The organism is Williamsia sp. DF01-3 (genome assembly GCF_023051145.1).
Taxonomy (GTDB): Bacteria; Actinomycetota; Actinomycetes; order Mycobacteriales; family Mycobacteriaceae; genus Williamsia.
This window is the reverse complement of sequence record NZ_JALKFS010000005.1, coordinates 681,600-912,285: the sequence shown is the minus strand read 5'-3', so window position 1 is coordinate 912,285 and position 230,686 is coordinate 681,600. Positions and strand designations below refer to the sequence as shown.

The following is a 230,686-nucleotide window of genomic DNA, read 5'->3' as shown; positions in this document are numbered from 1 at the left end:
TACGCGACCGCGGGGTACGAGGATTCCGTGGCCAACCTCGCCCGGGTCGGCCTCGACAGTGACAACGTCTTCGGTGACGATTCCGGGGCCGCACAGCTGGCGTCGGTGACCGGCGACGTCACCGGCGGGTACACAGTTGCCCTGGCCGTGGGGGTCGACGCCACCACCGAACCCGCGGGTGGCCAGATGTCCGGGGGCGGTGTCCCACCCGGCGGAATGCCGAACGGTGGCCCGACGGGCTAGCTCGTGCGTCCGTCCACCAGCGCGTCACGAAGCTGCAGGACCGCCGCTTTGACCCAGATGTTGGCCCCGAACCCGCCGTGGCTGTTGAGGTAACTGGCGCAGAGCTCGGGCATCGTCGGTGCGTACGCAGCCAGCTGTGCGTTCACTGCGGCATGCAACGTCGCCGAACTCACCGTCGCCGAGGCCGGACAGTGCCGGTCGATGAGGGCCATGTACTCGGTGAGCATCTCCGGCGTCACGCTGCCCGTCTGATCGCCGAACGCGGCCGCTGACATTTCTTCGGGTAGTTCAGCCAGCATGATCAGCGCCAACGGGTTGTCCGCCACTGTGAGCGCACGATGTTGGGTCATACGTTCAGTGTGCACGTGTTCACTCGAAATGCATATCGGTTCGAGTGGGCAGACAGGGTGGGTCTACGCGGGCGGCCTTGCCGTGTCACCGATTCTTAGGCAGTGTTGGGGCATGAGCGAAAACACGAAGGTCACAGTCGAACGCACCATCGATGCGCCCGTCGACGCAGTTTTCGACGTTCTCTCCAACCCTGAGCGGCACCAGGAGCTCGATGGTTCGGGGTTCATCCGCGGCGTGGACCACGCCGATCGGATCCAGCAGGTCGGCGAGGTGTTCACCATGAACATGCAGGGCGATCACATGGGCGGCGAGTACAAGACCGACAACCACGTCTCCGGTTACGCGAAAGACAAGTTGCTGGCATGGAAGACCGCGCCCGCCGGTACGGAACCTCCCGGCTGGGAGTGGTTGTGGGAGTTGGAGTCTCAGGGCCCCAACGAGACGCTGGTCCGGCACACGTACGACTGGTCCAAGGTCACCGACAAGAAGCTCCTCGAGCAGGTGAAGTTCCCGCTCGTCACCGAGGACCAGTTGGCCGACACCCTCGCGCGACTGGCCGCAGCGACTGCTTCCTGACCTCACCGAGCAGGTCACGAACCCCCGGCTGCAACTATCCTGACCGGATGCACCCCGACTCGGATGTCGCCGCTGCGATGACAAGAGGGCCGGCGACCCGGGAAGCGATCGCTGCAGCGATCCGCAACGACGTCCTCGACGGAAAGCTGCAACCGGGCGACCGTCTCCCGGAACCCATGCTCGCCGAACGATTCGGGGTGTCGCGGGTACCGGTCCGAGAGGCGCTGTCGCAGTTGCAGAGCGAGGGATTTGTCAACCTCGAGCGCTATAAGGGCGCAACTGTGTCAGGCGCGTCCCGGGCCGACGCGATCGAGTTGATGCAGGTCCGCCGAGGTCTGGAGGTGTTCGGTGCCCGACTGGCTGCCGAGCGCATCGGTGGTGAGTTCGCTTCCGAACTGCGCCTCGTCACCGAGTCGGGAACACAGGCCGAGCGGTTGAAGCACCACGACCAGGTCCCTCCTCTGGTGCTTCGTTTCCACACGCTGATCGCCGAGGCTTCCGGGAACCGAGAACTGGCCCGCACTCTCGAACACACGCTGCGGCGCATCGCGTGGGTCTTCGACCGCGACGTGGAGAGCAGGGCCGACGGATGCTGGCGTGACCACACGGCGATTGCCGGTGCCGTTCTCGACGGCTCCTCCTTTCAGGCGGGTTACTTGATGGATGAGCACGTGAAGAAGGACGAAGATCTGGTCCGACAATTGATCAGGTAGAACTTCGTATACGAACCTTTGGCCGTTAACTCGAACGTAATGGTTGATAACGGTTGTGACACACGGAACGTATACGAATTGTCCATGCGAAACTTCCTTCCTACCCCGACGCGAACGCCGAGCATGTCCGGCCTATGGCGCACGGGAGCCTTTGGCGCTCAGCATGTGATCGTCATGTACACGGGGTGCGTCACCGTTCCCCTCGTCTTCGGTGCGGCCCTTGGGCTGGACCAACGCACCATCGGACTGTTGGTCAACGCCGACCTGCTGATCGCCGGCATCGTCACCATCATCCAAGCCGCCGGCATCGGCAACATCCTGGGTGCGCGGATGCCGGTCGTGGCAGGCGCCTCGTTCACAGCCGTCACCCCGATGATTCTCATCGGGCAGGAGTACGGCCTGAATGCGGTGTACGGGTCGATGATCGGTGCCGGGATCTTCGCTCTCCTCATGGCGGTGCCGTTCTCCAAGCTGTTGCGGTTCTTTCCTCCGGTCGTGCGCGGTGCAGCGGTGACGATGATCGGGTTGTCGCTCATCGGCAAAGCAGTGTCGATGATCTTCGACGACGGCCCGGCCGACGGCGAACGATTGCCGTTGGCTTTGGGCATCATCATCGTCGTGGTCGCCCTGATGCGCTACGGACGTGGATTCATCAGGCAGGCAGCCGTTCTCACCGCTCTGATCCTCGGAACCATCGCGGCTGCGGCGATGTCGATGACGGACTTCTCCGGTGTGGGCGACGCAGCGTGGTTCGGGATCCCGCAACCCTTCTTCTTCGGCGCACCGACATTCCCCATTGCCGGGATCATCTCCATGAGCATCGTGATGATCGTGATCTTCATCGAGTCGACCGCCTACATGATGGCGATCTCCGAGACCACCGGCATCGACGCGGACCCTCCGCGTATTGCCCGCGGTCTGGCCGCCGACGGTGCGTCCGCAGTACTCGCGGGACTATGGACCTCGTTCCCCGACACCATCTTTGCGCAGAACGTCAGTCTCGTCCGGATCACCAAGATCGCGAGCCGTGCGGTCGTGGTGTTCGCCGGTGCGCTCCTGATCATCTTCGCGCTGATCCCCAAGCTCGGCGAGACGATCGCGAGCCTGCCGGGGGCAGTCATCGGATCGGTCAGTCTGGTGATGTTCGCACTCGTCGCGGGCACCGGCATCAGCACCCTGTCGAAGGTGGACTACAGCAACAACGACAACCTGATGATCGTCTCGCTGGCGTTGGGCGCAGGGATGATCCCGGTGGTCTCCAAGGACATCTACACCGACTTCCCCGCCGAGGTGCAGATCATCTTCGGCAACGCCATCAGCAGCGCTGTGATCACCGCATTTGTCCTCAACATCGTCTTCCATCACCTACCGCCACGACGACGTGGCGACGACACCCCGACCGCTGAACCGACGACGAACAAGGAGGTCGTGGCATGACCGGAGTCCGCCTGCTCACCGCGCCCACCACGGGGCCCGACGACATCAGCGCCCTCGAGCTGTTGGCCGACAACGGATTCGGCACCGATGATGTGCTCGCCGTGGTCGGAAAGACCGAGGGCAACGGTTGCGTCAACGACTTCAGCCGCACGCTTGCCTCTGCGGTATGGGAACCCCACCTCAAAGAAGCTGCGGTGACCGTGTTCTCGGGAGGCACCGAAGGTGTCATCGCACCGCATGTGAACCTACTGGTGGCCGACGATCGGGTCGATCCCCGTCATCAGCGTGGTCTGGTCGCCGCCGCAGGAACCACCCCGGCGATCCCCCCGGCCGAGCTGGGGCGCGTCGCGCACATGGAGTCGGTCCGCGACACAGTGGCCAAGCTGGTCGCCGAACTCGGCATCGCAGACGACGATGTGCACCTTGTCCTCGTCAAATGTCCGCTGCTCACCTCCACCGACATCGCCGGACTGCGTGTCATGGGCGTCGAGCCGGTCAGCGACGACACCTATGAGTCGATGGCGCGTTCACGCGCAGCGAGTTCGCTGGGAATCGCCCTGGCGCTCGACGAGATCGACACCGACACCGCACTGGCTGCACTCGAGGGACGGCGCCACGCCTGGTCGAACCGGGCGTCAGCAAGCGCCGGAGCCGAACTGAAATCGTGCCACGTGCTGGTGGTCGGCGAGAGCGACAAAGCCGCGAACTCGTTGCGCGCCTTGCACACCGAGATGAAGGACGCCTACGACCTCGATTCGCTTCTCTCCGCTGCCGCTCTGGTGTCCGAGCGTGGCGGCCGAATCCGGCAGCTGTTCGTCAAGGCCGAAGCCGATCCCTCCGGAACCATCCGCAACCTGCGGCACACGATGCTCACCGACTCTGACATCAACGCGACGCGCCACGCACGGGCTGCTGTCGGCGCCCTTGTTGCGGCCATCAAAGGCGACGGGGCGGTGTATGTCTCCGGAGGCGCCGAACATCAGGGACGACCCGGGGGCGGCAGCGTGACCATCGTCTACGAAGTCGACCCACCCCGATTCACCCCTTACAACACCACTTCGGAAGGCATTGCTCGATGACCACCCACGCCGTTGACGCTCATCCCTACGCCTGGCCCTACGACGGTGTTCTCGATGTCGGACGCACCGCGCTGTTACTCATCGACTGGCAGGTCGACTTCTGCGGACCCGGCGGATACGTCGATTCGATGGGTTACGACCTCTCGCTGACCCGTGCGGGCCTCGCGCCGACCGCCCGAGTACTCGCTGCGTGTCGCGACGCAGGAATGCTGGTGATCCACACCCGCGAAGGGCACCGCCCCGACTTGATCGACCTTCCGCAGAACAAGCGGTGGCGTTCGGAGCGCGCGGGCGCGGAGATCGGTTCGGTTGGACCGTGCGGACGCATCCTTGTGCGCGGCGAACCCGGGTGGGAGATCGTCCCGGAGGTCGCGCCGCTGCCCGGTGAACCGATCATCGACAAACCCGGTAAGGGAGCCTTCTACGCCACCGACCTGGACCTGATCTTGCGCAGTGCGGGTATCACGAACCTCATCCTCACCGGGATCACCACTGATGTCTGCGTCCACACCACCATGCGGGAGGCCAATGATCGTGGCTTCGAGTGCCTGGTGCTGTCGGATTGCACCGGCGCCACCGACCACGGCCACCATGTGGCGGCGCTGAGCATGATCGCGATGCAGGGTGGGGTGTTCGGCGCGACTGCCACTTCGGACCAGTTGTTGTCGGCGCTGGGCTCGAGTGTACCGCTTGTCGCCTCATGACCATGCAGTTGAGAGCCGTCTTGCTGTGTGGCGTGGCCGTGGACCCGCCTGTATGGGAGCAGACGTCCACGTTGTTGTCCGAGAGAGGCTTTCACGTCGTGATCCCGCAGCGGCCCCGTTCCGGCAACCTGGCGACCGAGGTCGATTTCCTGGCGCCGTTGTGTGACGGCGCGGTTGTCTTCGGCGTCAGCGGCGGGGCGACGTTGGGCTTGGAGTTGGCTGCCCGCGGTGTCACGATGACCGCGGCGGTCCTGCACGAACCGGCGGCCGGGTCTCTGATGCCGGGATTGCTGGACCCCGTCGTCGCCGCGTTCGACGAAGACGGGGTGCCGGGTTTCGGCCACGAGCTCTACGGTCCCGGGTGGGATCCTTCGATGACCACATCGAGCGGGGAGACGGTTGCCCGAGAACTCGCCATGTTCCGCCGATTCGAACCTCGCCCCTTCACCAACAGTTCGTCTTCGGTCACCCTCACCGTCGGAGCCAACTCACCGCGTGCGCGCCATGAGTCCGTCCATGCACTGGCGGTCGCCCTCGACCTGGAAGTAAGGGTTCTGCCCGACACTTCTCACGCCGCACACCTGGACAACGCCTTTTCTCCCCTGATCGAGGGGTTACAGCCCATGGTTCATGTGCACAGTGCTGGGAGTCGATGATGACCGAACGAGTTGACGCGTTCTTCGATGCAGTGGACACACTCGATCGGTCCGAGATCTGGATCGACCTTCTCGCCCGAGAGGACGTGCGCATGGCCGCCGCGGCAGCGACGGGCCCGCTCGCCGGAATGCTGTTGGCAGTCAAGAACAACGTCGATGTCGCCGGACTGCCGACCACCGCCGGATGCCCCTCATACGCCGATGCGCCGGCGAGCGTTGACGCCGACGCGGTCGCACGCCTACGGGCCGCGGGGGCGACCGTCGTGGGGTCGACGAACATGGACCAGTTCGCCACCGGATTGGTCGGGCAGAGAAGCCCGTACGGAGGTGTCCGGGACGCGCGACGACCAGACCACATCGCGGGTGGTTCGAGTTCAGGATCGGCGGTGGCCGTCGCACTCGGACTCGCCGACATCGCGATCGGTACCGACACGGCCGGTTCGGGCCGGGTGCCGGCAGCGTTCGGAGGCGTAGTCGGGATCAAGCCCACCCTGGGTCTGGTGTCCACGCGAGGGCTGGTGCCCGCATGCCGATCGTGGGATGCGGTGACCATCATGGCCCGAGACATCGAGACTGCCAACACGGCCATGGGTTTCATGGCCGGAGGCGAGGGCACACGCGCTCTCCCCCACGACGTACCGCTGGCCGCGCCTCCCGTTCCGCGCATTGCGATACCGCGCGAGTTGCCGGCGATGTCCCCGGGCTGGAGTGAAGCCTTTGACCGAGTCGTGGACCGACTGCGCGCGGACGGTGTTGTTGTACAAGCAATTCCATTCGAACCATTTCTCGAGGCAGCACGCCTGCTCTACGAGGGTGGACTTGTCGCCGAACGCCACGCGGCTGTCGGAGCCTTCGTCGACACGCATCGGCACGCAGTGGACCCCACCGTCGGTCGCGTGATCTCGGCTGCGGGAACAGTGACGGCGTCTCAGATGGCGCGCGACCTGGAGCGGCTCGAGCGTCTGCGCGCCGAAAGCGTTGCGTTGCTGTCGGATTTCGACGCGCTGCTGGTTCCGACCGTCCCTGGACATCCATCGATCGCAGCGGTCGAGGACGACCCGATCGGCGTGAACTCGTGGCTCGGCACCTACACCAACTTCGCGAACCTGTTCGACATGTGCGGTGTCGCCGTTCCCGCGGGAACCGCCGGGACCGCCCAGTTCGGGGTCACTGTGCTGGCGGGCGCCTTCCACGATGCTGTCGCCCTCGATGTGGCCCGCCGAGTTGTCGAGACGCCAGAGTCGGTGGCAGCTGCGGGTGCAACACCGCCGTTGTCACAAGGGGCGCCGTGGATCGAATCCATCGGCGCATCGTGGTCGGACGTGTTCGTCGTCGGCGCACACCTACCAGGTCAACCACTCGAGCACGAGATGACAAGCCGCGGAGCGCGATTCGTGGGTGCCGATCACACCGCCCCCAACTACGGCCTCTATGCCCTGCCGACCACGCCACCCAAACCGGGACTGGTGCGCACGATCGACGGCGGCAGTTCGATCACCGGAGGCGTCTGGCGGATGGCCCCGGCCGAACTGTCGTCGTTTCTCGCCACGTTGCCCGCGCCGATGATGCTGGGATCGGTGCAGCTCGCAGGCGGACGGTCGATGATCGGATTCAGTTGTGAGCGTGCGGCGTTGTCCGACGCTACGGACATCACCCGGTTCGGTGGATGGTTGTCGTACCGGGCAGCGAAACCGGCAATCGCCAGTGCGCGACATCCCTGAGGAAGGCCTTGGCCGGGTTGACGACGAACTGACCGGAGGTCGTAGGCAGGGTTGTTCGGGTCGAGGGTGGTCGACGTCCCTGAGTCACGCAGGTCGTAGCACACCACGTGCCGACCACCTGTTGCGAGGCGTTCACACAGTGCGTCCGGCCACGACAACATCGTGGTGCCGCCGACCAGGAGGATCAGCGGGTCTGCCTCGCGGCCGAATCTCTCGATGCCGAGTTGTACACCGTTGGCCTGCACGGAAGTCATGCCCGAGCGCGTTGCACCTGTCATATGCATTCCTGCCTGTCGATACCCAGAGGGGTAGACCGTGGGGCAGCACAGAAGTCATCGGCCGCGCCACGCCGCCATCTGATCAGCAGCACCCCGATCGACCTGCAACCACTGCAGACAACCGGCCGGCTTCGAAGGAAGCTATATGCTGGGCTTCGTGTTCTTCATCTTTGGTTTCGGCACGAAGCAGAAACACCTCGGCCCGGGGCAAACCCGCACATGCCCGCACTGCAACAACACCACGCAGTGGGCACGGATCAGGCAGTACCAACAATTCACGTTGTTCTTCATCCCGATCGCGCGCTGGAAACGGCGCCAGTTCGAGCAATGTGGCATCTGCGGCACCGTCGCCGCGGTGTGAGTGGTCAGTTCCTTGTGCTCGAAGCAGTGATGGGCCAACCGATCTCGGTTGTCCCGTCTCGTCCGGGAGTGCCTTCGAGGTAGGTTTCTCGCACCGGACCGGGTGCGCCGATACCGTGTTCGTTGACGTAAGCGCCGAGGTCTGCGTACACCTCGCCGATGGTCGCATCGCTGCCCCGGTGCGTCGCCACCGCCAGCGTCGCGGCCGGCAGTGATTCCAGTACGGCGCGGCCGCCTTCGGGCGGTGCACTCGAGGGCGCAACCGGTTGAAAGAGAGCGCATTCGCCGTGTTCGTCCAGGAACAACTCGGTCGACCACAGTCCACCGCGCGGCCCATCGGTGGTGATTCTCGACCGCGTGACAGCGTCATCGAGGCCCGCGTTGGCATTTGTGAACCAAGCACCCAGATCCGCCAGATCGATGCTGCCGCGGATGACCAACGCAGACATGCTCGCGATGTTCCGTCGTTCGATCTGCACCCGCTGTGTTGGGTCCGTCAACAATCGACGAAGCGACTCCACCGCGGACTGCGTGTGCGCCAGCCGTTCTTCCATGCGCTGCAGATGGTCGGCGATGATGGCGTTCTTTGCTTCTTCGCCGGATGCCTGCAGCGCTCGGTGGATTTCTTCGACAGGCATGTCGAGCGAGCGGAGATGGTGAATGACCCGTGCATCCTCGATCTGTCCCCGACCGTAGTAGCGGTACTGGTTGTTCGGGTCCACGGCGGCGGGTTCGAGCAGGCCCACACGGTGGTAGAACCTGAGCGCCTTGGCACTGAGGCGCGTCGCGCGGCTGAAGTCACCGATGGTCATCAAACTGGGCACCATTTCAGTCTCCCCCTTCCCCTGAGGGGAACCTCAACCTTCGCGGTGACGTCGCCGGGTGTTGACCTTCCCCTGGGGGGAACGGTCAGGGTGGGGTCCGCAACCAACATCACGCGCGAAAGGAACCATCGAGATGACATCCGAGACCACTGACCTGCCGACCGCCGTAACCGAGTACCTCCATGCCGCCCCGGACGCCGATCCCGCGGCCCTCGCGAACCTGTTCGCCGAGGACGCCATCGTGGTCGACGACGGGAAGACCTACCGGGGACGCAACGAGATCGCCTCCTGGCGTACAGAAGTCGCGCAGTCGTTCAGGTACACCACAACGCAGTTGCGAACCGAAGAGCGTGCCGACGCATTCGTTGTGATCAACCGCATCGAAGGAAACTTCCCAGGCGGCCGAATCGACCTGGCGAACCGATTCACGGTGGACAAAGCAAAACAGATCAGTTCCTTGACGATCGAGCCGGCGACAAAAGGCTAGCCCTGCCGAAGACTACGGCCGCGTTCCCCGCCGCCGCCGATTTACGACGAGCCACCCGACCGCGGCGAGGACAAGTCCGCCTGCGACAACTCGTCGCAATCCGCTAAAAGGATTCTCAATATTTCTTGTGACTGCCGCCACAACGTGCTACTCATGTTACATAGAAACAGTTCGCGTATCACTGAGACTGCCGGGGTGGCATTAGAACATGTCCACAACTAACAGAATTACGCACTGGCGCGAGAAATAGTCAGTACACAGGGGGATCAATGAACGCTCTTCAACCGTGGCATATCGTTCTCGTCGTTGTTGTTTTCCTGATTCTCTTCGGATCGCGAAAACTACCCGACGCCGCACGCGGACTCGGTCGCTCGATGCGCATTTTCAAGAGCGAGATCAGCGAGATGAACAACGACGACAAAAAGGCCGGAGACACTGCATCACAACCTGATTCGCATCCCGCTCTCGACAGCGGCGACGCCGTGAGGGCAGGTACCGATCCGGAACACACCAGCCGAATACAACGGCCCGCATAGGCCATGAGTTCCCGGCCCAGAACCGTATCAAATACGAAAGGAGAAACATGCTGTCAACATTCTTTTACCTCATCGAAGTCATCGGAAACACTTTCGGCGTTATCGCGCAGGCTGTAGCAACCGGAAGCGCCGGATGAGCATGCCCGTATCGCAGGCCGCCACAGATATACGGCGACCTGCGGTGCGGCCGCCGTCAGAACTACGAGGGCAGGCAATGTCTTCCGCTATTGAACCCGCCTCGGTGAACACCCCGCCACCGCCGCCGGCCCGGTCGCAGACCGGAGATCCAGAGATGTACAGCCACGGCAACCCGGCCACTGGCGGCCCGTTGAGATCGCTGATGGCCACGCGCCGCAATGTGGCCCACTGGTTGCTTCCCCGGCGACTGTCCGAGTGACCTCCATCCCGTGAGCAGCCCAGCCCGGCACTCGTGGTGGAAGTTCCTGACCGAATCGCCCTCGCAGAGTGACCACGCCGGCCACCGCATGACCGACTCGCCAACGCCATTTACCAACCAAGCACTTGCTAGGTATGGTGTCGAGGTGACTATCCCGAGCCCTCTCACCGCTTCCGAGCTTGGCGTCGACACCACCCCGGTGGCGTACGAGACCGTGGGCGCCGTCGCGTACGTGACGTTGAACCGTCCCGACTATCGCAACGCGCAGAACTCGGTCATGACGTACTCCCTCGACGCGGCGTTCGTGCGCGCCGTCAACGATGCCGACGTCAAGGTCATCGTCCTGCGTGCAGCGGGCAAACACTTCTCCGCCGGTCACGACATCGGCACGCCGGAACGCGACTTCCACGTCGAGTACCCGAACACCGCCACCTTGTACTGGGACCACACCGACCGCACCGGCGGTGACCAGCGCCTGGCCCGCGAAGTCGAGGTGTACATGGGGATGTGCCGCCGCTGGCGGGAGATCCCCAAACCCGTGATCGCACAGGTGCACGGTGCCTGCATCGCCGGCGGCATGATGCTGGCCTGGATCTGCGACTTCATCGTCGCCTCGGACGACGCGTTCTTCTCCGACCCGGTCGCTCGGATGGGCATCCCCGGGGTCGAGTACTTCGCCCACGCATTTGTGCTCGGCCCACGCCGTGCCAAGGAGATCCTCTTCACCGGCCAGCGGTTCGGAGCCAAGGAAGCTCTCGACTGGGGCATGGTCAACCACGTTGTCCCCCGCGACGAACTGGCCGCGAAGGTCGACGAGATCGCCGGGAACATCGCCGAGATGCCGCAGCTGGGACTCGCGTTGTGCAAAAGGCCGTCAACATCTGTGAAGACCAGATGGGCATGCGAAACGCGATGGACTCGGTCTTCGGCTGGCACCACTTCGCACACAGCGCCAATGCCGAAGCACCCGAGGGTGACCCCTTGGGCGGCATGGACGCCAAGTCGATGAAGTCCAGCGCTACCAAGCAGGAGTCCTGATGGATCTGCTCTTCGACGACGCGGCGAACACCTTTCGCGACGAGGTCCGGGGCTGGCTGTCCGAGAACGTTCCGGAAAAGCCGCTGCGGTCCATGGACAGCGCCGAAGGCTTCGAACAGCACCGACAGTGGGAGGCCACCATGGCCGATGCCCGCATGTCGGTGGTCAGCTGGCCCGAAGAGTTCGGTGGTCGCGACGCACCGCTGCTGCACTGGCTGATCTTCGAAGAAGAGTATTACCGCAGCGGGGCTCCGGGCCGGGTCAGCCAGAACGGCATCTTTCTTTTGGCACCAACGCTTTTCGAACATGCTCACCCTGATCAGCTGACACGGATCATGCCGCGGATGGCACGGGCCGACGACATCTGGGGTCAGGCGTGGAGCGAACCCGAGGCCGGCAGCGACCTCGCGTCGCTGCGATCCACCGCAACTCGTACCGAAGGCGGCTGGCTGCTCAACGGTCAGAAGACCTGGAGCTCACGATCGAGCTTCGCGGACTGGGGTTTCGGCCTGTTCCGTTCCGACCCCGACTCGGTTCGGCACCGCGGGATCACCTACTTCATGTTCGATCTGCGCGCAGAGGGTGTCACCGTCCGGCCCATCAATCAGCTCGACGGCGAGCCAGGATTCGCAGAGCTGTTCCTGGAGAACGTCTTTGTTCCCGACGATCCCGATCAGCCCGGCGAGTCCGGAGTGATCGGCGAGGTGAACAACGGCTGGAAGGTGGCCATGAGCACCGCGGCCAACGAACGTGGACTCTCCCTCCGCTCCCCCGGCCGTTTCCTTGCCACCACCGATCGGCTGCTGAACCTGTGGCGTGACACCGCACCCGAGCTGCGCGCCGGGCTCGGCGACCGCGTGGCCGATGCGTGGATCGGTGCCCGCGCGTATGAGCTGTCCACGTTTGCCACCGTCAGCAGACTGGCAGAGGGCGGACAGCTGGGCATGGAGTCCTCGATCAACAAGGTGTTCTGGTCACAGTGGGACATCGCAACCCACGAGACAGCGTTGGATCTGTTGGGCCCGGAATCCGAAGTTGCGCTTCGGCACCCGTCCGGCGACTGGACCGATGGGTACCTGTTCTCACTGTCGGGGCCGATTTATGCCGGTACCAACGAGATCCAGCGAAACGTGATTGCCGAACGACTGCTCGGACTTCCGCGAGGGGACCGCTAGATGAGATTTCTGCTGGAAGACGAGCATCGCGATCTCGCGTCGTCGATCGACGCCATGCTCGCCAAGAGTGATGTGCCCGCGGTGATTCGCGCGTGGAACACCGGGGACCTCGAACCAGGGCGCAAGGTGTGGTCGAGGCTGGCCGAGACCGGCGTCAACGCACTGCTGATCTCCGACGACAACGGCGGCATGGGCGCCGGCGCCGTCGAGATGGTCGTCGCGGTCGAGACACTCGGCCGTTACGGAGTGCCCGGGCCCGTTGCCGAAACTGTTGCTGCAGTACCGGTTCTGCTTGCCGACGCCGCAGTGACCGAACCGTTGGCCGCATTGGCAGAAGGTGCACTGGCCACGCTGGCTTTGCCTCCCGAGGTTCCTTTCGCAGTCGATGTGGAAGTCGCCGAACAGACCTATCTCGTCGACGGCTCGACATTGAGCACCGGGGTGGGTACGGGCCCGCGCCCGTCGGTGGATCTGGCCCGCACGCTCTCGGTAGTGCAGGCCGGCGAACGGCTGGCCAATGTAGATGCCTCCCGCGCATTCGACTTCGGTGCCCTGGCGACGGCGGCGCAGCTCATCGGCCTCGCGCAGACCATGCTCACCCTCACCAGCGAGTACGCGAAAACGCGGAAGCAGTTCGGCAGGGAAATCGGTTCATTCCAGGCTGTCAAACACCATCTCGCCGATGTGGCCATCGCCGTCGAGATGGCACGGCCACTCGTGCACGGAGCAGCACTCACCCTGGAAGGACAAGTACCCGAACCACAATTCGCCTCGCGCGATGTGTCAGCGGCGAAAGTTGCCGCGGGAGAGGCCGCCTACCTCGCCTCCCGGGTCGGCCTTCAGGTGCTCGGCGCCATCGGGTACACCCAGGAGCACGATCTGTCGCTGTTCCTGACGAAGACACGAGCCCTGCTGTCGGCATGGGGTACGCCGGCCGTCCACCGGTCCCGCGTCCTGGAGTCGATCAGCGCATGAGCATCTACTCCCCCGGAATCGACACCGAAGAGCAGTCCGCGCTTCGTGATTCGGTTGCTGCGCTGCTACGCCGCAGTGGCGACTCCGCAAGCGTGCGAGCGGCGATGTCGTCGGAGAACAGGCACGACCAGGCTCTGTGGTCCACCCTGTGCGAACAGATCGGCGTCGCCGCACTGGCGATCCCGGAGCAGTTCGACGGTGTCGGCGCCACGCTCACCGAAACCCATGTGGTCCTCGAAGAACTGGGCAAACACCTCTCCCCGGTTCCGATGCTCGGTTCCGCGGTTCTCGCCACGCAGGCCCTGCTCCTCAGCAGAGACGACGAGGCCTGCGCGCGTACCCTTCCTGACCTGGCATCGGGCGAGAAGGTGGCCGCACTGTGCTGGGCAGGCGAATCGGGCTGGAACGAACCCGGAGTGGAGGCGAGCAGCGGGATTCTCTCCGGTACCAGCCACTACGTACTCGACGGCGAGTATGCCGACGTGTTGCTGGTCCTGGCCCGCTCGGGTGAGCACGTCACGCTGCATCAGGTGGATGCGAACGCCGACGGCATCACTCGAGTAGCCCGTCCCACCATGGACCCCACGCGGCCGCTGACAACCGTCACCTTCGAGGATGTCGATGCCATCGCCATCCCCACGGCCGAGAATCTGGTGGACAACCTCCGAGCGACCGCATTCGTCGCGATCAGCGCCGAACAGGTGGGCGCAGCTCGCGCAGCGCTCGACCTGACCGTCGAATACACCAAGTCGCGCAAACAGTTCGGGCGGGTCATCGGCTCATTCCAGGCACTCAAGCACCGGATGGCCGACATGTACGCACTCACCGAGACCGCGCATTCCATCTCCTACGCAGCCGTCGACGCACTCGTCAACGGAACCGACGAAGCGCTCGCGCTCGCCGACGCTGCCCGGGTGTACTGCTCGGACGCGTTCAACCACATTGCCGCCGAGACCATTCAGCTCCATGGCGGAATCGGCATCACGTGGGAGCACGACGCGCATCTGTACTTCAAGCGCGCACATGGGACCGCTCAGCTGATCGGTCAGCCGCACCATTCGCTGGGACGACTGGCACAAGCGGCCGGCCTCTAGGGGCTTCCACCAGACCCGATCGGTGTCGCCGACGGCTCTCGGTGCCGCCTCGTCGGTTACCGAAACGTGCGCGTGATCGCGGCCGGTCAGCGGCGTGAGCGCACGACATCGAGCACCGGTTCGTGCGCCCGTCGCCGGCACCTGACACATTTGATGTCATGGCGCGAGAAGTCCGGTCGGGAAGCGACGTGCAGACGTTTGTGCGGCGATGGGCGCAGAGCGGCATGGCCTACCTGACCGGCGATCCTGAAACCCCTGACTACTCCCGAGCGCAGATCCTGGAGCGGGCCGATACCGTCGCCGCGATGTTCGGCGCGGATGCCGGCGAGCTGTTGACGGGCCGGGCGGCACTCATGGGCACATCCCGCGCTGGCCACCAGGCTGCAGGTGGCGGCACGCGCCTGATTCGGTGCCGCGACACATGGGTGGCGATCACTCTGTCGCGCGCGGGCGACATCGACTCACTCCCCGCGCTGCTCGAATCAGCCGATCCGATCGAGGACCCGTGGGATGTGCTGAACGAGACGCTTCCTGACCTGTCTGCCGATCAGATCGTTGATCGTGCCCAGATGCTCGAGATCCCGGCCGCCGTGCTGGGGTCGGTGACCACCGACCCAGTCGAGATCACCAGGGCGTGGCCGGCACGTCCGGCCCCCGATTTCTCGGATCTGTTGGTGGTGGACCTGTCTGCCATGTGGGCCGGACCGCTGTGTGGCCATCTCCTGCAGAAGCTCGGCGCCACCGTGATCAAGGTGGAGAGCCCGCACCGGCCGGACGGGGCCAGAGCCGGCAACCGCGACTTCTTCGCGTGGATGAACGGCCACAAACTCTTGTACACATCAGAACTGAGTCACCACGCTGTCGGACTCACCGGCTTGCTCGACGTCGCGGACGTGGTCATCGAGGCCTCCCGCCCTCGCGCGCTCGAACAGGCCGGTCTCGATGCGCCGACGAGATCGCCCCGGGACGGGCGTGTGTGGGTGCGGATCACCGGCTACGGCCGGGCTGCCGGGATGACCAACCGCGTCGCCTTCGGCGATGACGCCGCTGTCGCCGGTGGTCTCGTCGGACGCGGTAGGCGTGGCCCGGTGTTCTGCGGCGACGCGATCGCCGACCCGCTCACGGGCCTGGAGGCTGCGGGGGCGGTACTTTCATCTCTGGCTCGCGGTGGCGGTGAGATCATCGATGTGGCGATGGCCGCAGTGGCTGCCGAGTACGCGGCCCTCCCGACAGTCGAGGGGACCAAGCCCGCCGGTATCGATATCTCGCCGCCGGCTCTCCCGCAGTTCTCCGATCCTGTCTTTGAAAGGATCGACGAAACAACGGTTCTCGACATCGTCGCCGAGCGTCGGGGCCGGGCATGCTGATCACCGGCGCACGCCGCATCACCGGTGAACCCATTGCGGTTCGTATCGCCGGCGGCCGATTGGCAGACGTGGCCTTCGAGTTGTCGGCGACCGGTGACGAACCGGTGCTCGATGCCGGAGGTGGCACGCTGCTGCCCGGACTACACGATCATCATGTGCACGCCAGGGCCGCGGTGGCTGCGATGCAGTCGGTGAAAGTCGGCCCGCCACATGTGACGACGCCTCGGCAGCTGGCCGAGACACTCCAGCGATGTGCACCTCGCACCGACGGCTGGATACGTGCGGTCGGATATCACGACAGCGTCGCCGGCGAGCTGGACCGCCACCGCCTCGACGAGTTGTTCGTCGGTGCACCGGTGAGAATCCAACACCGCAGCGGCGCCCTGTGGATCGTGAACACACCTGGCCTGATCGCTCTCGGTCGGCCGGATCACCCCACCGGCCGGTTCTTTCGACAGGACTCCGAGTTCGCGGCGACCACAGTCGGCGAATCGATGGATTTTAGCCCCCTCGGCTCTGCGCTGGCAGCGTTCGGCGTCACAGGGATCACCGAGGCCACACCGAATCTCGGTGCCGCCGATCTCGAGGCCCTCGACGCCGCCGTGCACACGGGGCAACTCCCACAGCGAGTGATGGTGCTCTCACGCGCTGAGGGACAGCGCTTTTCGCGGCTCGAGTTCGGGCCGATCAAACGGATCCTCGACGACAGCTCGCTCGACCTCGACGAACTGACGCTGTGGGTGGCCCGCCAACACTCAAGCGCTCACGCGGTGGCTCTGCACTGCGTGACAGTCGTGCAACTCGTCGTCGCACTCACCGCCCTACGAACTGCAGGTGTACGTACGGGCGATCGGATCGAGCACGCGGCGATGGTGCCAGGCGACATGCTCGACGATCTGGCCGGTCTCGGAATCACCGTGGTCACACAACCCAATTTCGTCGCCGAACGGGGCGAAGAATACGTCCTCGACGTACCCGCCGCCGAGCAGCACGAGTTGTGGAGGGTCGCAAGCCTGTATCGAGCGGGTGTGCCGATCGCGGGAAGTACCGATGCGCCCTTCGGCGAGCTCGATCCGTGGGCGGCCATGCGCGCAGCCAGAGACCGTCTCACCACATCAGGAACTCTCCTCTCCCCCGACGAACGTGTCTCCGCGGCAACAGCACTGGCGATGTTCCTCGGCGATCCACACACGCCGGCACGACCACGCGACCTGGTCGCGGGAGAACGCGCCGATCTATGCCTCATGTCCGCCGGACCCGACGCCGTACTGGCCGAACTCTCCGCCGAACTGGTCGCGGCCACGGTCATCGACGGACACATCCGTCACAGCATCGACCTATGACAGAGGTACCGGCCGAGAACTCTCCCTCACTCCCTCACCTCATCGACCAAGCCCCATCGCCGCGCGGTGGCCGCGTCGATCCGGCGCCCGGTCAGGACCAAATATGCGGTACGCCAACGCCCGATCCGCCGAGGAATGCTCACCGTGCCACCGGCACCCGGAACCAAACCGAGGTCCAACTCCGGTAGGCCGAACACCGTATCCGGATGCGCGGCAACAACACCGCAGTAGGCCGCCATCTCCATCCCACTCCCCAGAACAGCGCCATGAACATCAGCCCGGCAACCCGCTCCCAATCGACGAGTCAGAGCATCCAAGAGCAATGCCGGGCTGTGCCGCGTACGAGCGAGGTGCGCGTCGGCCGGATCGGAGAACATTCCGAACTCCGAGAGGTCACCACCGCTGCAAAAAGAGCGGCCCCGGCCACTCAACCTCACCGACTCGACCGAAGGGTCCGCCAGCGCCACCGTCAAACCATCGATCAACCCAGCGCGCAGCGCATTGCTGAACGCGTTATGACGATCCGGGCGATTGAAGGTGATGTCCATGCCTGAACCATTGCGAGACAACACCACCGCATCACCCTGCTCGTGACGACGCCGCGGACCCTGGGCCGCGAGCCACCCACCGAACTCGGCCCCGGCCTGCAAGGTCGAGTAGGCCAGCGACTCGGTGATCAAACCACCGGCGGTGCTACCGGCGGCCGACCCCGCCCGCAAAACGTCATCGCAGATGGCCGCCGCGACCGGCCGCGCCGCAACCCTGTCGGACAACAACGCGATGGTCTCGTCGATGTCCGAGACCTGCACCACCCGTCGATCATCAGACGCAGTGTCGGTCACAGTGAACGTACTCAGATCGAGCCACCGGTCCGCGCTGTCGCAGCGCGGGACGCCACCCCGGCACACACCCACCACCACACCAGGCAGCGACCACTCGACCACCGTGGGGCCAGCCCGATCGGCGAGATCGACAATAGTCAAGAAAGTCACTCGCTGATCCCTTCGATGACCATGGCGCGCTGGTAACCAAAACATTTCTACACCGCACACTAGTGTCATCCGCGCGGCCGACGGGTTGTCGCCGCGACTGGCAGCCCAGCGCGCCAAACCTGTGCCACCCAATCTTCAGACTGCGGCGTACTGCCAATTAGAAACAAGTCGCACGGGATTGTTCACCCGAGATGAAGAGGCGGCTCAGATCTCTTCACATGGGTGAGCTACGTTGCTTCGTAACCACCGATCTCGGTGATTATTCTTCGTCCCCCGCTAACTGGTTTAAGCAACAACTGCTCCCTCAAATCGGGTGTCTCGCGATGCACTCGAGCCGACGTAGTTACCGATTATCGGCTCGGTTCGCGATGACCTTCCGCTCTTCAGATGGAAGTAACACCAGGTGAAGCCGGTTGCCCAGGTCAGACCGGTCGACAACCGGCCGTTCAGACCCCTCAGACCACCACATCCAAGATTTTCGCCCCACATTTGCCCCATGACGGATGCCCATATGCCCCATGGATGGCGCTCGCCGGACTGACAAGTGGGTACGTGTGTCACGTCGACTCGGTTTTGATTGCTCCGACCGGCTCCGAACGGCCAGCCCCTATACCGGGGATATGGTGGATACCTGGACGAGTATTGGCAATTCCCATACTCCGCCAGATATGCCCCGGTATCGTAGTTGACGCGCTGCGTCTGCCCGGCAGCACGGGGCGCCGCCACCGGTCGTCGAGAGTTTTCAACGCTGTCGGATCAGACTTGATCCGGCATTGGTGAAAGCCATTTGGGGGCTCTTGACCTTCCCAAACTCCGGTGTCAAGGAACGATCGCGTGGCACCGGAAGCGGGAGGTTCCGTGAATTGTTTCCGGATTGGGCTTCGTTGACAAAGCAACTGGGAGTGGGCGCGCGCCACGGTAGTTGGTCGAGGGTGGTCTCGAACTGTAACGGATTCAGTCCCGGGTGAATCTGAACTCGATGTCATGCGGCCTGCTTGTGCGTCGGACGACAAACAGGCAGTCGACCCGTTCGATAGTTCGAGCTGATGGGCGTCGTCCATCGGGTGACGGCATTGCGCCGCTGCTCATCGAACAGGGCTCGGGTCACATCCTCAACGCGGCGTCCGCCGGCGGCTTGATGCCGTTGCCGACCATCACGCCCTACAACGCGACGATGCCCGCGGCGGTGGGACTGACCGAAACCCTCAATGTCGAACTGCGCGCGGTGCCCCCTTCCCCCTCCCCCGTGTGGGCGCGTCGGTGTCGTGTCCGGGCCGTCTGGCCACCGGTCTCGGCACGAACTCCCGGGCTCTCGAGTCGTCGGCCGGCGCTGCGGCGACCGGCAATCCGCAAGCATCGCCGGATCGGACCTCGACCCGGGCGAATTGGCAGAAGTGACCTCTACCGGCATCGAAGCAGAGGCTGTGCATATCGTGGCCGGCGACGGCGTCGCGCCAGGGGCTCGAGCGCGGCTCGATTCTGTACTGAACGATCTGACTCCGGACGAGCAACTCTGAAGCAGAGGCGGAACAGACAGCCATCCGGCGTACAGAGCGGAGATGACATCGTGGCCGAACCTGTCGATCGTGTCCGGGTCGGCGCGGTCGTGGAATCGTACGATCGCAAGCTCGCCCCCTCGGTCGGCCTCAGACGCGAACGTCGCCGCCAACTTCTCCGGTGTTCCGATCACTGGCATACCCCAACCCGATTCGGGCATCCGCCTGCCGTTCGCTCGGCGGCTTTGGCGCAGTATCGCTTGTCGCCGACAACACCCAGTTCATCGTGATTCCCCGCGCCGAGAACAACGTGCGTCTGTACGTTGGACAAAGTGTGGACTATCCGGAACCGCTGGAGGGTCCGTCGACGATCTCAGAGTTCCTCGAGTCCTACCGGACCTCGATCTTCCCCGATCACGATGAATTGGCCGAGTCTACGCCGATCGGGCCCTGCGCGACCTTTCCGATGAACGATGCGTGGACCGACACACCAGTCGTGCCCGGAGGAGCCGTGATCGGCGATGCCGCTGGATGGAGCAACCCGGTCACCGCGCAAGGACTCAGCATCACCCTTCGTGATGCGCGGGTGCTGTCAGAACCATTGCTGGACAACGTCTCGTGGACCCCGAGACACTATCGACATACACCGTGGAACGGAGCGCTCGCGTGGCTCGGCTGCGTTTCGTCAGCGCCCTCACCGATCTGACCGCGGGCTTCGGCTTGCCCGACCGAGCAATACGTCGACCGCGCATCCTGGGTCTGTTCGGACAACGCCCCGAGGTCGGACTGGCGCTCACGTCGGTCCACTCCGGACCATGGAGCGTCGAGGCGGAGGCGTACTCCCCGGATATCCTGCGCGACGCTCGCGCTCACGTGGCGGTACTACTTCTCGGAATTGAGGTGCTCAGTCGTACCGCGGTTCGTGACTCTCGGCCAAACGTGTTGAGATCTATCGAAACGGATATGTTGTGAGCAACACAATTTGCGAAAGGTTTTCACATGACACTCGCGTTCAGGAAGCCGACATCCGATCACACTGCAATTCAGTTGCTGCTGCGCGCAGCGATCGGCGGCACGATGATCGCTCACGGTGTCAAACACGGGCGCAGCATCGACGGCACCGCACGTTGGTTTGGAACCATCGGCTTCAAGCAACCCAAACTGCAGGCTCAGGCCTCCGCAGTCGTTGAGGTCGGCTCAGGAATCGCAATAGTCGCTGGGGCCGGGACTCCCCTGGCCTGCGCCGCCGTCGTCGGGACAATGACGGTTGCCGCCCGCTCGGTCCACCTCCCCAACGGTTTCTTCATCACCTCCGAAGGGTGGGAGTACGTCGCCAACCTGTCGGTGGCGGCGATAACACTCGCCGCGATCGGACCGGGGCGCTTCAGCCTTGACCGCGCCTTCGGACTCGACAGCAAATTCACTGCGAGCCAACAGGCCGGGCTAGCAGCAGGTCTCGGCCTCTCCGCCGCGGTCGCACAGTTGATCACTTTTCATCGACCAGCGAAGTGTGATGATTGATCCCGACCGCCGTGCCCGGTGTAGTTACTCTTGACGGATAGGGCTTAGGTGTTGCAGCCCTTCGAGACGGTTGGGTGGTGCGCTGAACGATCCGGTTAGGGGTTGACCTCGAGGACATCCCGGCGATCGAGCTTCCGCGATTGTGGCGGCTCGCCAGTCTGCAGCGAGCCGGTGTCGCAGTCGCCGGAGGCACCGATGCGCTATTCGGCGACCTCGACCCCTGGGAATGTATGCGCGCGGCCGGCGACCGGATCTCACGATCAAGCACCGAACTCTCGCCGTCCGAACGGGTCTCGGCCCGCGCAGCGCTCGACTTGTTCCTCGGCGAACCCCACGCCCCCACCCGGTTCCGGACACTGACAGCCGGCGCTCGCGCCGACCTGACCCTGCTGGGCGCGAGCCCCAACGTCGTCCTCGATGAACTCACCGCAAACTGGTCTCCGCCACCGTGATCGGCGGCGTGATCTACTCAAACGGCTGACCATAGAACCCCTGCTCAAGCGGCGATGTCGTCGATCAAACCCCAATCAAGCGCGGGTTTCGGCGTCGCTCCGCTGACCACTGAACACCAAAAGCGTTGCGCCACCAGCCGGTTCGGCCCGGAACGCTCACGGTTCCGCCGGACCCGGGGATCAATCCTAAACTCAGCTCGAGCAAGCCGAAGACGGTGTCGGGATGGGCACTGACCCAGTGACCGACAGCGACGCGCCGTCCCGGTCCAACAACACCGAATCCTCCTGGCGATGGACCTCACGCGGACCCTGCCCAGCAAGCCACTCCGCAAACTCCGGACCGACCCGCAACGTCGAATACGCCTACGATTCGGCAACCACACCGCCAAGCGTGCCCGCGCGACCGACCCCGGCACGCAAGACGTCATCACACACCGCCGCCGCAACCGGCTCTCGACAGACACCGACCACCACACCAGGTAGTGGGTCGACGGGTACCGAAACCTTAGGCGTGTCCAGGTAATCGACCACTCTCATATACCTAGGCACCACCGTTTCGATCGCTCGACGCGCGGAAGCGACCACGAGGTGAAGCAGTGACGGACTGGCCACAGGACGACCACGGCTGCGTAGTGGATCGATCCTATCGGCTTGTTCTCCCGACCAGGCTCAGGTGCCATCAGCCCTCGAGATTCCTCAGGACTCCCCGAGACACTGCCCGACCACGCCTGCCGCTTCTGCGCGGGGTGCCTTGATACCGATGACCGCAACCTCAACATCGTCACCGTCGTCATTGAAGCGCACGTCTAGCCTGACAGCACTTCCGAGACTGTCGGCGCGTCCGGTCCATGCGAGCCCATTCGCCCGACGGAGACACCTTCGCGACACACTATTCGCCGGCGGCATCACGTGAATGGGCGTTGGGTCCTGCCTCTGTCGATTGTCCTGTCCCGCTGTCCTGCTCGCCTGCGCGCAGAGCCGGCGGCACGAGTGATGGCGCCAAAAATCTGTGCAGAGTCAGCCTCAGGTCCGCCGGCGGTTCGGAGGTGACCGACAAGGCCACTCGCACGATCCAGCGGATGATTTCGTCCACCGGAACATCCGAACGCACCTCACCTCCGTCGACCGCAGCTGTGACAGGGCCGGTCAGTCCGGCCTGGATCGCACGATCCCAGGCCTCCGACGCGGCCGCCGCGCTCACGGTGGGGCCAACTCCGTCGCGTCCGAGCAGCAACGACGCGAACTCGGACGCCTCCACCAACTCCAGTCCTTCGGCGATCGCATCGATGAGGCCCGGAATCATCGGGCGGCGCCGCAGATGGTGGGAGACTTTGCCGTATATCGCCGCACTCTCGCGCGCGAATGCGGCGACAAACAGCGGGTCGCGACCCGGAAAGTATTCGTACACCGTGGACCGATGCACGCCGGCCTCGCGCGCAACATCCTGCACGGTGGTCTTTGCCGTCCCGAATCGGCGGACACAACGCTCGACGGCATCGAGGATCTGGCTTCGGGCCTCGTGCGCATCTGTCGGCGGCGATCCACGCCATCGTCGAGGAGCACTGTCGGCGGGCACCTACCGAGTTTGTCACGAAAACACCTATCCTGCATCCGACACCTTATGTAGAGTGTCGGATACGTGAGCTCCACGGACCATTCGCCAACCCGTAGAGACGGCCGCGGCACGAGATCGACCTGACAACTGTGATGAAAGAGGTTCCGCGCGAATGCAAACCACTGGCCACAACGAGACCGTTCCCACCGACGACGACGTCGAGAAGTGGCTCACCGAGACTCTCGGTGAGGTCACATTCCTCAGTCGTCAGGCGCGGTGGCGGCCAGTGTGGTTTGCCGATGTGGAGCGCGATGGAACAGTGCTCGAACTGTGTATTCGTGGAGAGCGTGTCGACAGTGCTTCTGCCTTTCCTCTCGAGCACGAGATGAAGTTTCAGTCCGTACTGCAGGACGCGGACATCCCGGTACCCAAGGTGTACGGGTGGTCTTCGGAACCCAAGTTCTACGCGATGGATCGAGTCACAGGAGAGGCCGACTTCGCCAGATCGACCGACGCCGAGCGCCGTGCGGTGGTCGAGGAGTACGTGGGGATCCTGGCTAGAATCCATGCTCTCGACGTCGACAGGTTCTCCGATGTCGGTATCACTCGCGCGGGCAATCCCTCTGATTCCAGCAGGCCAGGAATCAAGGCGTTCGGCGACTCGTACCGAGCATCGAAGGTGCGACCCGATCCACTCATGGAGTGGGGGCTTGCGTGGTTCGATCGCAATCCTCTGGACAGCAAGGGTCGCGAGACTGCGGTCGTCTGGGATTCCGGGCAGTTCATGCACAGCGACGGCAAGATCAACGCAATCATCGACGTCGAGCTGGGTCACGTCGGCGACCCGATGATGGACCTCGCTGCGTGGCGGGCTCGCGACACCGTGATGAATTACGGGAAGTTCGATGAGCTCTACCGGCGGTACGAAGAGCAAGGTGGCCAGCCGGTAGATCTGGATGCGATCGAGTACTACAACATGGCATTCAGCCTCACCAACCAGTTAGCCTTCCACAAGGCATTGGCGGAGCCACCCCTGGGGTCGGCGTACATGACAAACCTGCAGTGGTGCGCCGAGACAAACGTCATGATGGTCGAGGCCTTCGCCGATGCCTGGGAAATCAGTCTGGAAGCACTTGCCACTCCTACGAACGGGCAGTCGCCTGCACGTGAAGCATACGCACATCTGGTGGCATCACTACGCCACTTTCCCGCAGGCGATGAGCAGAGCAAATACGAAGCACGCCTCGCCTTTCGGCTCGCCCGCCACCTGCAGCGGGTCAACGAGATCGGCCCCATCCTGGATCAGGCGAACCTCGATGATCTCGAGCAGCTGCTCGGTTCACGACCGGCGTCACCGCAAGCGGGCGATGCCGCCCTCGAGGAGTTTGTCCTGAAGAATGACGGAGCACACGACAAGGAATTGCTGCATCTGTTCAACCGCCATTGTCAGCGGGCTCAAATGCTGCTCGGCCCCGCCGGTTCAGCGATGGTCACCCATCACAAACCCCAGCCTTTCACACACCACTGATCGTTGGGCTCATAGCGCAGACCCAATCCTGGGTATTGACCAACCAACGGGCTGTAAAGGGGCCCACCTTGCCGGTGCTGGCTCGATTAGAGTTCGAGACAACTTCGTTGACCGCCAACGACTTTGGTCGAACTGCCCACTGGCGGGTTCCTATCGGGCCCGCCGCGGCGCCAACGAAGGCGGCAACCGGGCTCCTTGTGCGAGTCCTCAGACCTTCTACCTGGTGGCCTGATTGCACTGCGCTGTAACATGTCTCGGTGATTCGATGGTCTTGCGGGAGTCGGTGGCTTTCGGTTCCGCAAGTGCGCCAATAGACCGTGGACCGCTTGCGCCACCAAAGACCGGCATCGATACGACGGCCTCAGAGCCACGACGAGTGACGTGATCCGCCCTCCTTCGAGGGCCAGCTCAATCCGTCTAATGAAACGGTGTTTTGTACTTTTTCAAAACGCCGCACGATCTTTGGGTGTTGACCTATTCTCGGCTTGACTCAACCTCCACCCAGGACAGGATCATCCCCGAGACGGAGTCATCAGTGAGTCGGTGATGACCCCATATCCCTCTGCCCACAACAAGACTCCGTTCGGGCCAGCTCTCGAACGCTTGTCACAATCCCCGATCGTCGGGTCCAACACAAGGAGAAGTATGAAAAGTCAACGACGTCGAACGCGTATCGCGTCCGCGCTCTGTGCCGGGGTTCTCGTTGTCGGTCTTGCTGCGTGCAGTTCCTCCGACGACGGCGGTTCTGCTGAAGCAACCGCAGACGAGTCGGCTCTGGGGGCTCCCAACAAGGCCACCGGTACCCCCGTCACCTTCGGGTTCATCGGGGAGGGCGCCGGACAGACCATCAACTCGGTCGATGAGACCAAGGGCGCGATCGCAGCTATCAATTATGCGAACGAATACCTCGGCGGACTGGGTGGGCACCCGATCACATTGAAGGTCTGTGAATCGCTCGGTGTACCAACCGGTGCCACCGACTGTGCGAGCCAAATGGTTGCGGCGAAGGTCTCAGCGGTACTGGGCGGATCCAATGGTCAGGCCGACCAAGTGATTTCAGTCCTGGCCCCGGCCGGAATCCCCATGATCAATCATACTCAGTCGACCCAGGCCGGGCTGACGACGCCCGGGATCTTCTCGATGTTCAACGGGCTGTCCTACTTCGGTGGTCCGGCGGGCTGGGCTGCCGACGAAGGTATCAAGAGTGTTGACCAGATTGTCATTGCGGTGCCAGCCGCGGAAGGCGCCGCCAAGATCGGTGAGACACTGTTCAAGAACGCAGGATTGAGCGTCACCACGACTTCAATCGCGCCCGGTGTTGCCGACATGACCCCACAGATCACCAGTGCTGCCAACGACAATCCCGGACTGTACCACATCAACGGGTCGGCCGACTTCTGCACGAGTGCGATCAAGGCGGTCAAGACTGTTGATCCTGACGCGAAGATGTCCATTATCGAGCGGTGCATCGCTGCGGGTAACGCCGCCTCGATCCCAGGTGGTTACGAGGGGCTGAAGGTTGCGGTCTCGGCTGATCTGGACACGACAACGCCAGACGGCAAACTGTTCTCGGCGATCATCGCCAAATACGGTGATGGTGCCGATATTTCGTCGATGACATCGGCCGGTTACGCTCCTGCGCTCGGCACCGTCAACGCTCTCAATGCAGCGAACATCACCGATACGTCCCCTGCGGGCGTGCTGGCAGCGTTGAAAACCGCGCCTCCGACCGAATACCCGAACAGCGGAGGGATATTGTTCCAGTGCAACAGCAAGCCGATCGCGTTTGCTCCGAACATCTGCAGCGCTGACGGCATCCTCGCCACTGCGGACAAGGACGGGAACCTGTCCGACTATCAGAAGATCGCGGCTGATCCAGCGCTCTACAAGATGCCGGGCAGTTAGCCGCGAGCACGACGAGTCGGCACCGTGGCCATGTGCATCCGCAACCGCGGATGCACATGGCCACTCTTGGGTTTCGGATCATCACGGGACTTGTTGGCACCTGACTCCCTCGGACACAGGGGAGCGCGCAACTCGAGTGCCCTGGTGTCGCCACCGCCTCTCCGCGGGCAATCAGCGCGGTGACCCTTCTTGCGAGCTCGGTTTCGTAACCAGGTTGCCGGGCCATCCGGATTCACGTGTGATCTGGGCACATCGTGCTGATCGGTCCACCTCACGACAACTCGTCATCACTATGGGTTGGGTACCCATGGGTTGTCGGGGAAGAACAAGATTCGGGCGATCACCAGAGGCAGCGTCAGGAACACCCCGTAAAGAATGTTCATCCCGATGATCCACGCGACAATCTGGTGAGCGCGCTGTTTCCATCCGGTGATCACCGGCCGAACACCCAGTACCCTTTCGAACCAGGGGCGCCCGTCTGCGTCTCGACGATCGAGGCTGACGACAACAGCAACGGCGAACAGCGACAGCGAAATACCCTGATAGATGAGTTGCAGGCCACCCTTGTCGGTGTGGATAGTCGGTCCGATCGATTCCAGATACTGAAACCAGTTCGTCACGTAAGACACGCCGTCAGCGGTGACAAAGTTCCACAGCATGAACGGTATGAACACCGTGATCACAAGGGCAAGAACGTAGTTCACGGACGAGTAGCTGCGTCGGAACCAGCGGAACAGCGTGAGTACCGCCGCGAACCCGCCTGCATAGAACCAGCCGTAACCTGCCAGGACATAGACCGGCTTGTTCGGCGTCGTGTATGGTGACGCGCCCCAAGGCAATTGGGCCAGATCAGGGTTGTAATACAGGTAGGCGCCCCAGTCGGCGTAGAACTCCTGCCACCACATGGTGAAGCAGCCGATGAAGAGCAGAGCCGCGAGGTCAGGTTGACCGTTCTTTCGCCAGCGGTAGAGCAACAAGCCCGCCACGCCGACAAACGCGATCCACCCGCCGATCTCCACCAGCCACGGGGCGTTCGATGGCGGAAGAGGCCCTCCCGCTAGACGATCGGTGCTTTCACTCAACAACGCCGCTCCCCACAAACATAGGTCGGAAAAATGATGTAAATGTTAAACTCATTACATCTACGGTGATTGTGGGATCTTTCACAACTTCGCGATGCGAGTGACGTGCCGGCCTCTCCACATCACCTGATCGCAGCTTCAGTTTCGGCGCCTGACGCCTCGCATTCCTGCCCAGATAGTTGACCCCACCCAGTTAGCCCAACCGAATGACTGAAAGCACTGCCACAGCCTAGTAGCACGGGCACCTATCCCCCGACCGGACTGACGTATATCTACTATTTGGCGTCAGCTCCGCACGATGACTTTACGCTTTCGTTTGTAAGTAACTCCATGGGAGCCAGTTGCGAAGGTCGAACCGGTCTACACCCAGCCTTCCAGCCCCCTCGGACCGCCCTTCCAAGAAGCCCCCCACCATACTTTCCTCATGGCGGGTGCCCAACTGCCCTACGGATGGCGTCCGCCGGTCTAGGCAGTGGCTCCGAGCGTCACGTCGACTCGATTTCGGTTGCTCCGACCGGCTTTGTAGTCGAGAGTTTCCAGTGAACGCGTCCCCGGTTCCTCAGTGACATTGACCCATCAAGGCCAGAGCATTGAGCTGACGAAAGGTATCTCGTCGGCGTGATCAGCTGTTCCTCGTCGGATTTCGCCACCACCGCGAGATCGCAACTCAAACTGGAGTGCTCACCCCGCGAAGATCTCCGCGGCGGGATCGCAGAAGCCTACGCAGCTGGCAACGGCGACTATCTCCCCGTGCAGCGGCCGCGTTCGGCGGCTCCTACGGCGGTCTGGCCATCGCCGCAGCCACACCCGTAGCACCGGCACCGACTACAACGATTCGCCTCGCCGCCAGCCCAGTCCAATTCAACAAAACACCCCTGCGAGTACACCGCGCCCCCACCCACCGCGAACACACCGACACCGTCCTGACCGATCTCGGCCTCACCGAAGAACAAATCATCGACCTCAAATCAAATCCGCTGTGCTGTACCAGATCTGATATTGGCAAGGCGGCGGGGCCATTCCCGTCGGGCGTCATCTCCCCGGCGGGCGTCGTGGTTCCAGAGACGGAATCACAAAGGCGCGCATCAATCCTTCGTCACCGCCGTCATCGATGTGACCTGGCTCGGCGATGAAGCTGAACACACAACGGATCACCCAGCGGGCCAACGTTTCGACCGGAAGATCATCGCGGACTTCGCCCGCGCGCATTGCCTCGACCATTCGTCCCTCGAGCTGGGATGTCACCGCTTCTCGCCACAATTCAGATGCTTCAGCCGCTCGGTAGGTCCCAGCAACTTCTTCATCATCGACGAGGAGCCGAATAATCGATGACGAGCGAGCCGCGTTCATCCCCGCAATCCACGCCCGCACGAGCTTCTCGAGAAATGGCCCTTCCGAGTCGAACTCGGGGTCGGCCGCCTTCAGCACACCGGCGGTGGCCCGCACAAAGCATGCCGCCAACATCGCATCCTTGTTCGGGAAGTAGGTGTAAACGGTGGTGCGGTGCACGCCTGCCATGCTTGCGATGTTGCTCATCGACGTACGGCGGGGTCCGCGCGCGGCGTAACATGCCTCCGCCGCGTCCAGCAGTCGTTCTCGTGCCTCGGCCTCCCCTGCCGGCGTATCCGCACCCCATGCGGGCGCTCTTGACGACACGCCGTCGGCGATCGAATCAGTCATATGTTTGCACCTTTGACCCGTTGACGTGTCCAACGATGTGATCTAGTCTGTTGTACATACTACATCTTTGCAGAATTGTAGTTCAGCCCTGAATGTGGTTCCCGATCGCCGCCGCCCGCTCTCGCGGTCCCGTCGCTTGCGATCTGCGGGAGCCGCCAACCGAGCAAAGGATGCCAATGACGATCGAACAATCCGCCTGCCCGTTCACCGGCGCTACCCTGGACCATCATTCGCCGGAGTTCCGCGCGGACCCGTATGCAATCTTCAAAGAGTTGCGCGCCGCCTGTCCGATGGCGCGTTCGGACCAATACGGTGGCTTCTGGGCATTTCTGGACTACGACTCCGTCTTCGACGCCGCACGAGATGACGACCTCTTCAACAGCTATCCGTCCGTCGGGGTCCCCGCCAGCGGCATGCCGTACCCGATCTTGCCGATCGAATCCGATCCGCCGCTCACCAAACAACTCAGGGCAATCACACTCAAGCAGTTCTCACCGCAGGTTGCCGAGGAGCTTCGGCCCCAAGTCCGCCAGATGGCCCAAGACATGGTGGACGAATTCATCGAGCGGGGCCACTGTGACATCGTCGCCGAACTGACAACGCCACTGCCAGCCAAGACGATGTTGCACGTCCTCGGCTTCGACGAGACGCGATATCTCGAATGGGTCAAGTGGGTGCACACGGTTGTGCACGACCGCACCCAAGACGAAGACACCGCCGCGGCGGCGGGTATGGAACTGTTCGGTGAGATCGGCAAACACATGCAGGAACGGCGCGAGGGAGCGCTCGGCGACGACCTGTTCGGCCGCATCTTGTCCGGTCAGGTCGACGGGGTACCGCTCGACGACATCCAGATCACGATGTACACGTTCTTGATGATGCTCGGCGGCATGGACACCACGAGCGGACTGACCGGCAATGCCCTGCTGCGGATGATCGAACAACCCGAACTCCGCCAGACACTCATCGACGAACCGGACATGCTCAAGCCCGCCACCGAAGAATTTCTACGGCACTCGAGTCCCACATTGGGCCTGGCTCGCACCGTCTCCCGCGATACGGACTTCCACGGCCAGAACCTACAGGCAGGTGACCGGGCCATCCTGATGTGGGCTGCAGCCAATCACGACCCAGACGTCTTCGAAAGCCCTGAGACCATCGACTTCTGGCGAGACAACAAGCGACACCTGGCCTTTGGTGTCGGACAACATCGATGCCTCGGATCTCACCTGGCCAGAATGATGTTTCAGGAGATGATTTCCGAGATTCTGGAGCGCCTGCCCGATTTCGAACTGGACGGCGAGGCAGAACTGTTCGAGGACGCCGGTGAAGTACACGCGGTACGGCATCTTCCCATCCGCTTCACGCCTGGTGCTCGCCGGGCGGCGACGGCCCCACAGTAGACACGCTTCGCACAACAGGACGGAAAACTACCGGTGACGAGCATCAAACTCGATCAGGCACGGTGCGTCGGTCACGCACTGTGCAGCGCAACAGCCCCTGAGATCTACGATCTCGATGACGACGGTTACTGTCTTCCGCCCCCCGACCACGTGGACGGCGCTGAAGCGCGACAGAGCGCTATTGCCGGCGCCAACGCCTGTCCCGAACGTGCACTGGCGGTCACCGACTAGGCCGCCCTGGCGGCTGCTCGTTCGAAAGGACACCATGACAGACACCATCGGTTTCATCGGGGCCGGCCAACTGGGCGGCCCGATGGTGACCCGCCTACTCGGCGCAGGCCACCGGGTCCTCGTCTTCGCGCGTCGCGACGAGGTCAGGCACCAGCTCCTCGCCCAGGGAGCCGAACTCGCGAAGTCGGTTGCCGACCTCGCCCGCCGAAGCGACGTGCTGATCTCGTGCCTGTTCTCCGATGCCCAGCTCCGAGAATTGGGTTCTGGGGAAGAGGGTTTCATCGCGAATGCTCGGCAAGGTGCGATCTTCGTGTCGCACACGACGGGCACGGTCGCAACCCTTCAAGAACTCGGTGCCGATCCGGCGGCGCCGATCATCCTGGACGCCCCCGTCAGTGGCACCGCGGACGAGATCGCCTCGGGCACGCTCACCGTTCTCATCGGCGGACCCTCAGCGGCAGTCGACCGGGCTTCGGCAGTGCTCAGCGCATATGCCAATCCGATCATCGCGACCGGCGCCCTGGGAACTGCTCTCGACATCAAGCTCATCAACAACGTGCTGTTCGCCGCGAACTCACAACTCGTTGCTGCTGCAACATCATTGGGTGTACAACTCGGTGTCGAGCCCAGAGCTCTCCTGGACGCATTGGCCGTCTGCAGTGGCGGAAGCAGCGCATCCTCGCGTGTACGGCAGGTCGGTGGTCTCGATACCTTCGAGTCGGTTGCATCGCCGTTCCTGCGCAAGGACATCGCCGCGTGCACAACTGCCGCGGCCGAACGCAAGGCGGACCTTGGACTCCTCTGGTCCGTTCTCGCCTCCGGGCCACTCGATCTGATCGCAGAGTCGCCCGATCACCTCGCGGACAAGGTTTTCTCGAAGGACAACTGATGAGCATCACCAAGGAGAGTGCACGGCCATGACAAGTTCCACCACTGCGGGCGTCGAACACGGCGAACCACGGATGCTGATCAACGGCTCACTGTCGGAGGCGGCTTCGGGCGCCCGGTACGACAACATCAACCCCGCCACGGAAGAGGTCATCGGAACCACTGCCGACGCATCTGCTGCCGACATGGACCGAGCGATCGCCGCAGCGCGAACGGCGTTCGACACCACCGACTGGTCCACGAACCACAGCTTCCGGCAGCATTGCCTCGAACAGCTCCACACCGCGCTGAATGAGGAGAAGGAGCAGCTGCGAGCAGAACTCGTCGCCGAGGCCGGAACGCCGGTCTCGGTCACCTATCTCGCTCAGCTCGAGTGGCCGCTCGCTGACGCGTTTGCTCACCCGGCACAGCTGATCAGCGAATTCCCCTGGGAGAGAGATCTTCCGGTCACCGAACTGTTCGGCGGCACCAACAATCGTCGCGTTCACAAAGAGGCCGTCGGCGTGGTGGCCGCCATCACGCCGTGGAATTTCCCGTTCGAGGTGGCCGCGAACAAGATCGCCCCGGCCCTGGCGACCGGCAATACCGTTGTGCTCAAGCCCGCCCCCGACACCCCCTGGAGTGCAACACGAATCGGGCGACTGGTCGCCGAGAAGACAGACATCCCCGATGGCGTGCTCAACGTGGTGACGACGTCGGACAATTCGGTGGCTCAGCAATTGTTGACCGATCCCCGAGTCGACCTGGTGTCGTTCACCGGTTCCACCGGTGTGGGCCGGCTGGTCGCAGAACTGGGCGCTCCGACTCTCAAGCGGACGTTCCTCGAACTCGGCGGCAAGTCGGCCATCGTCGTCCTGGACGACGCCGATTTCGAACCTGCGGTGCAGATGTCGATGGTGGCCGCCATGCATGCCGGTCAGGGTTGTGCACTGCCGAGTCGCTTGCTGGTGCCGCGCAACCGTTATGACGAGGCAGTTGAGCTGGCCACCGCGGTCTTCGGCTCCATCGCCTATGGCGATCCGACCAATCCGGGAACCTTCTCGGGCCCGCAGGCGAACAAGAAACAGCACGAGCGCGTCCTCGGTTACATCGAGAAGGGCAAGCAGGAAGGTGCCCGGGTGACTGTCGGCGGACAACGACCACCGGAACTCGAACGCGGATACTTCGTCCAACCCACGGTCTTCGCCGATGTGGACAACTCGATGGCCATCGCCCAGGAAGAAATCTTCGGACCGGTTCTGGCAGTCATCGGTTTCGATGATGACGACGACGCGATCCGCATTGCCAACGACAGCGCATACGGATTGTCCGGCTACCTGTTCGGCACCTCGCCCGAGCGTCTCGACAAGGTGACGCGGGGAATCCGGACCGGCTCACTCAATGTCAACGGTGCGATGTTCTACGGCCCCGACGCTCCGTTCGGCGGTTACAAGCAAAGCGGTTACGGGCGACAGGGCGGCATCGAAGGATTCGAACAGTACCTTCAGACGAAGTCGGTCGGCTTCCGGTGACCACCGGCGTCTGATCACAAACGAGACGCTCCGCGCACGCCGCGGAGCGTCTCGTTTCTTGTTGTCTCGAGCCCGGTTGTCTGCCGTCGCCTCCGGCGCGGCACTACCGGGTGGGGCGCCGCCCCTAACCGACCGGCAACAGGAGCGTGTCGAGCTGACGCTGCTGTGCGGTCGAGTTCCCCTCGACCACATAGGTTTTCCCATCAGGCCCCACGTATTCGCCGGACCGCGGATTGTAGGTTGACTGCCCACTGTCGAGCACACCGACGGCCGGCGTGCCGTCGTCCTCGGTGAAGTTGACGGGCCTCGGCGGACCGATCCACGAACCCTCACCCTGCGGGACGTACTCCTGATCGCTCTTGCAGATCTCGACCGTCGGGGCGCGTTTACCGGGTTTGTCCATGCAGGGCAGATTCCTGGCACCGCGGACCGCATTCGGATCATCCTGCGGAATCGCACAATACAGCGGCGCATCGGTGCGTTGGGGCGCGTCGACGGCGGTTCCATCCCGGCGTTCTCCGGCAGGCAGGAATCCCACCGTGCAGGGTTCGGGCAGGTTCAGGTTGAGGTTGAAGGCGAAGGTGCCCCGACCGGTGGTGTGGTTGTTGGTCACCGTGATCGCCTGCTCTCCCGAGACACCCTGGGGCAGCAGCACCAGCAACTGTTCGAGGGACGCGTTGTAGGTCACCGCAACCTGGCTTAGCGACACCATGTTCGCCAGCAAGATCGGCAACGTCGGGCGTACCTTCTGAAAGAGGGCATTCGCTTCGTCCGCGGCACGCGGACCGTTGGCGAGGATCCGCTCGAACTCGGCGTCTCGCTGCGCCGTTTGGGAGGTGATGTCGGCGGCGGTGGTCACCCACGCCGCGATCGCCTCCTCGGAATCGATCTGAGATCGCAGAAGTGGTTGCGCATTGGCCACCAGCCGCGACATGGTGTCGAGGTTCCCGCGCGCATCGGTGACCAACTCCGAACTGCCGGTCAGCAATTGGGCCAGCGCGGGCCCGGTGCCGTTCAGGGCGAGATGTGATTCGTCGATCAACTTGGTGACCGCGCCCGGCTCCAGAGTGTCCAGCGCGGTGTCGACCTGGTCGATCATCGGGCCGATCTGTTGCGGAACGGTCACCTGATCGACCGGGATGGTGTATCCGTCCGAGAGGAACGGCACGCCCGCCCTTCGTGGCACGAGGTCGATGTACTGCTCCCCGATCGCGGACTGGCTGTGAACCTCCGCCGTCAGGTCGGCAGGTATGTGCTCGCCACTGTTGATCTGCGCCTTGACCAGCACCCCGTCGGGCCGCAGCGTGACGTCTTGCACCTTGCCCACCGTCACACCCCGATACGTCACATTGGCTGTTCCGTATATGCCGCCGGTCTCCGGAAGCTGCACGTACAGCGTCTGTTTGCCCAGACCGACCGCAGCCGGCGCCTGCATGTAGATGGTGGCCATCACCACCAGGGCAACAACTGTGATCGCGGTGAAGACCACCAGCTGGAACCGGACGAATCTTGTCAATACCATCAACGCCCCCCGGAAGTCGGAATCGCCAGCGGATTGGTGTCGCCCGGCCGCGGCATGATGCCGGTCTTGCGTCCCATTGCGATCTCCAGCGCTGCCCACGACCCCTCGTAGGGTGTGCCCGTGAGGAACGATGAGTCGAGGCGCCCGAGGGTCAGGTCGATGACCGCCGACAGGTTGGCGTAATCGCCCCGGATGAACTTCTGGACACCGGTCTCCGGCCATGGATACGTGGCGAGCAATCCCAGGGAACGGGTCAGATCGCGTCCGCTGTTGGCCAGAGCTCGAAGTGCCGGCGCAAGACTCTCGAGGTTCGCATCGAGATCGTCACCCGCGCGGCTGACGATCTGATTGGTGTTGTCCGCGAGACCGCCCACGGCGTTGATGGCGTCGACCACCTGCTGCTGACGTTGCCCCACCACGTCGATCGCAGCGGGAATGTCGCGTAGCGCACGGTCGAGCACGGGCTTGTCGGCCGCCAGCTGTCCGGCCAGTCGGTTGACGCCATCAATTGCCTCGACGATCGAATCGGTCTGCCCGGCAATCGATGTGGTGAACCGGGCCAGGTTCTCGATCATCTCTCGATTGTTCGGTTCGCTGCTCCGCAGCGCCAGGGCGATCTCCTGCTGCACCTCGGCCAGTTCGGACAGACCGCCCCCGTTGAGCACAACCGACACCGCTGCCAGTGTCTCCTCGGTGGAGGGGTAGGCACCGGCCCGATCGAGTGGGATCCGGGTCCCTGGTGCCAGCGACCCCTCGGGCTCTTCACCGTCCGGGAGATCGAACTCGACGTGCAGGGTACCGAGCAGGCTCGTCTGGCCGACCTTTGCGATGGTATTGCCCGGAATCACCGTGCCCGCCTTGATCGTCGCCGTGACGATGGCGTGCCAATCGGTCACCGTGACGTCTGTGATCGACCCTACGTTCACGTCATTCAACAAGATGCGCGAGTTCTGTTGAATACCGAGGACATTGGGTAATTCGATCTGCACCGTATAGGAATTGTCGCCATGGCCTTCCGCACCGGGCAATGGCAAACTGTTCGGACCTTCCCAACTCGAGCAGCCGGCGAGTACTGCCAGCAATCCGGAGAGGACAACGGACCACAGTGCGCGAGTCGATCGAGGAGTACGCCGCCTCATCAGCTGCCCCCTCCCGTCGGGGTCTTGTCGGACGTGGTGAGCCGGCGCAGCCATTCTTCGCTGTAGTCCACTTCACCAGGCCTGGTCTGAACGCCGACGATCGGGTTGACACCGACAGGCGGATAATTGATCGCCACCATGCTGAGCAGCGGACCGAGCTTCTCCACACATAGGCGAGCTGCGTCTTGGGCGTTCATCCGGCTTGCCGATTGGATGGCACCGCAGATGAACTGGATGGGATTCTGGAAGTTGGTGAAGGCCAGCGCGCCGGTGAACACGCCCTGCGCGGGCTGATAGATGTTGACGAAATTGGCGAAAGCCGTTGGCGCTGTGTGCAGCAGGGCTTCGATGTCTCCCTGACTGCGCTTGAGCGTCTCCGACAATCCGCTCAGGTCCTGCAGCGACGTTCCGATACGGTCTTTGTTGTCGGCAAGGAAAGTCGTCAATTTCCCAACGGCCTGATCCACCGATCCGAGCGCATTCGAGACCTCGAGGTGACTGTTGTCCAGCGCCGAGGTGATGCTGGCCAGACGGCCGTTGAACGCAACGATCTGGTGTTCGCTGGAGGCGAGCGCGGTGACGAACTTCTCCAATCCCTTGATGATCGTGAAAATGTCGTCGCGACTACCGGCGAAGGTCTGCACCGCGTCGGAGAGCTTGGTAAGCGTGTTGTTGATCTGTTCACCCTTGCCGTCGAGCGCCTCGCCCGCGTCTTCGATGAACCTGCCCAGAGATCCATTCGGGTTGTCCGGCGTCGGTGACAACGCAGAACCTAAGCGCTCCAGCTGCTTGCGGAAGTCATCCCATTCCACGGGGACCGCTGTGCGGTCGAGGCCCACAACGGCACCGTCAGGCAGCGTTGGTCCACCAGAATATCCCGGGGTCATCTGAATTGCCCTGGCCGTCACCAACGATGGGGACAACACGACCACTTTTGCGCCGGCGGGGACCTTGTATTCCGAGTTGTAGTGGAATGTGACCTTTACCCGGGACGGTTCCGGGGTGATGGAGTCGATCGCGCCCACTTTCACCCCGAGGAAAAGCACGGAATCGCCCTCGTAGATTCCCTTGGTCTCGGTGAAGTAGGCGGTGACCTTGTTGTTGACAACCTGTTTGTAGACAGCATGACCGGCATACGCGCCGATCAGTACGAGAATGATCACGCCGAGTGCTACCCAGGTACGACGCGAGGTACCGGCAATGGCGGTGCGCACCGAGTGATTCGCCGTGGTGAACGCTCTGATCACGGTGACCCTCCGGGTGGTGGTTCGGTGTTCTGACCCTGCCTGACGGTCGGTGGACCCGGAATCGGATTCTCCGATCGGTAGTCGCCGTACGCCGCGTCGATGAACGGTTGCAAGTACTGTCCTGGAAGCAGATTGGTGACAAACGCCTTGAAAAACGGCCCCGAGGCGACCGATTCGCCGAGAGATTGGGCGTATTGCTGCAGAGGCTTGATCGAGTTGTTGATGTCGTCGCGGTGTTTGTTGAGCAATTCCACCGCCGCATTGAGCTCGTCGAGTGCCGGTCCGATCTGATCGGTGTTGTCGTCCACGAATCCACTCAACTGGCGGGTGACACCATCGATGTTCACGAGAAGATCGTCGATCGCCCGACGGCGTTGGACGAGACTGTTGAGGAGAGTGTTCCCGTCCAAGATGATCGAGTTGATCTGTGCGCTGCGCTCATCGAGAATCTGGGTCAGGGACGTCGCGGAGTCGAACAGCTCGCGCAGTTGTCCGTCTCGGCTGTTGATGGTGGTCGAGAGACGCTCGACACCGCTCAGCGCCCCACCGAGATTCGGCTCCGTCTGTGTGAGTGTGGTGCTCAGTTCATCGAGGGCGGAATTGACCGAGTCGGTTTTGATGCCGCTGATGGTGGTGGTCAGTTCCCCGAGGCTCTCGGTGAGGAGGTACGGGCTCGTCGTGTGATCGAGAGCGATGGTCTGATCGCTTTTCAGCCGATCGTCACCCGCGGGTTCGAGCAGCAACTGTCGACTGCCCAGAACGGTGCGGTTCTTGATGGCAGCTCTGGAGTCGTCGCCGACCTCGACACCGGCCGCGGTGAACTCGACGAGCACCTTGTTGCTGTCGGTGACGCTGATCGAATCGACCTGACCGACCCGGACACCGGCAACAACCACGTCGTCTCCGGACTTGAGCCCGGCGGCCTCGGCAAAGTACGCCTTGTAGACGGGCTCGGCGGATACCATTGGCAGCCGGTCGAATTGGATACCGGTCAACACCGCCAACACCACCAGCGACAAACCGATGAGGCCGACCCGCACGCTGTTTCCCTGCTGGAACTCCATCATCAGGGCGTGCACCTCCCGGTTCCTTGTTTGGCCAGCTCGAGATACACCGGTTCACCGTCGGGACCATTGACCTTGAGGGTGACGTCGCAGAGGTAGAAGCCGAAGAAGTCGCCGTACAGCCCCAGGCGTGAGAGCTGACGATAGTCGGCCGGCAGGCGGGTCAGCAGGCCGTCGAGATATTCCCGGTCGTCGTTGATCAGGCTGCTCACCCGGCTGATCTGGTTGAGATCCTCGCGGATGTCCGGACGCACCTGCTGCATGAGCGCGGCAACCGCCCCGGAGGCATCGCTGATGTTCGCGACCGCCTGCGCGAGGGGTTCGGCATCGCCGGCCAGACCGCTGACCAGCCGCTGCAATTGGTCCAAGCCGTTCGACAGTGACTGCCGGTTGTTGTCGAAGGACTTCAGAACCGTGTTGACATTGGTGACCACCGCCCCGATGAGAGCGTCACGATCGGCGATCGCGTCGGTGAAATCTGCTGTCTGGGACAGTATCTGATCGATGTTGCCACCTTCGCCCTGCACCAGGTGCACGATCTGTTCGCTGATCGAGTTCACGGTGTCGGGATCGAGCGTTTTGAACAACGGCTGGAATCCGCCGAGTAGAGCGTCGAGATCGAGGGCCGGGCTGGTCCGTTCGACGGGGATCGTCCCGCCGGTGTTCAGGCGGCCGCCTCCGTCACCAGGATCGGCGAGTTCCAGATACCGGTCGCCGATGAGGTTCGCGTACCGGACCTGTGCTCTGGTCTGCGTGGTCAGGGGGTTGGCCGCGTCGACGTCGAAGGTCACTCGCGACAACGTGTTGTTGTACACCTCGACCGATTCGACCTTGCCGACCTCGACGCCGGCGATGCGGACAAAATCGCCGGTCTTGAGTCCGGACGAGTCGGTGAACACCGCCTTGTATCCGTCGTTGGACCGGAACCTCACCTCTCCGAACACCACAACCAGCAGCGCGAGAATCAACACGGTCACCGCCATGAACAGACCCAATTTGATCGCCGCCGATCTCATCGGCCACCCCCGACGTTGCCGAACAGGTAGTCCGCGAATATCGGGTTGCCGATCCGGGGTGTGTACGTTCCGGTACCGGTCAGGATGGCACCGGTGTTCATCACCAGATACGGTGCCGGGAAGTTCTTCTCGGTGATGGTCGGATAACAGCCGGGCTCGCCGTTCGGACCACCCTTGGCGGCGACCTTCGGGAGGTTCTCCGGGTACTTGTAGGCGTCGTCGCCCAAATTGAGCGAGACATCGAGATCAAGCGAATAGCCGGTGTTGCCCGCACCCATCCGATCCACGCGCGCCAGGTCGACCACTGATTCGTGGGGCAAGCACCCGAGCACGGCCTGATACTTCTCCAGCAGGGCTGTCGTGGGAACCAGGTTGTGTATCAACGTGATCGCATCCTCTTTGTTCTCTCCCAGAACCGCCGAGCCCTCATTCCCGAAGCCGATGGCCGACATCAGCAGGCGATCGAGGTCCGCTGCGTGCCGCACGATCGTGTTCGACGTGGTCGCGCCGGTGTCCAACAAGGTGACCAGTTGCGGACCGAGATCGGCGTACAGTTCGGCCACCCGGGCACTCCTGCGGACATCGTCGGTGAACGTCGGCATCTCGGCGTTGAATCTGACCAGGATCTCGTTGAACTGGTTGATGGTGTTGCCGAGTTCGGCCCCCTGTCCACGAAGCCCCTCGGCCAGTGCCCCGAGTGCGCTCTTCAACTTGTCGACGTCCACCGCGTTCGTCACGTCGACGATGTTCTGGAAGACCGTGTTGACCTCGGTCGTGACATTCGACGCGGAAATCACCTCGCCACCCCTCAGCCGTCCACGCGGCGCATCGACCGGTGGTGTCAGCTCGACGAACTTCGATCCGAAAACCGTTGTCGCCGCGATGTTTGCACCCGAGTTCGCCGGGATGCCCGACGCACGGTTCTCCTCGATCGCCAATACCAGACGCGCCTTGCCGCCCTCCGACTGCAATTCCTTGACCCGGCCCACTTCGACGCCGTCCACCTTCACCTTCGCACCGGGATTGAGGATCAGGCCTGCGCGCTCCGAGGTCACCACGATGTCGACCGTCTTCTTGAACGAACCGGTGAACGACAACAGGCACAAGGTGACCACGAGGACCAGCGCGACCAGCATCAGCGCTGCTCCGAGGAGTCTTCTCCAGAGCGGTAGATCGGTCATCATCTCACCCGGCCAGGTTGAAGTTGCCGCCGGTGCCGTAGATCGCCAGTGACACAAGCAATGTCACCATCACCACCGCGATCAGAGACGACCGGACCGCACGTCCCACGGCCTCGCCGACCCCGGCCGGGCCACCGGAGGCCGAGTAGCCGTAGTAGGTGTGGATGAGCATGACCGAGATGGCCATCACGATGGCCTGGAGGAAGGACCAGACCAGGTCGATCGGACGCAGGAAGGTGGCGAAATAGTGGTCGTAGACACCGGCGCTCTGACCGTAGAACAGGGTGGTCGCCACCCGAGACGAGATGAACGCCATGATCACCGCCAACGCGTACAAAGGCAGCGCCACAAACGTTCCGGCGATCATTCTGGTGGCCACGAGATAGGCAACCGAATCGACCGACATGGTTTCCAGCGCGTCGATTTCCTCGCTGATCCGCATCGCTCCGAGCTGCGCGGTGGTTCCGGCGCCGATCGTTGCCGCCAAACCGATTCCAGCGGTGACCGGAGCCGCGATCCGCACATTGATGAACGCCGAGAAGAACCCCGTCAAAGCCTCCACGCCGATGTCGCCCAGTGAGTTGAACCCTTGAACGGCCAGGAGCGCACCGGCAGACAGCGTCAAGAACCCGACGATCACCACGGTTCCGCCGATCACTGCGAGCGCACCGGCTCCCATTCCCAGTTCAGCGACCAGTCGCAGCATCTCCTTGGGGTAGCTGGCCAGTGCCCTGGGAACAGCACGGAAAGCCTGGAGGTAGAAGTTGCCGGCATCACCCAGTTTCAGCAACGGGGAAAGACGCTTGATCAGACTTGCCCGAGGGCGGTGGAAGCGCGACCGCAAGACCGCCATCTCTTGATTGACCTGAGTCGCCATTGCTTATCCCAGTGTCGCTTTCACTCCGACGGCGGTGATCACGACGTTGACGGCGAACAGTGCCATGAATGCGTAGACAACTGTTTCGTTGACGGCGTTGCCCACCGCTTTGGGCCCACCGGAGACGACAAGACCGCGATAGCACGCGACCAGACCGGCGATCAGTCCGAAACTGAGTGCTTTGACGCAGGAGATCACCAGCTCCGGCAAGTGGGTGACCAGAGTCAGACCGGACACGTAGGCACCCGGCGTCACGTTCTGGACGTACACCGAGAACATGTAGCCGCCGACGAGACCGATCAAGATCACCAGGCCGTTGAGCAGGAACGCCACCACGGTCAGCGCTGCGATCCGCGGAACAACCAGTCGGTGCAGTGGATCGATCCCGAGCACCTGCATCGCGTCGATCTCTTCGCGAATTGTTCTGGCGCCCAGGTCCGCACACATCGCGGTCGCACCGGCACCGGCGACGATCAGCACTGTCACCAACGGGCCGACCTGTGTCACCGCACCCAGTGCCGCGCCGGCGCCCGACAGATCGGCGGCGCCGAACTCCACCAGGAGCAGGTTGAGCGTGAACACCACCAGCACGGTGAACGGCATGGCCACCAGGAGCGTCGGGAGCAACGACACCGAGACCACGAACCACGATTGGTCGATGAACTCGCGCCACTGGATCGGTCCGCGGAGCGATGCCCGTGCCGTCAATCCGCACATCGCGAAGAACTGACCGACGCCGGAGAGCGGTTTGGCGAGCATCTTGGGCACCGAAGAGGTGTGAGGGACCGCCATCACGAGGGCACCAACTCGTCGACCTTGAGAACGCCTTCGGATCGGACGAGATGTACCAGAACCGTCGAGGCGGTGCTGACCGGATTCTGGTCGTCGGTCGACGTCGTCGTCTGGTTCAGGAACACCAGGACCGACGCCGCGTCGGCAGTGGCCTCCGTGACTGCCGTGCCGGTGACCTCGGCGACCGTCGTCACCTGCTTTTCGCGAGCTGTCGGAATCACCACCTGCTCGGTGTACGTGCGGTAGTAGTCGAGAAACTGTCCGGTCAATCGCTGTTGCGCACTGGCGATCTCGGCATCGACCGTGGCGTATTTGTACGTCAGCAGGTTCTTGACGATGGTACCGGCCTCACCTGCGGCGGTGTTCCTCATCTGCGCGACAGCACGATCATCTGACGTTTCTCCAGCACTTTGCGCGGTCACACCCACAGCGAGTCCGATGACCGAGATGCACAGGAGGACAAGCACAACGGTCCGGGCGATCTTTCGAGGTGTGACGCGTTCGGGTGTCCGCCAGGAGGTGCGACCCACCCGGCGTGTGACGAATCCGAGTGCCTCGTTGCCCAGGGTGTGCCCCTGCCACGCCTGCCATCCGACCAGATTGAGCAGGGACAACACGGCGATCGTGCCGGCGGCCGCGATCGCAGCCGTCCTCGCGCCTTCCGATGCCGTGAGGCCCCTCGTGCCGAGGAGGACGGCTGCGATCAGCGCTACGGGTACAACGATGTCGACCCCCAGCGCCGCCGCTCGCCGCCTTCTGCCGGCAGGAACCCCTGAGGTGTTCTCGGACTCGATGGGCTGGGTGTGAGCCACATCTGCGGTGTCGACGGCCGGATCGGCGTCTGCGTCGGACTCTTTGATCAGGCTCGCCGTCATGGCACGAACTCCATCTTCGCGATCTTGTCGCCTTGCGCTGTGGGCTTGACCGTGACTCTCAGTCTCCATTTGCGTGGCTCGTCTTGTGCGCCGGCAGCGTTGGTCACCTGAGATGACGCGGCAACGAGTACCGAGTAGGACCCGTCGGCGTTGCGCTTCTCGATACCCGCGTTGTCGATCTTTCCGACGGTGGTGACGTTTGCGTCGCGCACCACTGTGGCGAAGGCGGCCGAACGCTGGCTGAAGTCGGCCTTCCACTCACCTGTCGCGCCGTCGAGGATCTTCTCGACGTCGGCGTCAACGGAATTCTGATCGACACTGAGCATGGCCCGCACGCCTTCGCGTGCGGTGTCGACGATCTGGAGGTCATGGTCTCGTGTGGCGATCGTTCCGCGATGATCGGACCGCTGTTCGATACTCACCACGGCCAGTGCCGCGGCCGCGACGATCAGGACGATCACACTCACCGCCCACGGCCGCCACCACGCCCGCAGCTTGCCCACACCGACGGCGAGAAGTCGCGCAGGGCGACGTCCCGGTCGCGGGCGGTCGCCATCAGACACGTCAACCGGCTCGTGAACAATCTGCCGGGGCGAAGGGGCGGTGTCCGAATCTGGCTTGACGGCCTTGTCTTTGACCGATTCATCGACAACAACCGTTGCGCCGGATTGCTTTTCGTCACCCTGCGCGGACGAATTCCGCAATTCGGACAGCCGCGTTCTCGCTTGTGCCGCAGTAGCTTCGGCTTCAGCCGCGGCCACTTCCGCTTCTACAAGGTCTAGCGCGGCACGCGCCGCCTCCGCGCGCCTCCTGGCGTCCGACACGCGCTCCGTCGGAGCCGTGGCGGCGTCCGGTTTGGCTGTCGTAGACATGGCGCACTCCTTCCCGCTGGTCATCCCCGACCTCAGGCACGCTGATCGTACTCACTTAATCAGCTAAATGTATAGCTATTTCGCCGATTAGTTCGACAGGTTGTACTTTCTTACTCTGATGCAGATTGTCTCAAACTCTTCGATGCATTTTGCCTCGCAAGCGTAGCCCGTCCACTAGCCTGACAAGACCGGAACGGAAGGAAACAGTTAAATGATTATCGATCTCGTCGACCCGCTTGAGTACCTGGTGAAGTTGATCGCGTGGGGGTTGCTCCGAGGTCAACTGCCTCCTGCCTGATGACCACCGACGGCGTGCGCCCCGGCTGGGGTCCGTCGGTCGGTGGGTCGCTCGCACCGATGCGACTACATATCCTGCTGATATGAACGCGGCAAAGACTCCGGATCCCAGAGTGTCCAGAACTCGAGCCGCGGTCCGCGAGACGATCAGGGAGTTGTTCGAAGCGGAGGGCGCTGCGTCCCTTACCCATCACCGCGTCGCCAAACATTCCGGAGTGGGGCGTGCCACGATCTACCGCCATTGGCCCGACACGACGGATCTGCTGTCGGAAGCACTCACAACGGTGGACGACCCGCTCCTGCGTCTGGGCTCCGGACCGTTGCGTCCATGGTTGCGCCGTGAACTGACCCGGATGGCCTACGTGCTGAGTGAGCCTGTGTCGCGGCAATTCCTGGCCGCGATCGTCGCGAGCGGTGGCAGTGATCAGCGAATCGCCGACCTCTGCCGTGACCTCAACCGACGGATGACCCAGACTCTGGCGACCAAATTGGAGCATTCGAAGCAGCGCGATCTGATCGACGCGGTCGACCCGTCAACCCTGCTGCTCCAGCTCGTCGGTCCGATCGTCCTGCAGGTGTCGGTGCTGCGGCGGTCCGTCGATCGCTCGTTCATCGACCAGGTCATCGATTCGGCGCTGGACCCGCGACCCTGAGCGCATCACCCGAGACCGAGCCGTCACCACGGCACTCACCGGGTGTGAAGCGCCGGACCGCTTCAGACCGCGGCTGTCTCCCCCAGATATGCCGCCTCCAAGCGGTTCGGGTCGGCCGCGAGTTCGGCGGCTTTACCTCGCAGATGCACATCTCCGTGCACCACGACGATGGCCTCGTCGGCAACGCTGAGCGCCAGGCTGACATGTTGCTCGACCAGCACCACCACAGCGTTCGTCTCATCCGCGATGCGCCGAACCACCGGCAGCAGATTCTCGACGATGACCGGAGCCAACCCCATGCTCATCTCGTCGATCAACAGGACTCTGGGATTCTGGACGAGCGCCCGCGCCACCGCGAGCATCTGCTGCTCACCGCCGGACAGAGAACCGGCAGTGACCTTGAGTCTCTTTGTCAGAGCCGGGAACAACTCCATGGCGCCGTCGAGGTCGAGGCCGCCTGACTTGTTGGCGATGGTGATGTTCTCTCTGACCGTCAACGTGGTGAACAGTGCACGATCGTCCGGAACCAACACCAGCCCCGACTTGTTGGCCGCGGCCGGCCTGCCGTTCGGCAGCGCTCGACCGGCCACCGACACCCCGCCGGAGAGCCGAGGCAGCAGACCGGCCAGCGTCCCCAGCAAGGTTGTCTTGCCGGCGCCGTTCGGGCCGAGCAACGCCAGCACCTCTCCTTGCCGCAAGGCCAGATCGAAACCGCGGAGCACGGCCACCGACCCGTGACCGACGGTCAGATCCTTGCACTCCAGGGCGTAGTCCGATGTGGCTGTGATGGCGTCGGTCATGATGTGATCTCCTCTGCGTGGGCGTTGCCCAGATAGGCCTCGGCGACCGTGCGGTCGTTGCGCACCTCGTCCGGCGTCCCGGACACGATCACCTTGCCGAAGTTGAGTACGTGGATGCGGTCACACAGGCCCAGGACAAATCCCATGTCGTGATCGACGAGCAGGATGCTGACGCCACTGTCACGTACTGCCCGCAATTGTTCTGCCAGCCAGCGACTTTCCGACGTGTCCAGACCACCGGCTGGTTCGTCCAGCAACAGCGCGGTCGGTGACCCGACCAGTGCCCGTGCGATCGAGACGAGTTGACGCTGGCCCTGGGACAATTCGGAAGCGGGCCGGTCTCGAACCGGTTCCAGGCCGAGCAGCCCGAAGATGGCGTCGACTCTCGCCTCGTCGGTCATGTCCGAGACCCGCCCCTCGGGCGAACTCGCTGCCGTGAGCCCGACCTTGATGTTCTCGATGACACTCAGGTCGTCGTACAACTCGATGGCCTGGAATGTCCGGCCGAGGCCGGCGCGGATTCGTTTGTGTGGCAGCAGTTTGTCGATGGACTTGCCACCGAGCACCACGTCTCCGGTGTGCGGGGCGAATCCGCTGATCGCGTCGATCAGCGTGGTCTTGCCCGCACCGTTGGGTCCGATCAGTCCGACCACCGTTCCCTTGGCGACCGAGAACGACACATCGTCGACGGCGACAACACCGCCGTAACGCACTGACACGTTCCGCAGTTCGAGTACCGGCGGCGCGTCCGGATCGAGCGCCGGGCGCTTCACGGCCGCCACCTCGATTGCCGCAGCGGCACCGGTTGCCGTGTCGTCGGGCGCCTTCGACCTGCTCCGCCACCTGGCGATCAGAGTGTGTACCGGTCCCACCACGCCCTCCGGGTTGAAAATCACGGTGAGGACGAGCAGCAGACTCGCAACCACCGGGTACCAGCCGCTGACGGTGAATGCCTCGTCGATCACGATGATCAGCAATCCGCCCGCAGCCGTGATCCCGGCGAGGTTGCCACCGGAGACCGACGTCGCGCCCGCGAGATACACCGCACCGAAGAGGATCAGCCCGTTGAGCGCGGAGAACGAATCAAAGGTCACCGCCTGCTGCTGGTAGGCCAGCAGCGAGCCGCCGAGCCCCGCGATGAATGCCGCGATCGCAAACGCCGCGATCTTGATGACCGTGACATTGACGCCGGCAGCGGCAGCGGATCGCTCGTTGGCGCGTACGGCCAACATCTGGGCACCGAGTTTGCTGCGCCGGAGCAGGGCGACCCCGACGCCCACCGCGATGAGAACGATCAGGCACAGAACGCCGAACCGCAGCCGCGGATACTCCAGGCCCGCACCGATTCCCAGGTCCCACCCGAACAGCTTCGGCGAAGGCACCGCCTGGCCGGCCGAACCGACGAAGTCACTGTTGCGAAACCACACCGCCTCGACCGCGTAGGCCATGGCCAGTGTCACCACAGCGACGGTGAGACCTCGTATCCGGAGGGCGGGCAGACCGATGATCACGCCGAGGACAGCTGCGATCAGGGCCGCGACCAGCGGCGCGATCGGGAACGGTATGTGCAGATCGGAGGTGAGCGGCCCGACCGCGAACCCCGCAACTCCCGCGATGGTCAACTGCGCCAACGACACCTGACCGGCGTATCCGGTGACTACCACCGTGGACAGAGCGACGATCGCCATGATCAGACTGACGATCAACCCGGTCCGGAACCGGTCGTCCAGGAGGATGAGTCCCAGCAATGCGATGATCCCGAATGCGATGGTGGTCCACACCACGTGTTCGGGTCGTGGAGCTCTGCCGAGGTTGCGTTCGATGACAGCACCGCGAGAGGGAAGTGGTTGTGCCCGTACCACGAGCAACAGCAGGATGATGATCAGTGGCACCAGTTCCGGCAGCCCCGCCGACGGCAGCCAGTCGAACTTCGTGGCCAGGTTCTGGGCTTCGGACTGCAGCATTCCGATGACGAGACCACCCACCGCAGCAACGACGACCCACTGAAAACGGGCAGCGATCGCCGCGGCAAGAGCGGGGACGATGAACAGTGTGTAGGCCACCGGCACCAGCGGGACGATGGGTGCGATCAGGATGCCCGCCAGTCCGGCAACGGCCGAGCTGATCATCCAGTTGTACACCGCGACCCGGTCCGGAGAGATTCCGCTGATATACGCGCCCCGCTCGCTCTCGGCGGCCGCGCGGGTCGCCAGACCGAACTTGGTGAACCGGAAGATCGCTGCCAGCACCACGGCAACCACCACGACGGTGATGGCGAAGTAGATGCGGTCCGACGACACACGGAGGTCGCCCGCCGACCACACCTCGGTGGGGAAGATCGGGTCGACAGCGATCGGCGTGGTACCGATCATCTGGGCCACCAGTCCGCTGATCAGCAACGAGATACCGAGCGCTGCAACAGCCTTGGCGACCGGCGGCGCGGTCCGTAGTGGCCGGAAGACGAGTAGGTAGAGGAGTAGTCCGAGGATCGCCGCCATCACGAGGGCAATCAGCATCGCCGGCCACAGACCCATCGGGTCGCTGACCTCGACCGTGACGGGGAATCCCGGGACCAGGATGAGCAGTTCGCCCTGCCGCAGGTACGCGTAGGCGTAGGCGGTGTAGAGGGCGATCGAGCCGGTGGCGAAGTTGAGGACGCCGGAGCTCCGGTAGGTCATCACAACAGCAAGGGCGAGTGCACCGAACACAGCCCCGTTGCCGAGACCGAGCAGGAGGAATACGAGGTGTTGCGTCATCTGGGTGACGATCCTTGTCATCGAAATCGGTCGAGTACCGCTTGACGATAGGTCAGGGATCCTCTCGGTGCATGTGTTTTAAAAAAGTACGAACCTCTATTTCATCTAACTGTTTAGAGTCCGGATGGCCATCGTTGGCCTGCAGGCCCGTGCAACGGCCGCGAACTGCAGATATGCGTCCATCACCGTCGGGCGATGGCGAGAGAAACAGACACGGTGTTCCGTCCCACGGGAGCCACACTGCCCGTTCCTCCTCCGGGCCCGAGCTGGGATACGACTGGGATCAGATCATCGCGGTGAAGACCTCGACCGCGGTGATGTGACCGGTGTGAGCTGAACCCTTCTGACCCGGGGCCGAGGCCAACGGCCGGGTACATCGATCTGTGTCAGTTGGTGACCAGTTGTGCGACAAAGCCGTCCGGTGCCGTGCCGTATAGCAGGCGGGCTGCATGGCTCAGTTCGGCGACATCGAGCTTGCCATCCGCGCGTGCGCGATACCTCTCGGGCTTCTGTGTCCAGCCGATCATCCGGATCAACAGATCCCCGTCGACCCGCAAGACCTGTCCGGTCAGCCAGGCGGCCTCGTCGGAGGCCAGCCAGGCCACCACAGGTGAACTCTGACCGGGATCGAGGCTCGGATCGTTGGCCTTGTCGCCGGTGAAGACATCGGCGGACAACCGGGTTGCCGCGACCGGCGAGATCGCGTTCGCCGTGACGTTGTACCGCTCCATCTCCAATGCCGTCGTGAGCGTCAGGCCGGCGATCGCAGCCTTTGCCGCGCTGTACGCCGCTTGTCCCGCATTGCCTTTGAGTCCTGCACCCGATGTGGTGTTGATGATCCGGCCGCGGACGTCGGCGCCGGCCTTCGATTCGTTCCGGAAGTGGTCGCACGCATGTTTGGTCACCGAGAACGTGCCCTTGAGGTGGACCGCGATGACAGCATCCCAGTCCTCCTCGGTCATCCTGGTGATCAGCTTGTCGCGAACGATGCCCGCGTTGTTGACCACGATGTCGAGGCGGCCGAACTCCTCGATGGCCTGGGCGATCAGATCGGCGCCGTCGCTCCAGCTGGTGACCGAGCCCTTGTTGGCCACCGCCTTTCCGCCGGCCTCGACGATCTCCCGGGCGACCTGCTCGGCGGGGCTCTCACCCGAGTCCGTGCCGTCGCGGGAGACGCCGGGGTCGTTGACGACAATCGCGGCGCCGTGTCTGGCCAGTTCCAGGCAGTGTGCCCGTCCGATTCCGCGGCCACCGCCGGTGACGATGGCGACTTTGCCGTCGAGGTGTACTTCTCCCATGAGTTCTACCTTTCGATTTTCTGTTGACGAATGCCGGCCTCGCCCCACAACCGTGTCAGCGCCGCGGTACGTTCGGTCCGGTCGAGCCCCCGTAGATCAACCGAACCGCGTTCGGTGACAACGATTCCCACGTCATGCGCCGGAGTGCTGACCGGACGCGACAGTGAGGAGACAAGAGTCGAGGTGTCGTTGTGGGTGGTCGCCACCGCGATGATGCTGACGCCGCCGGCTGTGCTCGCCGCCGCCGCGGCGTAGTCCCCGTGCCCACCGATGCCACCAAAGACGGCGGTCGCCGTGCCCTCGACGTTGATCTGACCGTGCACGTCGATCTCGACTGCGGTGTTGACCGCGACAAAAGGATCGGCGGACAAGCGACTGACGTCGTGGGTGTATTCGACCGGATGAAGGACAGGACGGCCATCTGCCCAGTCCCGCAGTCGTTGTCCACCGGCCAGATACGTGGTGACGGGTTCTCCGAGCAGCAGGCCCCGCCCGTCGAGGTCGACAACTTCATCCGGCAGCAGACCGGAATCGATCCGTACCGGCACCGTCAGGTTCGTTAGCAGATACGAACCCAGCGCCCCGGGGCCAACCTGCAGACGGGTGCCCTCCCGGATCTGCGGGAGCACCCCCGCTGCCAGTCGCTCGGTGGTCGGATCGATGCGTGCGGCCGGCATGTCTACGGGCGGCTGGTCGGTACTGCCGATGACAACCACCTGATCGGTGGGCAACGGGGCGCCGGCAGCGCATGTCGGTGCCGCCGACGATGTGACCGCCGCGACCACTGCTCCGGCGTCCACTGCGGCCTGCTGCCACGAGATCTCGTTGGAGAAGGTGAACCCATCGCCGGTCGGCACCACGCTCGCGACCAGAACATCCGGCCGGATCACGTTGTGGATCAGGGCAGGTACCTGGGACAGCCGGATGGGGACGAAGTGTGCCAGCCCGGCGGCCACGGCTCTGCGCAGCCCCCAGCCCGGCATCACAGTTCGTACGTCGGCGAAAGCCGTGAAGTCGAGTCCGACCGGTTCTTTCGGCATCCAGCCCAGCAACAGCCGAACACCGCCGACGGCGCGGGCAGCGTCGGACAGTTCTTCGAACGCTGTGTGCGGTGTACCGAAACCGTCGCCGACGGCCACGGTGCACCCGCCGTGTACGAGCGTCCCGAGGACACCGTTGCCCCCGGGTGAGTGCGTCACCGTGCGGGCTCTCGGGGCAGCCCTAGTACTCGCTCCGACAATATGTTTCGCTGGATCTCGCTGGTTCCGCCCAGGATGGTCTGCGCCCGCCCGACCAGCATCCGATGAACGATCGGTGACAATTCCGGGTCGACCGTCGAATCCATGCCGAGAACGTCGGTCGCCACATCGCCGAGGTCGCGATGGACTTCGGACGCCATCAGTTTCAGAACCGACATCGTCGGTGAGTTCGCTCCGTCGCCGGTGGAGATCGCCCGCAGCCAGGTGGCACGCAGAATCCAGACACGACTCCACAGCCCGACGATCTTGTCCGCCAAGACGTCGTCGAGTCGGCCCTTGTCGGTCGCTGCGTCGATCAGGTCGTCTAGAGCGGCGAACATGCCGACAGCCTGCGACCCCAGACTCAGCCGCTCCCGGCCGAGGGTTGCGGTGGCGACGCGCCAACCTTCGCCGACCTCCCCGAGAAGATGTTCCGGACCGAGCTCCACGTCCGACAAGAAGACTTCGTTGAACTTCTTCTCGCCGTCCATCTGTTCGAGTGGCCGCACCAAGATGCCGGGAAGGTCCATCGGGACGATGAACGCGGTGAGGCCCTTGTAGCGCTCGTCGCCGGTACGCGCGAGCAGCAAGCCGAACTGCGCGGCCTTGGCGGCACTGGTCCAGACCTTCTGACCGTCGACGACCCAGCCGTCATCGAGGGGACGTACCCGTGTCCTGACCGAGGCGAGGTCGGACCCGGCTCCCGGCTCGGAGAACAGCTGGCACCACAGATGCTCGCCGGAGATGATGGGCGGCAGGTATTTCGCCTTCTGTTCCGCCGTGCCGAACTGCATGATCACCGGACCGGCGAGGTTTGGCCCGACCATCCCGAGTTGTGTTGGCACACCCGCTTTCGCGGCTTCCTCGGCGAAGATGGCCTGTTCCATTGCCGTGGCCGCACGCCCCCCGAACTCGGTGGGCCAATGCAGGCAGGCATAACCCGCTTCGGCGAGGGTCCGATGCCACTGCCGACCCGGTTCGACGTCGGCAGCGTCCGGGGTTCCCCCGTATGCCCGCAAACCGTCGGGGCGCGGAGCCGAGGCGAGCCAGGACTGCACCTCCTGCCGAAAGTCCTCGCCTTCTCCGCCGTCCTGACCCAGCGGCGACTTCGAACTCATGACCATCCCCTTGTCCACTCGACTTGCCGTTGTCTCGAGAGCCGGTTTCTCAAAAGCCCATCGATCGGCCGATGAGGTCCTTCATGATCTCGGTGGTGCCGCCGTAGAGGCGCTGCACGCGCGAGTCGCGCCACAGACGCGCTACCTCGTACTCGTTGATGTATCCGTATCCGCCGTGCAGCTGCAGGCATCGGTCCAGGATCTCCCACTGGAGTTCGGTGCTCCACCACTTGAGGCCCGCTGCTTCCTCGGCCGTCAGCTCGCCGGCGTTTGCCGCCAGCACGCACTGATCGAGATAGCTCTGTGCCACATTGAGTTTCGTCTTCATTTCGGCAAGGAAGTGGCGATTGACCTGGAATTTACCGATCTCGGTTCCGAAAGCCTTGCGGTTCGTCACGTATTCGACGGTCAGGTCGAACGCCCGCCGCGCCATCGGCACGGCATAGGTGGCTATGCCCACCCGCTCGGCGGGCAGATTGCCCATCAGGTGGTAGAAGCCACGATTCTCTTCACCCAGCAGGTTTTCCACCGGAACCTCGACGTTGTCGAAGAACAGTTCCGCGGTGTCCGCCGAATGCTGACCGATCTTGTCGAGTTTGCGCCCGCGCGAGAACCCTTCTCGCGTCGCCTCGACGACAATCAGGCTCAGCCCCTTACGGCCGGCCGAGGGATCGGTCTTACACGCCACCATGATCAGGTCGGACGACAGGCCGTTGCTGATGAACGTCTTCGAGCCGTTGATGATGTAGCTGTCCCCGACCCGCTTGGCCGTGGTCTTGATACCGGCGACATCCGATCCGGCTGCAGGTTCGGACATCGCGATGGACGTGATGTACTCGCCGGAGACGTATTTCGGGAGCCACCGCTGCTTCTGCTCGTCATTGGTCAGGCCGACGAGGTAGGACGCCATGATGTCGTTCTGCACGCCGAGGCCGATGCCCACCGCGCCGGTTCCGAACATCTCCTCGCTGAGGATCTGGTTGTACCGGTAGTCCTTGATGCCGAGACCGCCGTATTCCTCGGGCGCCTCCCAGCCGATCAGACCCTGTTCGCCCGCCCGCAGCCAGGCTTCGCGACTGACACGCCCCTCGCGTTCCCACTGATCGCTGTACGGAACGCATTCTTTTTCGAAAAAGGTTCTCGCAGTGGCGCGAAACTGTTCATGCTCGTCTTCGAGATGTTGGCGGCGCATCGGTGGTCCTCCAGATCGGGTGTTGCAAATATACTACAATAATACAACTATTAACCCTATTGCCTACGACCGATTGCCCCGACAGGTGAGGACAGATGACTAGCACAACGGCACCCCGGAGCGACAACCTGAAAAGTCTCTCCGCCTATCGCGCAGCGCTGCGGGAATTCCTCGAATCCGAAACCGCGCTCAACGAGTGGCGGGATCGCCATTATCCGACCGTACCGGCACAACTCGAGCACCATGCCGAGTTGATGCACCTGCTCTACGCGGGCGGATGGAACCGATATGGCTGGCCTGAATCGGCAGGCGGTCTCGGCGGCGACGAACGACATCGGGCAGTCCTCTACGACGAGCTCAGTGCGCACGGCTTGCCGGTCCCCGGGCAGCACCTGGTGATGGAGACCCTCGGGCCGCCAACCGTCCGGTTCGCTCCCGAGATCGCAAGCACCCTTTTCGTGAACTTCCTGAACGGGAGCGAGTGGTGGGGTCAGGGGTTCTCCGAACCGGAGGCAGGCAGCGACCTCGCGTCTCTGCGTTGCCGGGCCACCCGAGAGGGCGACGACTACATCATCAACGGCCAGAAGCTGTGGACCAGCTACGGGGCCACTGCGCGCCGACTCGTGTGCCTGGTCCGCACGGGCACCGCCGAGAGCCGACACCGCGGCCTGAGCATGATCCTGATCGACGTGGACACTCCGGGTCTGCAGGTCAGGCCGATCGCACTGGCGAGCGGGCGTGAAGAGCTCGCCGAGGTCTTCTTCGATTCCGTACGCGTTCCGGCCAGCCGGCTCATCGGAGAACACGACCAGGGCTGGGCAGTGGCCATGTACCTGCTGCAGTTCGAGCGCGGCATGTACGCCTGGCTCACGTCCACGGTGCTCCTCCAGGGCCTGGACAATCTGCGTACCCAATTGCGCGACCGTGGAATTCACCGCGATGGTGCGGCGGTCCGGCTGGGCAACGTGTACCTCGACATCGTCGCGTTGCGGTCGCGCAGCGCGCTCACGGTGCAGCGGTTGGCCGCCGGCGAGACGATCGGCCCCGAGGCCAGTACCGACAAGATCCTGCTGGCCACCGCCGAACAAGCCCTCTACGACGCCGCCCGCGACCTACTCGGTCCACTCGTCGACGTCGGCGCCGGCCCCGACCTCGACGCCTGGCGCGACGAGTGGTGGTACAGCCGCGCTGCCACGATCCTCGGCGGTTCGGCAGAGGTACAGCGCGGGATCATCGCCGACCGTGTGCTGAAGCTGCCGTGAAAGGGAATCAGATGGACAACGAGACAAGAACGCTGCTCGCCGGCTCGCTCAAAGAGATGTTCGAAGGTGGGTCGACCGACATCGAGGCCTCCCTCGCCGAACTCGGCTGGGACGACGTCATCGATTCGTACCCCGACGCCACCGAGCTCTTGTTCGCCGAACACGGACGCGCGCTGGCACATTCGCGCTCGCTGGATGCGGTCATCCTTCACGAGCTGACCGATCTCCTGCCGGCTCCGAAGGGCCCGCGTGCCGTCGCCTACCCGTTGCCCTCCCCTTCAGCGGGCCTGACGAGCAGCGAGGAGCACGTCGACGCAGTGGTGCTGACCAGCGTCACGGATATCGAAGAACTGGTGGTGCCGGTCTCGACCGCGAATGGCACCGGCATCGTCCTGGTGGCAGTCTCCGACGTGGAGTCCGAGCCGGTCGGCAGCATCGAATCCGACAGCACCTGGGTGCGGGTGCGGGGCACCCGGGTCCCCGCGGTCACCGCCGATGCAACCGCTGCCTGGGATCGGGCGGTGGCCGCGGGACGGCGCGCGCTGGCCGCCGAGATCATCGGCGCCTGCGGCGCGGCGCTGCAACTCGCCATCGAACACACCAGCTCCCGCAATCAGTTCGGTCAGCCGATCTCCGGTTTTCAGGCCGTCCGCCATCGTCTGTCAGAGGCACACGTGGCGATTGCTGCTGCTCAAGGAATGCTGGATGCGGCCTGGACAAGCCTGGACGCCGACACCGCGACAGTCGCCAAAGCATTGGCGGGCCGAGGACAGGCGATCACCACGCGGACGGTGCTGCAGGTCTGCGGGGCGGTCGGGATCTCCGCCGAACACCCGATGCACCGTTTTGTCGAGAGGGCAGCCGTTCTGGACGCGCTGCTCACACCGCACTTGATCCTGGTGGAGCAGTTGGGTTCCTCGGTGCTGGCCGGCGACCCCATCGCTCATCTGACCGAGATCAGCACTGGCTAGCAAACGATCAACGTGCCCGGCAACCCGCCGGGCAACGAACAAGGGCCGGAAGACAAACGAGTCTTCCGGCCCTGTTCGGCTTTCTTCGCCTGTCCGCTAGCGGACGGGCAACAATCCGACCCTTTCACCGAGCAGACGCCGGTGATGCGATGGCCCGCCGAACAGCACCTCACTGCTGCGCGCCCGTTTGAAATACAGGTGCGCCGGGTGTTCCCACGTGAAACCGATACCGCCGTGCAGCTGAATCGTCTCGCTCGTCGCTTTGCTGTACGCCTCGGAGCACACGGCTTTGCTGAGGTCGGCCAGGGCAGAGACCCCGGGATCGCCGCCCGCATCGGCCGCCGCGGCGAGCCGTGCGGTGGACTTGGCCGATTCGAGCGCCACCAGCATGTCCGCGCACTTGTGCTTGACCGCTTGGAACGAGCCGATCGGACGGCCGAACTGGGTACGTTCCTTGGCGTACTGCACCGTCATGTCGAGCACGCGCTCGATGCCGCCGACCTGCTCGTTCGCCAACGCGATCGTGGCCACGTCGAGCGTGCGGGCGACCGCCGCCCAACCGTCGCCGTCCGAACCGACCAACCGACCGCGGGCGCCGTCGAACACCAGAGTCGCCTGGCGGCGCGTGCGATCGAGTGTCGGCAACGGCGTCCTGGTCAATCCGGGATCTCCCGCATCCACGAGGAAAAGGCTGACCCCGGCGTCGGTGCGGCCGACAACCAGGACCATCTCGGCGATGTGGCCGTCGATGACGTGGGTCTTGGAACCGGTCAGGGTGTATGTGGATCCGTCGGCGCGCGCGGTCAACGTGACGCCCTCGGGCCCCCAGCTCTCCTTGTCCTCGGTCAGTGCCACAGTCCCGATCGTGCTGCCGGACGCGATCGCCGGTAGGTACCGAGCACTGGCGTCGTCGTCACCGGCGGCCGCCAACGCGGTCGCGAACATGACAACGCTGCTGAGATAGGGGCCGCAGTAGAGCGCACGGCCCATCTCGTGCATGACCACACCGATCTCTTCGCTGCCGTAGCCGTCCCCACCGAACTGTTCGGGGATTGCCAGTGACAGCAACCCCATCTGGTCAGCCATCATGGCCCACAGCTCGCGGTCGTAACCCTCGGCCGTTTCGATACTCTTGCGTACCGCGGCTTCGGACGACTTCTCGGCGAGCAGCGCGCGCACTGCCGCTCCCAGTTGTTCCTGCTCCTCGGTCAATACCCCGCGCATGTGGCTCCTTCTGATGGCGACGGCAGGTCGATCAATGGTGGGTGAGGTGGTCGAGCCGACCGCAGGATGGTCAGCCGCGGCTCTCGGCCGGTGCCGCGGAACTACGCTCGACGAACTTGTTGACGATCGCCTGGTGTTCGGGCTGGTCGAAGGACACGTACTCCTCGGTCAGGGCGTAGTCGAGCACCCCGGCGATAGCCCGTTTGATGTGCAGATTGAGGGCACGTTTGGTCGACTGGATGGCTTGGGGCGGTTGCGCCGCCAACTGTTTGGCCAACGCGAGTGCCTCGACCTGGAGATCTTCGTCATCGACCACACGATTCGCCAGACCCAGCGACACGGCCTGCTCGGCGGGGATGCGGGCGCTCGTGTACAGGTACTCCTTCGCCCGAAGCATCCCCATCAACAGCGGCCAGGTTGGTGCTCCACCGTCTGCCGCGGTCAGGCCGATGCCCACGTGCGGGTCGGCGAGGAAGGCACTGCTGCCGATCAGCACGATGTCACTGCACACGGCGAGGTTACATCCGAGACCGACTGCGGGGCCGTTGACGGCAGCGACCACCGGAAGAGGGAAATCGACCATGGCCGTGACCAACGCACGAGCACCGTCGATCTCACCGCGCCGCTTGGCCGGGTCGGTCTGCAACGACTTGAGGTGGTGCATGTCACCGCCGGCGCTGAACGCGCGTCCGGCTCCGGTCAGGAGTACCGAGCGGGCATCGGGATCTTGTGCGATGCGACCCCACACGGCAATCAATGCTCCGTGCAGTGCCTTGTTGGCGGAATTGAGAGCCTCCGGCCTGTTAAGCGTCACTTTACGTACGCCGCCGTCGCTCTCGACCAGGAGTTCTGGTCCCAGGTCCGAATACATTTGGCCTCTTATCTGTTTCGTCAGTTCGCCATGGCACGGGCCATGGCATGTCGTACACGCCCTGCGTTGCATCACCAACCCGCTGTCGGCATGTGAGTACACACTATCAATCAGATAACTGATTTAACTAGTAATGACTTCATTCTGTGGGATTCTGCTGTCGCGGACCAACAATCGGACATCGGGTGACGGTCGTCACTCTTCTTAGCACAAAGATGTGTCGTTAACCGGACACAACCAGTGCCAGTCGGCGACAATGCTGCGAATAGGTATTATGAGCTAACCCGAACACCGAACAAAGAGGAGCGATGGCCGCGACGCAGAGAGCCAGGCTTGTAGGCACGCAACAAACGGTCCGCGTACCGAAGGCCGGAGAGATGGTGGCCACTCAGCTCCGTCGCCAGATAGTCACCGGCGAGCTTGCCGAGGGCGCGAGCCTCCCACCGGAGACCGCGCTGATGGAACAGTTCGGCGTGTCACGGCCGACGTTGCGCGAAGCCTTCCGGATCCTGGAGTCAGAGCAGATCATTCGGATCAGGCGTGGCGCACGTGGCGGCGCCTATGTCCTCGTCCCCGACCCCGCGGCGGCGGCCCGGTACGCCGGCACCCTTCTGCAATACCGCGGCACCACGCTCGCCGATGTCTACGAGGCGCGGGCGCGCCTGGAGTCCGCCGGTGTCGGGATCCTCGCCACCAAACGCACCGCCGCAGACCTTCGGCGCATCGACGCATCGCTGGCCGAGGGTGCTCAGTCGCTGAACGATCCGGTTGAGTTCGCCGAACGTCACCTCCTCGCATTCCCGCAGCTGCTGATGGAACTCGCCGGAAACCAGACGATGGCAGTGTTGTCCGAGATGCTCTTCTCGATTGTCGAGAGCCACAACACCAGTTACATCAAGCAACATCGCGACGACGCCGGTGTCGATTCCGGAATTCGCACCACGTTCCGGTCGCATCAGAAGGTGGCTGCGCTGATCCGCGACAGGCAGAGCGAAAAAGCGATTATTCACTGGCGCAAACACGTCAACCGGATCAGCGAACTGATGATCACTGATCCGACCGAGGCGGTGTTGGACGTCCTGTCCTAGTCGAATAGGTCTGACACCGTCATCGCGGCGTTGTCACCTAACAGGTAGACCATCGATTCGTCGAGGTGTCGCTTCCACAGTGATTCGGCTGCGACGCCATTGCGGTCCACGATGTGCTCGAACAACCGCTTGTGTGTCCGCACCGCGGCGGAGCTGGCCTGCTCTTCGCTGATCTCGGTATCGGCGTGGAGCGACGTGTTGCCGAGATCGATGATGTCCTGCAGCATCTCGCTGAGCAGCAGTAGAGTGCCGTTCCCGGCGAGTTGAATGACCAGCATGTGGAACTCGCCATGCAGCCCGATCGCCAGACCCTGATCCTGTTTCTCCGCCGTAGTGTGTCGATCCAGGCTGTCTCGAAGACGTGCGAGGTCTGCGCGAGTTCTGTTGCGCGTCAACTCCCCTACCGCCGGCACCTCGAGGGCGACACGGGCCTCGTAGACATCCCGGAGGGTGACGCCGCGGTATTCGAGCATGAAGCTCGCGTACTTTGCGGCAACCCGGCGGGTCGGTGTCTGTACCCGGGCGCCGCCGTGTGCACCTCGCCGGATGTTGATCAACGACTCCGATTCCAGTACCCGGAACGCTTCTCGCAGGGTGGGTCGCGAGACACCGTACCGTTCCATGAGTTCCGATTCGGACGGCAAGGCGTCACCTTCTTGTAGTTCGCCGCGGATGATCTGCCGACGCAGTTGCGCGACAACCAATTCCGCCATCTTCGGTACACGGACCGTCACGGCAGAACCCGCACCCGCGCTTCTGGCGATATGTCCATTCGTCGACGCCACGTGCCGCCCCTCGCTCGATTGTCATTGGGACCACCCGTCGACGGCGCGAACGCCGTCCGGCGGATGATCGGTTATTCAGTCACTGGCCGGAAGCGGTTTGGCCTCCTTTTTCGCCAGCGTGGTGGAACCGAGGCTCAGGTCGGCGGTACCGGCCTTGGTGACAAGAACCTCGAGTTGGTCATCGCTCGCGGAGGTGTAACGCTTGCCGATTTGAGTTCCCTCACCGGGTTCGGGCATCAGCCCCTCGGCCGGGGTCTGGGACACCTCGATCATCGGGTGGCCACCACAGCCGAGCCCGTCTTCACCCGTCGGCGGTTTGACGACAATGACCTCTGTGCTGTCCACCTGACTGCGCAGCCGCACGCCGGCCTTCAGTGCCATGATGTTCTCCTTAATTAATCGGTGATGTCTGGTTACTCAAGTAGAGCAATGATTTCCTGATTGTTCACCTAACACGAAAACCGGCGCCGCTATCGCGGAGTGAACCGCTGAGCGCCGTCGAGCCGAATGGTCTCGCCGTTGAGGTACGGGTTCTCGAGGATGTGGTGCACGAGTGAGGCGAACTCGGCAGGCAGCCCCAGACGCTTAGGATTCGGAATGTTCGCGGCGAACTTCGCGAGCGCCTCTTCGCCGACCGATTCCATGATCGGTGTGCGCATCGTTCCTGGGGCGACGGTGACAACCCGGATCCCCAGTGAGCTCAGGTCGCGGGCGGCGACAAGCGTCAGACCGACAACGCCGGCCTTCGCGGCCGCATACGCAGATTGCCCGATCTGCCCTTCGTAGGCCGCGATACTGGCCGTGGTGACGATCGCCCCGCGTTGCCCGTCGGAATCTGGTTCGGTCTGTCCGATGGCGGCGGCGGCCAGCCGCAGAACGTTGTATGTACCGGTCAGATAGAGATCAACCGTCTTGGTGAATCCCGCGAGAGCAGCGGGGCTGCCGTCGCGCTGGACGACCTTCTCCGCGACGCCGAACCCGCCGTGCGCGACCACTGCGTAGCGCAGCGTCCCGAGTGCCTGCGCCGCCTCGACGGTCGCGAGAACGCTCTCCTCGGAGGTGACGTCGGTGCGTACGTACTTGACTTTGGGGCCCAGATCCTCGGCGAGCTTCTCCGCCTTGTCGTCGGCCAGGTCCGCGATGACCACCGAGGCACCGGCGCCCACCAGCTCTCGCACGGTGGCCTCACCGAGACCTCCGGCTCCTCCGGTCACGATGGCTACGTTGTCTTCGAGCTTCATTTCATCCTCCGGCGATAATCGTTATGTCTGTTGACAATCTGTGTTGCGCGCGTCCGCCCGACGACGGACTCGGGTTTACTTCCCGGTCCAGCGGGGCTTGCGCTTCTCGGCGAACGCCGTCGCACCTTCTTTGGCGTCGGCACTGGTGAAGGCGGGTGCCGATGCCTCGGCGATCTGCGCTGCCGACATCCCCGCGGCCTCGGCGACCATGAGCTGCTTGGTGATCCGAAGCGCGAGCGGGCCGTTTTCGGCAATGGTGGCGGCGAGGGCGACCGCCTGATCGAGCACTTCGGGTCCGGGCACCACCCGATTGACCAGTCCCAGTTCGAACACCCGTTGCGCGGAGACGATCTCGCCTGTGAGCGCGAGTTCCAGCGCGAGCGCCAACGGGATCCTGCGTGGCAGTCGGGTGCCGCCACCGGCGGCCACCAACCCTCGCTTCACCTCGGGTAGACCGAAATTCGCATGGTCGGCGACGACGGCGAGATCGCAGGCCAGCAGCAGTTCGAATCCGCCGGCGACCGCGGTGCCCGCAGCGGCGCAGATTATCGGCTTGGGGTACACCCGATCGGTGAAGACCTCCAACCCCGGCCTTGACTTGTCGATCATCTCCCCGCCGGCGGCGAACGCACGCAAATCCATTCCAGCACAGAAGGATCGATCTCCAGCACCGGTGAGGACCACCGCCCCCACCGAGTCGTCGGTCTCGGCCGCGACGAGTGCCTCCCCGATGCCGGCCATCGTCTCGGCGTCGAGGGCGTTGCGCACTTCGGGACGGTTGATCGTGATCACCAGGACGGCGTCACGCTGGTCGATCAGAACACTCACTGCCGGCACTCCATCGTTGATAGTTTCCTTCTTCTCGGACCGGAGCGGAGAAGCCGCCCCGGCGACATCACAACTTTTCGCGCGGCAGACCGAGAACCCGTTCGGCGATCTGGTTCCTGACCACCTCCGACGTACCACCGGCGATCGTCAGTCCACGGACGAACAGCACGCCGTGATGCAGATCCGCGGTGCCGGCAAGACCCCATTCGGGGCCCCCCACCTGCACCAGCAGATCGGCAACCCGTTGCTGATGTTCGCCCGACAGCAACTTGGTCACATTGCCCTCCGGTCCGGGACCAGCACCCGATACCGCTCGGGCAGCCAAACGAAGGGCCAACATGCGCATCGCCTGACGTTCGGCGACCAGGTGTCCGACCTTGCCCAGAAGATCGGTGTCAGTGGCCTTTTCCGGGTCGGCGGCGGCACGCACGGCTATGTCGAGTTCGACGAACTCCGCCACGCCCCCACCGATGGTCACACGCTCGTTCCCCAGCGTGGCCCGGGCGACCTTCCAGCCTTCGTCGACGGCGCCGACCACGTCGGAGTCCGGGACGAAGACGTTGTCGAGGAAGACCTCGTTGAAGGTGGCCTCACCGGTGATGTCTCGCAGCGGCCGGATCTCGACGCCGTCGGACTCGAGGTCGATGACGAGCATCGAGACGCCGGCATGCTTGGGAGCGTCCTTGTTGGTCCGGACCGTCGCGAGTCCGCGGTTGCAGTTCTGCGCGTCACTGGTCCAGACCTTCTGGCCGGTGACCAGCCAGCCGCCATCGGTACGGACTCCACGGGTGCTGATCGCGGCCGCATCCGATCCCGCGCCCGGCTCGCTGAACAGCTGGCACCACCTGATGGCACCATCGAGCGACGCCCACACCCACCGGTCGATCTGTTGGTCGGTTCCCTGCTGCAACAGCGTCGGCACGATCCAGTTACCGATGCCGAGATCGAGCTTCGGGATGACCGCCAGCTCCTCCTCGATGACAAGCTGCTCGACCGGGCCCGCCGAACGCCCATACGGCGTCGGCCAATGCGGGAATGCGTACCCCGAGTGCGCGAGCAACGCCGCGCGCTCGTCCGAGGGGGTGATCAGATATTGGTCGCGGAACGCCCGCGCGGAGCGCCGGAACGTGTCTGCATCCTCCGGGAGCTCCAGGCTCGGTGGGCGTGCCACCCCGTCGATCGCCAGACGGGCCAGCTGAGCGGCGGCATCGTGACCGAAGACCGACTGCAGCAGATAGGCCCGACGGAGAAACAGGTGCGCGTCGTGTTCCCACGTGAATCCGATACCGCCGTGCACCTGGATGTTGCGCTGGGCCGACCGCACGAAGGCGCCGACCGCCTGGTCCGCGGCGACCGCGGCGGCGAACCTGCCCTCAGCGGTGCCGAGGTCCGCGCGCGAGGCGTCCCAGGCTGCGGCCGTCGCGATCTCGGTGTCGACGAACATGTTGGCGCACAGATGCTTGACAGCCTGGAAGCTCCCGATGGTCCGCCCGAACTGCGACCTGGTCTTGGCGTAGTCGACCGCCGCCTCCGTGCAGGCGCGAGCTCCTCCCGCCGCCTCGGCGGCGGCAAGGGCTTGCGCGACAGCACGCAGAGTGGAGAAGGCCCCGGGCAGGACAGCAATGGCAGAGGCGTTCGCGATCGACAAACGCGCTGACGGACGTGTGCCGTCGATCCCGACCTCGACCGTGACGTCGACGCCTTGTCCCCGCCGGACAACCACCACGTCGGCCCCGGACCGCAGGACGAACACCTCCGCCGACCCACCACCGAGCAACGCTCCGGCGACACCGGTGACCACACCGTTCGAGTCCACGAAAACATCTCCGCCGAGACCGACGGCGGCGGTCACCTCGCCCGCGGAGAGTTCCGGGAGCAATGTGCTGCGCTGATCGTCGGTGCCGGCGAGCCGGATCACCTCGGATGCGATCACCGTCGGGAGAATGTCACCTGGCGCGACAACCCGGCCGAGTTCTTCGAGGACAACCGCGATCTCCGCGGTGCCGAACCCCTGGCCGCCGTGCTCCTCGGGGAGGTGCAGACCCAGCCAGCCGAGCGAGACAACATCTTTCCAGAACGGCACCGTGACGTCGCCGGTGTTGGTCGTTGCCCTCGCCGCGCCGATGGCGTCTCGTTCGGACAAGACCTTGCGCACCGAGTCGGCGAGTTCGATGTGTTCGGTGCTGATGGGCAATCCCATGCTGGGACTCCTAGCTCTTCGAGGTTTCCATGTGCGCGAGGATTTGCTGCCGCAGGGCGGGTTTGGCGAGTTTGCCGACACCTGACCGAGGCATACTGGCGACGATCTCCACTTGTTCGGGGATCTTTTGTCTCATGATTCCCGCCGCGGTGAGGAACTCGGCGACGTCCGACAGTGTCGGGGGCTGCTCACCCGCCCGCACGGTGAAGACCGCGCAGACGCGTTCACCCCGCTCAGCGTCGGGCAGACCGATCACGGCGACCTCCTCGACGGCCTGGTGCTGAGACAGCAGTGATTCGATCTCGAGCGGAGAGATGTTCTCGCCCTTACGGATGATGACGTCCTTGAGTCGCCCGGTGACCTCGATGCAGCCGCTGGGCCGCAGTCGGCCACGATCACCGGTGCGGTACCAGCCGTCGGTCGTGAACACCTCGGCGTTCAACTCGGGATCGGTGTACCCGCGACAGACCGTCGCGCCGCGGACCTCGACGTCCCCCTCCGCCCCGGGCGGCACGGGCGTGCCCTTCTCGACGATCCGCACTTCGACACCGGGGACCGGGCGGCCATCGGATTCGGCGAGATCCTCGTCGGAATCGAGTGGGGACGCCACACAGATCATGGGGCACTCGGTCATCCCGTAGTCGTGGGCGACCGGGACACCGAGCTCAGCACGGACCGAGGCGAACACCGCCGGCGGACAGGGCGCACCACCACCTTTGAGCAATCGCAGGTCGGGAAGCACGCGGGTACCGGCCGGGGCGGCCCGCTGCTGCGCGACCAGCATCGTGTAGAAGACGGTGCTGCCGCCGGACAACGTCACACGGTGGCGCCGGAACGCCTCCGTTGCAGTGTCCGGGCGAAACGCCTCGATGAGAACTGAGGCGAAACCGGACAGGAGCATCGACGAGAGGTAGACGACACCGCCGACGTGGGTGATCGGGAACGGGATGGATCCCACCTCGTCGGGCGACTCACCAAGGCGGCCGTTCAGCACAAAACCCCGGGCGGCGGCCAGGATCGACGAATCCGTGTGCTGAACCCCCTTCGGCGTTCCGCTGGTGCCCGAGGTGAAATGGATCCACCGTATGTCCTCAGGGTCCTCTGGACGCGGCGGCAACTGATCCACGGCGTCGGACTCGGCGGGATCGCGCTCGACGACGATGATCTCGGGCGCTCCCTGCCGATCCTGGCGCAACTGGCGCAGACTGTCGTAGGCGAACCCTGGCCACTGTTCGGGAACCAGGACAAAGTCGACGTCGCCCGTTGCGAGCGCGGCAACGGTCTCGCGTTCTCCGAACAGCGGTATGACAGGCGCCTGCACTGCTCCGATGCGCGCGAGCGCCGCGATCAGCAACGCACTCCCGATGCGTGTCGGAAGTTGCCAGGCCACCTTCGAACCGGAGGTGATCCCCTGTTCGATCAGCCACGCCGCAATCCGCTCCGACCGATCACGGTACTCGGCGAAGGTGACCTTCGTCCCGTCCTCGGCGATGAGCAGCACTCCGTCCGGCGTAGCCTCCGCGCGCCCGTCGACGAGTTCGGAGAAGGTGCGGGCCGGTTGCAGCCGCATCGCAAAATCTTCCAAAGACCCGTATTCGGCGCTGGTCGACGTCGTTGCCACCACAGACCGTCCTTTCCTGGCTGTTGATCCATCCGCACGCGCGCGACCGTCGCGGCAGCGCCGAGGCTGAGATACAGGCCATACAGTACAATGATTTGGAGAATAGGCAAGGCTGTTCGGGCAATCCGGACAGACTCGGCATTCGGGCCGATCGGCCACTACTCCATGTTAAATTGGACTTATCTTATAACTGATTGTCGCCCTTGGTCGCGGCAGTCTCTCTCACTCCGGCAGGCGCTCGACGTCGGCCGCAACATCGAGGAGGACCAGTGGGAACAGAACAACCCCGGGCGGTGATCACGGCGGCCTGCCGCACGCCGATCGGTACCGCACGCAAGGGCACGCTGACAGAGACGACTGCCGAGGATCTCGCCGGTCATGTGGTCACCAATGTCGTCAAACGGTCGGGACTGTCGCCGGAGGTCTTCGACGATCTGGTACTCGGCGAGGTCTATCAGGGCGGCGGGGACATCGCCCGCTACGTCGCGGCCGCAAACGGCCTGACCTCGGTGCCCGGGTTGGCCGTCAACCGGCAATGCGCCACCGGCCTGTCGGCCGTCGCATCGGCCGCTGCGACCATCATGTCCGGCATGGGCGACGCAGTGATCGCAGGCGGAACCGAGGCCGCGTCCCTGGCACCGGTCGGACGGCGCCGCACTCCCGGAACGTCCGGCAAGAGCGCCGACGACTGGACGGACCCGTGGTACTCCCCATCTCATCCCGGAACTCCCGACGCACCGTCCATGGACATGTCGATCACCGTGGGCTGGAACGCAGCCGTGCAGTATGACGTGAGCCGCGTGCAACAGGACGAGTGGGCGGCACGATCGCACGAACGCGCGATCGCAGCCATCGACGAGGGCCGCTTGATTCCGAGATCGTGCCGATCTCGGTGACGAACAAGGCCGGCGAGACCGTGGAGTTCGCCGTCGACGAACACCCACGACGCGGAACGAGCCTCGAGGTCCTGTCGAATCTTCGTGTGATCCATCCGGAGATCGAGGGCTTCTCGGTGACCGCGGGCAATTCCTCGGGCATCAACGACGCGGCCGCCGCGCTCACGGTCGTCTCGGACGGACTCGCGAAGGCAGAGGGACTGGAGACGCTCGGTGTCATCCGCTCGTGGGCGGCGGTGGGTGTCGAACCGAACAAGACGGCCATCGGGCCGACGATCGCCATCCCGCGGGCGCTCGCCCGAGCGGGCCTGTCGCTCAAGGACGTTCGTCTCTTCGACATCAACGAAGCGTTCGCGGCGCAGGCCATCGCCTGCACCAAGGTGCTCGAATTGGAGGAGGACAAGGTCAATGTGTCCGGCTCGGGTATCAGCCTCGGGCATCCCATTGCCGCCACCGGTGCCCGCATGGCCACCACCATGGTCTACGAACTGCGCCGAATCGGCGGCGGAATCGGGGTCATCGCGATGTGTGCCGGCGGCGGTATGGGTGCGGCCATGGTCATCGAGGTCTGATCGGGTCATCGAGGGCTGATCGCCACACGAACCGGACAAGGCCCGCAGGTCTCGATGACCTGCGGGCCTCGTCATGTGTCCGGCCGACCGGCGATGGGTCAGAAGTAGTGCCGGCTCACTAAATCGGCCACACAGCCCGGCTTTTCGCTTCCTTCGACCTCGATCGTGGTGCGCATGACCAACTGCACCGAATTGTCGTCGATACGGTCGGCGGTTTTGACGACGGTGCGGGCGCGGATCCTGCTGCCGACGCGGACCGGCGAGGGAAACCTGACGCGGTCGAGTCCGTAGTTGACTCCCATCTTGGCGCCCTCGATACGGCGCAGCTGGCTCACGAAATACGGCACCAGAGACAGCGACAGGAACCCGTGCGCAATCGTCGCACCGAACGGCCCGCCCGCGGCCTTCTCGGTGTCGACGTGAATCCACTGATGGTCTTCGGTGACATCGGCGAAACCGTCGACGCGGTCCTGTTCGACTGCAAACCACTCGGTCGGCCCCAGCTCTTTGCCGACGGCCGCCTCGAGATCCGCGATTCCGCGGTAGATCTCCATGTGCAACTTACCTTTCCGTTGTGGATGTGATTGATGCCGGACGGTGCCGACGCCGATGGGCCCGGATCACCTGGAACTGAGCAACATCGCCCCGGCCACGGGGCCACCGCCCACGGCGACGACGGCGACATCGGTATCGGCACGGATCTGTCGTTCGCCACCCTCGCCCCAGAGCTGGACACAGGCCTCGTGCAAGAACCCCATGCCGTGCAGGCGGCCACCCGAGAGCTGCCCCCGCTGGTGTTGACCGGGAGTTCTCCGTCCAGCGCGATGCGTTCGCCGCCTTCGATGTACTGGCCCACCTTGCCATGCTCACAGAAGCCGAGCGCTTCGAGCCACTGCACCGTCAGAAAGCTGAAACCGTCGTAGAGCTGCGCGAAGTCGACGTCCGCTACGGTCAGGTCGGTGCGGTTCCACAAGGTGGCAGCAGTGTCGTGTGCGGCCATCGTTGTCAGGTCTTTGCGCTGGTCCCAGGTGGCCCGCTCGAACATCCCCGTTCCGACCGATTCCACGGTGAGTGGTTGTCTCGGAAGCCCTTTCGCCGCATCCCGGCGCGAGATGACGACCGCGGTGGCGCCGTCACACGGCACGTCGCAGTCGTAGAGGCAGAACGGGTCAGAAATCATCCGCGAATCGAGATAGTCCTGCAGCGACATCGGATCGCGGTAGATTGCGTCCGGATTGAGTGCGGCGTTTGTTCTCGCATTGACGGCGATCGCGCCGAGCTGCTCACGGGTCAGACCGAACTCGTGCATGTACCGCTGCGCGGGCATGGCCAGCCAGTTCGCGGCCGAGATGGCACCGTACGGCCCGAAGAACTCGTGATGCGGGTTCGCCCGTCCCTCACCGATCAACACCGAACCGCGACCTTTGGATGCCTGCGCAGTGGACTCCCAGACCGACCGGTAGCAGAGTACGTGATCGGCCAGCCCGGTGGCCACCGCCATACATGCCTCGATGACCGGACCGATCTGCCCCGCGGTCTCCGAACTGCTGATGTACCAGTTGCTCCGCAGACCCAGTGCATTGCGCAGATCGTGAACGGTGGCACCGGAAAAGCCCGGATCGGGCACGCCCGGACCGGGATAGCTGGCCACCCCGTCGATGTCGGCGGGCGAGAGCCCGGCGTCGGCTATGGCGCGCAACGACGCCTCGATTGTGAGGTCGAGGCCGGTTCGCCCGAGCCGCCGTCCCACCTGCGACTTGCCGGCACCCGTCACAACGGCCTTGCCCTCGAAAGGGCCTCCGCGCTCACCCATCAGTTCGACTCCTTCACCGGGCGGAACAGGGGAATCCAGACGTCTTCCCACTCTTCGAAGAAGACCTCGACCTCGAGGCCGATCGTCACGTCCTCCGGATCGATGTCGACCACGTTGCTGACCACGCGAGTGTCCGGTTGCTCGGCCAATTCGATGAACGCAACGGTGTACGGGGGCGGGAACGCCGGGATCCAGGTCTGTCGGTTCACCGTGAACGCCGCCACGGTTCCGCGGCCGGACACCGGCTCCGGTGCCACATCCGTGCTCTGGCACCGCCAGCACGCGGGCGCCCCGGGGAGAAAGAAGTTGGTGCAGGAATGACAACGGTGGACAAGCAACTCTCCGTTGCGTCCTCCCGTCCAGTACTCCTGCGATTGCGGCGTCGGAGCCGGAAGCATCCGGAACTCCGGTCGTACGTATGGGATGGTCACATCTGGCTCCTGGAGTTCCGAAGTCGGCACGGAGATTGGACAACTGATTGCACCGATTGTGATTCAAGCCTCACGTTATGCCTCCGCTGACAACAACGTCAAGTAACTGCACAGTGGTCTTCTGCCACCACATCGGGGGTTTGTGCTGCCGTATTCGACGGCGAGGCACGTATAGTTGACCCACACGTCAAGGAGGAATACCAGGTCCGTCGACTTCGCACGTCAACCGGCGGAACATGGGTCGCCGGAGGAACCACGGGGCACCACTACACATGACATCACACGACGCACCTCGCAGCACGAGCGCAACCGGCAGTTCACTCGCAGCGCCGGAGAACGGCATCGCACTCGGTGAACGAGCGGTCCGCACGCGCGAAGCGATCATCGACGCGTCCCGGCGGCTGTTCCTCGAGCGTGGTTACGCAGGCACTCGGATCAACAACATCACCGACGCGTGCGGAATCTCCCGCGCGGGCTTCTACACGTACTTCCGTGACAAGCGAGAAGTCTTCAACACGATCGGCGAAGAGACCTACAAGGAGATCGTCGCGGTGGTGTCGCTGTGGTCGGACATGCCGTCGCCGGCCTCGCTGGGCGACGTCACCTCGTGGGTGCGTCAGTACTTCAGCTTCATGGATCAGCACGGCGCGTTCATCTTCTCGTCCACCCAATCCGCGCCGACCGACGACGAGTTCCGCCGCAATTCGCAACGGACACAGATGCGGGTGGCCTGGCTCCTCGGTACCAATCTCGTCGCCCGCCAGCAGCGGCGTTATGAAGCACCCGAGGCGCTCGGGTTGACGATGATGGCCATGCTCGACCAGTCGTACTTCTACAGCCGCGTGTGGCGGTTGCCGGTGGACGACGACGACATGATCCGGACGCTCGGGGAGCAGATACACGATTCGCTCGCCAACGGCAGATGACTGCCGCGACGAGCGAATCGTCTGTGATCTGCTCTTGTCGACGAGGGACGATCGGATCGATCAGGTTGACAGTATGGTGACCGCTGCCGTTCCGGGCGCGCCGTAGAGCTGGGCATATCCAACCTTGGCATCGTTGATCTGGCGGTCACCCGCTCGCCCACGCAGCTGATTGACGAGTTCGAAGATCTGACGCAGGCCGGAGGCGCCGACCGGCTCCCCGTTGGCCAACAAGCCGCCGTCGGTGTTGATCGGCAATCGTCCGGAGATCTCGGTCTCACCCGCGGCGATGAGCTTCTCCTGCTCACCGTCGGCGCAGAAGCCGTTCTCCGCCATGTGGATGATCTCCGACCCGGCGTCGGTGTCCTGCAGCTGGATGACATCCACGTCCGACGGCCCGATCCCGGCGATCTCGTACGCCTCCTTGGAGGCGTCGACGGTCGGGCTTGGCACGGTGTCCAGGGGCAGGGACGGGCTGAGCAGTTCGAACGCTCCCTCACGTCGGCTGCGCAGGGTGCTGGCCCTCAGGTACACCGGCTTGTCGGTGTAGAAATGCGCCTTGTCGGCACGGCACAGCACAACGGCAGCAGCGCCCTCGTCCGGACCGCAGTACATGTACTGGGTCAGTGGGTAGTTGAGGATCTGAGAGTTCAGGATCTCTTCCTCCGACAACGCTTTGCGGCGCCAGGCCAACGGGTTGCCCGCACCGTTGCGCATCGCCTTCGCCGACACCTTGGCCAGTGTCTCGGGGGTGATCCCGAAATCGTGCATGTACCGGTTGATCTTCATGCCGAAGAAGTGCGTGGTGAGGAACAGGCCGGCCTCGCCGTACCAATCCGGCAGTCCGGACACCGAAGGATGTGCCGCGAAGGCACCTCGCTCGTGCTTGTCCAGACCGACTGCGATGGTGATGTCGTGTTCACCGAGCTTGATCGAGTTGGCAGCCATCGCCAGCGACGTCGCTCCGGTGGCGCAACCGGTGAAGACCGCCCGCCCGGGGACCCCGGTCAGGCCCAGGAGACCGACGATCGCCTCCGGGTTCTTGACCTCCATGCTTCCCGCATACAGCGCCTGCACGTCGGACCATTCGATGCCCGCGTCGGTGAGCGCGTCGTAGACGGCGTCCTCACCCATCTCCAGCGCGGACTTCCCGGGATACCGGCCGAACGGGTGCAACCCGACACCGATGATCGCTACGTCACTCGACGACATCGTCCTGACCTTTCTCGACCGGCGCAAATGCGTAGATCATTGTTTCGCGGCCCTCGGCATCGACGCCGAAGGGCACGATCTTGAGTTCCATCTCCTGGCCGATGGTGAGCTTGTCCGGATCTGCCTCGGTCAACCGGGCTTCGACCCGCAACGCGCCTTCGAGTTCCACGTACCCCACAGCAAAGGGCGCAAAGGTTTTCGCGTCGTCGTTGCCGTTGTAGGGCGGCTGAGGTGGCCGGAACTTCTGCGTGGTGAATGTCCAGAGGGTTCCGCGCCTGGGGAGCTCGACCTGCTCCAGTTCTTCACGAACCTTGCCGACGATCTTGTGCCGTCGGTACGGGAACACGAGCCTGCCGTCTGATGATCTGCCTGCGAGCAGTGCCGGCTCCTCGGCGGGCCAGGTGAACAGCCCCTCCGCCAGCGGTACTTGTTCGGTCATGTGTTCTGTCCCTTTCCCTCGCAGAGTGATCGCGCGACACGCGCCACCGCGGTCCCGCCGCAAATCCCGCCTGGGTACACGGTAAGAGCCCGGAGACGGCATTGTCAACGAAACCGTCAAATGACGCCCAAAATGTTGGCCGATCGACTGATCGACCTCGTATGGCTGCAAACATCTTCGCACTTCAAAGCGCACTTCGATGCTACGGCCATGCCCTTGACGATATCGTCGACCAGTTCGCGGACAGTGCTCGCCGTGATCGGAAAGCCCAACCACGACCACTGCCGCGCGCGGACCTATAGAGTGTAAATAGTTAGCTATTCATAACACGACAGGAGTCGATATGTCAGGTTTGGACAACAGTCAGCCGGTGACCGACGTCAGCAGTCTCGAAGAGGCCGGACTCGGTGACGAGAAGACCGCGACAGACGCAACAAATCCGGAACCCGAGGATGACGACGACGATCCCGAACTCGTGGACGACGCCACACCCGGACCCCGGTAGCAACGCCTTCGGTGCGGGCGCGCGGGACGCGCCCGCACCGGAGCGACCGTGGCGGCCATTCGCCTGAACGGACCCAGATCACCCACCAGCGGACCCCGGGCCCGACCGGGTCAGCGACTCGACGTAGTCACGCGCACCCGACGCCTCGGCGAATCCGCTGAAACGCACACTGCGAGAGACAAATCGCCAACCATCGCCGGTTCGCACGAGGCGGTCCCGGTAGGTACCCCAATGATCGGGCCCGGTTGTACCGATGAACAAGAACACGCTCTGCGAACGCGCGGTGTCCTCCGAGACCCGATCGGTCATCCGCGACGAAACATGGTGGTTGCCGGGCAGCAGGCCCTCGATCGCACCCATCGCCACTGCGGACCGTCTCGCGAAGTCGGCGATGGCAGCGGGGCCGACGAACTGCCGTCCGCCGACATCGAGCACACCGTCTCCGGTGAACAGGGCCGCGAACTCGTCCACGCGCCCGCTGTCACCCAACCCCGTGTATCGCGACAGCAGCAACTCGAGGTCGACCTGATCCGAGATCGACATGTCGATCATCTTGTACCCCTGACCATCACACCGGTTGCAGGGGCCGCCGGACGGTCGTCCGCGGGCGGTCGACCAACTCGACGACAAGCCCGTCGGGATCGGACAGGAACAGAACGGTGAAGCCTCCGGTCGGCACGTCGGGCATCGGCACGAATCCCGGCTCTGGCGTCGCAGGCTCGTCCCGCACCAACGCGGCGCGGGCGTCCTTGACGTCTTCGACCGCAATGGCGACCCGGTAGAGCCCTTGCGTATTGGCGAATGGGGTCTATCTCCACCTGGTTCGGCGGGCACTCGAGTTCGAACGAGAACGTGGGGTCTTCGGGCAGGTACAGCGAAACCCCCGGGACCGACCGTGTGAGGTCGTCGTCGTCGGGCCGAACGACGAACCCGATGGTCGAGTACCACGCCACCGAACGCTCCAGGTCGCTCACCACCAGTCGCTCGTGGCTCAGCATCGGCGATCCCGGATCGGTGTCCGCCGACGCGATCTCCACTGTCTCGACGGTCACCCCATCTGGATCGATGGTCCGAATTGCCTTGCGAGACCGTCCACGCACCACCACCGACTCCACGTTGCCCGAACCGGGAAAGGCTGTCAGGGAGTCCATGCGGAAGCCGATCACCCGGAAGCTCGGTGCGTCGGCATCGAGATCCGACCGCGCGATCAGCGCAGGGTCATGCCACTGAACCAGTTCCAAAGCCGGCGCGGACCGCGGACCGCGCTCGTCGTACATGAACACGGTTTCGCTCGCGGTGTGTTCGGACAGACCCATGAACCGGCCGTCGGTGTCCTGGCTCAGTGAACGCATCCGGTCGCGCACGTTGAACAGATCGCCATAGAATTTCTCCGAGCGGGCCACGTCGGCGCTGTTGAGATTGCAGTGCATCACCGAATGGGCGTGCTCGGCACGTGGCGTCCCCGCGGTGCTCGCAGCGGCGCTCACGAGCCGACCTCGACATCTTCGGGCACGAAATAGCTGCGGGACAAGTTGCCGGCGCCGATGCGGTACTGCGTCAGATCGGTCACGCCCACGGCGGCCAGTGCCTGTTCGTCGGTGAACAGATTGCCAGAACAGTCCCCCGGCTTCCGACCGACGATGGCCAGCGCCGCATCCGCCATGATGTCGACCGATCGCGACTGTTGCTCGGCAACCTCCTCGCCGAGGATCGAGCGTATGGCCTCCGTCGCGATCGCAGTTGCCGGCCACAGCGAGTTCGCCGCGACCCCGGAATCGGCGAGTTCGGCCGCGAGTCCGAGCGTGGCAAGGCTGACGGCATACTTCGACGTCGTGTAAGCCAGATGTGCGCCAAGCCATTTCGGGTCGAGATCGAGAGGCGGGGATATCGAGAGGATGTGCCCGGCCGACGATGCCGTGAGGTGGGGAATGGCAGCACGCGACACCGAGAAGCTGCCCCGGGCGTTGATCGCCTGCAGGAGGTCGTAGCGTTTCATCGTCACCCGTGAGGTGGGCGTGGTGTCGAAAGCAGCTGCGTTGTTGACAACGATGTCGAGGCCGCCGAAGACCTCGACCGTCTTGGCGATCGCCGATTCGACGTCCGTATCGTTGCGCAGGTCCCCCGGGATGGCCAGGGCCCGGCCACCGGTGTTCTCGATGCCCTCGGCAACGCTGTACACCGTGCCGGGCAGACTCGCGTGCGCTGAGCCGGATTTCGCGAACAGGACCACCGCGGCACCGGATTCGGCGAAGGCACGCCCGATCGCGGCACCGATTCCGCGGCTGGCGCCGGTGATGAAGGCGGTCTTGCCGCTCAGGTCTACGGGACTATCCAAAGCCATGTGCGGCCATCCTCAGTTCGACGTTGTTGATGTTCGGGACCGGGCGGGAGTTCTCACCCGGCGGCGGACTGCCACTGCGCGGCCAGATCGGCGGACAGGGCCAACCGCGCGACCTGCCTGATCGAGTTCTCGAGCACCATCTCGCCGTACTCCGGTGGCACGCCACGGACCGCGTCGCGGACAACCACGACGTGGAAGCCTTCGCCTGCGGCCGCCGCTGCGGTCACCAGGACCGCAACGTTGACCGATACGCCGACCAGTACGACCGTGTGGATGCCGAAATTCCTGAGCAGCGAGAGCAATTCGGTGCCCTGCACCGGCGACAGACCGTGGTGGCGGGGCGAGACGATGTCGGTGGGGTCGAGCAATCGGGGCAGGACCTGCGTCGGTACGGTTCCGGGCCCCCACTGCGCCGAGGCGGGACCGATGAACCGCCACAACGGCTCGGTACCGAGATTGCCTGCGCCAAGGGCTCCTTCGTACACGGCGTGCACGACCCGCACGCCATGGGACCGGGCCGCGCGCAGCACGTCATCGACACGATCGACCAGGTCTCCGGCGGCGTCGCGCAAGGCCGGAATGGCCACGTCCTGGCCGAGCGTCCCGTTCTGGCATTCGATGGCGACCACTGCGGTTCCCGACAGATCCCAGTCGTTGCGCGAACTCATGGTTGTTCCTCCACGGTCGGTGCCGGCGACCCACTCGCCTCCACCAGCTGGTGAACCGCGATCACGTGCGCCCGGCACACGCCGTTGACTGAAGCAATACCCGGCGCTAACTTAAGCTAGGGGTTTTTGACAGTTTCGTCAAGGAACTCTCATCACGTCGACCGGGGTGTTCTCCCGATCACGCCGCCCACCGACACCGCATCTGACCTCCTGGGCGCGGAACGACGAAGGAAGCATCATGCCACCCGATCTGACACTCGCACAAACCATCTGCGACAACGCAATCCGATTTCCCGGCGAACCTGCATACGTCGCGGGCGATGCGGTACTCACGCATGGCGGACTCCGCACCGACGCCGCCACCATCGCCACCGCACTGGCCGCCCGCGGCATCCGCCGTCAGGATCGGATCGCGCTCCTCGATCGCAACACTCTCGACTTCACCCGGGTGCTGGCCGCGGGCAACCTCTCCGGGATCGTGGTGGCCACCGTCAATTTCCGTCTCGCCCCACCGGAGATCGTGACCATCATCGGCGATGCCGCACCCCGGGTGCTGTTCTTCGGCGCCGAGTACGACGACCTCATCGCAACCATCCGGGACGAACTGACCAGCGTGGAGTTGTTCGTCCGGATGGGTTCGTCGGACCGCTCGCCGTCGGCGGGCGTCGAGAACCTCGATGCCTTCCTGGCCGAGCCCACCGACGCACCGCCCTTCGAGGCGCGCGGCGACGACATCGCGTGCCTCATCTACACCAGCGGTACAACCGGGAAGCCCAAGGGCTGCATCCTTGGTCAGCACGAGATGGCCGGCCTGGCACTGACCATGAACGGCGAGATGCGATCGGGGTCGACGGACAGGATCCTCTTGTGCATGCCGCTGTTCCACGTCGGAGCGATGGCGATGGCGCTCGGAATCCATGCTCGTGGCGGCACCGCGGTTCTGCACGAGGCGTTTGATCCCGCACGGATCCTGGCGACGGTTGCCGACGAGCAGATCACCGTCCTACATCTCGCACCGACCATGCTGGCCGACGTCGTCGGCGCCGCACGAAACACCGGCACCACACTGAAATCTGTTCGTACCGTGGTCTATTCGGCCGCACCGATCACCAGTAGCGGATTGGCCGACGCCCTCGCGACCATGCCCAACGTCAACTTCATGAACTTGTACGGCCAAACCGAGGTCATCACCTCGGGTCTGCCGCCAGAGCTGCACCGGTCCGCGGGTACCGAAACCGATGCGCGGCGTCTGCGGTCGGTCGGATATCCGTTCCCGGGCACCCGCGTCCGGATCGTGACCGACGACGGAGACGACGCCGAGCCCGGCCGGCCCGGGGAGATCGCGGTGCGCTGTGAGGCCATGTTCCGTGGCTACTGGAACGACGGTGTCCGCACCGCCGAGGTGCTGCGGGACGGTTGGTGTCACACCGGTGACATCGGCCTGATCGACGAGGGGCTCCTCTTTCTGGTCGACCGCAAGAAGGACGTGGTGATCTCGGGTGGCGAGAACGTGTATTCGCTCGAGGTCGAGGACGCCCTCACCGGGCACCCGGAGATCGACCGGTGCGCGGTGATCGGAACGCCTGATGCGCGCTGGGGAGAAGCGGTGACCGCGGTGATCGTCCGGGCACCGGATTCGCAGATCGACGCCGACGAGATCCGGGACTTCGTCAGGACCCGGCTGGCCGGGTACAAGAGCCCACGCAAGGTGTTCTTCGTGTCGGAGCTTCCCACCTTGAGCAACGGGAAGATCGACAAGAAGGCGCTTCGAGCCGCCTACTCCGACATCGACTAGCTGCCCCGCGGGCCGCGAATCAGCGCTTCCTGGGCCACGCTGGCGATCGTCGCTCCGTCGCCGCTGAACACCGAGCCGAAGACCAGACCGCGAGAGTTGACGGTCGCGACAGATCTCTGCTCGACCAGAATCCACTCGTCGAGAGGGATGTCCCGGTGAAACCAGATCGAGTGGTCCAGCGAGATGTGCTGGGTGGGGCCCATGGGATCGAGGCCGATTGATTCGACTGCGGGCAGCATGGCCCAGAAGTCGGTCAAGACGGTGAAGAGACACGCGCGCAACGCCGGATCGTCGGGTACCGGACCGACCGGGCGGGTCCAGTAACGCCGGACGACGGCGCCGTCGACCTTCTCCAGTCGTCCCCGGTGTTCGAAGGCCAGCTGGGGACCCCAGTCCGCATCGAGCGGCGGAGACCACTCGCCCTCGTCGGGACCCGGCACGATCGGCATCAAAGCCTCGTGGACCGGGCTCGGTTCCTCGACGTGAAATGAGGCCGTCAACGTGCAGATCACCTGGTCGGACTGGATCACCGTCACCGTCCTCGAGGCGAACGACCGGCCGTCGCGGGACCGGTGCACCACCAACGTCAGTGGAACATCGGGCGGACCGGACCGGAGGAACTCGGTGTGCAGCGAATGCACGCCGAATTCTGCCGACACGGTTCGTTGCGCGGCACGCAAAGCCTGTGCGGCGATCAGGCCGCCGAACAGCCGCACCGGGGTCAGCTCGGAGTCGTTGACCGCTCGAAAGCGGTCGACATCGAGAGGCTCGAGCTCGATCAGAGTGATCAATCTCGACAGTTCGTCTGTACCGTCAGTAGTGGCCGCCGGTGGATCGGTAGTGCCGTCTCCGTGCTGCTCTGACATGTGTCGGCTCCAATAATAGTCGTTGTCAATAACTTTCGGGACCACATCGTCCTCGGACCACGTGCACCGAGTGACCGATGTAACTGTCGACCCGTAACCTTCTCCAAAGCTATACCGCTAATTTAGTTAGCGGTATAGCCTCGAATGCAAGCACCCCTGATCAAGAGATTGGAACCACCATGCGTGATGCCGTCATCGTCGAGACCGCACGTACCCCCATCGGCAAACGCAATGGCGGCCTGTCGAGTGTTCATGCCGTGGAGTTGTCGGCACAGATCCTCAACGCGCTGATCGAGCGCGCCGGCATCTCGGCGGACCTGGTGGACGATGTGCATTGGGGCAACGTGCTGAGCGTGGGCCAGCAGTCCGGCAACGTCGGCCGGATGGCCGTACTGGCGGCCGGCTGGCCCGAACACGTTCCCGGATTCACGATCGATCGCCAGTGTGGGTCGTCCCAGCAGGCGATCTCGACTGCCGCCGCCACAATCGTCTCAGGTCAGGCGGACATCATCGTCGCAGGTGGTGTGGAGATGATGTCATCGATCCCGATGGGCGCCACCGCGGTGGAAGGTACCGGCAAGTCCGGTGGTCCGGCGGTGGATCGCTACGCCGACGAACTCACCGCACCCGGGTTCTTCGGCTCGTTCAACCAAGGTGCAGGCGCGGAGAAGATCGCCCGCGATTGGGACCTGTCCCGCCAGCAGGTCGACGAGTACTCGGTGCGCTCCCACGAACGGGCTGCGGCCGCGCAGAAGAACGGCGAGTTCGACACGGAGATCGTCCCGATCACCGTGGACGACGACGTGGTGAGCCGTGACGAGGGCATCCGGCCCGGATCCACCGTCGACAAGCTCGGAACGCTCAAGACCCCGTTCCTCGAGGGCGGCGTGATCAGCGCGGGCAACGCGTCGCAGATCTCCGACGGGGCCTCGGCCGTGTTGGTGATGACCTCGGAGAAGGCCGCCTCGCTCGGTCTGACGCCGATCGCGCGCGTGCACACCGCTGTGGTGACCGGCGATGATCCGGTCAAGATGCTCACCGGACCGATCCCAGCGACCGCGCTGGCACTCAAGCGCTCCGGCCTCACCATCGACGAGATCGACGCCTTCGAGATCAACGAGGCGTTTGCACCCGTTCCGCTGGCATGGCAGATCGAGACCGGCGCGCGCGACGCCAAACTCAACCCCGTCGGCGGTGCCATCGCGCTCGGCCACCCCCTCGGGGCCTCGGGCACGCGGTTGGCCACAACATTGCTGGCGTACCTGCAGCGCACCGGGGGTCGGTACGGCCTGCAGTCGATGTGTGAGGGCGGAGGAACCGCCAACGCCACCATTTTCGAGCGTCTCTAGTGCAAACCAGCGCGGCGTCCTTCGCCGCGGCGGCGACGCGGTGACCGTGACACCGGTCATCGCCGGTGTCGGCCGGACCGCGTTCTCACGCCGGTCCGGCCGTACGGTGCTGGAACTGGCCACGGAGGCAGCACTGGGCGCGATCGCCGATGCCGCCATCGCGGTAGACGACATCGATGCCATCGCCACCTATCACGACAACGACACGGCCTCTCCGTCCGAGGTGGCCTCCGATCTCGGTACCGGGCCGTTGACCTGGTCGCAGTCGGTGGTCGGCGGAGGCTCCGAGTTGTGTGCCCTCATCGGCACGGCAGCGGACGTCGTGGCCGACGGACGCGCCTCGCACGTGCTGATCTACCGCGCCATGAACGGCGCCAGCGGGATCCGGATGGGCGACTACGGCACCGGCTCGGCCGCCGGATACCGGCAGTTCATGGCCCCGTACGGTTACGCGACGCCGGTGGAGGTGGCCGCGATGGCCGCCGCCCGCCACATGGCGCAGTACGGGACCACCCGGGAGCACCTCGGTGCGATCGCGGTGACGATGCGTGAGAACGCCCAGCGCAACCCGGCGGCGGTGATGAACGGACGACCGATGACCATGGACGACTATCTCGCGTGCCGCCCGATTGCCGAGCCACTGCACCTGCTCGATTGCTGTCTCGAGACCGACGGCGCGGTCGCGATCGTCATCACGTCGGCGACGGACGCCACCGCCAGGCCGGCCGTCGAGATCCGGTCCTGGGCCTACGGCGCCGGACCCCATTCGGTGGTCCCGTACGAGAAGTACCCGGACCTCACCACGATGTTCCCGATCTGGTTGCGCGAGCAGCTGTTCGAACGTGCCGGCGTCGGACCTGCCGACATCGACGTGGCGTGCTTGTACGACGCGTTCACCTACACGGTCCTGAGCCAGATCGAGGACTTCGGATTCTGCGACAAGGGCCTCGCCGGCGAGTTCGTCGGTTCCGGAGCGATCGCGACGGGCGGCTCACTGCCGGTCAATCCGAACGGTGGCCTCCTGTCAGAGGGATACATACACGGGCTCAACAACGTTGCCGAAGCCGTGGCCCAGTTGCGTGGGTCCGCCGCGGACCGTCAGGTGCCCGATGCCCATCTCGCCCTCGTGTCGGGGTACAGCTTCAGCCGCGGCAGTGCGCTCATCCTGGGCTCGGCGGCATGACGAGCGACGCCCAGGCCCCCAGCGGCCAGATGACACCGGTCGTCGACGACATCACCCGGCCCTACTGGGAATCGGCCGCCCGTGGAGTACTGAGCATCCAGAAGTGCAGCCGCTGCGACCTTCTCATCCACGCGCCGATGGTTCGCTGTCCGCGCTGCCACCGCGGTGACGCGCTCGGATGGTGTGAGGTGTCCGGGCGGGGAACGATCTACAGCAGCATCACGGTGCACGGCAATAGGCTGCCAGGCTTCCGAAACGGAGCGCCCCACGTGGTGGCGATGATCGAGCTGGCCGAGCAGCCGAGGTTGTTCGTCATCACGAACGTATCCGATTGCGAACCGGCCGACGTGACCGTCGGCGCACGCGTCGAAGTCCACTTCGACGACACGCTCGACGGAGTCACACTCCCCCAATTCCGCCTGGTTCGAAGAGTGAGGAACGATCAGAGATGACATCCGGTACACCGTTGTCCAACGTCGACACCCAGAACACGATCGACCCCGCAGACAAGACCGGAACCGCGGCTCTCCGTAAGGATTTGGCCGCGTTTGCCGCCGAGCACCGCCAGACCTTCGACGAGGCCGAACGCCGGGGCCGGTTCCCGGTCGACCTCTATCGGGAGATGGGTCGCCGGGGCTGGGTCGGCTCGGTGACACCGCCGGAGTTCGGGGGCAGCGGAGGCGGTGTGTGGGAGTACTGCGTCATCGCCGAAGAGGTCGGCCGGCTCGGCATCGTCTCGCCACAGACGGCCATCCAGGGCGAACTCTGGCTCCTCGACTGGGGTACAGACTTACAGAAGGCCGATCTGCTTCCGGGTCTGGCCAGCGGAGAGATCGTCTTCAGTGAATCGATCTCCGAACCCGGTGTCGGCTCGGCGTTGCGCTCGGTGACCACAACGGCCACCCGCGACGGTGATGCGTGGATCATCAACGGGCGCAAGACACACGTCAACCTGGGCGCCGAGAGCAGCCTCACCGTGGTGTACGCGGTCGCCGACGAAGGCCTCACCGCGTTCCTGGTGCCGATGGACACAGCCGGGGTCCACACCCGGGGCACCGATCCGATCGGTCTGCGGCTGATCCCCACGGCCGACGTCGATTTCGACGATGTGAGAGTGCCGTCGTCCGCGGTACTCGGCTCCCCGGGGCAAGGCCTCAAGACGTTCTTGAGCACCTTCAACACCAGCCGGCTCGGAAATGCCAGCGAACTCATCGGATTGGCGCGCCGCGGATTCATCGAGGCGGTCGACTACGCGAGCGCCCGTGAGGTCGGCGCGAACGTCGTCACCGACTTTCAAGGGCTGCAATGGGAGTTGACCGACTGCTACCAGGCGATTTCGGCCGCGATGCGGTTCCGGGACGAAGCGGCCGCGGTGATCGCATCCGGCGAGGACCCTTCATTCGCCACCTCACTCGCGAAGTCCGCCGCCATCGATGCCGCGGAACTGACCGGCAAGGTAATGTTCGGTCTGGTCGGTGGCCACGGCCTCTACAACGACCAGCCCTTCTGGCGCACGCTCGCCGACATCAAGGTTCTCCGGACTGCCGGCGGATCCCGGGAGGTACTTCGTAACTTCATCGCCAAACAGATCTTGCGGTCCGATGACCTCGGAGGCTTGCGATGAGTGCGTCGAACCTGGCCGAGCGCCTGCTACGCACCGCCGCCGAACGCCCCGATCTCAGGATCGAGGTGGGCGAGTCATCCACCACCCTCGCAGGCGCAATCGATGCTGCACAGCAGATTTCGGCAATCCTGACCGACCTCGGCCTGCGCCCGGGCTCCACCCTTGTGCTGATCGGAACCAATTCTCTCGAGTACACGGTGTTCTGGTTTGCCACCCAGCTCGCCGGTCTGCAGACCGTTGTGATGAATCCCGAGTACCCGGCCGATCTGATGGCCGATCTCATCGGCGAGGTGCGAGCCGGGGCCGTGGCGTCAGACAAGGGGTGGGTCACGCCCGGCGACGGGTACCGCATCGACTACGCCGACGTGCTGTCCGGCGCGATGACCGTCGACGGGGTGCCACACGCAGGTGATCTCCGGTCCGCCGCAGGCACCGATCGCGATCCGCTCGACATCGCCACCCTGATGTACACCTCGGGCACGTCGGGGCGACCGAAGCTGTGCGCGCAATCGCACCGTTATCTTCTCGAACTGGGTCAGTACGTGGCCGACACGTTCTGCCTGTCGCCCGCCGACGTCGTCTACGCACCGCTGCCGCTGTTCCACATCAACCCCCTCGGTTACGGGCTCATGGGGGCGCTGTGCGGGCTGTCGGACTTCGTCACCTCACCCAGGTTCTCGGCATCCCGGTTCTGGCCCACGGTGACCGATCACCGTGTGACGGTGCTGATCCTGCACGGACCACCGGTTCAGATCCTGCTCAAGAACCCGAGGCCGTCCGGTGCGCACGCCGTACGTGCCGCATTCTTTGCCAACGAGGAATTCCTGCGCCGCTACCGCATCCCCGTCGGGGTCACCGGCTACGGCTCGACCGAGTTCGGTGGGTTGACGCACACCAGATTGTGGCGGCACGGTGAGCGGGTGGACATCGCGGAGGGGATGACCGCGCTGGCCGGCAGAGCCCGGCCCGGTGTCGAGTGGCGCCTGGGCTCCGACGGAGAGATCGAGCTGCGCGCACAGCGTGACGGTCTCTTCCTCAGCGGCTACCTGCGGGCGGGCGTGGTGGACCCCACCCCGTCCGACGACAACGGGTGGATCCGTACCGGTGATCGCGGCCGCGCCGAGGGTGACGAGCTCGTGTTCATCGAGCGGATGGGGGAATCGGTACGAATGCGCGGTGAGTACGTGCCACTGTCGTATCTCGACGGTGTGTTCGCCGAACTCGAAGGCGTTCAGGAAGCTTCGACGTGGACAACCCAGGACACCGCCGAGCTGGCCGTGTACGTCGTGGGCGACCCCGACCTGTCGGCGGTGTCGGGACTCATCGAGGGCTTACCCAAGTTCATGCGACCCACGTGGATGATCCAGACCGACGCACTGCCCCGCGATCTCGGTGTCGGCAAGGTACAGCGTCGCCGTCTGGCCGAGGTCGAGGAACTCACGCGGCGCCTTCTCGTCTGACCGGCGGCCGGCTCGATGTGGAGACGATGACCTCTAGCGAGATGTGCCGGCGATCGAGCTGTCGAGGAAGTCGACCAATCCGGCGGTGAAGACGTCGTTGTCGTCTCCGGCAACCATGTGACCGGCTTCTCGAACGTCCACCACGCGGGTCTGAGGAACCAGGTCGCGCATCTCGGCGACGCCTTCGTCGGACACGACATCGGACATCTTGCCGCGGACCAGCAGCACCGGGCAGCCGATGGCGCGCGCGGCCTTCTTGGATCGCTCGTATGCCACCACACCATTGGGCAGCTCGGGATTGGATGGTGTGTATTCGAGCTGCATGCTGCGAGGGTCCCAGTGCCAGTGCCAGCGGTCCCCGCGAAGCCGTAGATTCTTCTTCAGCCCTTCGAGGTTGCCACTGCGCCGCCGGTGCGGGTTGTAGGCCGCGATGGCGGCCGACGCCTCTTCCAGACTCTCGAACCCTTCCGGGGCGCTCATCATGAAATCCCGGACCCGAGCGCTCCCGGTCTCCTCGACTTTCACCACCACGTCGACGAGCACAAGAGCCTGCGCGAAGTCCGGGTTCTCACCCGTGGCGAGCAGCGAGACCGCACCGCCCAGTGACGCCCCGACCAATGCCAGGGGAAGCCCGGGATCACGACGCCGGATCTCGGCGACGAGACCGAGGAGATCCCCCAGATGCGCCGACAGACCATACTCGCCGTGCTCGGACCATTCGCTGTCCCCATGACCACGCAGGTCCACGGCGTAGCTGATCCAGCCGAGCCGGCCCAATCTCTCCCCCGTCGCCCGCCACGAGTGACGCGTCTGACCGCCGCCGTGCAGGAGAACCACGACCCCCTTGTACGGGCCGGCCTCAGCGGCCCAGCGGTCGGCGGCCAGCGTCAGTCCCGAACCGGGTAGGTCGACACGGGCATGTCCGGTTGTTTCGGTATCCAACGGTCCTCCTGGAGATTCACACTCGGTTGTTCTGCCGATCACGCCGCGGCGGCCGGCGTCCCGGCAGCATGTCAATGCTCTACGAGAATCGCACCCAGTATCGCTCGCTGTTCGGCTGTCAACGGCAACGACTTCGTACGCCCCGGAGCCAGCCGCACGAGCACGTTCGTGATCACCGCACAGGCGATCTCGTCCTGGTGTATGACGACCTCGAATCCGAGACTGCTGGTGCCGAGCCGAACCAGGGCGACCTCGGCATACACCTCGCCGACGAACAGCTCGCGCGAGAACTGCGCGGAGACGTCCACGACGCCCAGTTCGGCGGCGGTCAGCACACCTGCGCACGCCTCGTCCAGCAACGAACGCCACGCGGCCGCCGAATACTCCATGGCGAGGAAGAAAGGGACGTGCGCACTCTCGACGACGCTGCCGTCACGCTCGGGGCGGTGGACGATGGGAGCGCTGTAGACCTTGACCCGCCCCGCGGACCGCCGCACTCAGACGTTCCGTCTCGCGGTGCCCTTGTATCCGAAGAACTTCTCGAAGTTGTCGTCGTTGATGGGCTGGCGGCTGTTGCGGTCGCGAGCGCTCTCGAGAATGGCGAGCCGCTCCTGCGCCTTCGTCAGGTCCTCGGATCCGCCGGCCGCACCGAGGTCCTTCACCCGCTGCTTGAGAGCTTCGATCTCCTCGTGCAGCCGCACCGCGGCCTCGCTGTAGGTGAGCAGATCGTGATCATCCTTGTCGTCACGCTGTGGGGCGTTTTCACCCTGCTCAGCCATCGCGACCTCCATCGTCTCGAACGGGTATCTGGTAGCACTCTACTCGGCCGCACATAATCAGGTTAATAAATGCCCTTTTAGGACTTGGGCAACCACACGGTCGCAGGGCTGAACTGGTATTTTTCTGCTGACGCATCCGCGCCCTCGGCAAAAATCGGCAAGAAAAGTCCCCCAACAGCTCGCATCCCGGGGCGTGATCTGGTTCACTTGAACTGCGGTCGAAACAGGCCAATCAGTTAGACACTTCGGTTTACGACGAGCAGCCAAATGAACCTCGTCAAAGGAGACGTAACATGCCATTGCAGGACTACCACCAGATCGTCTCGGTCGACGACCACCTCATCGAGCATCCCATGGTCTGGCAAGACCGCCTTCCCGAAAAACTCAAAGAGCGCGGCCCGCGGATCATCGAACAGAACAACAAGCACGTCTGGCATTACGACGGCGACATCTTCCCCACCGTCGGCCTCAACGCCGTCGCCGGCAAGCCGCCCGAGGAGTGGGGTATCGACCCGGTGCGTTACGAGGACATGATCCCTGGCTGCTACGACCCCAAGGCACGTGTGAAGGACATGGATGTCGACGGAGTCGAGGCCGCGCTGTGCTTCCCGTCGCTCCCGGGCTTCGGCGGCGGCGTGTTCCAGCGCGCCAAGGACAAAGACCTCGCTCTCCTGAACGTCAAGGCATGGAACGACTTCTACATCGACGAGTGGTGTGCCACCGCGCCCACCCGATTCATCCCGATGTCGCTCATCCCGATGTGGGACCCCGAATTGTCCGCCGCCGAGATCCGTCGCACCGCCGCCATGGGCTCACGCACCATCAGCTTCCCCGATGCTCCCGTTCCCCTGGGCCTGCCGTCCTTCCACGACAAGACCTACTGGGAACCGGTGTGGGACGCCTGCGAGGAGACCGGCCAGGTCTTGTCCCTGCACTTCGGTTCCGGTTCCTACGTTCCGGGCTTCTCTTTCTCCGGAACCAAAGCCATCCCGGGCCAGGTGGTACTGCCCGACGCGCCGTTTGCGGTCGCGATCACCGTCTTCTCGACAAACTTGATGTGGTCGCTGGTGGACCTGATCTTCTCGGGCGTGCTCCAGCGACATCCGAAACTGCAGTTCTCGCTTGCCGAGGGCGGCATCGGCTGGATTCCTTACATCCTCGAACGCGCCGATTTCGTCTGGGAACGTCACCGTTACTACCAGCCGATCGACTTCGACGCGCGTCCCTCGGATCTGTACTTCAAGCACTTCTGGGGCTGCTTCATCGATGACGAGTTCGGCGTGGAGAATCGTCACAAGGCGGGCATCGATCGGATCATGCTCGAGATCGACTACCCGCACTCGGATTCGAACTGGCCCAACAGCCGCAAGCGCGCGGCTGAGGTACTCGCCAACGTTCCCGACAACGAGGTCGAGATGATCACCGAGACAAACGCTCGGCGGATGCTCAACTTCCCCCGCGTCTGACACCAGACGTCGGTCCCGAATCGGCAACGGGCAGAACGGCGATCCGCACACTGTGCGGGTCGCCGTTGTTGTTGTCCGGAACAGATTCTGGCCGGCGGATCTCGATCGGCGGCAGCCGATCGGTGATGATGTCGCGCGACGCGCTCATGACGGAATCGGCAAATCTCGCGCAGATGTCGACCTCGTCGATCAAGCGCTGCGCCGAAGGTGTGCCCTCGTTCCAGGCAGCGGCAGATGCGCCCGCGCCCGAATGGCCGATCACAGGTTGGCTGACCACGCACCAACTGCAGCCGGCACATCGAGGACTGAGCGCCATCCCGGGTCGGCCGCCACCAGCCGGGCGAACATGCTCAGCGCGCGAGCGGCATTGAGGTCCGAGACGTGGCTGGGGCCTTCCACATCACCGACCCCGAGGACCACTTCGATGTTCGGTGTGCCCTCGATCGTCACCCTCCAGTTCGGTTCGGACTCCGACTGACGCCAGTCCGGGCCGAGTCCCAAGACGCATGTTTGTTGGTTCACCAGTTCGTAGTAGGGCGTTCCACCGGAGAAGGCGGTGAACGTCCATCTGACTCCGGCAACCGTCCCCTGTTTCACCTCGAGACCACTCGGTGCCAGGACGAGGTCGTCCGGCGCGGCAGCATAATCCTTGCGGGTGATCTTGACCTCGTGGAAGGGCAGACCCAGACCCTGCGCGACGATCTGTGCCGATTGCCTGATGCCCCAGGTCCACAGTTCGTCCACCACCGACAATGGGGCATCCGGATCGTGGGGCTCGGAGGGTATCGGCGCGCCGAAGCCCAAACCGGCCGAGAATTGCACTGCGGAAGGATAGTTCGGGACGTGATTCGACTGCCGGGCGGTCACCTTGGTGATGTTGGCGGAAAAACCGGAGGCGAACAGGGGAAGAGTGTCACTGATCAGACCCGGGATGTTCCCGCCCGCGATGAGCGAAGAACCTCCTTCTGCAGCGGCCTGCTCGATGAGGTCGAATTCCGGCTCGCTCGGGAGATACCAGCCGCCGATCCCCGAATACACGTTGGTGCCGGCGCGCAGGAACGTCGCGATCACCTCCGGCTCCCACCTCACGCCGTGCCAACTGAGCACATCGGCGTTCAGCGCCACCAGTTCATCGATATCCCGGGTTGCCGTGACCCCGATCGGCGCGACCCCGACGATGTCGCCGATGTCCTTGCCCGCCTTGTCTTCCGCGTGCACCAGCGCGCCGACGAGTTCGTAACCGGGATTGGAGATCACCATGCGTGCAAGCGCGCTTCCGACTCCCCCGGTGAATCCGACGATCACTCGAATCATTGCGTCCTCCGCATATCGTTGTCGCCGGATTACTGTTCAAGCACTGCCGATCTCGCGCCACCGTACATCTTCGGCGCATCGCGCCACGCCGAAAGAGCGGTATCGGTGGCCGCGGTGACCGAGATCCGGTCGGCAATCGGACCCCATCGCCGGCCGATCTCGGCTGCGGCGCGCCCGACCGGAGCCGACACCGCGAACTCGTCGACCACCTCATCGGGCACGGTCTGCGACATCTGCTTCCATTCACCGTCTTTGGAGAGTCGATGGAGCTCCTCGTGCAGGCCTCCCCAGCCGTGCAGGTCGAGAACGCCTCGATACGCCGGAGTCGAACCGTAGAAGGCGATCTGGCCGCGGACGAACTCACGCGCCTCGGCGACCTCGGCCTCGGTGGAACCCGTCGCGAACATCGGAGACACGATCACCTCGAAGTCGTCACGCCTTCGCCCACAGGCGGCAAGTCCGCTGTGGACGTTGGGTAACAGCACTTCTCGCAGATATCGTTCGGTGACAAACGAATGCACGAGCAGACCGTCGGCGACCTCCCCGGCCACCCGGGTCATCTGTTCGCCGACCCCGGCCACGATCACCGGTGGGTTCCCGTAGGGGTTCGGTCCAGGGTCGAACATCGGGGTCATCAAGGTGTGTGTGTAGAACTGCCCGTCGAATCGCAGCGGGGTCGAGTTCTCCCAACTGCTCCAGATGGCGCGCAGCGCAGACACATACTCGCGCATCCGGGCCGCCGGCTGCGACCACGGCATCGAGAACCGGCGGGTGATGTGCGGTTTGATCTGGCTGCCCAGACCCAGTGTCAATCGGCCCGCCGACAGAGTCTGCACATCGTTGGCCGCGATGGCCGCCACCATCGGACTCCGGGCGAAGGCGACGTAGATGCTGGTTCCCAGGCGCAACGTCGACGTGGTCTGCGACGCCGCTGCCAGCATCAGCAATGGATCGTGTGAGGTCTCGCCGAGGAACATCCCCCCGAAGCCGCTTCTCTCCACTTCGGCCGCCATCGCCCCGATGGCACCCCTGCCGGGATCAACCGCGACATCGAGTGCGGCCGGTGTGTTGTCGTCGTGTGACATCGCGCTCCCCATGGAAAAACGTCGGCGAAATAGGGCAGTTCGCATCTCTTCCCCCAGAATGTAACAGCATATACAGTCTAATTCGCTGCCTGTATCGATCTTTGCGAGGAGTTGACGGATGACCGTAAGACAACCGGCTTCGGGGGTGCACCGCGACGATGTGGCACAGACCGTGCAGGATTTCATCGCGGCCAACGACCCGACCACGATGTCGCCGGTCGAGTTCCTCGGCCGCCGCTTCGACGCGGGGCTGGCCTGGGTTCACGCACCTGTCGGTTCTGGTGGGCTCGGCTGGGACCGCGGGCTGCAGGCCGACGTCGAACAGGCGATGGAAGACGCGGGCGCCGAGCCGGCCGACATCAAGCGTAACCCGATCGGACTGGGGATGGCGGCCCCGACGGTGCTGGCACACGCCTCACCTGCACTGAAAAAGCGGCTCCTGCGCCCGCTGTGGACCGGCGAAGACATGTGGTGTCAGCTCTTCTCCGAACCGGGAGCCGGATCCGACCTCGCGGGTCTGGCAACCCGGGCCGTCCGCGACGGTGACGAATGGATCATCAACGGACAGAAGGTCTGGACCACGTACGCGCACATCTCCGCATGGGCGATGCTGCTCGCGCGCACCGATCCAGCCGCACCCAAGCACAAGGGCCTCACCTACTTCTTGCTCGACATGTCGACCCCGGGCGTCCGCGCGCGGCCCCTTCGCCAGGCGACCGGGCAAGCCGACTTCAACGAGGTCTTCCTGGACGACGTCCGCATCAGCGATGCCTACCGCATCAGCGAACCGGGGGCCGGATGGTCCACCGCTCGCACCACTCTTGTGAACGAGCGGGCGATCATCGGCGGCAACGAGCCCAGGCGCGAGGACGGTCACATCGGCCGACTCACCGAGATGTGGCGCAGCCGACCGGAATTGCGGACCGCCGAACGATTCGGCGCGGTGGTCGACGCCTGGATCCGCGCCGAGGTCGCACGGCTGTCGAACGAACGGACACGCCAGTTGATGGTGTCCGGCGAACCCGGCGTCGAGGGGTCCGGCGCCAAGGTCACCGCCGCCACCAACAATCAGCTCGTCACTCGGTTGCTCGCACAGCTCGATCCGTCCGCCGCCCTCGACTACGACGACTGGTCGATCGACCACGACGCTCCCGTCCGGCCGGAGACCTTCCACTATGTGCGGGCGCGGGCCAACACCATCGAGGGTGGCACGAGCGAAATCCTTCTCGGTCAGATAGCCGACCGCATCCTCGACCTCCCTCGCGAGCTCAAGCTCGATCCAGACCTCCCTTGGCAGGACATCCCGAAATGACCATCACCACTCCCCCTCCGGTCCCGATGGTCGAAGACTCGACCGCCCAGGATGTCCGGGCCACGCTCCGCTCGCTGCTGGACGCTCGGTGCACACCCGCGTTCCGACTCGAATTCGTCAACCGCGGTGCCGATTTCGATGAGGCGCTGTGGACGGCGATCTCGCAGGATCTCGGTTTGGCGGGTCTGCTCGTTCCCGAGGACCTCGGCGGCGCGGGCGCATCGGTTCGCGAGAGTGCGGCGGTCCTACTCGAACTCGGTCGCTCGCTGGCACCGGTGCCGTACCTCTCGAGTGCGGTGATCGCGACCACCGCACTTGTGCGGTGCGCACGCTCGGGGTCATCGGCCGCGGCAGAACAGGCCGCCCACCTCGCCGACGGGGCGATCGCCGCCCTCGCGGTCCCCGCCACGCGGTCGTTCGGCGCCATTGCCCAGCCGACCGTGCAGGCAACCGGGTCGCCCGACGGGCCGGTTGAGTTGTCCGGCAACGTATCCCAGGTCATCGGCATTGCCGGCGCAGGTGCCTTCATCGTGCCGGCCTGGCTCGGTGACGCGCGAGTCCTGACCGTGGTCGGCTCCGACATCTCGAGCGTCGCCACCACCCGGCGAACCGGCATCGACAGCACTCGCCCCGCCAGTGACCTGGTGTTCAGCGGCGTTCGCGCCACGGTCGTCGCCACGGGAGAGACGGCCGACGACGCGGTGACATCCGCACTGGAGACCGGCGCGGCGCTCCTGGCGTCCGAGCAGGTCGGCATCGGCGAGTGGGCTCTCTCGCAGGTCACCGAGTACCTCACGGTCCGCCATCAGTTCGGTCGTCCGATCGGTTCCTATCAGTCGCTGCGGCATCGCGCCGCGCAGATGTGGATCAATATCAATCATGCGCGGGCGGCGGCGATCTATGCGGCTTCCACGGCGGCCGACTCCACCGCGGACCATGCGGTGGCCGCGGCGCTGGCCGAATCCTATTGCAGCGGTATTGCGTTGCAGTTGGTCGAGGATGCGTTGCAGATGCATGGCGGGATCGGTTTCACCTGGGACCATCCGCTGCACCTGTACCTCAAGCGGGCGTTCGCGGACACCGTGCTGCTCGGCGATGCCCAGACGCACAAGCGCACACTCGCCCGCCTGATAGATCTCGCCGAACCGGGTACCGCTACCGCTACCGCCGCATCATGAACGTCGAGAATGTGCGATCGCGCACCCGCGCCGCCGAGATCGCCCGGCGCATCGAAGACGAGGTGATCGCCGACGGTTGGCGGGTGGGTGCAGCCCTCGGATCCGAGACCGCCTTCATGGAACGATTCGAGGTCGGCCGGTCGGTGGTGCGCGAGGCGTTCCGGATCCTCGAGAGCCGCCACGTCGCCAAGCCGCGCCGCGGTCCCGGCGGTGGGCTGGTGGTCACCGCGCCCGAACGATCGGCCGTGCTCGACCAGGCCTCGCTGTTCCTGGAATACGACGGGTTCGCCGCAGACGACCTGTTCCAGATGATGGAGATACTCGAAGTTTCCGCAGTCGAACAGGTTTCGGCGATCATTGATGCGGACGGGTTGACTCGAATGCGGGAGATACTGGCCGCGGAGGTCAACGTGGGAGACCTTCGGTTCGAACCGGTGACCGTCTACACCGAACTCGCGCGGCTGTCGGGCAACCCCGTACTGTCGCTGTTCATCCACATCGGCACCAACCTGGCACGTACCCACGGCGTCCGACCTTCAGAGGGCGAACTTCAGTGGATACACCAACACAGCGTCGAACTGGTCGAGGCCCTCGAAGCCGGCGATACCCTCGCAGCGGTCCGCAGCGTCCGTCGACGCCTGCGTGGCATGAGCCGCCGGCAATCGGTCTCGTCCCACCGGATCCCATCCACCTCGTCGACAGGAGAGTCATGACATCCGAGAACCTGGTTCTCGTCGAGCAGATCGGCACCAGCCGCCTCATCACGCTCAATCGCCCTGTGGCCCGAAATGCGTTGTCCCAGGCTCTGAATCGAGAGCTGGTCGACGCCTTGGCGGCAGCTGACTCCGATGATTCGACGGCGGTCATCCTGCTGGCGGGCGCGGGAGGGGCGTTCTGCGCAGGAATGGACCTCAAGGAGCTGGCCGAACACGGGTTCGCCGGCCCAGACGAAGTCGAGAATTGCATCGAGGGGGTCTCCCGATGCCGCACACCGGTGATCGGGCTGGTCGACGGTCCCGCGGTGACCGGCGGTTTCGAACTCGCGTTGGCCTGCGATCTGCTGATCGCCTCGGAAAACGCACGTTTCGCCGACACCCATGCGCGGGTCGGCATCGTGCCCGGGGGCGGACTCACCGCCCGACTCGTCGAGGCGGTCGGTGTCCGGCGCGCCAGACAGATGAGTGGCACCGGTCGCTACATCGACGCCGCAACCGCACTCGACTGGGGCCTGGTCAACGAGGTCGTGGAATCGGCCGGTTTGCGCGAACGTGGACTCGTTGTGGCCGAGTCGTTCACCGCCACCGACCCGGCCACTCTCGCCGAGATCTGGCAACTCTACGATGCGGTGTCAGCGGACCAGATCGCGCGGGCCGTCGAACGCGAAGCGCAGGTCAACAAGGCTTGGACAGCGCAAGCGCTTGCCCTCGCCGAGAGCACCAGAGCGGTGATCGAACACGGTCGCGCACAGAACAAGACCGCGGCACAGAGCAAGGATTCGCATTGACACCGGCCTCGGTGGGCGTCGACCACGCCACCGGCGCGGCGGGTACCGGTCCGCTCGCCGGCCTGAAAGTGGTGGAGCTGGCCAACATCGGCCCCACCGGGCACGCGGCCATGGTGCTCGCGGATCTCGGTGCCGACGTCGTGCGGGTGCAGCGTCCAGGGGGCGACGGAACGCCCACGCACATGCTTCGCGGTCGCCGGCTCCTCACCGCTGATCTCAAGGATCGGCTCGCGATCGACGACGTCAGCGCACTGGCCACCCGGGCCGACGTCCTGATCGAGGGATTTCGGCCCGGGGTGGCCGAACGGCTTGGTCTCGGGCCAGACGAATTGCTCACGCGCAACCCGCAATTGATCTATGCCCGGCTGACCGGCTGGGGGCAGGATGGACCGCGCAGCAGGACCGCCGGCCATGACATCAACTTTGTTGCACCCACCGGCATACTGCACTCGATGGGACCGGCCGATTCGCGTCCGACCCACCGCTGAACCTGATCACCGGATTCGCCGGGGGATCGATGTTTGCTGTGACCGGCATCCTGTCCGCTCTGTGGGAACGCACTTCATCGGGGCAGGGACAGGTGGTCGACATCGCAATGGCCGAAGGCGCGCTGGTACTGAGCCAGCAGGCGTGGGCACTTCGTCCGAGTGGCTACTGGTCCGATACCCGGGGAACCAACATGGTGGATGGCAGCTGCCCGTTCTGGGACACCTACGAGTGTGCCGACGGGCGCTACATGGCGGTCGGAGCGTTTGAGCCACACTTCTATTCACGGTTTCTGGCTGCGCTCGACATCGACGAGGCCACCGCACCTCCGTACGACGACCGGACAGCGTGGCCGGCTCTGCGCTCGATGATCGCCGAACGGTTCTCGGCCAGGACACAGGACGACTGGGCACAGTTCTTCGCGGCCGTGGATTGCTGCGTCACGCCGGTACTCGGTTTTGCCGACGCACCCGACGACCCCCAGTTCCGGCACCGCAAGTCGATCGTCGAGGTCGCCGGGGTGGCCCAGCCGCCGCGGCGCCGCGCTTCTCACGAACACCGACACCGCCTCCGGCCCTGCCCGTCCCGGAGGAATCGATCCGGTCCATCTGGGCCACGGCCGACCGACCGGGACGCCGACGTCAGTTCCCGGTGTAGTTCGGGGTGCGCTTGTCCCGCATCGCCGCGATCGCCTCGGCGGCGTCATCGGTGCTCACCAGGACCGCGTAGTGCGACGACAGCAGATCAAGCGCGGTGTCGAGGTCGGACCGCGATGCCTGATCGATGGAACGCTTCATCACCCGCACGGTGGTCGGTGCGTGTTTGGCGATCGACGCGGCCAGCGCACGTGCGGCCGCGGGCAGGTTGTCACTGTCGGCCAGGCTGTTGACCAGACCGATCCTCTCTGCCTCGACGGCGTCGATCGCTGCGCCGGTCAGCAGCATCTCCATCGCCTTGCCCCGGCCCACGATCCGCGGGAGGAAGTAGGCGCCCCCGGCACCGGAGGTCAGACCGATCGAGACGTACACCTCCGAGACCCGGGCACTGCGCGACATCACTCGCATGTCGCACGCCAGGGCCAGGTCGAGTCCGGCACCCTGGGCATGTCCGTTGATCGCCGCGATGATCGGCTTGTCGCACGAATCGATCGCCCTGATCAGCTCGTGGACGTGTTCGTGCAGCTGATGTTTGCGCTGCAGCGGGGTCAATTCGAGACCGGCGAACTCACGCGTGTCCATGCCCGAGCAGAACGACCGGTCGCCACTGCCTGTGATCACGATGACGCGCACGGCATCATCGGTACCGGCTCGCCGGATCACCTCCGTCATCGCATCGACCATCGCGAAGGTGAAGGAGTTCCCCCGATCTGGCCGATCCAACGTCAACGTGCCGATGTGATCGTCGACCTGCCACTGGTGGTCAGCCATTGCGCAAGCCTTCCGACGCGCCATCGGGGTCGAGACCGACCGATGCGGTCAGTACGTCCCACGGATCGTCCGACGCCAGGAGCAGTTCCCCCAGCCTCTGAGACCATCGGCGGGGTGACCCGAACTCGGCGATCGCGCTACGGGCCCGAGTGGTGTGCAACCACAGTTCGTGTTCGGCCGTCACCCCGATCGCGCCATGGAGTTGATGGGCGGAGTTGACGACCTCATCGACGCAGTGCCCCAGCGTCACCTTGGCGACGGCGACGGCGAAATCGGTCTCCACGCTTGCAAATCCCGTATCGGTGGCCGCTGCCACCGCCAGTGCCACCGAGGCTCGGGCCTTGTCGAGCGACCCGGCCATCGCTGCCAGTTGGTGCTGTACCGATTGGAACTTGCTCAGACTGCGCCCGAACTGCTCCCGGCCGCGGGTGTGGGAGACAGTCAGTTGCATCGCCGACTGCAGACTTCCCAGCGTCTGTACGCTCCGGGCCCACGCACCGCGGCGGATCAGTTCGCAATACGCCGATTCGGACAACGCTGCGCCTTCGTCCCGGCTCATCGCGACCTCGATGCGCCCGCGTGGCTCACCGGCCAGGTTGTCGGTGGTGGTGAGCGGTTGCGCGGATGGATCGATCACCCCGACCGATCGGCGTCCGTCGTGGTCGAGCACCGCCAGCACGGCCGCGCAATCCCCGGCCCACGGCACATCGTCCACGGTAGCTCTCAGCACGTCACCCTCGGCAATCGCAACACCGAAACCGATTGTCAACGCCCCTGTTTCGGGAACCGTCAGGGCGGTCTCGGCCGCAAGCCACGCCCCCAGCAGATCGGTCTCGGCAACCGGGACCGGGCAGGCGAAGCCCGCGAGCTCTCGAAGAACGACGGCAGCCTGTGCGGGCCCGGCCTCGAGCTCGGCCGTGGTCGTCAAGCGGCTCAGACCCGTTTCTTCGAGGTTCGCCCAGAGCACTTTGTCGATGCCGGCCGGTCGACCACGCCGACCGGTGAGTCGGTCGCGCGAGCGGGCACCGAGATCGGCGACGAGTTCCCTCAGATCTGCGTCGGCCTCCTCCGATGATGTGTCGCCGAGCCCGGCCATCGCATCCCTTCCAGTGTCCACCGTGGTCATGTCCACACTCCTTTACCGAAGGCCCAAACCGCGGGCGATGACACCGCGCAGTACCTCGTTGGTCCCTCCACGCAGCGTGAACAGCGCCTGATGCAACCGCGCGTCTCGCAGCAACTCGGCGATCTCGGGCGTCGGCGCACGACCGGTGTCGGCCTCGACGTCGTCGAGGAGCCGGGAGACGAGATCAACCGAATCCTGTTCGAACCTCGTACCGAGATCCTTGACGAGGGCGGCCTGGTTCGCAGGTGAGTCGCCTGCCTCGAGCGCCCGCGCAACAGCTGTCGACAACTGCCGCAGGGCGATCACCCGCGACCCCAGATCTCCGACTGCTGCGGTGATCGACGGCGACGGCGAGAAATCCCCGGCGCTCAGCCAGCCGATCACCGCCAGCAGGAGAGGCATCGTGGAGAGGAATCGCTCCGGGCCGCTGCGCTCGTAGGACAATTCTGCGGTCACCTGGTGCCATCCGTTGCCGACCTCACCGAGAACCTCCGAGTCGGGAACGAACACGTCAGTCAGCGCGACCTCGTTGAAGTGGTGCTCACCCGACATCAGTTCGATCGGGCTGATGTCGACGCCCGCGGCGTCGGTCGGGACCAGGAACTGGCTGAAACCCTTGTGCCGCGCCTCGGGATCAACCGGCGTGGTCCTGGCGAGGACAACCACCATGTGCGCGTGATGTGCGCCGCTCGTCCACACTTTCGTGCCGTTGATGATCCAGCCACCCTCGGCCCTGGTGGCCTTGGTTTTCACCGCAGCCAGATCGGAACCGGCACCGTGCTCGCTCATCCCGATCGCGGAATAGAAACGGCCACTTGCTATCTCGGGCAAGATCCGGGTTTTCTGCTCTTCGGTGCCGAATCGGAGCAGGGTAGGCGCCACCTGCCGGTCGGCCACCCAGTGCGCCGCCACCGGCGCGCCCTGGGCAAGCAGCTCTTCGGTGACGACGTAGCGGTGCAGATGTTCACTGCCGCGGCCACCGTAGTTCTCGGGAATCGTCAGACCCAGCAGGCCGGCCTCGCCGAGCCTGACGCTGAAATCCGGATCCCAGCGCGACAACCACGAGTCGACGGCGGGCTTCCAGCCGAACTCCGCACGGTCTGCCGCGAGGAACTCGCGGATCCGGCCGCGAACGGCGTCGAGCTCCTCGTGATGCATACCCAGTAGGGCAAACGAACCGCTCATGTGGATCCCTCCCGGGCACCGACGCCCATACGCTGCGGACCAAACGCACAGTTGCCCCTAATCAGCTAACTATATACCCTATTAGAAAGTCGTTGGGCCACACTGGCGCACATCGGATGAATGGCGAAACCTTGAGTGAGATCGTAGCGATCGGGACGTACCTGCCGCCGTGGACCAAAGCTGGGAAACGGGTTCGCGGTCCGGACGAGGACGCGGTCACCATGGCCGTCGCGGCCGGCCGCGCGGCCGACCCCGCACGCCACGCGCAGCGCGTTGTCATCGTGTCCCGGAACATGCCGCTCATCGAGGGCGGTAACGCCGCGGTGCTGCTGGCCGGCCTCTCACTCGACCCCGACGTGCCGATCACCGAGGTTCTCGGAGGTGCCCCTGCGGTCCTCGACCAGGTGACGTCGGCTGATCCGCATACGCTGATCATCGCCGCCGACGATTCGCAGACAACAGCGGCCGCCGGAGCGGTACTGACCGGGACCTCACCCGCGGGCACCCGACTGGTTGCCGTGGGTGGGCAAACCCGCAACCTTCCGGTGGTGATCCGCACCGACCAAGGCGAACGCCACGAGTACGCAGACCCGCGATTGCAGCGTGAGGTCGGTGTCAAGGCCACGGTCGCTCGGCTCAGCTCAACCGGGCAACAGGACCTGGTGGTGGCCGCCGTCGCCGGAGTCAAGGCCGCACATGTCGGCGGTGCCTACAAGAAGGCCCCGATCAACGATCCGAGTGCCGGGGCGAGCGCTGCCATCCGGGTACTCGCGGAGGCTGTCGAGTCCGGTCAGCCGGGCCTGATCCTGGCCACCGAGCAGTCGGTTGCCGCCAGCGCCACGCTGCACCTGGGCGCCACCACAGCGGTGGTCACGCGCGACGAGACCCTTTCCGGGGAATTGCCCAAGGCGATTGTCGCCCCGGGGATCGGGATCCCGATCTCCCTGGCTGCCTACTCGCGTGCCTTCGAGCCGAAGCTGCGTTGGGAAGCAGCGATCTTCCCCGGCGACGACGAACCTGTCTTCCCGCCGCGTCACCGGGTCGACGATGCGGGAACGCTGCAGACCGAGTACACCCTGCAGCCACTTCCCCGCACGGGCGAGGTGTACACCCACACGACCATCGAGATCCCGGTGCCCGATCTGCCCAGTCCGTACACGATCGCATTGGTTCAGCTCACGGACAGTCCGGTGCGCGTGCTCCTGAAGGTCACCGCAGCAGTCGCCGGTGACATCGAGATCGGCCAGTCCGGCGCGGTGGTGCTGCGCCGCGTCGCCATGCGCAGCGGCGTCCCCGACTACGGATACGCCTTCTGGCCCGGCAGGTCCGCCGAACCCACAACCGCGGCTCTGGCTGCCGCGACCGAAGGAGCACGTCAATGAGGAAAGTTGCGATCGTCGGCGCCGGGATGACGCCATTCGCCGAGCATTTCGACCTCGGCATCAAAGACCTCATCCCGATGGCGTACGCCGAGGCCGCGTCCAACGTCGACAAAGGGCTCAGCAAGTCTGACATCGAGGCTGCCTGGTTCGGTGAGCTCGCCACCACCGACGGCTTCCCGTCGGGCATCCTCGCCGACACCCTCGACCTGACCGACATCCCGGTGACCCGCGTGGAGAACGCGTGCGCCACCGGAAACGACGCCATCCGCAACGCCACGCTCGCCATCGCGTCAGGGCTCTACGATGTGGCGCTTGTCGTCGGCGCGGACAAGGTGCGCGAGACGGCGTCGAACACCACGTTCTGGGAATGGGCCGCCATGACCCGCGACAATGCGTGGGACTACCCCCTCGGCCTGGTGGCGCCGGCGAATTTCGCATTGCACGTGACGCGGTATCTCCACGAATCACCGGCCACGAAAGAACACATGGCGATGGTCGCGGTCAAGAACCATTTCCACGCCGTGAACAACCCGAAGGCTCAGCTGCGCTACGAGATCACGGTCGAGCAAGCGTTGGCGGCTCCCACGGTTGTGGCGCCGTTCGGGCTCTACGACTGCACACCGCAGAGCGACGGCGCAGCGGCGGTCATCCTGGCCTCCGAGGATGCCGTGGACCGGTTCACCGATCGCCCCGTATGGGTACGTGGCGTCGGCCTGGGGATGGACCGGGTGATGCACCAGCACAAGAAGGACATGACCACCTTCCCGCCCACCGTCAAGGCTGCCAAGGCCGCCATGACGATGGCCGGTGTGACCCCCGCCGACATCGATGTCGCCGAAGTCCACGACTGCTTCACCGGCGTGGAGTTGATCAGTTACGAGGACCTCGGCTTCGCGAACCGCTTCGAGGCGTACAAGCTGGTCGAGTCACGCGAGCACTATGTGGGCGGATTGATCCCGATCAACCCGAGCGGCGGACTGAAGGCGAAGGGCCATCCGCCTGGCGCCACCGGTGTGGCGCAGTGCTACGAGCTGTTCAACCAGCTGCGTGGCGAATCGGAGAATCAGGTCGACGGTGCTCGAATTGCACTTGCCCACAACATCGGAGGACCGACCGCGGTGTCGGCCGTGACCATCTTGTCCAACGAACGAGGCTGACCCCGGCTTTCGGTCCGGTATCAGGTTCGCGACAAACAGTTTAATCGTCTAGCTCTTTGGTGTAGCGTCGGACTCTGCACATCCGAAGGGCCATCGAAAGGGTCAAGCGTGTCGATCTCACTCCTGTTGGAAATGGCCACGTCCGCGAATCCGGATCGGACCGCGGTGGTCGCCGACGAGTTGAGGTTGACCGTGTCCGAACTGGCGACGGTCGCCGCCGGTGGCGCCGGCGTGATCACGGAGTCCGGCGCCCAGCATGTCGTGTACGTGGGCACCGGCGGCGCCCACCTACCGTTTCTCCTGTTCGCGTCCGCGCAGGCCGGCATTCCGTTCACGCCGCTCAACTACCGGTTGAGCGCCGAGGGCATCAACAGCCTCATCGCGCGCCTGACCGACCCGCTGGTCGTGGTGGACCTCGAATACCGAGACATGGTCGATGTCCCCGCAGGACGCCTGCTCGATTCCGAGGAGTTGCTCGACCGTGCTCACACAGCCGAGCAGTTCAGCACGTTTGTCGACCCGGACGACCTCGCGGTGGTGCTGTTCACCTCCGGCACCACATCGCGTCCCAAAGCGGTTCAGCTCTCTCACAGCAACCTCACCAGCTACGTCATGCAGACAGTCGAGTTCGACAGTGCTGCACCGAACGACGCTGTTCTGATCGCCGTTCCGCCCTATCACATCGCCGGGGTCGGGGCGGCACTGTCGAACATCTACAGCGGACGCAAGATGGTGTACCTGCGCCGGTTCGATCCCCAGGAATGGATTCGTCTCGTCCGGCAGGAGGGCGTCACCACCGCCACGGTGGTACCCACGATGCTCGACCGGATCATCAGCGCCTTGGAACAGCGCCCGGCGGAGCTGCCCACACTCCGCAACCTCGCCTACGGTGGCGCGAAAGTCGGCCTGCCACTGGTCCGCAAGGCGCTCTCACTGCTTCCCGATGTCGGTTTCGTCAACGCATACGGTCTCACCGAGACGAGTTCGACCATCGCCGTCCTGACCCCGGACGACCACCGAGCGGCCCTAGAATCGTCCGACCCTGCCGTCGTCGCGCGACTGGGTTCGGTCGGCAGGCCGGTACCCGGTATCGAACTCGAGATCCGCACCGCCGACGGCGAGGTCGCCGCGCCTGGCGAACCGGGCGAGTTGTTCGTCCGTGGCGAGCAGGTGTCGGGCAAGTACGACGAGATCGGGTCGGTGCTCGACGACCGGGGTTGGTTTCCCACCAAGGACATCGCAACTCTCGACGCCGACGGCTATCTGTTCATCACCGGTCGGTCCGACGACACCATCATCCGAGGCGGTGAGAACATCGCGCCTGCCGAATTGGAGGACGTGCTCGTCGAGCACCCGCACGTACACCAGGTGGTCGTCATCGGCGTCGAGGACCCGCAGTGGGGTCAGAGCATCGTCGCGGTTGTTGTGCCCGAGCCCGGGAGCGAGCCGGACGGCGAGGAACTGCGGGCATTCACACGCAAAGCGCTCCGCGGTTCCCGCACCCCCGACCGGGTAATCTTCCGAGACACGCTCCCCACCACGGCGACCGGAAAGATTTTACGTCGCACCTTGATTCAGGAGTTGAGCCCGGTCACCGGGAACGCCTGACGCACACGGGCGACACAGCCCGTCACAGGCGCGCGCCGGTCCCGGCCCACTGTCCGATCAACTCGCCGGTGGTGGTGATCCTGCCCATCAGGGCAACGGTGTTGCGCAAGACCTGCTCTCCGTACTCCGGCGGGGTCCCCGCCACCGCGTCGCGAGGCACGACGATGCCGAAGCCGGCCTGCGACAGGTCGCCGACGGTGTGCGGAATCGCCAGGTTCAGCGACACCCCGGCGAGGACGACGGTCCGCACACCGCGCCCGCGCAGGACCGGGATCAGTTCGGAGTCCGATGTCGGGAACAGCCCGTGGTGGCGCGGGATCACGAGGTCGCCGGCACCGTGCAGTTCCGGGATGACGACAGTGGGCTCCGCCCCTGGTGTCCAGTCGCGCGTTGCCGGTCCCATGCTGCGCCACACCCCTGCCGTGCCCGACGGCTCCCCGCCCAGTGGACCTTCGAAGGTGGCATGCACCACGGTGGCGCCGGCCCGTCTCGCGGTATCGAGCAACAGCCCGATCGCCGGTATCAGATGTGCCGAATCACGTTGCAAGTCCGGCAGTATCGAGCCCTCGCCCAAGATTCCCTGCTGGCATTCGATACACACCACCGCCGAGGTACGTGGATCGATCGCCGGCAATTGCGACATGTGATCAGCCCTTTCTGAATTCCCCGGCTCCCGGCGAGTCAGCCCCGGAACGTCGGCGATTCGACCGTACACCCGGATTCGGCACAGTTGTCAAACACTTCGATTTCGATTGAATCACTTGATCATTCGTTAGAATAGAGGAAAATCTCACTGTAGGAGAAGCGCATGAACGACGACCTCTTGCGCGCTCCCATCGAGCAGCGGACGATCATGTTCACGGCGGAGTCCAACCGGGTGGCAGTCGTCTCAGAGGGTGCGGCGACCACGGTGCAGGGCGCCGACTACGCTCAGATGTACCACTTTCTGTTCGAGTTCGACGGGGATCTCATTGTGCGCCTGTGGGAGTTCAACGACACCCATCAAGCGAGCAAGGTCTTCGCCCTCAACAGCGAAGGTAAGGTCCCAGAACGAGATCGGTGACCGCTCGCCCGCACAACACCGACGACAACTACTCCACACCCAGCATTCGCTCGATCAGTTCGGCGACCGCATCGACGGTCACGTCGTCCGAGGCCACCGGGGCGTCGGTGCTGTGCATGAGCAACCACGAACGTTCCAACATCGCCATCGTTGTCATCCCGATGCTCGCCGAAGACGACCGGAACGGCCTGAGCGCATCTTTGGCCATTCGATCGCCGAGGGCTGCCGCGGTGCGTCGCTGAAGTTTTGCCACAGACCGGCGAAAGGACGGATCTGCGGGCGCATCCTCCACCGAACGGATCACAAACGCGCCATGGCGGTCCAGGTACTCGAAGTAGCGGACCACCCACTCGCGAACAGGCACGCCGTCACCGAACGACTCGGCGATCGTCATCCCCTCCTTGTACGTCACCGTTCCGAGTTCGATGAACAAGGATTGTTTGTCGGGGAAGTAGTAGTAGAAGTTGCCGCGGGTGACCTCGGCGAGAGTGGTGATGTCCCGGATACTGCTGCCCGAGAAACCTTTACGCGCAAAAGACGCGCGGCCCGCATTCAGGATGGCCTCCCGCGTGAGGTCTGATTTACGAACCCGCACGTTGTCCTGTCGCATTCTCACCCCCTGTACTCGCGGTGTGCCGGTCAGGAAGAGCCTGCCACCGACATGTCCGCCACCTCGTCATGTTCCGGGTAGAAGCTACTCGCCCACCTGCGCAACTGCCGGAACCCGGCGGCTTCGGACGGTGCGAGCCCGGGTGGATCCATGTAGACCTGGTGATTCCAGATCGCGATGTCGTCCGGCAGGGCCATCTTGGCTACGGCGACTCGCTCGGCGTAGTCGCCTCCGCGGTCGATCCAGTACGTGGCGAAGATGTCGGAGGTGGATGCGTCGACCGGAGTAGAGCAGATCGAGATGACGCGGACACCTTCCTTGGTCTCTTCGCCGTTGAAGCTGACACCGATGCCCGACCAGTAGATCTCGATGGTGTTGAGGGTGTCCTCCGGACGGTCTTCGCCGACAACCCACCGTCGCCCGAACCCGACCTTGGCCGCCCAGGTGCTCTCGTCGGTTTCTTCACGCAGTACGACCGGGCTGATCGGTGTGTGGTGGACAAAGCGGAAGTGATGGGGGTCGACCGCGTTCTCGGCGATGACCTGAGGATGGACACGAACGCGTTCGAATCGGGTTCGGCCGGCGTCGTCGAGCGGATGGTAGGAACGTTCTCTCACGTGGTCTCCGAGCACATCTTTCCACTCCGGTAGCTCCCACATCGGCGGGCGGGCGGCCGCATCGTGCCAGATGTAGATCGAGTCGTTCTTCTCCGTGACCGGCCACGACCGAACCTTTCGTGCACGGTTGGGCTTCGTCTCGTAGGGGATTCGGACGTTACGCCCCTTGCCGTTCCACACCCAGCCGTGGAATGGGCACTGGATCCCGTCTTCGACAACACATCCGCCGAACGCCAGGTTCGCACCGAGGTGCTGGCAGTGCGCGTTCAACACGTGCACAACCCCGTCGAGGTCGCGAAACGCCACCAATTCGCTGGCAAAGTAGTTCAGCGGTTTCACCTCGCCAGGAGCGAGGTCAGTACTCCAGCCGACCTGGAACCAGCCAGTCGGTTGCATGCTCGGTATCTGTCCCATCGCGGACGCCCTTCATTGAGTCGGTGTACTGATCATCGATTTAAACACTTTCGTCAAATTTTTTTGTCGAAAGTGTCAAAAAGAAGACCCGCTGCGCACGACAGCAATACAGGGCAAAGAATCAGATGATTGCACCTTGGGGACCCTTTCCGTCCAACACGTGTGCCCACGATCGATCAACACCAGGCGATCGGCGCTCGGGTAGAACCATTGAGCGACAGTGGTTGCCGATGAGCGCCCGGCCATCGCGCGAGCCCGGCACGCCGCGCCTCCCACGAACCCGTCGCGCTTTCGCAACCGCGATCACCGATGGGACTCGCCCGGCCGCGACAAGTGAGCCGGTCACGAGTACTTGACTTCTATGACCCGGGTCACATAGATTCCACTATGTAATCGATCGATTGATTGATTGCTTGGATCCGCCGGCATCCCGACCGGTAACCGCGCTCTCGGCGCGGTGAGACCCCGTCGAAGGCCGCTCGGTCATGACCGAGCCTCGGTGGTTCCCAGCCCATCTGAGCAGGAGGCACTATGACCACGACCGAATCCGGCGTCGATGTCGACGTCGACACGGCCATCGGTCTGTACCGAACGGCGGTACGGATCCTGGCGTTCGACGAGAAGTATCGCTCGCTGATGTTGAGCGGCGAGATCAGCGGCATGTACTACTCGCCGCGCGGGCAAGAGTTCGCGGCCGCGTCCGTCGCCGCACACCTGCGTGCCGACGATTACGTCGTCACCACCTACCGCGGCCTGCACGATCAGGTCGCCAAAGGCATTCCGCTGCGCGATCTCTGGGCCGAATACCTCGGCCGGGCCACCGGTACCTGCAGGGGCAAGGGCGGGCCGATGCACGTCACCTCGCCTCAGCACGGGCTGATGGTGACCACCGGAGTGGTCGGATCGGGCCTGCCCATCGCAAACGGGTTGGCCCTGGCATCACAGATGCGCGGAACAGACCAGGTCACAGTGGTCAACTTCGGTGACGGTGCCAGCAACATCGGCGCATTCCACGAGAGCCTGAACCTGGCGACCATCTGGAAACTCCCGGTGGTGTTCGTCTGTCAGAACAACAAGTGGGCCGAATACACGCCCCTTGCCGGCGGGACATCCGTGACCGACGTCGCCGACCGCGCGGTCGCGTACTCGATGCCCGGGGTGACAGTGGACGGAAACGATCCGATCGCGCTGTACAAGGCCTCCGCGGACGCCATCGATCGCGCACGCCGCGGCGAGGGCCCTACCCTGCTCGAAGCTGTGACCTACCGGTTCTGCGGGCACAACTTCGGTGACAACGGTGAGTACATTCCCGAAGACGAGTTCGCCGCGGCGCTCGAAGCCGACCCAGTACCCCTGTACCGATCCCGGCTGATCGCCGAATCCATCGCCAGCGCAGCAGAACTCGATGCAATCGACCAGGCCGCTCGCGACGAGGTCGATGATGCTGCCGGCTGGGCACTCGAACAGCCCCTTCCCGACATTTCCGAACTGACCACGGATGTTTACGCAGAGGAGATCGCCCGATGAGTGTCGATACCGTCACCGACCGAAAACTGATGATGGCCGCGGCGATCAACGATGCGCTGGACGTGGCCTTGGGTCTGGACAGCTCGGTGTTCGAGCTCGGCGAGGACATCCAAGATCCGAAAGGCGGTGGATTCGGTATCCACAAAGGCCTCGAGACCAAATACGGGTCCGACCGTGTTCGCCGCACACCCATCACCGAGCAGGCGATCATGGGCGCCGCCATCGGGGCAGCCATCGCAGGGATGCGACCGGTCGCCGAGATCATGCTGATGAACTTCCTGACCGTGGCATCGGATCAGTTGATCAACCATGCCGCCAAATTGCGCTACATGTCCGGCGGCAGAACACCTGTGCCGATCACGGTGCGCACCACCACCGGCGCCGGCGCCGGGTTCGGTGCACAGCATTCGGACATGCTCGAGGCCCAGCTCATCCACACGCCGGGACTCAAGGTCATCGTTCCCAGTACCGCCGCAGACGCCAAAGGCCTTCTGCTGTCCAGCATCTTCGATGACGACCCGTGCGTGTTCATCGAGATGAACAGCCTCTACTTCTCGGCCAAAGACAATGTGCCCGAGGGCGACTACCGCGTACCGATCGGATCGGCCCGGATTGCCCGCGAAGGCACCGACCTGAGCATCATCACCTACGGTCGCCAGGTGGTGGAATCGCTTGCGGTTGCCGAACAATTCGCCGGCGAGGGAATCTCACTCGAGGTGGTCGATCTGCGGTCCCTGCAGCCGCTCGATACGGACACCATTTTCAAGTCGGTGGCCAAAACCCGGCGTGCCGTTGTGGTCCACGAAGCGGTCACCCGCGGCGGCTTCGGCGCGGAACTCTCAGCCCAGATCCACAGTGAGCTCTTCGGTGACCTCGCCGGCCCGGTGGGGCGGGTGGGCGGAGCCAACACACCCGTACCCTACGCGTCGTCGCTGGAACAGCAGTTCCTCCCCGGCAGCCGCATCGAGGCAGCCGTGCGGGCTCTGGTCGGCTGACCGCGACGAGAACGGCGACTTCGTATGAAGCACAAGCTCAAGATTCCCAAACTCGGTGTGGCCATGAACGAAGGATCGATCGTCGAATGGCATGTCGAGACCGGTGACACCGTCAAGCCCGGTCAAGTGATCTACACACTTGCCACCGACAAAGCCGAGTCCGAGATCGAATCTCCCGTGAACGGCATCATCACGATCATCGGAGAGGTCGACGAGACCTACCCCGTCGGCACGGTCGTCGCGTCCGTCGAGGCGTGACCGCCGCCCTCTGACCTGATCCACATCCCGGTGCGCGCAGAGTGTCTGCCGCCCCGCAACTCCTTTGGAGAACCGCCCATGACAACGCAACTGAACCGTCCCGAAGCCCACACCGAAACGCCGGACACCGCGGCGGCACAGGTGAAGCCCTGCATCCCCGACGATGCGATCGACACGTCGAGTGTTCCCCATCGGATGGCCGACGGGATCCACATACGCTCCGAGCGCTACTACGACAAGGAGTTCGCCGACCTCGAGAACAAGAAGATGTGGATGCACACCTGGCAGTGGGCCGCGAGGCCAGAAGACATCCCGCTGCCGGGTGACTACATTGAATACACGATCATCGAGCAGTCGGTGATGATCGTGCGGGTCGACGAACACACCATCAAGGCATTCCACAACGTCTGCCCGCACCGTGCGACCCAGCTGGTCCCCACGACATCGTGTGGAACGTTCGGTGGCGGACAGATCGTCTGTCCCTTCCATGGCTGGCGATGGAACACCGACGGTACCCAGTCTTACATCTATGGCAAGACCGGGTTTGTCTCCGGCACAATCGATCCGGACAAGATGGGCCTACGCGAGGTGCGCTCGGTGGTGAAATACGGGTTCGTCTGGCTCAACTTCGACGATGACGCGCCCTCACTAGAGGAGTTCTTCGGCAGCTACGACAACCACCTGGCACCGACGGGTATGGACAGAATGCGGGTGCGGTGGTGGAAATACGCTGTGCTGCCGTCGAACTGGAAGGTCGCCATCGAAGCGTTCATGGAGGCATATCACATCATGCAGGCCCACCCGGAACTGGCGCTCGGCGCCACGGGTGACGACTACAACATCGACGGTCTGAACTTCTACCACCACGGGATGGGCCATGTCGACACCACACCCCCGTTCGACCCCGAGAATCCGACAAGCACCTTCGCGATGACCAACTCCCCCGTCAAGGGAATGAGTTTCGGCCGCTACTTCATCGAGCAGAATCGCGTCCTGTTCGAGGGAACGGATGCCGTGAGCACCGCACGTGACGAGTTCATCGCGGACCGGATCCGGGACCTGCCCGACGAACAGCTCTTCCCCCGCTACTACGAGGAACTGTACAAATACGCAGCGGACGCCGACATCCCACTACCCGATCCCGATCCCAACGCCGCGACATTCGGCTTCCTCTTTCCGAACATGGTGATCTTGGGAATCACCGGCAACATGCTCTTCTACCGGGCGCGGCCGAACGGGACCGATCCCAACTCGTGCATCTTCGAGGCCCTGGCAATGCAGATACCCAGGGAAGACGACGTGGACAATGCGCCGGCTCGTCCGGAAGGCCCCCTCGCCGTGGAGGAGTGGCCGTTCGTTCTCCGCCAGGATGTCGAGAACATCAGCCGACAGCAGGTGGGATATCGGTCCGACGCCTTCGGTGAGGCCACGATGTCACCTCGGTACGAACCAATGATCTACAGTCTGCACAACGAGATCGACCGGTACATCGCGTCGAAATGAGCCGACCCCCCAACCGTCGGGTGCAGCCTGCCACCGCAGCGGTGGTCGTGAGAGTTGATCCCGGTGAACACGACATCGAGGTTCGCGCGGGTGAGTCCCTCATCGAGGCTGCGTGGCGGGCCGGCTACCAATGGCCCACACTCTGCTACGGGATGGGCACCTGTACGGCCTGTCAATGCGAGGTTCTCGACGGCCTCGACAACCTCTCGCCGCGAACCGAAGCCGAGGAGCACATGCTGGGTGACCTCGGCAGACGCAAACGGCGGGCCAATCCGCGGCGGGTGCGACTGGCGTGCCAGCTCTTCCTGACGGGCGACGCGACGATCCGCAAGCCCGGCGTGCGTGTCACCGAGAACGTGGAATCAACCACCGCGACAACCGAAGCCGGATCCCAAGTACCTACGGACAAGGAGTCCAGACGATGAACACCCCTTATGACTACGACGTTGTGATCGTCGGGTTCGGCGCTGCCGGCGCCTGTGCCGCCATCGCGGCGGCAGAGAGCGGCGCCAAGGTCCTGGTTGTCGATCGCGCCCTCGGTGGTGGGGCGTCGGCGTTGTCCGGAGGTGTGGTGTACGCAGGTGGGGGAACTCGGTATCAGCAGGAGGCCGGGTGTCCCGACGATGCCGAGAACATGTTCGAGTACCTGCGTCAAGAGGTGCAGGGTGTGGTGGACGACGAGACCCTCCGCCAATTCTGTGACGGCAGTGTGGAACGCCTGAGCTGGCTGGAAAAGCACGGCGCACAGTTTGATTCATCACTATGCGAATACAAGACGTCGTATCCGACCGATCGCCACTACCTCTACTACTCGGGTAACGAGAAGGCGTACCCCTACAACCAGTACGCCACGCCCGCACCGCGCGGACATCGGCAGGTGGCCAAAGGAATGAATTCGGGCCGCGTCCTCTGGGAGAGACTGCGCGACGCGGCACTGGGGCTCGGCGTCACCGTGCTACCAGCGACCCGGGTCGACGAACTGATCATCGAGGACGGCCAGGTGCGAGGCATCCGCGGCCGGACGATGCCCATCGACAACGACGAGGCACACCGGTATCGCAGGCTGGCCTATCTCGGTGCCAAGTTGACCAACTGGGTACCCGCCGTCGGAAAGTCCCTCAACCGGCTCGCAGAACGTGAGTGGGCGGCGTCGGCCGAGGTCCTGACCGTTCGGTCGCCGACCGTGATCCTCTCGGCAGGCGGATTTGTGTTCAACCGTGACATGACGCGCGAACTCGCCCCCGCCTACAACCTGATCTCACCATTGGGCACAGAGGGGGACGACGGCAAAGGCATCGCTCTGGGGGTCAGTGCCGGCGGTACCACCGCACAGATGGAACGTGTCACCGCCTGGCGATTCTTGTCCCCGCCCGCGGCCATGCTCGAAGGAATCGCGGTCGGGGTCAACGGCAAGCGAATCGCGAACGAGGACCTGTACGGAGCAACCCACGCCGAGATCATGGTCACCGAGCACGGCGGCAAGGGTTACTTGATCGCGGACTCGGCCATCTGGCGGCGCGCGCGAGCGCAAGTACGCACGCAGACACTGCTTTTCCAGCGAGCCCAGCTCGCCTCGGTGTTCACCACCGGGCACCGCAAAGCCAACTCGCTGTCTGAACTGGCAGACAAGCTCGGCATCTCCGCCTCCGGGCTGGCCGCCAGTGTCGCCGAGTACAACGACGCAATCGCTTCGGGGACAGGAGATCCCGCGCACAAGGCCGCACAGATGTGTGCCCCGATCGAAGAGGGCCCGTTCTACGGCATCGACATATCTCTGCGCGAGTCGCTGGCATATTTTGTCCCGGGCCTCACCCTCGGGGGCTTGCGAGTTGCCGGAACGAGTGGTCTCGTTCTCGACCGCCACGATTCGCCGATCGCGGGGCTCTACGCAGCCGGACGGACCGCGGTGGGGATCTGTTCGAGGTCCTACGTCAGCGGACTGGCACTGGCCGACTGTGTGTTCTCCGGCCAACGTGCAGGTCAGCACGCCGCGCTCTCGGTGGTCGGCGATTCACCGGCACAGGACGCCCGTCATCCGGCCTCCGTTTCCAGCGAGACGTAACGTGGACCATAATGTCGGTGCAGGCCATCATCGACCTCGAGGAACACGTGACCACGACGGCAAACCAGCTCGGTCGCCCTATCGGCGCGAACAGCGAGGAGACTCGCAAACGCATCATGTTCGCGGCGATGCGCCTGGTCGCAGAAGTGGGATACACCCGAGCGACGATCCGCGAGGTCGCCCGCGAAGCCGAGATGACCAGCGGCACTCTGTACCACTACTTCCCGAACAAGTCCGAGCTCGTCAGAACCACCTTCAACGAGTTCGCCGGGACAGCGGTCACCAGAATGGCCGAAGCTGCGTTGACCGGCAACACCTTGTTGGACAACCTCGTAGCGGTCCTTGACGAAGCCGATCAGGTGATGCGGGAGTTCCCCCACATCGCCGCATTCGAACAGGCAGTGCGCGTCGAGGGAGCCCAGCACCTCAACCTCCAGGTCGCCAGCAATTCGATCTTCACGACGATGCGAGGGCTGCTCGAGCAGATCGTGACCAGTGGTGGCCCGCACGCTCTCACCACCGATGTCGACGGCACCGTGAACGTCCTCTACGCACTGCTGCGAGGACTGGTGGAAACCGCTGCGACCGCCTCGCCGGACGATTATCACAGCACACTGCGGTCGGCGAAACTGCTCATCCGCGGCCAGTTGTTCAACTACACCGAACTCACCTAGCCCGCGGACAACCCGCGCCACGATCCGGCGTGAGAATCACTACGTACGAAATATGTTACTCCACAAGACTTTTGACAGAGGAGTTGGTCGTGCCATGGGAGAAATCTGGACCCTGGTCGAATCACGTGCCCAGGACACCCCCGACGCCCCGATGCTCGTCGATGAGCGTGGGCGGACACTGACGTTCGCCCAGTACCGTGACGTTGCCGAATCGGTCGCCGCCGGACTCCTCGATCTCGGACTGAGCCCGGGGTCGACCGTGAGCTGGCAACTACCGACCAGCGTGGAATCAGCGGTCCTGATCGGCGCACTGGCGCGCGCCGACCTCATTCAGAACCCCCTGATACCGGTCCTGCGCGAAGGCGAACTGGTACCGCTGTTCACCGACATCGCACCCGATCTGATCATCGTGCCCCCCTCCTTCCGCGGCCATGACCACGCCGAGATGGCACGTACCCTCGCCGCCGGCCACCACGCTCAGGTCGTCCTGTGCGACCACACGCTCAGCGAGACCATCGATCTGCCTCGAGGCGACCCGGCCACCCTGCCACCGCCCGCACCAGGCGGACCGGTGCGCTGGATTTACACCACCTCCGGCTCCACCGCCACCCCCAAAGCCATCGCCCACACCGACGCCTCTGTCGCCGCCACCTCCAACGCCACCGTCGAACAGATGCCACTGGGCTCCGACGACGTGTTTCCCATGGCCTTCCCCATCGCCCACATCGGCGGCATCTCCTGGCTTGCCGCCGCCTGGCGCACCGGCTGCTCACTGGTCCTGATCGACCAATTCGACCCCGCCACCAGCCCTTACGTGATGGCCCGCCACGGCGCGACCATCCTCGGCAGCGCCACGCCTTTCATGATCGCCTACCTCAACGCCCAACAGGAACACGGGTCCGGGCCCCTCTTTCCGCACCTGCGCTTCTGCATGGGTGGCGGCGGCCCGATCCCACCCGGCCTCAACGCCCGACTCCAAGAAGAACTCGGCGGCCGCGGCATCTTCAACGGCTATGGACTCACCGAATGCCCCATCGTCGGCTACCCCGGCTGGGACGACAACAACACCATGCTCGACGCCTCGGCATTCCTGCCCGGCCGTGACGTCTCGGTCCGTATCACCGACCCCGACGGCCACGACCTACCACCCGGCACCCAAGGAGAACTACGCTTGCGCGGGCCGCAGATGTTCACCGGATTCCTCAACCCCGCCCTCGCCGCCACCAGCCACGACGCCGACGGTTACGTCCGGACCGGCGACCTGGCCATTGAAGACAGCGACGGCCACGTCACCATCACCGGCCGGCTCAAGGAGATCATCATTCGCAACGGGGAGAACATCTCCACCGCCGAACTCGAATCCGCTCTCGCCGTCCACCCCGGCGTTGCCGACGTCGCCGTCATCGGACTACCCCATCCCATCAAGGGCGAACTCATCTGCGCAGTCGTCGTCCCGGCCGACGCCACCCACCCGCCCACCAAAGACGCACTCAACCAGACATGTGTCGCCGCTGGGCTGGCACCCTTCAAACGCATCGAGCAACTCCACTATCGGAGCGAACTACCCCGCAGCCCGATGGGCAAACTCATGAAGACGGTCATCACCACACAAACGGTCACCGCGGCGACGAACATCTTACCCGCGGCGTCGGGCAGAGATCGACCGCGCGGAGAACACGCCCGGTCCGAGGGGTCTGCCCGACTCATACGGGTCGCGTGTGTCGCGCGGAGGCAGGTCAGAATTCGATGGACACCTGGTCCGACACCGGCCGTGCCTGACAGCCGAGTATCAGCCCGTCCGCGATGTCCTCCTCGTCGAGTGCTCCCACACTCGTCATCTCGATCTGTCCGGACAGCACCGTGGCCTGGCACGAACCGCATTCACCTTCTCGGCACGAGTAGGGCGCGTCGACGCCTCGTTCGAGTAGCACGTCGATCAGCGTTTTCGATCTGGGCCAATCGAACTCATGAGTCACACCGTCGAGCAGAACGGTGACGCCTGCCGAGTCTGCCTCGTCCTCGTCGCCGCGTGCGGTGACGATCGTCGCCGGTTGCGTGAACGGGTCTTCCGACAGCGACACGAAGTTCTCGATGTGAATCTGCCCGCGGGGCAACCCGATCTGCTCGAGGGCCAGTCGCGCACCTCGCATGAAGGGCTTGGGCCCACAGATGAACGCCTCGAAACCGTCGTACGGCTGCAACATCGACTGCAGCGCTGCGGTTGTCGGCAACCCCTGCACGTTCTCGAGCCAGTGCAGGATGGTCAGACGGTCGGGATGTTCGGCGAACAGTTCACGCAGGGTGGCAGCGAAGATCACCGAAGCGGGGTCACGATTGGCGTAAAAGAGCACCACTCGACCGGTGCCATCGAACAATGCCGTCTTGACGATGGAGAGCAACGGGGTGATTCCGCTGCCGGCGCCGACCAGCAACAGATCCCGGTCGAGATCCTTCGGTGTGAAAGCGCCCGCAGAGACCAGACTCTCGATGACATGGCCCGCGGCGACGTTGTCGCACAACCAATTCGACCCGTAACCGTCGACCGTTCGCTTCACCGTCACCCTGAGCGCGTCGTCGTGCCCCGGTGCGCTCGAGAGCGAATAGCATCGTGCGACCGACCCGGTGCGCTCACTCGGGATCCGCAGCGTGAGGAATTGCCCGGGCCGGTATCTGAGCCCGTCGCCCGGGTGGTCGAAAACGATCGTCTTGGCGTCGGGGGTCTCGGTGATGACCTCCCGGACCGTCAGTGCGACCGAGCCGTTCACAGCAGACCCCGGTTCTTCCAGAGTGCGTTCTCGGACCTGGTCAGTCGATGGCACGGGCTGCCTCCAGTGGGTATTCGGTGGACGGCGAAGCGACCATCGAGTAGATGAGGTCGGTGAGGGCGGCGATCGTTCCTTCCCGCGTCAACCGAGCTTTGGTGTTGCGCACCAGGAACCAGGACCGTTCCATCATCGCCATGACACACACACCCGTGGTGGCAGCGTCCTGCATGGTGCGCCCGGACAAGCGTTCGAGTTCGCGGCCGATGACACCGGCGGTCTCGGCGTGGACTTTTGCCACCGCCGCTTGGAATCGGGCGTCTGGTGGCGAGTCGTCGACCGACCGGATCGAGAACGCCCCGGTACGGTCGAGGTAGTCGAACAACTGACGAACCCACGCCTCGAACTCTCCCTTGCCGGCGCCTATCTCGATTTGTTCCAGCGATCGCACCGCCGCGGCCGTCTCCTGCGTGGTCACGGTGCCCAGTTCGATGAAGATGTGCCGCTTGTCGCGAAAATAGTAGTAGAAACTGCCACGGGCAACCTGGAGTCGGTCGGTGATGTCCTTCACCTGTGTGCCGGAATATCCCTTGCGCTCGAACACATCCCGGGCTGCATCCAGGAACGCTTGCCGGGTCACGGCCGACTTCGGGAGCTTGGCCTCACTCAGTTTCACGCACAAGCCCTATCGGGCAGATACCGACAGGCTCTTGGTGTCCGCATCCTCGACCGGCGGATAGAAGTCACGGGCCCAGGTACGCAGCTTACGAAAGCCTGCCGCCTCCGATGGTGAGAGCCCGGGAGGATCCATGTAGCGCTGGTGATTCCAGATGTTGACGTCATCGACGAGCGCGGCCTTGCCGTTCGCGATGAATCCTTCGGGATCTTCGCTGCCCTCATCGATCCAGTAGGTGCCGAAGATGTCACTCACCTGGTCATCGACCGGGGTCGGGCAGATGCCGGTGACCCGGATGCCGTTGCGCATGTGCTCACCACTGAAGCTCAATCCGACTCCACTCCACAGGATTTCGAGTGTATTGATGGTGTCCTGCGGGTCGTCGATTCCGTGCTGCCACTTCTTGCCGAAGCCGACCTTGGCCGCCCACGAGGCGTTGTCCGAGGTCTCGCGCAACACCACCGGGCTGATCGGCGTGTGGTGCACATACCGGAAGTGATGCGGGTCGACGGCATTCTCGGCGATGGTCTGCGGGTGAACGCGCACGTTCTTGGTCAGGGCGCGTGCGTTGGCATCGACGGGCCGGAACGTCGTGGCACTGATGTGGTCGCCGAGACTTCGCAGGGCGTCGGGCACCTCCCACATCGGATCCCGGCCGAGGACGTCGTGCCAGATGTAGACGGAGTCGTTTCGCTCGCTGACCGGCCAACTGCGCACCTTGCGGGCGCGATTCGGCTTCGCCTCGTACGGGATTCGCACGTTCCGGCCCCGCCCATCCCAGACCCACCCGTGAAACGGGCACTGGATCCCGTCGTCCACGACGCATCCACCGACGGCCAGATTGGCACCGAGATGCTGGCAGTGTGCGTCGAGCACGTGCACCTGGCCGTCCTTGCCGCGAAAGGCGACCAGTTCGGAACTGAAGTAGTGGAGAGGGACAACATCGCCGATCGCCAGGTCGGCCGACCAGGCGACCTGAAACCATCCGGTCGGGTGCATGCTGAGCTGACCCATCGAGAACCTCCTGAGAAACCGGGCCCGCCACTTTTTTGGCGCAGGCGTCAAAAATTGATAACCCGACGATACGCCTGGCTACCGTCCGCTGTCCAGACATGGCCAGGTCCGGAAGCGTCAAAACGAAGCTTTCTCGGTAATCGCATTGCACCGCAACCGGTTCCGAACTCCCCACCGATGAGAACTCGAATCCTCGGAACACACAAGTCGTTGATTCATCTAACTCAATGGTGATATACGTCATAGGCGGCCGCTCAGGCCCTGGCTCGTCCGCCGAGCTCCACCATCGATCAAAAAGGAAACCTCCATGGATTACCGGATCAAGGGACGTGTGGCGCTTGTCGTCGGCGGCAGCAAGGGCATCGGCAAGGAAACGGCCAAGATGCTCGCCGCCGAAGGCAGCAGAGTCGCGATCGTGGCCCGTACCCAAAAACACATCGACCGCGCCGTGGAAGAGATCACGGCCGCCGGCGGGGATGCGATCGGCGTCCCGGCGGACATGAGTTCGCAGGAAGGCATCGAGTCGGCGGTCGCGACCGTGACCGAGCGACTGGGCGCACCGCTGATCGTGGTGACGCAGGCCGACTTCCATGTGCGTGGTTTTTTCGAGGAGATCACCCGTGCCGAGGACTACGTGGACTCGTACCGCACCTACACGCTCAGTCAGGTGCACATGCTGCACGCCGTACTGCCCTCCATGCGTGAGGCCGGCTGGGGCCGATTCGTCCACATCGGGTCAGGAACGGCCAAAGAACCCCAGAGTCTTCCACCGCACACGGTCGCAAACGCCACCCGCCCCTCGACGGTCGGGCTTCTCAAGAGCGTGGCAGACGAATACGCCCAGTTCGGCATCACCATCAACACCGTGGCACCGGGCTGGATCGCCACCAAGACCACCAACTGGTATCTCTCGACACACGAGGGGCTCACCGACGACGCAGCAGGTAAGCAATGGCTCATGGAGAAGGCCGGCGTGCCGGCCGGCCGTGCCGGAGATCCCGAAGAGATCGCCTCCACCATCGCCTACCTGTGCTCAGACCAGGCCGGCTACCTGAACGGCCACTACATCTGTGTCGACGGGGCACACCACCGCTCGGCCTTCTGAACAGCTCCGGCCAGAGCCCACGGAACCCTCCTCACAGCGGAACAGGTCATGACGGGGGTGACCTTCAAAACTGATGCAGCGTCAATTCGGCACGAATAATTCCGCGGGTTCAGCCGATCGCGGACTGCAGCGAGGCACGCAGGATCAAGACCTGGGCGGAGACCAGGTCGTCGAAGGGCACGCCGTCGCGGGCGAAACCGTCGACGCGGGCGGCGGAACTGGTCAGCATCACCACCAGCGAGCCGGCGACGCCGACCGCGTGGCCGGTTCGAACAGCCGGCGCCAGTGCATACGTCACCGACATCATCAACCGCAGCAGCACTCTGAAATACCGTGGGTCCTCGTCCACCTCTGCAGCGACGATCGTCTCCAGCAATCCCCGCCGACCACTCCAGAACTCATAGAACAGGGTGACGAATTCTTGGTAGTCCTTTCTTCGACAGCGGGATTCGACAGCCTGGAGGCGGCATGGACCACCGGGGAGAACAAGTCCAGATGACGTTGGGCGATCTCGGCGGTCGCCGAGACCAGATCGGGGAAGTACGTGTAGAAGGTAGCGGGTGACACGTTCGCCGAGCGTGCGATCTCCCCCACGGCGATCTCGCGATGGTGGACATGCAGGCACCGTTCCTCGACGGCATCGAGTATCCGCTGGCGTGTTTCGCGCCCCTTGCGTCCGGCAGCCGTTCCCGCGCTGGTGCGGGCCGAATTAGTCATTGTTCAACCACCAGGTCACCCGCCCAGTCTGCCATCATTTGCCATACCGGTGGGAGGACTTGACAGCCCATCAATTACGAACTTGTGTGAGCCTGTGACTGAAGCACTTGGGACCACGGACGCAACCGACCGTGTTGCGCGATTCGCCGCGCAGACTCGGGCGCGATGCGGTACGGCTGCGGCGATTACCTGGCGGCGCCTTCCGGGGATCGTTCCTTGTTCAATCAAAAGGTGACGACGACCCCATCGCCTTCCTACGGGTCGACGAGGGGCGAGGCGGGCTGAGCAACACCTCCTTCACACTCGCCCGCGAGGCAAAGGTGATCGCAACCATGCGTGCGAACGCCATCCCGGTGCCGGGCGTGCTGGGCAGAACGCCGAGCCGCCGGCACTGCTCATGGAATTCCTTGCCGACCAGACGAAGCTGAACAAGGAGCTGGCCGAGCAGGTGGGGCCCGAATACCTGGACGTACTGGCCAGAATTCATCGGATCCATCCGACCGGGGTGCTCACCGACGCGCCGCTGGACGGATCGGCAGCACAACAGGCCGACCTGGACTGGTGGACCGAACTGAACAACGACAGCGCCGATGCCTCGGCCTATCTGGACCTCGTTCTACGCGCGCTCCGTCTGTCGAAGCCTGAACCCGACCCACAGGCGGTCTTCCTGCACGGCGATGCCGGTGCCGGCAATTTCCTGGTTGCCGACGGTCACCTCGCCGGCCTCATCGACTGGGAGATGGCACATACCGGTGACTTCCACGAGGACGTGGCCTGGGTCTGCATGCGGATGGTCTTCACTCCGTTCGGCTCACCGCAACAACGCCTCATCGGCTACGAGAAGGCCAGTGGCCGTACTGTTGTGGCGCCAAGACTGTCCTGGTACAAGGCCTACGTGACCTGGAAGTCCCTGGTGGCCGTGGACCGCACCCTGCGTCAGGGCGGAGGGCGGGAGACGTTCGTGGTGCAGACGTCGCGAATTGTCGCGGCCGCCTATCAGCCGCTGCTGTCCGAACTGCTGTTGAGTGTTCTCGCCGACGCCGACGTCTCCTCACCCAAGGCCGACGAGGTGATCGCGGAGCTGTCCGATCTGTCGGCCGCATTCGAGAAGGCCGCCCAGTCCAACAGCACAGTGATCCGGGTACTCGAACGTGCCCGAGCAGGAGGATATCTCTCGTGACATCGGTATTGACGACGGCCGACGACACCTTCCATCTCCCGAAGGACGACAACGATCCGTGGTGGACCGAAACGGTGTGGTTCGCCTGGATGATCCCCGAGCGACAACTGCTCGGCTACTACTACGTGGCGTTTCGTCCCAACCTCGGCGTGTATTCCGGTGGGGTCACCGTCTTCGACGCATCAGCCGAACTCCCGTGGGAATTGCCTTTTCACAACTGGGACTGGCACCAGGCGATCCCCGAGGGGCTCGACCTGAGGAATGCCGAACTCGAGAACGGCATGGGCATCATCGCCGAAGAACCCGGCACCCGCTACCACCTCACCTACGAGCACCGCCGTGGGCTGAGCCTGGACATGCACTACACCGCCACCTGTCCGCCGCTGCTGAGTCTTCAGGTGCCGCCCTTCATCCATGGCCACCTGGACCAGATCGGTCATGTCACGGGCACCATGGTGCTCGATGGCGAGGTTCTCCCCATCGATTGCCTCGCGATGCGTGACCGTTCATGGGGCCCGCGTCCGGAGGGACCTCAGCCACGTGCCGGGTACAGCTACGGTGCCCTGCCCGGGGGCACCGCCTTCTTGGCCGTCGGGATGTCCAAAGACCACGCTCGCGAGATCACGACCGGCTTCCTCCATCGCGACGGGACTCAGCATCGTCTGACGTCGGGCACCCGCGAGGTCGAGCGGGACGGCGACGGTCGGCCCACCGCCATCCACATCGATGCCGTCGACGAGGACCGACGATCTTTGGTCGTCCACGGCCGTGTTGTCAGTCAGCAAGTGCTGCCGGTGTATTCGTCCATGCTCTGCTAGAACAGCCTGGTGGAGTGGACCGTCGACGGCGAACGATGCTGGGGCGAGGATCAAGACACCTGGCATCCGCGGAAGTGGCGTCAGTTCAGAGAGGGCTTACAGAGGAGCACGATCGCATGACGGAAGCCTCGACTCCCATGGACGACGCGTTCCACACGCCCGACGACAGCCGGTGGTGGACCGAAACCGTCTGGTTCTCGTGGATCGTTCCGGAGCGCGGACTGATCGCTTATGTCTACCCCGTGTTCCGGCCCAACGTCGGCATTCAATTCGGTGGCGTGGTGGTGTTCGGGGACAAAGCCGTTTCGCCGTGGGAAGAACCGGTGAATGCGTTCGACTGGCATCAACCGCTCCCGCCAGACCTGGACCTGCGCGACATGACGCTGGCCAGTGGCCTGTCCATCCGGGTGGAAAAGCCCGGCGAACTGTATCGAGTTCAGTATTCGGGTCGCGACACGGAGTTCGATCTGACCGTCCGAACCGCAGGGCCTGCGCTCGTGACCCGGTCGGCCACACCACCTCTGGGAGCCGGCCACGTCGACCAGATGTGCCACGTCACCGGTCACATGACTCTGGACTCGGAAACCATCGCCGTCGATTGCCTGTCCATCCGAGATCGGGCGGCGTGGGGGGTCAGGCAGGACGGCAGGCAGCCGCGCGTTCACTATTCGTGGGGTGCCGCTTCTGCGGACGAGTACTTTCTCACCGCCGGCATACACCGCGATGGCGTCGACACGTTGACCACCGGATTCTTCATGCGTCATGGAAAGTGGTCGCCAGTCGTCAGCGGAGAACGCCGGGTGCGCCGTAACGATGCCGGCCAGGTCACTCACGTCGAGATAGCAGGCCGGGACGAACTGGGTCGCGAACTGTCGGTCAGCGGAAAAGCCACCGACCGACACCTCTTCGAGGGATACCCGGGCATGATCTGCTGGACCGGTCTGATCGAGTGGGACCTCAACGGACAAATTGCGTGGGGTGAAGATCAGGACGTGTGGTCGCCAGGAGGGTGGCGCCGGCACCGACTCAGTTCTGCTCGCTAGGCAAGCTTACAAAAGACGTTCAGCCGCAGCATATTCGGTTCTCGGTGGCGACTCGGGTGGGCACGACACCAGGCGTTCGGAGCGAGCACGCACGCAAACCCGGCCTGAGCGAGACAGAACTGTGCGCACCGGCAATTCGACGCCGGTGCGCACAGCTCATCCGATCAACTCATTCCTTCAGCCGTTCAGCCGCCCATCGAGTACAGCGCGGGGTCGGCCGGCATACGCTCGAACTCCGTCAGATTCCCTTCTTTGTCGGCCGTAGCAAGGATGCCGTCTGCACTGCAGGTGTTCGGCGAGAACGACAGCTGCTTGCCGTTGCACTGGAACATGATTCCGTCCGAGTTCGGCAGTTCTGTCGGCGGCGCAGACTTGAGGGCGGCCAGAATTCCCGCTGCCGAGGTGTCCGTGATGTTCGCTGCGTTTAGCGCGTTGGCGAAACCGACAACCGGCGAGTAGCCGGTATTCGTCGTCGTCGAGACGCCGGCACCGTCACCCCACTTGCTCAGGGCCGCAGTGAACAGTTTGACCGATTCCAGATCGGGATTGAGGTCGGCCGATGCCGCGACCTCGACACCTTCATAGCCCCCCGGGATCGAAGAGCTCGTCCCCGGTTCTATGCAACGCTCGATGATCACTGTTTTGGCGTCCGGTGCCACGGTCTTGATCGCCTTCAGGGCACTGGTGCAGAAGTCAGCAGAGCCGGCGATGTGGTAGAAATCCGGATCGTTTTCGGCCGCACTGGTGATCTGGGGTGTCATGTCGGCCGTGCCGGGCGGGACCGAGGTCGTGCTGACAGAGAGTCCGGCGTTCTTGAAGAATATCTCGGCGATCTTGGCCGCACCCTCGGCCGCCGGAACGCCGATGATCACCTGGTCGACCTTCTTGAATCCCTGCTTCTGCGCCCACGCGGCGGGTCCACCGAAGAAGGACAACCCGTTGAAGAGGGAGAAGACGCCGGGAGTCGTCAGTCCCATCTGGGTGGGCGCGATGTACATGACCAGCGGGATACCGGTGGGAGCAAGGACGGTGATGACCGAGTCCAGCGTTCCGAGTGTGCCGCCGAGCACGGCCGGCACCTTGGCGGCCACCATCTGGTTGGCACAGTCGGTGGCCGTCGCCGGCACACCCAGCGTCTCGCACACCTTCAGTGTGATCGGGTGCCCCCCTAGGCCACCGAGGTACTCGTTCACGTACGACGCTGCCGCCTGTGCACCCTTGATCTCGTCTTCGTTGTTGATCGTCGCGCCGGCGCCTTCACTGATGAAGCCCAAGGTGATGGGGGTACCGGTCGCCTTGTTGGGGGTGCCCAGCGACGATTCGTCCACACTCGCCTCAGCAGAACCGCCTGAGTCGTCATCTGACCCACACGCGGCGAGACTCGCCACCATTACCCCCGCGATCATCGCCGCAGCGATTCGCCGTCGGCGTCCGTCGAACTTCATTTTGTCTCCTTTGGGTTGGACCCCGCCCGTCATCGAGATGCTTGGGTGGGTCGAGAACTGTCGGGTCGCATCCGGGTGGTCAGGTCATCCGTCGAACCGAAGACCCTGACGCAGAATCCGGGGCTTCCAACGGCACATCTGCTTGATGACTGGGGCGGGCTGCATGATCGAGAGCCGACGTCGACCATCGGTGCCGGTCCGTGGAACCGCCGTCGACTTTCGATCACCAACCGACCATAGGACAGGTCCAGCAGGCCTGACAGCGTTTTAGAAAAAGTATGAAGAGTTCTTTCATATAACTATTTAGCTCATTCGAACCATCCTGTCCTAGAACTCTCCGTGGCCACCTCGGACCGCAGAGGGCGCCGCTGCGAGGCGGCAGAAACGACACGGACCATTGCTTGTTGTTGCCTCGCCGTATACATTCAGAGCGAGTGACGCCGGACACTCGGCGATGCGCTGTAGTCGACGCTGCGACGCAGATCCCGCCGCCCCGTGCCGCCGATCGAGCCTGCTCCGAGTCCGGTGGCGGCGTCCGCTGCGGCGATTCGCCCATCCGAATCATCAGCTGCCGCTGAGCATCTGCCAGACATAGAACCTCTACGCGGCTCCGGTACTGGCACCGGCCGCTCGGCCACCCGGCTGCACGTAGACGTCCAGCCGCAGGGTGCCCCGAAACCCGAACACTCGATACGGGGAGACAACCAAGTGACCATCACAGCCAACCTGAAGTCGGTGAGCGAGGCAGCAGCCGCACTGTCTCCCTGGGTCCCAAAGGCCCCGCTTCATCGCATCACAGACGCAAACCCTGAACTGCTGAGCGGTCCGTTCCTTGCTCCGCCGACGCGCGAGTGGAGTCCGTTGAACTCGGGAGTGGCACAAGCGGAACCACCGATCGTCAGCAGGTCACGATCCGCTGGAACGACGTCGGTACCAGCGAGTCCCTGCCGACCTCGATCTTCGTGAGGTCAACGCCGTCGATGTTGAAGAACCGCTTGATGTCAGCGGTCACCGGTCTCGGCCGCATGGAAACGACCTTCTACAAGAGCTGCCGACCTGGCCTCGCGAAGGTCACCGCGCCGGAGTGTTATTTCGCCGCATCCGGAGCAGGGCACGACATCTGATCATCCTGGAGGACATCAGGAGCAATGGCGGACGACCGTGCGAACTGACCGAGGATTGCACACTGTCGTTCGCGGAGGGCCGATGGACACTTTCGCCGCTTTGCACGGGCAGCATTGGGAAAGCCCGCGATTCGGCACCGACTTGTCATGGGTGACACCGCTCAGTCACCGGGTCGGTTTCAAGGCCCTGGCGTGGCAGTTCCGGAAAATGCGTGTATCGCTCACCGAACGTTCAGACCTGTCGCTCCCCGTCGAGGTGCACCGCATGTGCGAGTTCGTGAATCAGCACGACGCTGACTTGTACCGACGATGGGATCAGGGTCCGTTGACACTGATCCACGGTGATACACACCTGGGCAACACATTCGAGACCACAGATGGTCGTGCCGGCTTGCTGGATTGGCAACTGGTTCACCGCGCGCCGTCGATGCGCGAGGTCGCTTACACGCTGGTCTGGTCGGTACCCACCGAACTGCGTCGCGAACACGAGTCACATCTGATCTCACGCTATCTCGAAGGGCTGGCGGCCAGCGGGGTTGCCAAGCCGCCGACATACCAAGAAGCATGGGCCGACTACCGGTTCTTCGCCTTTGATGCGTGGGATTCCATCGCATTCGGTGTTGCGTGGCCAGGGATGCAGTCAGAGGAAACCGTCACCGAGGGCTTCCGCAGGGCCAATGCCGCGGTCGCGGACCTCAAAGTCGCGGACGCGCTGAGAGATTATCTGCATTGATGGTGGTCGCCGCGAGAAGATCGGTCGCACTGCCCGCCGCTTCGGTGGACACGTTGACTGGGCCACGTTTGAGTCCTGTGCGAGCCACAGCGCACGAGGGGCTGGAGGTGACGTTTCGATGAGATCCCGTTCAGGCCTCGTCGGTGTCGACAAGTACGAATTCCGGCGCTTTCACACCACTTTCACCGATGTCCACGATCCGGGCCTTGACTCGTTGGCCGATCCGGAGGGCCTGGGGTTCGGCGACCACCACACCGGTCATGCGAAGCCCCGGTTGTTCGTCCAGTTCGATGATGGCCGTCACGTAGGGCGGCTGGTGACCCGGCACGGTCACCTGACGGATCACGATGTAGCTGAAGATGGTTCCGAAGCCACTGACTTCGTCGAACCGCACCGGGCCACCGGTGATCCGGCTGCGTTCTAGCGGCGGATGGATCCACGTTCCGGTGTCGACGCACCGGCAGATCTTGAGTTTTCCCTCGGCGAGGGCGTTCCAGTACGGCGCCGAGTCGGGATCCGGAACCGGCAACGGGGCAAGCATGAGTGAATCGGTCACGGGCGTTCCCTGCTGTAGATGTTGGCTCCGCCGAACGGGCCACCGCCTGCGGTGACCAAGGCGAGTTCTGCGTTGTCGACCTGCCGGGCGCCCGCCGCGTGCCGGAGCTGTGTCACGGCCTCGAAGTGATGGTTGAGACCGTGTATGTATCCCTCCGACAGCAGTCCGCCGTGCGGATTGACCACCACGTCCCCGCCGTAGGATGCCCTTCCGGTCGCGAAAAACTCTCCCACCTCACCCTTTTCGCAAAATCCATATCCCTCCATCGTTGCCATCACCGTGTACGTGAAGCAGTCGTACATGCACGCGACGTCCATGTCGGACGGCCCGAGCCCGGTACGCTCCCAGAGCTTCGGCCCGGCCGAACGCGAGTACATCGCCGCAGGATCATCCCACTGCGTCCAGCCCGAACCGCTCTGCGAATTGCTCGACCCGACGAGCCACACCGGGTCGTGCGCCCCGTCGGCAGCCACGTCTTCGGCCACCAGCAGGATGGCCACCGCGCCGTCGACCTCGGAGGTACAGTCCAGCACCCGGAACGGTTCATTGATCCACCGGGCCGCAAGATATTCGTCCATCGTCAGCGGCTCGCGTCGCAACGCGTGCTCGTTGGGTACAGCGTGCGCTCGTTGGGTGATCGCGATGTGCCCGAGATCCTCTTCGGTGGACCCGTATTCGTGCTGATGCCGTCGCGCCCACATCGCAAACCACTGTGGTGGCACCAGGAATCCGGACGGGGCATCGAACTGATCTTGTTGATCGACCAGCAGTGGACCCTCGACGGTTCCGAAGCGGTGTCCCGACCGACCGTTCAGCGACCGGTAGATCAACACCGCCCGGCACATTCCGGCCTCGATCACCGCTGCTGCCGTGGCGATCTGGTCGGCCACCAGGTTCCCGCCGCCATACATGGCGTTGGCCCACGACAACTCGTCGATACCCAATCCCCAACCCACCGTGATCGGCTGGGCCGAGTCGTTCACCATGAAGGTGCAGATGCCGTCCACGTCAGCAGGTTTCAATCCCGCATCATCGATGGCACCTCGGCACGCCTCGATGGCCATCGCCAATGGTGTTCGGTTCGATCGGCGCGAGTAGTCGGTTCGTCCGATCCCGGCGATTGCACAATTCATCTGACTGTCATTTCCAATCTGTTTGTTCAACTGGCCATCGGTTCGCGAGGCAATCCGAGGATCCGCTCGGCCAACAGGTTTCGGACGATCTCCGACGTTCCGCCCGCGATCGTGAGGCACCGGCTGTACAGCAGGTCGTGCATCACCTCGGGCTCAGCGCCGACAAGGATCGCCGGCGACACCATCCGCACACTCAGTTCTGCGATCCTCTGGGCGTGTTCGGATCCGACGAGCTTTGCGACATTGCCCTCGACTCCGGCCACGCCCCCTTGCACGGCGCGGGCCGCGATGCGGAGGTTGAGCGCTTTGAGTGCGTATGCCTCAATGAGGAGCTCGCCGACGTCGCGGAGAAATCCGGTGTCGCCGGCACGATGCCGGTCGAAGACGTCCAACGCGTCGTCGGCGTTCATGGTCACCGACCCCCGCCGATGGACAGGCGCTCGTTGCCGAATGTGGCCATGGCGACGCGCCATCCGTTGTTCACCTGGCCCACGACATCGATGTCGGGGACAAACACGTCGTCAAAGAAGACCTCGTTGCAGAATGCCGCACCTGTCAGCTCACGAAGTGGCCTCACCTCGACCCCCGGCGCGCCGAGATTGATGATCATCGCGGTGATGCCCTTGTGTTTGACCACCGTGGTGTCGGTGCGCACAGTCGCCAGACCGCGTTGACAATTGACCGCATCGCTTGTCCAGACCTTCTGGCCCGACACGGACCAACCTCCTTCGACGCGAATGGCCTTGGTGGAGAGCGCGGCCGCATCCGACCCGGTGCCGGGCTCACTGAACAGCTGGCACCAGCGCAGGTCGCCATCGAGACTCGGCTGCATCAGCCGTTCGAGTTGCTCGGGTGTCCCGTGTTGCAAGATCGTGGGCAGTACCCATTCGCCGAGGCCGAGACTGGGCCGGTCGATTCCATCGAGCTCGCGGTCGATGACCAATTGCTCAACGGCTCCCGCCGCCCGACCATAGGGCTGCGGCCAGTGCGGGACCAGATACCCCGAACGCGCATAGAGCTTTTGACGGTGTTCGGGTTTCGCCGCCGCCAGCTCGGCGCGGAACTGTCGAACCTGAACGGCGAACTCGTCCGCCTCGGCCGGGAGGTCGAGAGATGGATCTCGTCGCACCCCGACGAGCTGCCAGCGGGCGGTTTGTTCGCGAAGTTCCTCCAGGGTGCCGACAAAGGAGCTGAGCACAAGTGCCCGGCGCAGAAACAGATGCGCATCGTGCTCCCACGTGTATCCGATGCCCCCGTGGATCTGGATGTTGAGCAGCGCAGCACTCACGTAGCTGTCCAACGCCTGCCCGGCGGCCATCGCCGCTGCCAGCTCCGCTTCGCTTGTCCCGGGGTTCGCGCGGATGGCCTCCCAGGTCGCCGCAGTTGCGAGCTCGGTGTCGACCAGCATGTTGGCGCAGTGGTGTTTGACCGCCTGGAACGAGCCGATGGGTCGGCCGAACTGCTCACGTGCGGCGGCGTAGGTGGTGGCCATCTCGGTGCAGGCCGCCAGCCCGCCGGCCGCTTCGGCTGCGCAGAGCAGTCTGGTCAGCCTCTGTAGCGCCGCCGCGCCGTCGGCGAACACCTCCACAATCGGTGTCTGGTGGCAGCGGACAACGGTGACCGGTCGCACCACCTGGTCCGCGGTGTTGCTGCGGGAGGTCTCGAGAGTCGGTCCAGCTTCCAGCAGGAGGTCGTCGCCGACGGGGATGAGGAAAACATCGGACAACGTCTCCCCCAGCGCCGGGCACGATGGCACCGTGAGCGCAGCGTCGGCACGTTCGGCGTCAGCCGCCTTTCCGACGACAGCCGCGACCATGTCTCCCGACGTCAGCCGTGGTAGCCAACGGCCACGTTGCTCGTCGGTTCCGATGTCTGCGATCACCGCCGCGGCCAGGGTCGACGGCAGGAAGGGCCCGGCAACTGCGGCCCGTCCCAGTTGCTCGAGAACCACGATGAGCTCTGCCAGGCCGAAACCTTGCCCACCACAACGCTCATCGACGTGCAGTCCGAGCCACCCCGTGCTGACGATCTCTTTCCACAGAGCGTCGGACTCCCACCATCGGATGCTGTCGTCGGCGTCGAGGAGAACCCGGCGGGCACCTGTCGTGCCGACCCTGTTCGCGACGATCGAGCGCGCGACGTCGGCCAGCTGACGGTGTTCTTCCGCGATCGCCAGTCCTCCGATCACCATGGGGATCCATACCTTTCGCGGAAGGTGACCGCAGCTGCAGGGGTTCGTCGCGGGGGCGCCAGTGTCCGTGCCGGTCTACCGATGTAGACGGCAGCCATCGGCAGCAGTTCGTCGGGCAATCCGAGCAACTGCCGGACCTGCTCGGCATACATGATTGTCAGACCGGTCGTCAGGCACGACCCGTACTCGAGGTCGTTGGCGGCCAGGAGCATGTTCTGTACGGCCGGGAAGATCGACGCCGGGGCGAAATCCTCCGGAACCCGCCCTACGTCGGCGCACACCACGACGATGACCGGGGCAGAGGCGAATCCGCCTCCCGCCAAACCGAATTCGAGATCGTTATAGAGCACGTCGTCGGAAACGTTCTGACGGACATAGTCGGCTCGCCAGGATTCGGACCACCACGATGCCAGAAGGCCACGTGACCGGGGATCTCGGACCACCACGAACCGCCACGGCTGGGTGTTCTCGGCGCTCGGAGCATGCACCGCCGCCTCGAGCATCTCCTGGAGGTCGCTGTCCTGCACCGCCTGATCCGGATCGAAACGGCGGCACGCTCGCTGCGTACGCTGGATCGTCTGGAGATCACCCACGCGTACGCGCTTCCGCGGTTTTTCGTTCACCACGCGGTCGCCACACCGCCATCGACACCCCGGCGAGGTCGAGAGAATCGCTCAGCGCCATCTGTCCCGAACCGACTCGCTCGAGAAACGATCCCATCACGGTGTCGGGATCGTCATCGAGTTCGTAGACGGCGAGATAGCGGTGCGCCGGCGCCGGAGGGGCGGCGATTCCGTCGGCTTCCGGCGGGGTCATCGGGGCCAATTCATAGCGCTGTGCCGCGATCACCCCGTCGACCTGGAGAACATCGGGCACGTGCCTGGTCTCATACCAGCTGTTGAACTCGTCGTCGTTGCCCTGCGTTGGATTTGAGAAGACAAACAGATAACTGTCCGCCATGCGGCGCCCACTTTCGCTTGATGCGTTTGCTCGATGTTATGGCAGTTGACTGTCACACGTCAACGATGATGCACGTTGCCCATCCTACGGTGCCGACGGTGTGTCACCCGACTGCCGACAGCCCGGCACGATCGGGCCGCCTCACCGCAGGTTCGACCGCACTGAATTTGTTACAGGCGAGCAGCATTGGGCTCGCGGACACTACACGGACCGTGGCCCACGCCGGCCGAGTGGTGACCGCGAGGCCGGACCCGGTAGCACCGACTCATTTGCCACCGGTCGTCTTCGAGGCCGTCGGCAGGGCCGCATACGTGGACCGCCGGATCGCCAAACCACATTTGTCAGCGAACTGCCACAGTGCAGCGTGTCACCCATGCTGAACTCCCTGTCGATGCCGCCGATGGCCCCGCTTTTCGAGTTCTGCGAAGGCTCGCAGAATATCCAGTCGGCCCACAGGCAGTCAGTTCACTGCCACCATCTGCATGTGCCCAGCACAGTGCCCGCCCGGCGACACGATCGGAGACAACGATGAAGTTCGCGGTCTATCTCCCCCACTGCATGCACGTCCGCGCCTTGACTCAGCCGTGGGAACATGAGCTGACCGGCCGCGACATCGCGACCGTCGCACGTGTGGCCGATGAACTCGGCTACTCGACGACCTTCCTGCCGGAGCACTTCTTGATCCCGACCGCAGATGTCGAGTTGTCCGGCGATCACTACCTACACGCGAGCACGGCGCAGGGCTTTGTCGCCGGAGCGACCGAGCGCATCAGATTGGGCTCGTTGGTCACCCTCTTGCCGCTGCACCACCCCGTACTGTTGGCCAAGGCTGTCTCGACCCTCGACTGGCTCAGCGGCGTCCGTTCCCTGACCACCGTCGGGGTCGGCTGGCATAAAGCCGAATTCGACGCACTCGGAGTGCCGTTCCATCGACGCGGGGGATGGCCGATGAGTACCTTGCCGCGATGTTCGAATTGTGGCACAGCGACACCCCGAGTTTCTCGGGCGAGTTCGTCTCATTCGATGACGTGGCCTTCGGTCCCAAAGGGATTCGCTCACCGCATCCGGAGTTGTGGGTCGGCGGAGACGCCGACGCCACGTTGCGGCGCGCGGCCAGGTTCGGTGACGGCTGGGCCCCCTGGCTCACCCGTCCCGAGGATCTCCCGGCCCGGCTGGACTTCTTGCGGTCGCAGCCGGGCTTCGACGATCGGCCGTTCTCGTTGTTCTACAGCCTGGCCGCACTGGCGGCGGGTGCCGAACACGCTGTCCTCGACGACACCTCGTCCCGATTCGGCCAGAATGCGGCTGAAGTGATCGATCAGTGCGCGCGGCTTGCCGATCTCGGAGTCACCGATACATGGATCACCCCACCACCTGTGTCGGGGTTCGACGCCTACCTCGATCACCTGCGTTGGGTGGCCGACGAGGTCATTTCCGAAGGTGGCATGAACACGAGGGGGACCGCGTCCAGGCCGAGGGTGCCGCTGGGCCACAGCACCTGCGGCTCGAAGCCGTCTGCCAGTGAGTACTCCGGAATTCGGCGGTGCCACTCCTCGAGGATGATGCGTAGCTCCATGCGCGCCAAGTGCGACCCGAGGCAGCGATGCGGGCCCTTGCCGAAGGCGAAGTGCGGCACTCGTTCACCGACATGGAGTTCATCGGCGTCGTCGTAGCGGTCCGGATCGCGGTTGGCGCACCCATAACTCATCAGCACGGTGGTGTCCTTGGGCAGCAAGATGCCGTCGACCTCGACGTCTTCGGTGGTGACGCGCGGCGCGAACGGGACCGGGCCGTCTGTTCGGAGCAACTCTTCGATGAACGCCGGGATGAGGCTCTCGTCCTCGGCCAATTGCCTCCTCAACGACGGATCCTGCGCCAATCGGCCGAAAGCGAACCCCAGGGCGGCGGTGACGGTGTCGAGGCCGGCCAACACGAAGAGGAAACACAACCCGAGGATGTCCTCGTCGGACAGACCCCCCTCGTCCCTGGTCTTGATCAACCGCGTGAGCAGATCGTCGCCACTGTTGTCCTGGCGACGCCGGGTGATGTGTTCAGACAGATAGGTGAACAGTTCCAACGCATGTGTCAGCACCTCCGGTGACGGCTTGGTGGCCGACGGACTGGTGAACTCGAGGATCGAGTCCTTCCACTGGTTGAGTCGGTCCCGGTCTCGGAGTGGTAGTCCGAACAGGCCGAGGAACACATCCGAGGGATACGGCGTCGCCAGATCGGTGATCAACTCGCACTGCCCGCGTACCGCGATCGCATCGATCAATTCGGCGGCGGACTGCCGCAACTGCGGTTCACGCTCCGCCATCCGCTTGGGACTGAAGAACGGGTCGAGAAGCCGTCGGTAACGAGTGTGGTCGGGCGGGTCCGTGCCGATTGGGATCAGGGCCAGCGGGCTGCCCAGCCGATCGAAAGCACGCCGAGACGAGAACACCGTCGGCGCCTTGGCCGCCTCGTCCACGGCATCAGCGCTGGTGAGGATGAACGATTCCCCCGCGGGACAGACTGCTCCGGCGTCACGCAGTGCCTGCCATCCAACGCCGCGGTCCTGCGCCAGCGGCAGGGCGTCGATGTCGACATCATCGCGCTCGGATAATTCGTTGGTCACTGGGAAGATCCTTTGTCCGGTGGCGTAGGCAACGTCGATCGTGCCTAGCAAGATGACAGTTGACTGTCTCCGGCGAGTATCGTTGTGACCACGTGACCTTGTCAACACTCTGGTGACCGCCACCGGCGGTTAGAGTCGCGTCTACATCCGTACCGGCGAAAGGGCCACCACAGCGATGCAATCCGGCGACCGGTCACGGCGACAAGATCGTGCCACCCACACGCGGTTGGCACTGGTCGACGTGGCGCTGAACCTGTTCAGCACCAACGGTTTCGATCAGACCACAACGGATCAGATCGCTGAGGGTGCCGGGGTGTCGCCCCGCACCTTCTTTCGGTACTTCCCGACGAAGGAGTCCGTCCTCTTCTTCGGCGAGTACGACTTCGTGCGGGCGTTCAGCGGCGTGTACCTGGCACAGCCTGACGCTGTGTCCGAACTGGATGCGATGACCAATGCGTTTGTCACCCTCGCGCCAGGTCTGGCCAGAATGCGCAAACGGATCACGCTCTACCGCGAAGCCGTCGCCTCGTCGGTCAAGCTGATCGGCCAAGAACGCAAGAACCACGACGCGAGTGCCAGGACGGTCGCCGAGGCGATCGCTCTACGGCGACAGATCCGGGAACCCGACGAGGAATGCCTCCTGCTGGGATCGGTTGGCATGCTTGTCGTCGAACGCTCGATCGACCGGTGGATCCGCATGCCTGCCGGTACACCACCCGAGGACGTGGTCCGCACCGAGTTCGCCAGTCTTCGTGAGCTGATGGGCATCCGCAGGGTCAGTTCCCCCTGAACACGGTCCCGTCCGGACATCCTACGGGCGTCCCCGGACCGCAGAGCTCGGTCCGCAGGTAGGTCGGATACGTCTGAGTCGATCCGGCATACAGTCCTTCGAGGTTCATCGGGATGTCGTAGCCGACGATGGCGACGATGTGGATGAATCCCGTGATGGCCAGAACGCTCAACATCGTCCGCGTGCGGTCGCCGGCCCAGCGCACACGTTCCATTCCGCGTTCGACGACGGTGAGATCGTTTGTGTCCCGGAAGAAGAGCAGCGCGCCCGAGCAGGTCAGTACGGTCGACCAGATCAGCGGTCCGTACATCGGTACCTGGTGGGTGTTGCCGGACCAGAGGGTCAGGTTCGGGATCCCGGCCGGGTAACCGACCAGTCCCGTGTGCACCGCCAGGAGTTCACAACAGAACTCGACGCCGAACACCGCCACCCAACCGGCGGCGAACGTGCCCGGCACACCCAGCGCGGGCCGCGCGGTGTGCGCTCGGCCCATCGCCCATCGGCCGAGCAGACCGAGGTAGAGCGGCATCCAGATGTAGGGAAGGCCGATCATCAGTACCGGCTCAGCCAGGAATCGCCCATTCGGACTGATCCATCCCGGGATGTTCTCGGTCCAGGCGCCGAAGTTCACAAGCGTGGCGTTGTAGAACACCACGGGCTGTAGCCAGTTGATGAGGAGGTCGTGCAACCACGCGATCATCGAACCGATGACCACCATCGCTTCAGCGCAGAGCCTGTGTTCGAGGAGGCTCTTGCGGACGACGAAGAACAAAGCGCTCAGAGCCAGGACCGGGGTTGCGCATTGAAACACCCAGGCGCCCACGGTCGCTCGGGTGGGGACCGGATCCGAACCGGGACCCACCGCAGACGCGTTCCCCGAAAGTATCCAGGAGAGATACACATAGGCAGCGAAGACGACGCAGATCGCTCCGATCCCTGCCCAGACCAGCACCGGACGAACCCGCCGACGGTTGACCGCCGACTGTCCCGCCGTCTGCCGAACCGGCCCGTCCGACGTGCCGCGGCCGATCTGGTCATCAGAGCCGCCGCGTGTCCAGGTCGGAGTACGCACGTGCGAAGCGTGCCAGGACCGCGGCCACCGTGGCCTCGGAGTACGTCTGATCGGATGCCATGATGGCCCGCATGTCGCAGCCCCCTACGGGGAACGCGTCGGATTGTGTTGTGGCAATCGCAAACCCACCACCTCAGGAGCGAGGTCTTCGGGTGTGCCCAGCACTGATCTGATCGAAGCGATCATGCCCCAGCCTTTCCAGCGGTCGAAGGCTTGCCCCAATTTGGCAGTCGACTGCCATCGTAACGGTCGCCACCAGTGCTGGAGTCGGGTTCGACATCCGGATGTGAACATTCCCTACAGTCTGATGCCCGACAGTGACCCGAAACGCCGGCGAGGACTCCCGAGATGAGATCAGGGCCCGAGCACAATGTGCTCGGGCCCTAGTGCCTCAGGGGCGGCGTGCGGTCAGACCGAGAGCGAGTCCGCAGGAGCCTGGGCGGCGTCCGGGCTCGGATTGCGCAACGGCAGCCCCAAGAACCGGCGCGCATTGTCGCCCATGAAGTCGTAGGCTCGCCGCTCGTTCATACCTTCGGCGTACTTGTAGAAGCCCTTCGGCTCGGTCAGCCCCTCGGGATGCGGGTAGTCCGAACCGAACATCACCTTGTCCCAGCCGACCGTCTCGACGACGTCGGCAACCGAACCCTCCCAGAACGGGCTCACCCACACGTTCCGGCGGAAGACCTCGAGCGGATCCTCTGGGAAGTTCTGGGGCATCTTCTTGTTGAGGTCCGCCAGGTCGTGGAACAGCGGATGGATCCAGGCGCTGCCGTTCTCCACCGAGGCGATGCGCAGCTTCGGGAATCGGGTCAAGGTGCCGTGGCAGATGAGCGAGCCCAGCATGTCCGAGATCTCACGATGTCCCAGCGCAAGCCAACGGAACGAGCTCATCGTCATGAAGTTGTTGGTGGACGGCGGTTCCCACTTGTTCACGTACTCGTCGAGTGGCGGCTGACTGGCGTGCAGCACAACCGGCATACCGGCGTCCTCGACGTCCTTCCAGAACGGGTCGAACTCGGGGAGTGCCGGCGAGCGCCAGCCCTTGTAGCCGTTGACCGGCGCGGGCTTGATGAGCACCACCTTGGCACCGTTGTCGATGAGGTACTCCAACTCGCGACGTGCCTCATCGACAAGCGCACAGGTGATGACCGGCGTCATGAACAACCGGTTCTCGTGGGTGAAGCCCCAGGTCTCCAGCATCCACTGGTTCAGCGCGTGGATCATCGCCACGGTGAGTTCCGGGTCCTCGGCGGCAGAATGCTCGACCAGGTTGGCCAGCGTCGGATAGACGAGCGCAGCGTCGACGCCCTGACGATCGATCTCTGCGATTCGTGCGCGAGGCTCGCGTGACGCGGGCGGGGCCTCGATGGCCGTTCCCTGCATTTCGCGCAGCGTCAGACCCTCGACATTCTGGCCCGAGTAGAACTTCTCGTGCGCTCCCGGTGCCGCGACCTTCTCGAACGTCGGGTTGGGGATGAACTCGGTGATCTTGTTCAGGATCGCGATCCGCGTCCGCTTGCCGACCTGCACGAATTGCACTGCCGGAGCGAACTTCTCAGGTAAGAACTTGGTCAGGGCGTCGGGCGTCTCGTACATGTGCGTATCGGCGTCGAAAATCGGGATGTCGTTCAAGTCGACCATGGGTCCGCCTTCTCTGTGTGCTGGGCTGGAGTCTGCGTACCAGCTTGCATCAGTTTGACGAAAACGTCAAGACCCATCTTGTAGTCGAGCACAAAATACGTTGTGACATGGGCATACTGTTCTCCTGATCTGGATGACAAATATGTCACTCTGGCGGCGCCAGGCGGGCGACGGTGGCGGGTCACCCAGTGGTTCCAACACCGGCCAAACGGGTTCCCAGCAGCTCGATCTCCGCCAGGCAGGCATCCATGCTGCGCGTTTTCGACTCCACGGAGATGTGGGTGACACCCGCCTCGGACAACGGACCGATCTGCTCCCCGAGGGTGTCGGCCATCTCGTCGGCATCGCGCCGGGCGGTCGGGGTGAAACACACCTCGAAGTCCGCCGGTCGACCGAGTGCAATCCTCCTGTCCCGGATCTGTGCGATTCGCTCGGCGAGCTGGCCGGTCTGCAGCTGCGGTGTGTTGGTGATCGCCGACATCGCCGCCGATTGCTCGAACGGCAACCATCCGTCGGCGACCTCGGCCACGCGGCGTATCGACGCCTTGCTGTTGCCGCCGATCCAGATCGGCGGGCCCGGACGCTGCGTCGGACGCGGCAGCATCCGATGGCCATGGGCGGGGAAGAACGGTCCGTCCCGATCGATCACCTCGCCGGTCCACGCTTGTTGCATCGCCACGATGGCCTCGTCGAAGCGTGGGCCTCGATCGTCGAACGACGCCCCCAGCACCTCGAACTCGTTCGCCTGGTAGCCCGCTCCCATCCCGACGACGAGCCGGCCGCCGGACAGAAGGTCCAATGACGCGGCCGACTTGGCGGTTGTGAACGGGTTCCGGTATCCCGCAACGAGAATGAAGGTCAGCAGCCGGATCCGAGATGTTGCTGCCGCCATGAAGGACAGCGCCACAAAAGGATCAAACGAGTGATGTCCGCCTCCTACCAGCCAGTCCTCCGAGGGAAACGGATGGTCGGTTGTCGACACGACATCGAACCCATTCGCCTCCGCCGCCACGGCGATCTCGGCGAACTCGTGCGCGCCGATCCAGGTTTCCCAATGCTTGACCGCGCCGGTGGCGAATTGGTAGTTCAGTTTCATATCGGGTCTCCGACCGCTAATAGATGGATCCGGTACCGCCGCCATCGAGATGAAGGTTCACCCCGTTGATGAAGCCGGAATTGGGGCTTGCGAGCATGGTCACCGCATACCCGATGTCGTCGACCTGCCCGATTCGGGTGACGGTTTGACCGGTGCCCTTGAGTACGTATTCCGCTGCGCGATCGACATCGTCGCCCCACCCACGCTTCTCGGAGAACTCGCGGAGGAACTCGACCAGTTTGTCAGTCATGATCATGCCCGGCGACACCGTGTTCACGGTGATCCCCGTTCCGGCAAGGGCTTTCGACAGACCCATCGACATGTTCACCAACGCCGCCTTGGACGGACCGTAGTCGGGCTGACCAGATGTCGGGATGATGCCTGCGGCACTGGAGATCTGGATGATCCGCCCCCAGCCGTCGGCCTTCATGCCCGGCACGACACGGTGGATCAGCCGCCCGGCCGAGATCACGTTGCTCTGGTAGGTCGCGGCCCAGTCATCGGGCGGTAGGTCGAACCACGATCCCTTGCCGGACTCCGAGGCGCCGCCGGCGTTGTTCACCAGGATGTCGATGCCGCCGAACGCATCGAGCGCCTTGGTGGCGACGTCGTGTGCGCCCTCATCGGTCGACAGGTCACCGGCCGCCGACGCGACAGCACCACCACGCCCGGAGATATCGGCCTTTGCCTCGGCCAGTTTGGCCTCGTTTCGACCGTGGAGCACCACCGAGACACCTTCGTCGGCGAGCGACCGGGCAATCGCGGCGCCGATGCCGCCATTGCTCCCGGTGACCAGCGCACGCTTGCCCTTCAGCTGTAAATCCATGTCGAATCCTCTCCTCAGCCGATCGACGGCCGGGCCGACGACCCCGGCCGCGCTCCGTCGATCACAACCAGGCGATGCTCGAACAGCCACTCGTCGCCCACGGGCACCAGAACGTCGCGGTAGGTTCCCCAGTGGTCGGGGGCGTCGGCGTGGAAAACGGTGAAGTAGGCCGATGATTCGATGTGTTCGGGCGTGATCGAATCGAATCGGAGACTGGCTACGAAATGCCTGACGATGGGCCGTGTCGTCGCGGCCTGCGCGGTCGCGTGGGCGATCAGGTCCGCAGAGACCGCGGTCAACGTGTCGACGATATCCGGACGCCCCTTGGCGGCAAACGAATTCCGAGCCTCCAAGGCTCCGTCCTCGGTGAAGCATGCCGCGAGTTCGTCCAGGCGACCCTTGTCGCCGGCGCGGTTGTATCGGGCATATCGATCACGAACGAGTTCCCTTGCGACGAGCTCTTCGACCTTCAATCGCGCTACCTCCGTATACGTTTCTTCGCACCCTAGTAGAGCAAATAGCTAAATGAAAGTCCCCTTAAACTAGCTCTCATCGTGCTACGACGGGGCCGGTTTGCCGAGAAGTCGGGCCGAACTCAGCGCACACCTCGGCGGTACAGGCCCGATCAGCCTCAGACCCGGTGCAGGGTCACGCGATAGGTCTAGTGCTCGGGCAGGAAGTGACTCACCGACAGCTCACGCGCAACGCCGGACTCGTCACTGTAGAGACGGTCGATCCGCAGGATCGGGTGGCCCTGCGGGCAACCCAGATGGGTGGCGTCGAGCCCGCTTGCGGCATCAACCGTGATCGATTGTGCCGCCTCGGATATCGGCGATTCCAGATGTGGTTCCAGAAGTCCGATCATGGTGTACGTGCTGACCGCACCCGCGGTCACCTCCGGTGCTTGCAGAACCAGGCGCGCGGTGTCCTCGGGTAGGTGCACCGTGGTGAGGACAAAGGGAACACCTTCGTGGAAACGCCGGAAGATCACCGTGTAGACGACATCGCTCTCGAGCCTGAGCCTGCTTGCCGCCTCGACGTCGACCCGGCGTTGCAGGGCGCTGACGACTTCCATGGTCGTATCCGACGACAGGTTCATCAGGTCCTGGATGGAACCCTGCTGGCGCAGGTACCTGCCGCCCGATTCATTGACAAAGGTGCCACGGCCGGGAACCCGGTACACGATGCCCGCGGCAACAAGATCGACAAAGGCCCGGCGCACCGTCTGTCTGCTGACCTCGTACCGCTCGGACAGCTCCGACTCGTTGGGCAACCGTGTCCCGTTGTCGTAGAGACCGGCGGCGATCTCGTGTCGCAACTGCTTGGACAGCGCCTGGTAGGCGGGCTCGGTCTCGCGTTTCTTGCCGGTCGTGGTTCCCACGATGCAGGGCGCGGTGTCTACAGCCCGCCCCGTGACACGAGTTGGGCGGCAATGACGTTGCGCTGGATCTCGTTGGTGCCCTCACCGACGATCATCAGCGGGGCGTCGCGGAAGTAGCGCTCCACGTCGTACTCGGTCGAGTAACCGTAACCGCCATGGATCCGGACCGCGTTGAGTGCGATCTCCATTGCTATCTCCGAGGCGAACAGCTTGGCCATTCCGGCCTCTATGTCACAGCGTTCGCCGGAGTCGAACTTCTCGGCCGCATAACGCGTCAACTGGCGCGCGGCGGTGAGTTTGGTGGCCATGTCGGCGAGGTAGTTGCCGATGGACTGGTGCTTCCAGATCGGTTGCCCGAAGCTCTCCCGCTGCTGCGCGTACGCCAGCGCGTCTTCGAGCGCCGCCGTCGCCACACCGAGGGCACGCGAGGCGACCTGGATTCGGCCGGTCTCCAGACCCTTCATCATCTGCCCGAATCCCTTGCCGGGGGTTGCACCCAGGATGGCCGAGGGTGCGATGCGGTAGTTGTCGAACGACAGCTCGCAGGACTCCACACCCTTGTAGCCGAGCTTCGGGAGATCGCGCGAGATGGTCAGCCCGGGCCCGTGCTCGACCAGCACGATGGAGATGCCCTTGTGCCGCAGGGTCGCGGTGGGATCGGTCTTGCACAGCAGTGCGATGAGACCCGACCGGCGGGCGTTGCTGATCCAGGTCTTGGCGCCGTTGATGACCAGGTCGTCACCGTCGGTCTTGGCCACGGTGGCCATGGCCTGCAGATCCGACCCGCCACCCGGCTCCGTCAGCGCCATCGTGGCGCGCAGCTCCCCGGTTGCCATCAGGGGCAGATACTTGCTCTTCTGCTCGTCGGTACCGAACAGGGTGAGCAGTACTCCTCTCCGACCACGAAGAGTTCCAGACTGCCGCCCGGTGAGCCCGGAAAAACGGCTTCGTCGACAAGTGGGTCATCCATCCCGCACAGATCGCCACCACGATTCGGGGATTCACCCCGACCGAGGACGCGGCGACGCAGGCAAGCGAATCCTGGACGCCTTTTCCGACGCCGAGGCCCGCGGGGCCGGGGCCGCGGCGCTCGACGGACAGATGGTCGACGAGGCGATCGCGGTGTCGGCGCCCCGGGTGCTGGCACAGGCAGAGGAGCAGTGAAACGATGACCGAACTCCAGGGCGAGTCAATTGCCGTCGGCGGATCGTACTTCCACGAACTCTCGGTGGGACAGGTCTTCGACTCCGCTCCGTCGTTACGTTGTCCAGCGGTCGGCCGCCCTGCACCAGTCCATTCTCGGTGACCGCCTGCGGCTGCCGCTCGACGCGCACCTGTCGGCCAAGGTCACCGACCGCTCTGCGGCCGTTGCCCATCCGGGTCTGGTCTGCGATGTGGCCATCGGCCAGTCCACCCTGGCCACCCATCACGTCAAGGCCAACCTGTTCTACCGCGGACTGAGGTTCGACACGTTTCCACATATCGGGGAACGCTGTACACGTACACGGAAGTGGTTCGTCTACGCCAACTCGGTCAAACCCGGACGCCGTCCGACCGGGCTCGCCGAGCTGCGGATGGAGACCACCGATCAGGACGGCCGCAAGATCCTCGACTTCCTCCGGTGCGCGATGATCCCGTTCTCCGGTACCGCGGACGACAACCGCCCACCCGCCCGGGACGACCTGGCGGCCATCGGACCGGCGGACGAACCCGAGTACGCGGTCCCGTAGGGCTGGGACCGCTCCGCGCTGCCATCGGGAGGCACGAGCGCGGCCGGTCTGTCCGGGGTCACGTTCGCCTCCAGCGCCGACGTGGTCTCCAGCGCTCCCGAACTGGGCCGACTCACCTTGAATATTGCTGCCACCCAATATGATTCACGTGTGAACGGGGGCGCCGACTCGTCTACGGCGGCCACACCATCGGCATCGCGCTGGCACAGGCGACCCGGGCCCTGTCGAACCTGGTCACCGTGCTCGGTTGGCAGGCCTGCGATCATCTCGGGCCGGTGTACGAGGGTGACACCATCAGCAGCCGAGTGCGGGTGGAGTCGGCCGAATCCCTTGGCGGCGCAAGCACATTGCTCAGGCTGCGGTCGATCGCCGAGGTCGTCGGGGGTGACACGGACCCGGTGCCGGTACTGGACTGGAAGTTCACTGCGTTGAGCACCTGATCAGCAGACCGGCAAGCCGGCCGGGCCATGTGTGCGGTCACACCGACGGCCGATCTGAGGCAGAAGATGCCGAATCGGGGTGGCGTCTGCACCTCACTGTGTGTCATCGGTGATCCGGACCAGACCTTCCTGCGTTGTGTCGGCAACCGGGGTCCCGGTCAGGTCGTAGATCGCGCCGCGACACAGCGCGCGATCGGCCGACGACCTGACCGTCGATGTCTCGTGCAGCAACCAGGTGCGAGCATGCGCAGCCGGGGAGAACCACAGCGCATGGTCGAGACTGACCGCGCGAAGCCGACTGTCTCCCATCACGATTCCCCGAGGCCCCAACGACCCTGCGAGCAAGAACAAGTCCGACAGGTAAGCCACGGCCGCCGCCTGGATCAGTGGATCATCGGGTAGCGCGTCGGCAGACCTCACCAGAAAGCGCTGACCGGGCGGCGCCCACCCGGTGCGCAGAGTGCGTGACCGGACCGGTTCCTCGAAAAACCGGACCTCCAGCCGCATCATCTGAGTCAGCCCGGCGAGCCACGACCGCAGCTGCACCGCCAGCTCTTCTCCGACCGCGTCGGGGCTCCACGATGCCTCGTTCGCATCGACCTGTGGTCGAGCGGGTGTCCCCGACACCCCACCACCGAGATGGAATGACAGTTCTACGGTGGCCAGCCGAACAGACCCCTGAACTGCCACAACTCGGCGCCGCGCACTCGACCGGCCGTCTCGCGTGACTTCCACGTGGTAGGTGATCGGTTGCGCCCAACCACCCGACCGTTCGAAATAGGCGTGCAGGGAATGAGGCAGCTGACCGGCCGCAACGGTGCGGCCGGCAGCGACCACCGACTGACCCAAGAGCTGGCCACCAAAGACGTGAGCGCGCAGGCCCGAACGCGCTCGCGCTCGGAAGGTGTTGTCGCCCAACTCCGCGAGGTCGAGGATCTGCGTCAGCGACGCCTGCTCGGCCAGGTCCTCCACTGCGGTACCCGTCCCTGTTGATCGGTCAGATCAGCCATCTATATCAGGGACCGCCTAGGCTGGGCCGCCTGGCACCTTCAGAAGTGATCCGGCATCAACCCGCAACTGCTGCCCGGTGACATACCTAGACTCGTCCGAGGCGAAGAACAACACCGCATTGGAGATGTCCACAGGCTCGACATACGGGATCGGCATCGCCTGGAACATCGTGAACGCCGGCTCAACATCCTCACGGGTCGGATTCTCCAGATCCGGCCGGAACACACTGTACAAACCATCGTTGTGCAACAAATGCGTGTTCACATTGGTCGGATGTATCACATTGACTCGGATGAACTCCGGAGCCAACTGCAAAGCGAGTTGCTCGGCGTACCCCATCAACGTCTTCTTCGCCCAGCCATAACCAGCCGACCCAGGCCCCATGTTCGGGTTGTCCGTCGTGTTCGGCAGCATCGCGGCAGTCGATCCGGTGATGATCACCGACCCATTACGGCCCAAATGCGGTAAGGCCACCGCCACCGCATTCATCACTCCGAGAAGGTCGACATCCACCGCATCGATGAAATCCGACGCGTGCGGATCACCCATCGACATCGGCAGAATCCCCGCATTGGCTACCACCACATCCACATGCCCCAACGCCGCCAGCCCCTCATCCAACGCAGACCTGAGCTGACCCCGATCCCGCACATCAGCCTTCACCGTCACGATCCGGCGATCCAACTTCTCCACCAAAGCAGCCGTCTCCGCCAGATCCGCCTCAGAGGCAAGAGGATACGGATTGGACTCGATCTGCTCACAGATGTCCACCGCAATGATGTCGGCACCCTCCTCAGCCAACCGCACCGCATGGCTGCGACCCTGCCCACGCGCCGCTCCGGTGATGAAAGCAACCTTGCCCTCAACTCGTCCCGTCATGATCTTCTCCTCGCTGATTTTTGACAAACGAACTCTGAGGAACAACCGCCGAATCGGTTCGTGATCGGCTCTACGTGACCGGCCGGAATCGATTGCGCCGCCGACATCTACGTCCTCCGCTCGCGCGCCTAGATATGCCGCCGGGTTGTGCTCCGCGCCACTCACGCTACATTTTGGCACTGAGGTCCACAACCACCCGTTCATAGTATCGTCCACCACATGGAAGGACAGATGCCTGACTTGGGACAACGCAATCGGGGTGGGCGGCCGCGCGTAACCGACAAGACCGCGATCGCGGCTGTCGGCTTGCGCCTTTTCGCCGAACGCGGTTACGACGCAGTCACCATGGCCGAGATCGCCGATGCCTGCGACATCGGCCGCACCACTCTGCTGCGATACTTTGCCTCCAAGGTGGACATCGTCTGGGATCGTTCGGACGACGAGGTGTCGGCACTTACCGCACGATTGCAGCAAGCTCCGGGCTCTGCCGACGCCGTGTCCGTCCTGTGCACCGAGCTTCCGGCAATGCTCGCCTACGACGACTCCGAGGTCGACCTCTTGCGCACCCAGGTCAGGATCATCGGCGAATCCGCCGAGGGCTGGCCACTCGGATCGGCGCGGTTCGCCCCGTGGGAGTCGGTGGTCGCCCGCTTCATCACCGAGCGCACCCGGCACGGTGCCGATGGCCTGTACACCAAGCTGCTGACACAGAGCCTTCTCAGTGCGGGCTGGACCGCGATGACCGTATGGGCCGCATCCGACGAGCCCCGGCCAGAACGACTATTGGTTGATGCCTTCACGCTGGTACGCAACGGATTCAGCGAACAGTGACCCATCCGCCGGCCGAGGTCACAACCCGCTCGGCGCGCACAACGGCAGGAATCTGGACGATGTGCATCGAGAACGTAGACCACTCATGCCGAGAACGTTATTCTCCACTAGTCAACCGAACGAGGGAGATTCTCCGTGGAATGTCGAGAAGACAGGGCCGCATTGCCCGGCGATCAGCTCCTCGGCGTCCACGCCGAACTTCGTCGCCAATACATCGGCCCGGTGCAGAATCGGGGCACGCGAGAAGTCGGGCATGCCGGGATCATCTGTCAGGTACGCCACCCGCTGCTGGCCCATCGGTCCGCCGGGTCGTTCGCCCTGCGATCGTAGTACTCGCGTTGCCGCTCACAGCGGCGTGGCGCTGACTGCGGATCGCTCGATCGGTCAGAGGTAGCTGGTGACGCGGGCGACCGCTGATGTTCGTCCATCGTCGCCGACGGCCACGCTGTCCATCACCGCCGTGCCGCGCCCGATCTGGACAGGGCTCGCGGTGTATCGCGTCGACCCGCCGACCCGCATCGGACGCAGATAGTTGACTCGCATGCTGCCGGTGTACTTGGAGTCCGAAACGTGGTGGGCCATATGCAAAGACCCGTGCGCGACCACTTTAGTCGCAGGGGCGACCACACCGCCGTGCACCATCGCCAAGTCGTTGTTCAGTATCGGGTCCGCTAGAGGTGTCAGGGTCCAGCCGTCCGCATCGGCCTCCGGTCGCACCGACACCCGTTCCATGAGCGTTGTCTCCTCGGGTGATGTGCACGGGGTCGTGGGGGCGATCGGAGTCGACGCCGTCTGCAGGGATGAAGAAGGACCGGACCAGCCCGGTTCCGATTTCTGTCGCGCGATGCGGAATGTGGTCAGCGACAGCGCTTACCTCGGATCGCGGCTGATCGACCGTGCCGAGGCAACCACTTCACCGTCGCCGGTCATCGCCGTGCGGTCCAGGTCCATCGACAACTCACTGGTCAGCGACCACATGTCCGGAGGCCTGATCAGGTGATTGTTCAAGCCGCCGGAGCCGTCGAGCAGCAGCGCCGCAGGTCCCAGCGAGCGTGTTCCGGTCACCGGGTCGAGGAGATCGTCGAGGTTCATCGTCAGGACCGTGTCTCCCGTGTCGTGATCGGCCTGGACGATCTCCACCCCGAACCTGCGTTCCACCGAATGGGGCATCACCGCCGACTTCGGGTCCTTCATCAACCCTCCACCGTGTAACTGGCATCCGCACCGGGGTCGCGCGTCCGGACGACCCTCTACTCACCACCATCAGCCGATCCGTGATGACTTCTCGGACGTTACTGACAGACCTCGCAAGGTGCCGACCCGGCCCTACTGCCGATAACAGAAGAATGTCCGATTTAACGGAATCAGCTAAATAATATGACGTTCGGGCTATACACTGGCGGCGCCGGATCGTCCGACCTGCGCAATGAGAGATCGGAACGGACGCAGAGCGCCAAGTGAGGCCCCGGCAGGACACGGCCATACCAAACACATACGCCGGACAACCACGGCGCGAAAGGAAATGACATGAACGACGTTCTCGAAGGCATCCGTGTGGTCGAACTCGCCGCCTGGACATTCGTACCCGCGGCCGGAGCAGTGCTGGCCGACTGGGGCGCCGACGTGATCAAGATCGAACACCCTGAAACCGGAGACCCCCAGCGCGGACTGATCAGTTCCGGTGTGGTCACCGGCGCCGGCGGAGTCAATCATTTCATCGAACAACCCAACCGCGGCAAACGTAGCGTCGGCATCGACACCGCAACGCCCGAAGGACTCGAAGTGCTGATGAAACTGGTCGAAAATGCAGACGTCTTCGTCACCAACCTGCTTCCCGACTCCCGCGCGCGCATGGGAGTCGACGTCGACGCAATACGAGCCCGCAACCCCCAGATAATCTACGCCCGAGGCCACGGCTACGGCACCAAAGGCGACCTCGCCGAACAAGGCGGCTTCGACCTCGCTGCATACTGGTCCCGCGGCGGCATCGCCGAAGCCTACGCAGCCGGCAACGGCGACTACCCCCCGTGCAACGGCCCGCCTTCGGCGACTCCTACGGCGGCCTGGCCATCGCCGCCGGCATCGCCGCAGCGCTGGTGAAACGCTTCCGAACCGGAGAGGGTTCCGTCGTGGACGTCTCGCTTCTGAACGCGGCTATCTGGCAACTAGGGCCCGACATCGTCGGTGCCGGCGTCCTCGGCACCGACATCCCCAGATTCGACCTCAGCTCCATGCCCAACCCGGTGGCCAACATCTACAAAACCCAAGACGGCCGGTTCATCAGCTTTGTGCTACTCCAGTCCGATCGCTTCTGGGCAGAGTTCTGCACCCGACTCGGCCGCCCCGACCTCACCGACGACGAACGCTACGCCACTGCCGTAGCACGCTTCCAGAACCGGACCGACTGTGTCGCCGAACTCCGCGGCGCCTTCGAATCCGAACCACTCAAACACTGGGAAGAGGCGTTCGACGGCTTCGATGGCGTGTGGGACATTCTCCGCACCCCCCTCGAGGTCCACAGCGACCCCCAAGCAATCGCCAACGGCTACTTACCCCGCACCACCGACACCAACAACAACGAATTCGCCCTCGCCGCCAGCCCAGTCCAATTCAATGAAACACCCCTGCAAGTACACCGCGCCCCCACCCACGGCGAACACACCGACATCGTCCTCACCGAACTTGGCCTCACCGAGGAGCAAATCATCGACCTTAAGATAAAATCCGCTGTGCTGTAGCAGATCTGACGATAGCAAGGCGGCGGGGCCATACCCGTCGGGGAAGTCGGTCGCATCTCCATCCCACTGCCCAGAACAGCGCCATGAACATCAGTCCGGCAACTCGCTCCCAATCGACGAGTCAGGGCGTCAAGGAGTAAGGCCGGGCTGTGCCGCGTACAGGCGAGGTGGGCGGCGGCCGGATCAGAGAACGTCCCGAACTTCGACATATCACCACCGCTACAAACGACCGGCCCCGGCCATTCAGTTTCACCGACTCGACCGACGGGTCCGCCAGGGCCACCGTCAGACATCAATTGACTCGGCGCGCAGCGCATTACTGAATGCGTTGTAACGTTCGGGCGGTTGACGAGATGTCGAGGCTCAACCATTGCGAGACAACAGCACTGCATCATCCTGCTCGTGACGACGCCGCGGGCCCTGGGCCAACAGGCACCTACCGAACTCGGCCTCGGCCGGCGAGCTCGAGTAGGCCAGCGACTCGGTGATCAATCCACCGGGGGTGTGCTACCGGGGGCCGACCCAGAACGCAAGACGTTCATTATCAGAAGGGCGGACCCAAAGGGTCTCCCGCGCTCGAGCCACCGGCCTGCGCTGTCGGTACCGAGGACGCCGCCTCAACCACGACAGCTGTGGGATCAGGTGGCGACCACCCGTCGGCTGCCACAGCGGCCGGATCGGTGACATCGACCATCGTCAATCCCCTGACATATCGGTCCCCGTCGTCGGCAATAGAACAGGCACGATGTTCTGCTTCCGCGACTAGCCATACCTGAGCTTATTTGGAAGGTCGGTAGAACAGCGCCAACTGTCCAGCGGCAGCTGCGATCCCCACACCGGCCGTCAGGGTCGCCACGCTGTTGCCGCTGAACTTTTGTTCCAGCCCAAGTGCTTTGTCTACGCTCCAGGGGCCGGGACCTACGCCCGCAAGCGCTACCGCTCCGACGGCCATATTCGCGACATATTCCCATCCCTCTGCCGTGATAAAGAACCCGTTCGACAGGTGAACCGAACGAGCGGCCACCGCCATGGTGCCGACCACAGCGGCCGCAGCCACGGGTGTGGCAGCCCCGGCGAGAATCGCCGCACCCGCGCCCATCTCGACGACTGCGCTGGCTCGGGCCTGCGCTCTGGGCTGCCGAAAACCGATCGATTCGAACCAGCCGGCCGTTCCTGCGAGGGACCTAGCGTGCGTCAGCCCGTGCGCCAACATTGTTCCGCCCACTGCGACGCGGAGCAGTAGGGCCACACCTGCACTATCCGATCTGTCTCGAGCCATAGAGCGCGGAGCTTTCATCAATCGGTCCAATCTGCGGGAACTGAGCCAGTCTTATTGCGACCATTCGGTCGGGAGACGGCCACTGTTAGTGGCAGGTCCCCGATAGTCGGGCCACGTGGTTGTAGAGCCACGGGTAATTAGTCGATCTCGCATTCCACGGGATGATGCCGGTGGGTGCATTGGGCAGCATACTCGGCCGGTGTTCGGTAGCCGAGCGATGAGTGCCGGTGTCGGTGGTTATGGTCGTCTTTGAAGTCTTCGATGACCACGCGTGCCTCGAGCAGGTTGGTCCAGTGGTTGCGGTTCAGGCATTCCTTCCGTAGGCGATTGTTGAACGATTCGATGTGCCCGTTGTTCCACGGCGTGCCCGGAGGGATGTAAGAGATACCTACCTTCTTGTCGCAGAACTGTTGCAGCGCATGGGAAATGAACTCCGGTCCGTTGTCCATTCGCAGCACTTGCGGCGGCCCACCCCACAGCGCGAACGCTTTGCCCAGCTCGACGACCAACCGGTCGCTCGTGATCGATCGCTCGACGATGTTCAGGACCGACAGTCGGGTGTGTTCGTCGATCATCGACGCGATCTTGACCGCTTTGCCGTCGATGGTGGAATCGAACTGAAAGTCCAGTGCCCACACCACCTTCGGTGCATCTGCGTCCACGAATGGAACCGAGGATTGGCCGGCCCGTTTGCGGGGATGGTGGATGCGGACCTGCAGGCCTTCTTCCTTCCAGAGGCGGTGCACTTTCTTCTTGTTCACCTCACGGTGCTCGTCGAAGCGCAACGCCGCCCAGGCCCGCCGGAACCCGTGCAGCGGGTGTTTGGTGGCGTATGTGCGCAACCAGCCACGCAGTTCGGCGTCCGGGTCGGCTGTGGTTTGCGCGATCGGGGTACGACTGTAGGTAGAGCGGGCAAGCCCAACAGCTTTGCACGCCAACCGCTTCGACACGCCCAGTGTTTCCACGAGCATGTCGACGGCGCGGCGTTTGGCAGCTGGGCTCAGAATTTTCCCTTGGCCACCTCACGCAGCGCGTCCTTCTCGAGCTCGGCGTCGGCGAGCAGACGTTTGAGTCGGCTGTTCTGCTCGCGGAGCTCTTTGAGCTCCTTGGCCGCGTCGGTGTCCATACCGCCGTACTGGCGGCGCCAGTTGAACAGCGTTGCCACCGACACCTCGAGTTCGGCAGCGATCTCCTCAGAGGTCTTTCCGGCCGCCTCCAGCTCGTCGCCCTGGCGCAACTTGCGCACGATCTGCTCCGCGGAGTGCCGTTTCCGTCCAGCCATGATGTTCATCGTCCTTCCAACCCCAGGTCGGGGCAACAAAGACTCTAAAACCTCGTGGACTCATCTACCGGGGACACGCCATTAGCAAGAACAGTACCGACATAGGTAACTAGATTGTAATTGTGCATCGCGATAGGGATAGTCGAGCTGCAACCGCGCCTGATTGGCAGTCGCGGCCTACTTAAGACTGAACCCGGCGTCCGCTTTGGTCTCGGTACCGGTGATCCACTTGGCCTGGTCAGAGACAAGGAAAACCGTATCGGTGGTGTCCTCTGGCTGCACCATCGGTACGTCGAGCACGTTGGTCGATCCAATTCGATTTGCCTTAGGGCCTGGAGAGCCGGGAACGTCGCTGTAGCGTTGCTCAACTGGGCGGCGACAGGCGGAACTTGTCAAGGTGTCCGAGTCCAGCGGGTGTTTAGTGTTAGGTGGCGGTCATGGTCTCCGTGTCGGTGTCAGGTTGGTCGGCGGGCTGATTGATCCAGGCGGCGTCCGGTAGCGCAAGAATTCTCGGTGCTACCCGGGCTGTGCTGAATCGGTATGGATGCTGGGCACGTGCGTTTTCGAGCACGGCTCGGCGCTGTGCGGCTTTGTCGTCGGCCAAACCGTAGTAGATATCGGCGGGGGTATGTAGGCCGATCCCGCTGTGCCGGTGTTTGTGGTTGTACCACTGCGTGAACTGGTCCATGAAATCCCCTGCATGACTCAGTGATTGGAATCGTTCTGTGAAGGTTGGACCGTATTTGAGGGCTTGAACAGTGATTCTGAATACGGATTGTCGTTCGATACCCTCGGCCGTGAGTGGCTTCGGGTGACCTCGAGGTCAGCGCATAGCGTTGCCACGGTGTTGCTGGTCATCGATGCCCCGCGGTCGGCGTGAACAACTTGTGGGATGCCGTGAACGTTGAAGATGTGTTCCATCAATTCCTCTGCCAGCACCCCTGATTCGTGGTTGTGGACGTGCACTCCGACGATGTAGCGGGAGTAGATGTCGATCATGACGTAGGCGTCGAAGTACTGGCCTTTGACCGGGCCGGCAAGTGTGGTGATGTCCCACGAGTACACCTGCCGCGGGGCGGTCCCAACCAACTCCGGGCAGGCTCTGGCTCGATGCCGTGCTTGTCGTCGCCGGTCTTTGACCTGCTTGTTCTCGCCCAGCACCCGATACATTGTGGATACCGAGCACAGGTAGGTGCCTTCGTCGAGGAGCTGGGCGTAGATCTACAACGGCACCTGATCAGCGAACCGGTCACTGTTGAGGACCTGCAGGATACGTAGATGTTCGGTGAGGTCGAGTTAGTTGACTGGGTCGGTGCGCTGCGTAAATCTGCGGCGGTGGCGCAGCCGCGGCCACGTGGCGTCGTGCCGCGGTCGAGCGAACCATCCCGGTCAACACGCTCGCGGTCCGGGTGCTGACCCTGACGCCAAGCAGGTCATCGTAGGCGACGACCATCGTTTGTTGTTCTTGTCGCCCGAATCCGCGTTCTCGGAGAGACTCTTCAAGAGCGCGTGAGCGCGTGAGCCTTTGCCCTCGAGAACGCCCGCGTCGCGGTGCTTGCGCCATTCGCTGATCAACATGAGCACAAGCTCTGTTGCCTTCCGTACCTCGCCCGCATCAGACGGGGTTGTTATGAACCGCTGGACTCAACTCCCCTGACACGCAGGGCGAGGCAGATGGAAACCTCGCGGCGCCATACGCAGCGCATGCCGGCCTTGGCCCGGCCACGCTGTGCCCTCTACGGCGTCGCCACGCTCTACTTCGAGACCGACAACGCTGACGGCTTCTGCGAACCTGGATTCTCCAAAGAACGCCGTCTGGAGCCGCACATCACCGCCGGCCTCTCGTTCATCCTCGGTGACAAGATTCCGATCGTTCCCTACCTGATCGGCAAGTGGCACAGGGATAATCCAGATCGACCCCACCGGATCGGCTCGTGTTGACTCAGCCATGCGCTCAAAGGTGCCACCAAAATCGTGAACGGCGACTTCGAAAACAAGGCCCGAACCTTGGCCAATACCAGCTCTCCGACACCACAATTCGGTGGTCGATTCCTATCACCGGCTGCGGCGAATCGAGAAAGCCTCCTCATGTCGAAATCCGCCCTCGGCTGTTGGGCTTGCCCGCTCCGCCTGCAGGCCGACCCCGGTCACCCAGACGACCACGGGGCGGACCCACGAGATACGCCCTATACGGCGGCGCGACCAACGGCAATCACACCTTCTGCGTTGTCCGGTATCGAATCGGCGGACGAGTCTGATGAGGACGCTTGGTCCGCTGTGTGCCCGCCTGGCGGATCTGGCAAGAACTTGGCAGCACCATTGACCGCGATCACACATAGCGCTCCCGTCAACAATGTTGCTGTCCACACGATCCAGGCAGTCGCACCGCCGTCGAGATGAAGGGCAACGATGATCGGGGCGCCCAGCCCGAAGTTTGCCCCGAACATGGTCATCGGGAACAGCACGAAGAGACTCAGAAGCCCCCACGCAGTTGAGACCCGCCGCCAGAGCTGCACGGCCAACACGGTGAACAACACGACCTGAGTGCCTTCAAGAACACCGATCACCAACGGGTACTCCCATATTCTGAGCACATGCTCCCCGTAGTATGTGTAAACGCCCGTGCCAGTACCTATTATTTCAAACACGCATGAGGTGACAATCTCGGCGGCCCAGACGAGGAATATACCCCTACGGCCAAGCCGGCCTTCGTACATTCGTCTGCCGGCGTAGAGACACGCGCTCGCGTAAAGGATGATGTAACCGCTGTGAGTCCAGTTCGGTTGAACAATGCCGAACGCTGAGAAATGCGAATACATTGCGCCTGACCTACCGTCATGAACGTCGTAGAACCACAGGTCGAACGCAACATCGTATAACGGCTCACCGAAGGCAGCGACCCCGGCAGCGAGACACGCAATGACGTAAAACGGTGTCCGCTGCTGAATGCACATCCGGCCGGCGATTACCAACATCACAGCCACAATGCTCCAGCTGAGCCAGGTGAAGACGTCCTGCCAAATCAGGCTCAGCTCGTGTTGCATCACCTCAGATGGAATGCCTCCCATGACGTCTCCTTGCTACCTCGTTGAAAGAACCGGCTGTGCTGTCCACCTCGAAGGGTTCGGGTGACAGGGCTCACAGTATGTCCGCGATCGCAGGCAGGCATCCCCCGCGGGGGGAAGAGACCAACACTTTAGGAGGACAGATGAGTGAATGCGAGTTGCAGTCGTGGCCCCGCACAACGAGTGTGCGCAAGACATCCGACTCTCGATGATCTGGGCGTCAGTCGAACATTCGCGCCGACGGGACTCTGTCGAGGTGAATACCGTATTTAGAAGGCGCGATGTGAATGTTCAAGAACAACAGTGCACATCGAATCGACACCCGATGAAGTCCATGATCAGCGGTGTGGCGGACGGCATTCGCCTCATTGGGAACCCCCAGAGGTACCTCACTCCACCTCATAGAGCATGTCGAACCGTTCGTCGTGCGTGGCCCGATGATTGGTATCGCCCCGGTCGCCAATCGTCGCGAGCCCCGGTATGGCCGGGTCACCACCACCACCTCCGAGACCATCGTCGAAGAAATAGGAGATCAGGTCACTCTGGCGCGCCATGACGGCAACCTACTCTCGGTTGGCACTAAACAGGTTCGCCAGAAAGAGACCGTTAAGCAGTTGCTCTATGGCGCCTCGGAGAAGGTCGGGAAGAACTCACGGTTCAACAAGATCGCGGTCCTGAGCCGGCGCCGGGCGTTCATACAGTCCGCGGCAGTCGTACTAACGCTGGTGGGCCTGGCGTATGTGTTCGGCCTGCTGCCACCATTGGAGTGCCCACGGCGCACGATGATACGTGGCTACGGGTGGCTGCCTGGGTCGTTGCTGTTGGGCTGGTGACGTTACTGGGGGCCGTGGTCCGGCTGTTGACTCATGGTCGCTACGACGTGGAGGACGTGTCAGCCGGTGGCGCCGCGCTCACGCTCTCAGAGAAGCCGCAAACGTTCTTCGATAAGTACATCGATGAGATCGTGCACTACTTCTCGCAAGAGCCGAAGGACATCGTCATCTTCGAGGACCTCGACCGTTTCGAGGACCCGAACATTTCCGAGGCACTTCGTGAGCTGAACGTGCTCCTCAACGACACCCCCTGAGCGGCGCAAGAAGCGCAAAGGGAACCGCCTCGGGCGCGGGATCACGCACGTGCTCCGCCGAGTGAACGAGAATTGGGTCGTCTGGCAGGTCCCCGATAGTCGGGCCACGTGGTTGTAGAGCCACGGGTAATTAGTCGATCTCGCATTCCACGGGATGATGCCGGTGGGTGCATTGGGCAGCATACTCGGCCGGTGTTCGGTAGCCGAGCGATGAGTGCCGGTGTCGGTGGTTATGGTCGTCTTTGAAGTCTTCGATGACCACGCGTGCCTCGAGCAGGTTGGTCCAGTGGTTGCGGTTCAGGCATTCCTTCCGTAGGCGATTGTTGAACGATTCGATGTGCCCGTTGTTCCACGGCGTGCCCGGAGGGATGTAAGAGATACCTACCTTCTTGTCGCAGAACTGTTGCAGCGCATGGGAAATGAACTCCGGTCCGTTGTCCATTCGCAGCACTTGCGGCGGCCCACCCCACAGCGCGAACGCTTTGCCCAGCTCGACGACCAACCGGTCGCTCGTGATCGATCGCTCGACGATGTTCAGGACCGACAGTCGGGTGTGTTCGTCGATCATCGACGCGATCTTGACCGCTTTGCCGTCGATGGTGGAATCGAACTGAAAGTCCAGTGCCCACACCACCTTCGGTGCATCTGCGTCCACGAATGGAACCGAGGATTGGCCGGCCCGTTTGCGGGGATGGTGGATGCGGACCTGCAGGCCTTCTTCCTTCCAGAGGCGGTGCACTTTCTTCTTGTTCACCTCACGGTGCTCGTCGAAGCGCAACGCCGCCCAGGCCCGCCGGAACCCGTGCAGCGGGTGTTTGGTGGCGTATGTGCGCAACCAGCCACGCAGTTCGGCGTCCGGGTCGGCTGTGGTTTGCGCGATCGGGGTACGACTGTAGGTAGAGCGGGCAAGCCCAACAGCTTTGCACGCCAACCGCTTCGACACGCCCAGTGTTTCCACGAGCATGTCGACGGCGCGGCGTTTGGCAGCTGGGCTCAGAATTTTCCCTTGGCCACCTCACGCAGCGCGTCCTTCTCGAGCTCGGCGTCGGCGAGCAGACGTTTGAGTCGGCTGTTCTGCTCGCGGAGCTCTTTGAGCTCCTTGGCCGCGTCGGTGTCCATACCGCCGTACTGGCGGCGCCAGTTGAACAGCGTTGCCACCGACACCTCGAGTTCGGCAGCGATCTCCTCAGAGGTCTTTCCGGCCGCCTCCAGCTCGTCGCCCTGGCGCAACTTGCGCACGATCTGCTCCGCGGAGTGCCGTTTCCGTCCAGCCATGATGTTCATCGTCCTTCCAACCCCAGGTCGGGGCAACAAAGACTCTAAAACCTCGTGGACTCATCTACCGGGGACACGCCAGTTGAGCTAGTGCAATACATCCCGAAGCTGGTGCGTCTTTACCGCGGTAAAGACGCACCAGGCTTCATCACCTACTCATTCGTCACGTGACAGAGCGGACACCAACTCTTCAATCTGCTCGGGTGAGAACACATCACGAACTGCTGTCGCCAGCGTCGCGGGATCTGTGCGTAAACGCCGAAGCGCACGAACAGCAGCTTTCGGGGACGGCGGGTCGGCAGGCGCTGGAGTGGGCTTGCCCGCCTTATCGTCTTTCGGTTGCTCCTCACGCTCCTGGGCAGCTTGCCAGGCTGCGACTTGGTCTGCTTGTGGCACCGTGGCCAGCGATCGGGCATCTCGCAAAGCGAGTTCGCCGCCCGCAACGACTCTTGCAGTTCGGGCGCGAGCTTGAGTAGAGCACGGCGTTGCGAGACCCAGCCTTCACTCCTTCCGAGCCGCTTGGCAGCGATACCTGCTCCCCCGAGCTCGGCGACCATCAGTTCGACTGCATGTGCCTCTTCGAGTACATCGAAGTCTTCTCGGTCGATGTTCTCCACGACCGCCGCCCACAGGACCGTTTCCCGATCTGCTGCAAGGCTGTCGCGAATCACCACATCTAAGCCGTCCCGGCCAAACTTGCGCGCGGCAGCCAGCCGGCGACACCCGTTGACCACCACCCACTGCGCTTGGTCAAGGTGCTGCTCATCCTCGGGCCACAATGCGAGCCAGGCTGACCGGCTGACAACAGTTCCAGGCTGGAGCTGACGAAACTTGATCGACTCCAGGTCATCGAGATTACGAATGGCCGCCCTAGGATTTCGCGGGTTCGCTACCAGCTGCGTCAGTGGGACATTCGCGCGAAAATGTCCATCGGACGGGGCAACAGTGACATCAACAGGGGATCTATCCCCAACTGACGTGGCCAGGCTTGCGAGGTCGACTCGCCCTCCCTTGCGTGCCATCACCGAGTTCCTACTTCGAGCTCCAAGCAGAGGCGCTGAAAGTCTTCGCGAGCCTGGAGGCCTACGCGATTCGCCGCGTACTCGGTAACGACCTTGCCTTCTGCTGCGGCCCGAGAGTGCACTTTATAGTGACGCACCACCGTGTTCGCCAACGGCCAACCTTGAGATTTGACGAACGCTTGGGTCTGCTCGAGATCGATCCTACTGTCACGCGGATCCCAGTCATTGATGACGACGATGAACGGGATACCCCTTGGCTGAAGGACTTTCAGAATTGTCCTGGCCGTGGGATCAAAGGCCAGCGGCTCAGGAATGATCGGCACGATAACCAGGTCAGCAGAGGACAGCACCGCGTCAAGCGCAGCCCCCGAGGCGCCATTCTCGGTGCTTCCTGGGGTATCACCGATCCAACCCGGGGTGTCCACGACAACATGCTCGACCCCGGGCAGGTCACTTAGGCCGCGGAGGATATCTGCATTGTCATGCGCCTGGGCGATGCGGAAGGGGAGCTCGCTGACGCGCTCCGCCCACCAAACTGCCGACCCTTGGGGGTCGATCGATACTGCCAAGACGGGCGAGACGCCATCGTTCGTCCCTGGGGTCGTCATTACGTCCGCTTTCACGGCCGCCAGATTCATTGCGAGAGTTGATTTTCCCACTCCGCCTTTTTGATTCATCACTACATGGACCGACATTTCCAACCTCCGTGTGCTTCGCCGCTAAGCGGCTACTTCGGACTGATACTTGCGACTGTTGTAACCGGGGCGTACCGATTGCCGGCTAATACATCGAACTTCGTGCGGTCTGATCCGGACCCCCCATGGCAACCCCAATTTTCCGCACCCACGTTGTCCGCTCCACGCCCTCTAGCCCCGCGCCTCACTTGGCGCGTGGCTATCGGTATCACCACATCTCCGATGATCAGTCAGAGCAGTGGCGCCTCGGGGCCGGTCACCGAGGAATTACAAAGGGTGCACAGGCAACGGCGGCAGGCTGGTTATCGTCGGGCCTTGCGAAGAAACGACGGCAATCTGGGCGCAGCACAGAGGAATTCGACACATCCCGGTCAGAACTGGAAATGTGTTGCTCTACGCGAAAGGGCGCGTTATCGTTTGAGGAGAGACCTCCGTTCACATGGTTGGCAGGTTTCAACGCCCCCGACGACCGGTGCTCGTAACACCGAGTCATTCCAGCCGGGGGCGTTCACGTTGGATTTGTAGGTCAGGCGACGCCGCTGCCACCTCGAGCAGCTTGTTCCTCTAAGCGCTCGATGAACTCATCAATCGCTGTATCAGGGAACAATCGGCGGCTTCCAACCTTGACGGATCGGATGTCGCCAGCGCTCAACCTGTTGTAGATGCTGGCTCGGCTCAGCCCCGTCATCAACGCGGCTTCTTTAACTGTGTACAACCTGCGTGTCACATTGCCTCCATTTCTGCGGCCGTGGAACGCAACTTACATGGATATCCAGGGTTGTCCACGGGTCTGCACCACAGACTAGCTTCGGCGTTGTAGTAACGCAATATGGGCTTAGATCCGGGTAGACTGCGTTCTTGTGACGCAGCAGTGGTCGGAGGAGATTGTGGAGCGGGTCGGCCGTGAGGTTCGGCGGCTCCGAGGGAAAGACCACGCCAAGATGAGTGCAGCGGGGTTGGCCGATCGGACAGCGGCGCTAGGACATCCCATTTCACGCTCAGTGATCGCCGATCTCGAAATCGGGAGAAAGAAAAGTCTTGACGTTGCCGAGTTGCTTGTCCTCGCACAAGCACTGCAGGTCGCTCCCGTCCAACTGGTCTACCCGGACTTGCCGAAAGGCGACGTCGAGGTGCTGCCTGGACGGTTCGTCGAATCCCATGAGGCGCTTCAATGGTTCTCTGGTGTCAGTGCGTTGTTCAGTCCTTTGCAGGAATCGACAGACTCAGAGCGGTCAGTTCAGATTGAAGTCCGAGAAGTGTTCGCATCTCAACGCGATCGGGTCTCGCCCACTCGTGAATGGTTGCTCGCGTTGCGCGCGATGCGCGCAGCGCAGTCTCAACTACGTCGTGCGGTCTCACGAGGCGCTGGTACTGACGAGGTCGAGACGCTCCAATACGTCTATCTGACGTCGAAGGAGCAAGCAGAAAGGGCGTTCGAAGAGATGGTAGCGGCTGGGATGCCAGCTGGCGACGGCGATTCCGGGGTATAGGGCTCGTTTCGAGAACAACGACTGGGGGGTAGACGCGTGGGCAGAGAGCGCCTGAAACCAGGTGAGTGGGGGAAAATCTTAACCTACAAGCGCGGCCGAGTTCATATTGCACGGGCGAGACTTCGCGACCTTGATGGACATCTCCAGACTCGTCGAGGCGAACGGTCCGTCTGCCGACTCTGCGCGGCGGACTCTTCAGTCGAAACTGCAGTCGCGCGTTTATGTCGACACAGGGGCGGCTGCCCTCACCCAGAAGTCCATGGTGAAAGAGCTAGCCGCGCACTGGTTCGAGCTCAAGAAGCCGCCTAATGTTTCGCAGCAGACCTACAATCATTACCTCGACGTTTGGCGGCGACTTTGCGAGCCGCGGATTGGTGAGCTCACAATCTCTGAGGTAACGGTGGGGAAGATTGACGGATTGCTGCGCGAAATACATGGTCGGACTCCAAGCTTCGCACGCCACGCAAAAGTGTTGTGTCGCGGCATCTTCGGCGAGGCCGTCCGCCTGGACATAATCAATCGGAGCCCAGCTCTTGAAGTCGGCCGTCTAAAGTCAGCGAAGCGTGAACCAACGCGAGCGGTTTCGGACGCTGTCTTCGCTGAGGTTCTACGCGCGATAGACCGGTACTCCCGCGGCGAGACTCTATTAGCCGACGGCTCAGTCGTCGTACGGCCCGGGCCAAGACCGTCGGCAGACCTGCGTGACGCCCTAATCCTCTTGCTAGCGACCGGGGCGAGAATCGGCGAAGTGCTCGCGATCAAGTATGACGACGTGGACTTAGACACCGCACCCCCTCAGCTGACGATATGCGGAACGCTTGTAACTCCGCGACAGCGGGGCGAGACCCTCCATCGCCAGACGCACCGCAAAGGCGGAGCGCCCAATGTCACCGTCTTGCTACCGCAGTTCGCTGCCGCAGTGTTGCAACGCCGAATGAACGAGCCCACCTTCGCGAACCCGCACGGAGCCGTCTTTGTAACGAGCACCGGAAACTGGCTATCCCCATCGAACCTCCGCCGCTCGTGGCGCGCGGCACTGGGACCGGAGCTTTCGTGGGTGACACCGCACTCGTGTCGGCGGACAGTCGCGACCTTGGTAAAACGCGAATACGGCATCGAGGCCGCACAGGAGCAACTCGGGCACGGCAGTACAGCTATCACAGAGGCTCACTACATCGAGCGAGCCAGTGTCGCCCGTGACGTTCGCGCAGCACTCACCACTTACGGACTGGCTTTCGAGCAAAGTGATGGCAAAGTGATGGATTTGGAACGGATCTCGTCGAACAACGAAGGCCAGTAACAGCGTCACCGCTGGTACTGGCCTTCGTGTAGTGCGCCCGAAGGGATTCGAACCCCTAACCTCTTGATCCGTAGTCAAGTGCTCTATCCGTTGAGCTACGGGCGCGTGCTTGTGTTCAGTTGTACGTCAGTCTGGTTGCACTGGCGGAGGCGAGAGGATTTGAACCTCCGGTTCCGTTTTAGCGGAACAACTCATTAGCAGTGAGTCCCATTCGGCCGCTCTGGCACGCCTCCTGGTGGAGTCCTTTCGAACTGCCGAAGCAAAAGATTACACAGTCCGCGGCAGCCAGAGCAAACCGCCTCGTCGCGCCACCTCCGTGACAGCAAGAGGCCCTGGTGGGAGCATTCCCGGGCCTCCCCTAGATTGGTTGGGGTGACCCCGCATATCCGCCCCGATCTCGCCGACGTCCCCGCCTACGTGCCCGGCAAGAACGTGCCCGGTGCCCTCAAACTCGCGAGCAACGAGACCACCGACGGCCCCCTACCGGGTGTTGCCGCCGCGATTGCCCAGGCCGCGGCCGGCGTCAACCGCTACCCCGACAACGGTGCGGTGGAGCTGACCAGCGAGCTGGCCAAGCACCTCGATGTTGCTCCGGAGAACATCCAGACCGGCTGCGGGTCGGTCACCCTCTGCCAGAACCTGATCACCATCGCCACGCAGCCTGGAGACGAGGTGCTCTTCGCGTGGCGGTCGTTCGAGACGTACCCGTTGGCAACCCGGGTTGCCGGTGCGACACCGGTCCAAGTGCCATTGACCGCGAGACGAGTGCACGATCTGCCTGCGATGGCCGATGCCATCACCGACCGCACCCGACTGGTGTTCATCTGCAACCCGAACAACCCCACTGGCACCGTCGTCGACTCAGCTGCCCTGCACGACTTCATGGAACGGGTCCCGTCCGATGTGCTCGTGGCGCTCGACGAGGCCTACTACGAGTACGTCAGGCCCACCGAGGCCCAACGCTACGACGCTATCGAACTCCACCGCCGCTACAAGAACCTCGTTGTGCTGCGCACGTTCTCCAAGGCCTACGGTCTGGCCGGGCTACGGGTCGGTTATGCAATCGCCGACCCGGCAGTCACCAACGCGTTGCTCAAGGTGCATGTGCCCTTCAGCGTGAACTCCTTGGCCCAGTCAGCGGCAATCGCTAGCCTGCATGCCAAAAACGAACTCCTGGCCCGGACCGATTCGGTGGTCTCCGAGCGCGAGCGGGTCACGAGCGAACTCCGCGCCGCCGGATACAGCGTGCCGTCGAGTCAGGCGAACTTCGTGTGGATCGACCTCGCCGACGACTCCACGCGTTTCGCCCAGGAGGCGATGGACGCCGGTGTGATCATTCGCCCGTTTGCTGGCGAAGGCGTGCGGATCACCGTCACCCATGCCGCGGAGAACGACCGGTTCCTGGCTTTCGCCCGCGACCGCGCGTCCCGCTGAACTGCCGCGCTAATCAGAGGCCGGGCGACAGGGTCGGCCACAGCGTCTTGAGGTCCTCGGCCCAGTACGCCCAGGAATGTGTACCGATCACCTGAAAGTTCTCGGTGGCGGGGATCCCGGCGGCGCGCATCCGAACGGCGAACTCGATCGAGCACCGGTAGGCGCCGATCTCGAGGTAGCCGCCGACGGCAACTGCTTGGTCTTTGGTGAGGCCAGGGTCGGGCACAGTGCGCCGATCTAGGGGCCCGGGAACACCGGACCCGGCAGAGATGTAGATCTGCTTGCCATGCAGGGCATCGAGGCGTCCGGAAGGATCATGTTCAGCCCAGCCGGGCGAACCCCACGGTCCCCACATGTTGGTGGCGTCGCCGCCGTCTTTGGCGACGGTTGCACGAACGTAGCTCTCGTTGATGGGGCCGCTCACCGGCGGGCAGCCGCTCATGGATCCGACGCCGGTGTACAGCGAAGGATGACGGGTTGCGAGCGCGAACGCCGACTGGCCACCCATCGACAGCCCGGCGACCGCATTGTTGCCATTGCCGTTGTAGGTCTCGTCGATCAGCGGAGGCAGTTCCTTTGTCAGGAACGTCTCCCACTTGGGCTTTCCCATCTCCGGATCGCGACGCTGCCAGTCGGTGTAGAACGCACCCCGCCCCGCGGGAAGGACCACGTTCACGTCTTTGTCAGCGAAATACTTGTCGGCACCGCCCTTTTCGATCCAGTCACTGACCGTCGACGACTTACTCCCGGCACCATCGAGCAGGTACAGGCTTCCCCGCGAGGACGACGGATCGCGGGGCAACAGCACGGTGACGTGAACGTCCCCGCCCATTGCCGGTGACGTGATGGTCAGGTCTTCACGCTGGTCGCCGACCTTGACGACCTTCTCGATCGTCGCCTCACCGGCGGCTGGGGTGGCGTTGGCAATGACGGACGTCGACGCCAGGAGCGCTCCGCACGTGGCCAATGCACCGAACAAGCGGACCACAGACATGGTGCGAGGCACGGGACCACTCCTTCAGATAGCCGACTTCTTGACCCGCGAAGACTACCCAGCGTCAGTACTGAGAGCAACGAAATGACAGAAGCCTCACATATTCGCCGCCTGTGGCGACGGCTACCCTCAACCAGGCGGCTTGCCGGCCTGCGCCGACCGACATGGAGGATATGAACTATGGGCACCGAGACGCGTGGGGATACAGGCGATTTCGCATTTGTCGCAGATGTGCCGGTGCGCTGGTCGGACATGGATGCTTTCGGACACATCAATCACGCCCGGATGATCACCCTGATGGAGGAGGCGCGCGTCGCCTGGCTGCTGAGCGTCGGCGAGCAGTACGCGCCGCTGATCAAGAGCGCCATGATCGTCACCGTCGAGATCCGGTATCAGGCCCAACTGCGCCATGAGGACAGTCCACTGCGAATTGCAATGTGGATCAAGGGATTCCGGTCAGTCGACTTCACGATCGGTTACGAGGTGAGGTCGGCGACTGCCGGCCCGGACTCCAAGCCCGCCTGCGTTGCGAGCACTCAGATGGCCGTGGTCGACATCGAGAAGCAGCGACTACGACGGTTGACCGATACCGAGAAGTCGTACCTTCAGGAGTGGTCGCACCGTTGAGGACCGAATGCCTCAGCTGTCCGTCTCTTTTCGCAGACGCGGGTTGGTGATCGCCCGACTCGGCGCAGGCACGACCGGCTCCTCGTAGGCCGGCCCCAGAACACCGGTCACGTTGCCCTGCAATATGTTCCGGTAGTCCCGAAGGTGTGTGCGGCCCATACCGAGTTGCTCGCTGAGACGTCGGGTGTTCTCGGCCGACAGCTCTCGCTCGCCGGAGCGGCCTATCAGTTGATCGATGCGATGGTCGATGGTGCCGGCGTAGTTGACCTGCTCGAGGATCCGCAGTTCGTGAGCCGCTGCAGCCACCGCGTCGGCGACATCGGCGAGGGCGGCCACCCGCGCGATCAGCTGCGACCACACCGGACGCAACTCGGCCTCGCGTGAACGCAGCTGCTCACCCAGACGCTCATCGGATGCTGCCACCACACGAACCCGGTCCAACTCGATCCGGACGGTACGGAGGTTGATCACGTCGGCGGAGATCTCCGCCAGCTCGGCATGCAGATTGATCTGGGTCCGCTGCACCGAGAAGTGGTCGCTGCGCCACACGGGCGACCGAACGATCCGGTCGTAGGCACTGCCCGCGACGTAGAGCAACGTCTCGTAGCCGTCGACGAACCGTGCCGCCGACGAACTGTCGTCGTCGGGGCCCTCGATGATCGCGGCCTTCTCCGCCACCCACTGGCCTGCACGTGAACGCCCGTCGGTGAGCTGACCGATCACACCGGCAGCGGTGTTCGCAGCCATCGCACCTGCGCGGCGCAGATAACCGGAGTCGAGGCTGTTGGGGGTCGGGGTGAAGAGCAGCGCGTTGAAGAGCCGCTCGCGGTCGGGAATGTCGAGGTAGAGACCGTCGCGACGCTCCCGGCGGATGCCGCGCACAGTGCCGGCGAACACGGGCTTGGAGGCGGTGACAAGATTTCGGGCGGTCTCTCGCCGACGGGTGAGGGTCATGATCCGCGATCGCAGCACCATCGCGCCGACCCGGGGCATTCGGGGATTACGGAGGTAGTCGTCGAGTTGGTCCAGCTCGCGGTGCAGTCGGCGCAAGTCACCGAAACCGCCGATCGCGGGAATCGGCATACCGGCCGTCGCGCGACGCACCAGCACCGCCCGTGCCGAATCGGAGAGGAAGCCCGCGGCGATCAAGATCGAGGCAGCGTCCGACAGATCCGGATGACGACCGGGGATCTTGGCCTGGTCGCACCAACGGCGGATATCCGCGGCAGCACCACCGTCGGCGGTGAATGCAGAACTGTCGGTCATGTGACCTCCCGGTGAAGCGCTTTCAACCAGTATTACCGGACGCTCACGACCACCGACTTCTTCTTGTGCCACAAAGGGGCGGTGACCTGGTGCAACGCCCAGGCCACGGGGGTGGCCAGCACCACAGTGACGATGAACACCCCGACAACAGATCCGGAGAAGATCGGGTAGCCGAGCATGTCCATCACCAGTTCGAGAACGATCAGATGGACGAGGAAGAACTCGTAGGAGATCTCCCCGAACCACACCACCGCCGGCCGCGACATCACCCGGTTCCACCAGTGGTCCCGTGAGCCGATGGCCAGCGGCGCGATCAGTCCGACCGCGATGACGAGGTACAGCACCGACTTCACGATGGTCGCCGAGAGAGAGTTCGGGGTGATGGTCGGCTCCCCCGCGAGCGACGTGCACGACAACTGGAATGCGAGCACCGCCACCAGCACCGACAGCAGCGGGTGCCAGCTCCGCATTAGCTGACCCAGGATTGCCAGCAGCATCCCGCCGGCGAACCAGATCAGGAACGCCGGCGCCCACAGCCGAGCTGTGACGTCGAGCCCGGCGATGTGATGAGTGGCCACTGCCCAGGCCGGCGACACCAGCATCAACACGACCACTGCGCCGATCATCACGCCCGGACGCCACCGCCCGCCGCACAGCCGGGAGATCACCCACCCGAACACGGGCAGCAACAGATAGAAGACGACTTCGGTGGCCAGGCTCCACATGTGCGTGAGGCCGGAATGGAGGTAGCCGAAGCCGTAGGTCTGGGTGAGGGTCAGGTTGCGGACCAGGCCCTCGGCTCCGTGACCGAGGGTGGAGTTGTCCTCTTTCCAGACGAAGACGATATAGACGCCGAGCACGGTGAGCCAGTACGCCGGAAGAATACGACGGGTCCTGTGCCAGAAGTACCGGCCGACATCGGGGGCCGCTCCGGACTTGCGCAGCGCAGTGACCCAGGGGGTGAAGAGCAGGTACCCCGACAGGACAAAGAAGATCGCGACGCCCACTTCGAGCCGCGCGAAGAACCAGCCCTCGACGTCGTTCGTGTACTTGCCGGTCCAGAACGCCGCATGGGTGGCGCACACCAGTAACGCTGCGACAGAACGGATCCCGGTGAGCGAGTCGACTCGACCGGCGGGTGCGGACCGTACTGCCGGGGCGTCGGTCATGGTCGGTTCGGCCGGGTCAGCCGGCGGTCAGAGCCGCGGCCACCCGTTCCAGTGCGGCGACACGACTGCCCTTGACGAGCACCGCGTCGCCCGAGGCGAGATCGGACAACGCTGCCGCAGCCTGGTCCACGGTCGCCACGTGCCGCGCGTGCGGGCCGTAGTCGGGTGCATCGACGGCGATCACCTCGACGCCCAGTGCACGGGCACGCTCGGTGATGGTCAGATGTTCTGCCGGCGCCGACTCACCGAGTTCGGCCATCACGCCGAGTACCGCGACGCGGCGCGACGCGGCCAGGGTCGCCAGGGAGTCCAGCGCTGCGGCCATCGACGTGGGGTTGGCGTTGTAGGCGTCGTTGAGGATGAGCACGCCACCCTCGGTGCGGGTGAGTTCCATACGCAGGCCGGAGATCGCGGCCTGTCCCAATCCTGCGGCGATCCTGTCCACCGGAACGCCGATGCCGCCGGCAGCGGCCACTGCCGCAAGCGCATTGGAAATCTGATGCTCCCCGCGGGCAGCAAGGGTCACGGCCGTACTTCCCCAGGGGCTGTGCAGGGTGAAACTGCCTCGCAGTTCGTCGTCCAGCGAGATGTTGTCGGCGTAGACGTCAGCGTCGGGGGTGAACCCGTAACGCAACACGGTGGCCGACGTGCGGTCGGCCATGGCCACGACCAGCGGATGGTCGTTGTTCAGTACGGCCAGACCGTCGTCGGGCAGTGCCTCGATCAACTCGCCCTTCGCCCTGGCCACCGACTCGATGTCGCCGAAGAGTTCGAGGTGCACACCTTCGACCCTGGTCACGATCCCGACTGTGGGCCGCGCGATGTCGCACAGCAGGGCGATGTGCCCGACGCCGCGTGCACCCATCTCCACAACCACGGCCTCGGTGTCGTCGCGTGCGCCCAGCAAGGTCAACGGTAATCCGAGTTCATTGTTGAAAGAACGCTCGTTGGCCGCGGTGACGTACGACGTGGTCAGCACCGACGCCAGCAGGTCCTTGGTGGACGTCTTGCCCACCGAGCCGGTGACACCGACAACGGGCCCGGTCAAGCGGCCGCGCGCGGCCCGTCCGAGGTCGGCGAGAGCCAGCGCGGTATCGCGAACCTCGATGGCTGTTCCGCTGCCGTGCCCGGCGCCCCGGCTGGTCAGATAGGTGGTGACCCCGGCCTCGCGCGCCTTGCCGATGAAGTCGTGGCCGTCGCGGTCGGCGACGATCGGCACGAACAGCTGGTCGGGACGCACGCTGCGTGAATCGATGCTCGCACCGTCAATGGTCGTGTCGGGTCCGATCAGACGTCCACCGGTCGCCGCTGCCACATCACTCGCCTTGAATCGCACGCGTCGACGCTACCGGCAACGTGGGTGTCGAGACGACCCCTCCCGCACCTGGGCGTCGTTTGCCACCCCTTTCGGGCCGTATTGTGTCTGCCATGTCTTCGCCCGTACAGTCCGATCGCCTGCGCCTGGTTGTGTTGTTCGGCGGTGTCTCCGCCGAACACGATGTGTCCTGCGTGACAGCAGCGCACGTCCTCGCAGCGGCCGACCGGTCCAAGTACGACCTGGTGCCGGTGGGCATCACCAAAGACGGCACCTGGTTCCGCAACGACAAGGCCATCGCGGCCCTGTCCGACCCTGACGTCTCGCTGCCCGACGCCCTCGAGCCCGCCGGCACCGAAGTCGATCCGCTCTCCGAACTGCTCGCGTCACCGGACGGGCTGCCCGTCGTCGTGTTGCCGTTGCTGCACGGCCCCCACGGCGAAGACGGAACCGTCCAGGGGATGTTGGAGCTGGCCGGGATCCCGTACGTCGGGGCGGGTGTTCTCGGGTCGGCCGTCTGCATGGACAAGGCACTCGCGAAAATCGTTGCCGCGCAGGCCGGAATCCCGCAGTGCCGGTGGATCGAGTACCGGGTGGGCGCGTCGGACCGCAGCACGCTGGTGGATCGCGCAGTCGCCGAACTCGGATTCCCGATGTTCGTCAAGCCTGCCAATCTCGGTTCTTCCGTGGGCATCTCGAAAGCGCACGACGAGGCCGAACTCATTGTTGCGGTGGAGCTGGCGCTGCGCTACGACGAAGTCGTCGTGATCGAAGAAGGCGTTGTCGGGCGCGAGATCGAAGTGGCCGTGCTGGGCAACAACGAGCCCGAGACGTCGGTCCCGGGCGAGGTGCGGCCGGGTGCCGAGTTCTACGACTACGAAGACAAGTACATCAACGGTGCTGCGGCACTGATGATTCCGGCCGAGCTACCGGCCAACGAGGCCGAACGCGTTCGTGAGCTGGCTGTGCAATCGTTCCGCGCGCTGCGATGCTCAGGGATGGCGCGGGTCGACTTCTTCTTCGAAGAGGGCGGGCGCGGCTGGTTGTTGAACGAGGCCAACACGATCCCCGGCTTCACACCCCACTCGATGTACCCGAAACTGTGGGAGGCCACCGGGCTCGACTACAGCTCGCTGATCGACAGGCTGGTCGAGCTGGCCCGCGAAAGGCACTCACTGCGAGCCGGATTCAGCACCGAACACTGACAGACCACCGCATAAGGCGCGGAACACCGTCAAGTGTCCCGCGCCCCAGCGATCGTGTGATCGGTCAGCCGGTTCCCACCAGTTTCGCGAATGCAACAACATTGTCCTGGTAGCTGCTCGCGCTCTCATCGAACGCGCCGCCACAGGTGATGAGGCGAAGACCCGCGAAGTCGAGCGTGCCGTAGACGAGGTCCGTCGGGAACTCGTCCTTGGGGAACGTCGTCACCTCGGTGACCTCGAATCGAGCGATGCTGCCGTCTTCACGGGTCACGGAGATCTCGGCACCGGGCTCGAGGTTGGCGAGCTCGAAGAAGACGCCTGGAACGCCGGCCCAGTCCACGTGTCCGGCAATGACTGCCGGGCCCGTCTCCCCCGGTGTCGGCGCCCCGGTGTACCAGCCTGCTGGGAAGCCTTCTGCCGGAACCTGCATCGCCCCTTGTGCATCGAGTCCGAGTCCCATCAACGACGAGTCGACGCCGATCGAAGGAACCTCGATGCGGGTGGGAATCGACTTGGTCAGCCCCGCTGCGTTGACCGCAGGATTGACGGCGGCATCCCTGGTCGGTACGTCGACGCCACCAGGCGACGACTGACCGGCACATCCCGTGGCCAGCACCGTGATCGCCAGCAGCAGAGCCGCGAGCACCGCCGACAGGCGAGGTGTTGTGCGTCTACCGCCGTTTCCGGTCGACGCGTCCGACGGAATCATCAGGAGACCTGGACACTGGAAGCCGTTGCGCGGCTGAATTGTTGGAGCCACTGAACACTCAGGGCGCTTGCGCTGCTTCCGTCGCCGGTGTTGACCGAACCACGCGGCACGTTGGGAACCTGACGACCCGGTGACGGCGCCTGGGGTGTGGTGTACTCCCCCGACTCCGGTGCCGGCTGGTTGTAGCCCGGCGCTCCGGGCTGTCCCGGTGCCCCTGGTCCACCCGGTGTCCCCGGTTGTCCTGGTCCACCCGGCTGTCCTGGTCCGCCCGGTGCTCCCGGCGCTCCTGGCTGACCCGGTCCACCCGGTGCCCCCGGCGCTCCTGGCTGACCCGGTCCGCCCGGTGCTCCCGGAAGGCCTGGCAGGCCAGGGATATTCGGCAGTCCCGGGATGGCCGGCAACGTCGGCATGGTTGTTGTTGTGTCTGCGGTTGGCAGCGTTGTTGTGGTCGTCGTGCCATCCGTTGTGGTCGTCGTACCGTCCGTGGTGGTCGTCGTACCGTCCGTGGTAGTCGTCGTGCCGTCCGTGGTAGTCGTCGTCTCGTCCGTGGTAGTGGTCGTCTCGTCCGTCGTGGTCGTCGTCTCGTCCGTCGTGGTCGTTGTGGTCGTCGTGGTGGTCTCCGTCGGCTCGTCCTCACACCCCGAATTGAAGATCGTGTTGTTGTTCAACGTCACCGCGGCATTCAGCGAGATGAGGCGTCCGTCGACCGTGGCTCCCTGACCCAAGGTGATGGCTTCACTGTTCGTGATGACCGTTCCGACAAATTCCGTGCCGGTACCAATCGTTGCGGCAGAGGGGATCTGCCAGAAGACATTGCATGCCTGCGCGCCATTGGTCAGTACCACACTGCTGTTCGCAGCGGTGGTGAGCGCGGAGGTGCTCTGGAAAATCCACACCGAGTCGTTCCGACCCTGTCCGTCCAGGGTGAGCGTGCCGGTGAGTCCCAGTACCCCGCCCGTGTCGTAGGTGTCGCCGAACAGAGTCTGTCCACCGAGTTCCACGCCCCCGAGTGTGGTCGCGTCCTGACCTGCAAGGTTGTTGTACGCCGTGTTTGCCGACCCACGCGCGAGCTCCGAATCCGGGACGCTGCGAACGGTCGGCGAAGGGACGATCTGATCTGCACCGGGGCCGACACCGGTGATGGTCGATGTGGTGGTCCCGATATCGCCGGCAGTGATGGTGGTGGTGTTGGTGTTGGTGATCCCGGAGTAGGCCAGAACCGCGAACTCCTCGGCGGTACCCAATGGAGGAGCCACCGCGGCAGCCGACGCAGCGGTGGAGGTGAACGTAATGGCGGCGAGGGACATGGCAACGATAGATGTCGCCGCCAAGAGCGCCTTTTTCACACGTGGATGTCGGGGACGCGCAGAATTATATTGCGGGTTACTACCCATGTCTGGCTCAGCTCATTCTTGAGTCTCGGAGATCGATGGCTGCACCGAATTTCGGCCAGGCACCACTCGCGTCCGCCTGGCTGAACCACGGGCCCCGCGCCACGATTCGCCTGGCTGCGTTACTCAGTCTCGATACTGAAACTCAATTAACACCAGCCGCTTGATCTTGAGTGAACGCCGGTTTCGCTGGCTTGTCAATCAAAAGTGATCGTTTGAGTTCTTTAAGCTGACAACAATCATTGGCCTATGAACGATGCTCTACGCAAACAAATGAGGCCCGACCCAAGCCGGCGGTATCGCCCACAATCGACACATGTGAGCCGCGTGGTATGCACCAATCATGTTGGAAAAAAGCATTTTTCGACCATTCCAGCAGTTGACGTAGTTCCCGACAAAAGACAATCTGTCCTAATAGACAATGCGTCCGCGAACGCCCGGCGTCGGCATACTCTGGGCAGATATCAGAGCTCGCGAACCGGTCATCAGCGATCGTCTAGATCATTGTTCTGAATGCCGGCTCCCGGGACACGCCGTGGGTAACTAGAACTGCAGTGCAGTTGACTCATGTCACAACCCGCGCGGGTCGGGAGCGACTGGCACGATGGGTCCGTGATCGACAAAGTGAATGGCCGGGTCTGGGTACACGGTGAACTGCAACCGCATTTCGACCTTGAGATGGTATCGGACTGCCTCGGCGACACGAGCCGTCTGGTGTGGGTTGACCTCGTCGATCCAACACATGAGGCACTGAGCAAACTGGCCGCGGAAATCGACCTCAACACCTGGGCAGTCGAAGACGCTCTGGCCGACGCTGAGCGGGTGAAGGCCACCGCTTACCCCACGCACCGTTTCGTCACGGTGTACGCCGTACACGTCGACGACAATCCCACGTCCGGCGCAGGCGCCGCTCTGCACAGCGACCGGATTTCTCTGTTCATCAAGCACAACGTGTTGATCACCGTGCGGCTGTCCGACCATTTCGACATGTCCGAGGTGATCGACCGCTGGGACGAGATGGGCGGCCAGCAGTACGGAATCGGTGCCCTCATCCACGGCCTGCTGGACGTGGTGGTGGATGGGCACTTCGCCGCGGTCCAGCGCCTGGACGATGGCATCGAAGACCTCGAGACCCTGCTGTTCGACGACAAGTACAACAGTCGGGTACTCCAACAGCAGACTTATCAGCTGCGGAAGGATCTGGTCTCGTTACGCCGGGTGGTGATGCCCATGCGGGAGGTGGTTGCCATGATCCAGCGGAGTCGTCTGGAGAACAATGCACCCACCGAACTCGACCCGAATTTCTCGGATCTGTACGACCACGTCCTGCGCGTCACGGAGTGGACGGAATCGTTGCGGGACATGGTCACAACGCTTTTCGAGACCAATTTGTCACTACAGGACGCGCGCCTGAACACGGTGATGAAGAAGCTCACCGGGTGGGCGGCGATCATTGCGGTGCCCACCGCCGTCACCGGCTTCTACGGACAAAACATCCCTTACCCCGGGTTCGACCACTACAGCGGTTTCATCTCCAGCACCGTGGTGATCATCGTGGCAGTGCTGGCGCTGTACATCCTGTTCAAGAAGCGCGACTGGCTCTGACTCGTTCAGCGAGCGCCGGCCGAACGGAGCCGGGCAGCTTCACGTACGGCAGCAGCGTTGGCCACCCCGGCACGCGACCCCGCGAGTTTGCCTGCGATGTGGTCGGCAACGGTCACCGGCGAATAGCGACTCCCGGCGCCCACACACGAGGGCAACGTGCTGATCGTGGCGTCGATGTTGCCGTCGTGGAAGTACGCAGCCGACCGGCGACGCTCGATCGTGCCGTCGACGATCGGCGGCTTGACCCGGTGCAGCGTCGACATCCACCGCTCGTTGGTCCACCGGGCCATCAGATCGCCGAGGTTGATCAGCAACGCTCCATCCGCCGGCGACACGTCGTGCCATATCCCGTCGTGCGCTAGCACCTGCAGTCCTTTGACCTGGTCCGCCCACAACACGGTCACGATGCCGTAGTCGGTGTGCTCCCCCATCCCGGTCAACTCGCCGTCGACCTCCACTTCGCCGGGTGGCAACGCATAGTTGTTCATACGCAACACATCCAGCGAGTGGTCGGTGAATTGTTCGAAGAAATCAGGTTCAAGATCTAGCGCGTCGGCGAACACCCGAGTCAGCGTGCGAGCCACCCTGGCGGCCTCAGCGAAGTAGGGTTCGACGCCGGCTTTGAACTCCGGGGCTTCGGATGGCCACAGGTTGTCGGCATAGTCGTCGGCCGGCAGATCGTGATCGGGATACTGCGCTGCCGCGACGCCCACGTTGAACGCTTCGAAAAAATCGTTCATCCGAGTAGCCGCTTCGACCCCCAGACTCAGTGACAACGACTCGGTCTTGGGCGGCGCATACCCGCGATTGATACGAGGCGGTGTGCGATAGGTCTTCTTCGTCTCGAGTGGAAGCGCGAAGAACTGGTCCATGGCCGTGGTGAACGCGTCGGTGATCTCGGGTGGGATTCCGTGGCCGAGGATTTGGATGAAGCCGATCTCGCGGCAGGCCTTGTCGATCTGTCTGGCGACCGCTGCACGTTCCTCATCGGTTCCGCGCCGCACGTAGGGCGAGATATCCACCAGGGGGACAATAAAATCGGATCCTGACATGTCTGTCTCCTCGCGGGACACGTGTCGACATCAAGTCAGTTGTGGACGTGAACCGCTGCAGCGGCAATGCTAGGTCAACCGGCCACGAGCCGCATGCCGGACGAGCGGCGTCAGGCTCCCAGCACCGTATTCACGTGGGTGGCGATCGCCTGCACCGCCTGCTCTGCGCCGGGGAGAACGTTGATCAGTTGAAAGAACCCGTGCATCTGTCCTTCGAAGATCGTCAACTGCACGGTCACTCCCCGATCGGCCATCAACGCTGCATAGGCCTCACCCTCGTCCCTGAGGACATCGTGTTCGGCCAGCAGCACCAATGCGGGCGGAGTGCCGGCCGGGTCTCCCTGTAGCGGTGACGCTTCCGGGCTGAGCCGGGTCGCGGGGTCAGGGGCGTAGTGGTCCCAGAACCAGATCATCGTGTCGCGGCCCAGCAGCAACTGATTCGCGGGGTCGAGGTAACTCACGGTGTCCACATCGTGACCGGTGACGGGGTACACCAGGATCTGCAGGGCGAGCGGCGGGCCCGATTCGGCCACCGCCCGCTGTGCCACCACTGCGGCCAGATTCCCGCCGGCGCTGTCGCCGGCAACGATGAGCGGCTCGTCCGGCCAGCTCGACGACGCCCACATCGTCGCGTCCCATGCATCGCGCACCGCATACGGAAAACGATGTTCGGGTGCGAGACGGTAATCCGGGGCCACCACAACACAGTTCGTGGCCTGAGCCAACCGGCGTGAGAGGGCGTCGTACTGGTCCACCGAACCGATCACCCAACCGCCACCATGAAAGAAGACGATGACGCCGCGAGTGCTGTCGGAAGCGCTGTAGACGCGCACCGGGATGTCATAACCGTCGTCGGCCGCAATCGTGTCGTCGCGCACCGCATGTAACCGTGGACCGACTCCGCTGAGGTCTCCGAGCGCAGTGCTGACCGACCGCGCCTGCGCCGGAACCAGTTCAGCGATGGGTGGTCCGCCGGCCTTGGCCAACTCGGCGAGCAGGGCGGTGGTCGCGTCATCGAGTGCCATGCAAACGAGCCTACCGAGCACACCACCGGTGCATGAGCGTCTTCAGCTCATGCACCGGTGGTGCGGCGTTCAGACCCGCGGGTCAGTCGCGCGGCGGCGGCGACACCTGCACGCCACCGGATTCGTGCTCCGGTCCGGCGTCGGGGTGTGATGCCGGGACGCGACTACGGAAACGGGCCGCTTCGCTCGGCCGGGGGTCCTGTCCGGATCCGCTGTGCGGCGGCCGCTGGAACGGACCCGGCTTGGGACGCGGCTTTCCACCCGGCAGTGCAAGACGGAAGATCGTACGGTGCACCTGGAACCACTGCTGTCCGAAAGGCCCTGTGTTGTACGGCAATCCGTATCGTTCACAGATGTCCTTGACCTTCGGCGCAACCTCTGAATAACGCGTGCTCGGCATATCCGGGTAGAGGTGATGTTCCACCTGGTAGCCGAGGTTTCCACTGATCACGTGGAACAGCGGGCTGCCCTCGATGTTGGCCGCGCCGAGCAACTGCCGGACGTACCAACCACCACGGGTCTCGTTCTCGGTTTCCTTCTGACTGAACGTGTACGTCTGGTCCGGGAAGTGGCCGCAGAAGATGATGGCGTGCGCCCAGACGTTGCGGATGATGTTCGCCGTGAAGTCCGCCGCGAACGTCGCGATGAAGGTCTGCTCGACGCCCGGGAGGGCCTTGTCCATCACGTTGGCAACGTTGCCCACCGCACCCTTGCCGCCCTGGACGCGGCGCAGCCTGCGCGCGAGGCGCGACGTCTTCGGCTGCTCGATCCTCCCACCGGACGCGATCTGGGTGAGCGCAAATGCGCCGGCGCTGATGGCCGGCCAGCCGATGTAGTCCTTGATCACCTGGCGGCGCGCCTTCACACCGATGCCCTTGATGTCGTGCCACAGCTCCGACATCGACTTCTCCCGCTTGCGGATCGCCTCCAGATCCAGATCATGCAGTGCTACACCCCATTCGAAGAACGCGGTGAGCAGGAAGTTGTAGAACGGCTGGGCAAGGTAGACAGGGTTCCAGCGCTGGTGCGGGTCGATCCGCATGATCTCGTAGCCGAGATCTTTGTCTTTGCCGCGGATGTTGGTGAACGTGTGGTGGATGTAGTTGTGCGAGTGACGCCAGGATTCACCGGTGGATGCGGTATCCCAGTCCCACACCGACGAGTGGATGTCCGGGTCGTTCATCCAGTCCCACTGGCCGTGCATCACGTTGTGGCCGATCTCCATGTTCTCGAGGATCTTGGCCATCCCGAGGCACGCGGTGCCTGCCACCCAGGACACCTTCGACCGCGACCCGAGCAGCAGCACGCGGCCGGCGACGGCCAGCTGACGCTGGGTGGCGATGACGTTCTTGATGTAGGCGCGGTCGCGATCACCGAGGTCCCCGTAGACCTCGTCATGGATCGCATCGAATTCTTTGCCCAGCTGTTCGATGGTCTCGTCGCTCAGATGCGCCAGCGGGTTCTCTGGGTCCGGAGTGATCGGACGGATTCGTTCGGCGTTGATGGTCATGGTGACTCCTAAAAGTTCTACAGTTCGATTTCGACGTCGCCCTCGGCGGTGTTCACGCAGATACGCACCGACGAGTTGATCGGTTCGCTGACATCCCCGGTCCGCAGATCCCTGATCTGACCGGACCGCAGGGTGCCCGTACAGGTGTGACAGATTCCGATGCGGCATCCGAACTTCAGTTCCAGTCCGGCTTCTTCGCCTGCAGTCAAAATCGGTGTTCCCGGGGAACACTCGACTTCCTTCTTACTCTTGGTGAAGGTGACGTTGCCGCCCTCTCCTTCGCCCGCCGCTCCACCGATGATCGGCTGGAAGCGTTCCAGATGGATCTTGTCGGACGCGTCGTGGCGGTCCCAGTGCTCGACCAACGCATCCAGCAATTCGCCTGGCCCTGAGGCCAGCGTCTCCCGCTCACGCCAGTCCGGAACCAGATCATCCATGTCCTCCGGCTTGATCCGGCCTTCTTCACCGGTACGCCGGATGATCAGACGCAACCCGTTCTGCCGCTCGTCCATGTCCTGGAGGTCTTTGTAGAACATGCACTGCTCTTCGGTGCGGGTGGAATGCAGCACCACCACATCGCGCACCTCATCGCGATGATCGAGGCTGCGCAGCATGCTCATGATGGGGGTGATGCCACTGCCGGCACTGATGAACAACATCTTCTCGGGCAATGGCTCGGGAAGGGTGAACACGCCCTCGATCTCGCCCAACCGGACGATCTCACCCGGCCTGATCTTCTGAACCAGGTACGGCGAGACGACGCCGTTCTCCACCAGCTTGGGCGTCACACCGATCAAACCGTCACGCGGCTCCGGATCAGACGTCAACGAATACGCACGCCAATAGAAGACACCGTCGATGACAAGTCCGAGCCGAACATATTGACCTGGCAGGTGACCCGGCCAGTCATAGCCCGGACGAATCCAGACGGTGGCGGCCTCGGCCCCTTCCGGACGTACCTCCTCGACGCGGCCACGGAGTTCTTTCGTGGTCCACAGCGGATTGATCATCTCGAGGTAGTCGTCGGGTTCCAACGGACTGAAGAGATGACTTATCGCGCGCAGGGCTCGCCTGCGCAACGTGGGCACATTGGGTGTTGCACCGCGCTCAGCCATTACTGCCTCCGCACCGGTGCGGCAGTGTCTTCGATGTGGGGTTATCTCGAACAATTCTCGGCACTTTTAAGACCCCTCGGCCGGCCCGATCACGGGCCTCATAGGACACCCTTGCCTGGGCTCGACGTCGGGTGTGGCTGCCACGTTGCCGTCCGCTACCAGCGGACTATGGCGACCATACGTTCCGGCGAACAATGACACCACCGATTGGTCGATTACGCTGCGAAGCAGGGCTTTAGGACCGGGTTCGTCTCACTGATTGAGAGCGCATTCACTGGGTACTCGGCGGGCGAACAATCCATGTCCGACCAGGAGCGACCATGACCAGATCCATTGCCGATCAGACCGAGTCCCAATTGGGCGGGTCCCGGAGTGTGCTGGTGCGCCAGAAACGCGACCACATCGAACTCGACCGACTACTGTATGCCATCGACGGTTCCGCCGGAGCGGACCGTGAGGACCTCATCAACAGCCTCTGCAAGCTGGTGTTCCCCCACGCGTTCGCCGAGGAATCAGTGCTGTGGCCCCTCGTTCGTGCCGAACTGCCCGATGGTGAGGAACTCACCCTTCAGATCGAACGTGAGCACCAGGAGATCAACGAGTTGTTCACCGAACTCGAGCAGATCGGCCCCGACACCCCGGAACATCGTGAACTGTTCGACCGCATCGCGGCAGTGCTCCGGGAAGATGTCCGGGACGAGGAAGACGTGTTGCTCCCCAAACTGCAGGACAGGGTGTCTCCGAAGCAGTTGCGGCAAATCGGCATGCAGTGGGAGGTCGTCCGCCGGACCGCGCCCACGCGGCCTCACCCGGTGGTCGCCCGGCGCCCACCGGGGAACGTGCTGGCAGCCCTCCCCTTGACCATCCTCGACAGGGGCCGCGACCAACTCGACGGCGCATCTCGACGAACCCACGGATCGACCGCCGCACGCCTGCGTACTGTGAGTGGAGCGCTGGCCGCCGCTGCCGGCCGCATCGAACACCTACCGCTCCTCACCAGGGGAGACCGGGCCGAGACACATCGCGAGTAGAGGCGTCATGATCACGAAACGCTGCGGCTGATGCGGGGCGTTTACCTCGCTCAGCTGAGCGCCCTGCACGAGCTGCTGGGCCAGATGTGCGATCTGGCCGGTGAGGCCATGGCGAGATCGACGCACGCGCTGTTGCGTGCCGACCTCGCGGTGGCGGAGGAGGTCATCACCGACCACGAGCAGATCGTCCGGATGTCGGCCGATGCTGAGGAGCGCGCCTTCGCACTGCTGGCGCTGCAGGCTCCGGTTGCCGGTGATCTGCGCGCCATCGTGTCGACATTCCAGATAGTTGCCGACGTCGACCGGATGGGCGCCCTTGCGCTGCACGTCGCCAAGGTCGCCCGGCGCCGACACCCGGACAAGGCTGTGCCCGAAGACGTCCACGGCTACTTCGCCGAGATGGGTCGTCTGGCCGTCAACCTTGCCAACAACGCCAGTGAGGCGCTCAAGAGTCAGAACCCTGAAGACGCGATGCGGCTACGCGAAGACGACGACGCGATGGACGCTTTGCACGAGCATCTCTTCACCGTGCTGCTGGACCGCAACTGGCAACACGGGGTGCCGTGCGCGGTGGACGTGACCCTGCTCGGCCGCTACTACGAGCGCTTCGCAGACCACGCGGTACTCATCGGTCAACGGGTGGTCTTCCAGGCGACGGGCAAGTCGCCCGCACCGAGCAGGAAGTCGTAGTACGCAAACCCCGGTCAGGCGCTCGTGTCACGGGCAGGATGATCCGTCTCGACCAACTGACGTGCGATGTCGGCGATCGGGGTGTTGGAATCCTGGCTCAGCTTTCGGAGCAACTCGAAGGCCTGGAGGCTGTCGATGCTGAAACGCTCCATGATCATGCCCTTGGCCTGCCCTATCACGTCGCGGCTGGCCAGCGCGCTGGTGAAGTGTTCTTTCTCTTTCGCCCGGTACAAGGCAAGGGCGGCGTGAGTGGCGTACACCAGGCCGGTTTCCTCTGCGGCGAGCGAGAAGGCGTTCGCCTGGTCTGAGAACAGGTTGAGCGCGCCCATCGATTGCTCGTTGCTGTAGAGCTCGAAGGACAGACTGGACTTGACGGATGTCTGGGCCAGTGCCTCGGCGACGAACTTGGGGAACCGCTTCTCGGTGGTGAAGTCGTCGAGGCGGAAGGTGGTGTGCTCCCAAGCGGCCTCGAGGCAAGGGCCTTCGCCGACGTCCATCTGAATGGCGTCGAGCTTCTCCACAACAGGATCGCTTGCCGCAACGGACTGCGTCTTCTTCTTGCGCTTCTCCACCAGCAGGATGCCCGCGTACATGGTGCCATCCACATGCTCGACCGCTCCGGCGGTGATCGACTCCAGGACCGAATCCACATCGCTGCCGGCCAGCGATGAGTTGTGCATACCGCGGGCCAGATTGGCGATTGCAATGTGGATATCGTTGCCCTGATTGTCGACCACGCGCGGCTCCATCTACTCGGTTCGCACGCTTTGTGACGTGCAGGCGCACCGCGCGCCCGAACTTGCTACGCCGAAGCGCGGCGAGTTGCCGGGGACAACTCCTCGGTCAGTGCCTGCAGTGCGTCCTCAATGGTCGCATACAGGCTGATGGTCTGGTCGAGTCCGACGAGCTTGATGGGACGAGCCGTGGACGACCCCTCGGCGACAACGCCGAACCGTCCGCCAGACGGGAGCACCGCATCGTGCGCGTTGACCAGCGCGGCCATGCCGACCGACGAAAGGAAGTCGGTGTAGGTCAGATCGATGATCAGGCCTTCGGGACGCCCCGCGACTGCTTCATCGACCGCCTCGGTGAGCTGGGGAACCGTCAACAAATCGATGCTTCCCCACACAGTGAGGGCAACGATACTTCCGTGCGACACAGTCGCGATGGTGAGTGTTCCGCCGGCGAGTTCAGCACTATCGGAAATGAAATCTGATTTAGAAACTATGTGCGCCACGATCGACCCCTAAAAGTTGTCGGGCAAGAAGCGCTACGGCGAGCTTATTCACCGGTCCGCGCAGGGCGGCTCCTCTTCAACCGACTTCTCCATAGTGTCACATCGGGCACCGATGGCAATAGCCCGACAACCACAGGCGGCTTCCCGACGACCCTCAATAGGGGCATCGGGAAGCCGAATGTGGTTGTCGGGCAGTATCTTATCCGGTGGACGCGCTATCGTGACCGGCGATCAAACCCCCGCGACCAAATCTCGTTGTTCACACGCGAGACGTGTGCCGGTTGCGTCCGAGCAGCACCCCGAGAGCGACCATGCCTACGCCCAGGACGAAGTGCAGCCAGTCATCTGCCGAGTTCACCGGGACGAAGTTGGCGGCCGAGTCCTTGTCGATGACCAGACCGTAGAGCCAAAGTGCCAGGTAGATGACGCCTCCGACGATCAGATACGACTTCGCGGTGGCTGCCGCCCGGGCGAGGACGATTCCTGCGACACCAAAGGCCACGTGCACGAGGTTGTGCAGAATTGAAACGTTGAAGATCCCGAGCAACTTTGCGTCTGAATGGTGGCTGGCGAAGGACATGGTGTCGTAGTCGGTGGTGATGCCCGGGATGAAGCCCAGGATTCCGACCAGCAAGAACACTGCGCCTACCGCAAGTGCGGCCAATTGGACCGGGGAACGCTTGGTGGTGCGCGGGTTGCGGGTACTCCGTGTACTCATTGTGCTAGCCCTTCACATTGATGAAGATGTTTCTCTGGGCAAAACGCCCGTCCGACCTCTGTAGGGTTCCGACGCGGCCGAACCTGCTGCACCCGCATCCGTCCCTTGCCGGCCGAATACCCGCCCACCCAGTGGTTAAACGCTCGTAACCAGGTTGTTTTCATAGTTAAACCGAAGCTTTACTGCCGCCGTCGAGCCTGCCATGGGTCACCAAAACCAGTCTGGTTGTCTTTATAGCGGCGCTCCCTGAAAGCCACTGTCGCTCAAACAAAATTCCGACCGCCCGTTGTGCCGACAGTTTCCCGGTTCCGCACGCGGGGTAGGCCCACATCAACAACAACTGGCGCGGAGGACAGCATGAAGGCAATGGTTTACCGAGGTCCATACAAAGTGCGCGTGGAGGAGAAAGACATTCCTCCGATCGAACACCCCAACGACGCCATCGTGAGGGTGACCCGCGCGGCGATCTGCGGCTCAGATCTGCATCTGTACCACGGCATGATGCCCGATACACGTCCCGGAATGACGTTTGGTCACGAGTTCATCGGAGTGGTCGAATCGGTGGGCTCGTCAGTCCAGAATTTGTCGCCGGGCGACCGGGTGATGGTGCCGTTCAACATCTACTGCGGCTCCTGTTACTTCTGCGCCCGCGGACTGTATTCCAACTGCCACAACGTCAATCCGAACGCCACGGCGGTCGGGGGCATCTATGGCTACTCGCACACGTGCGGTGGATACGACGGAGGCCAGGCCGAGTTCGTCCGCGTCCCGTTCGCCGATGTGGGCCCCGCGATCATCCCCGAGTGGATGGACGACGAAGACGCGTTGCTGCTGACCGACGCGCTGGCCACCGGCTACTTCGGCGCACAGCTCGGCAGTATCCGAGAGGGCGACACGGTGGCCGTTTTCGGCGCGGGACCGGTGGGTCTCTACGCAGCCCTCTCATCGTGGTTCATGGGCGCCGGACGGGTGATCGTGATCGATCACCTCGAGTACCGCCTCGACAAGGCCCGCACTTTCGCGCACGCCGAAACCCTCAACTTCGCGGAATACGACGACATCGTGGTGCAGATGAAGAAGTCCACGGACTATCTCGGTGCAGACGTGGCCATCGATGCAGTGGGCGCAGAAGCGGACGGGAATTTTCTGCAGCACGTTGCGGCATCGAAGTTCAAGTTGCAGGGCGGTTCTCCCGTTGCCCTCAACTGGGCCATCGACTCGGTCCGCAAAGGCGGAACCGTGTCGGTGATGGGTGCATACGGACCGATGTTCAGCGCCGTCAAGTTCGGTGACGCGATGAACAAGGGACTGACCCTCCAGATGAACCAGTGTCCCGTCAAACGGCAATGGCCACGGCTGTTCGAGCACATCAGGAACGGCCACATCAAGCCGAATGACATTGTCACGCACCGCATCCCGCTCGAGCACATCGCCGAGGGCTACCACATCTTCTCGTCGAAGCTCGACGAGTGCATCAAACCGATCATCGTCACCGACGCGGCCTGAGGAGAGTCATGACATCACCAGCCCCGAAGAAGCCGACCGATCAGGTGCCCACCTACACCTCGAAGAGGCCCGCGTCCCCATCGAGCGACGAGCTGCGGGCGAGGATTCCCGGTTGGGGCGTGGACCTGGACCCGAAGGACCGCCCTGCTGTTCCTCAACAACGGTTCGACCCCGACGCGACCGGCGCTCACTGGGACTTCCCCGAACGGCAACCAGAGAAGTGGCCGCGAGAGAGATCCATCGAACATCGCTTTCTCACACCCGTGTTCGGTACGTCGACGCCCCCGTCCGGGTTGTCGGGCGTGATTCGCAAAGTCGCCTATCGCTACAGCGAAGGTCGCGCGGCGCACTGGCTGCTCCTTCTCGGCGCTGATCGTGTGAACGCCGTAGAGGCCCACCTCGCGTCCTTCCTCACCTTGCGACCGGACAATCCGATCACCCAGACCGGCATCCGGAGCGAGTTCACCCACAACGGATTTGCATCGCGCACCGGAACCAAACGAGTGGACAAGAACCATGCATGGATCGATCCCATCCTGGTGGGCGGACCATGGATCGCGGCGGGGGCTGCCATCGGCTACACGGCTCGAGCTGTAGCGACGAAGAGGCGCTAGCTCAGGTCGGATCAGACCGGGTCTGATCCGGCTTCCACGACCTGCTTCGCGATCTCGGCAACCTTCGTATTCGACTCCTGGGACAGCCTGGCCAACAACGCGAACGCCTCATCGGCGCCGATGCCGTAGCGCTCCATCACCATTCCCTTGGCCTGTCCGATCAGGTCACGGCTGGTCAGCGCGACGGAGAGGTTCTCGCGCTCGCGAAGCACCGAGAACGCCACGGCAGTGTGTGCAGCGAACACCTCGCCGAGTGTGCGGGCGCGTTCGTCGAACGCCTTTTTGGTCGAACTGTAGAGATTGAGGGTTCCCAGGTCGTCCTTGCCGGAGAACAATCGAAAACTCGCCATCGAGGCGATACCCAGCTCCTGCGCGCGTGCGGCGAACCGTGGCCAACGGTCCTCTGAGTCGAAGTCGTCGATCCACACGGTAGAGCGATCGGCCTTGGGGCGCACGGCCGGGCCCTCGCGTAGCTCGTGCTGGAGCTGATCAGCCTGGCTTGCCAGCCCGTTGCCCGCCACCGGCTCACCGTGAGGCCCCAGGCACGCGATGACACCTGCGCACTCGGTGCCCGGGATGCAGTCCACCGCCGTCTTGGTGACGGCCTGCGCAAGCGTGTCGACGCCGTTGCTGTTCGACCGCAGGGTGCCCGCCACGGCGACCATTCGGGCCGTCAGATCGAGTTCGATGTCGGGGTTTTCCACGACGCTCCTCAAAATCCATGTGATGTTCGCTGGCTCTTGATGCAATTCGGTGCAGAGCACCGGGGTGGATGGGCCTGGTCCGCAATTAGATGCGCGGGGATGTCGAAGGAGAGATCAGAACCGTCTACGGGTTGAATGCCGATGGCAAGGCGGTCTGCTGGTGAGGACTGACCGTGAACCGCCACCCCGCACAACAACAAGGAGACCCACTGATGACCATCAAGCTGGAGAACATCGGTATTGCCGTACGCGACATCGAGGCCACGATCAGTTTCTTCTCAGATCTCGAACTCACGGTTCTCGGCCGCGACACGGTCAGCGGTGAGTGGGCCGACACCGCTGTCGGCCTCGACGGAAACCACGCGAAGATCGCCGTCCTACAGACTCCGGACGGACACGGACAGATCGAACTGTTCGAATACATCCACCCCGAGGCGATCGATACGCCACCCACGCTGCCCAACGAGATCGGCATGCACCGCATCGCCTTCTCCGTCGACGACATCGATGAGGCCCTCGCGATCGCAGCACGGCACGGCCACCACCCGCTCCGCGGCGTCGCCAACTATCAGGGGATCTACAAGCTCACCTACGTGCGTGGGCCGAGCGGGATTCTTGTCATGTTCGCCCAGGCGCTCGCAATCGCGGACTCTGACGAATAGCACCGGGGAATCGGAACCATGGCCGGGGTTCAGGGTTCTCCCCGATGTGCTTCTCCCGCGATCGTCCTACGAGTTTTCAACAAAGCGGGGATGGTGTTCAGATCAGGCCTGTCCGTGTCGGTCGTGCTCAACTACGGGGTGCACTCGGACATCGATCGATACCGCAAGACCTCCTAAGTCCCATCCTCTGCGATGAGACGCATACTTTCGGCAAAGTTCTTCGCCGCCGCGACGTCACCGGCATCGGGGCGCCCTTTACTTACTCCGCCAACCAGTTTGAACGGTCCCCATGTGTCGAGGCCACGGCACGTGAAGGATCCCGCAAGCCGGAATCCGCGGTCTTCGAGAATGAGCCCGAGCCGGTGCGTGTACCGCCGAAACGGGGGCTCGGGCAGGCCGCTGGTTGCGAACACGAAAGCGTTACGGCCCGACATGTCGGGAAGCGGCCGGATGCAGTCCACAAGCCGCTGGTCAAAGCCCATCCAGTAGATTCCTGACCCGAACCCCACAAGAGCGGCTTGCTCGAGGACGGCGGGAGTAGCTTGTGCGGGCGTCAGCACGCGGGCCTCGAGTACGTCGCCGAGAGCGTCGGCGATGCGGCGAGTATTGCGATGCTGCGATCGCGACGATGTCACCAAAATCGTTTCCACGGCACAGTTCTTCCTGTAGTCAGTCTTACTCGGTCCACCTGTTAGACCGCGGCGACATGTCATTTGTGACAAGGCAGGGTGCACCGCAGAACACTGGCAGTTCGAATACGTCCGACCTGACCGAGTGGCGTGCAGTACCTTCGGGTCTTTGTTGCCGACTAGGGTCCTGCTGATGGGCAAACTCATCGCTGCCGGACGGCGTCATTCGGTCGGTGTGGTCGCCGATGGCTCGGTGGTTGCCGCCGGCGACCTGCTGGCTCCAGAGACCTGGGTGGGCGATTGGCGGGGCATAGCTGCTGTCGCGGCTGGGAACGTGCACACGGCGTCCAATACGGGTCGATCGCACACTGTCGGATTGCGCACCGACGGTACCGTCGTCGCCACCGGGTGGAACGACGATGGGCAGTGCGAGGTCGCCGACTGGGTGAACGTAGCGGACATTGCTGCTGGTTGGCGGCGTACGGTGGCCGTCTTCGCGGACGGATCAGCATGCGCGCGAGGACGTCACCGCGAGGGTGCCTGTGATGTCGACGGGTGGAGCGAGATGGTTGCTGTGGCCGCCGGGGATTGGCACACGGTAGGGGTCCGGGCGGACGCCACCGTGGCTGCGGTGGGCAACAACCGTAGAGCTCAATGCGAGGTCACCGGGTGGCGCCGGGTGAGGGCCGTCGCGGCGGACTATTTGCACACCGTCGCGCTCGATGCCGATGGCCGGGTGTTCGCAGTCGGCGACCGCGGTGCAGGAATCGCGGACGCGTGCCGATGGCGTGACGTCGTGGCGGTCTGCGCCGGCAGTCATCACACTTTCGGGATCGACGCAGGAGGTCGAGTCCGCGCCGCAGGCAACAACTCCCGTGGACAATGCGACGTCGGGTCGTGGCGGGATATCGTCGCCGTCGCGGCCGGCTCGACCCACACCCTCGGGTTACGAGCCGACGGTTCGGTCATGGCCACGGGGAACAACGACGACGGACAGTGCGATGTCGGGCGATGGCGCATCGACCCCGACGGTCGGCCCCGCCGACCCTAGCCGGCGTTCGCAGGAGGGCCGAAGAAGGCCGACAAGACGTCCTCGGGCTGCGGGACGCTCAGGCGTAGTCCCAGAACTGCAACCACCGCACGGAGGCGAACACGGTGAGCGTGAGCGCGTACAGCACGCACACGGCAACTGCACCGGTCACCGAGACTTTCACAGAAGAGCCCCGGGCAGGGTCCAGCCAGAAACTGAATGCCCAGGTGGCCAGTGGCATCAACGCGTAGGTCAGCAGCGACACCGACAGGATCTGACTGAGCCACATCGACAGCCAGGGGTCGGCGCCCCATCCATCGAGCACCGGTCCGACAAATCGCGACAGGGTCATCACGGTCGGATAGAGCACCAACAGCACCATCATCGCGACCTTCCATTCGGGCGTGACGGTTGGCTTTCCGTCGGTGACCCGCATGATGGATCCGAAGGTGTTGTGTTCGAACGACGCCGAGTACTCCTCTGACAGATGCGACCGCAACTGGGTCAAGGCGTCGGCACGGTCGGGTGAGTCAACCCAGGCGGCGAGCGACTCGTCGTTGCGGAACTTGAGAACGGCGCTCCATTCATCGGTACCGTCAGCCAGCTCCCTGGGGCCGAACAAAACTGCGAACTCATAGCCGGGGGCGGCGGCGTTCAGGTCCATCAAGGTGCGCTGGGCGTCGATGAACCCGGCGACGTTCTCTTGATCGACCTTGTGACGGAACAACGCCACTCCGGTGGGAGGCACCTGGCCTTCGACGATCACGAGGTCGCTGAACTCCCGCCGGATACCGTTCTCGGCAGCCATTTTCACCGCGTCGGCCCACTCTGCCGAATCCAGCCAGCGGTGCAACGACTCCTCGGTGTCGAACGTCAGGGCCACTGCCCGTTGCGCGTGTTCCGCCGACAGGGTGTACAGATGACCGGGCGCCGATTGGATACGGGCGGCGAGTTCCTCGAACCATGACTCGAACTGGGCGTCCGGTACATCGTGGAACGGAACGAGTACCGTTGCCTCAGTCGATCTTTCGGTCACAACAGCGGAGTCAGACGTCGTCGATCTTGCGGCCCTTGACGTAGACGGCGCTGATCGCCGGCTCTCGGAGCTGCATCAGCAAGGCGAACAGCATCTGGTCGCGTGCCATCTTCTCGTCATCGGCGCGGGCGCCGTTGTCGATGGCGTTGGCCAGCGACGGCCAACGCTCGGGATCGATCACCACGAAATCAGCCTCCTTGCCGGTGTCGAAGTTGCCGAACCGGTTTTCCATGTCCAGCGCCCGCGCCCCGCCGAGGGTCGCGACGAACAACATCTCGGCCGGGTGCATGGACACACCGGCATCGCCGGGCTCGGTGATGTGAACTTTGAAGGCGTCGTTGGCAACTCGCGAGATCAGCCATTCGTCACCGCCACCGTGGTCGGTGCCGAGTGAGATGTTGACGCCTGATGCCACTGTCCGCAGCCACGGCATCGTGCCCGACCCCAGGAACAACTGGGACACCGGGCAATGGGAGATGGAGGTGCCGGTCTCGGCCATCCGGGCGAGCTCACCGTCTTGACAGTGCACCGAGTGGGCCATGATTGTGCGCGGTCCGAGCAGCGATTCGCCACCGACCTTCGAGCCGGGCAGGAACTTGCCGTCGTAGGTGTCGAGGTACGAGTTCACCTGGTAGTCGGCCTTGGTGGCGTCCACCTCACCGGTGCCGGGACGGTTGTTCTCGTTGAGATGGGTGTGGACGTAGACACCCTTCGACCGCAGGTCGGTGTAGAGCTCGCCCAGCGCTGCCATCGTCGTCGGGGTCACCGACAGCGAGAACCTCGGCACCAGAGCCACATGCAGCAGCGCAGTCGCGACGTCGCCGGTGTCGGCGGCGTGCCACTTGTCCACCTCCGCAGCGGTCAGTTCGATGGCCTTCTCCTCGCTGGTGATCAGCGGGCCGGCCGAGTCGGGTCCTCGTGTCTGGATGCCGCGACCACTGACGACCCGCAGTCCACGGCGCTGCGTCTCCTCGAACAGCGCATCCTGCGCGTCAGGGAACGCCGAGCCGAACACCATCGCCGCGGTGGTACCCGCCCGCACCCGCTGATTGGTGAACTCCACTGCCGCGGCCCGCCCGAAGTCGCGGTCACCGAACTTGGATTCGGAGGGGAAGATGCACCTCTCGAGCCATTCGAGCAATTGCCCGCCGCCGTAGGAGTCACCGGCGTAGGTCTGCGGGAAGTGGATATGGGTGTCGACGAACCCCGGCAGGATGAAACCGGGCCGGTAGTCGACGATCGCCGCGTGCTCGTGCTCGGCGGGTAGGTCGGCGAACTCGCCGCACCACTCGATGGTGCCCTCGCTGTCCACCACCAATGCCCCGTCGGCGACGAAGACCAGCGCTTCTTCAGCCGTGGTGACCTTCACCGACCCGGCGACATGAAAGATTTGACCGCGATAGACATGTTTCACGCGTCAAGCAAAGCACTCAACGGACCGGTTCGTGTGACGAAAACCAAATCGTCCAACAGACACGATGCAACACCGCATTCATCTTCGGCGACGGGGCCGGCGCCATGGTCGTCGGACCGAGCGCGGACAACGGCATCTCCCCCACCGTGTGGGGCAGCGACGGTGAGAACAGCGATGCGATCTCCCAGAACTACGACATCCCCGAGTACATGGACCGCACCGAGGAGTTCCCGTCGAAAGACTCGGAGCCCGACCCGGTCGGGCGCATGGTCGTCGCCATGCAGGGCACCCGCGTGTTCCGTTGGGCCGCAATCACTCTGCCCAAGGCGCTGTCGAGTGTCATCGAACGGTCAGGTGTGGCCCTCGAGGACATCGAGGTCTTTGTGCCCCATCCGGCCAATGCCCGGATCAACACCCTGATGAAAGCCAATCTCGGTCTGGCCGACGATGTCCCGGTTGCCAACGACATCGAGACCACCAGCAGCACGTCCGCCGCGTCGATCCCGCTGGCCATCGAGGAGATGCTGGTATCCGGCAAGGCGAAGGGCGGCCAGACCGCGCTGATCCTCGGATTCGGCGCCGGCCTGAGCTACGCCGCCCAGGTCGTCACCCTGCCACCCGCCCCAGCGGGGGCCAGCTTCTAGACCCCACCCCTCCGGAAAATGGGTCCTTTTGGCGAACACAAGCCCAGGTGGGCTCCGCCAAAAGGACCCATTTCGGGCGTTCATCGCCGCTTGCGTGAACGTGGCCGCTCGGCAGGAGGCATCGACTTTGGTGCGGCCGCTTCGGCGCGAACCTCGACCTGCGTGGCGCGCTCGGCTTCGAGCCAATCGGGCATCTCGGACAGGAGTTCGTTGATCTGCTCGGTGGTCAGCGCCTCGGTGATCTCGTGGCGCACCAGCGCGCCCTTCGAAACGCCGAGCTTCATCGCCACCAGGTTCTTCGGATGGGGTCCCTTGATGCGCAGATCACGTAGCCAACTCGGCGGGTCCGCCTGCAGCGCTTCGAGTTCGGCACGGGTGATGACGCCCTCCTGGAACTCGGCGGGCGTCGCCGGCAGGTACACGTCCAACTTCTTGGCGGCGGTGGCGGCTTCATCGACTGCGAACTCATGAACCGAGACTATCGGCCGGTAGCCTGTGGGCGTGACCGCGCCAGGTAATGCCTTCTCATTTCAGCTGGCGTTTGTGCCCGGCGTGACACCCGGCAAATGGGCACGGACCTGGAGTGAGCGCCTACCGCAGGTGCGACTCGAACTCGTCCCGATCGACGTCGCCGCATGCGCCGATGCCATCCGCGACGGGCGGATACAGATGGCAATAACCCGGCTGCCTGATGCCCTGGATCACCACGACCCGGGGCCGCACCACACCATCGAGCTCTACCAGGAAACGACCGTCGTGGTCGTGCCGAAAGACCACGTCTTCACCGCAGTCGATGAGATCGGCATCGACGATCTGGCGGACGAACAACTCCTGTGGCCACTCGACGAACCGCTGGTGGTCGGGCAACGGCCGGGAACGGCAGTGGAACATCGACCGCAAACCACCAGCGACGCAATCGAACTCGTCGCGGCGGGCACCGGACTCTTGCTGGTCCCGCAGTCGCTGGCCCGGCTGCACCATCGCAAAGACCTTGCCTATCGCCCGGTGACCGACGCGCCAACCGGATCGGTGGGCCTACTGTGGCCGGCACCGACATCTGAGCTCGCCGAGGAGTTCATCGGCATCGTGCGCGGACGTAAGGCGACGTCGTCGCGGAGTCAGTCCGAACCTGCCCCGAAACGGTCGGCCAAAGAGAAGGTCGCTGCCAAGCGCGCTTCCAGAGAAGCCGCCGGAAAGACCCCCGGGAAGGGCCCACGTAAACCGAGGCGGTGACGAGCCCGCCCTCCGGAAATGGGTCGGCTTGGCGAACGAAAGCCCAGGTGGGCTCCGCCAAAACGACCCATTTCCGGGGGTGCGGTTACTTAAGAAGGGTGTGGAGCGCGGTGATCCGGATAAAAGGAGGAACCTCGGTGTCAGAGGCGGTTTATTGAAACCGCCCCTGACGTGCAGCGGAAGCGGAGGGATTTGAACCCCCGGTGGTTTTACCCACGCTCGCTTTCAAGGCGAGTGCATTCGGCCGCTCTGCCACGCTTCCTTCGGTCAGTGAGCCTACTTGACGCGGAGTCGTTCGTTCTCACGGAGCCAGGTATCCACCTTGGCGAAGGTGGTGGCCATCGCGTCGCGCTCGTGGTCGTCGAGGTGGTCGAGCAGGTAGGTGCGCACCGCGAGCACATGACCCTTGGCCGCCTCGTGCAATTTCTCTCGACCCAGATCGGTGATGCGGCATTCCCGGTTGCGCAGGTCCCGGTCCTGGTCTTTGGCCATCCGCTCGATGAATCCGGCCTCCACCAGCCTGTCCACCCGGCGGGAGATGGTGCTCTTGGTGGCAAGCGCGCCATCTGCCAGGTCACTCATCCGCATGTGGTCGTGTTCGGACAGAAGAACCAGGATGCGGTAGTCGGCAAAGGTGAGACCCGACGCGGTGACCAGGGCATCGTTGATGGCGTCGAACAGACGTTGGGTGCCGTCCATGAACGAACGCCACGCCATCTGCTCAGCCTCGTCAAGCCACGGCACATCGTCCTCTGTCATGGTCCATTCCCGGTCACCGATCAGCAATGTGAAGCACAGGTTACCCCGCACCAATACGGTGATCCGCCGAACGTTTTCGCTCGTCAAGACGCGGTCACCATAGAAGTGACGCACCAGCCGGCCATGCGGTTCCGCACTTCGACGGCAGGACTGGGGTATTGGTTGAGACATGAGCAACATGCGCGCAGTGACCGTCACCGAGTTCGGACCGCCGGAGAACCTGGTGATCACCGACGTCGAACGACCGTCCCCCGCTGCAGGTGAGGTTCTGGTGAAAGTGGCCGCCGCCGGCGTGAACCGCGCCGACCTGCTGCAACGCCAAGGAAACTACCCGCCTCCACCGGGCGCGAGCGACGTCATCGGGATGGAGGTCTCGGGCACCGTCGCCGAACTCGGCACCGAGGTCACGGGATGGGAAATCGGACAACAGGTGTGCGCGTTGATCGCCGGCGGCGGTTACGCCGAATACGTGACCGTGGCCGCCGAGCACTTGTTGCCCGTACCCGACTCGGTCGACCTGATCGAGGCCGCAGCCCTCCCCGAGGTTGCCTGCACGGTGCTGTCCAACCTCAAACGAACCGCTCATCTGCAGCGCGGCGAACTGCTGCTGCTCCACGGTGGGGCAAGCGGCATCGGCACCCACGGCATCCAGTGGGCGAAGGCTCTCGGAGCCACGGTTGCCGTGACCGCCGGCTCAGCCGAAAAGCTGGAACTGTGCCGCGATCTCGGCGCCGACATCACCATCAACTACCACGACGACGACTTCGTCGAGGTGCTCAAGACCCACGGCGGCGCCGACGTCATCCTCGACATCATCGGGGCAAAGTACTTGAGCCGCAACGTATCTGCGTTGGCCTCGGACGGAAGGCTGGTGGTGATCGGCATGCAGGGCGGCGTCAAGGCCGAACTCAACCTGGGTGCACTGCTGTCCAAACGCGGCACCATCCATGCGACGGCCTTGCGGGGTCGCGAGCAGTCGGACAAAGCGGCGATCGTTGCTGACACCATCGCGACCACCTGGCCGATGATCGCCGATGGTCGCGTCAAACCTGTTGTCGGAGCAACATTTTCACTGGACAAGGCGGGCGAGGCACACGCCTTGCTCGAATCCGGGAAGGTGACCGGCAAGGTGTTGCTGACCGTCTGATCCCGGGGTTCCCAACCAAGATCGGCCCCCTGGGCGGGCACCGAGGGAGTTATGCCCTCGGAAGGCGCCTCAACGGGACGATTGTGGTGGCGTCAGCCGAGAGAACCGAGGGTGCGAACGAGCTGGTCGACCTCATACGGCGTGGTGTACGGCCCGAGGCCGATAGTGACGGCACCGCCGACGTCATTGACCCCGATCCCGGACAACACCCGACTGTTCACATCGGCCAGCGCGCTGATGCCGTTGTCGGCCAGGCGCCGGACCACCTTGTCCGCGGTGACCCCGGAGACCGTGAAGCTGACCGCCGGAATCTGAACCGGCGCATCACCGATGACGTTCACGAAGTTCAGCTGCCGCAGCGAGTTGAGTAGGTAGCGCAGCAGTCGTTGCGAGTACTCCGCCAGGCCCGTCATCGACTGGACCAGCCGCTCGCGCCGGGTTCCGGTGGCCGATTCATCAAGCGCCGCAAGGTGTTCGATCGAAGCGACCAGGCCGGCGAGCAACGCGTGCTGATGTCCGTCGACCTCGAGCCGTTCCGGCCCCTGTGCATCCGGGTTCAGCGACATCGACCGCACGCGGGTGAGCATCTCCGGGTCACGGAACACCAGCGCTGCGGTGGACGGGCCGCCCCAGCGCTTCGCACTGACCACCAGCACGTCCGCGCCCAGTACCTCGATGTCCAGCGGCATGTACGGCGCTGCGCTGGTGGCGTCCACCACCAGCAGACCGTCGATCGCGTGAACGGTGACCGCCGCGGCCGCCACGTCGGCCACCGTGCCCAGCGTCGATGACGCCAGTGGCATGGCGACCACACTCGTGGACCGACTGACCAGACCTTCGTATTGCCAGACGGGCAGTTCGCCGTTCTCGATGTCCACCTCGGCCCAGCGGACCTTGGCGCCGAACCGATCAGCAGCGCGCAGCCAAGGCACCACATTGGCCTCGTCGTCGAGGCGGCTCACCACCACTTCCGAACCGAGCCACACCCGCGTGTTGACGCATTCGGCCAGAACGCTGAGCAACTGCCCGCGCGACGGACCGAGCACAACTCCCCGCGGATCGCCGTTGACGAGATCCGCGACGGCCTGCCGTGCCGCGTCGACGACGCCGGCCGTCTTCTTCGCCGCGGGATAGATGCCACCGGGTTCGGAGACCAGCCCACGGAACGCCTTGGACACCGTGGTCGCCACCGAGTCCGGGATCTGCATCCCTGCCTGGGGATCGAGATGGATCCAGCCGTCTCCCAGCGACGGGAACAATCCCCGTACGCGTGCGACGTCATAAGCCATGGCAGTCACCATAGACCGTCCTTCCGACGCTGCCACCTGAGTTGTGGGCCTGCTGCGAACACGAGATCGGGACATCTGGACAATGGGGACATGGCCGAAGACATTTTCAACCAGGGACCCCCGTCCGACAGCGACGACGGCATCGTTGTGGTGCCGTCGGCGAACTCCGACCAGGGTAAAGGTGACGAACAGCAGGGTGTCGCCGACATGGTCGAGCAGCCGGCGAAGGTGATGCGGATCGGCACGATGATCAAGCAACTCCTCGAAGAAGTGCGGGCGGCACCTCTCGACGACGCCAGCCGGGTTCGGCTGCGCGAGATCCACCAGTCGTCGATTCGCGAGCTGGAAGACGGCCTGGCCCCTGAGCTGCGCGAAGAGCTCGAACGGCTGGCCCTGCCGTTCTCCGACGACAACACGCCGTCCGACGCGGAACTGCGGATCGCCCAGGCGCAGCTGGTCGGCTGGCTCGAAGGACTGTTCCACGGCATCCAGACCGCACTGTTCGCCCAGCAGATGGCCGCGCGGGCCCAGCTCGAGCAGATGCGTCAAGGGCAATTGCCGCCGTCGGGTCCGATGGGTGGCCCCGGTGGGCCGCCTCACGGAGTCGCGGGCACCGGTCAGTACCTCTGATCCGACGCCTGCCGCCGGTAGGCCTGCGGTGCCCGGTTTGCCGAGATCGACAACTGCGGCGTCCGGGGCGGGCGGGCGTTGACGGTAGGCTCGTCTCTCGTGTCAACAGCAGTCGATCGCGAGCCGGTGCGCCCGCCCTCAGCGGAGTCCGATTCCCGGTCCTTCCGCCGGGCATTCGGCGACCTCGCAGCCGGCTTCCGCCAGTCGGAGCTGTGGTTGCTCCTCGGCTGGCAGGACATCAAACAGAGATACCGCCGCTCCCTCCTCGGCCCCCTCTGGATCACCATCGCCACAGCGGTGACGGCGGTGGCCATGGGACTTCTCTACTCGCAGCTGTTCGGCAACGAGATCGATACCTTCCTGCCGTACGTCATGCTCGGGTTCATATTCTGGGGTTTCATCTCCGGATCGATCCTCGAAGGTGCAGAGCTCTTCACCACCAACGAGGGGCTGATCAAACAGATCCCTGCCCCGCTGAGCGTGCACGTGTACCGCCTCACCTGGCGGCAGCTGATCATCTTCGCGCACAACATCCCGCTGTATGCGGTGTTGCTGATCATCTTCCCGCAGCCGGTGACCTGGACCGTGGTGTTTGTCATCCCCGGCATCGCACTGCTGGTACTCAACGCCGTGTGGGTGTCCATCGTGTTCGGCATTCTGTCCACGCGGTTCCGCGACATCGGCCAATTACTGGCCACCGCAGTGCAACTGGTCTTCTTCATGACGCCGATCATCTGGAGTGCCACCGATCTCGAGAAGAATGTCGGGGCCGATTCCAGCCGCGTCAAGCTGGTCCAGATCAATCCGATGTACCACTACCTCGAGATCACCCGCGGTCCGCTGCTGGGCGAGTCGGTGGCGCTCTACCACTGGCTGATCGTCATCGCCTGCACGATCGGCGGCTGGGCAGTGGCGTTGATGGTGCTGCGTAATTACCGTGCTCGCGTTGCGTATTGGGTGTGAGGTCATGAGTTCAGTTCGAGTCGATACCTGGGACGCCTGCGTCGATTTCCCGATTTTCGACGCCAAGACCCGGTCCATCAAGAAGTCGGTGCTCGGCCGCGCCGGAGGCGTGATCGGCGCCAACGACTCCAACGTCGTTGTGGTCGAGGCACTCAAGCAGATCAATCTGCACCTCGAACACGGTGATCGCATCGGACTCGTCGGGCACAACGGTGCCGGCAAATCCACCCTGCTCCGCCTGCTGTCGGGGATCTACGAACCCACTCGCGGTGCATGCAGCATCAAGGGTCGGGTGGCACCCGTGTTCGACCTCGGTGTCGGAATGGACCCCGAGATCTCGGGCTACGAGAACATCGTCATCCGGGGCATGTTCCTCGGCATGAGCCGCCGCGAGATGCTCCGGAAGATGGACGACATCGCCGAGTTCACCGAACTGGGTGACTACCTGTCGATGCCGCTGCGCACCTACTCCACCGGTATGCGCGTGCGCGTGGCGCTCGGGGTGGTCACCTCGATCGATCCCGAGATCCTCATTCTCGACGAAGGTATCGGTGCCGTCGACGCGGAGTTCATGAAGAAGGCACGCATCCGCCTGCAGGAGCTGGTCAAGCGGTCCGGCATCCTGGTGTTCGCCAGTCACTCCAACGAGTTCCTCGCGCAACTCTGCGACCGCGCACTCTGGATCGACCACGGCGCAATTCGGATGGACGGCGGGATCGAGGAAGTGGTGCACGCCTACGAAGGTCCGGAGGCCGCGCGCCACGTACGTGAAGTCTTGGCCGAGGTCGAAAAGGATGGCTGAGCCCGCCGCGGCCCCCTCCGGAGGCGCGCAGACCGCGGACCGCGTGATCGGCGTGGTGGTCACCCACCGTCGCCTCGAACTGCTGCGGCAATCGCTCGAAGTGCTGACCACCCAGAGTCGGCCCGTCGACCACCTCATCGTCGTCGACAACGCCGACGAACTCGCGGTCGCCGAACTGGTTGCCGCGCAGAGCATTCCCACCACCTACATCGGGTCGAAACACAATCTCGGCGGCGCCGGTGGATTTGCGCTCGGCATGCTGCACGCACTGTCACTGGGCGCCGACTGGGTGTGGTGCGCAGACGACGACGGCAGGCCCGAAGGCAGCGACGTTCTCGGCACACTGCTCGAATGCGCTGTCACGCATCGGCTTTCCGAGGTGTCGCCGGTGGTGTGCAACATCAGCGATCCCGACACGCTGGCATTCCCGCTGCGACGTGGACTGGTGTGGCGGCGTAAGCGATCCGAACTGTTCGCCGGGGACGAGACCTCAGACCTCCTGCCCGGCATCGCCTCACTGATGAACGGTGCCCTGTTCTCCGCATCGGCCATCGAGGCTGTCGGCGTCCCCGACCTGCGCCTGTTCGTCCGCGGCGACGAGGTGGAGATGCACCGCCGACTGGTTCGGTCTGGTCTCGACTTCGGCACCTGCCTCACCACGGCATATCTCCATCCGGACGGCACCGACGAGTTCCGGCCGATCATGGGTGGGCGGATGCACACCCAGTACCCCGACAACGACACCAAACGGTTCTTCACCTACCGCAATCGCGGTTATCTGATGAGCAGGCCCGGTATGCGCAAACTGCTGGTGCAGGAGTACGCCCGGTTCGGTTGGTATTTCCTTGTGCAGCAACGGGATCTGGCCGGCTTCCGGGAATGGTTGCGCTTGCAGTCGCTGGGCCGTCGGGAACGGTTCTCGCGACCCTGAGACCGTAGGGTACTCACGGCGACGTCGACCGACAGTCCTACGCGTCGCAGGACGTTCGCTTGAGGCGACGTACCGGTGGTCAAGACACGGTTGCCGAAAGTGTGTTGGTGTGTGCGAATCTTCGGGGATGACAACCCCGACACAAACCCGTAGATCACACGTCGCGCATGTCGCCGCGCGTGTCAACGACATCAGTTGGTGGCTGTTCGTGGTGGCATCCCTGATCGCCGGAGGAGTCAATTGGTGGACCGAACGCGTGTGGGCAGCCGGATTCAGCGATGACGTCCGGATCTACTGCCCCTTCGTCCGCGGATCGGTAGGCGGTGACTGTACCCTCGCCACCTCCGGCTTCGCCGCCGATCACTGGTTCACCGACACCGCGTTCTACTCGATGGCTGCTTTTGCGGTGCTGGTCCTCGCCGCGATCGTGGAAGGCGTCGCGAACGGCCGACTGGTGTCGGGCATCGTGACAGTCGGGCTACCGATGGTTGTGTGGGGGTTGTTCCTCGCGGCTTCACCAGGCGTGGTCGCCGACGATGTGATGAAGCCGATCTGGGCCATGCTTGTTGTCTTCTTCGCCGTCATACTTCGCGAGACGTGGGCGCGAACCCTCAGGCGATCGAACGCCCGTCGATGGTCGAACCACGAGACAGCGTGACGGCCGTCATCCCCAGGAGGTCGGAACTGGCTGGGACCGCCAGCTCGCCGAATCGTTCCCGAGCCAAACTAGAACATGTTCTACTGAACTGAGACGGGTCTGGCTCGACCAGACTCTGGGCACACATCTAGGAGGATCATGCGGTTCACATTCGCCGAGGCGATGACGGATCCGAGCTACTACCTGCCGCTGGCGAAAGCGGCTGAGGCTGCCGGGTACGAGGGGTTCACCATCCCCGACTCCATCGCCTACCCGGAGGAGTCGGACTCGACGTATCCGTACACCGAAGACGGCAGTCGGGAGTTCCTCGAGGGCAAGGCCTTCATCGAGACCTTCGTGATGGCGGCAGCGATGGGGGCGGTCACCGAGAAGATCCGGTTCAATCCGTTTGTGCTCAAGCTGCCGATCCGGCCGCCGGCTCTGGTCGCGAAACAGGCAATGTCGGTGGCGGTGCTGACGAACAACCGGTTCGCGCTCGGTGTCGGCACCAGCCCGTGGGCCGAGGACTACGACATCATGGGCGTGGACTACAAGCGTCGTGGCAAACGGATGAATGAGTGCATGGACATCATCCGCGGGCTCAGCACCGGCGAGTACTTCGAGTTCCACGGGGAGTTCTACGACATCCCGAAGATCAAGATGAACCCGGCGCCCACCAAACCGATCCCGCTTCTCGTGGGCGGTCACGCAGATCTGGCACTCAAGCGCGCCGTGATCCGCGGTGACGGCTGGATGCACGGCGGCGGCCCGCCCGAGGAACTCGACGCCCTACTCGCCAAGATTCACGACATCCGCAAGGCCGAAGGGAAGCTGAACGACCCCTTCGAGATCCACGTCATCTCCTACGACGCGTACACACCCGACGGCTGTAAACGCCTCGAGGACAAGGGCATCACCGACGTCATCGTCGGCTTCCGGATCCCGTACATCACCGGCGACGACACCGAACCGCTCCAGAAGAAGATCGACAACCTCAACATGTTCGCCGACTCGGTGATCAGCAAGGTCAACGGCTGACCCGACTTCCCGATCTTGGTGGGTTCGGGCGAGCATAAGCCCAGGTGGGCCTCACCATTTCCCACCAAGATCGGGGTCAGCGGATCTTGAAAATGACCGTTCGCTGCACAACGAAGTTGATGACGGTTGCGGTGCCCTGAGCGATCATGAAGGCAACGAGGCTGTAGACAAAAGTCTCCTCCCACACCCTCGACAGCCCGGTGTAGATGCCGACCTGGACTATGAAGGTCACCAGATAGAGGACCGCGACGGCGACAAAGCGAAGCGCGCTGGGCTCAGCCGCGAAGGTCCACCGACGGTTGATCAGGTACGCCGTGGTGGTGCCGCAGATGAAGCCGACTGCTTTCGCGAACCACTCGGGCATGCCGAACCCGTACTGGAGCAACAGGGTGAGCCCGAAATCGAGGACACCTGACCCGGCCCCGGTGATCACAAACCGGACCAATTGGGTCTTCAGGTCGACCCCTACGCGTGGTGCTAGCTCCTCAGACACCCCAACACACTAAACGGCAGCCGGCGACTTCCCCGATTCGGTCGGTTCCAGGATCAGGATCGTGCCGATCACCAGTTCGTCCCGGATCAACCCGGTGATGATCGATTCCTGCTCGGATGCACTGTCCCAGCGACTATCGTGGCGGTGGCGCTCGGCAACGAGGTCGTCGCATTCGGTGACCCGCTGCTGCCACCAGTCGGGGGCAGCAGCGAAGTCGGCCAGATCGGCGCGATCGACGATGCGCATACCGGCGCCCTCGACGAGTCGGTCCAATCCGCCACGCGTCGGAAAGTTGTTGCCCTCGGGCTGGTTCGGCAGGTCGTCGACCGTCTTGATGTAGACGAGCACTCCGACTCGGCCGTCGGCATGGACAACACGTCGGAGCTCTCGCAGCATCTTCGGCTGGTCGCTACTGGTGCACACGACCCCCAGCGACCACGCCCTGTCGAATGTCCCGGACGCGAACGGCAGGTTCTCGCCGGCAGCCGCGACGGTGGCCCGGCCGAACAACCGTTGCGCGGCCTGGCAGGCTCCCATCATCGGCTCGACCAGCACCACCTCGGGGCCGAACTCCCGCGCGACGAACTCTGCGGACCCACCCATGCCCGCGCCGACATCGACGAGGCTGGTCTCAGGGTCGAGAGCGAGCTTGCCCGCCAGCCAACGGAGTGCCTCGGGACTGCCGCTGCCGCGACATGCTGCGGGTATAGCGTACTCGCGACCAAGCGTCTCGACGGCCCGCACGGTCCAGGACGGGACCGTGTCGAACTCGTCTTTCATCGCTTCTGCATCGACTACCACTGTGCCGCCTTCACTGACTGTTCCGCACCGGCGAGGCGCTCACGCAGCCGCCGCCCGATCTCTGCCTTGACCTTCGCCGCCGGAACCTCGCCGGCCGCCGACGCCAACCCCGACAAGTTGACGCCCACCACCCCTGGGATGTCCAAGAGGGCTACTGCTTCGTCTACCGCGGTCTCGATGCCCGCCTCGACCGAGTCATCAGCGGCCAGCACCCTCGTGATCTGTGAGTGGTCGAGGTGGAGACCGGGAAAAGCCGCCAGCACCTGAGCGGACCGCTCATCGGTGTAGACGGCCACACCTGCGATGACCGGCATCGTGACACCCTGCGCCCGCGCTGCGGACATGAACGCCCTGAGCGATTCCGGTGTGCTGACATGATTCAGGACCGCCAACTGGGCGCCGGCCCTCTGCTTCTCGAGCAGACGCGCCGGGCGGATGCCGGTGGGCACGGCTTCGGGCGCCTCCGGCACACCAACGGCAAGATCGGCCTGCGCCGCCAGCGCCGCCAGCCGGGTTCCGTCCAGATCGAAAACCTGTGTCACATCTTGTCGAACACCCTGTGCCCGGCCGTCGCCGGTGACGCAGAAGACGCCGTCGGCCCCGGCCTGGCCCAGGCCCATCAGTTCCTGCTCGAGCACCACACGGTTGCGGTCGCGACAGGTCAGCGTCACCCACGGGCATCCGCCCACACCGCGGATGATCTGCGCCATCACGGTCGGCGGGTAATCGGGCCGGTTCTGGTGTTCGCCAACGAGGACGGCATCGCTGCTCTCACCCAGAATGGATGCCACCTGTTCGAGGATTCCCCGGTCGAAGGCCGGGACCGACAGGTCGGACAGCACCACCGGGTGGGTGCGGGAGGTGTTGATCAACTCACTTGGCGACGCCGGACTGGTCAACGGCTGTGGCCACGGAATGGGTTCGGTGAGAACGGCAAACGGACAGATGTGGGCGTCCATCTCACAAGTGGCGTCGTCGCGCACACCACCGCATGGTCCGAACACCATGCGCTTTGGGCATTCCCGCGACCGCGTCCCCCGATACTCGGTGAAGGCGTCGGGCCCATCGGTCGTGGTGTCCATGACGATCCGCTTACCCCGCTGACGCCAGGGGCAATCATCGTGAGGCGGCCCGGGCGAACGGTCCGCCACACGATTATCGGGCTATGTCACAGAGTTTTTCGAGTTCCTCGAGTGCTGTGTCGAGATGGGTCAGCAGTCGCTGCAGACTCGGGATCGTCGCGCGTGCACCGGTCAGGCCGAAATTGATGTTGTCGCCGTTGGACGCCACGGTGATGTTCAACGCCTGCCCGTCCATGGCGATCGACGCCGGATAGACACCGTCGAGCCGCGCACCGTTCCAGTACAGGTCCTTTTTCGGGCCCGGCACATTGGAGATGATGATGTTGAACGGGGGCGGGGTGTAACGCACGAATCCGGGCACCGTCGAAAAGGCCAGCGGCGCCATCACTGCCGCGCCGTATCCCAGCGCCATCAGCGGGCTGAGGTCGCGGATGACGTTCTTGCTCGACCGCGTCGACTCCACGAGAGTGGCCAGCCGGCGTTCCGGATCAGGTTGATCCGTGGCGAGATTCGCGAGGATGGCGGTGACCGCGTTGCCCTCGGAGGTGTCGCTGCCCGCGGCGTGCATCGACACCGGCATCATCGCGATCAGCGGCTGTTCGGGCAGCTCGTTCTGGTCGATCAGGTACGACCTGAGCGCTCCGGCACACATCGCCATGACCACGTCGTTGATCGTGATGTCGAGGCCCGCCGCCACCTCACGCAACCGGGTGGCCGACCATTGATCGGCCGCGAATCGCCGTGCGCCACCGATCGGCACGTTGAACATCGTGCGTGGCGCCTGCATCGGCAGGATCAGGTTGCGGTCACGGACGGCCCGAAGCCCCAGACGGGCACCGGCGGGAGCCAGCCCGGCGAGTTCCCCGGCGATCTTGGCCCCACCGCTGAGTACTTGCCCGACCACGTGCTGTGAACCCGAATCCTCCGACGATTCCTTGGATTTGCGCGCGAACAGTGCCGGGTCCCAGGGGGCGCGCCCGTTTCGTGCCTCGGGGTCGGTGTCGAGGGTCTTCTCGAGCAACTTCAACGCGCTCACACCGTCCACCAGCGAATGGTGGATCTTGGTGTACATCGCGACCCGGCCATCGGCGAGGCCCTCGATCAGATGCACCTCCCACATCGGCCGGTAACGGTCAAGGAGCGCACCGTGGTTTGCCGAGACGTACTTGAGAAGCTCGCGGATCCGCCCCGGGCGCGGCAAAACCGTTCGGCGCACGTGGTATTCGAGGTCTATCTCCTTGTCGTACGTCCACCGGACCGTACCCATCAGCGCCACGGGTGACGCGGGCCGTTTCCGGAAAAGTCGGTAGACGTCGGTCTGTGCCTGCAGCATCTCGAACATCTGCTCACCGAGTTCTTCGGCAGAACTGCCTTCGGCCGGCTCGAAGAGCTGAAGACCACCGACGTGCATCGGATGCTCGCGGGATTCGGCCAGCAGGAACATCGATTCGGTGATCGGCATGTACGGCATGTGCGCTCCTGGACTGTCGGTTCCATGTGTGCTCGAGACTCGAAGTCCACGAATGTGAAACAGGTTACAAGCTCGCGCGGTCGCGCACCCGCCGTACTCGGGGGTTTACTGCTCGTCTCTGGGGGAACTCAGGCGTCATGCGCTTTGGATACACATTGATGACCGAACAGAGTGGGCCGAAGGATCTGGTGCGCTACGCCGTATCAGCCGAAAACGCGGGATTCGACTTCGAGGTCTCCAGCGATCACTACTCTCCCTGGCTCGTGTCCCAGGGGCATGCGCCCTATGCGTGGACTGTCTTGGGAGCGGTCGCCCACGCCACCGAGCGCGTCGAGCTGGCGACGTACGTCACGGCACCGACCATGCGATACCACCCGGCCGTGGTGGCGCAGAAGGCAGCGACCATGCAGTTGCTGGCTGACGGACGATTCATCCTGGGCCTCGGATCAGGCGAGAGCCTCAACGAGCACACGGTCGGTCAGGGTTGGCCCGGCGTCGAGCAGCGACAAGAGATGCTGGCCGAGGCCGTGAAGATCATCCGCGAACTCCACGCGGGCGAACTCGTCACCTACGACGGCAAGTACTTCCGCGTGGACTCCTCACGCATCTGGGACCTGCCCGACGGCGGTGTCCCGATCGGCCTTGCCGTCTCCGGCGACAGGTCAATCGAACATCTCGCGCCGCTCGGCGACCACATGATCTCCACCGAACCTTCGGGCGATCTGGTGAAGTCGTGGGATCAGCACCACCCCGAGCAGTCCCGGAAGATCGGACAGATCCCGATTTGCTGGGATCCCGACAAGGACGCAGCCGTCGCCCGCGCGCACGACCAATTCCGCTGGTTCGCCGGCGGCTGGTCGGTGAACGCCGATTTGCCAACAACTGCCTCGTTCAGCGGCGCCACTCAATTCGTGAGGCCGGAGGATGTCGCGTCATCAATTGCCTGCGGTCCGGACCTGGATGAATTGGCCGAAAGTGTGAAGCCGTTCATCGAGGCCGGTTATACGGACGTGGCACTCGTTCAAATAGGCGGCGACAGTCAAGACCAGTTCTTGGCCGAGGCAGCGGAGCCTTTGCTCACGAAGCTTCGCGCACTCTGACAGTCAGTGCAGTTCGCTCTTCCAATTCCTCGATCACCGCTTCGACAACTGCGACTGCGTCGTCGAGCAGCGCTGCACGTGTCCACAGACGTGTCCACTCGGTCTGCCCCGACATGCACTGCTCCAGCGTTTCCACTGCGGCCGCAGAAAGCTCGGCGGAGGGTTGAAATTGGTTGTCGGACAGTGATTTCGGGCCGCTGTTCACCGCGAGGAGTGGACCGCCGGGCAATGCGGCCGCCACTGTGGTCGCTGCGCCGAGGGCTACCAACCATGCGCGGGGATCGTCGGCACGTACTGCTGATGCCAGCGCCGACCTGATCAACGCAGGGCGTCTCACGACAGCCGTACGGTCGAATTGATCAGCCCATTCGACAGCAGGCGCGTTGTCGAAGACACCGGTTCCCCAGATATGCATTGCCGACACCTCTCCACCGCGACTCGGACGTTTGGTCTCACATATTTGTCGCATACGCGCTGCGAATTGTTACCCCATTGTCCCCGCGTGTTCGAGGTCTCATCCTGAACAATACGTGAATTGACCGGTGTGATTTTTCGCATCAGGTGTTTTGTTTCAATTCAACATTCACCGGTCGGACGATCGGCACCTCACGTGGAGAGACCGTGGTGGCTCGCGTGGCCGGAGGTGCGGGCCGGGAGCATCATGACGGGCATGCAGATCTACGACGACATCGTCATCGGCGCCGGCCACAACGGCCTGACCGCGGCCGCCTACCTGGCCCGGGCTGGCCGCAAGGTGCTCGTGCTCGAGCGCGCCTCCCACGTCGGCGGCGCAACCGTCTCCGCCCGGCCGTTCCCCGGCATGGATGCGCGACTGTCCCGCTACTCGTACCTGGTGTCGTTGCTGCCACGGCAGATCATCGCCGATCTCGGACTCGACATCACCCTCGTCCGGCGTAGGTACTCCTCGTACACACCGCTGCCGGCCGACCCGTCCAGGGGATTCTCGTGGACACAGCCGATGAAGCGGCGACAGCGGCATCCTTCCGAGCCGTGACGGGATCTGACGCGGACTTTCGCGCGTGGAAACAGTTCTATGCCGCGATGTCCACCATCGCCCAGGGTGTTTTCCCGACCATGCTGCGACCGCTGGTCAGCGCCGATGAGATGGCGATGATCGCGGGTGGCGATCTCGCCGCCATGGACATGTGGGAACGCCTCACCACCGAACCGGCCGGCGCCATCATCACCGACACGTTCAGCGACGACCTGGTCCGGGGCATCGTCGCAACCGACGGGCTCATCGGCACGTTCGCCGATCTCGACGACCCCTCACTGGCCCAGAACATCTGCCTGCTCTACCACCTCATCGGCGGTGGCACCGGCGACTGGGACGTCCCGGTGGGTGGCATGGGCGCGGTCTCCGGTGCCCTCGCCACCGCAGCCGTCGATGCCGGCGCCGACATCCGCACCGGAGCCGAGGTGACCGCTGTCGACCCGGGCGACGGCACCGTGGAATGGGACCAGGGCACGGCCAGGGCCGAGTTCATCCACGCCGCCTGCGCCCCTTTTGTTCTCGATCGACTCGTCGGGAATGATGTTGCGTTGCAACCGAAACCACGTGGGGCCCAACTCAAGATCAACGTGCTGCTGCGGCGGCTGCCGAAGCTGCGGGATACCGATGTCCCGGTGGGCGCGGCGTTTTCGGGCACCTTCCACATCCACGAGGGCTTCGACGCGCTGGCGCGATCACATCGTGAGGTCGCGGCCGGCCGGATCCCGACGACTCCGCCGAGTGAGATCTACTGCCACACCCTGTCCGACCCGAGCATTCTCGGCCCCGCTCTCACCGGTATGCACACCCTGACGCTGTTCGGACTGCACATGACGCCGGAGTTGTTCACCCGGCCAGGGGCGAAAGACGAAGCCGTGGCCGCCACCCTGGCCGCCCTGGACTCGGTCCTCGACGAACCGATCGCCGACGTCATCGCCACCGACAGCACCGGCGCACCCTGCATCGAAGCGAAGACCCCGCCCGAACTCGAAAAGGCGGTAGGACTGCCCGGCGGCCACATCTTCCACCGGCCGCTGCAATGGCCTTGGGCGGAATCACCCGCAGACGTCGGCACATGGGGTGTGGAAACCGGCCATCGGCGGGTGTTGCTCGCCGGGGCCGGCGCCCGGCGCGGCGGCGGTGTCAGCGGCATCCCGGGCCACAACGCCGCGGCGCTGGTTCTGCGTTCCTGACACTTTTCGGCGGCGCCGTCCGTTCCGTCACCGACCTGATGACGCACCATGAGACGGCCGACGGCCACCCGAACGAGGAGATGATGTGACCCTGACACTGGCGGGTGTGGTGGCGGTGCTCGCCATCGTCGCGGTGTCGGTGTTCTCCGCCCGCCTCGGGGTGGCCGCACCGCTGTTGCTCGTGGCCGTCGGAACCGGGTTGAGCTTCATCCCGGGCTTTCCCCGGCTCGAGTTCGCCCCCGAGCTGATCCTCGCCGGAGTGCTTCCACCCCTTCTGTATTCGGCCGCCGTGAACATGCCCGCGCAGGACTTCCGGCGAAACTTCAAACCGATCACCGCGCTGGCGGTCCTTCTCGTGGTGGTCACCACGGTGGGAACGGCATGGTTCTTCCATGCCCTGATCCCGGACCTCGGCTGGCCCGCGGCATTCGCCCTCGGCGCCGTCATCAGCCCCACCGACGCAGTCGCCGCAACATCGGTGGGCAAGAAACTGGGTCTGCCCGGACGGGTGGTCGCGGTGCTCGAAGGTGAGGGTCTGGTCAACGACGCCTCGGCCCTGGTCCTCCTGCGGTCGGCGGTGGCGGCTCTCGCCGGAACCGTGTCGATCTGGGGCGTTCTCGGCGACTTCGCCTTCGCGGTTGCCGCTGCGGTAGTTGTCGGGTCGGTGGTCGGCTACGTCAACATCCGCATCCGTGGGTGGCTGAACGACCCCGTGCTGACCACGGCCATCTCCTTCGTGGTGCCGTTTGTCGCATATCTCCCAGCCGAGGAGATCGGCGCCTCAGGAGTGCTCTCGGTGGTGGTCGCGGGTTTGATCACCGGACATCAGGGATCGCGGTATTTGCGCGCCCAAGACCGGATCGCGGAGACGATCAACTGGCGGACCCTGGCCTTCCTGCTCGAGGGCGCGGTGTTCCTCTTCATGGGGATGGAACTCAAGAAGTCGATCGAACAGGTGGAGGAAAGCCAGTTCAGCACCATCACCGCCATCGCGATCGGATTGGTGGCCTCAGCCATCGTGATCGTCTTGCGCATCGCGTTCGTGGGCCCACTCGTGGCCCTGCTCCGCCGCGACACCCGGCGGGCCCATGAGGCGGTCTCGAAGATCGGCGAGATACAGGCACAGTTGCACGCCCACCAATCCGAGGGGCACCTCACCGGGCGACGTCTGCAATTCGCACAGACCCGCATCACCCGGGTGTCGGCGGATCTGGCCTTCCAGCTCAACGAGACCCTCGGCTGGCGCGGTGGGGTGGTGCTCGGCTGGGCCGGGATGCGTGGAGCGATCACCGTGGCCGCAGCTCAGACCCTGCCGCAGACCACGCCGCACCGCCCTCAGCTCATCCTGATCGCTTTTGTGGTCGCTGCGACGACCCTGCTGCTTCAGGGCCTGACCCTGCCTGCCGTCATCAGGACCGCCAAGGTGACGTCAGACGATCCCGACAGGCTCCGTGAGGAGTACGGGAAGCTCATCGAAGATCTGCAGCGCGCAGCGACCGACACCCTCGCAGACCCGGCCGCTGCGGACGTCCCCGACGACGAGGTGACCGCAACCGTGGTCGAGATGGTGCGGTCCGACAGCATCATCGGGCGCGTGCAGTCCACCGCAGACCCGGACCAGAACCCGGAGGGACGCAGGCGCTACTTCCGGTTGCGGTTCGCCGTCCTCGCCGCCGAACGCGAGGCACTGCTGCACGCCAAAAAGCTGGGTCTCTACAGCTCGCAATCACTCACCCACGCGCAGAACCTGCTCGACCTCGAGGAAGCCCGCCTCGAACAGCTCGACGACGACAAATCGGCGTGAGGAGCCGGCTCAGGAGTGAGCGAGCTTCTTGTTCACCACCCGGGTCAGCCATGCCGGTGAGAAGCGCGCACCGAGCGAGAGAGCCTTGGTCTGCAGCCCCACGGCGTAGTGCACCCGGTGGATGAGCTTGCTGGTCTTGGGTTCCTCGACGGCTGCGAGGATGGCATCGGCGACGTCTTGGGGTCCGAGGCGAATCCCGAGCGAGTCGGTGGTGCCCGTACGGACGTCCTTGGTCATCGCTGTCTGGACGTAGAGCGGCCACATGGCGATGGCGCGGATGCCGTGCTTGCCCCACTCGATGTCCAATGCCTCGGTGAGGCCGCGGACGTACATCTTGGTGGCGCTGTAGCTGGCCAGCTCGGCCTGGCCGTAGATCGCCGATGCCGACGCGATGTTGACCAGAACAGACCCCGGAGTGGCCTTGAGATGTCGGAAGCCGGCATGGCACCCGTTGGTCACACCCTTGACGTTGATGTCGATCTGCTTGTGCTGGGTGGCGAGCGGGATCTCCTCGAACGGACCCGCGAGCAAGATTCCCGCGTTGTTGATCAGCACGTCGAGCCGACCACCGGCTGCCTCGGCGAACTCGTCGATACGGGTGGCGAACTCATCGGCGTCGGTGACGTCGAGGTGGCCAGTGACCGCGCGACTTCCCGCGGCCTTCACCTCGTCGACAAGACTGGCCAATCCCGCCTCGTCGATGTCGTACGCACCGATGACGTATCCCTTGCGTGCAAACGTCAGCGCGGTGTGACGTCCGATTCCGGCTGCAGCGCCGGTGATGAAGACCGATCGTGTAGGCATACGGGATTCTTACACCGCACATTGTCGAATGGCTAGTTCCGATGACACGCCCGGTAGGCTCTGCTCCGATGTCTACCGCTGAATTGCCCATTGAAACCCGCAAGCTCGTCGGCTGGAGCCGCACGACGCCGATCGAGGGTCACGTGCTGGCGACACCCGATGTCGAGGTGATCGCCAAGGCTGTCGCGCAGGTTGCCGATGCAAACGCCGACAAGCCGTCCTACCTGCGTCGCGGCGTGATCGCCCGCGGACTGGGACGTTCCTACAACGAATCCGCGCAGAACGTCGGTGGCCTGACCGTCGACATGACGCAGCTCAAGCGCGTCCACTCGATCGATGACTCCACCGGGATCGTCGACCTCGACGCCGGAGTCTCCCTCGATGAGCTGATGACCGTGGCCCTCCCGTTCGGTCTGTGGGTTCCGGTGTTGCCGGGCACCAGGCAGGTCACCATCGGTGGAGCCATCGCGCACGACATCCATGGCAAGAATCATCACAGCGCCGGAACCTTCGGCCAGCACGTTGTCGAGATCACGCTGCTGGTGGCCGATGGACGCATCCTCACCCTGACCCCCGCCGGCAGCCCCGACGACCCCCAGGGCGAGCTGTTCTGGGCGACGATCGCGGGAATCGGCCTCACCGGCATCATCCTTCGGGCGAAGGTCCAGCTCAAGCGGACCGAGAGTGCTTACTTCATCGCCGACACCGCCACCACCAGCAGTCTCGACGAGACCATCGCGCTCCATCTCGAAGACGGATTCGAAGACGGCTACGAATACGCATCGGGCTGGTTCGACTCGATCAGCAAGCCGCCGAAGCTCGGCCGCGGGTCATTCAGTCGCGGCAATCTGGCCAGACTCGACGAGCTGCCGCCGAAGCTGCAGAAGGATCCGCTGAAGTTCAACGGCAAACCGCTGGTGACCTTCCCCGACATCTTCCCGAACGGGCTGGCCAACAAGTTCGACTTCTCCATCGTCGGCGAGGCCTACTACCGGATGGGGTCGAACAAAAAGGGCCAGGTCAAGAACTTGGCGCAGTTCTACCACATCCTCGACATCTTCGGAGAGTGGAATCGGGCCTACGGACGTACCGGCGGATTCACCCAGTACCAGTTCATCGTGCCCACCGGCAACGAGGACGAGTTCAAGCGGATCATCGCCGACATCCAGGCCTCCGGACACGTGAGCTTCCTCAACGTGATCAAGCTCTTCGGCGACGGAAACCAAGCGCCCCTGAGCTTTCCGTTCCGTGGCTGGAACGTCTGTCTCGACTTCCCGATCAAGCGGGGACTCGGCGAATACCTCAACGAGCTCGATCGCCGCGTGATGGCCATGGGCGGACGCCTGTACACGGCCAAGGACTCGCGGACCTCCGCGCAGAACTTCCACGCCATGTACCCCGAGATCGACTCGTGGATCGCCACCCGCCGAAGGATCGACCCGACCGGGGTGTTCATGTCCGACATGGCCCGCCGCCTCGAACTCGCCTGAGCAACAACTCGTTCGAGCCCGCACTCCCCGATCTGCCGACTAGACAGGAACATTCATGATCAACGCCGTAGGCGTCCCACAGTCCGTCTTGGTACTCGGTGGCAGCTCCGAGATCGGACTGGCCATCACCGCCGAATACCTCAAGAAGGGGCCGATGCGTGTGGTCCTGGCAACCATGCCCGGCGACCCCGCCGGTGAGGCCGCTGTCGAGAAGATGAAAGCCGCCGGCGCCTCGTCGGTGGAGCGCATCGACTTCGACGCCCTCACCCCCGATAGCCATCCCGCGGTGATCGACCAGGCGTTCGCCGGAGGCGACATCGACGTGGCCATCGTCGCGTTCGGCGTCCAGGGTGTGGACGAAGAGGTCTGGCAGGACCAGCGAAAAGCAGTGTTCACCGCCAACATCAACTACACCGCCGCGGTATCGGTGGGCGTTCTCCTGGGCGAGAAGATGCGCGCACAGGGCCACGGCCAGATCATCGCGATGAGCTCGGTCGCCGGAGAACGTGTGCGGCGCAGCAACTTCGTCTACGGATCCACCAAGGCCGGCCTCGACGGGTTCTACCTCGGTCTCGGTGAGGCGTTGCGCGAACACAACATCCGCGTACTCGTCATCCGCCCGGGCATGGTGCGCACCCGCTTGTCGGCGCACGTGAAGGAAGCACCGCTGACGGTCGAGAAGGAAGACGTCGCCAAGCTGGCGGTGTCGGCAGCGGACAAGGGCAAGGAACTCGTCTGGGCGCCCCCGCCGTTCCGTTTCGTGATGATGGTGCTTCGCCACATCCCCCGTCCGATCTTCCGCAAACTTCCCATCTGATCCATGCGCCGACACCTGTGGTCGAGGGCCGACGATGGGCATCGCGTCGCGCACGGTTCAAGGGGTGGTAGACACCTGCTGTCGGTTGCAGACCTGATCGGCGCGGCCGTCGTCGCGCTCGTGGTGTCGAGCATTGCGCTGGCGGCGATCGGCCGCGTGGACTGGCCGGCGTTCAACTCGTCCAACGTCGAGACCGCCCTCACCACCACCGGTCAGGTCCTCGCGGTTGCCCTGATGATCGTCGCCGTCGTGCTGTCGCGAACCGGCAAGGCGACGTGGGCGATCAAACCCCTGTCGTGGCTGGGCATCTCGGCCCTGGCAGCGGTCACGCTGGCGATGCCGCTGGGAGCCACCAAGCTCTATCTGTTCGGCATCTCGGTGGATCAGCAGTTTCGCACCGAGTACCTCACCAGGCTGACGAACAGCCCCGCCCTGGCCGACATGACCTACGCCGATCTGCCGCCGTACTACCCGGCCGGGTGGTTCTGGCTGGGCGGACGTTACGCCTCCCTCACCGGTCAGCCCGGCTGGGAAGCGTACAAACCGTGGGCGATCATCTCGATGTCCATCGCTGCCGCGTTGGCGATGGCCCTGTGGCAGCGGATGATCCGCACCGACCTCGCGATCGCGGCAACACTGGCCTCCACCGTGCTCACCCTGATGTACGTGAGCCCCGAGCCCTACGCGGCGGTGCTGGTGCTCCTCGGCGCTCCGATGCTGGTGACGATTCTGCACGGCTTGCGGTCGGGCAGCGTGCCCGCGATCGTGGCCGGTGGACTGTTCCTCGGTTTGAGCGCCACCTTCTACACGCTCTACACCGGCCTGTTCGCCATGACGGCTGTCCTGATGGCGCTCTACCTCGCCGCAGTGGCGTGGTTCGGTTTGGACAACAAGGCGGTCAACAAGTCTCGAATCCGTACCGAGCGGGTACGCGCCGTGCTGCACCTGGCGTTGCGACTGGCCGGTATGGCCGCGGTGGCCATCCTCGTGGCGCTCATCGTCTGGGCACCATACCTTTACGACAGGCTTCGCAACGAGCCCGCCTCGGGCGGTACGGCCGAGCACTACCTGCCGGGATCGGGCGCCGTGCTCCCGACACCGATGCTGCACTGGTCGCTGATCGGCGCGCTGACCATGGTCGGTCTGATCTGGATCATCCTTCGGTTCCGCACCAGGACCGCAGCTTTGACCTTCGGTCTCACGGTCGTCTCGATCTACCTGTTCTGCCTGCTGTCGATGGCGGTCACGGCCACCGGGACCACCCTGCTCTCGTTTCGGATGGAGCCGTTGCTCATCGTGGTCCTCGGTGTTGCCGGCGTGTACGGCTTCGCGGAGTTGGCGTCGGTGGCAGTCCGCCGATTCGGTGACGTGCGCACATTGGTGGCGGTACTCGCCACCGGTGCAGCCATCGCCGTGGCACAGAGCATCCCGGGTCACCTCGCCACCGAGATCACCGTCGCCTACACCGACACGGACGGCAACGGTGTGCGCGCAGATCAGCGGCCGCCGGGAGCCGGTGCCTACTTCCCCGAGATCGACGCGGCCATCACCACCCAGACGGGCCGGCCCCGCGACGACACCGTGGTGCTCACCGCCGACTACGGATTCCTCTCGGTGTACCCGTACTACGGGTTCCAGGGACTCACGTCGCACTACGCGAACCCGTTGGCGGAGTTCGACAAACGCGCTGCGGCCATCGAACAGTGGTCGATGGCCGAAACCTCGGACAGCCTCGTCGAGCAACTGGACGCCTCCCCTGGCGACCACCGACGGTGTTCCTGTTCCGTTACAGCGCAGAAGGTTACGACCTGCGCCTGGCCGAAGACGTCTACCCCAACGACCCCAACGTCCGCCGGTACACGGTCACCTTCAACCGGTCGGTGTTCGAGGATCCGCGGTTCACCGTGACCAACATCGGGCCCTTCGTCCTGGTGGTCCGCAACTAGCGCTCTACCGGTCCGGGTCCTAATTCTCTACCGGTCAGGGCCACAATCGAGCGGCTGCGCGCCCACGACTCCCCGGACCGACAGAAGGCCCTCGAGGATGTACTGACCCGGAAGGGTGGCCTGCAAGGTGACCCAACTGTCCGGCGTCTCGGTGATGCAGGCGTAGAGGTTCTCGTCCACACTGCTGCGCGCGACGAGATACTTGTTGTAGCGCACCTGAATCGCGTGCGCCTGTGTGTCGGGTACGTCCAGGACGAGCTTCGCCGGCGACGACTCGACAACTGTCAGCGGCGCCGGGACGATCGGGGCGGGGTCATCGACCTTGTAGAGGTCCCACTTGTCGTTGCCCCAGACCCGTTCGAGATAGGGCAGGCCCGACTGCACCAGTGCGGCTTCGTTCTTCATCTGACGCAGCGGATCGGCAGAGACCGCAACAAAGGCAACCGCGTTCTCCGACAGCCACTGCCTGTACGACTGGGGGGTCAGCGCGTTCTCTTCGTAGAAGATCGGGTTGAACCGCGAGTCCGACTGGTTCTCCCAGCCGCGCGCCAGCTTGATGGTCATGCCGAGTTTGTGTGCGCCCGCGTGGGTTTGGGCATCCACCAGCTCCACGCGGTGGTTGTTGATCTCCGGCCGGTCGACCAGCTGTGAGCGCAGAGGGATGTAGTCGCGGTTGCTGTCACCGGAGTCGGCTCCGACCACCTGGTCTGCGGTCGCCACGAACGTCGCGTAGATGAGGGCCGGGGCCAGCGCAATGGCCAGGAACTTGAGCGACCGCTTCGAGTAGAAGAGACACAGACACGGCAGCACCAGACAGAAGAACCGACTGAGGTTGGAGCCAACGCCCGTCGGCACGAGAAACATGACGATGGCCGCGGCGCTCGCCAGTGGCACGATCCACCGGGCGGCGGGATGGTGAGCGCTGCGGCGCCGCCCACGGCGATCAGGGCGACCCAGAACAGGGTGGTGGCGGGGAACCCCTGAGCCCCGGGGCTGCCGAACATCAAGAACGGCACGCCCACCCCGAGGGCAGACCCACCCAGCACCCACCAGGAGGTCCGGGCCTGCTCGTCACGACCGAACGCAAAGGGCACCGCAGCCAGGCCGACAAACGCCGGGGCCAGCGGACTCGCGAGGCCGGCGACCAGCAGGCCGATGACCCCCAGCGCCAGATACCCGCGGCGCACGACGACGATGGCCCCGAGGGCGATGGCCGCTCCCACGGCGAACGCCACCCGGCCCGAGAGCATGTTCAGTACCGCGGCGATGGTGATGGCCCAGACCAGCACGGTCTGGTGCGTGGCGCCTTTGGCCAGCGGGACGGCCAGCAGAGCGATCGCAGCGGTGGCAAGGCACAGCAGAAGCAAGGAACCGGTGAGTGTCGACAGTGCCGGGACGATCAGCGAATAGCTGCCGGGCGACACGCCGCCGTACCACCCGAACCAGTAACCGAGGCCGACGCCGGATCGAGCAGCTTCCTCACGCGCGATGGCCGCTTGCAGATCCCCGACCGTCGGATGCGCCACCCACAGGCCCACGATGGCGATCAGCGCCACCAGGAGTGGGAGGAGCGGCCGCCGGCCCAGTGCCGGCAAGGCCACCGGGAAGCTCATCCGATCGACACCCCTGCACTCTCCGGCCTGCGGACCGCTCGGTTGCGCCACCATCGGGTCAAGGTCGGCGCGTAGATGATCAGCGCCGCCACCGCCAGGAGCCAGACCCCTGCGATGACATCAAGAATGTAGTGGTTTCCCGAACCCATGACCACAAAATATGTGGTGAACGGGTAGATGAGGCCGAGGATGCGCAGCCACTTCCACTTCGCCAGGAAGAACAACGTCACACCGCACCAGGTGGCCCACGCGCAGTGCAGCGAAGGCATGGCGGCGAACTGGTTGGAGATGGCGTCGCTGCCGGGCGCTCCCGACTCAGGCCACCAGCCCCATGAGGCGGTTTGCGCCATGACGTCGACAAATCCCTCGCCTTTGAGCAGGCGCGGCGGCGCGGTGGGCAGCCAGTAGAAACCGATCAGGGCCAAGCCTGTCGTCAAGACCAGCACGCCGCTGACCTGGCGGTAATACTGTTTGCGCCGGAACAACAGCCAGATCAGCACCACAGGGGTGACGATGAAGTGCAGGGTGGCGTACTGGAGGGCAACCAGATTGGCGAGCCACGTGGTGGTGTGCACCAGTTCGTTGAGTGGCCGCTCGAGGGCGAAGTTCCAGCTGTCTTCGATCCTCAGGATCTCGTCTGCGTTGCGGTATGCCGCCGCGGCGACGTCGCCCACGCTGTTGCGGATGGCCGAGTAGATGGCGTACAACGCGCCGAGCATGAGGATCTCGACCCACCATCGAGGGCGAGCGAGGTATCGGTTGACCCGGGTGACCGCGGCACGGAAGCCGGTCTCCCGCAGTTCGGATTCGTAGGCGTCTATTGCAGCCGAGTCGAGTTCCGGGGCGGTGGTCGATCGGGCATCACGGGTTGCCATAAATCAACTCCCGCATATAACCCTCCAACTACCTACTTCGACCTCGTACCGCCTGACCCGAGTTTGCGGATCGAACGCGAAACTACCGCGTACAAGTCACAGGTCCGACACATCTCGCTACGATGGCTGACCGGAGAGGGCGCAATGGTTCTGCAGGATCATAACCGAGGAAGGGCCTCCAACCTTCCCACACGCGGCCGGTGAGCGCCCTGAGCTGGCGAAAGCTAGGGCCCTTTGCCCGTCGCTCGTCTTTTATTCACGCATTTACAGTGCTTCGAATGTGATGCTCGTCACAGATTACGTTCGATCGACACCCGTCGAAGCCATCACCAGCTCGACGAGTCGGCGCACCGCGAACTCGTAACCACGGATGCCGAACCCCGCTATGACACCCTCGGCGACGCCGGACACATAGGACCGGTGGCGGAACTCCTCACGCGCGTGCACGTTGCTGACATGCACCTCGAAGATCGGCACCTCGGGAATGACCAGCGCGTCCCGCAGCGCCACCGACGTGTGCGTCCATCCGCCAGGATTGATGACGATTCCGCACGCTTGACCACGTGCCCCGTGGATCCACTCCGAGCATCTCGCCCTCGTGGTTGGTCTGGCGCGCGTGCACGGTGAAACCGGACTCCGCCGCGGCCGCGGTGGCGATCGCCACCGCGTCCTCAAGCGTGTCGGCGCCGTAGACATCAGGCTGCCGGGTGCCGAGCGCGTTCAGGTTGGGCCCGTTCAGCAAGAGGATGGGCGCACGGTCACCGGATTCGCGGCTGTCGATCATGGGGCAACTGTATGGCTCGGCGCGGCACCGCAAGAGAATCCGACACGCCCAGGCGGTTACCATCTGCGTTTGTGCCTGCTGACGCCCCGACGGTGAAACCGACCCACGACCGGGCGCGGATCGCCAAGCTCGCTGCGATCGTCACCGGTCTGCTCGGCGTCTTCCTTGCCCTGGCGACGCCGCTGCTGCCCGTCAATCAGACCACCGCCGAGGTGAACTGGCCGCAGCAGGACAAATTGCAGTCGGTGCTCGCACCGCTCGTCTCCTATGTACCGATCGACCTGGACACCACGGTGCCGTGCAGCGCCGTCGACCAGCTCACCGGGCCCGGCCAGACCGTGCTCGTCTCGACCACCCCTAAACAGGCCGAAAAGGCAGTCGCCCGAGGTCTTTTCATACGCAAGTCCGGCCAGGCGACAGATGCACTGGATCGGCAGTCCGTCGAGGTGGTGGTCCGCAACACCCCCGTGGCCTTCGCGACGCTCGCCGACATCCGGTCGCAGGGTTGCGAGAGCATCAAGGTGACCGCCACCGCTGAATCGGTGAAGGCCGAGTTCGTCGGGATGACCGACGCCGAAGGTGAACCCCTCGTCGGCGAGACGACCGACGGCGACCAGCGCCCCCAGATGACCGGCATCTACACAGACCTGACCGGCGCTGCGACGTCGCTGCCCGGCCTGACGGCGCACGCCACCATCGACGATCGGTACAGCACCGCCCCCACCATCCTCAAGTGGCTCGCTATCGCGGTCGGGGTGCTCTGCACGTTGATCTCTCTGGGCGCATTGGCCGTGCTCGACTCCACCGATGGCCGCAAGCACCGCCGGTTCCTGCCCGCCCGATGGTGGACGTTCAACGCCCGCGACGGCGTGGTGATCGGCGCGCTTGTCATCTGGCACATCGTCGGCGCGAACACATCGGACGACGGATACATCCTGACGATGTCGCGGGTTGCCGAGCACGCCGGCTACACCGCCAACTACTACCGCTGGTACGGCGCGCCGGAGGCCCCGTTCGGCTGGTACTACCAGGTGTTCGGATGGCTGGCGCACGTCACCACCGCCAGCCCGTGGATGCGCCTGCCCGCGCTGGTCTGCGGAATCCTGGTGTGGCTGATCCTGTCCCACGAGGTGCTCCCTCGCCTCGGCCGCGCGGCGACCACCAACCGCATCGTGCCGTGGACCGCGGCATTCGTGTTCCTCGCGTCGTGGTTCCCGTTCAACAACGGTCTCCGACCCGAGCCGATCATCTGCCTGGGCGCGCTGCTCACGTGGTGCTCGGTGGAACGTGCGATCGCGACCGGCAGGATCCTTCCAGCGGCAGTGGCCTGCACGATCGGAGCATTCAGCCTCGCGGCCGGACCCACGGGCTTGATGGCGGTCGCGGCGTTGATCGCCGGTGCCCGCCCCATGGTGATGGCCCTGATCAAACGAGCCAAGGCCATCGGCGGGGACCTCAGGAGCTATCTGGCGATGGTGGCTCCGGTCGCCGCGGCCGGCGTATTCGTGATGTTTGTCGTCTTCTCCGATCTGACCCTCGCCGCATTCACGCAGTCGACAAGCATGAAGACTGCGCTGGGCCCCTCTCTGCACTGGTACAACGAGATCGACCGGTACTCGGCGTTGTTCGAGTTCTCGGCCAACGGCTCGGTGTCCCGCCGGTTCGCGGTGCTGGCGATGCTCGTCGGGCTGGTGGTCTCCGGCGCGATGCTCATCCGGAAGAGCCGCATACCCGGTACGGCGCTGGGCCCGTCCCGTCGCATCGTCGGGATCACCTTCGCCTCGCTCATCTTCCTCATGTTCACCCCCACCAAGTGGACCCACCAGTTCGGTGTGTTCGCCGGCCTGGCGGCGGCACTGGCAGCCATCGCGGCCATCGCGGTGAGCGCCGAGGCCATGCATGCCAGGCGCAACCGGATGCTCTTCATCGCACTGGTCCTGTTCATCACCGGTCTGTCGTTCACCGCACCGAACGCCTTCTTCTACTACTCGAACTGGGGCATGCCGTGGGGCGCGCTTCCCGTTCGCTTCGGGGTCGCTCTGGGCAGCGTCATGCTGTACCTCTGCGCGGCCGCCCTGCTCGTCGCGTTCTGGTTCCACTTCCGCGAGCCGTTCGATAGGCGCAAAGACGGCGCCGCGGCGGCTCCCGGGCGTCGGGCACCCGTCCTCGCCGGTGGTACAGCACACTCGCCGCGGCACCTCTGGCCGTCGCGGGTGCTTTCCTCGTGGTCTTCCAGATCGGCACCGGTGTCGCCTCGGGCGTGAAGCAGAGTGGATCGTTCTCCATTCCGTCGTCGAACGTCGATGCCCTGCGCGGGGACATCTGCGCGATGGCCGAAAAGGTCCTGGTGGAACCCGATCCCTCGGGCGACCTCCTCGAGCCGGTGGACGGCAACGTCGCACTCGGCCTGAACGGTTCGTCCGAACCGGCAGAAGGTGCGCCTGCCAACGCTGGATTCACCGCAAACGGTCTACCGCTGACATTGGACTCGACCGCAAGCGCGGGCAGCCTCGGCGTGCTCGGCGGCAACGTCGCCATCTCGCCGGATGTGCTCAATTCGAACGCGGGCGGGACCGGCGGCGGTGAAACCGATCAGGCCGGCGTCAACGGCAGTACGGCAAAACTGCCGTTCGGGCTGGATCCGGCCGTCACACCCGTGCTCGGCAGCTATTCGCAAAACGACCAGTTCCCCTCGTACCTCACCTCGTCCTGGTATCGGCTTCCCGCACGGAACGCCGACACCCCGCTGATCACGATGGCGGTCGCCGGTCAGTTCGACATCGAGAACATCAAGATGGAGTACTCGACCGGATCCGGCGACTCGAACGAGGACTTCCAGGTGGCGGGTGAGGTCGATCTGATCGACCCGGGTCCACGACCCTCGTGGCGGGACCTGCGGACCTACCGCAGTTCGTTCCCGAACGACACCACGGCGATCCGCATCGTCGCCAAGGACGAGAACCTTGCGCAGGACAGCTTCATCGCACTGACGCCTCCGAGGTCACCGCGTCTGCAGACACTGCAGACGATGGTCGGCAGCACCGACCCCGTGCAGCTCGACTGGACCAGCGGGCTCGCGTTCCCGTGCCAGCGCCCGTTCGACCATCGCGACGGGGTCGCCGAGATCCCGCAGTGGCGGATCGCGCCCGGTGCCGATCTGTCCGCCGCGGTCGGCGCGTGGCAGGACGCCTTCGGTGGTGGACCACTGGGCTGGATCGAGGTGGCCCTGGACAAGACCACGGTGCCCTCCTATCTCGAGGGCGACATCGGTCGCGACTGGGGTTCGCTGGTTCGTTACGAGCCCTACGGTGAGCCGGCGGATCTGGCGGAACTGAAGCTGGGCGAGACCACTCGGTCCGGACTGTGGAGTCCCGCGCCCATCCGGTACTGACTGTGCCGTAGGTCACCGCAGCGGTCGCAGGACCGATCCCCCGCTCGGGGCAGGTTCGGGCTCTCAGGTCAGTGCAATACCATCGTTGCTCGTGCCTGTGTCCTCTCACATCCCCCGAGCGGGGACTGTCCGTTGGACCGCAATCGTGGCGGGACTGGTCGGGATCGTGCTGTGTGCGATCACCCCTCTGCTGCCGGTCGACAAATCCACCGCGAAGATCGATTGGCCCGCAGGTCAGTCGCTTTCCAGCACGACCGCGTCGGTCACCGCACCGTTGATCGCGCAGACGCCGCAGACCCTCGATGCGACCATTCCGTGCTCCCTGATCGACAGCCTCGGAACCGACCGGGGCCTGGTGCTGGCGACGATGCCACCGAGCGCCCAGCAGTTCAATCAGAAGGCCCTGGTGGTCTCCGCCTCCGCGTCGTCGGTGTCGGTGGTGTTCCGAAACGAGCTGGCTGCCACGGCGCCCCGCGACGCCGTCGGATCGCCGCAGTGCCGTGATCTCCGGATCTGGTCGAACCCGGGAGGGGTGGGCGCACAGTTCGTCGGTCTCGGTCCGGTCGGCACCTTGGGCATCGATCAACGACCACAGTTCGACGGCGTCTTCACCGACATCCCCACCGACGACGTGAAAGCCGCCCAGGCGCAGGGACTTTCAGTCACCACAGTGGTCGACACGCGCTTCTCCTCCACACCGACCCTGATCAAGCAGCTCGCGCTGATCGTCGGTCTCATCGCGATCGCCGTCTCGCTGATCTGCCTCGGCCGGCTCGACTGGATCGCCGGGTACCACCGACGGATCGGCACCCCCGCCTGGAGCAAGGTGCTGCGACCGCGCGTCACCGACCTGGCCGTCATCGGTGTCCTGCTCATCTGGCACTTCCTCGGCGCAGGCTCACCCGACGACGGCTACATCCTCAACATGGGCCGCGCGTCCGAGGGCGCGGGCTACCTCGCCAACTACTACCGCTTCTACGGCATCGCCGAGGCACCGTTCGACTGGTACTACTCGTTCCTGGCCCTCTGGTCGGAGGTATCGGCCTCGGGACTGTGGATGCGCATTCCATCGCTCCTCGCCGGCCTCGGGTCGTGGTTCATCCTGTCGCGGGTCTTGTTGCCCCGCCTCGGTGCCGGAGTCCGCCGCAGCGCCTGGGCCATCTGGGCGGCCGCGGCTGTGTTCACCGCGTTCTGGCTGCCGTTCGCCAGTGGACTGCGCAGCGAATCGATCATCATCCTGGGGTCCCTGCTGACCTGGTGGGCCGTCGAGCACGCCATCGCGACGCGACGGTTGCTACCGGCCGCCCTCGCGGCGATGTGCGCCGGGCTCACTCTCGCCCTGGCGCCGCAGGGTGTCATCGCAGTCGCCGTGCTGATCGTGGGCGCTCGGCCCATGCTGCGGGTGCTGCTCGAACGCGGCCGCGACCCCGAACGCGGCAACCGCGTGCGGATGCTCAACCTCGCCGCTGTGGTGGCACCGTCCATAGCGGCCGCCTCGCTGGTCGTGCTCGTGGTCTTCCGTGATCAGACCCTGGCATCGGTGTTCGACGCCGTGCGCACGCGCTACATCGTCGGGCCGACCATCTCGTGGTGGCAGGAGTACCTGCGGTACTACTTCATCACCGTCACCACGCCCGATGGCGCCCTGACCCGTCGGGTGCCGCTGTTGCTGTTGCTGTCGTCGGTGTTCGTGACACTCGCGGTGATGTTGCGACGCAAGAAGATTCGTGCGGTCGATCCGGGGCCGGCCTGGCGGGTACTCGGCGCCACGCTCATCACCTTGCTGCTGATGATGTTCACACCCACCAAGTGGACCATCCATTACGGCGTGTTCGCCGGTTTCGCCGCTGCGCTGGCCGCCACGGCCACCATCGCCGTCGCCCAGTCGGCAGCGCGGTCCGTGCGGAACCTCTCGGTCTTCGTGGCGGGACTGCTCTTCGCCCTCGCCGCGGCGATGGCCGGCGAGAACGCCTGGCCCTTCGCCTACAACTTCGGCATCTCGTGGTTCGACAAGGCACCGGTCCTCGCCGGTCGCGAGGTGTCCACCATCTTCCTGGTTCTCGCCGTGGTGGCAGGCGCCGTCGCGGTATGGCAGCACCTGCGCCTCGACTACGTCACCAACAAGGGGCTAGCCCACGGACCTGACGCGTCGGCCGCCGAGGCGCGGTCCGACCGCCGCCGGCTGTTCATCGCCTCCTCCCCCATCGCCCTGATCGCCGGTTTCATGGTGATCTGCATGCTGGCGGTCTTCGCCAAGGCCGCGCTGTCGCGGTATCCCGCCTATACGGTGCTCGGTGCGAACTTCGATGCTCTTCGCGGGAACAGCTGCGCGATGGCGGATGCGGTGCTGGTCGAGGAAGACCCGAACCGGGGGATGCTGACCCCTGCCGACGGCGCATCGGCGTCGGACGCCCTAGCCGGCCAAGATCCCGTCGGCTTCACCCCGAACGGCGTTGCCGGCGATCTGGCACCCGAGGCGGGCTCCGCCCGTCCCGGTCAGATGAACGTGTCGGCCAGCTTCAACAAACCCTTTGTGGTCTCGGGTGCCGGCGCCGGCATCACCGGTGGAACCGGGCCGGAAACGGTCAACGGTTCCACCGTGGCGCTGCCGTTCGGCCTCGACCCGGCCACCACGCCGGTGCTCGGCAGCTACGGTTACGACTCAGGAGAGGCGTCACTGACCACCGGTTGGTACAACCTCCCCGCCCGCGATGCGTCGCCGCTACTCGTGTTCAGCGCGGCGGGACCGGTGTTCACGTTCAACGAAGAGGGTGTGGCAACCTTCGGGCAGCAGCTGAAGGTGCAGTTCGGTGTCCCGAACCCCGATGGGTCGTTCACCGACCTCGGCCCGCAGATCGTGCCCATCGACCCCGGGCCCGACAAGCCGAACCGGCCGTGGCGCAACCTGCGCGTCCCGATGGCGCAGGTCCCCCGGGATGCCACCGCCATGCGAATCGTGGCCAAGGACAACAACGTCAACCCGAAACAGTGGCTTGCGGTCACCCCACCCCGCGCACCGCAGCTTAAGACATTGCAGGACGTTGTCGGATCGGACTCCCCCACGTTGATCGACCTGAGCGTCGCATCTCAATTCCCTTGCCAGCAACCGTTTTCGATCACCGATGGAGTCGCCGACCTCCCGCAGTGGCGCATCCTGCCCGACAGGGTGACCGCCGCGTCGCAGTCCAAGACGTGGCAGGCCGCGGACGACGGTGGTGTGCTGGCCGTGCCCGAGGCGCTGGCGCGGGCGAACACCGTGGCGACCTACCTCGACGACGACTGGTATCGGGACTGGGGGTCGCTCGAGCGTTACACCCCGTTGGTGCCCGATGCTCCGGCAGCCGAGATCACCACGGGGACAGAGAAGAACTGGGGATGGTCACGCACCGGCTCACTGAGGGTGGTGCCGCAAGAAAATGAGTGAAAAGGCGAGCACCATCGACACTGAACGGCCCACCACCGGAAAGCGGCGCCTGGCCCGGTACGTCGGACCCGGCTACCGCAACGTCAAGATCGTGGCGGTCGTCTCCGGCCTCATCGGGTTCCTGCTGGCCTGCCTGAGTCCGCTGATGCCGGTGAATCAGACCACGGCGCAGCTGAACTGGCCGCAGGACAACCAGGTGGCCAACGTGGCGGCGCCGCTGGTGTCGTTTGTCCCCACCGACATGCGGGTCTCCGTTCCCTGCTCCACCGCTGCCGACCTCCCCGCCGACGGTGGGGTACTGCTCTCGACGATCCCCGCCGGCGGGCAGGAGGCCACGTCCAAGGGCCTGTTCATCCGGGCCACGTCCGACAGCATCACGGTGACCGGCCGCGACGTGGTGTTGCTGACCGCGGATCGGGCTGTTGCCCAGGCGGATCCGAACTGCCGCATCATCGTCGAGGCCGACGGTGAAGGTACGGCAGGGCGCATCGAGAACGGCGGAACCGAGGGCCAGTTGTCCTTCGACGTCCGCGATCCCAACCTCCGACCGCAGATCGTCGGCGTCTTCACCGAACTCCCCCAGGGCACCTCACCTGAGGGGTTGGAGTTCAGCGCGACCATCGACACCCGGTTCGTCACCACCCCCACCAACCTGAAGTTCGCCGCCCTCGTCATCGGTGTGGCAATGACTGTGGTGTCGCTGGTGGCGCTCGCGCTCCTCGACTCCCGGGACGGTCGCAGACATCGGCGGATCCTGCCCACCCACTGGTGGACCATCCGATTCTCCGACATCGTGGTGTTCGCGGTGCTCGGTTTCTGGTGGCTGATGGGGTCGAACACCTCCGACGACGGCTACAACTTCACCGTCGGGCGTATCGCCGGAGAAGCCGGGTACGTCGACAACTACTACCGCTATTTTGGAGTGCCCCAGGATCCATTTGGCTGGCACTACCAGGTGATCTCGGCGATGACCGAGGTCAGCCTGTCGGCGCCGTGGATGCGTCTGCCCGCGTTCCTGCTGGGCCTTCTCGGATGGTGGCTGATCTCGCGCGAGGTGATCCCGCGCCTCGGCCGGACTGTCCGTCACTCCACCCCGGCATTGTGGTCGGCAGCGTTTGTGTTCCTGGCCATCTGGATGCCGTTCAACAACGGCTTGCGCCCCGAACCCGCGCTCGCGATCGGCGCGCTGCTCACCTGGTGTTGCGTCGACCGCGCCATCGCCACCGGTCGGTTGCTGCCGCTGGCGATCGGTTCGGCCGTTGCCGCCTTCACCCTCGCGCTCGCACCGGGTGGCCTGATGGCCGTCGCGTTGCTGCTCGCCGGAATCCGCCCACTGCTGCGACGAGTGGTCGCACGCAGGCACCGCGACGGGCTGCTACCGCTACTGATGCCCATCCTCGCCGCGGGAACATCGGTGCTGTACAACATCTTTGCCGATCAGACCCTCTCGACGATCCTGACGTCGTCGCAGGTCGCCTCCGAGGTGGGGCCGACGCTCGAGTGGTGGCAGGAACCGGTTCGGTACTACTACCTCATGCTGCCCACAGCCGACGGCACGTTGTCGAGGCGGTTCGGCATCTTGATGGCGTTCCTGTGCCTGATGGTGGTGCTGCTCATGTTGCTGCGCCGCCGCCAGCCGATGGGTATCGCGAAGGGGCCCACCTGGCGCCTGGTCGCCGGTGTCTTCGGCTTCATGTTCTTCTTGGCCTTCACCCCCACCAAGTGGACCCACCACCTCGGTGTCTACGCCGGTATCGGTGCGGCACTGGCCGCCGCAGCGGGTGCGATGATGGCGCCTGCTCTGTTGCGACGCAGGCGTAATCGCACTTTCTTCGCCGCTGCGGTGCTGTACGTGGTCGCGCTGTCGTTCGCCGGCACCAACGGCTGGTGGTTCGTGGCGAGCTACGGCATCCCCTGGTGGGATCAGCCGCCGGCCATCGGCGGGATCCGGGTCACCTGGATCGTCTTGGCGATCGCTGTCGCCACCACGCTTGTCGGCCTCTATCAGCACTTCCGGGACGACTACGTGGACGCCGAACAGCGGGCGTCGGGATCGAAAGCACTGCACAGACTGGCCTTTTCACCCATGCCGGTGCTGGCCGGCCTGGTGGTCCTGTTCATGCTGCTCTCGTTTGTCAAGGCTGCGTACGAGCAGCGGGACAGCTGGTCGTGGCTGAACTCGAACGTCGACGCACTGAAGGGCAACATCTGCGCCCTCGCCAATGACGTTCTGGTGGAACCGGATCCGAACCGTGGCCTGCTGGCACCGGCAACGGTGGCCGGGCAGGCCGATCTGTCCCCCGGCGACGCATTGGCCGGCACGGGCATGGCGGGATTCACCCCCAACGGTGTGCCGAACGATCTGTCGGTGGATGCCACCGAGACCAGCGACACCACCACGGCGCAGAACACCGCCCAGACCGGGGCCGGGTCGGGCGACACGACAGAGGCGGACGAGGCCGGTACCGGCGGCGGACAGGGCGCCCTCGGCGTCAACGGGTCCACCGTGCGGTTGCCGTTCGGACTCGACCCTGCCGAGACCCCCGTCCTGGGCAGCTACGGTTCGCAAAACGCGTCGCTCACCTCGGCGTGGTACCAGATGCCGCAGCGACAGGCCGATGCGCCGTTGCTGACCCTGTCGGCTGCCGGCCGTATCGCCGCGGTGGACGGTGAGGGCATCGCCCAGCCCGGACAGCAACTGGTGGTCGAGTTCGGCAGGCCCGGACCGGGGAACACGGTCATCCCGATGGGACAGATGAGCCCGATCGACATCGGCGATCCACCTATCTGGCGCAACCTACGCTTCCCGCTCTCCGATGCTCCCGCGGGCGCGTCGGTGGTCCGGGTGGTGGCCAAGGACAACGCCGGGGCGCCAGATCAGTGGCTGGCGATCACGCCGCCGCGCATCACCACGATGCGCACGCTCAACGACCTGGTGGGCAAGGACGATCCGGTCCTGATCGACTGGCTTCCGGCCCTGGTGTTCCCGTGCCAGAAGCCGATGGCGGTGAAGTACGGCGTGGTCGAGGTTCCGCAGTGGCGCATCCTCCCCGACGCGCAGGCAACTCGCCAGAACAGCCAGACGTGGATGTCCGCCGATGCCGGCGGTCCGTTGGGTGTCACCCAGTCGATGTTGCGCGCCACCATCATTCCGTCGTACCTGCGGAACGACTGGGGTCGCGACTGGGGTTCGCTGCAACAGTTCAGCGAGATCGCACCCGCGAAGCCCGCCGAACTGACGATCGGCTCGAGCACGCACTCGGGTCTGTGGTCGCCTGCGCCGATGCGAGCGGCCCGGTACTGAGTCTCGGTTCCCGATTCCCTCCGACTCCGGTCACATCCTCCGACTGCAATCGGAGGAACAGGCAGGAGTCGGAGGAACTGGCGAGCCGGCGTCCACCAAAGCCCGAGTCCCCGCCGACTTCCTCCGACTTCGGTCACATCCTCCGACCGCAACCGGAGGAACAGGCAGGAGTCGGAGGAACTGGCGAGCCGGAGGAAGTGACTGCAGCGGGAGGATCTGCGGCGTCGCGGGCGGCTGTGTGCAACGGTATGAGGATGGGAACGGTCCGGTCCACGCCAGCTGTACTACGCCTGTGGCGCACAACGTGGTTGCGTGCCGCCGTCATCGGTCTGGGCTTCGGGTTAGTCGCAGTCCTGGGCTGGTATTTCATCACTCCCGGGATCACGGAGTCGTCACCCAAGGTGCGCGTCCCGTCCGGCCGTGACCTCGCCCTCCACGTGCCGGGCTGGGTCTGGCTGATCCCCGCTGCCTTCGCGATCTGCGCGGGTCTGCTCGGCTGGGCCACCGAGCATTTCACCGCGCGGCTCGGTCCGAGCACCCGCAGCGAGGTGCTCAGTCTGACGACGGTCGCGGGCTGCACGCTCGGTGGCGCAGCCATCCTGGCGACGATACGGCTGGTCCCTCACAAGGCCGTACTCGTCTCGGGAGACGGTCAGCTGCCCGACATCGGCTTCGGGTGGGCGTATGCGTTCCCGGTGGCCGGGTTTGCCATCGGCGTGATGCTCGCGGGCGGCATCCGGCATCCCGACGACGACAGCTGAAACCCCCACACCCTCCGACTGCAGCCGCATCCTCCGGTTGCAACCGGAGGATGTCACCACATGCGGAGGATCTAAATCGGCATCAGGAAGTGCTTACGCGGCGACCGCAGGATGTGCTTGTCCTTCAGCTGTGCCAACGCTTTTCGCAGCTGCAACCGAGTGCTCGACGGATCGATCACGGCGTCGATGTAGCCCCGCTCGGCGGCGAGGTACGGGGTCGCCATCATGGTGTTGTAGAAGTCGACGAAGTCCTTCCGGATCTTCGAAGCCTCTTCCGGCGTCGCATTCTCGGTCTGCCTCTTGGTCAGGATCGTGGCCGCGGACTCCGCACCCATCACCGCGATCTTGGCTGTGGGCCACGCGAAGTTGATGTCGGCACCGAGCTGCTTGCAACCCATCACCGCGTAGGCGCCGCCATATGCCTTGCGCAGCACCACGGTGATCTTCGGGACGTCCGCCTCCACGTACGCGAACAGGAACTTGCCCGACCGCCGGATTGTTCCCTTCTTCTCCTCCTCGACGCCCGGGAGGATGCCCGGGGTGTCCACCAGGAAGATCAGAGGGATGTTGTACGCGTTGCAGATTCGGACGAAACGAGTGGCTTTCTCCGATGAGTCGGTGTCGAGCACACCGGCCATCACGCTCGGCTGATTGGCCACCACACCCACCGAGATACCGTCCACCCGCGCATAACCGGTGATGATGTTGGGAGCGAACAACTCGGCGACCTCGTGGAATGCGCCATCATCGAAGACCCGCAGGATGATGTCGCGCATGTCGTAGCCGGTGTTGTCGTTGTTCGGCATGAACGTGTCGAGGGACAGGTCACTCGGGGTGATCTCCGGCTCCAGTCCGGGATTGATCACCGGCGCCTTCTCGTGGCACGAGGACGGCATGTACTCGAGATAGTCACGCACCCACTCGAATGCGCTCTTCTCGTCGTCGGCCAGGTGGTGGATGTTGCCCCACTTGGACTGGTTGTACGAGCCACCGAGTTCTTCGGCCGTGACGTCTTCACCGTTCACCTCCCGGAGGATGTCCGGGCCGGTGACGAACATGTAGCTCTCGTCCTTGACGCCGACGAGGATGTCGGTGTTCGCGGGGGTGTACACCGCGCCTCCCGCACACTTGCCGAGGATGATCGACACCTGCGGCGCCAGACCCGACAACAAGTCGTTGCGACGGCCCATCTCGGCGTACCAGGCCAGCGACGTGACCGCGTCCTGGATACGGGCGCCGGCGGAGTCGTTGATGCCGACCATGGGGCAGCCGATCTTGCCTGCCCACTCCATGATGGCCGAGACCTTGCGGCCGAACATCTCACCGACCGTGCCGCCGAACACCGTCTGGTCGTGCGAGAACGCCGCGACCGGGCGGCCGTTCACCAGGCCGTGCCCGGTCACCACACCATCGCCGTAGCCGCTGTCCGCGGCGCCGGGCATCTTGGCGAGTCGGCCGAATTCGACAAAGGTGCCGGGGTCGAACAACATGTCCAGTCGTTCGCGAGGCGAGGCGATGCCTTTGGCAGCCCTCTTCGCGACCGCCCGCTCGCCGCCGGGTTCTTTTGCCGCCTCGAGCTTCTCGCGAAGTTCCTTGAGCTTGCCGGCGGTGGTGTCAGTCAATCTGGGTCACTTTCTTGCGAGCTCTTCCAACCGTGCGGTCAGATCGGCACCGATTTTTCCGATGTAGGGTTCGTCGATGATCGCCAGGTGGTCGCCTCCGACGTGGATGATCTCGAGATCGTCGACCACCTCTCCCCACCTTCCGTCTTCATCGATCTTTGCCCACTGCGGTTCGAGTTCGATTGCGCCATCATGCATCTTGTCGGCTCGGTAGAGAACCACCTTGCCGTCGTAGCGCGAGGGTTCCACCGTCGACAGCGCACGGTTGTCGAGGAAGCTGGTGCGCTGATGTTCGATGATGCCACCAGGGATCTTGGCGTCACTCATCGCCAGCATCTCCATGATGATCTTGAACTGGCCGTCGTCGTCGGCCTCCACCAGGCGGTCCATCGGGATCGGCACATCGTCGAGACCGTAGGTGCGCTTGGCGAAGTCCAGGTACCGCTCGAGGCGGGCACGCTTGGTCTCCGGGGTGTCCTCGACCGGTTCGGCCGGGCGCACCACATCGATCAGGCCGACAAACGAGACCTCTTCACCGGCATCGACGAGTACCTGCGCGCATCCGTATGCCAGGGCGCCGCCGAGAGACCAGCCCACCAGCACGTACGGGCCGGTTGGTTGGATCTCGCGCAGCTTCGGGTAGTACTGGCGGACCCGTTCTTCGATGGTCCCCTCGACGCGGTCGAATCCGATGACCGGGACGTCCTCGGGCAGTCGCTTGAGCAGCGGCTCGTACGCGGCGGTGGAGCCACCGGCCGGGTGGAACACCAGCACCGGTGTGCGGTCTGAGTTCTCGGGGGTCCGGAGGTAGCGGACGAAGCCGTCCACCAGACCACCCTCGAGATGCTCACGCACGTAGTTCGACATCGTCTCGATGTTGTCGGCGTCGATCACGTCCTCGATGTCGAGCTCACCGCCCGCACGTTCGGACAACCGCGCCGTCAGCTTCTCCGCGGTCTCGTCGTCGAGCACCGGGAGGGGTTGAAGATGCCGCCGGCAGACTTTCCGGTGACCACGGCCCACACGCCGAAGGTGAGACGCTCGGCGGCATCTCGCGGTGGGACGTCAGCACCGGCCGCGGCAGCGACCGCTGCCGCGTTCTGCAGGTTGGCCTTCGTGTCGGCCGGGGCTTGTGCCGGTGCCCGCTGAGCCGGGACAGGCGCCGAATCCGCTCCGGCGACAGCCTCTTCGGGTGCAGGTGCTTCGAGAAGCGCTTCGGCCTGGGGCTCGGCAGGCTGGGGTTCGTCGGTCTTGGTTCCTGCGGAGTTGATCAGCTCAGCCAGTGCAGCGGTGTCCAATTCACCCTTGCCCGCAGCATCGGCGGCCAGCGCCTCCACCTCGTCACGGTGCTCGACTGCGTAGGTGACGAACTTGACCACGTCTTGGAGGTTGGCGTCGCGCATCGCCTGCAGCTGCAGCTGCGGGATGTCGAACTCCCACTCCGCACGGTTCTTGATGCGCATGGCCATCAACGAATCCAGACCCAGCTCGATCAGCGGGATCTCACGAGGCAGATCCTCGGCCTCGTAACCCATCGACTCTGCGACGATCTGCGCCAGTCGATCGTCGATGGTCTCACCGGAGGCCGGATCCCACCGGGCGCCGATCTCATCGCTGATCTCAGGTTCGGTCACAAGCGTGTTGTCGACGAACCCGGACTGCTCGGCCGTCACAGGCGCGGTGGCGGGCGCCGTCTGAACGGCGGCAGGCGCCGGTCCACCGGAGACCACCACGGCGTCGAGCAGCAACCGGAACGAATCGCCTTCGGCAGCATGCACTTGCAGCGCCCCGCCACCCGGGTGAGGTGCCAAGGTGGTGGTCAGCGTGGAGGCGCCCACCGGCTCACCGTGCGGGAGCACCGCCGTCACCTGTACATCGGAAAGCACTTGCGACGCGGCAACTCTGACGAGTTCGGTGAGGTCCGATGCCGCCGACGCGGCCACCTGCCAGACGTGGCGGCCGTCGGGGAGGGCCACGTGCGATCCCGGAATCCTGGAATCGCCCGACCCGGCCGAGATGTTCGCGGTCAGCCAGTACGGCTTGCGTTCGAACCGGGTCCGCGGGATCTCGGCGAAATCGCCCTTCCCGAACAATGATCCGACGTCGACCGCATGACCGTGCACGTAGAGCTTCATCAGCGCGTTGATCACGCCGTGGCTCTCGTCTTCCTTGCGGCGCAACGTCTCGATCAGCTCGGCGTTGTGGATGCCGACGGAAAAGGTCACTGCGGCAACCGAGATCAGTACCGCGGGGTTCGGCGACAGTTCGAGGAAGGTGGTGTGCCCGTTCTCGACGGCCTTGGCGACAGCCTGGGAGAACCACACGCTGTGCCGGAGGCCCTTGGTCCAGTACTCCACGGCGTGCACCGGCTCGCTGCCCGGCCGGTAGAAGGTCTCGCGATCGACCGAGCTGTAGAAACCGATCTTCGGCGACTGCGGCTCGATACCGGTGAGCTCGTAGGCGAGTTCACCCAGCAACGGGTCGGTCTGGGACGTGTGGCTGGCACCCTTCGTGGCGAGTTTTCGCCCGAGCTTGCCCTCGCTCTCGGCCCGCGCCACGATGGCGTCGACCTGCGGTTCAGGACCGCCGATGACGGTGTGGGTGGGTGCTGCGTACACACAGATCTCGAGATCGGGGTAGTCGGCGAGCACACCGGTGATGTCGTCGGCGCTGTACTCCACCAGAGCCATCAGCCGGATGTCATCGCCGGTCAGCTGGGCCTCGGCCTCACCCATCAGCCGCGACCGCTGGCAGATGACCCGGACGGCGTCCTCGAGGGACAGACCGCCGGTGATGTAGGCGCCTGCCGCCTCCCCCATCGAATGTCCGACCACCACACCGGCATCCGCACCGTGGTGGCGGAGCAACTCGGCCAGGCCGATCTGGATGGTGAAGATCCCGATCTGCGACGTCTCGATCTCGTAGGCCACCGAATCGTCGAGGAACTGCTCGACGATCGAGTAGCCGAGCTCGTCGACGATCAGCTTGTCGACCTTGTCCACCGCCGCGGCGAACACCGGGTTCTCGGTGTAGAGCTGCTTGCCCATCTTGCGGTGCTGCGAACCGAAGCCCGACAACAGCCACACGGGCGACGCCGAATCCGGTGAGTCACAGTTGAACACGAGCGGGCTGTTCTTGTTGTCCGCGACCGCCCGCATGCCCTTGAGCGCGTCCTCGTGCGTGCGGGCCATCACCACCGACCGGGTACGCCCATGGTTTCGATGTGCCAGGGCCCGCCCGATGTCCACGAGCGGCGTGTTCTTGGCAGCATCGGTCTCGAGCCAGTCGGCGAGGTCGGCGGCGGTCTTGCGTCGACGCGACGGGAGGAATCCCGAGACCACCAGCGGGACAACCGAACCCTCGGCCCGGCACGGCGCGAATCCTTCTACCGGGTCCTCTTCGGCTTGGGGCTCTTCGGTTTTCGCCGGTGTGGCCGCGAGCTGGCCCAGCGCGGCGCGTTCGGCTTCGGTGAGGAACTCGTCGAGGTCGTCGTCTTCGTCGAGGAAGTCGGCGACCGTCGACTGGGCGGCAACCGGCTCGTCGATGACCTCGGCGACGGGTTCCCTCAGGTCTTCTGGCGTCACCTCTCGGACCACCACATGGGCGTTGGTGCCGCCGAACCCGAATCCCGAGACACCCGCGATGGCGCGGCCCGAGTACCTGGGCCAATCAGCCGGCTCGGTGACCACACTGAGCCGCAACGCGTCGAACTGGATGTAGGGGTTGGGGCCCGCGTAGTGCAGCGACGGCGGGAGCTTGTCCTCTTGGAGGGCAAGGATCAGCTTGATCAGGCCTGCGGCACCAGCACCGGCTTCGAGATGGCCGAAGTTCGTCTTCGCCGAGCCGAGCAGCGTCGGCTTGTCCGCATCGCGGCCCTTGCCGACCACACGACCGAGTGCGTCTGCCTCGATGGGGTCGCCGAGAATGGTCCCCGTACCGTGCGCCTCGATGTAGTCGACGTCGCGCGGATTGATGGCAGCGTCGATGTAGGCGCTGCGCAGCACCTGAACCTGCGCCTCGGGATTCGGGGCAGGCAGGCCGTTGGAGCGCCCGTCGGAGTTGACGGCCGATCCCGCGACCACCGCGAGCACGTTGTCACCGTCGCGGCGGGCATCGGAAAGTCGTTTCAGCACAACGAGTCCGCCACCCTCGGCGCGGATCATGCCGTCGGCATCGGACGAGAACGCCTTGATGTAACCGTCTTTGGACTGCACACCCACTGAGTCGAACCCCAGCGTCGCGGCCGGGGTGATCAGCATGTTCACACCGCCTGCGAGAGCGACATCGGACTCGCCGCTGCGCAGGCTGCGCACTGCCTGGTGCACCGCGACCAGCGACGAGGAGCATGCGGTGTCGAGTGCGATGGACGGTCCGCGGAAATCGAAATAGTACGAAACCCGTCCCGCCACAATGGAAGTGGAGGTACCCGTCAGAGCATACGCGGCGGTTTCGCCGGCGCCTTCGGGATCGGAGACCGCCAGCATCTGGTAGTCGTTGGTGGAGCTGCCGATGAACACACCGACCTGGCCGCCCTTGAGGTCGCTGGCCGGGATGTGCGCGTGTTCGAGTGCCTCCCAAGTTAATTCGAGTGCGAGGCGTTGCTGCGGGTCCACCATCTCGACCTCGCGCGGCGACATCTGGAAGAAGTCGGCGTCGAAGCCCTTGACGTCGTCGAGGTAGCCGCCCTTGAGGTTGGCCTCGTCGAGCACCTTGGCGATCCGCGGATCCGACTTGAACTCGGTCCAGCGATCCTCGGG

Annotated in this window: 207 protein-coding genes, 3 tRNA genes and 18 pseudogenes (2 of these 228 only partly in view); 105 read left to right on the top strand and 123 right to left on the bottom strand. The window is 64.1% G+C overall.

The window, feature by feature from the left end:
- A protein-coding gene (locus MVA47_RS06280; protein ID WP_247207134.1) for an intradiol ring-cleavage dioxygenase crosses the window boundary here: on the top strand, positions 1 to 243 show its 3' portion. 729 nt of this gene lie to the left of the window's left edge; the window shows 243 of its 972 coding nt (coding positions 730–972); the start codon falls outside the window, past its left edge; it ends in the stop codon at positions 241 to 243.
- On the opposite strand, the gene MVA47_RS06275 is transcribed toward MVA47_RS06280, so the two are convergent.
- Positions 240 to 593, bottom strand: coding sequence for a hypothetical protein (locus MVA47_RS06275; RefSeq protein ID WP_247207133.1), 354 nt, complete (start codon positions 591 to 593; stop codon positions 240 to 242). The two genes, MVA47_RS06280 and MVA47_RS06275, sit on opposite strands and share 4 nt — an antisense overlap.
- Before the next feature lie 112 nt (positions 594 to 705).
- Between MVA47_RS06275 and MVA47_RS06270 the strand changes: the two genes are divergently transcribed.
- The 7 genes from MVA47_RS06270 to atzF all read left to right on the top strand — a co-directional run bounded on the left by MVA47_RS06270 (position 706) and on the right by atzF (position 7,480).
- Positions 706 to 1,170 (top strand): SRPBCC domain-containing protein, encoded by a 465-nt coding sequence (locus MVA47_RS06270; protein ID WP_247207132.1) that lies wholly within the window; start codon positions 706 to 708, stop codon positions 1,168 to 1,170.
- A gap of 47 nt (positions 1,171 to 1,217) precedes the next feature.
- Positions 1,218 to 1,883: a GntR family transcriptional regulator gene (locus MVA47_RS06265; protein WP_247207131.1), complete on the top strand. Its 666-nt coding sequence runs from the start codon at positions 1,218 to 1,220 to the stop codon at positions 1,881 to 1,883.
- Positions 1,884 to 1,967: 84 nt separating this feature from the next.
- Positions 1,968 to 3,320, top strand: a complete 1,353-nt coding sequence (locus tag MVA47_RS06260) for a nucleobase:cation symporter-2 family protein (RefSeq protein WP_308280499.1) — start codon at positions 1,968 to 1,970, stop codon at positions 3,318 to 3,320.
- Positions 3,317 to 4,399: a ring-opening amidohydrolase gene (locus tag MVA47_RS06255; protein ID WP_247207129.1), complete on the top strand. Its 1,083-nt coding sequence runs from the start codon at positions 3,317 to 3,319 to the stop codon at positions 4,397 to 4,399. The genes MVA47_RS06260 and MVA47_RS06255 overlap by 4 nt, the downstream gene beginning before the upstream one ends.
- Positions 4,396 to 5,103 (top strand): cysteine hydrolase family protein, encoded by a 708-nt coding sequence (locus tag MVA47_RS06250; protein ID WP_247207128.1) that lies wholly within the window; start codon positions 4,396 to 4,398, stop codon positions 5,101 to 5,103. Before MVA47_RS06255 ends, MVA47_RS06250 begins: the two co-directional genes overlap by 4 nt.
- A gap of 2 nt (positions 5,104 to 5,105) precedes the next feature.
- Entirely contained in the window at positions 5,106 to 5,759 is a 654-nt protein-coding gene (locus tag MVA47_RS06245; protein ID WP_247207127.1) for an alpha/beta fold hydrolase, read from the top strand.
- The gene (gene atzF / locus MVA47_RS06240; RefSeq protein ID WP_247207126.1) at positions 5,759 to 7,480 is read left to right on the top strand and encodes an allophanate hydrolase; all 1,722 of its coding nucleotides are present in this window, start codon (positions 5,759 to 5,761) and stop codon (positions 7,478 to 7,480) included. Before MVA47_RS06245 ends, atzF begins: the two co-directional genes overlap by 1 nt.
- 26 nt (positions 7,481 to 7,506) lie before the next feature.
- On the opposite strand, the pseudogene MVA47_RS06235 reads toward atzF, so the two are convergent.
- Positions 7,507 to 7,734: pseudogene (locus MVA47_RS06235) on the bottom strand (alpha/beta fold hydrolase); the annotation flags it as partial.
- A 169-nt stretch (positions 7,735 to 7,903) separates the two neighbouring features.
- Between MVA47_RS06235 and MVA47_RS06230 the strand changes: the two are divergent.
- The gene (locus tag MVA47_RS06230; protein WP_030168620.1) at positions 7,904 to 8,119 is read left to right on the top strand and encodes a zinc-ribbon domain-containing protein; all 216 of its coding nucleotides are present in this window, start codon (positions 7,904 to 7,906) and stop codon (positions 8,117 to 8,119) included.
- A 4-nt stretch (positions 8,120 to 8,123) separates the two neighbouring features.
- Here MVA47_RS06230 and MVA47_RS06225 read toward each other — a convergent pair whose 3' ends face one another.
- On the bottom strand, positions 8,124 to 8,930 hold the full coding sequence (locus MVA47_RS06225) for a MerR family transcriptional regulator (protein ID WP_247207125.1): 807 nt from the start codon (positions 8,928 to 8,930) through the stop codon (positions 8,124 to 8,126).
- A gap of 145 nt (positions 8,931 to 9,075) precedes the next feature.
- Between MVA47_RS06225 and MVA47_RS06220 the strand changes: the two genes are divergently transcribed.
- The 9 genes and pseudogenes from MVA47_RS06220 to MVA47_RS06180 all read left to right on the top strand — a co-directional run bounded on the left by MVA47_RS06220 (position 9,076) and on the right by MVA47_RS06180 (position 17,354).
- On the top strand, positions 9,076 to 9,429 hold the full coding sequence (locus MVA47_RS06220) for a nuclear transport factor 2 family protein (RefSeq protein ID WP_247207124.1): 354 nt from the start codon (positions 9,076 to 9,078) through the stop codon (positions 9,427 to 9,429).
- 269 nt (positions 9,430 to 9,698) lie between these two features.
- Positions 9,699 to 9,965 (top strand): Sec-independent protein translocase subunit TatA, encoded by a 267-nt coding sequence (gene tatA, locus MVA47_RS06215; RefSeq protein WP_247207123.1) that lies wholly within the window; start codon positions 9,699 to 9,701, stop codon positions 9,963 to 9,965.
- A 214-nt stretch (positions 9,966 to 10,179) separates the two neighbouring features.
- Complete coding sequence (locus MVA47_RS06210) at positions 10,180 to 10,362, top strand: hypothetical protein (RefSeq protein WP_247207122.1); 183 nt, start codon at positions 10,180 to 10,182, stop codon at positions 10,360 to 10,362.
- A gap of 88 nt (positions 10,363 to 10,450) precedes the next feature.
- Positions 10,451 to 11,400, top strand: a pseudogene (locus MVA47_RS06205) (enoyl-CoA hydratase).
- The gene (locus tag MVA47_RS06200) at positions 11,400 to 12,575 is read left to right on the top strand and encodes an acyl-CoA dehydrogenase family protein (RefSeq protein ID WP_062795013.1); all 1,176 of its coding nucleotides are present in this window, start codon (positions 11,400 to 11,402) and stop codon (positions 12,573 to 12,575) included. Before MVA47_RS06205 ends, MVA47_RS06200 begins: the two are co-directional and overlap by 1 nt.
- Positions 12,576 to 13,550, top strand: coding sequence for an acyl-CoA dehydrogenase (locus tag MVA47_RS06195; protein WP_247207121.1), 975 nt, complete (start codon positions 12,576 to 12,578; stop codon positions 13,548 to 13,550).
- Entirely contained in the window at positions 13,547 to 14,644 is a 1,098-nt protein-coding gene (locus MVA47_RS06190) for an acyl-CoA dehydrogenase family protein (protein WP_062795011.1), read from the top strand. The genes MVA47_RS06195 and MVA47_RS06190 overlap by 4 nt, the downstream gene beginning before the upstream one ends.
- A gap of 158 nt (positions 14,645 to 14,802) precedes the next feature.
- A complete protein-coding gene (locus tag MVA47_RS06185; RefSeq protein WP_247207120.1) occupies positions 14,803 to 16,011 on the top strand; it encodes a CoA transferase in 1,209 nt (402 codons plus the stop codon).
- Complete coding sequence (locus MVA47_RS06180; protein WP_247207119.1) at positions 16,005 to 17,354, top strand: amidohydrolase family protein; 1,350 nt, start codon at positions 16,005 to 16,007, stop codon at positions 17,352 to 17,354. Before MVA47_RS06185 ends, MVA47_RS06180 begins: the two co-directional genes overlap by 7 nt.
- 26 nt (positions 17,355 to 17,380) lie before the next feature.
- Here the strand turns inward: MVA47_RS06180 and MVA47_RS06175 are convergent, their stop codons facing one another.
- Positions 17,381 to 18,391, bottom strand: a complete 1,011-nt coding sequence (locus tag MVA47_RS06175; RefSeq protein WP_374474128.1) for an enoyl-CoA hydratase/isomerase family protein — start codon at positions 18,389 to 18,391, stop codon at positions 17,381 to 17,383.
- Positions 18,392 to 19,325: 934 nt separating this feature from the next.
- On the opposite strand from MVA47_RS06175, the gene MVA47_RS06170 reads away from it, so the two are divergent.
- The 6 genes from MVA47_RS06170 to MVA47_RS06145 all read left to right on the top strand — a co-directional run bounded on the left by MVA47_RS06170 (position 19,326) and on the right by MVA47_RS06145 (position 22,298).
- Positions 19,326 to 20,132 carry an SDR family oxidoreductase gene (locus MVA47_RS06170; RefSeq protein WP_247210623.1) on the top strand — a complete coding sequence of 269 codons (807 nt, stop codon included), beginning with the start codon at positions 19,326 to 19,328 and terminating at the stop codon, positions 20,130 to 20,132.
- The gene (locus MVA47_RS06165; protein ID WP_247211085.1) at positions 20,024 to 20,548 is read left to right on the top strand and encodes a hypothetical protein; all 525 of its coding nucleotides are present in this window, start codon (positions 20,024 to 20,026) and stop codon (positions 20,546 to 20,548) included. The genes MVA47_RS06170 and MVA47_RS06165 overlap by 109 nt, the downstream gene beginning before the upstream one ends.
- Entirely contained in the window at positions 20,509 to 20,814 is a 306-nt protein-coding gene (locus MVA47_RS06160) for a hypothetical protein (protein WP_247207117.1), read from the top strand. Before MVA47_RS06165 ends, MVA47_RS06160 begins: the two co-directional genes overlap by 40 nt.
- A gap of 27 nt (positions 20,815 to 20,841) precedes the next feature.
- Positions 20,842 to 21,363 (top strand): DoxX family protein, encoded by a 522-nt coding sequence (locus tag MVA47_RS06155; protein WP_247207116.1) that lies wholly within the window; start codon positions 20,842 to 20,844, stop codon positions 21,361 to 21,363.
- A 140-nt stretch (positions 21,364 to 21,503) separates the two neighbouring features.
- Positions 21,504 to 21,815 (top strand): amidohydrolase family protein, encoded by a 312-nt coding sequence (locus tag MVA47_RS06150; protein ID WP_247207115.1) that lies wholly within the window; start codon positions 21,504 to 21,506, stop codon positions 21,813 to 21,815.
- 291 nt (positions 21,816 to 22,106) lie between these two features.
- Positions 22,107 to 22,298 carry a hypothetical protein gene (locus MVA47_RS06145; RefSeq protein WP_247207114.1) on the top strand — a complete coding sequence of 64 codons (192 nt, stop codon included), beginning with the start codon at positions 22,107 to 22,109 and terminating at the stop codon, positions 22,296 to 22,298.
- A 406-nt stretch (positions 22,299 to 22,704) separates the two neighbouring features.
- Here the strand turns inward: MVA47_RS06145 and MVA47_RS06140 are convergent, their stop codons facing one another.
- On the bottom strand, positions 22,705 to 23,391 hold the full coding sequence (locus MVA47_RS06140) for a TetR/AcrR family transcriptional regulator (RefSeq protein WP_247207113.1): 687 nt from the start codon (positions 23,389 to 23,391) through the stop codon (positions 22,705 to 22,707).
- A gap of 151 nt (positions 23,392 to 23,542) precedes the next feature.
- Here MVA47_RS06140 and MVA47_RS06135 point away from each other — a divergent pair, with 151 nt between their 5' ends.
- Together MVA47_RS06135 and MVA47_RS06130 are read left to right on the top strand one after the other, a co-directional pair.
- A complete protein-coding gene (locus tag MVA47_RS06135) occupies positions 23,543 to 24,898 on the top strand; it encodes a phosphotransferase family protein (RefSeq protein WP_247207112.1) in 1,356 nt (451 codons plus the stop codon).
- Positions 24,899 to 25,543: 645 nt separating this feature from the next.
- Positions 25,544 to 26,803, top strand: a complete 1,260-nt coding sequence (locus MVA47_RS06130; RefSeq protein WP_247207111.1) for an ABC transporter substrate-binding protein — start codon at positions 25,544 to 25,546, stop codon at positions 26,801 to 26,803.
- Between the two features lie 290 nt (positions 26,804 to 27,093).
- Here MVA47_RS06130 and MVA47_RS06125 read toward each other — a convergent pair whose 3' ends face one another.
- Positions 27,094 to 27,885, bottom strand: coding sequence for a spirocyclase AveC family protein (locus MVA47_RS06125; RefSeq protein ID WP_247207110.1), 792 nt, complete (start codon positions 27,883 to 27,885; stop codon positions 27,094 to 27,096).
- Positions 27,886 to 28,917: 1,032 nt separating this feature from the next.
- Positions 28,918 to 29,565, bottom strand: a complete 648-nt coding sequence (locus MVA47_RS06120) for a TetR/AcrR family transcriptional regulator (protein WP_247207109.1) — start codon at positions 29,563 to 29,565, stop codon at positions 28,918 to 28,920.
- Between the two features lie 176 nt (positions 29,566 to 29,741).
- On the opposite strand from MVA47_RS06120, the gene MVA47_RS06115 reads away from it, so the two are divergent.
- The 4 genes from MVA47_RS06115 to MVA47_RS06100 are packed head-to-tail and all read left to right on the top strand — an operon-like array spanning position 29,742 to position 33,598.
- Positions 29,742 to 30,968: a cytochrome P450 gene (locus MVA47_RS06115; RefSeq protein ID WP_247207108.1), complete on the top strand. Its 1,227-nt coding sequence runs from the start codon at positions 29,742 to 29,744 to the stop codon at positions 30,966 to 30,968.
- 33 nt (positions 30,969 to 31,001) lie between these two features.
- Complete coding sequence (locus MVA47_RS06110; protein WP_247207107.1) at positions 31,002 to 31,199, top strand: ferredoxin; 198 nt, start codon at positions 31,002 to 31,004, stop codon at positions 31,197 to 31,199.
- A gap of 34 nt (positions 31,200 to 31,233) precedes the next feature.
- Positions 31,234 to 32,088 (top strand): NAD(P)-dependent oxidoreductase, encoded by an 855-nt coding sequence (locus MVA47_RS06105; protein WP_247207106.1) that lies wholly within the window; start codon positions 31,234 to 31,236, stop codon positions 32,086 to 32,088.
- A gap of 28 nt (positions 32,089 to 32,116) precedes the next feature.
- Positions 32,117 to 33,598 carry an aldehyde dehydrogenase family protein gene (locus tag MVA47_RS06100; protein ID WP_247207105.1) on the top strand — a complete coding sequence of 494 codons (1,482 nt, stop codon included), beginning with the start codon at positions 32,117 to 32,119 and terminating at the stop codon, positions 33,596 to 33,598.
- Between the two features lie 124 nt (positions 33,599 to 33,722).
- Here MVA47_RS06100 and MVA47_RS06095 read toward each other — a convergent pair whose 3' ends face one another.
- From MVA47_RS06095 to MVA47_RS06050, 10 genes are read right to left on the bottom strand one after another with little or no spacing between them, the layout of a single operon-like run.
- Positions 33,723 to 35,120 carry an MCE family protein gene (locus MVA47_RS06095; RefSeq protein WP_247207104.1) on the bottom strand — a complete coding sequence of 466 codons (1,398 nt, stop codon included), beginning with the start codon at positions 35,118 to 35,120 and terminating at the stop codon, positions 33,723 to 33,725.
- A complete protein-coding gene (locus tag MVA47_RS06090) occupies positions 35,120 to 36,259 on the bottom strand; it encodes an MCE family protein (RefSeq protein ID WP_247207103.1) in 1,140 nt (379 codons plus the stop codon). Before MVA47_RS06090 ends, MVA47_RS06095 begins: the two co-directional genes overlap by 1 nt.
- Complete coding sequence (locus tag MVA47_RS06085) at positions 36,259 to 37,506, bottom strand: MCE family protein (RefSeq protein ID WP_247207102.1); 1,248 nt, start codon at positions 37,504 to 37,506, stop codon at positions 36,259 to 36,261. Before MVA47_RS06085 ends, MVA47_RS06090 begins: the two co-directional genes overlap by 1 nt.
- Positions 37,503 to 38,585 carry an MCE family protein gene (locus MVA47_RS06080; protein ID WP_247207101.1) on the bottom strand — a complete coding sequence of 361 codons (1,083 nt, stop codon included), beginning with the start codon at positions 38,583 to 38,585 and terminating at the stop codon, positions 37,503 to 37,505. Before MVA47_RS06080 ends, MVA47_RS06085 begins: the two co-directional genes overlap by 4 nt.
- On the bottom strand, positions 38,573 to 39,586 hold the full coding sequence (locus MVA47_RS06075; RefSeq protein ID WP_247207100.1) for an MCE family protein: 1,014 nt from the start codon (positions 39,584 to 39,586) through the stop codon (positions 38,573 to 38,575). Before MVA47_RS06075 ends, MVA47_RS06080 begins: the two co-directional genes overlap by 13 nt.
- Positions 39,583 to 40,767 (bottom strand): MCE family protein, encoded by a 1,185-nt coding sequence (locus MVA47_RS06070; protein WP_247207099.1) that lies wholly within the window; start codon positions 40,765 to 40,767, stop codon positions 39,583 to 39,585. The genes MVA47_RS06075 and MVA47_RS06070 overlap by 4 nt, the downstream gene beginning before the upstream one ends.
- A gap of 4 nt (positions 40,768 to 40,771) precedes the next feature.
- Positions 40,772 to 41,620: an ABC transporter permease gene (locus MVA47_RS06065; RefSeq protein WP_247210621.1), complete on the bottom strand. Its 849-nt coding sequence runs from the start codon at positions 41,618 to 41,620 to the stop codon at positions 40,772 to 40,774.
- 27 nt (positions 41,621 to 41,647) lie between these two features.
- Positions 41,648 to 42,403 carry an ABC transporter permease gene (locus MVA47_RS06060; RefSeq protein WP_247210619.1) on the bottom strand — a complete coding sequence of 252 codons (756 nt, stop codon included), beginning with the start codon at positions 42,401 to 42,403 and terminating at the stop codon, positions 41,648 to 41,650.
- Positions 42,404 to 42,435: 32 nt separating this feature from the next.
- A complete protein-coding gene (locus MVA47_RS06055) occupies positions 42,436 to 43,311 on the bottom strand; it encodes a hypothetical protein (protein WP_247207098.1) in 876 nt (291 codons plus the stop codon).
- Positions 43,308 to 44,183: a hypothetical protein gene (locus tag MVA47_RS06050; protein ID WP_247207097.1), complete on the bottom strand. Its 876-nt coding sequence runs from the start codon at positions 44,181 to 44,183 to the stop codon at positions 43,308 to 43,310. The genes MVA47_RS06055 and MVA47_RS06050 overlap by 4 nt, the downstream gene beginning before the upstream one ends.
- Before the next feature lie 380 nt (positions 44,184 to 44,563).
- Between MVA47_RS06050 and MVA47_RS06045 the strand changes: the two genes are divergently transcribed.
- A complete protein-coding gene (locus MVA47_RS06045; RefSeq protein WP_247207096.1) occupies positions 44,564 to 45,133 on the top strand; it encodes a TetR/AcrR family transcriptional regulator in 570 nt (189 codons plus the stop codon).
- A 62-nt stretch (positions 45,134 to 45,195) separates the two neighbouring features.
- On the opposite strand, the gene MVA47_RS06040 is transcribed toward MVA47_RS06045, so the two are convergent.
- From MVA47_RS06040 to MVA47_RS06015, 6 genes are all read right to left on the bottom strand, one after another.
- Complete coding sequence (locus MVA47_RS06040; protein ID WP_247207095.1) at positions 45,196 to 45,933, bottom strand: ABC transporter ATP-binding protein; 738 nt, start codon at positions 45,931 to 45,933, stop codon at positions 45,196 to 45,198.
- Complete coding sequence (locus MVA47_RS06035; RefSeq protein WP_247207094.1) at positions 45,930 to 48,689, bottom strand: branched-chain amino acid ABC transporter permease/ATP-binding protein; 2,760 nt, start codon at positions 48,687 to 48,689, stop codon at positions 45,930 to 45,932. The genes MVA47_RS06040 and MVA47_RS06035 overlap by 4 nt, the downstream gene beginning before the upstream one ends.
- 386 nt (positions 48,690 to 49,075) lie before the next feature.
- Positions 49,076 to 49,987 carry an SDR family NAD(P)-dependent oxidoreductase gene (locus MVA47_RS06030; protein ID WP_247207093.1) on the bottom strand — a complete coding sequence of 304 codons (912 nt, stop codon included), beginning with the start codon at positions 49,985 to 49,987 and terminating at the stop codon, positions 49,076 to 49,078.
- 5 nt (positions 49,988 to 49,992) lie between these two features.
- Positions 49,993 to 51,186 carry an acetyl-CoA hydrolase/transferase C-terminal domain-containing protein gene (locus MVA47_RS26970; protein WP_247207092.1) on the bottom strand — a complete coding sequence of 398 codons (1,194 nt, stop codon included), beginning with the start codon at positions 51,184 to 51,186 and terminating at the stop codon, positions 49,993 to 49,995.
- Positions 51,183 to 52,343, bottom strand: coding sequence for an acyl-CoA dehydrogenase family protein (locus tag MVA47_RS06020; RefSeq protein ID WP_247207091.1), 1,161 nt, complete (start codon positions 52,341 to 52,343; stop codon positions 51,183 to 51,185). The genes MVA47_RS26970 and MVA47_RS06020 overlap by 4 nt, the downstream gene beginning before the upstream one ends.
- Before the next feature lie 49 nt (positions 52,344 to 52,392).
- Complete coding sequence (locus MVA47_RS06015) at positions 52,393 to 53,535, bottom strand: acyl-CoA dehydrogenase family protein (RefSeq protein ID WP_247207090.1); 1,143 nt, start codon at positions 53,533 to 53,535, stop codon at positions 52,393 to 52,395.
- 95 nt (positions 53,536 to 53,630) lie between these two features.
- Between MVA47_RS06015 and MVA47_RS06010 the strand changes: the two genes are divergently transcribed.
- Both MVA47_RS06010 and MVA47_RS06005 read left to right on the top strand, forming a co-directional pair.
- Complete coding sequence (locus MVA47_RS06010; protein WP_247207089.1) at positions 53,631 to 54,797, top strand: acyl-CoA dehydrogenase family protein; 1,167 nt, start codon at positions 53,631 to 53,633, stop codon at positions 54,795 to 54,797.
- An 11-nt stretch (positions 54,798 to 54,808) separates the two neighbouring features.
- On the top strand, positions 54,809 to 55,768 hold the full coding sequence (locus MVA47_RS06005) for an acyl-CoA dehydrogenase family protein (protein ID WP_247207088.1): 960 nt from the start codon (positions 54,809 to 54,811) through the stop codon (positions 55,766 to 55,768).
- 96 nt (positions 55,769 to 55,864) lie between these two features.
- Here the strand turns inward: MVA47_RS06005 and MVA47_RS06000 are convergent, their stop codons facing one another.
- Positions 55,865 to 56,992: an acyl-CoA dehydrogenase family protein gene (locus tag MVA47_RS06000; RefSeq protein ID WP_247207087.1), complete on the bottom strand. Its 1,128-nt coding sequence runs from the start codon at positions 56,990 to 56,992 to the stop codon at positions 55,865 to 55,867.
- A 70-nt stretch (positions 56,993 to 57,062) separates the two neighbouring features.
- Positions 57,063 to 57,863, bottom strand: a complete 801-nt coding sequence (locus MVA47_RS05995) for an enoyl-CoA hydratase/isomerase family protein (RefSeq protein WP_247207086.1) — start codon at positions 57,861 to 57,863, stop codon at positions 57,063 to 57,065.
- Positions 57,864 to 58,171: 308 nt separating this feature from the next.
- Here MVA47_RS05995 and MVA47_RS05990 point away from each other — a divergent pair, with 308 nt between their 5' ends.
- Positions 58,172 to 58,951, top strand: coding sequence for a FadR/GntR family transcriptional regulator (locus tag MVA47_RS05990; RefSeq protein WP_247207085.1), 780 nt, complete (start codon positions 58,172 to 58,174; stop codon positions 58,949 to 58,951).
- Here the strand turns inward: MVA47_RS05990 and MVA47_RS05985 are convergent.
- The 6 genes from MVA47_RS05985 to MVA47_RS05960 form a co-directional block, all read right to left on the bottom strand.
- On the bottom strand, positions 58,948 to 59,685 hold the full coding sequence (locus MVA47_RS05985) for a FadR/GntR family transcriptional regulator (protein WP_247207084.1): 738 nt from the start codon (positions 59,683 to 59,685) through the stop codon (positions 58,948 to 58,950). The two genes, MVA47_RS05990 and MVA47_RS05985, sit on opposite strands and share 4 nt — an antisense overlap.
- A 126-nt stretch (positions 59,686 to 59,811) precedes the next feature.
- The gene (locus MVA47_RS05980) at positions 59,812 to 60,117 is read right to left on the bottom strand and encodes a hypothetical protein (protein ID WP_247207083.1); all 306 of its coding nucleotides are present in this window, start codon (positions 60,115 to 60,117) and stop codon (positions 59,812 to 59,814) included.
- Positions 60,118 to 60,206: 89 nt separating this feature from the next.
- Positions 60,207 to 60,977 (bottom strand): SDR family NAD(P)-dependent oxidoreductase, encoded by a 771-nt coding sequence (locus MVA47_RS05975; protein ID WP_247207082.1) that lies wholly within the window; start codon positions 60,975 to 60,977, stop codon positions 60,207 to 60,209.
- Positions 60,978 to 61,052: 75 nt separating this feature from the next.
- Positions 61,053 to 61,814, bottom strand: a complete 762-nt coding sequence (locus MVA47_RS05970; RefSeq protein ID WP_374474121.1) for an enoyl-CoA hydratase-related protein — start codon at positions 61,812 to 61,814, stop codon at positions 61,053 to 61,055.
- Positions 61,815 to 61,872: 58 nt separating this feature from the next.
- Positions 61,873 to 64,005: an acyl-CoA dehydrogenase gene (locus MVA47_RS05965; protein ID WP_247207080.1), complete on the bottom strand. Its 2,133-nt coding sequence runs from the start codon at positions 64,003 to 64,005 to the stop codon at positions 61,873 to 61,875.
- A 10-nt stretch (positions 64,006 to 64,015) separates the two neighbouring features.
- Positions 64,016 to 65,626: a class I adenylate-forming enzyme family protein gene (locus tag MVA47_RS05960; RefSeq protein WP_247207079.1), complete on the bottom strand. Its 1,611-nt coding sequence runs from the start codon at positions 65,624 to 65,626 to the stop codon at positions 64,016 to 64,018.
- Positions 65,627 to 65,895: 269 nt separating this feature from the next.
- On the opposite strand from MVA47_RS05960, the pseudogene MVA47_RS05955 reads away from it, so the two are divergent.
- Positions 65,896 to 67,094 (top strand): annotated as a pseudogene (locus MVA47_RS05955) (thiolase family protein).
- A gap of 98 nt (positions 67,095 to 67,192) precedes the next feature.
- Here the strand turns inward: MVA47_RS05955 and MVA47_RS05950 are convergent.
- From MVA47_RS05950 to MVA47_RS05940, 3 genes and pseudogenes are all read right to left on the bottom strand, one after another.
- Positions 67,193 to 67,648 carry a MaoC family dehydratase gene (locus MVA47_RS05950; protein WP_247207078.1) on the bottom strand — a complete coding sequence of 152 codons (456 nt, stop codon included), beginning with the start codon at positions 67,646 to 67,648 and terminating at the stop codon, positions 67,193 to 67,195.
- Between the two features lie 66 nt (positions 67,649 to 67,714).
- Positions 67,715 to 68,907 (bottom strand): annotated as a pseudogene (locus MVA47_RS05945) (thiolase family protein).
- Complete coding sequence (locus MVA47_RS05940; protein ID WP_308280498.1) at positions 68,907 to 69,338, bottom strand: OB-fold domain-containing protein; 432 nt, start codon at positions 69,336 to 69,338, stop codon at positions 68,907 to 68,909. Before MVA47_RS05940 ends, MVA47_RS05945 begins: the two are co-directional and overlap by 1 nt.
- A 272-nt stretch (positions 69,339 to 69,610) precedes the next feature.
- On the opposite strand from MVA47_RS05940, the gene MVA47_RS05935 reads away from it, so the two are divergent.
- Positions 69,611 to 70,264 (top strand): TetR/AcrR family transcriptional regulator, encoded by a 654-nt coding sequence (locus tag MVA47_RS05935; protein WP_247207077.1) that lies wholly within the window; start codon positions 69,611 to 69,613, stop codon positions 70,262 to 70,264.
- 60 nt (positions 70,265 to 70,324) lie between these two features.
- Here MVA47_RS05935 and MVA47_RS05930 read toward each other — a convergent pair whose 3' ends face one another.
- Together MVA47_RS05930 and MVA47_RS05925 are read right to left on the bottom strand one after the other, a co-directional pair.
- Positions 70,325 to 71,473, bottom strand: a complete 1,149-nt coding sequence (locus tag MVA47_RS05930) for a thiolase family protein (protein WP_247207076.1) — start codon at positions 71,471 to 71,473, stop codon at positions 70,325 to 70,327.
- Entirely contained in the window at positions 71,460 to 71,912 is a 453-nt protein-coding gene (locus tag MVA47_RS05925; RefSeq protein ID WP_247207075.1) for a Zn-ribbon domain-containing OB-fold protein, read from the bottom strand. Before MVA47_RS05925 ends, MVA47_RS05930 begins: the two co-directional genes overlap by 14 nt.
- Before the next feature lie 343 nt (positions 71,913 to 72,255).
- Here MVA47_RS05925 and MVA47_RS05920 point away from each other — a divergent pair, with 343 nt between their 5' ends.
- Positions 72,256 to 72,417: a hypothetical protein gene (locus MVA47_RS05920; protein WP_247207074.1), complete on the top strand. Its 162-nt coding sequence runs from the start codon at positions 72,256 to 72,258 to the stop codon at positions 72,415 to 72,417.
- Between the two features lie 78 nt (positions 72,418 to 72,495).
- On the opposite strand, the gene MVA47_RS05915 is transcribed toward MVA47_RS05920, so the two are convergent.
- Genes MVA47_RS05915 through MVA47_RS05900 form a run of 4 tightly spaced genes read right to left on the bottom strand, consistent with a single transcriptional unit; the run spans position 72,496 to position 75,426 of the window.
- The gene (locus MVA47_RS05915; RefSeq protein ID WP_247207073.1) at positions 72,496 to 72,960 is read right to left on the bottom strand and encodes a nuclear transport factor 2 family protein; all 465 of its coding nucleotides are present in this window, start codon (positions 72,958 to 72,960) and stop codon (positions 72,496 to 72,498) included.
- A gap of 5 nt (positions 72,961 to 72,965) precedes the next feature.
- Positions 72,966 to 73,904 (bottom strand): hypothetical protein, encoded by a 939-nt coding sequence (locus tag MVA47_RS05910; protein ID WP_247207072.1) that lies wholly within the window; start codon positions 73,902 to 73,904, stop codon positions 72,966 to 72,968.
- Positions 73,901 to 74,758: an SDR family oxidoreductase gene (locus MVA47_RS05905; RefSeq protein WP_247207071.1), complete on the bottom strand. Its 858-nt coding sequence runs from the start codon at positions 74,756 to 74,758 to the stop codon at positions 73,901 to 73,903. Before MVA47_RS05905 ends, MVA47_RS05910 begins: the two co-directional genes overlap by 4 nt.
- Before the next feature lie 53 nt (positions 74,759 to 74,811).
- Entirely contained in the window at positions 74,812 to 75,426 is a 615-nt protein-coding gene (locus MVA47_RS05900) for an isochorismatase family protein (protein ID WP_247207070.1), read from the bottom strand.
- Between the two features lie 238 nt (positions 75,427 to 75,664).
- On the opposite strand from MVA47_RS05900, the gene MVA47_RS05895 reads away from it, so the two are divergent.
- Positions 75,665 to 77,221 carry an AMP-binding protein gene (locus MVA47_RS05895; RefSeq protein WP_247207069.1) on the top strand — a complete coding sequence of 519 codons (1,557 nt, stop codon included), beginning with the start codon at positions 75,665 to 75,667 and terminating at the stop codon, positions 77,219 to 77,221.
- Here MVA47_RS05895 and MVA47_RS05890 read toward each other — a convergent pair.
- On the bottom strand, positions 77,218 to 78,087 hold the full coding sequence (locus MVA47_RS05890; RefSeq protein WP_247207068.1) for an acyl-CoA thioesterase II: 870 nt from the start codon (positions 78,085 to 78,087) through the stop codon (positions 77,218 to 77,220). The genes MVA47_RS05895 and MVA47_RS05890 overlap by 4 nt on opposite strands.
- 179 nt (positions 78,088 to 78,266) lie before the next feature.
- Here MVA47_RS05890 and MVA47_RS05885 point away from each other — a divergent pair, with 179 nt between their 5' ends.
- From MVA47_RS05885 to MVA47_RS05865, 5 genes are read left to right on the top strand one after another with little or no spacing between them, the layout of a single operon-like run.
- A complete protein-coding gene (locus MVA47_RS05885; RefSeq protein WP_247207067.1) occupies positions 78,267 to 79,436 on the top strand; it encodes a thiolase family protein in 1,170 nt (389 codons plus the stop codon).
- 40 nt (positions 79,437 to 79,476) lie between these two features.
- The gene (locus tag MVA47_RS05880) at positions 79,477 to 80,619 is read left to right on the top strand and encodes an acetyl-CoA acetyltransferase (RefSeq protein WP_247207066.1); all 1,143 of its coding nucleotides are present in this window, start codon (positions 79,477 to 79,479) and stop codon (positions 80,617 to 80,619) included.
- A complete protein-coding gene (locus MVA47_RS05875; RefSeq protein WP_247207065.1) occupies positions 80,616 to 81,071 on the top strand; it encodes a Zn-ribbon domain-containing OB-fold protein in 456 nt (151 codons plus the stop codon). Before MVA47_RS05880 ends, MVA47_RS05875 begins: the two co-directional genes overlap by 4 nt.
- Positions 81,068 to 82,243 carry an acyl-CoA dehydrogenase family protein gene (locus tag MVA47_RS05870; RefSeq protein ID WP_247207064.1) on the top strand — a complete coding sequence of 392 codons (1,176 nt, stop codon included), beginning with the start codon at positions 81,068 to 81,070 and terminating at the stop codon, positions 82,241 to 82,243. The genes MVA47_RS05875 and MVA47_RS05870 overlap by 4 nt, the downstream gene beginning before the upstream one ends.
- Positions 82,240 to 83,703 (top strand): AMP-binding protein, encoded by a 1,464-nt coding sequence (locus tag MVA47_RS05865; protein ID WP_247207063.1) that lies wholly within the window; start codon positions 82,240 to 82,242, stop codon positions 83,701 to 83,703. The genes MVA47_RS05870 and MVA47_RS05865 overlap by 4 nt, the downstream gene beginning before the upstream one ends.
- A gap of 33 nt (positions 83,704 to 83,736) precedes the next feature.
- On the opposite strand, the gene MVA47_RS05860 is transcribed toward MVA47_RS05865, so the two are convergent.
- The 3 genes from MVA47_RS05860 to MVA47_RS05850 form a co-directional block, all read right to left on the bottom strand.
- Positions 83,737 to 84,645 carry an alpha/beta hydrolase gene (locus MVA47_RS05860; protein ID WP_247207062.1) on the bottom strand — a complete coding sequence of 303 codons (909 nt, stop codon included), beginning with the start codon at positions 84,643 to 84,645 and terminating at the stop codon, positions 83,737 to 83,739.
- A 71-nt stretch (positions 84,646 to 84,716) separates the two neighbouring features.
- Positions 84,717 to 85,142 carry a hotdog domain-containing protein gene (locus MVA47_RS05855; protein ID WP_247207061.1) on the bottom strand — a complete coding sequence of 142 codons (426 nt, stop codon included), beginning with the start codon at positions 85,140 to 85,142 and terminating at the stop codon, positions 84,717 to 84,719.
- Entirely contained in the window at positions 85,143 to 85,424 is a 282-nt protein-coding gene (locus MVA47_RS05850) for an acyl-CoA synthase (RefSeq protein ID WP_247207060.1), read from the bottom strand.
- 293 nt (positions 85,425 to 85,717) lie between these two features.
- Between MVA47_RS05850 and MVA47_RS05845 the strand changes: the two genes are divergently transcribed.
- A complete protein-coding gene (locus tag MVA47_RS05845) occupies positions 85,718 to 86,890 on the top strand; it encodes an amidohydrolase family protein (RefSeq protein WP_247207059.1) in 1,173 nt (390 codons plus the stop codon).
- Here MVA47_RS05845 and MVA47_RS05840 read toward each other — a convergent pair.
- The 3 genes from MVA47_RS05840 to MVA47_RS05830 are packed head-to-tail and all read right to left on the bottom strand — an operon-like array spanning position 86,871 to position 89,289.
- On the bottom strand, positions 86,871 to 87,167 hold the full coding sequence (locus tag MVA47_RS05840; RefSeq protein ID WP_247207058.1) for a hypothetical protein: 297 nt from the start codon (positions 87,165 to 87,167) through the stop codon (positions 86,871 to 86,873). The genes MVA47_RS05845 and MVA47_RS05840 overlap by 20 nt on opposite strands.
- Positions 87,149 to 88,204 (bottom strand): dihydrodipicolinate reductase, encoded by a 1,056-nt coding sequence (locus MVA47_RS05835; protein WP_247207057.1) that lies wholly within the window; start codon positions 88,202 to 88,204, stop codon positions 87,149 to 87,151. Before MVA47_RS05835 ends, MVA47_RS05840 begins: the two co-directional genes overlap by 19 nt.
- A gap of 29 nt (positions 88,205 to 88,233) precedes the next feature.
- Positions 88,234 to 89,289, bottom strand: a complete 1,056-nt coding sequence (locus MVA47_RS05830; RefSeq protein ID WP_247207056.1) for a TIGR03617 family F420-dependent LLM class oxidoreductase — start codon at positions 89,287 to 89,289, stop codon at positions 88,234 to 88,236.
- A 118-nt stretch (positions 89,290 to 89,407) separates the two neighbouring features.
- Between MVA47_RS05830 and MVA47_RS05825 the strand changes: the two genes are divergently transcribed.
- The 5 genes and pseudogenes from MVA47_RS05825 to MVA47_RS05805 all read left to right on the top strand — a co-directional run bounded on the left by MVA47_RS05825 (position 89,408) and on the right by MVA47_RS05805 (position 94,426).
- A complete protein-coding gene (locus tag MVA47_RS05825) occupies positions 89,408 to 90,601 on the top strand; it encodes an acyl-CoA dehydrogenase family protein (RefSeq protein WP_247207055.1) in 1,194 nt (397 codons plus the stop codon).
- A complete protein-coding gene (locus tag MVA47_RS05820; protein ID WP_247207054.1) occupies positions 90,598 to 91,779 on the top strand; it encodes an acyl-CoA dehydrogenase family protein in 1,182 nt (393 codons plus the stop codon). The genes MVA47_RS05825 and MVA47_RS05820 overlap by 4 nt, the downstream gene beginning before the upstream one ends.
- Positions 91,776 to 92,492, top strand: coding sequence for a FadR/GntR family transcriptional regulator (locus MVA47_RS05815; protein ID WP_247207053.1), 717 nt, complete (start codon positions 91,776 to 91,778; stop codon positions 92,490 to 92,492). Before MVA47_RS05820 ends, MVA47_RS05815 begins: the two co-directional genes overlap by 4 nt.
- The gene (locus MVA47_RS05810) at positions 92,489 to 93,283 is read left to right on the top strand and encodes an enoyl-CoA hydratase (RefSeq protein WP_247207052.1); all 795 of its coding nucleotides are present in this window, start codon (positions 92,489 to 92,491) and stop codon (positions 93,281 to 93,283) included. The genes MVA47_RS05815 and MVA47_RS05810 overlap by 4 nt, the downstream gene beginning before the upstream one ends.
- A 110-nt stretch (positions 93,284 to 93,393) precedes the next feature.
- Positions 93,394 to 94,426 (top strand): annotated as a pseudogene (locus tag MVA47_RS05805) (CaiB/BaiF CoA transferase family protein).
- On the opposite strand, the gene MVA47_RS05800 reads toward MVA47_RS05805, so the two are convergent.
- From MVA47_RS05800 to MVA47_RS05790, 3 genes are read right to left on the bottom strand one after another with little or no spacing between them, the layout of a single operon-like run.
- Positions 94,411 to 95,196, bottom strand: a complete 786-nt coding sequence (locus MVA47_RS05800) for an enoyl-CoA hydratase/isomerase family protein (RefSeq protein WP_247207051.1) — start codon at positions 95,194 to 95,196, stop codon at positions 94,411 to 94,413. The pseudogene MVA47_RS05805 and the gene MVA47_RS05800 sit on opposite strands and share 16 nt — an antisense overlap.
- Complete coding sequence (locus tag MVA47_RS05795) at positions 95,189 to 96,322, bottom strand: acyl-CoA dehydrogenase family protein (protein WP_247207050.1); 1,134 nt, start codon at positions 96,320 to 96,322, stop codon at positions 95,189 to 95,191. The genes MVA47_RS05800 and MVA47_RS05795 overlap by 8 nt, the downstream gene beginning before the upstream one ends.
- Before the next feature lie 12 nt (positions 96,323 to 96,334).
- Entirely contained in the window at positions 96,335 to 97,507 is a 1,173-nt protein-coding gene (locus tag MVA47_RS05790; RefSeq protein WP_247207049.1) for an acyl-CoA dehydrogenase family protein, read from the bottom strand.
- Between the two features lie 131 nt (positions 97,508 to 97,638).
- Here MVA47_RS05790 and MVA47_RS05785 point away from each other — a divergent pair, with 131 nt between their 5' ends.
- From MVA47_RS05785 to MVA47_RS05775, 3 genes are all read left to right on the top strand, one after another.
- Positions 97,639 to 98,889, top strand: a complete 1,251-nt coding sequence (locus MVA47_RS05785) for a Zn-ribbon domain-containing OB-fold protein (protein WP_247207048.1) — start codon at positions 97,639 to 97,641, stop codon at positions 98,887 to 98,889.
- Complete coding sequence (locus MVA47_RS05780) at positions 98,886 to 100,046, top strand: beta-ketoacyl synthase N-terminal-like domain-containing protein (protein ID WP_247207047.1); 1,161 nt, start codon at positions 98,886 to 98,888, stop codon at positions 100,044 to 100,046. The genes MVA47_RS05785 and MVA47_RS05780 overlap by 4 nt, the downstream gene beginning before the upstream one ends.
- A gap of 108 nt (positions 100,047 to 100,154) precedes the next feature.
- The gene (locus MVA47_RS05775) at positions 100,155 to 101,654 is read left to right on the top strand and encodes a class I adenylate-forming enzyme family protein (protein WP_247207046.1); all 1,500 of its coding nucleotides are present in this window, start codon (positions 100,155 to 100,157) and stop codon (positions 101,652 to 101,654) included.
- 22 nt (positions 101,655 to 101,676) lie between these two features.
- Here MVA47_RS05775 and MVA47_RS05770 read toward each other — a convergent pair whose 3' ends face one another.
- A complete protein-coding gene (locus tag MVA47_RS05770) occupies positions 101,677 to 102,297 on the bottom strand; it encodes a cysteine hydrolase (protein ID WP_247207045.1) in 621 nt (206 codons plus the stop codon).
- A 165-nt stretch (positions 102,298 to 102,462) separates the two neighbouring features.
- On the opposite strand from MVA47_RS05770, the gene MVA47_RS05765 reads away from it, so the two are divergent.
- A complete protein-coding gene (locus tag MVA47_RS05765) occupies positions 102,463 to 102,717 on the top strand; it encodes a hypothetical protein (RefSeq protein ID WP_247207044.1) in 255 nt (84 codons plus the stop codon).
- Between the two features lie 28 nt (positions 102,718 to 102,745).
- Here the strand turns inward: MVA47_RS05765 and MVA47_RS05760 are convergent, their stop codons facing one another.
- Together MVA47_RS05760 and MVA47_RS05755 are read right to left on the bottom strand one after the other, a co-directional pair.
- The gene (locus tag MVA47_RS05760; protein ID WP_247207043.1) at positions 102,746 to 103,327 is read right to left on the bottom strand and encodes a TetR/AcrR family transcriptional regulator; all 582 of its coding nucleotides are present in this window, start codon (positions 103,325 to 103,327) and stop codon (positions 102,746 to 102,748) included.
- 29 nt (positions 103,328 to 103,356) lie between these two features.
- Positions 103,357 to 104,358, bottom strand: a complete 1,002-nt coding sequence (locus MVA47_RS05755) for a Rieske 2Fe-2S domain-containing protein (RefSeq protein ID WP_247207042.1) — start codon at positions 104,356 to 104,358, stop codon at positions 103,357 to 103,359.
- A 531-nt stretch (positions 104,359 to 104,889) separates the two neighbouring features.
- Here MVA47_RS05755 and MVA47_RS05750 point away from each other — a divergent pair.
- The 8 genes and pseudogenes from MVA47_RS05750 to MVA47_RS05715 form a co-directional block, all read left to right on the top strand.
- A complete protein-coding gene (locus tag MVA47_RS05750; RefSeq protein ID WP_247207041.1) occupies positions 104,890 to 105,885 on the top strand; it encodes a thiamine pyrophosphate-dependent dehydrogenase E1 component subunit alpha in 996 nt (331 codons plus the stop codon).
- The gene (locus tag MVA47_RS05745; protein ID WP_247207040.1) at positions 105,882 to 106,880 is read left to right on the top strand and encodes an alpha-ketoacid dehydrogenase subunit beta; all 999 of its coding nucleotides are present in this window, start codon (positions 105,882 to 105,884) and stop codon (positions 106,878 to 106,880) included. Before MVA47_RS05750 ends, MVA47_RS05745 begins: the two co-directional genes overlap by 4 nt.
- Before the next feature lie 24 nt (positions 106,881 to 106,904).
- A complete protein-coding gene (locus MVA47_RS05740) occupies positions 106,905 to 107,138 on the top strand; it encodes a biotin/lipoyl-containing protein (protein ID WP_247207039.1) in 234 nt (77 codons plus the stop codon).
- A 78-nt stretch (positions 107,139 to 107,216) separates the two neighbouring features.
- The gene (locus MVA47_RS05735; RefSeq protein WP_247207038.1) at positions 107,217 to 108,641 is read left to right on the top strand and encodes an SRPBCC family protein; all 1,425 of its coding nucleotides are present in this window, start codon (positions 107,217 to 107,219) and stop codon (positions 108,639 to 108,641) included.
- Positions 108,638 to 109,066, top strand: a complete 429-nt coding sequence (locus MVA47_RS05730) for a 2Fe-2S iron-sulfur cluster-binding protein (RefSeq protein ID WP_247207037.1) — start codon at positions 108,638 to 108,640, stop codon at positions 109,064 to 109,066. Before MVA47_RS05735 ends, MVA47_RS05730 begins: the two co-directional genes overlap by 4 nt.
- Positions 109,063 to 110,703, top strand: coding sequence for an FAD-binding protein (locus tag MVA47_RS05725; protein ID WP_247207036.1), 1,641 nt, complete (start codon positions 109,063 to 109,065; stop codon positions 110,701 to 110,703). Before MVA47_RS05730 ends, MVA47_RS05725 begins: the two co-directional genes overlap by 4 nt.
- Positions 110,704 to 110,720: 17 nt before the next feature.
- Positions 110,721 to 111,377, top strand: coding sequence for a TetR/AcrR family transcriptional regulator (locus MVA47_RS05720; protein ID WP_247207035.1), 657 nt, complete (start codon positions 110,721 to 110,723; stop codon positions 111,375 to 111,377).
- Positions 111,378 to 111,429: 52 nt separating this feature from the next.
- A pseudogene (locus MVA47_RS05715) lies at positions 111,430 to 112,950 on the top strand (class I adenylate-forming enzyme family protein); the annotation flags it as partial.
- A 163-nt stretch (positions 112,951 to 113,113) separates the two neighbouring features.
- Here the strand turns inward: MVA47_RS05715 and MVA47_RS05710 are convergent.
- The 3 genes from MVA47_RS05710 to MVA47_RS05700 are packed head-to-tail and all read right to left on the bottom strand — an operon-like array spanning position 113,114 to position 115,829.
- On the bottom strand, positions 113,114 to 114,163 hold the full coding sequence (locus tag MVA47_RS05710) for a ferredoxin--NADP reductase (protein WP_247210613.1): 1,050 nt from the start codon (positions 114,161 to 114,163) through the stop codon (positions 113,114 to 113,116).
- A gap of 19 nt (positions 114,164 to 114,182) precedes the next feature.
- Complete coding sequence (locus tag MVA47_RS05705; protein ID WP_247207034.1) at positions 114,183 to 114,815, bottom strand: TetR/AcrR family transcriptional regulator; 633 nt, start codon at positions 114,813 to 114,815, stop codon at positions 114,183 to 114,185.
- Positions 114,816 to 114,824: 9 nt separating this feature from the next.
- The gene (locus tag MVA47_RS05700; protein ID WP_247207033.1) at positions 114,825 to 115,829 is read right to left on the bottom strand and encodes a Rieske 2Fe-2S domain-containing protein; all 1,005 of its coding nucleotides are present in this window, start codon (positions 115,827 to 115,829) and stop codon (positions 114,825 to 114,827) included.
- A 307-nt stretch (positions 115,830 to 116,136) separates the two neighbouring features.
- Here MVA47_RS05700 and MVA47_RS05695 point away from each other — a divergent pair, with 307 nt between their 5' ends.
- Entirely contained in the window at positions 116,137 to 116,934 is a 798-nt protein-coding gene (locus MVA47_RS05695; protein WP_247207032.1) for an SDR family oxidoreductase, read from the top strand.
- Positions 116,935 to 117,043: 109 nt separating this feature from the next.
- On the opposite strand, the gene MVA47_RS26965 is transcribed toward MVA47_RS05695, so the two are convergent.
- Positions 117,044 to 117,559, bottom strand: a complete 516-nt coding sequence (locus tag MVA47_RS26965; protein WP_308280497.1) for a hypothetical protein — start codon at positions 117,557 to 117,559, stop codon at positions 117,044 to 117,046.
- Between the two features lie 471 nt (positions 117,560 to 118,030).
- Here MVA47_RS26965 and MVA47_RS05685 point away from each other — a divergent pair.
- The 3 genes and pseudogenes from MVA47_RS05685 to MVA47_RS05675 form a co-directional block, all read left to right on the top strand.
- A pseudogene (locus MVA47_RS05685) lies at positions 118,031 to 118,831 on the top strand (phosphotransferase); the annotation flags it as partial.
- Positions 118,828 to 119,649: a hypothetical protein gene (locus MVA47_RS05680; RefSeq protein ID WP_247207029.1), complete on the top strand. Its 822-nt coding sequence runs from the start codon at positions 118,828 to 118,830 to the stop codon at positions 119,647 to 119,649. The pseudogene MVA47_RS05685 and the gene MVA47_RS05680, both read left to right, overlap by 4 nt.
- Positions 119,650 to 119,765: 116 nt before the next feature.
- Positions 119,766 to 120,692 carry a hypothetical protein gene (locus tag MVA47_RS05675; protein ID WP_247207028.1) on the top strand — a complete coding sequence of 309 codons (927 nt, stop codon included), beginning with the start codon at positions 119,766 to 119,768 and terminating at the stop codon, positions 120,690 to 120,692.
- Positions 120,693 to 120,877: 185 nt separating this feature from the next.
- On the opposite strand, the gene MVA47_RS05670 is transcribed toward MVA47_RS05675, so the two are convergent.
- Positions 120,878 to 122,137 carry an ABC transporter substrate-binding protein gene (locus tag MVA47_RS05670; RefSeq protein WP_247207027.1) on the bottom strand — a complete coding sequence of 420 codons (1,260 nt, stop codon included), beginning with the start codon at positions 122,135 to 122,137 and terminating at the stop codon, positions 120,878 to 120,880.
- A gap of 898 nt (positions 122,138 to 123,035) precedes the next feature.
- Entirely contained in the window at positions 123,036 to 123,164 is a 129-nt protein-coding gene (locus MVA47_RS26660; protein ID WP_281504678.1) for a hypothetical protein, read from the bottom strand.
- A gap of 179 nt (positions 123,165 to 123,343) precedes the next feature.
- Between MVA47_RS26660 and MVA47_RS05665 the strand changes: the two genes are divergently transcribed.
- Positions 123,344 to 123,994 carry a phosphotransferase gene (locus tag MVA47_RS05665; RefSeq protein ID WP_247207026.1) on the top strand — a complete coding sequence of 217 codons (651 nt, stop codon included), beginning with the start codon at positions 123,344 to 123,346 and terminating at the stop codon, positions 123,992 to 123,994.
- 130 nt (positions 123,995 to 124,124) lie between these two features.
- On the opposite strand, the gene MVA47_RS05660 is transcribed toward MVA47_RS05665, so the two are convergent.
- The 5 genes and pseudogenes from MVA47_RS05660 to MVA47_RS05640 form a co-directional block, all read right to left on the bottom strand.
- On the bottom strand, positions 124,125 to 124,550 hold the full coding sequence (locus MVA47_RS05660; protein WP_247207025.1) for an OB-fold domain-containing protein: 426 nt from the start codon (positions 124,548 to 124,550) through the stop codon (positions 124,125 to 124,127).
- Complete coding sequence (locus MVA47_RS05655; RefSeq protein ID WP_247207024.1) at positions 124,547 to 125,683, bottom strand: nonspecific lipid-transfer protein; 1,137 nt, start codon at positions 125,681 to 125,683, stop codon at positions 124,547 to 124,549. Before MVA47_RS05655 ends, MVA47_RS05660 begins: the two co-directional genes overlap by 4 nt.
- 26 nt (positions 125,684 to 125,709) lie before the next feature.
- Positions 125,710 to 127,874, bottom strand: a pseudogene (locus tag MVA47_RS05650) (acyl-CoA dehydrogenase).
- The gene (locus tag MVA47_RS05645; RefSeq protein WP_247207023.1) at positions 127,868 to 128,467 is read right to left on the bottom strand and encodes a nitroreductase family protein; all 600 of its coding nucleotides are present in this window, start codon (positions 128,465 to 128,467) and stop codon (positions 127,868 to 127,870) included. Before MVA47_RS05645 ends, MVA47_RS05650 begins: the two are co-directional and overlap by 7 nt.
- Entirely contained in the window at positions 128,460 to 128,834 is a 375-nt protein-coding gene (locus MVA47_RS05640) for a DUF4286 family protein (RefSeq protein WP_247207022.1), read from the bottom strand. Before MVA47_RS05640 ends, MVA47_RS05645 begins: the two co-directional genes overlap by 8 nt.
- Positions 128,835 to 129,362: 528 nt before the next feature.
- Between MVA47_RS05640 and MVA47_RS05635 the strand changes: the two are divergent.
- Positions 129,363 to 130,279: pseudogene (locus tag MVA47_RS05635) on the top strand (TIGR03619 family F420-dependent LLM class oxidoreductase); the annotation flags it as partial.
- On the opposite strand, the gene MVA47_RS05630 reads toward MVA47_RS05635, so the two are convergent.
- Positions 130,237 to 131,451 carry a cytochrome P450 gene (locus MVA47_RS05630; protein WP_247207021.1) on the bottom strand — a complete coding sequence of 405 codons (1,215 nt, stop codon included), beginning with the start codon at positions 131,449 to 131,451 and terminating at the stop codon, positions 130,237 to 130,239. The pseudogene MVA47_RS05635 and the gene MVA47_RS05630 overlap by 43 nt on opposite strands.
- A 226-nt stretch (positions 131,452 to 131,677) precedes the next feature.
- On the opposite strand from MVA47_RS05630, the gene MVA47_RS05625 reads away from it, so the two are divergent.
- Positions 131,678 to 132,241, top strand: a complete 564-nt coding sequence (locus MVA47_RS05625; RefSeq protein WP_247207020.1) for a TetR family transcriptional regulator — start codon at positions 131,678 to 131,680, stop codon at positions 132,239 to 132,241.
- Here MVA47_RS05625 and MVA47_RS05620 read toward each other — a convergent pair.
- From MVA47_RS05620 to MVA47_RS05590, 7 genes and pseudogenes are all read right to left on the bottom strand, one after another.
- Entirely contained in the window at positions 132,228 to 133,313 is a 1,086-nt protein-coding gene (locus MVA47_RS05620; protein WP_247207019.1) for a spirocyclase AveC family protein, read from the bottom strand. The genes MVA47_RS05625 and MVA47_RS05620 overlap by 14 nt on opposite strands.
- Positions 133,314 to 133,721: 408 nt before the next feature.
- Positions 133,722 to 134,954: an amidohydrolase family protein gene (locus MVA47_RS05615; protein WP_247207018.1), complete on the bottom strand. Its 1,233-nt coding sequence runs from the start codon at positions 134,952 to 134,954 to the stop codon at positions 133,722 to 133,724.
- A gap of 181 nt (positions 134,955 to 135,135) precedes the next feature.
- Positions 135,136 to 136,050: an LLM class F420-dependent oxidoreductase gene (locus MVA47_RS05610; RefSeq protein WP_247207017.1), complete on the bottom strand. Its 915-nt coding sequence runs from the start codon at positions 136,048 to 136,050 to the stop codon at positions 135,136 to 135,138.
- 16 nt (positions 136,051 to 136,066) lie between these two features.
- Complete coding sequence (locus MVA47_RS05605; protein ID WP_247207016.1) at positions 136,067 to 136,876, bottom strand: SDR family NAD(P)-dependent oxidoreductase; 810 nt, start codon at positions 136,874 to 136,876, stop codon at positions 136,067 to 136,069.
- Positions 136,877 to 136,890: 14 nt separating this feature from the next.
- Positions 136,891 to 137,349 carry a nuclear transport factor 2 family protein gene (locus MVA47_RS05600; protein WP_247207015.1) on the bottom strand — a complete coding sequence of 153 codons (459 nt, stop codon included), beginning with the start codon at positions 137,347 to 137,349 and terminating at the stop codon, positions 136,891 to 136,893.
- 188 nt (positions 137,350 to 137,537) lie between these two features.
- Positions 137,538 to 138,257, bottom strand: coding sequence for a GntR family transcriptional regulator (locus MVA47_RS05595; RefSeq protein ID WP_247207014.1), 720 nt, complete (start codon positions 138,255 to 138,257; stop codon positions 137,538 to 137,540).
- A 17-nt stretch (positions 138,258 to 138,274) separates the two neighbouring features.
- A pseudogene (locus tag MVA47_RS05590) lies at positions 138,275 to 139,144 on the bottom strand (acyl-CoA dehydrogenase family protein); the annotation flags it as partial.
- Between the two features lie 40 nt (positions 139,145 to 139,184).
- Between MVA47_RS05590 and MVA47_RS05585 the strand changes: the two are divergent.
- The gene (locus MVA47_RS05585; RefSeq protein WP_247207013.1) at positions 139,185 to 139,421 is read left to right on the top strand and encodes a hypothetical protein; all 237 of its coding nucleotides are present in this window, start codon (positions 139,185 to 139,187) and stop codon (positions 139,419 to 139,421) included.
- Between the two features lie 4 nt (positions 139,422 to 139,425).
- Positions 139,426 to 140,427 (top strand): annotated as a pseudogene (locus MVA47_RS05580) (MaoC family dehydratase).
- Positions 140,428 to 140,520: 93 nt separating this feature from the next.
- On the opposite strand, the gene MVA47_RS05575 reads toward MVA47_RS05580, so the two are convergent.
- Together MVA47_RS05575 and MVA47_RS05570 are read right to left on the bottom strand one after the other, a co-directional pair.
- Entirely contained in the window at positions 140,521 to 141,399 is an 879-nt protein-coding gene (locus MVA47_RS05575) for an acyl-CoA thioesterase II (RefSeq protein WP_247207012.1), read from the bottom strand.
- Positions 141,400 to 141,453: 54 nt separating this feature from the next.
- Positions 141,454 to 142,317 carry a mycofactocin-coupled SDR family oxidoreductase gene (locus MVA47_RS05570; protein ID WP_247210610.1) on the bottom strand — a complete coding sequence of 288 codons (864 nt, stop codon included), beginning with the start codon at positions 142,315 to 142,317 and terminating at the stop codon, positions 141,454 to 141,456.
- A gap of 231 nt (positions 142,318 to 142,548) precedes the next feature.
- On the opposite strand from MVA47_RS05570, the gene MVA47_RS05565 reads away from it, so the two are divergent.
- The gene (locus MVA47_RS05565; RefSeq protein ID WP_247207011.1) at positions 142,549 to 143,148 is read left to right on the top strand and encodes a TetR/AcrR family transcriptional regulator; all 600 of its coding nucleotides are present in this window, start codon (positions 142,549 to 142,551) and stop codon (positions 143,146 to 143,148) included.
- 111 nt (positions 143,149 to 143,259) lie between these two features.
- On the opposite strand, the gene MVA47_RS05560 is transcribed toward MVA47_RS05565, so the two are convergent.
- The 3 genes from MVA47_RS05560 to MVA47_RS05550 form a co-directional block, all read right to left on the bottom strand.
- Positions 143,260 to 143,445, bottom strand: a complete 186-nt coding sequence (locus MVA47_RS05560; RefSeq protein WP_247207010.1) for a hypothetical protein — start codon at positions 143,443 to 143,445, stop codon at positions 143,260 to 143,262.
- A gap of 87 nt (positions 143,446 to 143,532) precedes the next feature.
- A complete protein-coding gene (locus tag MVA47_RS05555) occupies positions 143,533 to 143,880 on the bottom strand; it encodes a PaaI family thioesterase (RefSeq protein ID WP_247207009.1) in 348 nt (115 codons plus the stop codon).
- 138 nt (positions 143,881 to 144,018) lie between these two features.
- The gene (locus MVA47_RS05550; protein ID WP_247207008.1) at positions 144,019 to 144,342 is read right to left on the bottom strand and encodes a hypothetical protein; all 324 of its coding nucleotides are present in this window, start codon (positions 144,340 to 144,342) and stop codon (positions 144,019 to 144,021) included.
- A gap of 333 nt (positions 144,343 to 144,675) precedes the next feature.
- Here MVA47_RS05550 and MVA47_RS05545 point away from each other — a divergent pair.
- Positions 144,676 to 145,886 (top strand): annotated as a pseudogene (locus MVA47_RS05545) (CaiB/BaiF CoA transferase family protein).
- Positions 145,887 to 146,430: 544 nt separating this feature from the next.
- Here MVA47_RS05545 and MVA47_RS05540 read toward each other — a convergent pair.
- The 4 genes and pseudogenes from MVA47_RS05540 to MVA47_RS05525 all read right to left on the bottom strand — a co-directional run.
- A complete protein-coding gene (locus tag MVA47_RS05540) occupies positions 146,431 to 146,580 on the bottom strand; it encodes a hypothetical protein (RefSeq protein WP_247207007.1) in 150 nt (49 codons plus the stop codon).
- 84 nt (positions 146,581 to 146,664) lie between these two features.
- Complete coding sequence (locus tag MVA47_RS05535) at positions 146,665 to 147,165, bottom strand: DoxX family protein (RefSeq protein ID WP_247210608.1); 501 nt, start codon at positions 147,163 to 147,165, stop codon at positions 146,665 to 146,667.
- A gap of 137 nt (positions 147,166 to 147,302) precedes the next feature.
- Positions 147,303 to 148,447, bottom strand: a protein-coding gene (locus MVA47_RS05530; protein ID WP_247207003.1) for an IS3 family transposase whose coding sequence is annotated in 2 segments (ribosomal slippage) — positions 147,303 to 148,180 and positions 148,180 to 148,447 — 1,146 coding nt in all. Because the reading frame shifts where the segments join, the coding sequence is not laid out codon by codon here.
- Between the two features lie 424 nt (positions 148,448 to 148,871).
- A pseudogene (locus MVA47_RS05525) lies at positions 148,872 to 150,019 on the bottom strand (transposase); the annotation flags it as partial.
- Positions 150,020 to 150,126: 107 nt separating this feature from the next.
- On the opposite strand from MVA47_RS05525, the pseudogene MVA47_RS05520 reads away from it, so the two are divergent.
- A pseudogene (locus MVA47_RS05520) lies at positions 150,127 to 150,396 on the top strand (hypothetical protein); the annotation flags it as partial.
- Positions 150,397 to 150,633: 237 nt separating this feature from the next.
- Here MVA47_RS05520 and MVA47_RS05515 read toward each other — a convergent pair.
- Together MVA47_RS05515 and MVA47_RS05510 are read right to left on the bottom strand one after the other, a co-directional pair.
- On the bottom strand, positions 150,634 to 151,515 hold the full coding sequence (locus MVA47_RS05515) for a hypothetical protein (protein WP_247207006.1): 882 nt from the start codon (positions 151,513 to 151,515) through the stop codon (positions 150,634 to 150,636).
- Positions 151,516 to 151,901: 386 nt separating this feature from the next.
- Positions 151,902 to 152,066 carry a hypothetical protein gene (locus tag MVA47_RS05510; RefSeq protein WP_247207005.1) on the bottom strand — a complete coding sequence of 55 codons (165 nt, stop codon included), beginning with the start codon at positions 152,064 to 152,066 and terminating at the stop codon, positions 151,902 to 151,904.
- 212 nt (positions 152,067 to 152,278) lie between these two features.
- Here MVA47_RS05510 and MVA47_RS05505 point away from each other — a divergent pair, with 212 nt between their 5' ends.
- Entirely contained in the window at positions 152,279 to 152,599 is a 321-nt protein-coding gene (locus MVA47_RS05505) for a hypothetical protein (RefSeq protein ID WP_374474116.1), read from the top strand.
- 130 nt (positions 152,600 to 152,729) lie between these two features.
- Here MVA47_RS05505 and MVA47_RS05500 read toward each other — a convergent pair.
- The 4 genes from MVA47_RS05500 to MVA47_RS05485 all read right to left on the bottom strand — a co-directional run bounded on the left by MVA47_RS05500 (position 152,730) and on the right by MVA47_RS05485 (position 156,318).
- A protein-coding gene (locus MVA47_RS05500; RefSeq protein WP_247207003.1) for an IS3 family transposase occupies positions 152,730 to 153,874 on the bottom strand; the annotation gives its coding sequence in 2 pieces (ribosomal slippage) (positions 152,730 to 153,607 and positions 153,607 to 153,874; 1,146 coding nt in all).
- Positions 153,875 to 154,026: 152 nt separating this feature from the next.
- Complete coding sequence (locus MVA47_RS05495) at positions 154,027 to 154,896, bottom strand: peptide transporter (protein ID WP_308280496.1); 870 nt, start codon at positions 154,894 to 154,896, stop codon at positions 154,027 to 154,029.
- Positions 154,896 to 155,591, bottom strand: coding sequence for a ParA family protein (locus tag MVA47_RS05490; protein ID WP_247207002.1), 696 nt, complete (start codon positions 155,589 to 155,591; stop codon positions 154,896 to 154,898). The genes MVA47_RS05495 and MVA47_RS05490 overlap by 1 nt, the downstream gene beginning before the upstream one ends.
- Before the next feature lie 526 nt (positions 155,592 to 156,117).
- Complete coding sequence (locus MVA47_RS05485; RefSeq protein ID WP_308280495.1) at positions 156,118 to 156,318, bottom strand: helix-turn-helix domain-containing protein; 201 nt, start codon at positions 156,316 to 156,318, stop codon at positions 156,118 to 156,120.
- A 133-nt stretch (positions 156,319 to 156,451) separates the two neighbouring features.
- Between MVA47_RS05485 and MVA47_RS05480 the strand changes: the two genes are divergently transcribed.
- Complete coding sequence (locus MVA47_RS05480; protein ID WP_247207001.1) at positions 156,452 to 157,081, top strand: XRE family transcriptional regulator; 630 nt, start codon at positions 156,452 to 156,454, stop codon at positions 157,079 to 157,081.
- A 133-nt stretch (positions 157,082 to 157,214) separates the two neighbouring features.
- Positions 157,215 to 158,381, top strand: a complete 1,167-nt coding sequence (locus MVA47_RS05475; protein WP_247210603.1) for a tyrosine-type recombinase/integrase — start codon at positions 157,215 to 157,217, stop codon at positions 158,379 to 158,381.
- A gap of 32 nt (positions 158,382 to 158,413) precedes the next feature.
- Here MVA47_RS05475 and MVA47_RS05470 read toward each other — a convergent pair.
- Positions 158,414 to 158,486, bottom strand: a tRNA-Arg gene (locus MVA47_RS05470).
- A gap of 36 nt (positions 158,487 to 158,522) precedes the next feature.
- Positions 158,523 to 158,614, bottom strand: a tRNA-Ser gene (locus MVA47_RS05465).
- A 139-nt stretch (positions 158,615 to 158,753) separates the two neighbouring features.
- On the opposite strand from MVA47_RS05465, the gene hisC reads away from it, so the two are divergent.
- A complete protein-coding gene (gene hisC, locus MVA47_RS05460) occupies positions 158,754 to 159,815 on the top strand; it encodes a histidinol-phosphate transaminase (protein WP_247207000.1) in 1,062 nt (353 codons plus the stop codon).
- Between the two features lie 13 nt (positions 159,816 to 159,828).
- Here the strand turns inward: hisC and MVA47_RS05455 are convergent, their stop codons facing one another.
- On the bottom strand, positions 159,829 to 160,809 hold the full coding sequence (locus MVA47_RS05455; RefSeq protein ID WP_281505016.1) for an alpha/beta hydrolase family protein: 981 nt from the start codon (positions 160,807 to 160,809) through the stop codon (positions 159,829 to 159,831).
- 180 nt (positions 160,810 to 160,989) lie between these two features.
- Between MVA47_RS05455 and MVA47_RS05450 the strand changes: the two genes are divergently transcribed.
- Positions 160,990 to 161,436, top strand: coding sequence for a thioesterase family protein (locus tag MVA47_RS05450; protein WP_247206998.1), 447 nt, complete (start codon positions 160,990 to 160,992; stop codon positions 161,434 to 161,436).
- A gap of 12 nt (positions 161,437 to 161,448) precedes the next feature.
- Here MVA47_RS05450 and MVA47_RS05445 read toward each other — a convergent pair whose 3' ends face one another.
- From MVA47_RS05445 to murF, 3 genes are read right to left on the bottom strand one after another with little or no spacing between them, the layout of a single operon-like run.
- A complete protein-coding gene (locus MVA47_RS05445; protein WP_247206997.1) occupies positions 161,449 to 162,702 on the bottom strand; it encodes a hypothetical protein in 1,254 nt (417 codons plus the stop codon).
- A gap of 32 nt (positions 162,703 to 162,734) precedes the next feature.
- Positions 162,735 to 163,871: an acyltransferase gene (locus MVA47_RS05440; RefSeq protein WP_247206996.1), complete on the bottom strand. Its 1,137-nt coding sequence runs from the start codon at positions 163,869 to 163,871 to the stop codon at positions 162,735 to 162,737.
- Positions 163,872 to 163,887: 16 nt separating this feature from the next.
- Positions 163,888 to 165,207 carry a UDP-N-acetylmuramoyl-tripeptide--D-alanyl-D-alanine ligase gene (murF, locus tag MVA47_RS05435; RefSeq protein ID WP_247206995.1) on the bottom strand — a complete coding sequence of 440 codons (1,320 nt, stop codon included), beginning with the start codon at positions 165,205 to 165,207 and terminating at the stop codon, positions 163,888 to 163,890.
- Between the two features lie 92 nt (positions 165,208 to 165,299).
- On the opposite strand from murF, the gene MVA47_RS05430 reads away from it, so the two are divergent.
- On the top strand, positions 165,300 to 166,391 hold the full coding sequence (locus MVA47_RS05430) for a D-alanine--D-alanine ligase family protein (RefSeq protein WP_247206994.1): 1,092 nt from the start codon (positions 165,300 to 165,302) through the stop codon (positions 166,389 to 166,391).
- 64 nt (positions 166,392 to 166,455) lie between these two features.
- Here the strand turns inward: MVA47_RS05430 and MVA47_RS05425 are convergent, their stop codons facing one another.
- A complete protein-coding gene (locus tag MVA47_RS05425; RefSeq protein ID WP_247206993.1) occupies positions 166,456 to 167,100 on the bottom strand; it encodes a class F sortase in 645 nt (214 codons plus the stop codon).
- On the bottom strand, positions 167,100 to 168,431 hold the full coding sequence (locus tag MVA47_RS05420; protein ID WP_247206992.1) for an ice-binding family protein: 1,332 nt from the start codon (positions 168,429 to 168,431) through the stop codon (positions 167,100 to 167,102). Before MVA47_RS05420 ends, MVA47_RS05425 begins: the two co-directional genes overlap by 1 nt.
- Before the next feature lie 627 nt (positions 168,432 to 169,058).
- On the opposite strand from MVA47_RS05420, the gene MVA47_RS05415 reads away from it, so the two are divergent.
- Complete coding sequence (locus MVA47_RS05415) at positions 169,059 to 170,096, top strand: magnesium transporter CorA family protein (protein ID WP_247206991.1); 1,038 nt, start codon at positions 169,059 to 169,061, stop codon at positions 170,094 to 170,096.
- Positions 170,097 to 170,101: 5 nt separating this feature from the next.
- Here MVA47_RS05415 and MVA47_RS05410 read toward each other — a convergent pair whose 3' ends face one another.
- The 4 genes from MVA47_RS05410 to MVA47_RS05395 all read right to left on the bottom strand — a co-directional run bounded on the left by MVA47_RS05410 (position 170,102) and on the right by MVA47_RS05395 (position 174,798).
- Entirely contained in the window at positions 170,102 to 171,148 is a 1,047-nt protein-coding gene (locus MVA47_RS05410; protein WP_247206990.1) for an isopenicillin N synthase family oxygenase, read from the bottom strand.
- A gap of 110 nt (positions 171,149 to 171,258) precedes the next feature.
- Complete coding sequence (locus tag MVA47_RS05405) at positions 171,259 to 172,173, bottom strand: alpha/beta hydrolase (RefSeq protein ID WP_247206989.1); 915 nt, start codon at positions 172,171 to 172,173, stop codon at positions 171,259 to 171,261.
- 82 nt (positions 172,174 to 172,255) lie between these two features.
- Complete coding sequence (locus tag MVA47_RS05400) at positions 172,256 to 173,683, bottom strand: acyl-CoA desaturase (RefSeq protein WP_247206988.1); 1,428 nt, start codon at positions 173,681 to 173,683, stop codon at positions 172,256 to 172,258.
- Positions 173,684 to 173,700: 17 nt separating this feature from the next.
- The gene (locus tag MVA47_RS05395) at positions 173,701 to 174,798 is read right to left on the bottom strand and encodes a ferredoxin reductase (protein WP_247206987.1); all 1,098 of its coding nucleotides are present in this window, start codon (positions 174,796 to 174,798) and stop codon (positions 173,701 to 173,703) included.
- A 320-nt stretch (positions 174,799 to 175,118) separates the two neighbouring features.
- Here MVA47_RS05395 and MVA47_RS05390 point away from each other — a divergent pair, with 320 nt between their 5' ends.
- Complete coding sequence (locus tag MVA47_RS05390; protein WP_247206986.1) at positions 175,119 to 175,829, top strand: hemerythrin domain-containing protein; 711 nt, start codon at positions 175,119 to 175,121, stop codon at positions 175,827 to 175,829.
- Positions 175,830 to 175,859: 30 nt separating this feature from the next.
- Positions 175,860 to 176,519, top strand: coding sequence for a phosphate signaling complex protein PhoU (gene phoU, locus MVA47_RS05385; RefSeq protein ID WP_247206985.1), 660 nt, complete (start codon positions 175,860 to 175,862; stop codon positions 176,517 to 176,519).
- Between the two features lie 14 nt (positions 176,520 to 176,533).
- On the opposite strand, the gene MVA47_RS05380 is transcribed toward phoU, so the two are convergent.
- From MVA47_RS05380 to MVA47_RS05370, 3 genes are all read right to left on the bottom strand, one after another.
- Positions 176,534 to 177,256, bottom strand: a complete 723-nt coding sequence (locus tag MVA47_RS05380) for a GAF and ANTAR domain-containing protein (RefSeq protein ID WP_247206984.1) — start codon at positions 177,254 to 177,256, stop codon at positions 176,534 to 176,536.
- Between the two features lie 65 nt (positions 177,257 to 177,321).
- Positions 177,322 to 177,756, bottom strand: coding sequence for an STAS domain-containing protein (locus MVA47_RS05375; RefSeq protein WP_308280494.1), 435 nt, complete (start codon positions 177,754 to 177,756; stop codon positions 177,322 to 177,324).
- Positions 177,757 to 178,015: 259 nt separating this feature from the next.
- The gene (locus tag MVA47_RS05370; protein ID WP_247206982.1) at positions 178,016 to 178,474 is read right to left on the bottom strand and encodes a DUF4383 domain-containing protein; all 459 of its coding nucleotides are present in this window, start codon (positions 178,472 to 178,474) and stop codon (positions 178,016 to 178,018) included.
- A 357-nt stretch (positions 178,475 to 178,831) separates the two neighbouring features.
- Between MVA47_RS05370 and MVA47_RS05365 the strand changes: the two genes are divergently transcribed.
- On the top strand, positions 178,832 to 179,980 hold the full coding sequence (locus MVA47_RS05365) for a zinc-dependent alcohol dehydrogenase (RefSeq protein ID WP_247206981.1): 1,149 nt from the start codon (positions 178,832 to 178,834) through the stop codon (positions 179,978 to 179,980).
- A gap of 8 nt (positions 179,981 to 179,988) precedes the next feature.
- Positions 179,989 to 180,594 carry a hypothetical protein gene (locus MVA47_RS05360; RefSeq protein ID WP_247206980.1) on the top strand — a complete coding sequence of 202 codons (606 nt, stop codon included), beginning with the start codon at positions 179,989 to 179,991 and terminating at the stop codon, positions 180,592 to 180,594.
- 11 nt (positions 180,595 to 180,605) lie between these two features.
- Here the strand turns inward: MVA47_RS05360 and MVA47_RS05355 are convergent, their stop codons facing one another.
- A complete protein-coding gene (locus MVA47_RS05355) occupies positions 180,606 to 181,298 on the bottom strand; it encodes a GAF and ANTAR domain-containing protein (protein WP_247206979.1) in 693 nt (230 codons plus the stop codon).
- A gap of 212 nt (positions 181,299 to 181,510) precedes the next feature.
- Here MVA47_RS05355 and MVA47_RS05350 point away from each other — a divergent pair, with 212 nt between their 5' ends.
- Complete coding sequence (locus MVA47_RS05350) at positions 181,511 to 181,960, top strand: VOC family protein (RefSeq protein ID WP_247206978.1); 450 nt, start codon at positions 181,511 to 181,513, stop codon at positions 181,958 to 181,960.
- A gap of 173 nt (positions 181,961 to 182,133) precedes the next feature.
- Here MVA47_RS05350 and MVA47_RS05345 read toward each other — a convergent pair whose 3' ends face one another.
- A complete protein-coding gene (locus tag MVA47_RS05345) occupies positions 182,134 to 182,595 on the bottom strand; it encodes a flavodoxin family protein (RefSeq protein WP_247206977.1) in 462 nt (153 codons plus the stop codon).
- A 187-nt stretch (positions 182,596 to 182,782) separates the two neighbouring features.
- Here MVA47_RS05345 and MVA47_RS05340 point away from each other — a divergent pair, with 187 nt between their 5' ends.
- A complete protein-coding gene (locus tag MVA47_RS05340) occupies positions 182,783 to 183,640 on the top strand; it encodes a chromosome condensation regulator (RefSeq protein ID WP_247206976.1) in 858 nt (285 codons plus the stop codon).
- 58 nt (positions 183,641 to 183,698) lie between these two features.
- On the opposite strand, the gene MVA47_RS05335 is transcribed toward MVA47_RS05340, so the two are convergent.
- Together MVA47_RS05335 and MVA47_RS05330 are read right to left on the bottom strand one after the other, a co-directional pair.
- Positions 183,699 to 184,655: an antibiotic biosynthesis monooxygenase gene (locus MVA47_RS05335; RefSeq protein ID WP_247206975.1), complete on the bottom strand. Its 957-nt coding sequence runs from the start codon at positions 184,653 to 184,655 to the stop codon at positions 183,699 to 183,701.
- 10 nt (positions 184,656 to 184,665) lie between these two features.
- On the bottom strand, positions 184,666 to 186,069 hold the full coding sequence (locus MVA47_RS05330; RefSeq protein ID WP_247206974.1) for a guanine deaminase: 1,404 nt from the start codon (positions 186,067 to 186,069) through the stop codon (positions 184,666 to 184,668).
- 47 nt (positions 186,070 to 186,116) lie between these two features.
- Between MVA47_RS05330 and MVA47_RS05325 the strand changes: the two genes are divergently transcribed.
- Positions 186,117 to 186,713 carry a 3-oxoacyl-[acyl-carrier-protein] synthase III C-terminal domain-containing protein gene (locus MVA47_RS05325; protein ID WP_374474348.1) on the top strand — a complete coding sequence of 199 codons (597 nt, stop codon included), beginning with the start codon at positions 186,117 to 186,119 and terminating at the stop codon, positions 186,711 to 186,713.
- Between the two features lie 80 nt (positions 186,714 to 186,793).
- On the opposite strand, the gene MVA47_RS05320 is transcribed toward MVA47_RS05325, so the two are convergent.
- Complete coding sequence (locus tag MVA47_RS05320; protein ID WP_247206973.1) at positions 186,794 to 187,135, bottom strand: DUF5997 family protein; 342 nt, start codon at positions 187,133 to 187,135, stop codon at positions 186,794 to 186,796.
- A gap of 73 nt (positions 187,136 to 187,208) precedes the next feature.
- Here MVA47_RS05320 and MVA47_RS05315 point away from each other — a divergent pair, with 73 nt between their 5' ends.
- The gene (locus MVA47_RS05315; protein WP_247206972.1) at positions 187,209 to 187,946 is read left to right on the top strand and encodes a LysR substrate-binding domain-containing protein; all 738 of its coding nucleotides are present in this window, start codon (positions 187,209 to 187,211) and stop codon (positions 187,944 to 187,946) included.
- Between the two features lie 177 nt (positions 187,947 to 188,123).
- Here MVA47_RS05315 and MVA47_RS05310 read toward each other — a convergent pair.
- Both MVA47_RS05310 and MVA47_RS05305 read right to left on the bottom strand, forming a co-directional pair.
- Positions 188,124 to 188,208: transfer RNA gene (locus MVA47_RS05310), tRNA-Ser, on the bottom strand.
- A 14-nt stretch (positions 188,209 to 188,222) separates the two neighbouring features.
- On the bottom strand, positions 188,223 to 188,792 hold the full coding sequence (locus MVA47_RS05305; protein WP_158599296.1) for a MarR family winged helix-turn-helix transcriptional regulator: 570 nt from the start codon (positions 188,790 to 188,792) through the stop codon (positions 188,223 to 188,225).
- Between the two features lie 91 nt (positions 188,793 to 188,883).
- On the opposite strand from MVA47_RS05305, the gene MVA47_RS05300 reads away from it, so the two are divergent.
- Positions 188,884 to 189,852 carry an NAD(P)H-quinone oxidoreductase gene (locus MVA47_RS05300; protein WP_247210601.1) on the top strand — a complete coding sequence of 323 codons (969 nt, stop codon included), beginning with the start codon at positions 188,884 to 188,886 and terminating at the stop codon, positions 189,850 to 189,852.
- 92 nt (positions 189,853 to 189,944) lie between these two features.
- Here the strand turns inward: MVA47_RS05300 and MVA47_RS05295 are convergent, their stop codons facing one another.
- Positions 189,945 to 191,141, bottom strand: coding sequence for a cysteine desulfurase-like protein (locus MVA47_RS05295; protein ID WP_247206971.1), 1,197 nt, complete (start codon positions 191,139 to 191,141; stop codon positions 189,945 to 189,947).
- Between the two features lie 90 nt (positions 191,142 to 191,231).
- Here MVA47_RS05295 and MVA47_RS05290 point away from each other — a divergent pair, with 90 nt between their 5' ends.
- The 6 genes from MVA47_RS05290 to MVA47_RS05265 all read left to right on the top strand — a co-directional run bounded on the left by MVA47_RS05290 (position 191,232) and on the right by MVA47_RS05265 (position 196,142).
- The gene (locus MVA47_RS05290; protein ID WP_247206970.1) at positions 191,232 to 191,771 is read left to right on the top strand and encodes a bacterial proteasome activator family protein; all 540 of its coding nucleotides are present in this window, start codon (positions 191,232 to 191,234) and stop codon (positions 191,769 to 191,771) included.
- A 99-nt stretch (positions 191,772 to 191,870) separates the two neighbouring features.
- Positions 191,871 to 192,734: an ABC transporter permease gene (locus MVA47_RS05285; protein ID WP_247206969.1), complete on the top strand. Its 864-nt coding sequence runs from the start codon at positions 191,871 to 191,873 to the stop codon at positions 192,732 to 192,734.
- A 4-nt stretch (positions 192,735 to 192,738) separates the two neighbouring features.
- Positions 192,739 to 193,536: an ABC transporter ATP-binding protein gene (locus MVA47_RS05280; protein ID WP_030167803.1), complete on the top strand. Its 798-nt coding sequence runs from the start codon at positions 192,739 to 192,741 to the stop codon at positions 193,534 to 193,536.
- Positions 193,529 to 194,467 (top strand): glycosyltransferase, encoded by a 939-nt coding sequence (locus MVA47_RS05275; protein ID WP_247206968.1) that lies wholly within the window; start codon positions 193,529 to 193,531, stop codon positions 194,465 to 194,467. Before MVA47_RS05280 ends, MVA47_RS05275 begins: the two co-directional genes overlap by 8 nt.
- 127 nt (positions 194,468 to 194,594) lie before the next feature.
- Positions 194,595 to 195,125, top strand: a complete 531-nt coding sequence (locus MVA47_RS05270) for a hypothetical protein (RefSeq protein ID WP_247206967.1) — start codon at positions 194,595 to 194,597, stop codon at positions 195,123 to 195,125.
- Between the two features lie 138 nt (positions 195,126 to 195,263).
- Positions 195,264 to 196,142 (top strand): LLM class flavin-dependent oxidoreductase, encoded by an 879-nt coding sequence (locus MVA47_RS05265; RefSeq protein ID WP_247206966.1) that lies wholly within the window; start codon positions 195,264 to 195,266, stop codon positions 196,140 to 196,142.
- A gap of 76 nt (positions 196,143 to 196,218) precedes the next feature.
- On the opposite strand, the gene MVA47_RS05260 is transcribed toward MVA47_RS05265, so the two are convergent.
- The 4 genes from MVA47_RS05260 to MVA47_RS05245 all read right to left on the bottom strand — a co-directional run bounded on the left by MVA47_RS05260 (position 196,219) and on the right by MVA47_RS05245 (position 199,989).
- Positions 196,219 to 196,635, bottom strand: coding sequence for a GtrA family protein (locus tag MVA47_RS05260; RefSeq protein WP_247206965.1), 417 nt, complete (start codon positions 196,633 to 196,635; stop codon positions 196,219 to 196,221).
- A 9-nt stretch (positions 196,636 to 196,644) separates the two neighbouring features.
- Positions 196,645 to 197,436 carry a class I SAM-dependent methyltransferase gene (locus MVA47_RS05255; protein WP_247206964.1) on the bottom strand — a complete coding sequence of 264 codons (792 nt, stop codon included), beginning with the start codon at positions 197,434 to 197,436 and terminating at the stop codon, positions 196,645 to 196,647.
- Positions 197,430 to 198,518 carry a methylenetetrahydrofolate reductase gene (locus tag MVA47_RS05250; protein WP_308280493.1) on the bottom strand — a complete coding sequence of 363 codons (1,089 nt, stop codon included), beginning with the start codon at positions 198,516 to 198,518 and terminating at the stop codon, positions 197,430 to 197,432. Before MVA47_RS05250 ends, MVA47_RS05255 begins: the two co-directional genes overlap by 7 nt.
- Before the next feature lie 73 nt (positions 198,519 to 198,591).
- Positions 198,592 to 199,989 (bottom strand): wax ester/triacylglycerol synthase family O-acyltransferase, encoded by a 1,398-nt coding sequence (locus MVA47_RS05245; RefSeq protein ID WP_247206963.1) that lies wholly within the window; start codon positions 199,987 to 199,989, stop codon positions 198,592 to 198,594.
- A 158-nt stretch (positions 199,990 to 200,147) separates the two neighbouring features.
- On the opposite strand from MVA47_RS05245, the gene MVA47_RS05240 reads away from it, so the two are divergent.
- Positions 200,148 to 201,089, top strand: a complete 942-nt coding sequence (locus MVA47_RS05240; protein ID WP_374474110.1) for a TIGR03557 family F420-dependent LLM class oxidoreductase — start codon at positions 200,148 to 200,150, stop codon at positions 201,087 to 201,089.
- Here the strand turns inward: MVA47_RS05240 and MVA47_RS05235 are convergent.
- Positions 201,067 to 201,504, bottom strand: a complete 438-nt coding sequence (locus MVA47_RS05235; protein ID WP_247206961.1) for a DUF4259 domain-containing protein — start codon at positions 201,502 to 201,504, stop codon at positions 201,067 to 201,069. The genes MVA47_RS05240 and MVA47_RS05235 overlap by 23 nt on opposite strands.
- 246 nt (positions 201,505 to 201,750) lie before the next feature.
- Here MVA47_RS05235 and MVA47_RS05225 point away from each other — a divergent pair.
- Positions 201,751 to 203,294: pseudogene (locus MVA47_RS05225) on the top strand (phytoene desaturase family protein).
- An 85-nt stretch (positions 203,295 to 203,379) separates the two neighbouring features.
- Positions 203,380 to 205,098: a sodium:proton antiporter gene (locus tag MVA47_RS05220; protein ID WP_247206959.1), complete on the top strand. Its 1,719-nt coding sequence runs from the start codon at positions 203,380 to 203,382 to the stop codon at positions 205,096 to 205,098.
- Between the two features lie 9 nt (positions 205,099 to 205,107).
- Here MVA47_RS05220 and MVA47_RS05215 read toward each other — a convergent pair whose 3' ends face one another.
- On the bottom strand, positions 205,108 to 205,902 hold the full coding sequence (locus MVA47_RS05215) for an SDR family oxidoreductase (protein ID WP_247206958.1): 795 nt from the start codon (positions 205,900 to 205,902) through the stop codon (positions 205,108 to 205,110).
- A 68-nt stretch (positions 205,903 to 205,970) separates the two neighbouring features.
- Between MVA47_RS05215 and MVA47_RS05210 the strand changes: the two genes are divergently transcribed.
- From MVA47_RS05210 to MVA47_RS05200, 3 genes and pseudogenes are all read left to right on the top strand, one after another.
- Positions 205,971 to 207,392, top strand: coding sequence for an FAD-binding oxidoreductase (locus MVA47_RS05210; RefSeq protein ID WP_099383015.1), 1,422 nt, complete (start codon positions 205,971 to 205,973; stop codon positions 207,390 to 207,392).
- Between the two features lie 55 nt (positions 207,393 to 207,447).
- Positions 207,448 to 208,209, top strand: a complete 762-nt coding sequence (locus MVA47_RS05205) for a decaprenylphospho-beta-D-erythro-pentofuranosid-2-ulose 2-reductase (RefSeq protein WP_023954826.1) — start codon at positions 207,448 to 207,450, stop codon at positions 208,207 to 208,209.
- A 3-nt stretch (positions 208,210 to 208,212) separates the two neighbouring features.
- Positions 208,213 to 210,155: pseudogene (locus MVA47_RS05200) on the top strand (galactan 5-O-arabinofuranosyltransferase).
- Between the two features lie 27 nt (positions 210,156 to 210,182).
- Here MVA47_RS05200 and MVA47_RS05195 read toward each other — a convergent pair.
- The 4 genes and pseudogenes from MVA47_RS05195 to aroQ form a co-directional block, all read right to left on the bottom strand.
- Complete coding sequence (locus tag MVA47_RS05195) at positions 210,183 to 210,719, bottom strand: hypothetical protein (protein WP_247206957.1); 537 nt, start codon at positions 210,717 to 210,719, stop codon at positions 210,183 to 210,185.
- On the bottom strand, positions 210,716 to 211,768 hold the full coding sequence (locus MVA47_RS05190) for a hypothetical protein (RefSeq protein ID WP_247206956.1): 1,053 nt from the start codon (positions 211,766 to 211,768) through the stop codon (positions 210,716 to 210,718). The genes MVA47_RS05195 and MVA47_RS05190 overlap by 4 nt, the downstream gene beginning before the upstream one ends.
- Positions 211,765 to 212,643: a phosphatase PAP2 family protein gene (locus tag MVA47_RS05185; protein ID WP_247206955.1), complete on the bottom strand. Its 879-nt coding sequence runs from the start codon at positions 212,641 to 212,643 to the stop codon at positions 211,765 to 211,767. The genes MVA47_RS05190 and MVA47_RS05185 overlap by 4 nt, the downstream gene beginning before the upstream one ends.
- Before the next feature lie 297 nt (positions 212,644 to 212,940).
- Positions 212,941 to 213,427: pseudogene (aroQ, locus tag MVA47_RS05180) on the bottom strand (type II 3-dehydroquinate dehydratase).
- 11 nt (positions 213,428 to 213,438) lie between these two features.
- On the opposite strand from aroQ, the pseudogene MVA47_RS05175 reads away from it, so the two are divergent.
- From MVA47_RS05175 to MVA47_RS05160, 4 genes and pseudogenes are all read left to right on the top strand, one after another.
- Positions 213,439 to 216,818 (top strand): annotated as a pseudogene (locus MVA47_RS05175) (arabinosyltransferase domain-containing protein).
- Between the two features lie 91 nt (positions 216,819 to 216,909).
- Positions 216,910 to 220,242: an arabinosyltransferase domain-containing protein gene (locus MVA47_RS05170; protein WP_247206954.1), complete on the top strand. Its 3,333-nt coding sequence runs from the start codon at positions 216,910 to 216,912 to the stop codon at positions 220,240 to 220,242.
- Positions 220,235 to 223,546: an arabinosyltransferase domain-containing protein gene (locus MVA47_RS05165; protein WP_247206953.1), complete on the top strand. Its 3,312-nt coding sequence runs from the start codon at positions 220,235 to 220,237 to the stop codon at positions 223,544 to 223,546. The genes MVA47_RS05170 and MVA47_RS05165 overlap by 8 nt, the downstream gene beginning before the upstream one ends.
- A 254-nt stretch (positions 223,547 to 223,800) precedes the next feature.
- Positions 223,801 to 224,307 (top strand): hypothetical protein, encoded by a 507-nt coding sequence (locus MVA47_RS05160; RefSeq protein WP_247206952.1) that lies wholly within the window; start codon positions 223,801 to 223,803, stop codon positions 224,305 to 224,307.
- A 71-nt stretch (positions 224,308 to 224,378) separates the two neighbouring features.
- Here MVA47_RS05160 and MVA47_RS05155 read toward each other — a convergent pair whose 3' ends face one another.
- The 3 genes in view from MVA47_RS05155 to pks13 are tightly spaced (at most 6 nt apart) and all read right to left on the bottom strand, a layout consistent with a single transcriptional unit that may run on beyond the window.
- Positions 224,379 to 225,929: an acyl-CoA carboxylase subunit beta gene (locus tag MVA47_RS05155; protein ID WP_247206951.1), complete on the bottom strand. Its 1,551-nt coding sequence runs from the start codon at positions 225,927 to 225,929 to the stop codon at positions 224,379 to 224,381.
- Between the two features lie 6 nt (positions 225,930 to 225,935).
- Positions 225,936 to 226,901, bottom strand: coding sequence for an alpha/beta fold hydrolase (locus MVA47_RS27185; RefSeq protein WP_374474103.1), 966 nt, complete (start codon positions 226,899 to 226,901; stop codon positions 225,936 to 225,938).
- Positions 226,871 to 230,686, bottom strand: partial view of a polyketide synthase Pks13 gene (gene pks13 / locus MVA47_RS05150; RefSeq protein WP_374474098.1) — the 3' portion only. The gene runs 576 nt beyond the window's last position; the window shows 3,816 of its 4,392 coding nt (coding positions 577–4,392); its start codon lies beyond the right edge, outside the window — the gene reads right to left on this strand; the stop codon is at positions 226,871 to 226,873. Before pks13 ends, MVA47_RS27185 begins: the two co-directional genes overlap by 31 nt.

Coding starts and splice junctions, on each gene's coding strand:
- MVA47_RS06275 (WP_247207133.1), bottom strand. CDS start 593: ATGACCCAACATCGTGCGCTCACAGTGGCGGACAACCCGTTGGCGCTG.
- MVA47_RS06270 (WP_247207132.1), top strand. CDS start 706: ATGAGCGAAAACACGAAGGTCACAGTCGAACGCACCATCGATGCGCCC.
- MVA47_RS06265 (WP_247207131.1), top strand. CDS start 1,218: ATGCACCCCGACTCGGATGTCGCCGCTGCGATGACAAGAGGGCCGGCG.
- MVA47_RS06260 (WP_308280499.1), top strand. CDS start 1,968: ATGCGAAACTTCCTTCCTACCCCGACGCGAACGCCGAGCATGTCCGGC.
- MVA47_RS06255 (WP_247207129.1), top strand. CDS start 3,317: ATGACCGGAGTCCGCCTGCTCACCGCGCCCACCACGGGGCCCGACGAC.
- MVA47_RS06250 (WP_247207128.1), top strand. CDS start 4,396: ATGACCACCCACGCCGTTGACGCTCATCCCTACGCCTGGCCCTACGAC.
- MVA47_RS06245 (WP_247207127.1), top strand. CDS start 5,106: ATGCAGTTGAGAGCCGTCTTGCTGTGTGGCGTGGCCGTGGACCCGCCT.
- atzF (WP_247207126.1), top strand. CDS start 5,759: ATGACCGAACGAGTTGACGCGTTCTTCGATGCAGTGGACACACTCGAT.
- MVA47_RS06230 (WP_030168620.1), top strand. CDS start 7,904: ATGCTGGGCTTCGTGTTCTTCATCTTTGGTTTCGGCACGAAGCAGAAA.
- MVA47_RS06225 (WP_247207125.1), bottom strand. CDS start 8,930: ATGACCATCGGTGACTTCAGCCGCGCGACGCGCCTCAGTGCCAAGGCG.
- MVA47_RS06220 (WP_247207124.1), top strand. CDS start 9,076: ATGACATCCGAGACCACTGACCTGCCGACCGCCGTAACCGAGTACCTC.
- tatA (WP_247207123.1), top strand. CDS start 9,699: ATGAACGCTCTTCAACCGTGGCATATCGTTCTCGTCGTTGTTGTTTTC.
- MVA47_RS06210 (WP_247207122.1), top strand. CDS start 10,180: ATGTCTTCCGCTATTGAACCCGCCTCGGTGAACACCCCGCCACCGCCG.
- MVA47_RS06200 (WP_062795013.1), top strand. CDS start 11,400: ATGGATCTGCTCTTCGACGACGCGGCGAACACCTTTCGCGACGAGGTC.
- MVA47_RS06195 (WP_247207121.1), top strand. CDS start 12,576: ATGAGATTTCTGCTGGAAGACGAGCATCGCGATCTCGCGTCGTCGATC.
- MVA47_RS06190 (WP_062795011.1), top strand. CDS start 13,547: ATGAGCATCTACTCCCCCGGAATCGACACCGAAGAGCAGTCCGCGCTT.
- MVA47_RS06185 (WP_247207120.1), top strand. CDS start 14,803: ATGGCGCGAGAAGTCCGGTCGGGAAGCGACGTGCAGACGTTTGTGCGG.
- MVA47_RS06180 (WP_247207119.1), top strand. CDS start 16,005: ATGCTGATCACCGGCGCACGCCGCATCACCGGTGAACCCATTGCGGTT.
- MVA47_RS06175 (WP_374474128.1), bottom strand. CDS start 18,391: ATGTTTTGGTTACCAGCGCGCCATGGTCATCGAAGGGATCAGCGAGTG.
- MVA47_RS06170 (WP_247210623.1), top strand. CDS start 19,326: ATGTCATGCGGCCTGCTTGTGCGTCGGACGACAAACAGGCAGTCGACC.
- MVA47_RS06155 (WP_247207116.1), top strand. CDS start 20,842: ATGACACTCGCGTTCAGGAAGCCGACATCCGATCACACTGCAATTCAG.
- MVA47_RS06145 (WP_247207114.1), top strand. CDS start 22,107: ATGGACCTCACGCGGACCCTGCCCAGCAAGCCACTCCGCAAACTCCGG.
- MVA47_RS06135 (WP_247207112.1), top strand. CDS start 23,543: ATGCAAACCACTGGCCACAACGAGACCGTTCCCACCGACGACGACGTC.
- MVA47_RS06130 (WP_247207111.1), top strand. CDS start 25,544: ATGAAAAGTCAACGACGTCGAACGCGTATCGCGTCCGCGCTCTGTGCC.
- MVA47_RS06120 (WP_247207109.1), bottom strand. CDS start 29,565: ATGACTGATTCGATCGCCGACGGCGTGTCGTCAAGAGCGCCCGCATGG.
- MVA47_RS06115 (WP_247207108.1), top strand. CDS start 29,742: ATGACGATCGAACAATCCGCCTGCCCGTTCACCGGCGCTACCCTGGAC.
- MVA47_RS06105 (WP_247207106.1), top strand. CDS start 31,234: ATGACAGACACCATCGGTTTCATCGGGGCCGGCCAACTGGGCGGCCCG.
- MVA47_RS06100 (WP_247207105.1), top strand. CDS start 32,117: ATGACAAGTTCCACCACTGCGGGCGTCGAACACGGCGAACCACGGATG.
- MVA47_RS06095 (WP_247207104.1), bottom strand. CDS start 35,120: ATGGTATTGACAAGATTCGTCCGGTTCCAGCTGGTGGTCTTCACCGCG.
- MVA47_RS06090 (WP_247207103.1), bottom strand. CDS start 36,259: ATGAGGCGGCGTACTCCTCGATCGACTCGCGCACTGTGGTCCGTTGTC.
- MVA47_RS06075 (WP_247207100.1), bottom strand. CDS start 39,586: ATGAGATCGGCGGCGATCAAATTGGGTCTGTTCATGGCGGTGACCGTG.
- MVA47_RS06070 (WP_247207099.1), bottom strand. CDS start 40,767: ATGACCGATCTACCGCTCTGGAGAAGACTCCTCGGAGCAGCGCTGATG.
- MVA47_RS06065 (WP_247210621.1), bottom strand. CDS start 41,620: ATGGCGGTCTTGCGGTCGCGCTTCCACCGCCCTCGGGCAAGTCTGATC.
- MVA47_RS06060 (WP_247210619.1), bottom strand. CDS start 42,403: ATGCTCGCCAAACCGCTCTCCGGCGTCGGTCAGTTCTTCGCGATGTGC.
- MVA47_RS06055 (WP_247207098.1), bottom strand. CDS start 43,311: ATGACGGCGAGCCTGATCAAAGAGTCCGACGCAGACGCCGATCCGGCC.
- MVA47_RS06050 (WP_247207097.1), bottom strand. CDS start 44,183: ATGTCTACGACAGCCAAACCGGACGCCGCCACGGCTCCGACGGAGCGC.
- MVA47_RS06045 (WP_247207096.1), top strand. CDS start 44,564: ATGAACGCGGCAAAGACTCCGGATCCCAGAGTGTCCAGAACTCGAGCC.
- MVA47_RS06040 (WP_247207095.1), bottom strand. CDS start 45,933: ATGACCGACGCCATCACAGCCACATCGGACTACGCCCTGGAGTGCAAG.
- MVA47_RS06035 (WP_247207094.1), bottom strand. CDS start 48,689: ATGACGCAACACCTCGTATTCCTCCTGCTCGGTCTCGGCAACGGGGCT.
- MVA47_RS06030 (WP_247207093.1), bottom strand. CDS start 49,987: ATGGGAGAAGTACACCTCGACGGCAAAGTCGCCATCGTCACCGGCGGT.
- MVA47_RS06020 (WP_247207091.1), bottom strand. CDS start 52,343: ATGAGTTCGAAGTCGCCGCTGGGTCAGGACGGCGGAGAAGGCGAGGAC.
- MVA47_RS06015 (WP_247207090.1), bottom strand. CDS start 53,535: ATGCGCCGCCAACATCTCGAAGACGAGCATGAACAGTTTCGCGCCACT.
- MVA47_RS06010 (WP_247207089.1), top strand. CDS start 53,631: ATGACTAGCACAACGGCACCCCGGAGCGACAACCTGAAAAGTCTCTCC.
- MVA47_RS06005 (WP_247207088.1), top strand. CDS start 54,809: ATGGACAACGAGACAAGAACGCTGCTCGCCGGCTCGCTCAAAGAGATG.
- MVA47_RS06000 (WP_247207087.1), bottom strand. CDS start 56,992: ATGCGCGGGGTATTGACCGAGGAGCAGGAACAACTGGGAGCGGCAGTG.
- MVA47_RS05995 (WP_247207086.1), bottom strand. CDS start 57,863: ATGTATTCGGACCTGGGACCAGAACTCCTGGTCGAGAGCGACGGCGGC.
- MVA47_RS05990 (WP_247207085.1), top strand. CDS start 58,172: ATGGCCGCGACGCAGAGAGCCAGGCTTGTAGGCACGCAACAAACGGTC.
- MVA47_RS05980 (WP_247207083.1), bottom strand. CDS start 60,117: ATGGCACTGAAGGCCGGCGTGCGGCTGCGCAGTCAGGTGGACAGCACA.
- MVA47_RS05975 (WP_247207082.1), bottom strand. CDS start 60,977: ATGAAGCTCGAAGACAACGTAGCCATCGTGACCGGAGGAGCCGGAGGT.
- MVA47_RS05965 (WP_247207080.1), bottom strand. CDS start 64,005: ATGGGATTGCCCATCAGCACCGAACACATCGAACTCGCCGACTCGGTG.
- MVA47_RS05950 (WP_247207078.1), bottom strand. CDS start 67,648: ATGGAGATCTACCGCGGAATCGCGGATCTCGAGGCGGCCGTCGGCAAA.
- MVA47_RS05935 (WP_247207077.1), top strand. CDS start 69,611: ATGACATCACACGACGCACCTCGCAGCACGAGCGCAACCGGCAGTTCA.
- MVA47_RS05930 (WP_247207076.1), bottom strand. CDS start 71,473: ATGTCGTCGAGTGACGTAGCGATCATCGGTGTCGGGTTGCACCCGTTC.
- MVA47_RS05925 (WP_247207075.1), bottom strand. CDS start 71,912: ATGACCGAACAAGTACCGCTGGCGGAGGGGCTGTTCACCTGGCCCGCC.
- MVA47_RS05920 (WP_247207074.1), top strand. CDS start 72,256: ATGTCAGGTTTGGACAACAGTCAGCCGGTGACCGACGTCAGCAGTCTC.
- MVA47_RS05915 (WP_247207073.1), bottom strand. CDS start 72,960: ATGTCGATCTCGGATCAGGTCGACCTCGAGTTGCTGCTGTCGCGATAC.
- MVA47_RS05905 (WP_247207071.1), bottom strand. CDS start 74,758: ATGGCTTTGGATAGTCCCGTAGACCTGAGCGGCAAGACCGCCTTCATC.
- MVA47_RS05900 (WP_247207070.1), bottom strand. CDS start 75,426: ATGAGTTCGCGCAACGACTGGGATCTGTCGGGAACCGCAGTGGTCGCC.
- MVA47_RS05895 (WP_247207069.1), top strand. CDS start 75,665: ATGCCACCCGATCTGACACTCGCACAAACCATCTGCGACAACGCAATC.
- MVA47_RS05890 (WP_247207068.1), bottom strand. CDS start 78,087: ATGTCAGAGCAGCACGGAGACGGCACTACCGATCCACCGGCGGCCACT.
- MVA47_RS05885 (WP_247207067.1), top strand. CDS start 78,267: ATGCGTGATGCCGTCATCGTCGAGACCGCACGTACCCCCATCGGCAAA.
- MVA47_RS05875 (WP_247207065.1), top strand. CDS start 80,616: ATGACGAGCGACGCCCAGGCCCCCAGCGGCCAGATGACACCGGTCGTC.
- MVA47_RS05870 (WP_247207064.1), top strand. CDS start 81,068: ATGACATCCGGTACACCGTTGTCCAACGTCGACACCCAGAACACGATC.
- MVA47_RS05865 (WP_247207063.1), top strand. CDS start 82,240: ATGAGTGCGTCGAACCTGGCCGAGCGCCTGCTACGCACCGCCGCCGAA.
- MVA47_RS05850 (WP_247207060.1), bottom strand. CDS start 85,424: ATGGCTGAGCAGGGTGAAAACGCCCCACAGCGTGACGACAAGGATGAT.
- MVA47_RS05845 (WP_247207059.1), top strand. CDS start 85,718: ATGCCATTGCAGGACTACCACCAGATCGTCTCGGTCGACGACCACCTC.
- MVA47_RS05835 (WP_247207057.1), bottom strand. CDS start 88,204: ATGATTCGAGTGATCGTCGGATTCACCGGGGGAGTCGGAAGCGCGCTT.
- MVA47_RS05830 (WP_247207056.1), bottom strand. CDS start 89,289: ATGTCACACGACGACAACACACCGGCCGCACTCGATGTCGCGGTTGAT.
- MVA47_RS05825 (WP_247207055.1), top strand. CDS start 89,408: ATGACCGTAAGACAACCGGCTTCGGGGGTGCACCGCGACGATGTGGCA.
- MVA47_RS05820 (WP_247207054.1), top strand. CDS start 90,598: ATGACCATCACCACTCCCCCTCCGGTCCCGATGGTCGAAGACTCGACC.
- MVA47_RS05815 (WP_247207053.1), top strand. CDS start 91,776: ATGAACGTCGAGAATGTGCGATCGCGCACCCGCGCCGCCGAGATCGCC.
- MVA47_RS05810 (WP_247207052.1), top strand. CDS start 92,489: ATGACATCCGAGAACCTGGTTCTCGTCGAGCAGATCGGCACCAGCCGC.
- MVA47_RS05800 (WP_247207051.1), bottom strand. CDS start 95,196: ATGGCTGACCACCAGTGGCAGGTCGACGATCACATCGGCACGTTGACG.
- MVA47_RS05795 (WP_247207050.1), bottom strand. CDS start 96,322: ATGACCACGGTGGACACTGGAAGGGATGCGATGGCCGGGCTCGGCGAC.
- MVA47_RS05790 (WP_247207049.1), bottom strand. CDS start 97,507: ATGAGCGGTTCGTTTGCCCTACTGGGTATGCATCACGAGGAGCTCGAC.
- MVA47_RS05780 (WP_247207047.1), top strand. CDS start 98,886: ATGAGGAAAGTTGCGATCGTCGGCGCCGGGATGACGCCATTCGCCGAG.
- MVA47_RS05770 (WP_247207045.1), bottom strand. CDS start 102,297: ATGTCGCAATTGCCGGCGATCGATCCACGTACCTCGGCGGTGGTGTGT.
- MVA47_RS05765 (WP_247207044.1), top strand. CDS start 102,463: ATGAACGACGACCTCTTGCGCGCTCCCATCGAGCAGCGGACGATCATG.
- MVA47_RS05760 (WP_247207043.1), bottom strand. CDS start 103,327: ATGCGACAGGACAACGTGCGGGTTCGTAAATCAGACCTCACGCGGGAG.
- MVA47_RS05755 (WP_247207042.1), bottom strand. CDS start 104,358: ATGGGACAGATACCGAGCATGCAACCGACTGGCTGGTTCCAGGTCGGC.
- MVA47_RS05750 (WP_247207041.1), top strand. CDS start 104,890: ATGACCACGACCGAATCCGGCGTCGATGTCGACGTCGACACGGCCATC.
- MVA47_RS05745 (WP_247207040.1), top strand. CDS start 105,882: ATGAGTGTCGATACCGTCACCGACCGAAAACTGATGATGGCCGCGGCG.
- MVA47_RS05740 (WP_247207039.1), top strand. CDS start 106,905: ATGAAGCACAAGCTCAAGATTCCCAAACTCGGTGTGGCCATGAACGAA.
- MVA47_RS05735 (WP_247207038.1), top strand. CDS start 107,217: ATGACAACGCAACTGAACCGTCCCGAAGCCCACACCGAAACGCCGGAC.
- MVA47_RS05730 (WP_247207037.1), top strand. CDS start 108,638: ATGAGCCGACCCCCCAACCGTCGGGTGCAGCCTGCCACCGCAGCGGTG.
- MVA47_RS05725 (WP_247207036.1), top strand. CDS start 109,063: ATGAACACCCCTTATGACTACGACGTTGTGATCGTCGGGTTCGGCGCT.
- MVA47_RS05700 (WP_247207033.1), bottom strand. CDS start 115,829: ATGGGTCAGCTCAGCATGCACCCGACCGGATGGTTTCAGGTCGCCTGG.
- MVA47_RS05695 (WP_247207032.1), top strand. CDS start 116,137: ATGGATTACCGGATCAAGGGACGTGTGGCGCTTGTCGTCGGCGGCAGC.
- MVA47_RS05675 (WP_247207028.1), top strand. CDS start 119,766: ATGACGGAAGCCTCGACTCCCATGGACGACGCGTTCCACACGCCCGAC.
- MVA47_RS05670 (WP_247207027.1), bottom strand. CDS start 122,137: ATGAAGTTCGACGGACGCCGACGGCGAATCGCTGCGGCGATGATCGCG.
- MVA47_RS26660 (WP_281504678.1), bottom strand. CDS start 123,164: ATGCGGCCGAGACCGGTGACCGCTGACATCAAGCGGTTCTTCAACATC.
- MVA47_RS05665 (WP_247207026.1), top strand. CDS start 123,344: ATGGACACTTTCGCCGCTTTGCACGGGCAGCATTGGGAAAGCCCGCGA.
- MVA47_RS05655 (WP_247207024.1), bottom strand. CDS start 125,683: ATGAATTGTGCAATCGCCGGGATCGGACGAACCGACTACTCGCGCCGA.
- MVA47_RS05640 (WP_247207022.1), bottom strand. CDS start 128,834: ATGGCGGACAGTTATCTGTTTGTCTTCTCAAATCCAACGCAGGGCAAC.
- MVA47_RS05615 (WP_247207018.1), bottom strand. CDS start 134,954: ATGGTCGACTTGAACGACATCCCGATTTTCGACGCCGATACGCACATG.
- MVA47_RS05610 (WP_247207017.1), bottom strand. CDS start 136,050: ATGAAACTGAACTACCAATTCGCCACCGGCGCGGTCAAGCATTGGGAA.
- MVA47_RS05605 (WP_247207016.1), bottom strand. CDS start 136,876: ATGGATTTACAGCTGAAGGGCAAGCGTGCGCTGGTCACCGGGAGCAAT.
- MVA47_RS05570 (WP_247210610.1), bottom strand. CDS start 142,317: ATGACGGGACGAGTTGAGGGCAAGGTTGCTTTCATCACCGGAGCGGCG.
- MVA47_RS05565 (WP_247207011.1), top strand. CDS start 142,549: ATGCCTGACTTGGGACAACGCAATCGGGGTGGGCGGCCGCGCGTAACC.
- MVA47_RS05560 (WP_247207010.1), bottom strand. CDS start 143,445: ATGGGCCAGCAGCGGGTGGCGTACCTGACAGATGATCCCGGCATGCCC.
- MVA47_RS05555 (WP_247207009.1), bottom strand. CDS start 143,880: ATGGAACGGGTGTCGGTGCGACCGGAGGCCGATGCGGACGGCTGGACC.
- MVA47_RS05550 (WP_247207008.1), bottom strand. CDS start 144,342: ATGAAGGACCCGAAGTCGGCGGTGATGCCCCATTCGGTGGAACGCAGG.
- MVA47_RS05540 (WP_247207007.1), bottom strand. CDS start 146,580: ATGGTCGATGTCACCGATCCGGCCGCTGTGGCAGCCGACGGGTGGTCG.
- MVA47_RS05535 (WP_247210608.1), bottom strand. CDS start 147,165: ATGGCTCGAGACAGATCGGATAGTGCAGGTGTGGCCCTACTGCTCCGC.
- MVA47_RS05515 (WP_247207006.1), bottom strand. CDS start 151,515: ATGGGAGGCATTCCATCTGAGGTGATGCAACACGAGCTGAGCCTGATT.
- MVA47_RS05510 (WP_247207005.1), bottom strand. CDS start 152,066: ATGGCGCGCCAGAGTGACCTGATCTCCTATTTCTTCGACGATGGTCTC.
- MVA47_RS05495 (WP_308280496.1), bottom strand. CDS start 154,896: ATGGCACGCAAGGGAGGGCGAGTCGACCTCGCAAGCCTGGCCACGTCA.
- MVA47_RS05490 (WP_247207002.1), bottom strand. CDS start 155,591: ATGTCGGTCCATGTAGTGATGAATCAAAAAGGCGGAGTGGGAAAATCA.
- MVA47_RS05475 (WP_247210603.1), top strand. CDS start 157,215: ATGGACATCTCCAGACTCGTCGAGGCGAACGGTCCGTCTGCCGACTCT.
- MVA47_RS05455 (WP_281505016.1), bottom strand. CDS start 160,809: ATGTCTGTGGTCCGCTTGTTCGGTGCATTGGCCACGTGCGGAGCGCTC.
- MVA47_RS05450 (WP_247206998.1), top strand. CDS start 160,990: ATGGGCACCGAGACGCGTGGGGATACAGGCGATTTCGCATTTGTCGCA.
- MVA47_RS05445 (WP_247206997.1), bottom strand. CDS start 162,702: ATGACCGACAGTTCTGCATTCACCGCCGACGGTGGTGCTGCCGCGGAT.
- MVA47_RS05440 (WP_247206996.1), bottom strand. CDS start 163,871: ATGACCGACGCCCCGGCAGTACGGTCCGCACCCGCCGGTCGAGTCGAC.
- MVA47_RS05430 (WP_247206994.1), top strand. CDS start 165,300: ATGTCTTCGCCCGTACAGTCCGATCGCCTGCGCCTGGTTGTGTTGTTC.
- MVA47_RS05425 (WP_247206993.1), bottom strand. CDS start 167,100: ATGATTCCGTCGGACGCGTCGACCGGAAACGGCGGTAGACGCACAACA.
- MVA47_RS05415 (WP_247206991.1), top strand. CDS start 169,059: ATGTCACAACCCGCGCGGGTCGGGAGCGACTGGCACGATGGGTCCGTG.
- MVA47_RS05410 (WP_247206990.1), bottom strand. CDS start 171,148: ATGTCAGGATCCGATTTTATTGTCCCCCTGGTGGATATCTCGCCCTAC.
- MVA47_RS05405 (WP_247206989.1), bottom strand. CDS start 172,173: ATGGCACTCGATGACGCGACCACCGCCCTGCTCGCCGAGTTGGCCAAG.
- MVA47_RS05400 (WP_247206988.1), bottom strand. CDS start 173,683: ATGACCATCAACGCCGAACGAATCCGTCCGATCACTCCGGACCCAGAG.
- MVA47_RS05395 (WP_247206987.1), bottom strand. CDS start 174,798: ATGGCTGAGCGCGGTGCAACACCCAATGTGCCCACGTTGCGCAGGCGA.
- MVA47_RS05390 (WP_247206986.1), top strand. CDS start 175,119: ATGACCAGATCCATTGCCGATCAGACCGAGTCCCAATTGGGCGGGTCC.
- phoU (WP_247206985.1), top strand. CDS start 175,860: ATGCGGGGCGTTTACCTCGCTCAGCTGAGCGCCCTGCACGAGCTGCTG.
- MVA47_RS05370 (WP_247206982.1), bottom strand. CDS start 178,474: ATGAGTACACGGAGTACCCGCAACCCGCGCACCACCAAGCGTTCCCCG.
- MVA47_RS05365 (WP_247206981.1), top strand. CDS start 178,832: ATGAAGGCAATGGTTTACCGAGGTCCATACAAAGTGCGCGTGGAGGAG.
- MVA47_RS05360 (WP_247206980.1), top strand. CDS start 179,989: ATGACATCACCAGCCCCGAAGAAGCCGACCGATCAGGTGCCCACCTAC.
- MVA47_RS05350 (WP_247206978.1), top strand. CDS start 181,511: ATGACCATCAAGCTGGAGAACATCGGTATTGCCGTACGCGACATCGAG.
- MVA47_RS05340 (WP_247206976.1), top strand. CDS start 182,783: ATGGGCAAACTCATCGCTGCCGGACGGCGTCATTCGGTCGGTGTGGTC.
- MVA47_RS05300 (WP_247210601.1), top strand. CDS start 188,884: ATGCGCGCAGTGACCGTCACCGAGTTCGGACCGCCGGAGAACCTGGTG.
- MVA47_RS05295 (WP_247206971.1), bottom strand. CDS start 191,141: ATGGCTTATGACGTCGCACGCGTACGGGGATTGTTCCCGTCGCTGGGA.
- MVA47_RS05290 (WP_247206970.1), top strand. CDS start 191,232: ATGGCCGAAGACATTTTCAACCAGGGACCCCCGTCCGACAGCGACGAC.
- MVA47_RS05280 (WP_030167803.1), top strand. CDS start 192,739: ATGAGTTCAGTTCGAGTCGATACCTGGGACGCCTGCGTCGATTTCCCG.
- MVA47_RS05275 (WP_247206968.1), top strand. CDS start 193,529: ATGGCTGAGCCCGCCGCGGCCCCCTCCGGAGGCGCGCAGACCGCGGAC.
- MVA47_RS05270 (WP_247206967.1), top strand. CDS start 194,595: ATGACAACCCCGACACAAACCCGTAGATCACACGTCGCGCATGTCGCC.
- MVA47_RS05265 (WP_247206966.1), top strand. CDS start 195,264: ATGCGGTTCACATTCGCCGAGGCGATGACGGATCCGAGCTACTACCTG.
- MVA47_RS05250 (WP_308280493.1), bottom strand. CDS start 198,518: ATGGACACCACGACCGATGGGCCCGACGCCTTCACCGAGTATCGGGGG.
- MVA47_RS05245 (WP_247206963.1), bottom strand. CDS start 199,989: ATGCCGTACATGCCGATCACCGAATCGATGTTCCTGCTGGCCGAATCC.
- MVA47_RS05240 (WP_374474110.1), top strand. CDS start 200,148: ATGACCGAACAGAGTGGGCCGAAGGATCTGGTGCGCTACGCCGTATCA.
- MVA47_RS05235 (WP_247206961.1), bottom strand. CDS start 201,504: ATGCATATCTGGGGAACCGGTGTCTTCGACAACGCGCCTGCTGTCGAA.
- MVA47_RS05215 (WP_247206958.1), bottom strand. CDS start 205,902: ATGCCTACACGATCGGTCTTCATCACCGGCGCTGCAGCCGGAATCGGA.
- MVA47_RS05210 (WP_099383015.1), top strand. CDS start 205,971: ATGTCTACCGCTGAATTGCCCATTGAAACCCGCAAGCTCGTCGGCTGG.
- MVA47_RS05205 (WP_023954826.1), top strand. CDS start 207,448: ATGATCAACGCCGTAGGCGTCCCACAGTCCGTCTTGGTACTCGGTGGC.
- MVA47_RS05195 (WP_247206957.1), bottom strand. CDS start 210,719: ATGACCATCAAGCTGGCGCGCGGCTGGGAGAACCAGTCGGACTCGCGG.
- MVA47_RS05190 (WP_247206956.1), bottom strand. CDS start 211,768: ATGAGCTTCCCGGTGGCCTTGCCGGCACTGGGCCGGCGGCCGCTCCTC.
- MVA47_RS05185 (WP_247206955.1), bottom strand. CDS start 212,643: ATGGCAACCCGTGATGCCCGATCGACCACCGCCCCGGAACTCGACTCG.
- MVA47_RS05165 (WP_247206953.1), top strand. CDS start 220,235: ATGAGTGAAAAGGCGAGCACCATCGACACTGAACGGCCCACCACCGGA.
- MVA47_RS05160 (WP_247206952.1), top strand. CDS start 223,801: ATGGGAACGGTCCGGTCCACGCCAGCTGTACTACGCCTGTGGCGCACA.